Source organism: Bradyrhizobium lablabi, from assembly GCF_900141755.1.
Lineage (GTDB): Bacteria > Pseudomonadota > Alphaproteobacteria > Rhizobiales > Xanthobacteraceae > Bradyrhizobium > Bradyrhizobium lablabi_A.
Genome location: NZ_LT670844.1, coordinates 1,541,284 through 1,771,969 on the forward strand (window position 1 = coordinate 1,541,284; position 230,686 = coordinate 1,771,969).

At 60.6% G+C, this 230,686-nt stretch carries 205 protein-coding genes and 3 pseudogenes; 95 read left to right on the plus strand and 113 right to left on the minus strand.

Translation table 11 applies throughout. The features are described from left to right. Positions 1–61: 61 nt before the first annotated feature. The gene (locus B5526_RS07310) at positions 62–862 is read left to right on the plus strand and encodes an enoyl-CoA hydratase/isomerase family protein (RefSeq protein ID WP_079544767.1); all 801 of its coding nucleotides are present in this window, start codon (positions 62–64) and stop codon (positions 860–862) included. A 175-nt stretch (positions 863–1,037) separates the two neighbouring features. Here the strand turns inward: B5526_RS07310 and B5526_RS07315 are convergent, their stop codons facing one another. From B5526_RS07315 to B5526_RS07335, 5 genes are all read right to left on the minus strand, one after another. Next, on the minus strand, positions 1,038–2,378 hold the full coding sequence (locus tag B5526_RS07315) for a TRAP transporter large permease (protein ID WP_079537607.1): 1,341 nt from the start codon (positions 2,376–2,378) through the stop codon (positions 1,038–1,040). Further along, entirely contained in the window at positions 2,375–2,959 is a 585-nt protein-coding gene (locus tag B5526_RS07320; protein ID WP_079537608.1) for a TRAP transporter small permease, read from the minus strand. The genes B5526_RS07315 and B5526_RS07320 overlap by 4 nt, the downstream gene beginning before the upstream one ends. A 147-nt stretch (positions 2,960–3,106) precedes the next feature. Beyond that, positions 3,107–4,108: a TRAP transporter substrate-binding protein gene (locus B5526_RS07325; protein WP_079537609.1), complete on the minus strand. Its 1,002-nt coding sequence runs from the start codon at positions 4,106–4,108 to the stop codon at positions 3,107–3,109. Between the two features lie 279 nt (positions 4,109–4,387). Continuing rightward, positions 4,388–5,338 carry a TRAP transporter substrate-binding protein gene (locus tag B5526_RS07330; RefSeq protein ID WP_433994642.1) on the minus strand — a complete coding sequence of 317 codons (951 nt, stop codon included), beginning with the start codon at positions 5,336–5,338 and terminating at the stop codon, positions 4,388–4,390. A gap of 429 nt (positions 5,339–5,767) precedes the next feature. Continuing rightward, complete coding sequence (locus B5526_RS07335) at positions 5,768–7,474, minus strand: IlvD/Edd family dehydratase (protein ID WP_079537610.1); 1,707 nt, start codon at positions 7,472–7,474, stop codon at positions 5,768–5,770. A 171-nt stretch (positions 7,475–7,645) separates the two neighbouring features. On the opposite strand from B5526_RS07335, the gene B5526_RS07340 reads away from it, so the two are divergent. Further along, entirely contained in the window at positions 7,646–8,338 is a 693-nt protein-coding gene (locus B5526_RS07340; protein WP_079537611.1) for a GntR family transcriptional regulator, read from the plus strand. A 129-nt stretch (positions 8,339–8,467) separates the two neighbouring features. Here the strand turns inward: B5526_RS07340 and B5526_RS07345 are convergent, their stop codons facing one another. Next, positions 8,468–9,289 (minus strand): NAD-dependent epimerase/dehydratase family protein, encoded by an 822-nt coding sequence (locus B5526_RS07345; RefSeq protein WP_079544769.1) that lies wholly within the window; start codon positions 9,287–9,289, stop codon positions 8,468–8,470. A 244-nt stretch (positions 9,290–9,533) separates the two neighbouring features. Between B5526_RS07345 and B5526_RS07355 the strand changes: the two genes are divergently transcribed. Beyond that, positions 9,534–10,502, plus strand: a complete 969-nt coding sequence (locus tag B5526_RS07355; RefSeq protein ID WP_079537613.1) for an SMP-30/gluconolactonase/LRE family protein — start codon at positions 9,534–9,536, stop codon at positions 10,500–10,502. Between the two features lie 213 nt (positions 10,503–10,715). Here B5526_RS07355 and B5526_RS07360 read toward each other — a convergent pair whose 3' ends face one another. Continuing rightward, positions 10,716–12,146 (minus strand): aldehyde dehydrogenase family protein, encoded by a 1,431-nt coding sequence (locus tag B5526_RS07360; protein ID WP_079537614.1) that lies wholly within the window; start codon positions 12,144–12,146, stop codon positions 10,716–10,718. A gap of 388 nt (positions 12,147–12,534) precedes the next feature. Next, positions 12,535–14,901, minus strand: coding sequence for a transketolase (locus tag B5526_RS07365; RefSeq protein ID WP_079544770.1), 2,367 nt, complete (start codon positions 14,899–14,901; stop codon positions 12,535–12,537). A 136-nt stretch (positions 14,902–15,037) separates the two neighbouring features. Between B5526_RS07365 and B5526_RS07370 the strand changes: the two genes are divergently transcribed. Further along, the gene (locus B5526_RS07370) at positions 15,038–15,499 is read left to right on the plus strand and encodes an Lrp/AsnC family transcriptional regulator (protein WP_079537615.1); all 462 of its coding nucleotides are present in this window, start codon (positions 15,038–15,040) and stop codon (positions 15,497–15,499) included. Positions 15,500–15,657: 158 nt separating this feature from the next. On the opposite strand, the gene B5526_RS07375 is transcribed toward B5526_RS07370, so the two are convergent. The 5 genes from B5526_RS07375 to B5526_RS07395 form a co-directional block, all read right to left on the minus strand. After that, entirely contained in the window at positions 15,658–16,353 is a 696-nt protein-coding gene (locus B5526_RS07375; RefSeq protein WP_079537616.1) for a class I SAM-dependent methyltransferase, read from the minus strand. 127 nt (positions 16,354–16,480) lie between these two features. Further along, positions 16,481–17,518: a zinc-binding dehydrogenase gene (locus B5526_RS07380; RefSeq protein ID WP_244562215.1), complete on the minus strand. Its 1,038-nt coding sequence runs from the start codon at positions 17,516–17,518 to the stop codon at positions 16,481–16,483. A 95-nt stretch (positions 17,519–17,613) separates the two neighbouring features. Beyond that, a complete protein-coding gene (locus B5526_RS07385; protein WP_244562216.1) occupies positions 17,614–20,967 on the minus strand; it encodes an autotransporter outer membrane beta-barrel domain-containing protein in 3,354 nt (1,117 codons plus the stop codon). A gap of 201 nt (positions 20,968–21,168) precedes the next feature. Continuing rightward, on the minus strand, positions 21,169–22,158 hold the full coding sequence (locus tag B5526_RS07390) for a DMT family transporter (RefSeq protein WP_079544772.1): 990 nt from the start codon (positions 22,156–22,158) through the stop codon (positions 21,169–21,171). 160 nt (positions 22,159–22,318) lie between these two features. After that, complete coding sequence (locus tag B5526_RS07395) at positions 22,319–23,158, minus strand: aldo/keto reductase (RefSeq protein WP_079537618.1); 840 nt, start codon at positions 23,156–23,158, stop codon at positions 22,319–22,321. Between the two features lie 211 nt (positions 23,159–23,369). On the opposite strand from B5526_RS07395, the gene B5526_RS07400 reads away from it, so the two are divergent. From B5526_RS07400 to B5526_RS38860, 4 genes and pseudogenes are all read left to right on the plus strand, one after another. Next, complete coding sequence (locus B5526_RS07400; RefSeq protein WP_079537619.1) at positions 23,370–24,695, plus strand: ABC transporter substrate-binding protein; 1,326 nt, start codon at positions 23,370–23,372, stop codon at positions 24,693–24,695. Beyond that, entirely contained in the window at positions 24,692–25,636 is a 945-nt protein-coding gene (locus tag B5526_RS07405) for a carbohydrate ABC transporter permease (protein WP_154071182.1), read from the plus strand. The genes B5526_RS07400 and B5526_RS07405 overlap by 4 nt, the downstream gene beginning before the upstream one ends. Beyond that, the gene (locus B5526_RS07410; RefSeq protein WP_079537620.1) at positions 25,633–26,460 is read left to right on the plus strand and encodes a carbohydrate ABC transporter permease; all 828 of its coding nucleotides are present in this window, start codon (positions 25,633–25,635) and stop codon (positions 26,458–26,460) included. Before B5526_RS07405 ends, B5526_RS07410 begins: the two co-directional genes overlap by 4 nt. A 120-nt stretch (positions 26,461–26,580) precedes the next feature. After that, positions 26,581–27,104 (plus strand): annotated as a pseudogene (locus B5526_RS38860) (REP-associated tyrosine transposase). Positions 27,105–27,332: 228 nt separating this feature from the next. On the opposite strand, the gene B5526_RS07420 reads toward B5526_RS38860, so the two are convergent. The 5 genes from B5526_RS07420 to B5526_RS07440 form a co-directional block, all read right to left on the minus strand. Then, positions 27,333–30,044 (minus strand): nitrate reductase, encoded by a 2,712-nt coding sequence (locus tag B5526_RS07420; protein WP_079537621.1) that lies wholly within the window; start codon positions 30,042–30,044, stop codon positions 27,333–27,335. Beyond that, a complete protein-coding gene (locus B5526_RS07425) occupies positions 30,044–31,261 on the minus strand; it encodes an NAD(P)/FAD-dependent oxidoreductase (protein ID WP_079537622.1) in 1,218 nt (405 codons plus the stop codon). Before B5526_RS07425 ends, B5526_RS07420 begins: the two co-directional genes overlap by 1 nt. A gap of 9 nt (positions 31,262–31,270) precedes the next feature. Further along, positions 31,271–31,696 carry a globin family protein gene (locus B5526_RS07430; RefSeq protein WP_079544774.1) on the minus strand — a complete coding sequence of 142 codons (426 nt, stop codon included), beginning with the start codon at positions 31,694–31,696 and terminating at the stop codon, positions 31,271–31,273. A 97-nt stretch (positions 31,697–31,793) separates the two neighbouring features. After that, a complete protein-coding gene (locus B5526_RS07435) occupies positions 31,794–33,176 on the minus strand; it encodes an MFS transporter (protein ID WP_079537623.1) in 1,383 nt (460 codons plus the stop codon). Between the two features lie 307 nt (positions 33,177–33,483). Beyond that, positions 33,484–34,395, minus strand: a complete 912-nt coding sequence (locus tag B5526_RS07440) for a dioxygenase (RefSeq protein ID WP_079537624.1) — start codon at positions 34,393–34,395, stop codon at positions 33,484–33,486. A gap of 147 nt (positions 34,396–34,542) precedes the next feature. Between B5526_RS07440 and B5526_RS07445 the strand changes: the two genes are divergently transcribed. From B5526_RS07445 to B5526_RS07455, 3 genes are all read left to right on the plus strand, one after another. Continuing rightward, positions 34,543–35,817: a serine hydrolase domain-containing protein gene (locus tag B5526_RS07445; protein WP_079537625.1), complete on the plus strand. Its 1,275-nt coding sequence runs from the start codon at positions 34,543–34,545 to the stop codon at positions 35,815–35,817. A gap of 173 nt (positions 35,818–35,990) precedes the next feature. Next, positions 35,991–37,499: a sensor histidine kinase gene (locus B5526_RS07450; RefSeq protein WP_079537626.1), complete on the plus strand. Its 1,509-nt coding sequence runs from the start codon at positions 35,991–35,993 to the stop codon at positions 37,497–37,499. A gap of 127 nt (positions 37,500–37,626) precedes the next feature. Continuing rightward, positions 37,627–39,678: an adenylate/guanylate cyclase domain-containing protein gene (locus B5526_RS07455; protein WP_079537627.1), complete on the plus strand. Its 2,052-nt coding sequence runs from the start codon at positions 37,627–37,629 to the stop codon at positions 39,676–39,678. Between the two features lie 147 nt (positions 39,679–39,825). Here the strand turns inward: B5526_RS07455 and B5526_RS07460 are convergent, their stop codons facing one another. The 12 genes from B5526_RS07460 to B5526_RS07510 all read right to left on the minus strand — a co-directional run bounded on the left by B5526_RS07460 (position 39,826) and on the right by B5526_RS07510 (position 48,885). After that, a complete protein-coding gene (locus B5526_RS07460) occupies positions 39,826–40,827 on the minus strand; it encodes a hypothetical protein (protein ID WP_244562217.1) in 1,002 nt (333 codons plus the stop codon). Then, positions 40,824–41,609: a creatininase family protein gene (locus B5526_RS07465; RefSeq protein ID WP_079537628.1), complete on the minus strand. Its 786-nt coding sequence runs from the start codon at positions 41,607–41,609 to the stop codon at positions 40,824–40,826. The genes B5526_RS07460 and B5526_RS07465 overlap by 4 nt, the downstream gene beginning before the upstream one ends. Before the next feature lie 11 nt (positions 41,610–41,620). Further along, positions 41,621–42,406, minus strand: coding sequence for an HvfC/BufC N-terminal domain-containing protein (locus B5526_RS07470; protein WP_079537629.1), 786 nt, complete (start codon positions 42,404–42,406; stop codon positions 41,621–41,623). Further along, positions 42,403–43,254: an MNIO family bufferin maturase gene (gene bufB / locus B5526_RS07475; RefSeq protein WP_079537630.1), complete on the minus strand. Its 852-nt coding sequence runs from the start codon at positions 43,252–43,254 to the stop codon at positions 42,403–42,405. Before bufB ends, B5526_RS07470 begins: the two co-directional genes overlap by 4 nt. 194 nt (positions 43,255–43,448) lie before the next feature. Next, positions 43,449–43,703, minus strand: coding sequence for a BufA2 family periplasmic bufferin-type metallophore (gene bufA2, locus B5526_RS07480; protein ID WP_079537631.1), 255 nt, complete (start codon positions 43,701–43,703; stop codon positions 43,449–43,451). 266 nt (positions 43,704–43,969) lie between these two features. Continuing rightward, positions 43,970–44,233 carry a BufA2 family periplasmic bufferin-type metallophore gene (gene bufA2 / locus B5526_RS07485; protein ID WP_079537632.1) on the minus strand — a complete coding sequence of 88 codons (264 nt, stop codon included), beginning with the start codon at positions 44,231–44,233 and terminating at the stop codon, positions 43,970–43,972. A 380-nt stretch (positions 44,234–44,613) separates the two neighbouring features. Next, positions 44,614–46,410, minus strand: coding sequence for a thioredoxin domain-containing protein (locus tag B5526_RS07490; RefSeq protein WP_079537633.1), 1,797 nt, complete (start codon positions 46,408–46,410; stop codon positions 44,614–44,616). Between the two features lie 99 nt (positions 46,411–46,509). Continuing rightward, positions 46,510–46,974 carry a DoxX family protein gene (locus B5526_RS07495; protein WP_079537634.1) on the minus strand — a complete coding sequence of 155 codons (465 nt, stop codon included), beginning with the start codon at positions 46,972–46,974 and terminating at the stop codon, positions 46,510–46,512. Positions 46,975–47,049: 75 nt separating this feature from the next. Continuing rightward, positions 47,050–47,784, minus strand: a complete 735-nt coding sequence (locus B5526_RS07500) for a cytochrome c biogenesis CcdA family protein (protein ID WP_079544776.1) — start codon at positions 47,782–47,784, stop codon at positions 47,050–47,052. After that, positions 47,781–47,912, minus strand: coding sequence for a hypothetical protein (locus B5526_RS39390; protein WP_283807605.1), 132 nt, complete (start codon positions 47,910–47,912; stop codon positions 47,781–47,783). Before B5526_RS39390 ends, B5526_RS07500 begins: the two co-directional genes overlap by 4 nt. Before the next feature lie 120 nt (positions 47,913–48,032). Further along, positions 48,033–48,287 (minus strand): hypothetical protein, encoded by a 255-nt coding sequence (locus B5526_RS07505; RefSeq protein WP_079537635.1) that lies wholly within the window; start codon positions 48,285–48,287, stop codon positions 48,033–48,035. Beyond that, on the minus strand, positions 48,280–48,885 hold the full coding sequence (locus B5526_RS07510; RefSeq protein WP_154071184.1) for an isochorismatase family protein: 606 nt from the start codon (positions 48,883–48,885) through the stop codon (positions 48,280–48,282). Before B5526_RS07510 ends, B5526_RS07505 begins: the two co-directional genes overlap by 8 nt. A gap of 171 nt (positions 48,886–49,056) precedes the next feature. Here B5526_RS07510 and B5526_RS07515 point away from each other — a divergent pair, with 171 nt between their 5' ends. Continuing rightward, positions 49,057–50,103, plus strand: coding sequence for a LysR family transcriptional regulator (locus B5526_RS07515; protein WP_079537637.1), 1,047 nt, complete (start codon positions 49,057–49,059; stop codon positions 50,101–50,103). 7 nt (positions 50,104–50,110) lie between these two features. Beyond that, positions 50,111–50,506 carry a helix-turn-helix domain-containing protein gene (locus B5526_RS07520; protein WP_154071185.1) on the plus strand — a complete coding sequence of 132 codons (396 nt, stop codon included), beginning with the start codon at positions 50,111–50,113 and terminating at the stop codon, positions 50,504–50,506. A 27-nt stretch (positions 50,507–50,533) separates the two neighbouring features. On the opposite strand, the gene B5526_RS07525 is transcribed toward B5526_RS07520, so the two are convergent. After that, positions 50,534–52,213, minus strand: coding sequence for an FAD-dependent oxidoreductase (locus tag B5526_RS07525; protein ID WP_197688422.1), 1,680 nt, complete (start codon positions 52,211–52,213; stop codon positions 50,534–50,536). Positions 52,214–52,505: 292 nt separating this feature from the next. Next, positions 52,506–53,489, minus strand: coding sequence for a Bug family tripartite tricarboxylate transporter substrate binding protein (locus tag B5526_RS07530; protein WP_154071186.1), 984 nt, complete (start codon positions 53,487–53,489; stop codon positions 52,506–52,508). Between the two features lie 285 nt (positions 53,490–53,774). Here B5526_RS07530 and B5526_RS07535 point away from each other — a divergent pair, with 285 nt between their 5' ends. The 6 genes from B5526_RS07535 (at position 53,775) to B5526_RS07560 (ending at position 60,401) form a co-directional block, all read left to right on the plus strand. Next, positions 53,775–55,151, plus strand: coding sequence for a L,D-transpeptidase family protein (locus B5526_RS07535; protein ID WP_244562218.1), 1,377 nt, complete (start codon positions 53,775–53,777; stop codon positions 55,149–55,151). Between the two features lie 152 nt (positions 55,152–55,303). Next, positions 55,304–56,437, plus strand: coding sequence for a peptidase M15 (locus B5526_RS07540; RefSeq protein WP_079537641.1), 1,134 nt, complete (start codon positions 55,304–55,306; stop codon positions 56,435–56,437). A 122-nt stretch (positions 56,438–56,559) separates the two neighbouring features. Then, positions 56,560–57,483 carry an NADP-dependent oxidoreductase gene (locus B5526_RS07545; protein WP_172841991.1) on the plus strand — a complete coding sequence of 308 codons (924 nt, stop codon included), beginning with the start codon at positions 56,560–56,562 and terminating at the stop codon, positions 57,481–57,483. Between the two features lie 97 nt (positions 57,484–57,580). Continuing rightward, positions 57,581–58,423, plus strand: coding sequence for an amidohydrolase family protein (locus B5526_RS07550; protein WP_172841992.1), 843 nt, complete (start codon positions 57,581–57,583; stop codon positions 58,421–58,423). A gap of 137 nt (positions 58,424–58,560) precedes the next feature. Beyond that, positions 58,561–59,286, plus strand: coding sequence for a glutathione S-transferase family protein (locus B5526_RS07555; protein ID WP_197688423.1), 726 nt, complete (start codon positions 58,561–58,563; stop codon positions 59,284–59,286). Positions 59,287–59,579: 293 nt separating this feature from the next. Continuing rightward, positions 59,580–60,401 carry an enoyl-CoA hydratase gene (locus B5526_RS07560; protein ID WP_079537644.1) on the plus strand — a complete coding sequence of 274 codons (822 nt, stop codon included), beginning with the start codon at positions 59,580–59,582 and terminating at the stop codon, positions 60,399–60,401. Positions 60,402–60,543: 142 nt separating this feature from the next. Here the strand turns inward: B5526_RS07560 and B5526_RS07565 are convergent, their stop codons facing one another. From B5526_RS07565 to B5526_RS07605, 9 genes are all read right to left on the minus strand, one after another. Next, complete coding sequence (locus B5526_RS07565) at positions 60,544–61,554, minus strand: DUF6892 domain-containing protein (RefSeq protein WP_079537645.1); 1,011 nt, start codon at positions 61,552–61,554, stop codon at positions 60,544–60,546. Positions 61,555–61,755: 201 nt separating this feature from the next. Further along, the gene (locus tag B5526_RS07570) at positions 61,756–62,835 is read right to left on the minus strand and encodes an isocitrate/isopropylmalate dehydrogenase family protein (protein ID WP_079544779.1); all 1,080 of its coding nucleotides are present in this window, start codon (positions 62,833–62,835) and stop codon (positions 61,756–61,758) included. Positions 62,836–62,969: 134 nt separating this feature from the next. Continuing rightward, on the minus strand, positions 62,970–64,034 hold the full coding sequence (locus B5526_RS07575; RefSeq protein WP_079537646.1) for an alcohol dehydrogenase: 1,065 nt from the start codon (positions 64,032–64,034) through the stop codon (positions 62,970–62,972). 72 nt (positions 64,035–64,106) lie between these two features. Then, positions 64,107–65,096, minus strand: a complete 990-nt coding sequence (locus tag B5526_RS07580) for an ABC transporter ATP-binding protein (protein ID WP_079537647.1) — start codon at positions 65,094–65,096, stop codon at positions 64,107–64,109. Further along, complete coding sequence (locus B5526_RS07585; RefSeq protein ID WP_172841993.1) at positions 65,093–66,088, minus strand: ABC transporter ATP-binding protein; 996 nt, start codon at positions 66,086–66,088, stop codon at positions 65,093–65,095. Before B5526_RS07585 ends, B5526_RS07580 begins: the two co-directional genes overlap by 4 nt. Continuing rightward, on the minus strand, positions 66,085–66,957 hold the full coding sequence (locus B5526_RS07590) for an ABC transporter permease (RefSeq protein WP_079537648.1): 873 nt from the start codon (positions 66,955–66,957) through the stop codon (positions 66,085–66,087). The genes B5526_RS07585 and B5526_RS07590 overlap by 4 nt, the downstream gene beginning before the upstream one ends. Continuing rightward, the gene (locus tag B5526_RS07595) at positions 66,944–67,894 is read right to left on the minus strand and encodes an ABC transporter permease (protein WP_079537649.1); all 951 of its coding nucleotides are present in this window, start codon (positions 67,892–67,894) and stop codon (positions 66,944–66,946) included. Before B5526_RS07595 ends, B5526_RS07590 begins: the two co-directional genes overlap by 14 nt. A 6-nt stretch (positions 67,895–67,900) precedes the next feature. Then, complete coding sequence (locus B5526_RS07600; RefSeq protein WP_079537650.1) at positions 67,901–69,454, minus strand: ABC transporter substrate-binding protein; 1,554 nt, start codon at positions 69,452–69,454, stop codon at positions 67,901–67,903. A 149-nt stretch (positions 69,455–69,603) separates the two neighbouring features. Next, positions 69,604–70,803, minus strand: a complete 1,200-nt coding sequence (locus B5526_RS07605) for a CaiB/BaiF CoA transferase family protein (RefSeq protein WP_079537651.1) — start codon at positions 70,801–70,803, stop codon at positions 69,604–69,606. A gap of 203 nt (positions 70,804–71,006) precedes the next feature. On the opposite strand from B5526_RS07605, the gene glgA reads away from it, so the two are divergent. Beyond that, complete coding sequence (gene glgA, locus B5526_RS07610) at positions 71,007–72,422, plus strand: glycogen synthase GlgA (RefSeq protein WP_079537652.1); 1,416 nt, start codon at positions 71,007–71,009, stop codon at positions 72,420–72,422. 217 nt (positions 72,423–72,639) lie between these two features. Here the strand turns inward: glgA and B5526_RS07615 are convergent. From B5526_RS07615 to B5526_RS07635, 5 genes and pseudogenes are all read right to left on the minus strand, one after another. Beyond that, positions 72,640–73,785, minus strand: a pseudogene (locus B5526_RS07615) (patatin-like phospholipase family protein). 183 nt (positions 73,786–73,968) lie between these two features. Beyond that, positions 73,969–75,198: an MFS transporter gene (locus B5526_RS07620; protein ID WP_172841994.1), complete on the minus strand. Its 1,230-nt coding sequence runs from the start codon at positions 75,196–75,198 to the stop codon at positions 73,969–73,971. A 104-nt stretch (positions 75,199–75,302) separates the two neighbouring features. Then, positions 75,303–75,824, minus strand: a complete 522-nt coding sequence (locus tag B5526_RS07625; RefSeq protein ID WP_079537654.1) for a PRC-barrel domain-containing protein — start codon at positions 75,822–75,824, stop codon at positions 75,303–75,305. Between the two features lie 158 nt (positions 75,825–75,982). After that, the gene (locus B5526_RS07630; RefSeq protein ID WP_079537655.1) at positions 75,983–78,184 is read right to left on the minus strand and encodes an amylo-alpha-1,6-glucosidase; all 2,202 of its coding nucleotides are present in this window, start codon (positions 78,182–78,184) and stop codon (positions 75,983–75,985) included. Between the two features lie 68 nt (positions 78,185–78,252). After that, positions 78,253–80,016 carry an ABC transporter ATP-binding protein gene (locus B5526_RS07635; protein WP_079537656.1) on the minus strand — a complete coding sequence of 588 codons (1,764 nt, stop codon included), beginning with the start codon at positions 80,014–80,016 and terminating at the stop codon, positions 78,253–78,255. Positions 80,017–80,314: 298 nt separating this feature from the next. Between B5526_RS07635 and B5526_RS07640 the strand changes: the two genes are divergently transcribed. After that, positions 80,315–81,385 (plus strand): glycosyltransferase family 4 protein, encoded by a 1,071-nt coding sequence (locus tag B5526_RS07640; RefSeq protein WP_079537657.1) that lies wholly within the window; start codon positions 80,315–80,317, stop codon positions 81,383–81,385. A 20-nt stretch (positions 81,386–81,405) separates the two neighbouring features. On the opposite strand, the gene B5526_RS07645 is transcribed toward B5526_RS07640, so the two are convergent. After that, positions 81,406–82,092, minus strand: coding sequence for a GntR family transcriptional regulator (locus tag B5526_RS07645; RefSeq protein ID WP_079544781.1), 687 nt, complete (start codon positions 82,090–82,092; stop codon positions 81,406–81,408). Between the two features lie 238 nt (positions 82,093–82,330). Here B5526_RS07645 and B5526_RS07650 point away from each other — a divergent pair, with 238 nt between their 5' ends. From B5526_RS07650 to B5526_RS07675, 6 genes are all read left to right on the plus strand, one after another. Then, positions 82,331–83,581, plus strand: coding sequence for an ABC transporter substrate-binding protein (locus B5526_RS07650; RefSeq protein WP_079537658.1), 1,251 nt, complete (start codon positions 82,331–82,333; stop codon positions 83,579–83,581). Between the two features lie 16 nt (positions 83,582–83,597). Continuing rightward, on the plus strand, positions 83,598–84,464 hold the full coding sequence (locus tag B5526_RS07655) for a branched-chain amino acid ABC transporter permease (protein WP_079537659.1): 867 nt from the start codon (positions 83,598–83,600) through the stop codon (positions 84,462–84,464). After that, complete coding sequence (locus B5526_RS07660; RefSeq protein ID WP_079537660.1) at positions 84,461–85,453, plus strand: branched-chain amino acid ABC transporter permease; 993 nt, start codon at positions 84,461–84,463, stop codon at positions 85,451–85,453. The genes B5526_RS07655 and B5526_RS07660 overlap by 4 nt, the downstream gene beginning before the upstream one ends. Before the next feature lie 9 nt (positions 85,454–85,462). Continuing rightward, a complete protein-coding gene (locus tag B5526_RS07665) occupies positions 85,463–86,206 on the plus strand; it encodes an ABC transporter ATP-binding protein (protein ID WP_079537661.1) in 744 nt (247 codons plus the stop codon). Then, positions 86,207–86,911: an ABC transporter ATP-binding protein gene (locus B5526_RS07670; protein WP_079537662.1), complete on the plus strand. Its 705-nt coding sequence runs from the start codon at positions 86,207–86,209 to the stop codon at positions 86,909–86,911. It begins immediately after the preceding gene. 247 nt (positions 86,912–87,158) lie between these two features. Next, on the plus strand, positions 87,159–88,253 hold the full coding sequence (locus B5526_RS07675; RefSeq protein WP_172841995.1) for a tetratricopeptide repeat protein: 1,095 nt from the start codon (positions 87,159–87,161) through the stop codon (positions 88,251–88,253). Between the two features lie 161 nt (positions 88,254–88,414). On the opposite strand, the gene B5526_RS07680 is transcribed toward B5526_RS07675, so the two are convergent. Continuing rightward, positions 88,415–90,370 (minus strand): alkyl/aryl-sulfatase, encoded by a 1,956-nt coding sequence (locus B5526_RS07680; protein ID WP_079544782.1) that lies wholly within the window; start codon positions 90,368–90,370, stop codon positions 88,415–88,417. Between the two features lie 121 nt (positions 90,371–90,491). Between B5526_RS07680 and B5526_RS37460 the strand changes: the two genes are divergently transcribed. Further along, positions 90,492–90,752, plus strand: coding sequence for a hypothetical protein (locus tag B5526_RS37460; protein WP_154071188.1), 261 nt, complete (start codon positions 90,492–90,494; stop codon positions 90,750–90,752). 99 nt (positions 90,753–90,851) lie between these two features. On the opposite strand, the gene B5526_RS07685 is transcribed toward B5526_RS37460, so the two are convergent. Then, the gene (locus tag B5526_RS07685; RefSeq protein ID WP_079537664.1) at positions 90,852–91,856 is read right to left on the minus strand and encodes an ABC transporter substrate-binding protein; all 1,005 of its coding nucleotides are present in this window, start codon (positions 91,854–91,856) and stop codon (positions 90,852–90,854) included. A 117-nt stretch (positions 91,857–91,973) separates the two neighbouring features. Between B5526_RS07685 and B5526_RS07690 the strand changes: the two genes are divergently transcribed. From B5526_RS07690 to B5526_RS07720, 7 genes are all read left to right on the plus strand, one after another. Continuing rightward, complete coding sequence (locus B5526_RS07690; RefSeq protein ID WP_079537665.1) at positions 91,974–92,654, plus strand: TetR/AcrR family transcriptional regulator; 681 nt, start codon at positions 91,974–91,976, stop codon at positions 92,652–92,654. A gap of 187 nt (positions 92,655–92,841) precedes the next feature. Then, the gene (locus tag B5526_RS07695; protein WP_079537666.1) at positions 92,842–93,597 is read left to right on the plus strand and encodes an ABC transporter permease; all 756 of its coding nucleotides are present in this window, start codon (positions 92,842–92,844) and stop codon (positions 93,595–93,597) included. Between the two features lie 17 nt (positions 93,598–93,614). Then, a complete protein-coding gene (locus B5526_RS07700) occupies positions 93,615–94,652 on the plus strand; it encodes an NAD-dependent epimerase/dehydratase family protein (protein ID WP_079544783.1) in 1,038 nt (345 codons plus the stop codon). Then, complete coding sequence (locus tag B5526_RS07705) at positions 94,639–95,466, plus strand: GNAT family N-acetyltransferase (protein ID WP_079537667.1); 828 nt, start codon at positions 94,639–94,641, stop codon at positions 95,464–95,466. Before B5526_RS07700 ends, B5526_RS07705 begins: the two co-directional genes overlap by 14 nt. 12 nt (positions 95,467–95,478) lie before the next feature. Beyond that, positions 95,479–96,534, plus strand: a complete 1,056-nt coding sequence (locus B5526_RS07710) for a dihydrodipicolinate synthase family protein (RefSeq protein WP_079537668.1) — start codon at positions 95,479–95,481, stop codon at positions 96,532–96,534. After that, on the plus strand, positions 96,522–97,313 hold the full coding sequence (locus B5526_RS07715) for an ABC transporter ATP-binding protein (RefSeq protein WP_079537669.1): 792 nt from the start codon (positions 96,522–96,524) through the stop codon (positions 97,311–97,313). Before B5526_RS07710 ends, B5526_RS07715 begins: the two co-directional genes overlap by 13 nt. A 131-nt stretch (positions 97,314–97,444) precedes the next feature. Then, a complete protein-coding gene (locus B5526_RS07720) occupies positions 97,445–98,383 on the plus strand; it encodes a GNAT family N-acetyltransferase (protein ID WP_154071189.1) in 939 nt (312 codons plus the stop codon). Positions 98,384–98,562: 179 nt separating this feature from the next. Here B5526_RS07720 and B5526_RS07725 read toward each other — a convergent pair whose 3' ends face one another. From B5526_RS07725 to B5526_RS07740, 4 genes are all read right to left on the minus strand, one after another. After that, on the minus strand, positions 98,563–99,666 hold the full coding sequence (locus B5526_RS07725) for an ABC transporter ATP-binding protein (RefSeq protein ID WP_079537671.1): 1,104 nt from the start codon (positions 99,664–99,666) through the stop codon (positions 98,563–98,565). Between the two features lie 29 nt (positions 99,667–99,695). Further along, the gene (locus B5526_RS07730) at positions 99,696–100,727 is read right to left on the minus strand and encodes an ABC transporter substrate-binding protein (RefSeq protein ID WP_244562220.1); all 1,032 of its coding nucleotides are present in this window, start codon (positions 100,725–100,727) and stop codon (positions 99,696–99,698) included. A 22-nt stretch (positions 100,728–100,749) separates the two neighbouring features. After that, the gene (locus B5526_RS07735; RefSeq protein ID WP_244562221.1) at positions 100,750–102,519 is read right to left on the minus strand and encodes an ABC transporter permease; all 1,770 of its coding nucleotides are present in this window, start codon (positions 102,517–102,519) and stop codon (positions 100,750–100,752) included. A 328-nt stretch (positions 102,520–102,847) separates the two neighbouring features. Beyond that, positions 102,848–103,483, minus strand: coding sequence for an outer membrane beta-barrel protein (locus tag B5526_RS07740; RefSeq protein WP_079537672.1), 636 nt, complete (start codon positions 103,481–103,483; stop codon positions 102,848–102,850). A gap of 52 nt (positions 103,484–103,535) precedes the next feature. On the opposite strand from B5526_RS07740, the pseudogene B5526_RS38865 reads away from it, so the two are divergent. Then, positions 103,536–103,634: pseudogene (locus B5526_RS38865) on the plus strand (tyrosine-type recombinase/integrase); the annotation flags it as partial. Positions 103,635–103,721: 87 nt separating this feature from the next. Here the strand turns inward: B5526_RS38865 and B5526_RS07745 are convergent. Beyond that, positions 103,722–104,129, minus strand: a complete 408-nt coding sequence (locus tag B5526_RS07745; RefSeq protein ID WP_079537673.1) for an ABC transporter substrate binding protein — start codon at positions 104,127–104,129, stop codon at positions 103,722–103,724. Between the two features lie 184 nt (positions 104,130–104,313). Then, positions 104,314–104,499: a hypothetical protein gene (locus B5526_RS07750; RefSeq protein ID WP_079537674.1), complete on the minus strand. Its 186-nt coding sequence runs from the start codon at positions 104,497–104,499 to the stop codon at positions 104,314–104,316. Between the two features lie 244 nt (positions 104,500–104,743). Here B5526_RS07750 and B5526_RS07760 point away from each other — a divergent pair, with 244 nt between their 5' ends. After that, complete coding sequence (locus B5526_RS07760) at positions 104,744–105,448, plus strand: Crp/Fnr family transcriptional regulator (protein WP_079537676.1); 705 nt, start codon at positions 104,744–104,746, stop codon at positions 105,446–105,448. Between the two features lie 611 nt (positions 105,449–106,059). Then, positions 106,060–106,842: an outer membrane protein gene (locus B5526_RS07765; RefSeq protein WP_079537677.1), complete on the plus strand. Its 783-nt coding sequence runs from the start codon at positions 106,060–106,062 to the stop codon at positions 106,840–106,842. A gap of 126 nt (positions 106,843–106,968) precedes the next feature. Here the strand turns inward: B5526_RS07765 and B5526_RS07770 are convergent, their stop codons facing one another. Next, on the minus strand, positions 106,969–107,145 hold the full coding sequence (locus B5526_RS07770; protein WP_079537678.1) for an ABC transporter substrate binding protein: 177 nt from the start codon (positions 107,143–107,145) through the stop codon (positions 106,969–106,971). A 334-nt stretch (positions 107,146–107,479) separates the two neighbouring features. Beyond that, on the minus strand, positions 107,480–107,752 hold the full coding sequence (locus tag B5526_RS38400) for a hypothetical protein (protein WP_172841996.1): 273 nt from the start codon (positions 107,750–107,752) through the stop codon (positions 107,480–107,482). Positions 107,753–108,319: 567 nt separating this feature from the next. Between B5526_RS38400 and B5526_RS07785 the strand changes: the two genes are divergently transcribed. After that, positions 108,320–109,048 (plus strand): alpha/beta fold hydrolase, encoded by a 729-nt coding sequence (locus B5526_RS07785; protein ID WP_079537681.1) that lies wholly within the window; start codon positions 108,320–108,322, stop codon positions 109,046–109,048. Between the two features lie 388 nt (positions 109,049–109,436). On the opposite strand, the gene B5526_RS07790 is transcribed toward B5526_RS07785, so the two are convergent. The 3 genes from B5526_RS07790 to plsY all read right to left on the minus strand — a co-directional run bounded on the left by B5526_RS07790 (position 109,437) and on the right by plsY (position 111,937). After that, on the minus strand, positions 109,437–110,846 hold the full coding sequence (locus tag B5526_RS07790) for a M20/M25/M40 family metallo-hydrolase (protein WP_079537682.1): 1,410 nt from the start codon (positions 110,844–110,846) through the stop codon (positions 109,437–109,439). Between the two features lie 11 nt (positions 110,847–110,857). After that, positions 110,858–111,043 carry a hypothetical protein gene (locus tag B5526_RS07795; protein ID WP_079537683.1) on the minus strand — a complete coding sequence of 62 codons (186 nt, stop codon included), beginning with the start codon at positions 111,041–111,043 and terminating at the stop codon, positions 110,858–110,860. A gap of 195 nt (positions 111,044–111,238) precedes the next feature. After that, the gene (gene plsY, locus B5526_RS07800) at positions 111,239–111,937 is read right to left on the minus strand and encodes a glycerol-3-phosphate 1-O-acyltransferase PlsY (protein WP_079537684.1); all 699 of its coding nucleotides are present in this window, start codon (positions 111,935–111,937) and stop codon (positions 111,239–111,241) included. Positions 111,938–112,921: 984 nt separating this feature from the next. Between plsY and B5526_RS07805 the strand changes: the two genes are divergently transcribed. The 7 genes from B5526_RS07805 to soxA are packed head-to-tail and all read left to right on the plus strand — an operon-like array spanning position 112,922 to position 118,922. After that, a complete protein-coding gene (locus B5526_RS07805; protein WP_079544786.1) occupies positions 112,922–113,371 on the plus strand; it encodes a (2Fe-2S)-binding protein in 450 nt (149 codons plus the stop codon). A 10-nt stretch (positions 113,372–113,381) separates the two neighbouring features. Beyond that, entirely contained in the window at positions 113,382–115,562 is a 2,181-nt protein-coding gene (locus tag B5526_RS07810; protein WP_079537685.1) for a xanthine dehydrogenase family protein molybdopterin-binding subunit, read from the plus strand. 39 nt (positions 115,563–115,601) lie between these two features. Next, positions 115,602–116,876 (plus strand): NAD(P)/FAD-dependent oxidoreductase, encoded by a 1,275-nt coding sequence (locus B5526_RS07815; RefSeq protein WP_079537686.1) that lies wholly within the window; start codon positions 115,602–115,604, stop codon positions 116,874–116,876. Continuing rightward, positions 116,869–117,327, plus strand: a complete 459-nt coding sequence (gene soxX / locus B5526_RS07820) for a sulfur oxidation c-type cytochrome SoxX (RefSeq protein WP_154071192.1) — start codon at positions 116,869–116,871, stop codon at positions 117,325–117,327. Before B5526_RS07815 ends, soxX begins: the two co-directional genes overlap by 8 nt. 16 nt (positions 117,328–117,343) lie before the next feature. After that, the gene (locus tag B5526_RS07825; RefSeq protein ID WP_079537688.1) at positions 117,344–117,823 is read left to right on the plus strand and encodes a SoxY-related AACIE arm protein; all 480 of its coding nucleotides are present in this window, start codon (positions 117,344–117,346) and stop codon (positions 117,821–117,823) included. Further along, positions 117,823–118,143 carry a thiosulfate oxidation carrier complex protein SoxZ gene (gene soxZ, locus B5526_RS07830; RefSeq protein WP_079537689.1) on the plus strand — a complete coding sequence of 107 codons (321 nt, stop codon included), beginning with the start codon at positions 117,823–117,825 and terminating at the stop codon, positions 118,141–118,143. Before B5526_RS07825 ends, soxZ begins: the two co-directional genes overlap by 1 nt. Then, positions 118,140–118,922, plus strand: coding sequence for a sulfur oxidation c-type cytochrome SoxA (gene soxA / locus B5526_RS07835; RefSeq protein WP_079537690.1), 783 nt, complete (start codon positions 118,140–118,142; stop codon positions 118,920–118,922). Before soxZ ends, soxA begins: the two co-directional genes overlap by 4 nt. Position 118,923: 1 nt before the next feature. Here soxA and B5526_RS07840 read toward each other — a convergent pair whose 3' ends face one another. After that, positions 118,924–120,129 carry a DUF3419 family protein gene (locus B5526_RS07840; RefSeq protein ID WP_079537691.1) on the minus strand — a complete coding sequence of 402 codons (1,206 nt, stop codon included), beginning with the start codon at positions 120,127–120,129 and terminating at the stop codon, positions 118,924–118,926. A 204-nt stretch (positions 120,130–120,333) separates the two neighbouring features. Between B5526_RS07840 and B5526_RS07845 the strand changes: the two genes are divergently transcribed. Further along, positions 120,334–121,038 (plus strand): class I SAM-dependent methyltransferase, encoded by a 705-nt coding sequence (locus B5526_RS07845; RefSeq protein ID WP_079537692.1) that lies wholly within the window; start codon positions 120,334–120,336, stop codon positions 121,036–121,038. Next, a complete protein-coding gene (locus B5526_RS07850) occupies positions 121,035–121,358 on the plus strand; it encodes a DMT family transporter (protein WP_079537693.1) in 324 nt (107 codons plus the stop codon). Before B5526_RS07845 ends, B5526_RS07850 begins: the two co-directional genes overlap by 4 nt. Positions 121,359–121,378: 20 nt before the next feature. Here the strand turns inward: B5526_RS07850 and B5526_RS07855 are convergent, their stop codons facing one another. Continuing rightward, positions 121,379–122,293, minus strand: a complete 915-nt coding sequence (locus tag B5526_RS07855) for a lysylphosphatidylglycerol synthase transmembrane domain-containing protein (protein WP_244562223.1) — start codon at positions 122,291–122,293, stop codon at positions 121,379–121,381. A gap of 319 nt (positions 122,294–122,612) precedes the next feature. Between B5526_RS07855 and B5526_RS07860 the strand changes: the two genes are divergently transcribed. Then, the gene (locus B5526_RS07860) at positions 122,613–122,834 is read left to right on the plus strand and encodes a hypothetical protein (protein ID WP_079544788.1); all 222 of its coding nucleotides are present in this window, start codon (positions 122,613–122,615) and stop codon (positions 122,832–122,834) included. A 63-nt stretch (positions 122,835–122,897) separates the two neighbouring features. Here the strand turns inward: B5526_RS07860 and B5526_RS07865 are convergent, their stop codons facing one another. The 4 genes from B5526_RS07865 to B5526_RS07880 form a co-directional block, all read right to left on the minus strand. Further along, on the minus strand, positions 122,898–124,556 hold the full coding sequence (locus B5526_RS07865; RefSeq protein WP_079544789.1) for a regulator: 1,659 nt from the start codon (positions 124,554–124,556) through the stop codon (positions 122,898–122,900). After that, entirely contained in the window at positions 124,547–125,272 is a 726-nt protein-coding gene (locus B5526_RS07870) for a cysteine hydrolase family protein (protein ID WP_079537694.1), read from the minus strand. The genes B5526_RS07865 and B5526_RS07870 overlap by 10 nt, the downstream gene beginning before the upstream one ends. Positions 125,273–125,577: 305 nt before the next feature. Then, the gene (locus B5526_RS07875; RefSeq protein ID WP_079537695.1) at positions 125,578–126,678 is read right to left on the minus strand and encodes a BMP family ABC transporter substrate-binding protein; all 1,101 of its coding nucleotides are present in this window, start codon (positions 126,676–126,678) and stop codon (positions 125,578–125,580) included. 73 nt (positions 126,679–126,751) lie between these two features. Then, entirely contained in the window at positions 126,752–127,504 is a 753-nt protein-coding gene (locus B5526_RS07880; protein WP_079537696.1) for a GntR family transcriptional regulator, read from the minus strand. Between the two features lie 306 nt (positions 127,505–127,810). On the opposite strand from B5526_RS07880, the gene B5526_RS37465 reads away from it, so the two are divergent. The 5 genes from B5526_RS37465 to B5526_RS07900 all read left to right on the plus strand — a co-directional run bounded on the left by B5526_RS37465 (position 127,811) and on the right by B5526_RS07900 (position 132,218). Further along, entirely contained in the window at positions 127,811–127,978 is a 168-nt protein-coding gene (locus tag B5526_RS37465; protein WP_154071195.1) for a hypothetical protein, read from the plus strand. Then, positions 127,975–128,910, plus strand: a complete 936-nt coding sequence (locus tag B5526_RS07885) for a DUF1989 domain-containing protein (protein ID WP_079537697.1) — start codon at positions 127,975–127,977, stop codon at positions 128,908–128,910. Before B5526_RS37465 ends, B5526_RS07885 begins: the two co-directional genes overlap by 4 nt. A gap of 13 nt (positions 128,911–128,923) precedes the next feature. Then, positions 128,924–129,601 carry a flavin reductase family protein gene (locus B5526_RS07890; protein WP_079544790.1) on the plus strand — a complete coding sequence of 226 codons (678 nt, stop codon included), beginning with the start codon at positions 128,924–128,926 and terminating at the stop codon, positions 129,599–129,601. Continuing rightward, the gene (locus tag B5526_RS07895; protein WP_079537698.1) at positions 129,598–131,103 is read left to right on the plus strand and encodes an amidohydrolase family protein; all 1,506 of its coding nucleotides are present in this window, start codon (positions 129,598–129,600) and stop codon (positions 131,101–131,103) included. Before B5526_RS07890 ends, B5526_RS07895 begins: the two co-directional genes overlap by 4 nt. 98 nt (positions 131,104–131,201) lie before the next feature. After that, positions 131,202–132,218, plus strand: a complete 1,017-nt coding sequence (locus tag B5526_RS07900; protein ID WP_079544791.1) for a formamidase — start codon at positions 131,202–131,204, stop codon at positions 132,216–132,218. Positions 132,219–132,348: 130 nt separating this feature from the next. On the opposite strand, the gene B5526_RS07905 is transcribed toward B5526_RS07900, so the two are convergent. The 4 genes from B5526_RS07905 to B5526_RS07920 are packed head-to-tail and all read right to left on the minus strand — an operon-like array spanning position 132,349 to position 138,067. Continuing rightward, entirely contained in the window at positions 132,349–133,581 is a 1,233-nt protein-coding gene (locus B5526_RS07905) for an amidohydrolase family protein (protein WP_079537699.1), read from the minus strand. Further along, a complete protein-coding gene (locus B5526_RS07910; protein ID WP_079537700.1) occupies positions 133,581–136,013 on the minus strand; it encodes a branched-chain amino acid ABC transporter ATP-binding protein/permease in 2,433 nt (810 codons plus the stop codon). The genes B5526_RS07905 and B5526_RS07910 overlap by 1 nt, the downstream gene beginning before the upstream one ends. Continuing rightward, positions 136,010–136,879, minus strand: a complete 870-nt coding sequence (locus tag B5526_RS07915; protein WP_079537701.1) for a branched-chain amino acid ABC transporter permease — start codon at positions 136,877–136,879, stop codon at positions 136,010–136,012. Before B5526_RS07915 ends, B5526_RS07910 begins: the two co-directional genes overlap by 4 nt. Before the next feature lie 3 nt (positions 136,880–136,882). After that, positions 136,883–138,067, minus strand: coding sequence for an ABC transporter substrate-binding protein (locus B5526_RS07920; RefSeq protein WP_079537702.1), 1,185 nt, complete (start codon positions 138,065–138,067; stop codon positions 136,883–136,885). A 238-nt stretch (positions 138,068–138,305) separates the two neighbouring features. Between B5526_RS07920 and B5526_RS07925 the strand changes: the two genes are divergently transcribed. Then, a complete protein-coding gene (locus B5526_RS07925) occupies positions 138,306–139,625 on the plus strand; it encodes a dicarboxylate/amino acid:cation symporter (protein WP_079537703.1) in 1,320 nt (439 codons plus the stop codon). A gap of 45 nt (positions 139,626–139,670) precedes the next feature. Here B5526_RS07925 and hpxZ read toward each other — a convergent pair whose 3' ends face one another. The 7 genes from hpxZ to B5526_RS07960 are packed head-to-tail and all read right to left on the minus strand — an operon-like array spanning position 139,671 to position 146,371. Beyond that, a complete protein-coding gene (gene hpxZ, locus B5526_RS07930) occupies positions 139,671–140,063 on the minus strand; it encodes an oxalurate catabolism protein HpxZ (RefSeq protein WP_079537704.1) in 393 nt (130 codons plus the stop codon). Positions 140,064–140,080: 17 nt separating this feature from the next. Further along, complete coding sequence (locus tag B5526_RS07935) at positions 140,081–141,460, minus strand: AtzE family amidohydrolase (RefSeq protein WP_079537705.1); 1,380 nt, start codon at positions 141,458–141,460, stop codon at positions 140,081–140,083. Between the two features lie 8 nt (positions 141,461–141,468). After that, on the minus strand, positions 141,469–141,681 hold the full coding sequence (locus tag B5526_RS07940) for a DUF4089 domain-containing protein (RefSeq protein WP_154071196.1): 213 nt from the start codon (positions 141,679–141,681) through the stop codon (positions 141,469–141,471). A 30-nt stretch (positions 141,682–141,711) separates the two neighbouring features. Then, positions 141,712–142,791 (minus strand): BMP family ABC transporter substrate-binding protein, encoded by a 1,080-nt coding sequence (locus B5526_RS07945; RefSeq protein ID WP_172841997.1) that lies wholly within the window; start codon positions 142,789–142,791, stop codon positions 141,712–141,714. 58 nt (positions 142,792–142,849) lie between these two features. Beyond that, complete coding sequence (locus B5526_RS07950; protein WP_079537708.1) at positions 142,850–143,761, minus strand: ABC transporter permease; 912 nt, start codon at positions 143,759–143,761, stop codon at positions 142,850–142,852. Further along, positions 143,758–144,798: an ABC transporter permease gene (locus tag B5526_RS07955; protein ID WP_079537709.1), complete on the minus strand. Its 1,041-nt coding sequence runs from the start codon at positions 144,796–144,798 to the stop codon at positions 143,758–143,760. Before B5526_RS07955 ends, B5526_RS07950 begins: the two co-directional genes overlap by 4 nt. Beyond that, positions 144,788–146,371, minus strand: coding sequence for an ABC transporter ATP-binding protein (locus B5526_RS07960; protein ID WP_079537710.1), 1,584 nt, complete (start codon positions 146,369–146,371; stop codon positions 144,788–144,790). Before B5526_RS07960 ends, B5526_RS07955 begins: the two co-directional genes overlap by 11 nt. A gap of 147 nt (positions 146,372–146,518) precedes the next feature. Here B5526_RS07960 and B5526_RS07965 point away from each other — a divergent pair, with 147 nt between their 5' ends. After that, a complete protein-coding gene (locus B5526_RS07965) occupies positions 146,519–147,442 on the plus strand; it encodes a LysR family transcriptional regulator (RefSeq protein WP_172841998.1) in 924 nt (307 codons plus the stop codon). Positions 147,443–147,579: 137 nt separating this feature from the next. Here the strand turns inward: B5526_RS07965 and B5526_RS07970 are convergent, their stop codons facing one another. Continuing rightward, positions 147,580–148,860, minus strand: coding sequence for an allantoate amidohydrolase (locus B5526_RS07970; RefSeq protein WP_154071197.1), 1,281 nt, complete (start codon positions 148,858–148,860; stop codon positions 147,580–147,582). Between the two features lie 427 nt (positions 148,861–149,287). On the opposite strand from B5526_RS07970, the gene B5526_RS07975 reads away from it, so the two are divergent. From B5526_RS07975 to B5526_RS08000, 6 genes are all read left to right on the plus strand, one after another. Beyond that, positions 149,288–150,397 (plus strand): BMP family ABC transporter substrate-binding protein, encoded by a 1,110-nt coding sequence (locus B5526_RS07975; RefSeq protein ID WP_079544792.1) that lies wholly within the window; start codon positions 149,288–149,290, stop codon positions 150,395–150,397. Further along, positions 150,394–151,503: an ABC transporter permease gene (locus B5526_RS07980; protein ID WP_079537713.1), complete on the plus strand. Its 1,110-nt coding sequence runs from the start codon at positions 150,394–150,396 to the stop codon at positions 151,501–151,503. The genes B5526_RS07975 and B5526_RS07980 overlap by 4 nt, the downstream gene beginning before the upstream one ends. A 1-nt stretch (position 151,504) precedes the next feature. After that, on the plus strand, positions 151,505–152,431 hold the full coding sequence (locus tag B5526_RS07985; protein WP_079537714.1) for an ABC transporter permease: 927 nt from the start codon (positions 151,505–151,507) through the stop codon (positions 152,429–152,431). Between the two features lie 26 nt (positions 152,432–152,457). Further along, the gene (gene biuH / locus B5526_RS38635) at positions 152,458–153,141 is read left to right on the plus strand and encodes a biuret amidohydrolase (protein WP_079544793.1); all 684 of its coding nucleotides are present in this window, start codon (positions 152,458–152,460) and stop codon (positions 153,139–153,141) included. Further along, positions 153,138–154,670, plus strand: coding sequence for an ABC transporter ATP-binding protein (locus B5526_RS07995; RefSeq protein ID WP_079537715.1), 1,533 nt, complete (start codon positions 153,138–153,140; stop codon positions 154,668–154,670). The genes biuH and B5526_RS07995 overlap by 4 nt, the downstream gene beginning before the upstream one ends. A gap of 157 nt (positions 154,671–154,827) precedes the next feature. Beyond that, complete coding sequence (locus tag B5526_RS08000; RefSeq protein WP_433994620.1) at positions 154,828–155,328, plus strand: nucleoside deaminase; 501 nt, start codon at positions 154,828–154,830, stop codon at positions 155,326–155,328. Between the two features lie 83 nt (positions 155,329–155,411). Here B5526_RS08000 and B5526_RS08005 read toward each other — a convergent pair whose 3' ends face one another. Then, the gene (locus tag B5526_RS08005) at positions 155,412–156,524 is read right to left on the minus strand and encodes a hypothetical protein (RefSeq protein ID WP_079537717.1); all 1,113 of its coding nucleotides are present in this window, start codon (positions 156,522–156,524) and stop codon (positions 155,412–155,414) included. Positions 156,525–157,127: 603 nt separating this feature from the next. On the opposite strand from B5526_RS08005, the gene B5526_RS08010 reads away from it, so the two are divergent. From B5526_RS08010 to B5526_RS08025, 4 genes are all read left to right on the plus strand, one after another. Further along, on the plus strand, positions 157,128–158,699 hold the full coding sequence (locus B5526_RS08010) for an ABC transporter ATP-binding protein (RefSeq protein ID WP_079537718.1): 1,572 nt from the start codon (positions 157,128–157,130) through the stop codon (positions 158,697–158,699). Continuing rightward, entirely contained in the window at positions 158,683–159,774 is a 1,092-nt protein-coding gene (locus B5526_RS08015; protein ID WP_079537719.1) for an ABC transporter permease, read from the plus strand. The genes B5526_RS08010 and B5526_RS08015 overlap by 17 nt, the downstream gene beginning before the upstream one ends. Then, the gene (locus B5526_RS08020; protein ID WP_079537720.1) at positions 159,761–160,678 is read left to right on the plus strand and encodes an ABC transporter permease; all 918 of its coding nucleotides are present in this window, start codon (positions 159,761–159,763) and stop codon (positions 160,676–160,678) included. The genes B5526_RS08015 and B5526_RS08020 overlap by 14 nt, the downstream gene beginning before the upstream one ends. Positions 160,679–160,754: 76 nt before the next feature. After that, positions 160,755–161,834 (plus strand): BMP family ABC transporter substrate-binding protein, encoded by a 1,080-nt coding sequence (locus tag B5526_RS08025; protein ID WP_079537721.1) that lies wholly within the window; start codon positions 160,755–160,757, stop codon positions 161,832–161,834. Positions 161,835–161,913: 79 nt separating this feature from the next. Here the strand turns inward: B5526_RS08025 and B5526_RS08030 are convergent, their stop codons facing one another. Continuing rightward, a complete protein-coding gene (locus B5526_RS08030) occupies positions 161,914–163,260 on the minus strand; it encodes an 8-oxoguanine deaminase (RefSeq protein ID WP_079544794.1) in 1,347 nt (448 codons plus the stop codon). Positions 163,261–163,405: 145 nt separating this feature from the next. Here B5526_RS08030 and B5526_RS08035 point away from each other — a divergent pair, with 145 nt between their 5' ends. Both B5526_RS08035 and B5526_RS08040 read left to right on the plus strand, forming a co-directional pair. Further along, a complete protein-coding gene (locus B5526_RS08035; protein WP_079537722.1) occupies positions 163,406–164,233 on the plus strand; it encodes an FAD binding domain-containing protein in 828 nt (275 codons plus the stop codon). Then, positions 164,230–166,953 (plus strand): molybdopterin-dependent oxidoreductase, encoded by a 2,724-nt coding sequence (locus B5526_RS08040; protein ID WP_079537723.1) that lies wholly within the window; start codon positions 164,230–164,232, stop codon positions 166,951–166,953. The genes B5526_RS08035 and B5526_RS08040 overlap by 4 nt, the downstream gene beginning before the upstream one ends. Here the strand turns inward: B5526_RS08040 and pucL are convergent, their stop codons facing one another. The 5 genes from pucL to B5526_RS08065 form a co-directional block, all read right to left on the minus strand. Then, a complete protein-coding gene (pucL, locus tag B5526_RS08045; protein ID WP_079544795.1) occupies positions 166,954–167,793 on the minus strand; it encodes a factor-independent urate hydroxylase in 840 nt (279 codons plus the stop codon). 87 nt (positions 167,794–167,880) lie between these two features. Beyond that, positions 167,881–168,768 carry a 2-oxo-4-hydroxy-4-carboxy-5-ureidoimidazoline decarboxylase gene (gene uraD, locus B5526_RS08050; RefSeq protein ID WP_079537724.1) on the minus strand — a complete coding sequence of 296 codons (888 nt, stop codon included), beginning with the start codon at positions 168,766–168,768 and terminating at the stop codon, positions 167,881–167,883. 11 nt (positions 168,769–168,779) lie between these two features. Then, positions 168,780–169,715 (minus strand): allantoinase PuuE, encoded by a 936-nt coding sequence (puuE, locus tag B5526_RS08055; RefSeq protein WP_079537725.1) that lies wholly within the window; start codon positions 169,713–169,715, stop codon positions 168,780–168,782. Beyond that, complete coding sequence (locus B5526_RS08060) at positions 169,716–170,129, minus strand: DUF3830 family protein (RefSeq protein ID WP_079537726.1); 414 nt, start codon at positions 170,127–170,129, stop codon at positions 169,716–169,718. Between the two features lie 112 nt (positions 170,130–170,241). Further along, positions 170,242–170,535, minus strand: a complete 294-nt coding sequence (locus B5526_RS08065) for a hypothetical protein (protein WP_079537727.1) — start codon at positions 170,533–170,535, stop codon at positions 170,242–170,244. A gap of 252 nt (positions 170,536–170,787) precedes the next feature. Here B5526_RS08065 and B5526_RS08070 point away from each other — a divergent pair, with 252 nt between their 5' ends. After that, positions 170,788–171,042, plus strand: coding sequence for a hypothetical protein (locus tag B5526_RS08070; protein WP_079537728.1), 255 nt, complete (start codon positions 170,788–170,790; stop codon positions 171,040–171,042). A gap of 857 nt (positions 171,043–171,899) precedes the next feature. Further along, positions 171,900–172,346, plus strand: a complete 447-nt coding sequence (locus B5526_RS08075) for a methyltransferase family protein (RefSeq protein WP_079537729.1) — start codon at positions 171,900–171,902, stop codon at positions 172,344–172,346. Between the two features lie 154 nt (positions 172,347–172,500). On the opposite strand, the gene B5526_RS08080 is transcribed toward B5526_RS08075, so the two are convergent. From B5526_RS08080 to B5526_RS08105, 6 genes are all read right to left on the minus strand, one after another. Further along, positions 172,501–173,943, minus strand: coding sequence for a M20/M25/M40 family metallo-hydrolase (locus B5526_RS08080; RefSeq protein ID WP_079537730.1), 1,443 nt, complete (start codon positions 173,941–173,943; stop codon positions 172,501–172,503). A gap of 256 nt (positions 173,944–174,199) precedes the next feature. Beyond that, a complete protein-coding gene (locus B5526_RS08085) occupies positions 174,200–174,688 on the minus strand; it encodes a RidA family protein (RefSeq protein WP_079537731.1) in 489 nt (162 codons plus the stop codon). Between the two features lie 270 nt (positions 174,689–174,958). Further along, positions 174,959–175,393, minus strand: a complete 435-nt coding sequence (locus B5526_RS08090; RefSeq protein WP_079537732.1) for a c-type cytochrome — start codon at positions 175,391–175,393, stop codon at positions 174,959–174,961. Further along, on the minus strand, positions 175,393–176,988 hold the full coding sequence (locus B5526_RS08095; RefSeq protein WP_079537733.1) for an NAD(P)/FAD-dependent oxidoreductase: 1,596 nt from the start codon (positions 176,986–176,988) through the stop codon (positions 175,393–175,395). Before B5526_RS08095 ends, B5526_RS08090 begins: the two co-directional genes overlap by 1 nt. Before the next feature lie 149 nt (positions 176,989–177,137). Continuing rightward, positions 177,138–177,914 carry a cyclase family protein gene (locus tag B5526_RS08100; protein ID WP_079537734.1) on the minus strand — a complete coding sequence of 259 codons (777 nt, stop codon included), beginning with the start codon at positions 177,912–177,914 and terminating at the stop codon, positions 177,138–177,140. A 46-nt stretch (positions 177,915–177,960) separates the two neighbouring features. Further along, the gene (locus tag B5526_RS08105; RefSeq protein WP_079537735.1) at positions 177,961–178,971 is read right to left on the minus strand and encodes a Bug family tripartite tricarboxylate transporter substrate binding protein; all 1,011 of its coding nucleotides are present in this window, start codon (positions 178,969–178,971) and stop codon (positions 177,961–177,963) included. A 237-nt stretch (positions 178,972–179,208) separates the two neighbouring features. Between B5526_RS08105 and B5526_RS08110 the strand changes: the two genes are divergently transcribed. From B5526_RS08110 to B5526_RS08120, 3 genes are read left to right on the plus strand one after another with little or no spacing between them, the layout of a single operon-like run. Further along, positions 179,209–179,643, plus strand: coding sequence for a hypothetical protein (locus B5526_RS08110; RefSeq protein WP_079537736.1), 435 nt, complete (start codon positions 179,209–179,211; stop codon positions 179,641–179,643). Positions 179,644–179,701: 58 nt separating this feature from the next. Then, entirely contained in the window at positions 179,702–180,010 is a 309-nt protein-coding gene (locus tag B5526_RS08115) for a YciI family protein (protein WP_079537737.1), read from the plus strand. 29 nt (positions 180,011–180,039) lie between these two features. Beyond that, positions 180,040–180,702 (plus strand): winged helix-turn-helix transcriptional regulator, encoded by a 663-nt coding sequence (locus B5526_RS08120; protein ID WP_079537738.1) that lies wholly within the window; start codon positions 180,040–180,042, stop codon positions 180,700–180,702. Positions 180,703–180,749: 47 nt separating this feature from the next. On the opposite strand, the gene B5526_RS08125 is transcribed toward B5526_RS08120, so the two are convergent. Continuing rightward, positions 180,750–181,097: a hypothetical protein gene (locus B5526_RS08125; RefSeq protein WP_154071198.1), complete on the minus strand. Its 348-nt coding sequence runs from the start codon at positions 181,095–181,097 to the stop codon at positions 180,750–180,752. Positions 181,098–181,286: 189 nt separating this feature from the next. Here B5526_RS08125 and B5526_RS08130 point away from each other — a divergent pair, with 189 nt between their 5' ends. Both B5526_RS08130 and B5526_RS37470 read left to right on the plus strand, forming a co-directional pair. After that, complete coding sequence (locus B5526_RS08130; protein WP_244562224.1) at positions 181,287–181,538, plus strand: hypothetical protein; 252 nt, start codon at positions 181,287–181,289, stop codon at positions 181,536–181,538. A 122-nt stretch (positions 181,539–181,660) separates the two neighbouring features. Beyond that, a complete protein-coding gene (locus B5526_RS37470; protein ID WP_154071199.1) occupies positions 181,661–181,900 on the plus strand; it encodes a hypothetical protein in 240 nt (79 codons plus the stop codon). A 15-nt stretch (positions 181,901–181,915) separates the two neighbouring features. On the opposite strand, the gene B5526_RS38640 is transcribed toward B5526_RS37470, so the two are convergent. Next, positions 181,916–182,341, minus strand: a complete 426-nt coding sequence (locus B5526_RS38640; RefSeq protein WP_079537740.1) for a hypothetical protein — start codon at positions 182,339–182,341, stop codon at positions 181,916–181,918. 39 nt (positions 182,342–182,380) lie between these two features. Next, the gene (locus B5526_RS08140; RefSeq protein ID WP_079537741.1) at positions 182,381–183,997 is read right to left on the minus strand and encodes a phosphoenolpyruvate carboxykinase; all 1,617 of its coding nucleotides are present in this window, start codon (positions 183,995–183,997) and stop codon (positions 182,381–182,383) included. Positions 183,998–184,733: 736 nt separating this feature from the next. Between B5526_RS08140 and B5526_RS08145 the strand changes: the two genes are divergently transcribed. The 3 genes from B5526_RS08145 (at position 184,734) to B5526_RS08155 (ending at position 186,660) form a co-directional block, all read left to right on the plus strand. Next, positions 184,734–185,075: a VanZ family protein gene (locus B5526_RS08145; RefSeq protein ID WP_172842001.1), complete on the plus strand. Its 342-nt coding sequence runs from the start codon at positions 184,734–184,736 to the stop codon at positions 185,073–185,075. A 27-nt stretch (positions 185,076–185,102) separates the two neighbouring features. After that, positions 185,103–185,384 (plus strand): hypothetical protein, encoded by a 282-nt coding sequence (locus B5526_RS08150; protein ID WP_244562225.1) that lies wholly within the window; start codon positions 185,103–185,105, stop codon positions 185,382–185,384. A 121-nt stretch (positions 185,385–185,505) separates the two neighbouring features. Further along, complete coding sequence (locus tag B5526_RS08155; RefSeq protein ID WP_079537742.1) at positions 185,506–186,660, plus strand: hypothetical protein; 1,155 nt, start codon at positions 185,506–185,508, stop codon at positions 186,658–186,660. A 46-nt stretch (positions 186,661–186,706) separates the two neighbouring features. Here the strand turns inward: B5526_RS08155 and B5526_RS08160 are convergent, their stop codons facing one another. Continuing rightward, positions 186,707–190,342, minus strand: coding sequence for a cellulase family glycosylhydrolase (locus B5526_RS08160; protein WP_283807606.1), 3,636 nt, complete (start codon positions 190,340–190,342; stop codon positions 186,707–186,709). Positions 190,343–191,346: 1,004 nt separating this feature from the next. Between B5526_RS08160 and galE the strand changes: the two genes are divergently transcribed. Continuing rightward, the gene (gene galE, locus B5526_RS08165) at positions 191,347–192,354 is read left to right on the plus strand and encodes a UDP-glucose 4-epimerase GalE (protein WP_079537744.1); all 1,008 of its coding nucleotides are present in this window, start codon (positions 191,347–191,349) and stop codon (positions 192,352–192,354) included. 405 nt (positions 192,355–192,759) lie between these two features. Next, the gene (locus B5526_RS08170) at positions 192,760–193,629 is read left to right on the plus strand and encodes a glycosyltransferase (protein ID WP_079537745.1); all 870 of its coding nucleotides are present in this window, start codon (positions 192,760–192,762) and stop codon (positions 193,627–193,629) included. 92 nt (positions 193,630–193,721) lie between these two features. Here B5526_RS08170 and B5526_RS08175 read toward each other — a convergent pair whose 3' ends face one another. Both B5526_RS08175 and B5526_RS08180 read right to left on the minus strand, forming a co-directional pair. Further along, entirely contained in the window at positions 193,722–195,356 is a 1,635-nt protein-coding gene (locus B5526_RS08175; RefSeq protein WP_079537746.1) for an FAD-dependent oxidoreductase, read from the minus strand. 344 nt (positions 195,357–195,700) lie between these two features. Continuing rightward, positions 195,701–196,711 carry a DUF4124 domain-containing protein gene (locus tag B5526_RS08180; protein WP_154071200.1) on the minus strand — a complete coding sequence of 337 codons (1,011 nt, stop codon included), beginning with the start codon at positions 196,709–196,711 and terminating at the stop codon, positions 195,701–195,703. A 438-nt stretch (positions 196,712–197,149) separates the two neighbouring features. Between B5526_RS08180 and B5526_RS08185 the strand changes: the two genes are divergently transcribed. Beyond that, entirely contained in the window at positions 197,150–197,941 is a 792-nt protein-coding gene (locus B5526_RS08185) for an FkbM family methyltransferase (RefSeq protein ID WP_172842002.1), read from the plus strand. A 74-nt stretch (positions 197,942–198,015) separates the two neighbouring features. Here the strand turns inward: B5526_RS08185 and B5526_RS08190 are convergent, their stop codons facing one another. Further along, positions 198,016–198,981, minus strand: a complete 966-nt coding sequence (locus B5526_RS08190; RefSeq protein ID WP_079537749.1) for an FkbM family methyltransferase — start codon at positions 198,979–198,981, stop codon at positions 198,016–198,018. Positions 198,982–199,326: 345 nt separating this feature from the next. Here B5526_RS08190 and B5526_RS37480 point away from each other — a divergent pair, with 345 nt between their 5' ends. After that, positions 199,327–199,473 (plus strand): hypothetical protein, encoded by a 147-nt coding sequence (locus tag B5526_RS37480; protein WP_154071201.1) that lies wholly within the window; start codon positions 199,327–199,329, stop codon positions 199,471–199,473. Between the two features lie 188 nt (positions 199,474–199,661). Here the strand turns inward: B5526_RS37480 and B5526_RS08200 are convergent, their stop codons facing one another. After that, positions 199,662–201,584: an acyltransferase family protein gene (locus B5526_RS08200; protein WP_079537751.1), complete on the minus strand. Its 1,923-nt coding sequence runs from the start codon at positions 201,582–201,584 to the stop codon at positions 199,662–199,664. Between the two features lie 892 nt (positions 201,585–202,476). On the opposite strand from B5526_RS08200, the gene B5526_RS08205 reads away from it, so the two are divergent. Next, a complete protein-coding gene (locus B5526_RS08205; RefSeq protein ID WP_172842003.1) occupies positions 202,477–203,499 on the plus strand; it encodes an acyltransferase family protein in 1,023 nt (340 codons plus the stop codon). 40 nt (positions 203,500–203,539) lie between these two features. Here B5526_RS08205 and B5526_RS08210 read toward each other — a convergent pair whose 3' ends face one another. Beyond that, positions 203,540–204,685, minus strand: coding sequence for an acyltransferase family protein (locus B5526_RS08210; RefSeq protein WP_079537753.1), 1,146 nt, complete (start codon positions 204,683–204,685; stop codon positions 203,540–203,542). 28 nt (positions 204,686–204,713) lie between these two features. Further along, positions 204,714–205,850, minus strand: a complete 1,137-nt coding sequence (locus B5526_RS08215) for an acyltransferase family protein (RefSeq protein ID WP_079537754.1) — start codon at positions 205,848–205,850, stop codon at positions 204,714–204,716. A gap of 673 nt (positions 205,851–206,523) precedes the next feature. Here B5526_RS08215 and B5526_RS08225 point away from each other — a divergent pair. Both B5526_RS08225 and B5526_RS08230 read left to right on the plus strand, forming a co-directional pair. Then, positions 206,524–207,867, plus strand: coding sequence for an undecaprenyl-phosphate glucose phosphotransferase (locus B5526_RS08225; RefSeq protein ID WP_433994643.1), 1,344 nt, complete (start codon positions 206,524–206,526; stop codon positions 207,865–207,867). A gap of 45 nt (positions 207,868–207,912) precedes the next feature. Next, positions 207,913–208,692 (plus strand): WecB/TagA/CpsF family glycosyltransferase, encoded by a 780-nt coding sequence (locus tag B5526_RS08230; protein ID WP_079537757.1) that lies wholly within the window; start codon positions 207,913–207,915, stop codon positions 208,690–208,692. On the opposite strand, the gene B5526_RS08235 is transcribed toward B5526_RS08230, so the two are convergent. Beyond that, the gene (locus B5526_RS08235) at positions 208,662–209,594 is read right to left on the minus strand and encodes a hypothetical protein (RefSeq protein WP_154071202.1); all 933 of its coding nucleotides are present in this window, start codon (positions 209,592–209,594) and stop codon (positions 208,662–208,664) included. The genes B5526_RS08230 and B5526_RS08235 overlap by 31 nt on opposite strands. A 12-nt stretch (positions 209,595–209,606) precedes the next feature. After that, positions 209,607–210,857 (minus strand): O-antigen ligase family protein, encoded by a 1,251-nt coding sequence (locus B5526_RS08240; RefSeq protein ID WP_172842004.1) that lies wholly within the window; start codon positions 210,855–210,857, stop codon positions 209,607–209,609. Between the two features lie 351 nt (positions 210,858–211,208). On the opposite strand from B5526_RS08240, the gene B5526_RS08245 reads away from it, so the two are divergent. Genes B5526_RS08245 through B5526_RS08255 form a run of 3 tightly spaced genes read left to right on the plus strand, consistent with a single transcriptional unit; the run spans position 211,209 to position 214,985 of the window. Further along, the gene (locus B5526_RS08245) at positions 211,209–212,546 is read left to right on the plus strand and encodes an oligosaccharide flippase family protein (RefSeq protein ID WP_079537760.1); all 1,338 of its coding nucleotides are present in this window, start codon (positions 211,209–211,211) and stop codon (positions 212,544–212,546) included. 15 nt (positions 212,547–212,561) lie between these two features. Then, positions 212,562–213,779 carry a glycosyltransferase family 4 protein gene (locus B5526_RS08250; protein WP_197688424.1) on the plus strand — a complete coding sequence of 406 codons (1,218 nt, stop codon included), beginning with the start codon at positions 212,562–212,564 and terminating at the stop codon, positions 213,777–213,779. Positions 213,780–213,788: 9 nt separating this feature from the next. Then, positions 213,789–214,985 (plus strand): glycosyltransferase family 2 protein, encoded by a 1,197-nt coding sequence (locus B5526_RS08255; RefSeq protein ID WP_154071203.1) that lies wholly within the window; start codon positions 213,789–213,791, stop codon positions 214,983–214,985. A 26-nt stretch (positions 214,986–215,011) separates the two neighbouring features. Here the strand turns inward: B5526_RS08255 and B5526_RS08260 are convergent, their stop codons facing one another. The 5 genes from B5526_RS08260 to B5526_RS08280 all read right to left on the minus strand — a co-directional run bounded on the left by B5526_RS08260 (position 215,012) and on the right by B5526_RS08280 (position 221,693). Beyond that, positions 215,012–215,746 carry a hypothetical protein gene (locus B5526_RS08260; protein WP_079537762.1) on the minus strand — a complete coding sequence of 245 codons (735 nt, stop codon included), beginning with the start codon at positions 215,744–215,746 and terminating at the stop codon, positions 215,012–215,014. 33 nt (positions 215,747–215,779) lie between these two features. Continuing rightward, positions 215,780–218,191: a polysaccharide biosynthesis tyrosine autokinase gene (locus B5526_RS08265; RefSeq protein WP_079537763.1), complete on the minus strand. Its 2,412-nt coding sequence runs from the start codon at positions 218,189–218,191 to the stop codon at positions 215,780–215,782. A gap of 31 nt (positions 218,192–218,222) precedes the next feature. Continuing rightward, on the minus strand, positions 218,223–218,822 hold the full coding sequence (locus B5526_RS08270; protein WP_079537764.1) for a hypothetical protein: 600 nt from the start codon (positions 218,820–218,822) through the stop codon (positions 218,223–218,225). 167 nt (positions 218,823–218,989) lie between these two features. Then, positions 218,990–220,456, minus strand: coding sequence for an O-antigen ligase family protein (locus B5526_RS08275; RefSeq protein ID WP_079537765.1), 1,467 nt, complete (start codon positions 220,454–220,456; stop codon positions 218,990–218,992). A 40-nt stretch (positions 220,457–220,496) separates the two neighbouring features. After that, entirely contained in the window at positions 220,497–221,693 is a 1,197-nt protein-coding gene (locus B5526_RS08280; protein WP_154071678.1) for a polysaccharide biosynthesis/export family protein, read from the minus strand. 283 nt (positions 221,694–221,976) lie between these two features. Between B5526_RS08280 and B5526_RS08285 the strand changes: the two genes are divergently transcribed. The 3 genes from B5526_RS08285 to B5526_RS08290 all read left to right on the plus strand — a co-directional run bounded on the left by B5526_RS08285 (position 221,977) and on the right by B5526_RS08290 (position 224,413). After that, on the plus strand, positions 221,977–222,510 hold the full coding sequence (locus B5526_RS08285) for a hypothetical protein (RefSeq protein WP_079537767.1): 534 nt from the start codon (positions 221,977–221,979) through the stop codon (positions 222,508–222,510). 155 nt (positions 222,511–222,665) lie between these two features. Continuing rightward, a complete protein-coding gene (locus B5526_RS37485) occupies positions 222,666–222,959 on the plus strand; it encodes a hypothetical protein (RefSeq protein ID WP_154071204.1) in 294 nt (97 codons plus the stop codon). Between the two features lie 164 nt (positions 222,960–223,123). After that, positions 223,124–224,413, plus strand: coding sequence for a hypothetical protein (locus B5526_RS08290; protein WP_079537768.1), 1,290 nt, complete (start codon positions 223,124–223,126; stop codon positions 224,411–224,413). 130 nt (positions 224,414–224,543) lie between these two features. Here the strand turns inward: B5526_RS08290 and B5526_RS08295 are convergent, their stop codons facing one another. After that, positions 224,544–225,164 (minus strand): transglutaminase-like cysteine peptidase, encoded by a 621-nt coding sequence (locus B5526_RS08295; RefSeq protein ID WP_079537769.1) that lies wholly within the window; start codon positions 225,162–225,164, stop codon positions 224,544–224,546. A gap of 252 nt (positions 225,165–225,416) precedes the next feature. On the opposite strand from B5526_RS08295, the gene B5526_RS08300 reads away from it, so the two are divergent. Beyond that, on the plus strand, positions 225,417–226,085 hold the full coding sequence (locus B5526_RS08300) for a metallophosphoesterase (RefSeq protein WP_244562227.1): 669 nt from the start codon (positions 225,417–225,419) through the stop codon (positions 226,083–226,085). Between the two features lie 51 nt (positions 226,086–226,136). Next, the gene (locus tag B5526_RS08305) at positions 226,137–226,805 is read left to right on the plus strand and encodes a hypothetical protein (RefSeq protein ID WP_079537770.1); all 669 of its coding nucleotides are present in this window, start codon (positions 226,137–226,139) and stop codon (positions 226,803–226,805) included. Positions 226,806–226,879: 74 nt separating this feature from the next. Here the strand turns inward: B5526_RS08305 and B5526_RS08310 are convergent, their stop codons facing one another. Next, positions 226,880–227,113 (minus strand): hypothetical protein, encoded by a 234-nt coding sequence (locus B5526_RS08310; RefSeq protein ID WP_079537771.1) that lies wholly within the window; start codon positions 227,111–227,113, stop codon positions 226,880–226,882. Between the two features lie 103 nt (positions 227,114–227,216). Here B5526_RS08310 and B5526_RS08315 point away from each other — a divergent pair, with 103 nt between their 5' ends. After that, the gene (locus tag B5526_RS08315; RefSeq protein WP_079537772.1) at positions 227,217–227,615 is read left to right on the plus strand and encodes a hypothetical protein; all 399 of its coding nucleotides are present in this window, start codon (positions 227,217–227,219) and stop codon (positions 227,613–227,615) included. Positions 227,616–227,685: 70 nt separating this feature from the next. On the opposite strand, the gene B5526_RS08320 is transcribed toward B5526_RS08315, so the two are convergent. Then, a complete protein-coding gene (locus B5526_RS08320; RefSeq protein WP_079537773.1) occupies positions 227,686–228,102 on the minus strand; it encodes a hypothetical protein in 417 nt (138 codons plus the stop codon). 62 nt (positions 228,103–228,164) lie between these two features. After that, positions 228,165–228,455, minus strand: coding sequence for a hypothetical protein (locus tag B5526_RS08325; protein WP_079537774.1), 291 nt, complete (start codon positions 228,453–228,455; stop codon positions 228,165–228,167). A gap of 701 nt (positions 228,456–229,156) precedes the next feature. Here B5526_RS08325 and B5526_RS37490 point away from each other — a divergent pair. Beyond that, complete coding sequence (locus B5526_RS37490) at positions 229,157–229,366, plus strand: hypothetical protein (RefSeq protein WP_154071205.1); 210 nt, start codon at positions 229,157–229,159, stop codon at positions 229,364–229,366. Between the two features lie 633 nt (positions 229,367–229,999). Here the strand turns inward: B5526_RS37490 and B5526_RS08330 are convergent. Next, a complete protein-coding gene (locus B5526_RS08330; protein ID WP_244562228.1) occupies positions 230,000–230,389 on the minus strand; it encodes an H-NS family nucleoid-associated regulatory protein in 390 nt (129 codons plus the stop codon). Between the last annotated feature and the right edge of the window lie 297 nt (positions 230,390–230,686).

The window sequence follows — 230,686 nt, forward strand, 5'->3', positions numbered from 1 at the left end:
TCACCTCTTCCCTTCTGCTATTTAAATGCCCGCCGATCTCCTCGATCTGAGGGTTTTTCAAATGCCTCATCCTGCTACCGCCTCCCTCCCCGACGATCCGGCGCTGCTTCGGATCGAAGGCCCGATCGCCACCATCACGCTCAATCGGCCGGCCGCGTTCAATGCGATCGATCTTTCGATCGCTAAAAAGCTGGAACAACTCGGCGCGCAGGTCGAGGCGAACGATGACGTTCGCGTGCTCATCATCGAAGGCGAAGGCCGCGCCTTCTGCGGCGGCGGCGATCTGCAGACCATTGGCGCTGCGGCCGCCGCCGACAACATCGCGCCTGTGGTCGGCGAAATGCTGTCGCATTATCACGCCTTCATCACCACGCTGCGGCGGATGCCGAAGATCGTGTTGGCAAGCGTGCACGGCTCGGCGGCCGGCGCAGGGCTGTCGCTCGCCTTCGTCGCCGATCTCTGCATATCAGCGCAAGACGCCCGCTTCACGCCAGCCTATGCAAAGCTCGGCGTATCACCCGATGGCGGCGGCACTGTCGGCGTGGCCGCGAGCGTCGGCGCGCGGCGGGCCTTGCAGATCTTTCTCGCCGAAGACAATTTTACGGCGGCGCAAGCTTACGACTGGGGGTTGGTCGCCAAAGTCGTACCGGCGGCCGAACTGAAAACCGCGACCCGCGAACTGGCGCTTCGCCTGGCACAAAACGCTCCGGCTGCGCTCGCGGCGACCAAGGCGCTGATCCACCGCGCCCATGTCACGCCGATCGAAGCGCAGCTCGACGCCGAGCGGGACGCCATCATCGACTGCATGCACACGGATGAGTTTCGCGTCGCGGTGAAGAAGTTTACGAGCAAGGGGAAGTAGGGTTCGAGGTGGCGGCCAGAAAGCAAGCTGTCATCATCCGCGAAAGCGGATGATCCAGTACGCCGCGGCCTTTCGATTTCGCTCTAGCGCCGCAGAGTACTGGATGCCCCGCCTTCGCAGGGCATGACGACTGAGTTCGCGGGGACGACATCGGCTATGTTGTGAGCAGCCCGCTTCACTCCGGGCAAATATACCCCGTCCCCGCCGGTGACTTGAAGCATCCGACGGATTCCGGAATCACATGCTTCGGCAGCCACAGCACCACCTTCGGGAAATAGATCGTGAAGCAGATCGTCACCAGGAACACCACATAGATCGGCAGTGCCGCGCGTAGCGCTTTGGCAAAACTGACGCCGACGAATTTCGATGCCATCAAGAGCACCAACCCATATGGCGGCGTGATCAGGCCGAACGCGAGCGTTGCGATCAGCACCACGCCCATATGGACGCCGTTGATGTCGCCCGCTTGCGTCAGCGCGTTCACCAGCGGCATGAAGATAATGATGGTCGGGACCGGCTCGATGAAATCGCCCACGACCGTGAACAACAGCACCATCAGCAACATGATATAATGCGGATCGTTGCCGGCGATCGAGGTGATCCAGTCGGCGATAACGATGGCGCCGCGCAGATACGCCAGCATCCAGCCGAACGCGTTGGCGGCGCCGATGGTGATCAGCGGCAGCGAAAAGATCAGCCCGGCCAGACAAAAATCGTAGGGAATCTTGCGCAAATGCCCGCGATTGAGCGCGGGGATCACCACCGCGATGATCCAGATCACCGCGACCACACCGGCTTCCGTCGGCGTGAACCAGCCGGTGAGGATGCCGCCGAGCAGGATCACCGGAATCATCAGCGGCAGTGCGGCGTCTCCCGCCGCGAAAACGATCTGGCGCAGCGGCGCACGTGGCTTGCGCATGCCGGAGGGGCCGAAGAAGTAGCAATAGATCATCAGGCCGAAGCCGATCATGAATCCGGGCACCACACCGGCCATGAACAGTCCGGCGATCGAGACATTGCCGACCGCGCCATAGACCACGGCGGTGATGCTCGGCGGCACCAGCGCCGCGATGGTCGAGGCGGATGCGATGATCGCCGCGATGAACGCGGGACTGTAGCCCTCGCGCTTCATCGGGCCACCCAGCGCGCGGCTCATCACGGCGACGTCCGCCGTGGTCGATCCCGACATCTCCGAGAAAAACATGCTGAAGACGACGACAACCTGCGACAGCCCGCCCCTGATGTGCCCGACCAGCGACAACGACAAATTGGCGATCCGTACCACCACGTTCGCCGAACTCATGAGCTCGCCGACCAGCAGGAAAAACGGGATCGCCAGCAGCGCTTCGGAATCCATGCCGTCGAAAATCTTCTGGACGATCGCGGCCAATGACACATCGGTCAGCGCCGCACCGACGAAGACGCCGGCCATCAGCGAAAACGGCACGGGGACGCCGAGATAGCCGAAAAACAGAAAACAGAACGACATCAGCGCCAGGATGGCGGGCGCGCTCATGGCCGCGCGCTCCGTTGCGCGCCGGCATCGACAGGCGGGATCGGAAGGTCGTCTTCCGGCGGCTCGGGGTGGTCGAAGCCATTTCTGATGCCGTTGACCAGTTGCTCGATCGTGAACAGCGCGATCAGCACGCCGGCGACAGGAATGGCCGCATAGAGCGAGGCGATCGGCGTGCCCGAGGGCAGGCGGAAACTGCCGAAGCCGCGGAGGTAATTGAGATAGCCGAACCAGATCAGGCAGAACGCAACGCCGAGTACCACGAGCCGGATCACGATCTCGACAATCAGGCGCGGCGTGCCGTGCAACGCCTCGGAGATCGCGGTGAGATACAGATGATCGTTGCGGCGGGTCGCGACCGCGGCGCCGATGAAGATCGCATAGATGAACAGCGTCGAAGTGACTTCCTGCAGCCACAGCCAGGGATGGCCGATCGTGCGCGTCACGATGTCAGCCGTTACCGACAGCGAGAAGCCGAAACACAACACGCCGCAAATGATCATCAGGACCAGCTCGAGCTTGTCGAATGACCGCCATTTTAGGTGATGCTGCCGCTGCAACACCAGTTTGTCGGCGATGGCCATCGTCAAGATTCCCAAAGACGGTAAGACGGGCACAATACCCTCATCCTGAGGAGCGGCCGCTTGGCCGCGTCTCGAAGGATGAGGGAAGCGTGTATCGTCTCATGGTTCGAGACGCGCGCGAAGGGCGCGCTCCTCACCATGAGGGCTTTAGTTGATCGCGCGGATCAGGGTCTTGATCTTCTCCGCATGCGGGCCGAGTTCCTTGGCGAGCTTGTCGAGATAGGGATCGGCGATCGCCGTAAAACTTTTCTTGTCGACGTCGTCGACGATCTTGACGCCGAGCGACTTCAATTTGGCAGCCGCGGTTCGTTCGAGATCAAAGGCTTTGGCCGGCTCTTTGGCGCTGATTTCAGCCGCGGCCGTTTGGACCCATTGCTTCTGCTCGGCGGTGAGGCTCTGCCATAATTTGTCACTGATGAAGACCAGGGCGTTATTGGCCTCGTGCTCGGTGATCGACAACACCGGAGCGACCTCGTAATGCTTGTTGACGAGATAGACGTTGATGCTGTTCTCGGCGACGTCGACGACGCCGGTTTGGAGCGAGGTATAGACGCTGCCGAACGGCATGTGCACGGTCTGCGCGCCATAGGCCGGGAACATGGTGTCCTCGGTGGCGGTAGCCTGGACGCGGACCTTCAGCCCTTTGATGTCGCCGACGTTGTGGATTTCCTTCTTGCCGTACATGTGCCGCACCCCCTGCGATCCCGTCGCGATGACATGCAGCCCCTGCGCGGTGTCATCGATCATGGTCTTGATCGCCTCGAACACCTGGGGATCGGCGAGCGCCTTGACGACGTGCTTTTCGTCGCGGAACAGGAAATGCAGCGACATCACGCCGGCTTGCGGCGAAATCGTCGCGGTGTTGGCCGAGGAGATGATGGCGAATTCGATGTCGCCCGATTTGACCAGTTGCAGCAATTGCGGCTCCTGGCCGAGCTGCGCACCGGGATATTGATCGATCAGCATGGTGCCCTTGCTCAATTCCTTGAGCTTGTCGGCGAACAGGTCGCCGGCGATCGAATAACCGGTGTTGCGCGGCTGGTCGTAGGCGAAGCGATAATGCTTTGCCTCCTGCGCGCCGGCGCTCGCGGCAAACAGCATTGCTGTTGCGGCAACGGCCAGACCTATCGTTCTCTGCAGATTGTTCATCGCACGGCGCCCCCCTGGTTTTGGTTTTGGCAATCTTCCCATCAAGCTCGTCAGATTGTCAATAAAACATCGGGATAGGACGGCCGTTTGGGGCGCCAGCGGCTCGATGCGTCATAAATTATCGATAATTCTCCTTGCCGTCCCGGCGAACGCCGGGACCCATAACCACCGATGCCAGTTGTTAGAAAGCCGTTTAGCGGCAGCGCTAAATCGCACCGGCACGGCGTATGGGCCCCGGCCTTCGCCGGGGCGACGCGAGAGAGATTTGGGCCGCACAAACTACTTGATCGCCCGGATCAGGTCCTTGATCTTTTCGGCGTGCGGGCCGAGCTCCTTGGCGAGCTTGTCGAGATAGGGATCGGCGACCGCGATGAAGCCCGACTTGTCGACGTCGGTGACGACCTTGACGCCGATCGATTTCAGCTTGTCCTGCGATTGATGCTCGAGCTCGATCGCTCTTGCGGGCTGGTTCTTGTTGACCTCGTCGGCTGCGGCCTGCACCCATCCCTGCTGTTCCGGCGTCAGGCTGTTCCAGAGTTTGTCGCTGACCCACACCAGGCTGTTATTGGCCTCGTGTTCGGTCATCGAAAGCACCGGCGCCACTTCGTAATGCTTGTTGGCGAGATAGACGTTGACGCCGTTTTCGGCGACATCGACGACGCCGGTCTGCAGCGAGGTGTAGACGCTGCCGAACGGCATGTGCACGATCTGCGCGCCATAGGCCGGGAACATGGTGTCCTCGGTCGGCGTCGCCTGCACCCGCACCTTCAGCCCCTTCACGTCGCCGATGTTCTTGATCTCGCGCTTGGAATACATGCTGCGCAGGCCAAGCGTTGCGAGCGCGATGACATGGGCGCCCTGCACGGTATCCGCGATCATCGCCTTGACGGCTTTTGACACGTCGGGATCGGCGATCGCCTTGATCAAATGTGCTTCCGAGCGGAACAGGAAGTGCATCGACATCACGCCGGCCTGCGGCGACAGCGTCGCGGCGTTGGCCGAGGACGAAATGCAGAACTCGACGTCGCCTGCCTTCACGAGCTGCAGCACCTGCGGCTCCTGCCCGAGCTGCGCTCCCGGATATTGGTCGATCAGCATGGTGCCCTTGCTCAATTCCTTGAGCTTGTCGGCGAAGATATCGCCGAGGATGCCATAGCCGGTCGTCTTCGGCTGATCGTAAGCGAAGCGATAATGTTTTGCCTCTTGCGCGATTGCGCTTGCGGCCGTCATGATCGCGGATATGGCCACGATCGCAGCGAGAATCCTTTTCAGATTGCGCATCGTCTCCCCCTTGATGATTGATTTTTCTTTGATCATCCCATCGGGGATGTTTGAATGTCAATCAAACAAAGGACGCAAACGCAGGCGCGAGAGGCGATGCGGAGACGGCCAACCACACCACCGTCACTGCGAGGAGCGCAGCGACGAAGCAATCCAGCTTCGCTTGCGGCGCGATGGATTGCTTCGCGGAGCCTGTCATCGGGCGCGCATTCGCGCGACCCGTTGGCTCGCAATGACGGGGAAGGACCACCAGTCGTCATCATCCGCGCAGGCGGATGATCCAGTATGCCGCGGCCCCTCGGTTCTATCACGGGCCACGGCGATTACTGGATGCCCCGCCTTCGCGGGGCATGACGGTTGCTTTGAGGCGCGAGAGAACTACTCCTTCCCTTTAGCGCGCATAAAGTCGAAATCGCAGCCTTCGTCGGCCTGCAAAATGGTCTCGCTGAACAGATGCGCGTAGCCGCGCTTGGCCCATTCCGGTTTCTCCGGCAGCGCCAGCGCCGCGCGGCGTTTTTCCAGTTCCTTGGCATCGACCAACAGATCGATGCTTCGCTTGGCGACATCGAGCCTAATCATGTCGCCGTTCTTGACCAGCGCCAGCGGACCGCCGACGGCGGACTCCGGGGTGATGTGCAGCACGATGGTGCCGAACGCCGTGCCGCTCATTCGCGCATCCGATATCCGGACCATGTCCTTGACGCCCGTGCGCAACAGTTTTCGCGGGATCGGCAGATAGCCCGCCTCCGGCATGCCCGGCGCGCCCTTGGGACCGGCGTTGCGCAGCACCAGCACATCGTCGGCGGTGACATCGAGATCCGGGCTGTCAACTCGCAGTGTCATGTCTTCGACCGACTCGAACACCACGGCGCGGCCGGTATGCTGCAAGAGTTTCGGGCTCGCCGCCGAATGCTTTATCACCGCGCCGCGAGGGGCGAGATTGCCGTGCAACACCGCCATCGCCCCTTCCGGCTTGATCGGATTGTTTCGCGCGCGGATCGCGTCTTGCCCGGGTACCTCCTCGGCGCCGGCGACGACATCGCGCAGCGTCTGGCCAGTGATGGTCTTGGCGTCGAGGTCGATCAGATCGCCGAGCTGCGCCATCAGTTTCGGTAACCCGCCGGCATGATGGAAATGCTCCATGTAATGCTCGCCCGACGGCTTTAGGTCGATCAGCACCGGCACCTCGCGGCCGAGCTTGTCGAACGCGTCGAGATCGATGCGATGTTCGGTGCGGTTGGCGATCGCGGTCAGATGAATAAGCCCGTTGGTCGAGCCGCCGATCGCCTGCAGCACCACCTGCGCGTTCCGAAACGCACTCTTGGTCAGCAGTTCGCTGGGTTTTGGTCCCTTCGCGACCGCCATCGCGGCGGCGACCCTGCCGCTGGCCTCCGCCGAGCAAAAGCGTTCGGCATGCGGCGCAGGAATGGTTGCGCTCATCGGCAGCGACAGGCCCAGCGCCTCGGTGATGCAGGCCATGGTGGAGGCCGTGCCCATCACCATGCAGGTACCGACCGAAGGCGCGAGCCGGCCGTTGACGGCCTCGATCTCCGCATCGTCGATCTCGCCGGCGCGGTATTTTCCCCATAGCCGCCGGCAATCGGTGCAGGCGCCGAGCACCTCGCCCTTGTGATGGCCGACCACCATCGGGCCCACCGGGATCACCACCGTCGGCAAATCGGCAGAAACCGCCGCCATGATCTGCGCCGGCAGGGTCTTGTCGCAGCCACCGATCACGACCACCGCGTCCATCGGCTGGGCGCGGATCATCTCCTCGGTATCCATCGCCATCAGATTGCGCAGATACATCGAGGTCGGATAGGCAAAGCTCTCGGCGATCGAGATGGTCGGGAACACCATCGGCATCGCGCCGGTCAGCATCACGCCGCGCTTCACCGCTTCGATGATCTGCGGCACGTTGCCGTGGCAGGGATTGTAATCGCTGTAGGTGTTGGTGATGCCGACAATGGGGCGGTTCAGCGCGTCGTCGGAATAGCCCATCGCCTTGATGAAGGCCTTGCGCAGGAACAGCGAAAATCCGGCGTCGCCATAGCTCGTTAGTCCCTTGCGAAGTCCGTCAGCCATTTTCTTGTTTCCTGTCGTGGTGTGAACCCCACTAAAGGAGTCAACGGAATTATTGTCAATATTCGATATTCGAACCTCGAATCGATGCGAGTGACGGCCAAAATGACCATCATTATTGACAATGGATGGCGTGCCGTGCTGATTTTCCGCGATGATCCGACGTGACCGCTCATGAAACCGCAGGCCGCCTCACCGGAAACCTCAGCCCTCACCCGCGAGGAAGAACAGGCGGAAGTGATCCACCGGCTCGAGGAGGATATCATCTTCGGCCGTTTCGCGCCGGGTTCGCGGCTGGTCGAGGACACGCTGATGAGCCGCTACGGCGCCAGCCGGCATTTTGTCCGTCAGGCGCTGTTCCTCCTCGAGCGCCAGGGCATCGTGCTGCGCGAAAAGAACATCGGCGCCACCGTGCGGTTTTACTCCGCCGACGAGGTGCGGCAGATTTACGAGGTGCGGGAAATGCTGACGCGGCAGGCGGCGCTGATGATCGCATTGCCTGCGCCCGCCGAGCTGATCGAACAACTCGTCGAGCTGCAGCGGCAATATTGCGCGCGGGCCGACGCGCAGGATCTGCGCGGCATCCACGAGGCCAACGACGCCTTCCACGTCGCGCTGTTTTCGGCTTGCGGCAATCCCTATCTGGTGCGCTCGCTGCAGGACTACATGAATCTGACGCTGCCGATGCGCGCGAAAAATCTCGCCGACAAAGAGGGCCTCGCGCTGTCGCGCCGCCAGCACGAGTTCATGATCGAGCTGCTCCAAGGGCGCGACAGCTGGGCGCTGGCGCAGCTCTGCGTCGATCACATGCAGTTCAGCAAGTCGGATTATCTCGGCCGGATCGGGGCTGATGCGCGCGACAAATAAAAACTGTCATTCCGGGATGCGCTTTCGGTCGGCAATTGCCGACCTGAGGCGACAGGCCCGGAATCCATACTCCCGATCGTGGTTATGGATTCCGGGTTCGCGACGTTGTCGCGCCCCGGAATGACGTTGTCATTTTTTCCAATCGATGATCTTGCTCTTGTCGCCGTCGAACTCCATGCCGCAGAACGCGCCGCCCTGATAAAAGTCGCCGACGGGATCGTGCGGGAGTTTGGCCTGCTCGGCAAAAGCATGCTCGCGAAAATCCTCACCTCGGCCAGTCGGGCGATAGCCGAGGTCGTAGGCGCGGTGATTATCCCACCAGCTACGCTCGTTGTACGACGCACCGTAAAAGATCTCAAAATGGATGTCGGGATGATCGAGCCCGATGCGGCATAATTGCACGAGGTCTTCCGGTTTCAGCCAGATCGAGAGCCGGCGATGATCGAGCGGTTTTTCGCCGAAATTGCCGATGCGGATGCAGGTCACCCCAAGGCCATGCTTGTCGGCATAGAGCGCGCCGACCGCTTCGCCGAACACCTTGCTGACGCCGTAGCGGCTGTCGGGGCGCGGCGTCACGTCGGTGCCGATGTGGTGATGGCGCGGATAAAAGCCGACCGCATGGTTCGACGACGCGAACACGATGCGCTTGACGCCCTTTTTGCGCGCGGCCTCGAACAAATTGTAGCCGCCGATGATGTTGGACTGCAGGATCGGCTCCCACGGGCCTTCGACCGAATAGCCGCCAAAATGCAAGATGCCGTCGACGCCCTCGCAGATCGCCTCGACCTGCGCAAGATCGGCGAGATCAGCCGCCTTGAATTTTTCGCTTTTGCCGAGATCGGCGGGCGCCTTCAGGTCGCTCAGCAGCAGGTCCGGATAGATCGGCGGCAATAATTTGCGCAAGCTCGTGCCGATACCCCCCGATGCGCCGGTCATCAATATACGTGGCATTTCGTCCCTCATTGCTGCGGTGTTGAAGAGATTATGGCCCGCTAGTGTTTGTCAGGCAAGGCGCAGCGCTCTCCTCCGTCATTGCGAGCGAAGCGAAGCAATCCATTGCGCCGCAGAAAAGATGGATTGCTTCGTCCGCTGCGCTCCTCGCAATGACGGGGAAATGGCGGTTGCTTGCCGCCCGAGCACGCCAGTGGTAGCAAATGGCCCCGGTGAGGAACTCAAGCAACAACGAGAACAGCAAATGTCCCAAGCAAAATCGCCTCGCGCTGGCTTCGAGCCGGCGACCTATTATCCCGATCCGGCGATTCATGCGCTCGATCCGCGCTTCGAAAAATACTGGCTGAAACTGTCGGCGGTGGAACGGCTGACCACGGGATTGCGCTGGGCCGAGGGCCCGGTGTGGTTCGGCGACGGCCGCTATTTGTTGTGCAGCGATATTCCCAACCAGCGCATCATCAAATGGGAAGAGGAAACCGGCGCGGTCAGCAACTACCGAAAGCCGTCAAACTTCGCCAACGGCAACACCCGCGACCGCCAGGGACGCCTGATCACCTGCGAACACGGCGGGCGCCGCGTTGTCAGGACCGAATATGACGGTTCGATTACGGTTCTGATGGACTCCTTCAACGGCAAGCGGCTGAATTCGCCGAACGACGTCGTGGTGAAATCCGACGGCTCGATCTGGTTCACCGATCCCCAGTTCGGCCTGCTCGGCAATTACGAAGGCTACAAGGAAGATCCCGAGATCGACATGAACGTCTACCGGATCGACGGCGCGACCGGAAAGGCCAGCATCGTCGCCGAAGGCATTTTGGGGCCGAACGGGCTGTGTTTCTCGCCGGACGAGAAAATTCTCTACATCATCGAATCGCGCGGCGTGCCGACCCGAAAAATCCTCGCCTATGATGTCTCGCCGGGCGGCGATACCATTTCCAACAAGCGCCTCTTCGTCGATGCCGGAGCCGGCACGCCGGACGGCATGCGCGCCGACATCGACGGCAATCTGTGGTGCGGCTGGGGCATGGGCGATCCCGAGCTCGACGGCGTCGTGGTGTTCGCACCCGACGGCGTGATGATCGGCCGCATCGCACTGCCCGAGCGCTGCGCCAATCTGTGCTTCGGCGGGCTCAAGCGCAACCGCCTGTTCATGGCCGCGAGCCAGTCGATCTACGCGCTGTACGTCAACACGCAAGGCGCGCTGGGGGGATAGCTTTTGCTGTCGTCCCTGCGAAAGCAGGGACCCATACGCCGTGTATTCTCTTAGGGCACACTGGCTGTTGCCTTCGTAACAACGGGCTCCTGTGGTTATGGGTCCCTGCTTTCGCAGGGACGACAGTGAGTTTTGTTCGACGCCTCACAAAAACAACAAAAACGCCGGAGCGGATTCCCGCCCCGGCGCTTTGATCTCGTCTCGCGTGTGAGCTTACGCCGCGTTGAATCCCGCGACGGCCTTGACCTCGAGATATTCTTCCAAACCGTATTTGCCCCATTCGCGGCCGTTGCCGGACTGCTTGTAGCCGCCGAACGGCGCGGTGCGGTCGTTGGGCACGCCCTGCAGATTGACGTTGCCGGCGCGGATGCGGCGGCCGACGCGGCGGGCGCTTTCGACGGTGTCGGCGGAGACGTAACCGGCGAGACCATAGGGCGTGTCGTTGGCGATCTTGACGGCGTCTTCTTCATCCTTGGCGCCGAGGATGGTCAGCACCGGCCCAAAAATTTCCTCGCGCGCGATCGTCATGTCGTTGGTGACATCAGCGAAGATGGTCGGACGCACATAGAAGCCCTTGTTGACGCCCTCAGGGAGGCCCGGGCCACCAGCAACCAGCGTCGCACCTTCCTCGATGCCCTTCTGGATCAGCTTCTGGATCTTGTCCCACTGGATGCGGGACACCACCGGGCCGATCGTGGTGCCTTCGGCGCGGGGATCGCCGGCCTTGGTCTTGTCGGCGACGCTCTTGGCGATGGCGGCCACTTCCTTCATCTTCGACAGCGGCACGATCATCCGCGACGGCGCGTTGCAGGACTGTCCGGAATTGTTGAACATGTGCATCACGCCGCCGGTGACGGCCTTGGTCAGGTCGGCGCCTTCGAGGATGACGTTCGGCGACTTGCCGCCGAGCTCCTGGCTGACGCGCTTCACCGTTGGAGCTGCGCGTTTTGCGACATCGATGCCGGCGCGGGTCGAGCCGGTGAACGAGATCATGTCGATATCAGGATGCTCGCTCATGGCGGCGCCGACTTCCGGGCCGAGGCCGTTGATCAGGTTGAACACGCCCTTGGGCACGCCGGCTTCATGCAGGATTTCCGCGAAAATCAACGCCGACGACGGCGTGAATTCCGACGGTTTCAGGATCATGGTGCAGCCGGCGGCAAGCGCGGGCGCCACCTTGCAGGCGATCTGGTTCAGCGGCCAGTTCCACGGCGTGATCATGCCGATGACGCCGACGGGCTCACGCACCACCATCGCCGAGCCGAGCGGCTCCTCAAAATGATAGTTCTTGAGAACCTCGAGCGTGGAGGCGATGTGGCCGAGGCCGGCGCCGGCCTGCAGCTTCTCCGCCATCGGCAGCGGTGCGCCCATCTCGTCGGAGACGGCAGCACCGATGTCCTTCATACGGGTCTTGTAGACTTCGATGACCTTCGACAGCAGCGCGACGCGCTCCTCGCGGCTGGTCTGCGAAAACGTTTCGAACGCGCGCTTGGCGGCAGCGACCGCCTTGTCGACGTCGGCCTTGGAGCCGAGCGCAATTTCATACATCGCCTCTTCGGTGGCAGGGTTAACGACGGGCGTGGACTTCTTGACGACCGGATCGACCCAGGCGCCGTCGATGTAGAATTGCATGCGGTTGACCATCGTAAACCTCGTGATTTCAGGGGCGAATGGAAGGGAACGAAGCGTTCGGCAGGCATCCTTGCACGAAACGTTCGGAAATTGAACCCGCCATATGCGGGACGCCGCCTTGCGGCAGATCCGACATATAAGGTCGGTGGTGAGGAGGAAGCAAGACGACGGTTGTCATTTGCGCGTGTAGAGACACCCCCACCATAGCCGATGCTCCGCGTCGGCGTTCTTCTATCAAGGACGGCGGCCGTAGGCCGCCTATGCCCTCCCCCGCAAGCGCGGGAGAGGGGGACGATCGCGTTTGTTGCGACACTGCCCACCACAAAACGCGCTGAGCTCCCTCTCCCGCTCTTGCGGGGGAGGGTTGGGGTGGGGGCCCGCTTGCTCCGACGTTGATTTTTTACACCGCCATTTTGCGGTGCCGCACAGGCGCCCCGGCCGTCAAGGATTCCGCCGCGTCGATGATGGCATTGGCGTCGATGCCGTGGTGGCGGTAGAGGTCGTCGATCGAGCCGGTCTGGCCGAACTGCTCGACGCCGAGCGCCTCGACGCGGTGGCCGCGCACGCTGCCGAGCCAGCCCAAGGTTGCGGGATGGCCGTCGATCACGGTGACGATGCCGCAGTCGCGCGGCAGCGGCGCCAGCAGTTTTTCGATATGGGAAAGATGCGGCACGCCGCGGCGGTCGCGCCGCAGTTTTCGTGCCGCGGTCCAGCCCCCATGCAGCCGGTCGGCGGAGGTGATCGCGAGCAGCCCGACATCCCGTCGGCTTTCGCCGATCAGGCCGATGGCCTCGATCGCCTCGGGCGCGAGCGCGCCGGTATAGGCGATCACGAGTTCGGCATTCGGCCCCGGCTTGCGCAGCCAATAGGCGCCGTCGGTGATGCCCTTCTGCAAATCCGGCGTCATCATCCGCTGCGGCTGCTCGATCGTGCGGGTCGAAAGCCGCAAATAGACCGAGCCGCCATCACCGCTTTCGCGCTGCATGTGCGCAAAGCCGAAAGCCATGATCACGGCGAGTTCATCGACAAAGGCCGGCTCGAACGAGGCGAGGCCATCCTGCGCGATCCCGATCAAAGGCGTCGCGATCGACTGATGCGCGCCGCCTTCCGGCGCCAGCGTAATGCCCGACGGCGTCGCCGCCACCATGAAGCGCGCGTCCTGATAACAGGCGTAGTTCAACGCATCGAGGCCGCGCTCGATGAAGGGGTCGTAGAGGGTTGCGACCGGCAGCAGCCGTTCGCCGTTGATTTGATGCGACAATCCCAGCGCCGACATCAGGATGAACAGGTTCATCTCGGCGATGCCGAGTTCGATATGCTGTCCCTTGGGCGAAAAATCCCAGTTGAAGGTCGATGGTATCTTTTCGCTGCGGAACAAATCGGCCTTCTCGGCGCGCGCGAACAAGCCGCGCCGGTTGACCCAGGCGCCCAGATTGGTCGACACCGTCACATCCGGCGACGCCGTGACGATGCGCGCCGCGAGCGCTGTCTCCTCGCGCGCGATTTCGTTGAGCACAAGCCCAAAGCCTTGTTGCGTGGACATCTGCGGCGACGGCTTGAACGAAAGCCGCTCCGGAACGTCGATCACCGGCGCCGTGAGCCGGCGGCGACCGTCGCGGTTGAACGGCACGTCGGCGAGAAACGCCTCGAGCCTGGCGGGCTCCTGCGATAGTCCTTCAAACTTCTCCCATTCATGACCCGGCCGGATGTTCTGCGCCGCGCGCCATTTCTCCATCTGGGTGACCGTCATCAACCCCGCGTGATTGTCCTTGTGGCCCTGGAACGGCAGCCCGACGCCCTTGATGGTGTAGGCGATGAAACAGACCGGGCGATCGTGATCGATCGATCCGAATGCCTCAATCATGCTGGCCATGTCGTGGCCGCCCAAATTCGACATCAGCGCCAGCAATTCGTCATCGCTGCGCCGATCGATCAATTGCGACACCGCGCCCTGGTCGCCAATATCGTCCTGAAGATGTTTTCGGAATGCCGCCCCGCCCTGGAAACACAAGGCCGCGTACATCGCATTCGGACAGGCATCGATCCAGCTTTTTAAGGCCTCGCCGCCGGGCTCGGCGAAGGCGGTTCGCATCAGCCGGCCGTATTTCACGATCACCACGTCCCAGCCGAAATTGCGGAACATCGATTCGAATTTTTCCCACAACCCTTCGCGCACCACCGCGTCGAGACTCTGGCGGTTGTAATCGACCACCCACCAGGTGTTGCGCAGCCCGTGCTTCCAGCCCTCCAGCAGCGCCTCGAAGATGTTGCCCTCGTCCATCTCCGCGTCGCCGACCAGCGCAATCATCCGCCCCTCGGGGCGATCCTTCATCCAGCCATGCGCCTTGACGTAGTCCTGTACCAGCGAGGAGAACAGCGTCTGCGCGACGCCGAGGCCGACCGAGCCGGTGGAGAAATCGACGTCGTCGGTGTCCTTGGTGCGCGATGGATAGGACTGCGCGCCCTTATAGCCTCGAAAATTCTCGAGCTTGTCGCGGGTCTGACGGCCGAACAGATACTGGATGGCGTGAAACACCGGGCTCGCATGCGGTTTTACGGCGACGCGGTCCTGCGGCCGCAGCACCGAGAAATACAGCGCCGACATGATGGTCGCGAGCGAGGCGGAGGAAGCCTGATGGCCACCGACCTTCAACCCGTCGGCATTGGGCCGGATATGGTTGGCGTGATGGATGGTCCATGACGACAGCCACAACACTTTGCGCGAAAGCGCCGACAATAGTTCGAGGCGCTCGGGGTCGCTCGCCATGGCCGTACTCCGGACTTGTATGATGGCTCCGATCTTAACGCGCCGGCCTTCGTCAAACTTCTCAAATTCCCGCGACATACAAGGCCAAATTGGGATAAATTACCAATTTAGCGCCCACCCGTGAGAGTTTATCCCAATGCACAGTTTAGATGCCATCGACCGCAAGATCCTCGGCCTGCTGCAGTCCGACAGCCGCACCACCATGCAGGAACTCGCCGACAAGGTCGGCCTGTCGGTGTCGCCGTGCCATCGCCGGGTCAAACTTCTGGAGCAGCGCGGCGTGATCACGCGCTATATCGCGACCGTCGACCAGAAGTCGCTCGGGCTCCATGTCAGCGTCTTCATCTCGATAAAACTGGCGCGGCAGAAGGAGGAGGACCTCAACCGCTTTGCGAAAGCGATTTCGAAATGGGAGGAGGTGCTGGAGTGTTATCTGATGACCGGAAACCGCGATTACCTCCTGCGCGTCGTCGCCGCCGACCTGTCGTCCTATGAAGCGTTCCTGAAGAACAAGCTGACCCGGCTCGACGGCATCGCCTCGATCGAATCGAGCTTTGCGCTGAGCCAGGTGAAATACTCGATCGCGCTGCCGGTGTGATTCTCCGTCGTCCCGGCGAAGGCCGGGATCCATAACCACCGGCGCTCATTATTGCAGAAGATATCTGCCCCAGCGTCATTGCGAGCGAAGCGAAGCAATCCATATCGCCGCAACTCAAAAGCTGGATTGCTTCGTCGCTTCGCTCCTCGCAATGACGGCTAACCAATCTCAGCAAGCCGCCACACCCCGAGACTCTTGTCCCGCCAGCCGCCGCCGGCTTCCAGGCAATTCTCGTTCAAGAATTCAACCGGCGGTCCCCAGCCAAAAGGCGCCCGCTCAAAATTCAGCGCGCGCCAGTCGCCGTCCTCGCAATCGGCATTGGCCTGCCACCCCGGAAACGTCGTCGCAATCAGCCACTTTGCGCCTGACGCGCGGAAATTCGCAACCGCGCGCTCGATATTCGCAAAGGACAGATGCACGAGGCAATCGCGGCACAGGATCGCGTCGCATCGCGGCAGGGAATCTCGGGTGATATCGGCGAGATGATATTCGCCTTTGATCTCTCCCGCGGCGGCGCGTGCCTGCAGGTGCTCGATCAGAGAAGGTAAAATGTCGACGCCGATGATGCGCGCGCTCAAATCGGCAGCATTGATCCAGCCGGCATCGCCACAGGGCGCGTCGAGCAGTGACGCCACGCCGAGCTTTTGCAACAGCACCGGCAATTCCGCGCGCAACACCGCGGTCGCGTCCAGCTCCGAGCCCAGTCCCGAAGTGGACGCAGCTGCACCCCACAAATTCGTGTCGTGGATGCGCTGAAAGCGCTGCGCGAGATTTAGCCCTGAAAATGCTTCCTTGTCCGCAACAAAGCGCTGACGGGCGAGAACGGCCGGGCGATCGGAATCATTTGAGACCATGATGCATCATATCGTCAGTCCCTCATCCTGAGGAGCCCGCTCTTGCGGGCGTCTCGAAGGATGGGCCGGGGGCCACATGGTTCGAGACGCGCGAAGACACGCTCGTCACCATGAGGGGAAAACAAGACTAGCGCCAGGGCTCGACGATGATCTTGGTGTGGGCCTCCGGATTGGCCAAATCCGCGAACGCGGCGGCGACGCCATCGATGCCGACGGTCGCGGTCACCAGGGAGGCCGCATCGACCTGCCCTTCCGCGATCAGGCGCAGGGAGTAGGCAAACTCGTCGGGCGTATAGCCCAGCACATATTGAACGTTGAGCTCCTTCACGATGCCGAGCGTCGGCTCGGAGCGGTCGGTTTCCATGCAGACGCCGACCACCACGACACGCGCATCGCGCGGCGCGCCTTCGAACACCTGCTGTATTAGGCCGGGTATGCCGACACATTCGAAAATCAGCGCAGGTTTTAGGGCCGGCCGCCACGCCTGCAGCGGCGGCCGCGCCGCCTTTTGCTCCGGCGACATCGCGGCGTGCTCGGCCCAGGTCGCGTAAGGTTGCGCGTGCGCGGGATCGACGACGATGTCGGCGCCGAGTTTTTCGGCCAAGGCGCGGCGCGCCGGCGAATAATCCGCCGCGACGATCGGGTGCAACCCTTTTAGCTTCAGCGCCGCGATCACCGCGAGCCCGACCGGGCCGCAGCCGATCACCAGCGGCACCTCGTCGCCGCGCACATTTGCTTTTTCGACGGCGTGGATGCCGACCGCGAGCGGCTCGGTCAGCGCCGCATGTTCCGCCGCTAACCCGTTGGGCACCTCCAGCAGCAGCGCCTCGCTGAGCAGCATGCGCTCGGCATAGCCGCCGATATTGTCGTTGGAGTAGCCGATGCCCTGCGGACCCTCCGGCGTCAGCAGCGCCGGCAGCGAACAGACGCGGGTGCCGGCTTTCAGCTTGCGCTGCGTATCCTGCCCGTAGTCGACGATCTCGCAGCAGAATTCATGGCCAAACACGACATCGCGGGCGAGGTCCATCGGCTTGCGGCCCGGAAAATGCCGCGCCAGTTCGACCATGTGACGGGCGTGCTTGCGCGCGTGCAGATCAGAGCCGCAAATGCCGCAGGCCAATGTCTTGACCAGCACCTGCCCCGCCGCCGGTTTCGGTTCTGGCATTGTACCAACAACGATCTCACCGTTCCTGAAGATGGCAGCGCGCAATGGACGTCCTCCGCGAGGGGTTTATCTTTGCCCTCTCATACCACGAAGAGTTACCACGTGTAACGCACGACGCCCTTGCCGGCATAGGATTTGGTGACGTCGGAGAACTCGCCCTCGAAGGCGACGGCGGCGGACCAGCCATTGAGCCATTTCACCTCGGCGGACGCCGTGGTCAGCGCCGAATCGTGCGACTGCGCCGCGCCGTTGACGACGAAGGCCGCACCCGGCAGCGTCTGGAACACCGCCGAGATGTTGCGATCGGTGTTGAAATCATGCGCCCAGGCAAAGCGGCCGCGCAAAGTGAGGATCGCGTTCTGCATCGCGAACGATCTGTCGGTACGAACGCCGAGCTCAGAGCGCGACGCCGTGACATCCTTGGCGGAATAATTCAGCGCGAAGGTGTTGGCGCCGGCGAGCACCTGCTCGGCATAGGCCGGCAGGCTATAGGTCGTGAACTGTCCGGCGGCGTAGGGCGTCACGCCCATCCACGGCGTCAGGTAGCGATAGCCGCCTTCGATCCGTCCCGAATACGCATTGGCATTGAACTCCGCGTGCAGGCGGTCGAGACCCGCGACGGTCACCATGCGATCGGTCGTCACGTCCTGCCAACCATAGGCGAGCGCACCCGACACATAGGCCGCGCCAATATTGTGCCGTACGAACGCGCCGGCCTGGAACAGATCCGAGCGTCCGGTGCCGAACCCGTTGACGCTGAAATTGGTGCCGCCGCCGGCGAGCGCAAAACCCACAAGCGTCGCTGGCGAAATCCGGTAATCCGCGCCGGCGACAAAGCCGAACGCGCGCGCTGTCGCACTGTTCGATCCCAACGCCGCGTTGCCGTCGGTGGTGGCGCCACCGCCATAGGCCGCGCCCCACACGCTCCAGTGCGGGTCCAAGAGATTGTTGCGCGCAACCTCCGCTTTGGTCGGGATTTTGGCGAAGGCATCGCGCGCGGCATCTTTTCTCTTTGCAGCATACGCGATCGCATCGCTTTCATCGGCGAAAGGCGCCGCGCCGCCGGAAGGCGGGCCGGACCCACCGCGTCCATCGATGAAGGGATCGGTCAATAGTCCCATAAACAGATTCATCGCCTCGAATGTCGCCTGCTGCGAACCGGTCGCGGTCTCGCCGGAGACTTGCGAGAGGCCGGCCGGCGTCAGCGCGCCGAACACCAGGGGAATGCCGCCATTGGCGTTGAAGAAATTCGTCAGCGCGTTGGCGACATTCCGCTGGTTGGCGTTGAGGCCACCCGGCGGATTGAAATTGAGCGAAAAATTCAGGAAGACATCATTGGGGTCGTAGGTCAGGCTGCCGACAACGTTCGGCACGTTGACATTGACCAGCGGATTGAAGGTCCCGCTGACGCCGCCGGTCGCATTCAGGATGGTGTATTGCTTGAGGATGTTGCCGCCGAGCAGCATCGCATTGACGCTAGCGCCGCCGAGCGTCGCGGTGCCCGTGACGTTGGTGCGGTCGGCGGTGGTCGAGACTTCGACGAGGTAAGTCGACGCCGCGGTGAATACCAGGCTGCCCTGCACCGTCAGCAAGCCGACCGAATTGCCGGGCGACAGCGTACCGCCATTGATCGTGGTGTTGCCGACGATGCCATTGCCGCCGAGCGTGCCGCCGGCATTCACCGTGACGCTGCTCGATGACACAATCGAGCCGTTGACGCTGAGGATGCCGCCATCGACCACAGTCGGGCCGGTGTAGGTGTTGATGCCGGACAGCGTGAGTATCCCGGTCCCGACTTTGGTAAGCGCGCCCGGGCCGCCTGGTCCACAGCCACAGGTATCGGCAATCACGCCGCTGACTTCGGTCGAGAGATTGTTGCTGCCGACGATCAGCGTATTACCGGCGCCGATATAATAGAAGCCAGAGCCGGCGATCGAGCCCGCGGTGATCCGTCCGTCCCCGTTCGGACCGATGCTGCCGGAGAAATCGACAAAGCCGGTGCCATTGGTGATGAACTGTGCGCTGCCTCCGGTTGAGTTGTCGAAGAAAAACGTGGCGGCGCCACTGTTGGTGGTAATGATCGCATTGCCGGCGGTTGAGAATGCATTGAAAATGGTTTCGCCGCCGGAATTGTTGGTAATCATCGCATTGGCGGCCGTAACGGTGTCCGTGCCCCCGGAATGGCCAAAATTTGTAATGCCGTGGAAGTTGTTGATGATGATCGCGGACCCGGCGGATGACGAATCGCCGAAATCCGTCATGCCGAAATTGTGGTTGGTGATATGGGCGGCACCCGCATTGCTCGCCGCGTTGAAGATGGTTGCACTACCACCGCCGTTGTCGATGGTCGCATTGCCGGCCGTACTGGTATCGGTGCCGCCAGGCGTGCCGAAAATGGTAGCGCCGCCGCCGCGGTTGGTAATGTTGGCGCTGCCGGCGGTGCTGTTGTTGAAGAACCCGGTCTCGCCGAGATCGTTGACGATCGTCGCCGTGCCCGCGGTGTTGCTGCCGAAGAATGATGTAAAGCCGCCGATGTTGGTGATCGAAGTGATGCCGGCGGTGTTGGCATTGACGATGTTGAACCGGCCTTCGTTGAGGACGGCACCGACGATGCTGCCGGTATGGGTGGCGTCGCCGAGTTGCAGCGTCCCGCAAGCACAGATCGTGGTGCCGCCGGTGTAGGTATTGGTGCCGGTAAGGATGACCCGGCCGGAGCCGAGCGTGTCGACAACGGTCAGAGCTCCCGGTCCGTTGCCGTCGGTGATGTTGCCAGCGAGCGTCAGCACGACGCTGTGGGAATCGATGAAGCTGCCGCCGACGGTGCCGTTGATTTTGAAATTGTTCGCGAAGGTGAGGTCGCTGAGGCCTTCGGCCTGGAATGCTCCGTCCTGAAGCATGACCGTACCGGACCCGACCGCGCCGTTGGTGCCCACCTGCAGCGTTCCAAATCCGCTGACCGTCGTCCCGCCCGAATACGTATTGATGCCAGTCAGCTTCAGCGTGCTTTGGCCGAGCAGCTGGACCTGAACGCCGGCGACCGATTCTCCGATGTTGTTGTTGATGGCGATCGTCTGGCCGGTATTGGCGTTGCTGATGATACCGCCGGCCGGTCCCGCCAGGCTGAAATTAACGGCCTTGTCGAAGATCGAATAGAACGACGCGTTGGAGGTGAAGGTCCAGGAACTGGGAGTGATCGGACCGGCGGACACGTCGACGACGGTAATTGCCGTCGCACCGAAAATCGCAGATTGGCCGGCAGCGACCGGTGCCGTAGCCGGAGTCCAGTTGGTGGAAAGGTTGTAGTCGTTCGAGACTCCGTTCCAGGTGCTTTGCGCTTGCGCCGGGGTCGCTACCACCAGGCTTGCGGCGGCCAAAGCCATGCCGGACGCCAGCGCGGTCACGCGTCGGCGCAGCTTGCCTTGCACCCACGATGGCAATTGAAAACGCACGCCCTCAGCCCTGTCATTCCCAGCGCTCTGCGGCGCTTGCGGGTCGAGGCTAGCATGCCGTTGACGGTAGGATTTGACGGTCCGGGCGGAATCCCTTGATGCGGCGCCGAAAAATGGCGTTTTCCGTTGCAGGTGTTGCGCCCGCGCAACGCTTGCGGCCCGGCCGATTTGCATCGACACGGTGCATCCCGGCTCGTTCCGTCAGGCGTTCGGCGACAGCTCCGCGTCCAACGCCAACAGCTGCGAGCGGCGGATGCGCTCGCGGTGCGCGGTATAGAGGCCGCTGGCGACGATGAAGGCCGCACCGGTCACGGTCCAGAGGTCAGGCACCTCGCCGAAAATCGCAAAGCCGAGGATAGAGACCCACAGCAATTGGGTGTAGGAAAACGGCGCCAGCACCGAGGCGTCGGCATAGCGGAACGCCAGCACCACGATCCACTGTCCCGCGGTCGAGGCCACGCCGATCAAAATCCCGAACAGGATGTCATGCCAGGTCGGGGCGACCCAGACGAACGGGACCAGCGCCGACAGGATGAAGACGCCTGCGATCGACGAATAGGTCATGGTGGTGAGGGCGTGTTCCCGTCCGCTCAACATCCGCGTCATGATCAAGGTGCAGGCCCAGGCCAGCGCGGAGATGATCGGGAAAAACACGGCGGGATGAAAGGCGCCGGTGCCCGGCCGCAAGATGATCACCACGCCGATCAATCCGACCGCGGTCGCGAGCCAGCGGCGTACGCCGACGCGCTCGCCGAGAAAGATGATCGACAATGCGGTGACGAACAACGGCGAGACGAAGCCGGTCGCCGATGCTTCGGCAATGGGAAGAAAGCGCAAGCCGGAAATAAAGAACAGCGACGATCCCAAAAGTGCTGCGCCCCGCATCAATTGCAGGCCCAGCCGTTCGGTTCGCATGGCGTAAAGCGGCGAATGCGGCAGCATCGCCGGAACCATGATCAGTCCGAACACCAGAAACCTGATCCAGGCGATCTCGATCGAGGGCAATGTCGCCGACAGATATTTCGCTGTCACGTCCGAGGTGCCGAGGAACACGGTCGAGGCGAGGATCAGCGCGATGCCGCGGAAAGGCCGGTCGGCGCGCGCCGGCGCAGCGCGTGCGGCTAACTTCTTCTCGGGCAAAGGTAATGGAGCGCTGTCCAGCCTGGCGGCTGCGGCTTGTGGCGGTGTCACGGTTGAAACTCGGATGCAAAAAATGTCGAATCGGGCGAGCACCTAAAAAACGACAATTGGCGTGGATCGACAAGGTACGAAAACAGGATGCCGATATGCGCGATTTGCGCCCGGTAACTTACCGTCGCCCTTTGAAACAGTTCGTTAACGCCTGTGTGCGCTACAGCATCGGCAGGCTTCGCGGCTTGGGTCCGCGCGGAAACGCTTTGTCGATCGCGGCGATCTCGTCACGGGTGAGCACGAGGTCGCCCGCAGCGGCGTTTTCGGCGGCGTGCTCCGGCGTCGAGGCTTTTGGAATCGCGAACACGAAAGGCTCGCGCGTCAGAAACGCGAGCGCGACCTGACGCGGCGACGCGCCATGCGCCTCGGCGATCCTCTCGAGCACCTCGCCACCCCTGCTGCGCGGGGAAGGAAACTCATTGTGGCCGAACGGCGAATAGGCGACCACCGCTGTGCCGTGCTGCTTGCACCACGGCATGACAGCGTGTTCGATCGCGCGTTGCCCGAGATGATAGAGCACCTGATTGCAGGCGATCTCGCCTTCGCCGGCCACCTCAAGCAGCTCGTCGAGATCGTCGACATCGAAATTGCTGACGCCCCACGAGCGGATTTTCCCCTCGCCGACCAGTTGCTCGAATGCGGCAACGGTTTCGGCCAGCGGATACGATCCGCGCCAATGCAGGAGATAACAATCGAGCCGGTCGGTTTTCAGCCGCGCCAGTGAACGCTCGCAGGCCACAATCGTGCCGCGCCGCGACGCATTGCTGGGCAGGACTTTCGAAACCAGGAAGATGTCGTCGCGCCGCCCCGCGATCGCTTCCGCGACCACCAGTTCGGCATCGCCATACATCTCCGCGGTGTCGATATGGGTCATGCCGAGATCGATGCCGCGGCGTAACGCCGCGACCGCCGTCTTGCGATCGCCGCGGTCGATGTACCAGGTGCCCTGCCCGATCACAGACACAGGCGGGCCGTTTTTGCCGAATTTTTGCTGTCTCAAGGGGCACCTCTAATACTTTCCGCGCGCACGATAAATGAACAAGCCCGCGCCGTCGATGTCGCCCCGCCTCCGTGAGAAGCAAGATGATTTCTTGTTCCGATCCCACGGCGTGCTATGAATCCGAAATAGCACGCACCCGCTCGGCCACCACCGAACGCGCCAGCCAAAATAATCGTCGCCGACAACGGCGGATTGCAGGGAGGATAACGACATGGCCCATTTTGGCCCGACCCGGCGTTCCCTATTGCAGGGAACACTCGCCGCAGGCGCACTCGGTCTCACCGGATTTCCCGCGCAAGCGGACGTACAGTGGAAGAAATATGCCGGCACCACCATCGAAGCCAACCTGATCAAGGGGCCGCGTGGCGAACTGTTGCAGAAATACGCCTCCGAGTTCACCGACCTCACCGGCATCAAGGTTGAATCCGAAGTCATTCCGGAGCAGCAGCAGCGGCAAAAGGCGGTCATCGAGCTCACCTCCGGCAAGCCGAGTTTTGATGTCGTTCATGTCAGCTATCACGTGCAGAAGCGGCAGTTCGAAAAGGCCGGCTGGCTCGCCGACCTGACCGCGTTCATGAAGGATCCGAACCTGACCGCACCCGACCTCACGGTTGACGATTTCTCCGCCGGCGGCCGGCAATTTGCCCAGAACGACAAGGGCGAAATGCATTCACTACCCTGGTCGGTGGACTATTTTATTCTGTACTGGAACAAGGAGCTGTTCGCGAAGAAGGGCGTGACGCTGCCGAAAACGCTCGACGAGATGGCCGTCGCCGCCGAGAAACTCAACGACCCTGCCAATGGGATTTACGGTTTTACCGGCCGCGGCTTGCGCAACGCCAACATGACGCTGTGGACCAATTTCTTCCTCGATTACGGCGGCGAGTTCCTCGACGACAAGGGCAACATCCTGACCGATGGCCCGGAGGCGATCGCGGCCACCAAACTGTACCAGCGCCTGCTAACCAAGACGGCGCCTCCAGGCGTTGCCGGTTTCAACTGGATGGAATCGATGGCGTCGCTGACCCAAGGTCGCGCCGCGATGTGGATCGACGGCGTCGGCTGGGCGCCGCCGATCGAGGATCCCAACGCGTCGCGCGTGGTCGGCAAGATCGGCTATGCCCTGGTGCCGGCCGGACCCAAGGGCCAATATTCCGCCGCCTATGGTGACGGCATCGGCATCCCCCAGGCCAGCACCAAGAAGGAAGCCGCCTATCTCTATTGCCAATGGGCGGTGTCGAAGACGATGGGCGCGCGGCTGTTGCAAAGCGGCGGCGGTATGCCGTTCCGGAATTCGATCCTCAACGACGAGACGATCCGCAAAGGTGTAAAAATGCCGCCGGAATGGCTGGATGCGGCGATCGGTTCGGCCAAAATCTCAAAGCTTGGCCTCCCCGTCATCATTCCGGTCGCCGAATTCCGCGACATCGTCGGCGCTGCGCTGACCGCGACGCTGTCGGGCGCCGATCCCGAGACCGAACTGAAGAAGGCGCACGCGCAATTCCGCCCGATCCTGGAGCGCAGCGAAAAGTCGTGAGCGGCATAGCGGCGAGCGAAACGGCGCCGGCCCGACCGGGCGATGCCGCGCGCGAAACGAGCGAGTGGCGGCCGCCATCCTATTGGCCGTTCGTTCTGCCGGCGCTGATCGTGGTTCTCGCGGTCATCATCTTCCCGTGGGCCTATACGATCTGGATGAGCCTGCACGAATGGAAGGTCGGCGCGCCGCCGACTTTTGTCGGCCTTGCCAACTACATTCGCCTGCCCAGCGATGGGCGTTTTGTGGAGTCGGTCGGGCACACGCTCCTCTACACCCTGCTGTCGGTGGCGCTGCCTTTGATCTTCGGCACGCTCGCGGCGGTGGTGTTTCACGCCAAATTTCCGATGCGCGGCTTTTTGCGCGGCCTCTTCATTCTGCCGATGATGGCGACCCCGGTTGCGATCGCCTTGGTGTGGACCATGATGTTCCACCCGCAGCTCGGTATCCTCAATTACCTGTTGTCGCTGGTCGGCCTGCCGCCGCAGCTCTGGGTGTTTCACCCCGCAACCGTCATCCCCTCGCTGGTTCTGGTCGAAACCTGGCAATGGACGCCGCTGGTGATGCTGATCGTGCTCGGCGGCCTTGCCGCGATCCCGGCCGAGCCGTATGAGAGCGCGCTGATCGACGGCGCGACCCGCTGGCAGGTTTTCCGCTACATCTCGCTGCCGCTGATCATGCCGTTTATCTTCATCGCCTCGATGATCCGCATGATAGACGCGGTGAAGAGTTTTGATATTATCTTTGCGATCACGCAAGGAGGCCCCGGCACCGCCTCCGAGACCATCAACCTCTATCTCTACAGCGTCGCCTTTGTCTATTACGACGTCGGCTACGCCTCCGCGATCGTGGTCGTGTTCTTCGCGCTCATCGTTGCGTTAGCGGGCGCGCTGCTGCGGCTCCGCCAGACCACGCACTGGAACGACTCCGGGGGCATCGCATGAGCCCGCTCCGACGCCTGCTCGGCCAGGTCGGCCTCGCCTTCGCGCTCATCGTCATCGTGTCGCCGGCGGTATTGTTCTTCCTCTGGATGCTGTCACTGTCGGTGAAATTCGAGGTCGACAACGCCTCCTATCCGCCGGTCTTCATCCCCGAACATTTCAATTGGGGCAATTACGCTGCCGTCTTCGCCTCCAACCGGTTCTCGACCTATTTTATGAATAGCCTGATCGTCACGGGGGCAGCGACCGCGTTCGCGCTAATAGTCGGCGTGCCCGCGGGCTATGGCCTCGCCCGCATGCGTGCACATAAGGCGGCAATCGTGATCCTGATCGCGCGCATCACGCCCGGCCTGTCTTATCTCATTCCGCTGTTTCTCTTGTTCCAGTGGCTGGGACTGCTCGGCACGCTCTGGCCGCAGATCATCATCCACCTCGTGGTGACGGTGCCGATCGTGATCTGGATCATGATCGGTTATTTCGAGACCACGCCGATGGAGCTCGAAGAGTCGGCGCTGATCGACGGCGCCACAAGCTGGCAGGTGTTCCGTTACGTCGCGCTGCCGATCGCGCGGCCGGGGATCGCGGTCGCGTTCATCCTGGCGGTGATTTTTTCGTGGAACAATTTTGTCTTCGGCATCGTGCTGGCCGGGCGGGAGACGCGCACGCTGCCGGTTGCCGTCTACAACATGATCTCCTTCGACCAGTTGAGCTGGGGCCCGCTCGCCGCCGCGGCGCTGATTGTCACTTTGCCGGTGCTGCTGCTGACGGTGTTCGCGCAACGCCAGATCGTGGCGGGCCTGACCGCGGGCGCGGTCAAGGGCGGGTAAATGCCGCAGCCGGTAGGATGGGTTGAGCTCTTCGCGAAACCCATCATAAGATGCCAGATCGCAGGATGGGTTGAACCAAACGGGTCCGGCCTTTGGCCGGACCGATGCTAGCGTGCCCACATGACCGACTATCGCCGCAACTTCACTGCCGGGGGCAGCTTCTTCTTCACCGTCAATCTGGCAGAGCGACGGCTGCGGTTAACATATCGACGAGCTGCGCAGTGCGCTTCGCCAGACACGCCGGCATCATCCGTTCACAATCGATGCGATGGTCGTGCTGCCCGATCATCTCCACGCGGTCTGGACGCTGCCGGAGGGCGACGCGGATTTTGCCACGCGCTGGCGGCTGATCAAATCGGCATTTTCGCGCAGCCTCGCAACCGGCGAACGAATTTCAGACAGTCGCCAAAGGCGAACGCGGTATCTGGCAGCGGCGCTATTGGGAGCATACCATCCGCGATGAGAACGATTTTTCGCGTCATTTGGATTACATCCATATCAACCCGGTCAAACATGGGCTTGTGCCGCGGGTCAGTGATTGGCCGTATTCATCGTTCCACCGTATGGTAAAGCTTGGAATCTATCCCGCGGATTGGGCAGGCGATGTCTCGAATAACGGTGGGAATTTTGGCGAACGGCCCTAGGTCTCGGGTCGAGGTGATGGGTTTCGCAAGGGCTCTACCCATCCTTGGACCGCCCAGGCTTTGCACGCGGTATGGTTTTTGTATCGCATTATGCGGTCGTAATCGTCTCGCTGCCGCGGCATGCCAACTTCGGCGGTCTGCCGCTGGACGAGGCGATGAAGGCCAGCGGCGCCGCGCCGCGAGGTGATGGGTTTCGCAAGGGCTCTACCCATCCTACAGACTACGAAGCTAACTCGCGACCGCCTGCTTATGCCCATCCGCCGACGCAACCACACCCGCCTGCGCGGCCAACCGCTTCAATTCCGGAATGCACGAGCCGCAATTGGTGCCGGCCTTCAGCTGCGCGCCGATTTCGGCGGCCGTTCCCGCGCCTGCCGCGATCGCGTCGCAAATCGTGGTACGGCCGACCCCGAAACAGGCGCAGACGATCGGACCTGTGCTCGCCAACCCGTCCATCGATTTGCCTGACAATAGCGTGCGGCGCTGATCGTCGCTGAGCGCATCGGCGGCGAACAGGTTTTTCACCACATCCCAATCGCCCGCATCCCGTGCCGGGCCGACGAACAGGCAGGTCGCGATGCGATTTTCGATAAACGACGCCGCCCGATAGACGCCTCCGCCGAAATCCTTGTATTCGGCGAGATCGCCACAGGTGACCGAACGCAGCCATGTCTGCCATCGCGCCAGATCGGCATTGTCGGCGAACAGATAGCCGTAACCGCCGGCCACGGTGACCCGCGCCCACCAGACATGGTAAGGCAGTTGCAGCGGCACCCGCGACAGCGCGAAGCCGCGGAACACGTATTCGTACGGCACGATCGAGGCCGGCGTCGCCTTGTTCTCGGGCTGGCCGGAAAACGGATCGGTGATCGGTGCCACCAGCGCGCCGACGCGTGCGGTCGACGCCGTCGCCTCGCTCCAATGGATCGGCGCGAACAGCATGCCGCGCTGCTGCCGCTCGCTGACCGCCACCTTCAGCGTGCACTGCCCGTAGTCGGTGGTAACACGCGCAAAACTGTCGTCGTCTACGCCATATCGGATGGCATCGTCGGGATGAATCTCGACGAAAGGCTCCGGCAGGTGCTGGCCCAACCGCGGACTGGTGCCGCTGCGGGTCATGGTGTGCCATTGGTCGCGGATACGGCCGGTGTTCAACCGCAGCGGCCGGCCGGCGGTGGTCTCGCTTCGCAGCGCCGGAATTTCCGGCGCGATGAAGCGCGCTCTGTGGTCGTTTGCAAAGAATCCGCCATTGGCGAAGAACCGCTGCTGCGGCGCGCTATCGCCGGCGCGGATCGGCCACATCACCGGCGTCAGCTCGTCGAATTCCTCATCCGACAACGACGTCAACGCGCCGATATCGAAATCGCGGCCACCGCCATTCTCGAATGCCGAGAGCGCGGCGTGTTCGCGGAACACTTCCGCCGCCGATTTGAAGTCGAATGCCGGACCAAAACCGAGGCGCTTGGCGACCTCGCCGACGATCCACCAATCCGGTTTTGTCTCTCCCGGGGCTCTGAGGAACGCACGCTGCCGTGAAATGCGCCGTTCGGAATTGGTCACAGTGCCGGATTTCTCGCCCCAGGCCTGCGCCGGCAGCAGCACATGCACGCCGGCATTGACGGTATCGTTGGAGAGCACGTTTTCCGAGACCACAAACAGCTCGAGCTTCTTCAGCGCAGCGCGGGCAGCGTCCGCGTCCGGCAACGACACCGCGGGATTGGTGCCCATCACCCACAACGCCTTGATCTCGCCCTTGGCGATCGCCTCGAACATCTGGACCGCCTTCAGCCCCTCATGGGTGGCGATCCGCGGCGCCTTCCAGAATCGCCGCACGCGGTCGATGTCCGGAGGAGTGAACGCCATGTGCGCGGCGAGCTGATTGGCAAGCCCGCCGACCTCGCGCCCGCCCATCGCATTGGGCTGTCCAGTCAGCGAGAACGGCGATGCGCCCGGCTTGCCGATCCGCCCGGTGGCGAGGTGGCAATTGATGATGGCGTTGACCTTGTCGGTGCCCTGCGCCGACTGGTTGACGCCCTGCGAATACAGCGTCACCACGCGCGGGCTGCTCTTGAACATCTGGAAGAAGTCGGCGACCTCCTGCTCGGACAGGCCGGTCGCGAGCGCGGTCGCGCCAACACTGCCGGCGATGCTTTTCGCACGCGCCAGCGCTTCGTCGAAGCCGGAAGTGTGGTGTGCAATATAGTCGGAATCGAGAGCGCCGCTGTCTGCGAGCGCTACCAGCAGCCCCGAGAACAGCGCGGTATCGGTGCCGGGCTTCAATCCCAGAAACAGATCGGCATCGCCGGCGGTATCGGTCCGGCGCGGATCGATCACCACCATGCGCGCGCCGCGTGCCTGCTTGTTGGCGAGCATGCGCTGGAACAGCACCGGATGGCACCATGCGGCGTTGGAGCCGACCAGCACCAATAGGTCGGCGGCATCGAGATCCTCATAGCAGCCCGGCACGGTATCGGCGCCGAACGCGCGGCGGTGGCCGGCGACCGAGGACGCCATGCACAGCCGTGAATTGGTATCGACATTGGCGCTGCCGATGAATCCCTTCATCAACTTGTTGGCGACGTAATAATCCTCGGTCAGCAACTGCCCCGAGAGATAAAACGCCACAGCGCCTGGGCCGTCGCGCTTCACGATATGGGCAAAGCGATGCGCGACATGGTCGAGCGCGTCGCTCCAGGCGATCCGCTCCATGGTGCCTTTGCTGCAGCGGATCATCGGGTAGAGCAAGCGGTCCTCAAGCCCCAGCGTTTCGCCGAGCGCCGAGCCCTTCGAGCACAGCCGTCCGAAATTGGCGGGGTGCTCGGGATCGCCCGCTATCGCCGCGCCACCATTATTGTCCGGCGTCGCCAAGACGCCGCAGCCGACGCCGCAATAGGGACAGGTCGTGCGCGTGGCGCCCAAGGCTGGATCGATGGCCGTCATTACGCCGCCTCCGCCTGGACCGTCAGCGTGCGACCGAACATCATGCGGTTGCGAATTCTTGCGATCGGCTCGCGGCTGCGGATCAATTCGAGGTACCACAACGCGTCGCCGACGTCGCCGACCAAGACCGCGCCGCTCAGTCGACCGTCCGATATCACCAGCTTTTTGTAAGTGCCATGTCTGAAATCGTTCAGCACGATGGTCTCGGTTCCATCCGCGCCGATGAAATCGCCCGCCGAAAACACGCTGACGCCCGAGACCTTCAGATTGGTGGCGACCACGCTGCCCTGGTAGGCGGCAGCCCTGCCTGCGAGATGCCGGCTAAGGACATGCGCCTGCTCGTAGGCCGGTTCGACCAGGCCATAGCAGACGCCGCGATGCTCGGCGCATTCGCCGAGCGCGAAGATGCCGGGCGCGGCGGTCTGCAGATGATCGTCGACGACGATGCCGCGATTGACGGCAATGCCGGCCTCCTTTGCCAGCGCGACATTGGGCCGGATACCGGCGGCGAAGATCACCGCGTCGGCATCGATCCGGCGCCCGTCGGTCAGCTCAACGCCTTCGACATGCGTCTCACCGTGGATACGCGCGGTGTTGGCATTGAGCAGGATTTTGATCCCCTTGCGCTCGACGAGATATTTCAAGAGTTCCGCCGCCGGTGCATCGAGCTGCCGCTCCATCAGCCGGTCCATCAGGTGCACCAGCGTCACTGTCGCGCCGGCCTTGGCGAGGCCGTAAGCTGCCTCCAACCCGAGCAATCCGCCGCCGACCACGACGACGCGCTTCCTTTGCGCGGCGAGCGTCAACAGCAGATCGACGTCCCGGCTGTCGCGAAAGGTGTTGACGCCGGCGAGATCGGCGCCGGGCACATTGAGCCGCAGCGGCGTCGAGCCGGTGGCAAGCACCAGCCTCGAGAATGCGACGCTCTCTTCATTGGCGATCTTGAGTTCGCGGCGGCCGACGTCGATCTCGGTGGCAAGGCAACCATATTTCAAGGTGACGCCGCGGTCGCGCCACCACGCGGCCGGCTTCAGCTCGATCTCATGGGAACCAGTCTCGCCCGCCAATACCGACGAGAGCAGGACGCGGTTGTAAGCCAGACGCGGCTCGTCGCCGATCACGGCGATGGCGTAACGGCCTTGTGCTGTCTTGGTCAGTTCGTCGACCAGACGCGCAGCGGCCATTCCGTTGCCGACAATAACCAGCGGTTCGCTCACGCTATGTCCTTACTCGGCGGCCTCGGGGCGGCCATAGGCCTCGGAAATCATGTAGCCGGACAGCGTGGTGTAGGCCGCCGTCCATGCGTCCGCGACTTCCGGCGTCCAGCCATCGCCGAGGCCCTTTTCCAAAGTCCACAGCAAAGCGGCGCCGACCACCGGATAGTGCTCGGCCTTGGCGCCATAGCTGACGTGGCGGATGGCGAGCGCGCTCGCAGCCGGCAATATCGATTCAATATTACTAAGGCCCTTGACGACCGCTCCCAGCATCGTCATCAGCTTGCCGCGCTGTACGGCCATGTCGCCGGTGAACATCGGCTTCACTGCCGGGGCGATCTCGAACAGACGATCGTAAAAGATCACCGCCGCCTGATCCGAAATCGGCACCACTTTGGCAAAACTTTGCTGCACGAGTTTGACTTGGTCCGGTGTCATCTGTGACTCCTTGGCTTTGCGGGTTTCTCGTCCCACTCGACCTCTCCGCGCGGACGGGGAGAGGCAATGCGTTGGTGTCGAAGGCTGTTGATGTGGTTCACACCCGTGCTTCGGCGAGGCTGGTCGCGCTCGAGGCCACCGAACTGCGGCGCAGATAGAACCACCAGGTCAGAAACAGGCAGACCGCGTAGAACGCCAGATAGATTTCCAGCGCGAGCTGCGGACCGCCGGTGATCGCGATCGACTTGCCGAAACCGCTCGGGATCAAATAGCCGCCGCAGGCGCCGATCGCGCCGATGAAGCCGAGCGCGGCACCGCTCTCGATGCTGGCGGCTTTCAGCGCGAGTGCCCGGCCGGCTTCGCCGCTGCCCTTTGCCTTGCGAAGATTCTCCTCGCGGAAGATCGAGGGGATCATCCGGTAGGTCGAGCCGTTGCCGATCCCGGTCGTGACGAACAGGATCAGGAACATCGCGAGGAAGCCGTTGAAGTCCTTGATAACGACGAAATACAGCACGCCGATCGTGGCCGCGCCCATCGCGATGAAATTCCAGAACGTCACGATCGCGCCGCCGACCTTGTCGGCCAAGAGGCCGCCGAACGGGCGCGACAGCGAGCCGACCAAAGGTCCAAGGAACGCGATTGCAATCGTGACCGCGGGGAATTGCGTCTTGATCAGAAGCGGAAACGCCGCGGAGTAACCGATGAAGGATCCGAACGTCCCGATATAGATGAAGGACATGATCCAGGTATGCTTGCGGCCGATAATGGCGAGCTGGTCCTTGAACGAAGACTTCGCCGAAGTGAGGTTGTTCATGAAGAAGACGGCGCCGAATACCGCGATCGCGAGCGGCACGATCCACATCAGGCCTGCGTTCTGAAGGTAAACGCCCGAGACCGGCGTTGCCTGATAGAGATTGAAAATGCCAAACCCCATCAGAATGGGCGTCAGCAACTGGACGCTTGAGACGCCGATATTGCCGCCGGCCGCGTTCAGGCCGAGCGCCCAGCCCTTCATGCGGTCGGGATAGAAGAAGGAGATGTTGGCCATGCTGGAAGCAAAATTGCCGCCGCCGAGGCCCGCGGTGGAGGCGACCAAAAGCATCAGCCAGAACGGCGTCTCGGGATGGCTGACGAAATAAGCCAGCGCAAGCGTCGGGATGAACAGCACCGCGGCACTGAAGATGGTCCAGTTGCGGCCGCCGAAGGTCGTTACCGCGAACGTGTAGGGAAAACGCATCAGCGAGCCGATCAGCCCCGGCACCGCCACCAGCTGAAACAGCTGGTCCGTGTCGAAGTGGAAGCCGGCCGCCGGCAATTTGGTGGCGACGATGCTCCAGATCAGCCAGACCGAAAATCCGATATGCTCGGCGACAATCGACCAGATCAAATTGCGCCGAGCGACGACCTTGCCCTTGGTGTTCCAAAACGTCTCATCTTCTGGGTTCCACTCTGAAATCCAGGTCGGGTTCTCGGTACTCATTGCAAAATTTCCTTTCTGATCGCGTGAGGCGGCCGTCGCAGAGGCACAGGGGCGCGCTCTGGGGAGGCCCCAGTCTGCCGGCGTCGCAAATTCGGATGATTGGTTTCGAGGGACGGCTACAATGGCGTCAGGCCTAAACCATTCAAGCTTCGTGCCAAGCTACCGCAACGCGAAAATTACATGTTTTATAATAAGTTGCGGAATTGGTCGGCCTCGCTCGCCCGGCGTGACGCGCTCGCAAAATTTGCGATTCGCTCAAACCTTGTGCGGCGCACAAGATTTGAGCAGGCGCGTTTTCAAGTGATGTTCAGGCGTCCTCGGTCACCGCCATCATCGGCTTCGGCGCGTTGCCTTGGCCCGGCTTCATGCGGAATTCGTAGCTCATCAAATGCCAGGGCCCGGCAACGGGCTTGCCATCCGGCGTCACCGGATCGGAGCGCTTCTCGACCTTGGCCACCAAATCGTCCTTCACCCCGAACACCACGTCGGTATCGAGATATTTGTCGCCATCGATAAAGACATGCGTGATCAAAGGCTCGTGGCCGGGCGCGTCGACCAGGAAATGCACGTGCGCGGGGCGCATCGGATGACGGCGCGTCTGCAGGATCATTTCACCGACGGGGCCATCGGTCGGGATCGGGTAGCTGCAGGGCAGGATGGTGCGGAAGAAAAACCGGCCATCGGCGTCGGTGATGAAGCGTGCCCGGGATGACGGACCGTCGGTCTCATAGGTCGGCCGTTGCGAATCGTAATAGCCGTCGTCATCGGCGTGCCAGACGTCGACCGGAACGCCCGCCAGCGGCTTGCCCTTGAGATCCGTGACGCGGCTTTGGACGAACATCCGCTCTCCCGGCAGATTGGAGGAAATATCCGTGCCATGCGGCACCGGCTTGTGCTCGCCGACATAGAACGGGCCGAGCACGGTGGTCTCGGTGGCGCCCTCGCGTTCGCGATGGTTCACGGCATCGACCAGCATCGAAACCCCGAACACGTCCGACAGCAGGATGAACTCCTGCCGGGTCGGGGTGCATTTCTGGCCGACGCGGGTGAGGAAATCGATCGCATAGCCCCATTCGTCGAAAGTAAGGTCGGTCTTGCGGACGTAATCGTGCAGCGACTTTACCAGTTCCTCGAGCAGGAATTTGACACGCGGGTCCGGCGTCTCCTCAAAGCTTTTGATCACGGCGGCGGTGAGTTCGGTGTCGTTGAATTGGGGCATTGTCCTCATCCTGCGGTTTTTACGCGGTTGCGGGTTCAAGCCTACACTAGCGGCCGGGCAAGGGTAAGCGCCGCGGTGATTGGAACATGGCACCGTTTTCGGCTATCAAGGCTGCAGCCTGCGAAAGCCCTTCCGGAGATTGTCCCGATGCTTGCCCCCACCCCCGCCTCCCCCGAATCCGCCGGCATGTCGGAAGCAGCCTTCGACCGGATCGAAGCGCATCTCAAGCACCGGTATATCGACGCCGGCCGCTTTCCGGGAACCCAGCTTGTGGTCTATCGCCGCGGCAAGGTCGTCCATTCGACGGTGCAGGGCTTTGCCGATCTCGAGCGCAAGCTGCCGGTCAAGGACGACACCATCTTCCGCATCTATTCGATGACAAAGCCGATCACGAGCGTGGCCTTCATGATGCTGGTCGAGGAGGGCCGCGTCGCGCTCGATGAGCCCGTCCACAAATACATCCCGGAATGGAAGAACCTCGGCGTGTTCGTCGCCGGCACCGCACCGGCCTTTCTGACCAGGCCGCCGTCGCGGCCGATGCTGATCGTCGACCTGCTGCGGCACACCTCCGGGCTGACTTACGGCTTCCAGCAGCGCTCCAATGTCGATGCGGCCTATCGCGAGATGAAAATCGGCGAGGTCATCAAGGCAGGAACGCTGGACTCGATGATCGCTGACCTCGCGAAAATCCCGCTGGAATTCTCGCCCGGCGAGGCCTGGAATTATTCGGTCGCGACCGACGTGATCGGTTATCTGATCGGCAAGATCAGCGGCATACCGTTCGAACAATTCCTGAAGGAACGCATCTTCAATCCGCTCGGCATGAACGACACCGACTTTTTCTTGCCCGCCGACAAGGCGCATCGCTTCGCGGCCTGCTACTCGGCCGACCCGCAGGGCGGCATGAGCTTCCACGCCGCCGATCGCAAGGGCGGCCTGACGCTGCAGGATGACCCGGCCACGAGTTCCTTCCTCGCGCCGCCGTCGCTGATTTCCGGCGGCGGCGGGTTGTGCTCGACCACAGCCGATTACCTCACCTTCTGCCGCGCCCTGATCAATGGCGGCGAACTCGGCGGCGTCCGGCTGATCGGCCCGAAGACGCTGGCGCTGATGACCTCCAATCACCTGCCCGGCGGCCGCGACCTGCCGGAAATGTCGCGCTCGCTGTTCTCGGAAGCCGCCTATAACGGCATCGGCTTCGGTCTCGGCTTCTCGGTCACGATGAATCCGGCGCAGACCTTGATTCCCGGCAGCCGCGGCGAATATGCTTGGGGCGGTGCGGCAACGACCTCGTTCTGGATCGACCCCGCCGAAGAGCTGATTGCCATCTTCATGACACAAGTGTTGCCCTCGAGCGCCTATCCGATCCGGCGTGAATTGCGCACCATGGTTTACGCCGCGATAACCGACAGCAATCTTTAGGCGGGTATTTCTTAGACCTGCAATCCCCAAACCGGCGCAGCTTTGCGCACTGCACGACCGGCGCCACCGGCAGCCGGCCGGCGCGGCTAAAATCCTTGGCGGATTCAAAGCGCTTCTCCTATGCTCGCGAGCGTGTGGCGCAACCTTCGCCAACGTATCGATGCGGGACCCGCGTGCCGAAACCCTCTCTGCCAGTGCGCCTTGCTCTTCTGGTCGCAGGCACCACGCTGCCGCTGATTTTGTTTGCCGCCGGCATCGTCTTCAGTAACTACCAGCAGGAGCGCAGGAATGCATCGCAGCGCGTGCTCGAAACCGTGCGCAGCATTCGCCTAGTGCTCGACGCCGAGATGCAGCGCATGACCGGGGCACTGCAGGTGCTGGCGCTCACCGACCCGCTGCGCAACGGCGATTTCGCGGCGTTCCGCCGGATCGCGCGGGGTTTCCTCGACCAATATCGCGACGGCGGCGTCGTGCTGGTGGCGGACCGCGAAGGCCGTCAGCTGTTCTCGTCGGTCACGCCGGATATCAAGAACCTGCCCTTGCGCAACAACCGCGCTATCATTGAAAGGGTGTTCGCGACCAAACGGATGCAGTACTCGAACCTGTTCGTCGGCGCGGTGAAGCAACAGCCGATCGTAACCGTCGAGGTGCCGGTGTTTCGCGAGGGCGAGGTGGTTTACGATATTTCGTTCAGCCCGCCGGTCGAGATCTTCCAGGGCATCATCAACAAACAGCGCCCGAGCGAAGACTGGACCATCTCGATCTTCGACGGCGAGGGTATCAGTTTCGCGCGCGCGCCGAATCCGCAGGAGACGATGGGCAAGCGCGCCACGCCTTCGCTGTATTCCGAGATGTTAAAATCTAACGAGGCGACACTGCAGGCGGTGTCGATGGAAGGCGTGCCGCTGATCACCAGCTTCGCGCGATCCTCGGTCACCGGCTGGACGGTTGCCGCCGGCATCCCCGAAGATTCCCTGGTCGGTCCGTTGTGGCGCAAGCTTGCGATCACCAGCGCGATCGGCGGCATCCTTTTGTTGACCGGCCTTGCCTTTGCGGTGCGGATGGCGACCACGATCGCCCGGGGCGAGATGCTGCACGGCCTGTTGGTCGAAGAGCTCAACCACCGCGTCAAGAACACGCTCGCCATCCTGCAGTCGATCGCGGTGCAGACCTTTCGCAGCGCCAGCCGCAGCGAGCGCGAGAAGTTCGAGGGCCGGCTCGGCGCGCTGGCGGAAGCACATAATCTCCTGAGCACGGAGAAGTGGCAGGGCTCCGAACTCAACGATCTGGTCGGGCGTGTGCTGCAGCCCTATCTGCTCAACAATCCGGAGCGGATAAAAATGTCCGGGCCGCACGTGCCGCTGTCGCCGCGGATCGCGGTGGTGCTGTCGATGATCCTGCATGAGATCGCGACCAACGCCGCCAAATATGGCGCGCTGTCGAATGACGGCGGCACCGTCACGCTGGATTGGGAAGTCACCACCGAAAACGCCGAGCCGCAATTGCGATTGATCTGGACCGAGACCGGCGGCCCGCCGGTCACGGCGCCGGTGCAGCGCGGCTTCGGATCGCGCTTGATCGAACGCAGCGCGCGCGACCAGCTCGGCGGCGAAGCTACCGTCGATTTCCTGCCCCGCGGCGTGGTCTATACGGTGAGCTGCTCGCTGGATGGCGAGCGGTAGGGCGGCGCGCGCCAATATTGAGGCAGCTCACAGAGCCGTGTCCAGCCGGTGAAATGTTCCCACCCAACGTAATAGACGCGACTATGATCCGTATCTGCGGTAACAGACCCGCAACGGGGATATTTGCATGCGCATCGGGATACGCGGCGCCGTATCAAGCCTGGTGCTGGCGTCGATCATCGCCAGCGCCGTCGGCGTGCATTTGTTGTGGTGGCGGACCGCGCAGCAGATTAGCCAGACGCTGGCCGACACCATCAACGAGCAGATCGTCTCCGCGGTCGGCGACGAATTGCAGTCGATCACCACCGAGGCGCGGTCGTCGATGATCGCGGTGCGCACGCTGTTCGTCGAAAAGGTGCTCGACCCCGGCGATGCCAGGAAGCGCGAATTCGTGTTCCTTTCCCAATTGCGGGCGCAGCCGACCATTTCGTGGGTCGCGTTCGGATGGCCGGACGGATCGTTCTCCGCCGCCCACAAGCTCGGCGATTCCGCCATCGAAATGCTCGATATCGCCGGCCGCGAATCCAAGATGGCGCTCGACAGTTACGAGTTCGCGGGCACCGATATCAAGCTTGTGGATAGCCACTCCGAAGAGACAAAATATTCGGTCACCGACCAGGACTGGTATGACGGCGCCAACCGCTCCAGCGAAGAGCGCTGGTCGACGCTCAAAGCCCATCCCAATGGCGAGCGGCCCGCCGCCGCGCTCGCAATGGCGATCGACATCGACGGCAAGCGCGCCGGCGTGCTCGCCATCATCATCGAGCTGACGCGGGTCTCGAACTTTCTGTCGCAACTTACTGTGGGGAAGTCCGCCGGCGCCTTCATCCTCGATCGCGACGGCACGGCGATCGCGTCGCCCGATCCCGACGCCGATGAGTTGACCGCGCTGAAAACCAACCACCCGCTGTTTCCGGTCGCGGTCGACGCCATTCGGCAGGCCGGCAGCGATTACGACACCGACAAGGGCCAAGAGTTTCGCACCCAGGTGATGCGCGAGGGCAAGGCCTATGAGGCGGTGCTGACCCCGATTTCGTTTCCCGGCTGGTCGCTGGTCACCGTCGTCCCGGAGTCGGAATTTCTGGGGCCAGTACAGACGACGATCCGCAAATTGCTGATCGGGCTTGCGGTCGTGATCGTGTTCGCAGGCGCGTTGTCGGCATGGCTGGCGCAGCGTTTGATCGCGCGGCCGCTGATCAAGGTCGTCAACGAGATCCGGCATGTCGAGCGTTTCGACCTTGAGAAGGTCGAGCGGCATTCGTCGCAACTGACCGAGATCGAGAATCTTTCCGGCGCGATCGCGGATATGGCGCTCGGGCTCGCGGCGTTTCGAAAATACATTCCGGCCGATTTGGTGCGGCTCTTGATCAGCGACGGCAACGGCGCCCGCCTCGGCGGCGCGGTGCGGCCGATGAGTGTGATGTTTGTCGACCTCGCAGGCTTCACCGGACTGTCGGAGCGATTGGGCGAAGGGATCATCCCGCTATTGTCGCGCTATTTCGATGCGGTATCGGGCGAGGTTCAACGCCACGGCGGCACCATCGACAAATTCATCGGCGATGCGGTGATGGCGTTCTGGGGCGCGCCGCAAACAAACCCCGACCACGCGATCGACTGCTGCCGGGCGGCGCTTTCCTGCCAGCGCGCGGTCCGCGAGCTCGGCCTCGTCGACGACCAGGGGGGCGGCTTAAAAATCCGCATCGGCATCAATTCCGGCGACATGCTGGTCGGCAATATCGGATCGGAAGTTCGATTGAATTACACCGTCATCGGCGACGCGGTAAACGTCGCAAGCCGCCTCGAGGGCACCAACAAGCTCTACGGAACGCAAATCATCATCGGCCCGGAAACCCGCAGGCTCGCGGGCGAGCGCATCGTCGTTCGCGAACTGGATCGGCTCGCGGTCTATGGGCGGGCCGGCGGCCTGGAAATTTTCGAACTTTTGGGCATGGCCGGCGAATGTATGGACGCATCTGGCTGGGTCGAATGCTACGCCGCGGGCCTCGTGTCCTATCGCGCGCGGGATTTTGCCGCGGCGATCCGGCACTTCGAGCAGGCGATAAGTCTTCGCGGTGAGGATCGGGCGTCGTCGATGATGATCGAACGCTGCCGACAGGCGCTGGATGCTCCGGCCGGCGCCGAGTGGGACGACGTGACGGTCGCGCAGACGAAGTATTAGAGAATGATCCGGCTCAGTTCACCCATTTCCTCGTCATGGCCCGGGCTTGTCCCGGCCATCCACGTCTTTCTTGCGGCGATATTGGCAAGACGTGGATGCCCGGGACAAGCCCGGGCATGACGAACTCTGATATTTCCGGACTTCGTTTTACTTAGCCCGCGCTTGCGTAATCGCGGCGCGGATCGCCGCGAGCGGTGCGGTGTCGTCGAAGACAAGACTGCCGTTTTGAATACCTAATCCCAAATCCCGCCACAGCGCGTCGAGATCGGGTGTCACGGGTTTGGCGCCCCACTCGTTGTGAAGACGCGTGAGCACTTGCAGCCCGACCGCCTTGTCGGCGGTTGCCAGAATACGTTCGATCGGCCAATCGACCTCATGATTGCCGCCGGCCGCGATCACGCCGCGCATGGCATCCTGCAGCCCCAGCCGGTTGCCGGTGGCCTTGCGAATTTCGACGTCCGCCATCAGGCAAAACATCGCGCCGCCCCAGTATTTACGGCCCCAGGTGTCGGAGATGTCGAGGCCCTCATCGCCGGCCTGCGGCAGGCCCTTCGGCATGTCGCGCATCATCGCCTGCCAGATTTCGCTCGCGGTCAAGTCTCCGGCCTGCACCCGCGCGATCGGCTCGACATAGACGGCGAGCCCCTCGGACAGCCAGTTGTAGCGCTCCTCCATGTCTGGAAGCGCGAGATGCACCATCTCGTGGACCAGCACCCAGTCGTTGCGCAGATCGTCGGCGCTGGACTCGCGGCCCAGCAGCACGCGAATGGCGGCGCCGCGATAGCCCCAGGTGGTGCCGCCGCGAACGCGCGGCCCATCGACCGGCACCAGCAGCAGCTTTACGGAGTTAACGGGAAATCTTCCGTAATAGGTCGAGACCGCCTTGGCCGATGTTTTGACCCAGTCCAGGATTTTTTCTTTCGGCAGCACGACTTCGCCGGGGGCAAACGCCACGTGAATCGCGCCGCCGGGAACCTCGATGTCGGTCTTGGGAAGCCGGTCGAATGCGTCATAGGGCATGCGACTGCCCCGCGCCAATTCCGATTGTGCTTCCGCCCGCAAGCCGAACGCCGCGAGGAAGGCCAGCGTCAAGACGGCGCATGAGGCGGCGCATGCGACGATCCCGCGAAATCCTGCTGTCGTTTTCATGTCGATGCGCTTCGATGCGTGGTCTCGCCCGATTTGTCCTTCTCAGCGAGAAACGCAGCAGCCGTCTCGGCCAGATCCTCGACGATGGCGGCGAGCAGCAGTTCGCCTTTCGCAGGCGTCGCCAAGGTCGGATCGCCGTAGCTGCCGGAGCGGCTGTAATTCGGCGAGCTTTTATCGGTCGGCGTCAGGGGTTCGGGCGTCTCATGTTGCAAAGCGGGGCTCGCCTCGGCGCGCGACATGTCGACCAGATCGGGGGCGAGCGCCAGCATCACCGACGTTTCGAGTTCGTCGGCGTGGCTGCCATGGCTTTGCTCGGCAAGTTTTTGGGCGGCGCGGCGAAAACGCGGTCCGTCGTAAGCTCCAAGATGCAGCGCGTCGTGGCTCTTGAGACGCGCCAGCGCGCGATCGACCGGCGCCATCGTGCTGATCCCGGTATCGAGCACGAACAAAGCGCGGCAACCGAAGCCAAGGATGTCCGTCGCAATCTCGGCAATGGTGGCCTCGAATACCGGCGCGGACAGTCCGCTGCTGCCGGCATATTCGGCAAAGGCCGGATAGTATCCATAAACCACCGTCGGCCAGATCAGCGCGTCGATGCGATCCGCTAGCCGTGCGGCGAGCCACTCGGCCTGGATGCGGTCGGTATTCATGGGCAGATGAAAGCCGTGCTGTTTGGCCGCCGCGCCGATCGGCAGGATAGCGGCGGCGCCGTCATCGATGCGCCGCGCGACCGCGTCCCAGGTCAATCGTTCGATGAAATTGCGGCCAGTGTTCGCATCCATCGACCCGGCCCTCAAGCGCCGCCGGAAACGCCCGTCAACAGTCCGGCCGTGATCCAGCCGTGCAGATAGCCCGCGCCGCGCGCCGCAGCAGCATCGGGATCGTCATAGGTCGCGAGCATCGAACAGAGCACGCCGAACGGAATGCCGCTCGCCGCCTCGTCCCACATCATCGCCTCCTCCGTTGCCAATTCGCGGAACATCGGCGTCACATCCTGGCGCCAGATCAGCAGACGACACGGCTGTTCCAGCGCAACCGCATCCGGCGGGGTCTCGTCGTTCTTGAGCGCAAGCCAGATCGCCGACGCATTGGTCGAGACGTCAAGCCTGAGAGCACTGGGATGAGGCTGGAAGGTAAGACCGGCCCACGCCTCCGGCGCAAAGCCGGCCATATCCGCGAGACCAATCACCGGCGCGTCCCTGGCATCGAACGCGTCGTTGAGCACCTTTTCAAGGGCTGCGAGACCGGACAGCACCGGATAGTCGCGGTAACGCTCGGCCGATTTCAGGAAATCCGGAAGGTTTTTGGAAAACCAGCGCAGGTTCGGATGTTGCGACGGATGGGCGGCAACGTAAGCATGCCCCATCGCATCGAACATTTCGTCGCCGAGATAGAGGTGCAGCATCTCGTGTTCGTTGCGCATGGCCTCGACCAGCCGCGAGCCATAGGCATGTCGGTAGACGCCGTACAAAACCTCGCGCTTTTCCTTGGGGCTGTCGAGTATTTCGGCCAGCACCGCATCGTCGCCGCTTAGGATGCCGCGCTGAAAGGCGCTCTGCTGCCTGGCAAAATCGCTCATCCGGCTTGCCGGATCAGCGGCGGCAAAACCTGCTCCGCGATTTGGCGGGTCCGATTGACTTCGACGATCAATTCATCGAGCGGGGGAATGTTGTCGTCGCGCTCGATCATGGTCGAGACGCGGCCGAAGCGTTTCAGGGCGGCGATGTAAAGCTCCCAGACATCCTCGCACACCGGATGATCGTGGGTGTCGATGATGTGGGTGCCCATATGGCTGTGCCCGGCCATGTGAAACTGCACCACGCGGTCGGCGGGGATGCCTTCGAGGAAGGTGAGCGGATCGTAGCCGTGGTTGAAGGCGCTGACATAGACATTGTTGACGTCGAACAGCAGCCAGCATCCGGAGCGGCGCGAGAGTTCGCTCAAGAACTCCCACTCCGTCATTTCGGAATTGTTGAACTGCAGATAGGTCGAGACATTCTCCAGCACGATGGCGCGGCCGAGATAATCCTGCACCAGTTGCACGCGGCTGACGACGTGATCGAGCGCTTCACTGGTGTAGGGGATCGGCAGCAGGTCGTGCAGGTTCTTGCCGTGCACCCCGGTCCAGCACAGGTGATCGGAGATCCATCGCGGCTCGACGTGCCGGGCGAGCTCGCGCAGCTCGTGCAGATATTCGAAATTCGGCGGCGCGGTCGATGCGATCGACAGCGAGACGCCGTGCATCACCACCGGATAGCGCGCGCGGATCCGCTCGAGCATGCGCAGCGGCTGGCCGCCCGGCAGCATGTAGTTCTCGCTGATGACCTCGAACCAGTCGATCGGCGGATTGCCGTTCAGGATTTCATCGTAGTGCTGGGCGCGCAGGCCCAAGCCAAATCCAAGGAACGGCGGTTTGGCGGACGGCATCTGACGTCCCCCAAGCGCTGCCGCAGATGAATTTGGCAATTGACTTGCGACGTTCATGCTGCCTCCGCACTCGACCGGCCGACAAGGCCGGCTTCAACATTCTGATGGACCGACGCCGGCACGCGCGGGCGATCTTACCATGAAAGGCGGGCCCGGCCTACGCCGGGCCCGCCAGCTTCCTGAGCCCGCCGGAATTAGCCCGGCTGGAATTTGCCCTTGGCCGCGGCGCACGCTTCCTTGCTCATCGAGGCAAAGCCCTGGCCCTTGCAGGCGTTCGCGCCCGGACCGGGCGACTTGCCGCCCTTGCAGGCGCTCTGGCCCTTGCAGGCGTTGGCACCCATGCAATGACCGTCCGCGGCCTGCGCAACGGTCGAGATGGTCATACCCGCCAGGAACAGCGTGGCGGCAGCGGCGGCAATAGCGGCTCCGGAATTAGAAGCAATCTTCATGAGCATTCCTCCCATTGGGTTGTGGCTGAGGATGCATCGACTGCAAGCCGACAGGATTCCCGACAGACAGAGGCGCACCCAGCGATAGCTACGTCCAAGATCGGTTTTCGTTACTCCGCCGATCAAATTTATTTTTTCGGCACGATGATACGTAAAATGCGAAACATCCGTCATGCCACGGCAACATCCCGCCGTTCCGGATCATGGTCATTGCAGCGGATGAGAGCCCGGCATCGCCGGGCCCTCTCCGCGTCGAGACGAATGGATCAGGACTTGACGAACTTGCCACCGACGTTCTCGCACCTCTTGTCGGACATCTTGGAGAAGCCCAGGCCCTTGCAGGCATTCAGACCCTTGCAGGAGTTCGAAGCGCTCTTGCAGGCGCTCTGGCCCTTGCAGGCGTTGGCGCCGAAGCACTGTCCGCTGGCGGCATTGGCCGGGCTCGACAGCGTCGAAACCGTAGCGCCGGCGAGAAACAGCGTCGCAGCGGCGGCCGCGAGGGTAGCACCGGACTTGGAATCCAACTTCATGACGATCTCCTCGATGATTGTTTGACGACAAAATGTGACGTCATGCGCATCCAGTGCAGGACCGCACAACGAACGGAAGTATTGGATGCCCACCCATCCGCGGTGCCTCGCAGGCCCCCGCGATCTGATATTCATCCAGAGCTAGCTACGGGGCATCAGGTGATTTGGTTACAGCAGTTTCAAAAGAAAATTTTCTTTTTTGCATATTGGACATCCCGTCCATGTCTAACCCCGGCCTGGGAAGAGTATTTCATTGCGTGCCGCCAGCACGCCGGCGCGGCCTTATGAGCTTAAGAAAGCGTGATGCTTCAAACGATTAGACCGGATGCCAGGCGATCTCATTGCGCTGCACAAGCGGAATCCGTCTCAAGCGCGTCGCATCAGTCGAGCGAGGCGCGCGCGGGCTTTTGCTTCGCCATCTGCTTCACGGTGGCCTGGAGTTCTTCGGCGCTGAACGAGGGAAACGAGCAGATGCGGTTGCTGCAGGCGAACGCCGCCGGCTCACCGAGGTCGGGATATTCGACATCGGGATTGGGCAATTTGCCTTCGCGCAGGTCGAGCCATTCCAGCCGTTTGTAGCCTGCCGGATAAGCTCGCGCGAAGGCATGCAAGGCTTGCGCGCGCGGGTCGTCCTTGTGCCCGACGATGGTCATGTGCGTCGGCTCGGTCGCGAGTTCTTCGTCGGCGAGCAGGACGCCGGGCAGCGGCCGCGCCAGTTCAACTGACGCGCCGGCGAGGTAGCGCATCGCATGTGCTGCCTGCTCGCGATAGGCGTCGCTGCCGAAATAGCGGCTGAGCAGATTCATGAAGCGCACGACGGCGACCTGATCATCGGTGAGCTTGGCCGGTTTTGTGAAGACGCCGACTTTTGCTTCCGACGTCTTCGAGGTCCAAAAACCACCCGCGTCATCCCGGAAGGTCGCGGCGATAAAATCCCCGGCCCGGCCGGCAGCGGCAAGCCAATCGCGGTTACCGGTTGCGGCATAGAGGTCGAGATACGCCTGCCCCATCGAAAGCGTGTCGCCGAGGAAGGGACCGCCGCGATCCTTCTCGCCGTGGCGAAATCCGCCCGCAGGGAACGCGCGATTGTCGTTGACCCATTTTGCGGCGCGCTCGGCGGTCGCCAATATCAGGGGATCGTTGGTGACGTCGTAGAAGGCGACCAGGCCGCTGATCGCCCAGCCGTTTTCGCGGGCATAAAGATTCCTGTCGATGCGCGGCATGCCGAGCTTGCGGCGGCCGGCATCGCCGAGCACGTAGAATTTGTGGCCATCGGTGTCGTGATCGAGATCGGCATCCTGGCTCACTTGGAATGCGCCGTCGGGACTGAGCAGGAATGTCGCCATATAGCGCTCGATCTCGCGCGCAGCGGCGAGATATTTCGCCTCCTTCCACAGCGCATAGGCCTGGCTGTATTGCCGCAGATATTGCGCCTGGAACGACATGATCTTTTCGAAATGCGGATGGGTCCAAGATCCACTTTCGGAATATTGGAACACCCCGCCCCATACGGGATCGATCAGCGCCAGAGCCGCATCGAGCGTCTGCCGCGCGCGTTTGGCCGCGACAACGTCGCCGGCCGCGGCGCGCGACAATGCGTAGTCCATGCCGTCGGCGTCGATATATTTCTGGCTGTCGCCCCAGCCGCCTAACTTGTCTTCGTACGATTCATCGTAGTTTTTCACGAGTTCGGCGCGCTGCTGCCGTGTCAGGAAGACGGAGGCGGATGGCTTGATCTCGAACGCGTCCCCGACCGACGGGCCCGGAGACGGATCGTCGATCACAGCCTTAAGCAGGGCCTGCATCCGCGCCGGTTCGATATATCCTCTTATTTTAGCGATCTCGCTGCCGTCTGGAGCGAACACGATGGTCGCCGGCCAGCCCCAATCGCCATAGCGGCTCGACAGGTCCGGATTGGCGTCCTGGTCGACACGAACGGGGAGATATTTCGATGCCAGGAGTTCGCCGACCTCGGGGTCCGCGTAGGTGGTGTTTTCCATCACATGGCACCAATGACACCACACCGCCTCAAGATCGAGAATGACAAAACGCTGTTCGGCACTGGCGCGGGCGAACAGATCGTCGCCCCAGTCGTTCCATTTGACCGGCTCGGCCGCAAACGAGGATGAGGCCGCGGCGCTCAAAATCGCGAAAGCGAGAATGCGGACGAGCTTCATGACGTCTCCCGGAATGCGCGGGTTGTTTCGACAGCTACGCAGCCGGAAAAATCCGGGCTCAGCATTTCCGCAGGCGTCACGCGAATGTGAGCGCGATCGCTAGGTCGATTCCTGCGGGTGGCCGGACCCATTAACCAGCAGCCGGTCCAGCGAAGCGTCGCCGGGACCTGCGATCGCAAGCCACATGAATGCCGCGAAATAGGTCGCTTCTTCAAAACCAAGCAGCGTTTCCAGCGAATCGACGTCGCCCGATTTCGCCGATTTGATCGCAACCACCATCACCACCGCCAGCATCGCCGCCGGGATCCGGGTGAACAGGCCGAGAATGAGCATGGCGCCGCCGAAGAATTCTACGCCGGAGACGAACGGCGTCAGGATGTGGGGAAATGGAATGCCCCATTCGACGAAATTCGGGATCACCTGCGACAGGTTGTTGAGCTTGCCCCATCCGGACAGCAGGAAGGTGTAGCCGACAACAAGCCGCATGATCAGCGGCCCGGCCCAGGCAAAATACGACGCGATGCGCGCCGGCAACAGGATAAGCAAATTGACAATGAAATTCATGGTACCCCCCCTTTTTTTTAAGGATTGGACTTATGAACCGGAGTTTCGTCGCGACTTACCTCCTTGTTACGCGGCTCAACCAATATTCTGCAGGCTCGGAAACGTCTCCAACAGCCAGTTGCTGACATCGGATACCGTGCCGGTAAGAAAGCCGATGCCGGTCAGGATCATCAACACGCCCATCGCGCGCTCGACATTGGCGAGGTGCCGCTTCATCCGCGCGAACAATGCGGAAAACTGCTCGACCATGAAGGCTGCGATCAGGAACGGAATTCCGAGGCCTGCCGAATAGACCGCGAGCAGCATGGCACCCTTGGTCACGGTGGCCTCGGCGGCGGCGACCGACAGGATGGCGGCGAGGATCGGGCCGATGCAGGGGGTCCAGCCGAACGCAAAGGCGAGCCCCATCACATAGGCGCCCCACAGGCCGACCGGTTTTGGGATCGGCAGCCGCCCTTCCCGCATCAAGAAACCGATCCGGGTCAATCCCAGGAAGTGCAGGCCCATCAGAATGATGACGATCCCGGCGACGATCGCGAGCTCGGCCGACCAGGCATGGATCAATCCGCCGATCAGCGACGCGCTGGCCCCCAACGCCACGAACACGGTGGAGAAGCCGAGCACGAACATCAAAGCCGAACTCATCACCGCACGCTTCGATGACGATACCGTCTCCTGGTTGGCGACGTGCTCGATGGTGGCGCCGGTGAGGTAGATCAGATAAGGCGGCACCAAAGGCAGCACGCAGGGCGACAGAAAACTGACCAGACCGGCAATCAGGGCCGCGGGCACCGTTACATCGTGAATCATACCGTCGTCGCCACCATTGCTGCTGCCTGGCCGACATCGGGGAATGCCGAACGGGCCGGGCTCCATTTAACGGATACGCGGGAATGCGCAATCAGATGGGCGATGGCGACGGATTTTTCGATCAACATTCCGGCATCGCGGCCGGCGCGGCGACCGCGGTTGCAACGCCGGCGGATCGGGCCGCCGGCCGGCTGGCGCTTGGCGTGTCGGGCGGCGCGGCGTTATTTGGACGAGCTTGCGACGCCGCGCTATTTGACGAGCTTCAAGAGCGGACGCCGGCGCTGCGGCGCTTTCGGTTCCTGCGATCCCGCTTCATCGGGCAGCATCGCATCGCACAACGCCTTCAACTCCGCGTCCTCGATGCGATTGAGCTTCATCCGAAGTTCGAGGATGGCGACCGACACCATGATTGCCGTCTCGCGATCGCTCACGTCCAGGAGCGCGCCCCGGCACTGCTCGAGGCTTGCGAGAACCGCATGCAATTTTTCTTCTGAACTAGCCACCGGCGTTTTTTCCGTTACCGAGCTTGCGAGGAAGAGTGGAGGCGATCCATTCGGCGGTTTCATGCACCTCTCCGTAGATTCCTGATATCTTCGAAACAGCACGGTGCACTTCGTCGGCCGGGATATCCTCGAGCGCGTGGCTGGCCGATGCGTCGCATAAATATGTGACCTTGTGGTTACGATGGAACGCATCGATCAACGTCGACAGGCACGCCGACTCGCCGGCAAATCCGGCCAGCACAATGCCGCCGCAACTTTGGTTCAACAACGCGGCGAACGGCTCGCAAGAATAGCACGATGGGCTACTTCGCTCGAATACCATTTCGTTGCGATAGGGTTCGAAACCCTCGATCCAACGCACGAACGGCGTAGCGCGATTGAAAAAGGCTGATTCACTGAGCATGCGGATGAATGCCACTGGCAGACCAATTCGACGCGAATGATCCAGGACCTTGCGGCAATTGTCCAGTGCGCGGTCAATCTCGGAAATCGCAAGCAGCCGCGGTTTGGCCAGATATTCCTGCTGCATATCGACAAAAACGACGATCGGAACGCTCGATGCGTTTGCAAATGTCCGAAGGCTGACGACTGATGTCACGCGGCTTGCCTTTCAACGGCGGGACCGGCTTGCTTGCCCCTATCCCGTGGTGTTCCCTGCACTTGGCTGCACCGGCCTGCACCGCCAGCGCCAAAATGCGCGGCGTGGACCCGTCATGGTTGTAGACCGCTCGATATTCTGCGAAGCTTAGCAAGTAACCGGGGGATCTGTATGCGCCTCGCACAGGAAAGGGGCGTTCCTCAGGAGGAACGCCACAAGACGGCACTCGGCAGTCTCACCGATTGGGACGCGGCCAGGATTTTCCTGGAAGTGGTACGCTGCGGCAGCTTCCGATCCGCAGCCGAACGGCTTGATCTGTCCATCAACGTGGTTCGCCGGCGCATCGATGATTTCGAGCGGCAGATCGGCGCCACCTTGTTCATGCGCGACGTCCATGGCACCCGCTTGACCGACGAAGGCTCGCTGGTCGTCTCGGCCGTGGAGCGGATGGAGGCGGCGTCATTCGATCTCTTGCGCGCCGGCAATTCCGTCACCAGCACGCTCTCGGGCGAAGTGCGGGTCGCCATTACCGAGGGCCTGGGAACGTTTTGGGTGACCCCTCGCCTGGTCGAATTCCAGCAGTCGTTCCCGAACATCGTGGTCGACCTGCAATGCTCGATGCGCTCGGCGGACGTCTCGCGAGACGAAGCCGACATCGCCATCCATCTGTCGCCGCCGGTCGCGCTGGACGTCAAGATGGTCCGGCTCGGCCGGGTGCATTTGATGTTCTTTGCCAGCCAGAAATATATCGAAACATATGGCGTGCCGCGGACCCCGGGCGAATTCGCCAAGCACCGGCTGGTGATGCAGGTCGCCGACCGCGCCGCCGCCAAGGAGGCGTTCGAAAGCATCTTTCCCGGCTATTCGCAGCGGGACTTGCTGGTGATGAAAACAAATGTGAGCAGCGCCAACTACTGGGCGGTCGCCAACGGCGCCGGCATCGGCATGCTTCCGACCTATGCCTGCGCGCTTGGCGGGAAGATAATACCTCTAGAGGTTGAATTGCGCTGGCCGTACGATATTTGGCTGTCCTATCATCCCGGAAGTGGCCGCATTCCGCGGGTACGACACATGATCGACTGGCTGGTGGATGCTTTTAACCCTGCAAAATTCCCGTGGTTTAAGGACGAATTCATCCATCCCAGAGAATTTAATTCAGTATATAAGGGTGAAACCCTGACCCAATTGTTCGGGGGCTTCTCGACCGAAGGACGGTAAAACCAGAATGAAACAATCAGCAGCGAAGAGAATGAAGCAGCGCAGTGCTGGCAAACCCGACATTGAACTGGGGAAGCGAATCCGGCTGCGGCGCGTCGAGCAACGAATCTCGCAAGCCGAGCTCGGTGATAAACTTGGCGTCAGCTTTCAGCAGGTTCAAAAATATGAGAAGGGCGTCAACCGTGTCGGCGCCGCCCGTCTCCAGCAGATCGCCACCGCGCTCGATGTCCCCGTCACGTTCTTCTATGACGGTGACGGCAAGGCGCGCGAGGTCGAAAGCCTGTTGTTTCTCGACAGCGCTTTCAGCCTGAGGTTGCTGCGCGCCTATAGCAAGATCAAGGATCAGACGGTGCAACGTCAGCTGGTGTCCTTGATGGAATCGATCGCCGCCAACGAAGACTAGGCGTCAGGCCGCTCGGCCGATCTCGGCCTAGCGAACCTGATTTGCCGCGCCGCGGATACGATCGATCAGGGCAAGCGGGTCGGCCGGTTGGCGGTCGCCGCGCCAGGCCACATGCTGGTCCGGCCGCGACAACACCAGTCCACTGCCACAGAAAATGGCGGCAGTTGGGTGCCCGGTACTTGCTTGGTCGGTAGTTGGCTGCTCGACGTCGAGAACCTTTAGCGGCACGCCCCTCTTGCGCGCCGCGGTTTCCAGCGCAGCTACGTCGGCTGCGGGATCGAACCGCAGCAGCGTGTACCCCTCGCCCATCGCGTCATAGAGCGATTTGCCGTTTTTGCACCAAAGATGCGGCGTGCGGCAGCCCGGAACGGTCGACGGCGTATAGCCGTCCATCGTGTAGGCCGGGTGCGCCGAGCCGTCATAGGCGATGATCGGCGAACGGTCGTAATAGCTGCCGAAGTTGAGGCCGGCGCAGGCATATTGCCGGACGTTGATCTCATAGGTGAGACGCCCGACCTCCCGCCGTGCCTGTTCACCCACGGCGCCCGAATCCTCGATTGTCTCGGGCACCGCGCCGCGGCGGCGAATTTCGGCTTCGGCGTGCGACATCGCAAATCGCGAGACCTGGCTCGTGATCGGCCAGCGCTCTGCCTCATAGGCGTCGAGAATGGAAGCGGGCGCCCAGCCGTTGAGATGCGCAGCCAAAAGCCAGGACAGGTTCATGGCATCCGCAATCCCGGCATTCATGCCGTAACCGGCATAAGGCACCCAGATATGCGCCGCATCGCCGGCGATGAACGCGCAACCGCGGCGAAATTTTTCCGCGATCAGCCGGCGGCCGAACCAATCCTCTTTGGAAATGATGTCGTACTTGAAGTCCGCTCCCACGCCGAGGATGGTCCTTATACAGGCGTCGCGATCGACCGTTTCGAAATCGCCCTCGTCCGGTTTCATGTAATTGTGCACCAGCCAGCGCTCGCGTCCGTCGATCGCATAGACCATGCCGGCGCGGCGGGGATTGATGGAGCCGGTGCCCCAGGCCGGCTCGTGCTGCTGACGGTCGATCAAATCGGGGGCGCGGATATAGGTCGACTGTACCCGCTGCACCACGGCGTCGCCGGCAAACTCGGCGCCGATCGCCTTGCGGACCACGGAGCGCGCGCCGTCGCAGCCGATCAGAAAGCGGCAGCTCAAACGTCTCTCGGTCCCGCTGTCGAGATCGCGCAGGCAAAGATGTGCCGAATGATCCTCGACTACCACGTCTTCGGCCGAAGTCCGGTTGATGATCGTGATCCGCGGTTGGGCCGCGGCGTGCTCGAACAGGATCGGTTCGAGAAAGATCTGGTTGATGCGATGCGGCGGCTCCGGCGTCGGCCAGTCGCCGTCCGGTCCGTCTTTCACCGTGAAGCGATCGCGGCGGCAGGGAATCTTGATCCGCGTCAGCTCCTGTCCGGTGAACGTGGTGCGATAGCTGATGTCGTGCGGATAATCCGCCGGCAGTCCGGCGTTGCGCACTTTTTCGGCAAGCCCGAGCCGCCGGAAAATCTCCATGGTGCGGGCGGCGACGTGGTTGCATTTCGGCTCCGGCGGCTCGGCGCGGGCACGCGTCTCCACCACGGTTACATCGATGCCGCGCCAGGCGAGATCGATCGCAAGCGTCAGCCCGACCGGGCCCGCGCCAACGATCACGACGTCAGGTTCGGTCATGTCGGGCATGTGTAGAGCACATCACGCTTGGATAGAACATGACCGCATATCCCATGGCCTCGTGGTTCGAGACGCGCGGCGTTGCCGCGCTCCTCACCATGAGGGTTTAAGACCTCATCCTGAGAGGCCGTGAGTATATCTCCGACCTCATCCTGAGGAGCGCGCTCTTGCGCGCGTCTCGAAGGATGGCCGCGAGTCGTGCGTTGCGTCCATCCTTCGAGACGCTTGCTTCGCAAGCTCCTCAGGATGAGGCCGGTATTTTTGGCAGAGAATTTTACCGGGCACATTCCAGTCACTCCAGCTCGGCGCCGGAATTTTTCACGATGACCGCCCAGCGATCGACCTCGCTCTTCACGTAAGCCGCAAAACCGTCCGGCGTCGAGCCGGGTAACGGCTCCAGCGCGATGGTGGTGAGCTTGTCGCGCGTTGCGGGATCGGCAACGAGTTTTCCAATTTGCGCCGCCAATCGGTCGACGATTGCGCGCGGCACGCCGGCCGGCGCAACAACGCCCTGCCACGCCACGAGTTCGAAACCGGCAAGGCCGCTTTCGGCCAGCGTCGGAATTTCGGGCGCGGCAGCGACCCGCTTCGATGTGGTCACGCCAAGCACCCGCACCTTGCCCTCCTTGATTTGCGGCAAAGCGGGTTGCAGATCGACCACCATGAAGGGGATGTGCCCCGCGATCACGTCGAGCATCGCCGGCACGCTGCCGCGATAGGGCACATGGCGGATATCGAGACCCGCCGCGGTTTTGAGCATTTCAGCGCCGAGATGCTGCGGACTGCCATTGCCCGCCGAGCCATAGGCCAGGCCCGGCTTCGACTTGGCGTAGGCGATGAATTCGGACAGCGTCCTGGCCGGGAGCTGCGGATTGACGATCAGCGCGAACGGCACCGCGGCCACCAGCGCAATCGGCGTGAAATCCTTGACCGGATCGTACGGCAGCTTCTTGTAGAGCGACTTGTTGATGGCAAGCGTGGTCGAGGTCGCGATCAGCAGCGTATAGCCGTCGGGTTCGGCGCGAGCCACCTGCTCCGCGCCGGTCGAGGTCGCGGCTCCCGGCTTGTTTTCGACGACGACAGTGGCGCCGAGCCCGGTCTGGAGCCGGTCGGCGACCATGCGGCCGAGCAGGTCGGTAGTACCGCCCGCCGGATAGGGCACGATCATCTTGATGGTTCGATTTGGGTACGGCGCCTGGGCATTGGCCGAAAACCCCGCCAGCACAGCCAGCCCGCCGCCAACTCCAAAAATCGCCTCGCGACGCGTCAGCGGCATTTGCTCTCCCAATAGGCATTTTTTTCGTTTTTCGGCTGACGCCGTTTGCGAACCATACCAGCGGCTGGCGCGACATAGCAAAGGGTCCTCTCCGGGGTTTGCGGCGATGCAACAGCCGCAATAACAACTTAATCAGAACGCAACTGTCATGGGCTAAACCTCGCCAATGCAATTTACGGATCAGCTCCCGGTCCGGTTTCGTCCGGTTTTCTCAAGCCGCCGGGCCCGTCGATTTCAATCTCCGCGCCCTCGCGGCGCCTCCCAAGGGCATCACACATGCGAAGAATGACAATCCTAGCCATTGCCACGATGCTTGCGACCGCGCCGGCGCTTGGGCAAAGCGCGGGTCCAACCGGCGCAGGCAATACCGGCGCAGGCACGGCGCCGTTGCCGGCCAAACCGCCGGCATCAGCGCCGGCGGGCACGACAAATCCCGCGCACGCCATGCCGGCAAATCCAGCGCACGCCACAGCCGCAAAGCCGGCCGCATCCACTCCCGAGCAGCGTTCGGCGGCGGCCTTGGCGCTGTCGCACGAGCCGACCTATGACGAAGGCACCGCGCAGCGGATCAAGGAAGCGGCGCTGAGCTATTCGGATCTGGCGGTCCGTGGCGGATGGCCGATGATCCCTGCCGACGCCAAATTCGCACCCGGCGTGGCTGGGCCGAATGACGATCTGCTGCGCCAGCGTCTCTTGATCAGCGGCGATCTGGCTGCCGACAAGGCGAACGGACCGTTCGACGACACCGTCGCCGAGGCGATAAAGCGTTTCCAGGTACGCCACGGCCTGGCGTCGACGGGAACCATGACGCCGCGCACGCTGGCCGCGCTGAACGTCCCCGTGCAGAAGCGCATCAAGCAGCTCGAGGCCTCGCTCGAGCGCCTGCAAAATATGAATTTTGCATTTGGACAGCGCTATGTGGTCGTCAACCTCCCCGCGACCTTCGCGGAAGCCGTTGAGAACGATCAGGTGGTGCGACGTTATCGCGTGATCGTCGGCAAGACCGAAAAGCCGTCGCCGACGCTCATCGCCGAAATCACCGGCGTCGTTCTCAACCCGACCTGGACCGTCCCGTCATCGATCGCGAAAACCGAAATCTCCGCGCATATGCGCAAAGACCCCGGCTATCTCTCGCGCATGCACATGGAGGTGCTGGATGGGCATGATAACCCGATCGATCCGCACGCGGTGGACTGGTCCGGTGCGCACACGCCCAATTTCACGGTACGCCAGCAAAACGGCGCCTGGAACGCGCTCGGCGCGGTGAAGATCGACATGCCGAATCCCTATTCGGTCTATATGCACGACACCAACCAGCGCAATCTGTTCAGCGACGATTACCGCTTCGACTCCCATGGCTGCTCGCGGGTCGACAATGTGCGCGACCTCGCCGCCTGGCTGTTGCAGGAGGAGATGGCGAAATGGAATCGCGCCGCGATTGATGCTGCGATCGCCACCGGCCAGCACCAGGAGATCGCGCTGCCGAAGAAGGTCCCGGTGGCCTGGATCTACCTGACGGCATGGATGACAAAGGACCAGACCGTCCAGTTCCGCAACGACATCTATGACCAGGATGAGCAGCTTCTGGAAGCGACCGCCGAGGAGGCGGCGTTCTTCAACCAGGCCGCGAATCATCCATTGACGGCGCACCTCGCGCAGTGATGGCCGCGCGTTGCATACGGGCAACACTCTTTGGAAAAGACTGATGAGCTGCAGCTTTCGCCATTGCGTAGTCGTATCGTGACCCGAAAAATCAGCCCGTCCCATGCTTGCTGAGCAACCTGGCTCAGGTGGAGCGTTTGGAGGTTGGGATCATGAACCCACGGCGATCTGCGACAGTGGCGGCGGTCTTGTGCGGAACGGGGATTGTCGCCTGGTTTGCGGGCTTCGGTTCGGCCGGCATCGAGAACACCGCAGCGCCAACCCTGGACCGCCTCGCACCATCTCTCACCGCCGACTTCGAGCTCGCGGACGCGCCGCAGCCAACAGCTATAGGAAACGACGGTATCGGCAACGTCGACGTTGCGAAGGCCGCCGAACTGGTGAGCGGGACGGCCACCGACACGATGGCGGCCTCGGATAAGCCGAAACCGATCGTCGAGGCCGCGTTGACCGATTCGTCGCAGATACTGCCGCCCGAAACACCGCCCGTACAGGAGGCGACAGCGAGCACGCCTAATGCGATGCCTGAAGACACCAAGGATACTGTGAGCTCCATCGAAATTCTCGACGAATGCTTCGTAGTTGATATCTGCATCGACCGATATCTGTGGGCGATCTACCAACGGACGCCCAAGGAGGACACCATCAAGGTGCAGGAGCTGAGGAAAGTGACGGTCAAGAAGAAGCGCAAAACGGTGACTGTCACGAAAAGCTTTACCAAGCTCGTCGATGAGGATTTCGCGTGGAAGGATCCGAAGGCGGCGGAAAAAGCCGGCATGCCAATAATGGACTACGTGATCGGAGGCATGGATCGGAGCTTCAAACTGAAGCTCTTTCACGCGCTGCACACCGCGGAGGAGGCCGGGCTGTCGCCTGGCATAACCAGCGCGTTCCGCGATGACTACCGCCAATCGATCGCAAGCGGCCTGAAGGCGGCGACTGACAGGTCGTATCATGGCGGGAGTTTTCGCGGCGGCTACGGTCACGGGCTCGCGGCCGATGTCGTGAGCGTCAAAGGCGGGACACGGGCGCAGCGATTGGTTTCCACTGAAAGCCTCTGGAAATGGATCGATGCACATGAGAAGGAGTTTGGAATCGGGCGACCGTATCTCGATAAAGATCCGCCGCATCTGGCACCGGTCGACGGCAAAGAATATGTCGCTCACCGCGGGACGACAGCTGTTCACGCGGGATCAGATGTGAAGGAGCGCAAGGCTGCGCGGCATGATGAGAGCGTGGAGAAACGCCCAAGAACGGCAAGATCGTCGAAGGTGAGAACGATCTAACCCGGTGCAATCGCGCATTCCAGCACCACGCGGGATGGCTGCTATTTGCAGTGTTGCCGCGCGCAATTTGAATGCGTAAATCAAAAAATGCGACCTTGGCTTCGCCAAAGCGAGGAATGCCAATGAAAGCCGCCTTCATCGAACGACACGGTGGGCCGGAAGTTCTGAAATTCGGCGAGATGCCGGATCCCGTGGCCGCGCCCGGCGAGGTCGTGGTTGATATTGTCGCCGCCAGCGTTAATGGCGCGGACTGGAAGGTGCGTGAGGGCAAATCGAACCGGCTTTCGCGATTCCCTTACATTCTCGGACGGGATTTCTCCGGTGTCGTTTCAGCAGTTGGGAAAGGTGTCAGAGATCTGCGTGTTGGCGATGAGGTCTTCGGCGTGTGCGACGTTGGTCAGGAAGGCGCTTATGCCGAGAAGATTGCGATCAAGTCAGCCATCGTCGCAAAGAAAACCGATCGCCTGTCACATGTCGATGCCGCTGCGCTGGCACTCGCTGGGTTGACGGCGATTTGCGCAATCGAAGACACATTAAAACTGAAGGCGGGTGAGACGATCCTGATCCAGGGAGGAGCGGGCGGTGTCGCGAGCTTTGCGATACAGTTGGCAAAACATCTGGGTGCTCGCGTGATCACGACCGCAAGCGCGTCGAACCATGATTATCTGCGCAAAATTGGTGCCGATGAGGTTATCGACTACAATGCAATGGACTTTACCAAGGTCGTGAGAGACTGCGACGCCGCCTTCGATACCGTCGGTGGCGATGTCGCGCAGCGATCGTTCACTGTGCTGAAATCAGGCGGTCGGGCGGCCTTTATTGCCTCTGGAGCACAGGCACCAAAGCCGGACCGCAGCGACGTCGTTGCTCTTCGGCCCAGCGTCGGACGTGATCGGCAACATCTCGAGCGCATCGTGGCGCTGGTTGCGCTAGGTGCCGTCCGTCCCTTGGAGGTGACACGCTATCAGCTCAGCGAAGCCGCGGCCGCGCACAAGTTAAGCGAATCCCGTCACTTTCGGGGCAAGTTGGTTTTTCAAGTCCGTTGAAACAGCTCGCTTTGCCCCACAAGGCGCGGCACCTTTGCCCTCTGGACACGAACCTGCTGCAATGTCCAAACTCGCCTGGCACAGAGGAGCTGCCCCGATGACTATTATCGATTCCCAGGTCCATGCCTATGATGCGAACACTTCGAAGCGACCTTGGGACAGTGTGCCGAACTGGCCCGATCACGTCACGGGTGACGAGATGGTGGCGGCGATGGACAAGGTCGGCGTCGACGGCGCAATCTTCATCTCGGCCTTTTCCATGTACCGCTACGACGCCAGCTATGCCGTGGAAGTGCAACGGGCCCATCCCGGCCGGTTCGCCATCGTCAAGCCGGTCGACCCGGACGATCCTGATGTGGCCGATGTCGTCGCCGACTGGAAGAATACGCCGGGCACGGTCGGAATCCGCATCATGCTTACGAAGGAGGCCAAGCGCGAGCCGAACGACCCGGGCCTCGACCGGATCCTACGCGCGGCCGTTCGCCACGACTTTCCGGTCAACATCCTGTGCTGGGGCAACTTGGACGCGGGCACTGCTCTCATCGATCGCCATCCCGACACGCGATTCATCATCGACCATCTGGGCATCTTGCAGCCGCGCGTGCCGCCCGCGCCGCCGCAGCCCTGGACCGACCTTCCGAAGGTGCTGGAACTCGCCAAGCGCCCGAACGCGGTGATCAAGGTCAGCGGTGCCTGCACGCTGTCGCGGGAGCCGTATCCTTTCCCGGACATTTGGGATCCGCTTGCCCGCGTGTTTGACACGTGGGGTTTCGATCGCTGCTTGTGGGGCACGGACTGGACGCGCGCGTTCGCAGTCGTCAACTATGAGCAGGCCGTCGAGCCCTTCCTTAAGACTGACCGCCTGAGCGACACTGAGCGGGCCATGCTGATGGGCGGTGCTTGCGCCAAGGCTTATGGCTGGTCACCGAAGAAAGGTTAGCACCGGCTAATGGAGGTCGCCTTCACTATGGGAGACACGCCGTGGGATCATCACAGGCATTCCCGAACCCGCCAAAAAGTGGCATCACAGGTCTGGCGTCTGAGCCAACGGTGTATTTTTCAGTTCGGGAGCAGACCATGATGATCCTTCACCACGGCTGGCGCTCGAGCGCGTCGCGCCGGGTGCGGCTCTGCCTCGAGGAGAAGGGGCTTAGCTACCAAGGCCATGTCGTCGACATGGCGAAAATGGAGCATCACTCGCCGGAATATCTGAAGATCAACCCGAACGGCGTGATCCCGACTTTGATCCATGACGGCAGGCCGCTGCACGAAAGCGGCACGATTTGCGAATATCTCGACGAGACCTACCCCGATCCGCCGCTGCGCCCGCAGACGCCTTACGAGCGTGCCGAGATGCGCAACTGGATCCGGCATATCGACGGGCTGATCCACAATCTCATCATCTTCAACTGGCGGCATCATTTGCAGAAGGTGGCGTCGCAATGGTCGGATGAGGAACTGGCCGAAAAATTGAAAAACATCCCGAGCAAGGAGCGCCAGGAATCCTGGCTGCGGGTGGCGCGAAAACCCTATACCGAGGAAGAGCGCGACGCGGCCCGCGCCAAACTGGTGCAGCTCCTGGACAAGATGGAAGAGGCACAAAAGCCGTCCGGCTGGCTGGTCGGAAAAGCCTATTCGATCGCCGATATCGCGGCGGTGCCGTTCGTGAAGCGGATCGACGAGGAGATCGCGCCGCATGAGGTAACGGCAAAGAAACATCCCCACCTCGCCGAATGGTGGGCTAAAATACAGGCGCGGCCCGCATTCGCGCGGGCGAATATCGGCCCGTTCCTGGAGTCGTGAATTGGAATCACGGCTTCCGCGAACTCGGCGGCACCTCTCCCGCTTGCGGGGGAGCATAGGCCGCCATCGGCGGCCGTTCTTGGACAAGAACGCCGAAGCTGAGCTTCGGCTATGGCGCTCGACAGAGCGCGTCGGGTGGGGGAAAATCTCTCCACAAGCGCCAGAGTTCGTGGCGGGCACCCCCACCCCGACCCTCCCCCGCAAGTGCGGGAGAGGGGGCGCACCACCATTGCCGAGACACGGAGGCAATGCTTCAATCAGGTACTTCAGACTTTAATCACCGAAAGCACGCCATGCTGAACGTCCCCAAGGCCACCGACAAATCCTTCGCCGACGGCAAGATTTTGCAGAGCGTCACCGACGGCGTCGGAACCATCACCTTCAACAATCCCGAGAAGCGCAACGCGATGTCGCTCGACATGTGGGAGGGGCTCGGTCACGCCTTGGTCGAATTGCGCGACGATCCCGATGTCCGCGTCGTGATCCTGGTCGGCGCCGGCGACAAGGCGTTTGTCTCGGGCGCCGATATCAGCCAGTTCGAGAAAAATCGCCACAATGCCGAAGCCTCGGAAGAATATTCAAGGCGCAGCGCCGCGCAGCGCGCGCTACTCGCGGACTATCCGAAACCGACCATTGCCTGCATCCGCGGCTTTTGCCTCGGCGGCGGCATGCAGGTCGCGATGATGTCGGACATCCGCATCGCCGCCGAGCACAGCCAGTTCGGCATTCCCGCGGCCAAGCTTGGCATCGCCTATGGCTATGACGGCCTAAAGCATCTGGTCTCGCTGGTCGGACCGTCCTGGGCGCGGCTGATCATGTATACGGGCATGAAGATCGATTCCGCGGAAGCCGTACGCATCGGCCTGGTCGATCGCGTGCTGCCCGACGCAGAATTGTGGGACGCGACGGTGGAAATCGCCCGCACCATCTCCGGCAACGCGCCGCTCGCCATCCAAGCCGCCAAGATCACTATCGCGCAGGTCTTGAAAGACCCCGACAGACGCGACATGGACGCGATCAAGGATATCGGCACCGCCTGCATGGACTCAGAAGATTTTCGCGAGGGCCGGCGCGCGTTCATGGAAAAGCGGAAGCCGAAGTTTACGGGGCGGTAGTCGGTACGTTGTCATCACCCGCGAAGGCGGGTGATCCAGTATTCCAGAGGCATCGATGATTTAATCGAAATGCCGCGGCATACTGGATACCCCGCTTTCGCGGGGTATGACGACCGTTCCCGCATGGGCCAGCGTGAACCTGTCAAAATAGTCGCACGGAGACACCACGCGCGCCAAGTGTGGGAACGAGCGACGGATCGGAAAAGGCATCCCTGCCGCAGCTCACGGTCTTCAACTTCGGCAGTTGCAGGAGGCTATCGCCGTTCTGGTAGGGTCCATGGCCAAGACCGACATGCTCCAGCTGCTGCAGTCCGGAGAGGCGCGAGAGATCGGTGTCGAGCAGCAGGCTGATCACCTCGATGCGGCGCAGGTTGGCGAGAAGCTCGATGCCCTCCAGACTATACACGTCGAACGCATCGGTCTCGCCGTCCCAGAATGGGAACGCGTAAGCGTAGATGTCGTTGCCACCGTCAAAGACGAGCTCCTCGACCGCGGCGAGATCGGCCACGACGAGGGGGTAGCGCACGAGATAGGCGTAGACCGGCTTGAGCAGGTCGTAACCGTCGCGCGCTTCGTTGTAGCTCGGGTCCAAAAGGTGACGCGCCAGTCTGTCGCGCGGTCCGAGCTGGATCGCGCCCGACGAGGCCAAGGCGTCAAGCACAACGAGCTTGAAATTCGGGTCGGCGAAGGGGGCGCCGGGTTTTCCCGCGGCCGGCGGATAACTCAGCTTTCGCTCGTAGACGGCACCGGGCCTCGATAGCTCCATGGCGATCATCTGATCCTCGAGAAACCGGCCTTCGAATTGCACACCGTCCGGCAACATCAGGCGGAGCAGGCGTACCGCGGAGCGCGGCGCGACGCCGGCATCGGTGAGATCGGGACGCGCCGCCAGCGCCTGCGCCATCGACATGCCGCGCTTCAATCCACCGATCTCGACGGGCAGCGGAAACGACTTGGCGAAGGTCACGGCGCCGATCACGCCGTCGACGTCGATGTGGACAAGAAAGCCCATCGGCTCGTCAAAGAAAAATGTGTTCGACTGCGGCTTCTGCGGCCAGTTCTCGCCATAGGCGGCGATTAGCGTCGCAAGCGGCATGCCCGGCCGCAGTTTCGACAGCGGAACGGGATCGGTCGGCGTGGTGTTGGTGGCCATTTGGCTTCCTTGGCGGGGTTGTCGGCGACCACGATCTGTCGCAGCGAAAGGGAAGCCGGTTCAGGTCTCGGCCCAGGCCAGAAACGTCGCGATGATCTGTTCAAGGCGCGTTTCGTCGCCGGCGCCGTGCCATGGCCGTCCTTGAGGCAGCAGTGCAGCCACCGCGGCCCTTGCGGAAGCGATGGCGACCGTGGCAGGGCCTTACAACGCCGCCAGCACCGCCTTCGCGATATCCGCAGTCCCATTGCCGCCGCCGAATTCCATCGGCTTGATTCCATCCGCATAAGCCTTGTCCACCGCGCGCTCGATGCGTTCGCCGGCCTCTGCCGCGCTTTCGAGACCGTGCTTGTCGGCAAGCCAGTCCAGCATCATCGCGGCGGAAAGGATCATGCCGGTCGGATTGGCCTTGCCCTGCCCCATGATGTCGGGCGCGGTGCCGTGGCAGGGCTGGAACACGGCGTGGCGATCGCCGATGTCGGCGGATGGCGCCATGCCCATGCCGCCGATCAGGCCGGCGGTCATGTCGGAAAGGATATCGCCGAACATGTTCTCCATCACCATCACATCAAAGTCCCAGGGGCGTTTTACCAGCAGCGCCGAGCAGGCATCGACATAGAGGCGGTCGGTTTTCACATCGGGATGGCGCTTGGCGGCGTCGTCGAACATTTCGCGGAAGAACGCGAACGCCTTGAATACGTTCGCCTTGTCGACGCAGGTCAGCTGACCCGGCCGCCCACGCGCCTTGCGGCGCTCGGCCAGCCGAAAGGAAAACTCAAATAGCCGCTCGGAGGTTTTTCGCGTGATCACCAGCGTCTCGCGCGCCTCAGTATCGGTGACGACGCCCTTGCCCATCGAGGCGAACAGGCCTTCGGTGGATTCCCGGATCACGATGAGATCGATGCCGCGCTGATCGGCGCCGACGATCGGGCTCGGCACGCCCGGGATCAGCCGCGCCGGGCGCACACCCGCATAGAGATCGAAATGGAAGCGCAGTTCCACCTGCGGCATGATTTCGGTGTTGTCGGGGTAACGCACCGACGGCAGGCCGCAGGCGCCGAGCAGGATCGCGTCGGCCTCGTCGCACAATCGTATCGTAGATTCCGGCATCGACTTGCCGGTTTCGCGATAGTTGTTGGCGCCGGCCGGCGCCTCGGTGAAGCGGAATTTCAAATCCGTGGTGGCTTCGATCTTGCGCAGGACTTCGAGCGCCGGCGCCATCACTTCAGGGCCGATACCATCGCCGGCAAGCACGGCGATGTGGAGCGCGTTATTGGCTGACATGGGGATTTCCTTGGTTTCACTCGGCTCGTCATGCCCGGGCTTGTCCCGGGCATCCACGTCTACAGCATTTCAGCAAGAAGGGCGTGGATGGCCGGGACAAGTCCGGCCATGACGAGGAATGGATTGTCGAAAATTCAAGGCGTCAGCACGGCGCGGCCGACCAGCCTGCCCTTCTGCAGATCGACCAGGGCCTCATTGGCTTTGGCGAGCGGCATCGCCGTCACCGGGATCGGCGCGATCTTCTTCGACCGTACGAGATCGAGCAGCTCCTGGGTTTCGCGCAAATTGCCGACATAGCTGCCCTGGATGGTGATCGCCTTGATCGGGATCAGTGGCAGGGCCCATGGCGCGCCGCCGCCGAACAGGCCGACAATCACGAGCTTGCCGCCCTTGGTCAGGCAGTCGAAGCCGAGCTGCGTGGTCTTTGCGTTGCCGACGAGATCGATCACCGCGCGGATCGGCCCGCCCGCTTTAGCGGCGAGTTGTTCCAGCGCGTCGGGCGCACCGCCGTCAACAGTCGCGAGCGCGCCGGCTTTCTCCGCGGCTTCGCGCTTGCGTGCGTCGATATCGACGACGATGGCGCCCTTGCCGCCCATCGCCTTCAGCAGCGACAGCGCCATCAGGCCGAGACCGCCGGCGCCGAAAATCACGATCGGCGAATTGAAATTTTGCTCGACCTTTTTCAGCGCGCTGTAGGTGGTAACGCCGGAGCACGCGTAGGGCGCTGATGTCACGGGGTCGAGCCCGTTCAAATTCAACAGGTACTTTGGATGCGGCACCGTCATGTGGTCGGCATAGCCGCCGTCGCAATAGACGCCGAGGGAATTCGGCTTCAGGCACATGTTCTCTTCGCCGGAAAGACAAATCTCGCATTTGCCGCAGCCGAGCCAGGGATAGACCAGCGCGACGTCGCCGATCTTGAGGTCGCCGGCTTCCGCTTTGGCATCCGGCCCGAACGCCAGGATCTCGCCGACCGTCTCATGCCCCATGGTCCGCGGCAGCGACACGCCGCGATCTTTCAAGGACAGCGGCTTCCTGCCATGGCCGAGATCGTAGCCGCCTTCCCAGATGTGCAGATCGCTGTGGCAAACGCCGGCCGCCTTGACCTTGATCAGGACCTGGGTTCCCGACGGCTGCGGCGTCGGCTGCTCCACCTCTTTCAAGGGGGCGTTGAAATCGGCAACCTGAAAACTCTTCATCGCGTTTCTCCCGTCAATCGTTCTTGCTTTTGGGCTGATATTGCCACGCACTGGTATGCATTTGTTAGAGGCTTAGCCGGCCGGGATCAATGGATGATGGCAGGCGGCGAACTGATCCGCCGCCACCTCGCGAAGTTCCGGCACTTCAACGGCGCAGCGCTGATCCGCGCGGGGACAGCGGGTACGAAACCGGCAGCCTGAAGGCGGGGCGATCGGCGACGGCGGTTCGCCGACCGCAACGCTTTCGGCCGGACGCACGTCAGGATCGGGCACCGGGATCGCCTCGATCAGCAGCGCGGTATAGGGATGCGCCGGATGCGCGAATAATTGCTCGGAGGGGCCGACTTCGCACAATCTGCCGAGATACATCACCGCGACGCGGTCGCTGACTGCTTTGACCACCGCAAGATCGTGGGCGATGAACAGCAGCGTCAATCCGTAGCGCGCCTTCATCTCTTCCAGCAGGTTGAGGATTTGCGCGCGGATGGAAACATCCAGCGCCGACACCGGCTCGTCGCAGATGATGAATTCGGGATTGAGCACGAGCGCGCGCGCGATGCAGATGCGCTGGCATTGTCCGCCGGAAAATTCATGCGGCAGGCGTCCGATCACCAGCGACGGGTCGAGGCCGACCGCTGAGAGCACGTCGCAAACCAGTTGTTGGCGCCGCTTCGGATCTTTCACGCCCGAGATCGTCAGCGGCTCCGCGATGATGTCGCCGATGCGCCGCCGCGGATTCAATGAAGCGATCGGGTCCTGAAAAATCAGCTGCACGCGCCGGCGCATCCGCCGCAGGGTCTCGCCGTGCATCGCCGTGAGGTCCTGGCCGTCGAACAGGACGCGGCCCGAGACGGGCTTGCGCAATTGCAGCACCGCACGGCCGAGCGTCGACTTGCCGCAGCCGGACTCGCCGACCAGGCCGAGCGTCTCGCCGCGCGCAACTTCGAGGCTGACGTCGGACACCGCGTGAATCGTCTTGCCGCCGACGGCATATTCGACAACGAGGTTATGCACCTCGAGAAGAGGTTTTTGCGCAGCCGATTGCTTGACGTCCTGCTTCATGTGCCGGCGCCAGCCATGATCCCGATCGGGTGGAAGCAGGCATATAGGTGGCCAGGCGCTTCCGCGACCGCAAGCGGCGGCTTCTCCTGATAACATCGCCCCGCCGCATAACGACAGCGCGGCGAGAACGAGCAGCCCTGCAGCGGCCGGGTCGGGTCCGGCGGCCGTCCCGAAATCGCCGGCAATGGCGTATGCGGGGCGGCATCGATCTTCGGGATCGCCGCCAGCAGCGCCTCGGTGTAGGGCATGCGCATTCGCTTGAACAACTCAGGCGTCGGCGCGCGTTCGACGACGCGGCCGGCATACATCACCGCGACCTCATCGGTGCGGCCTGCGACCACACCGAGGTCATGGGTGATCAGGATCATCGCCATGTGGCGGCGGCGCTGCTCGCGCGCCAACAGATCGAGGATTTGCGCCTGGATGGTGACGTCGAGCGCGGTGGTCGGCTCGTCCGCGATCAGGAGTTTTGGCTCGCAGGACAGCGCGATCGCGATCGCGACCCGCTGCCGCATGCCGCCGGAGAGTTGGTGCGGATATTGCGTCAATCGCTGCTCCGGCGCGGGAATGCCGACGGCGGCCAGCAATTCCGCGCTGCGTTTCCTTGCGGCCACGCCATCGAGTTCGAGATGCTCCTGCAGCGTTTCGATCAGTTGCGTGCCGATGGTCAGGACCGGATTGAGCGAGGTCATCGGGTCCTGGAACACGACCGCAAGCGATCGGCCACGCAGTTTTCGCAGACGCTCGGGATCGAGGCGCACCAAGTCTTGCCCGTCGAACATCACCCGGCCGGAAAGTTTTGCCTTTTTCGGCAACAATTGCAGGATGGCGCGCGACAGCATGGTCTTGCCGCAGCCGGATTCGCCGACCACGCCGAGCGTCCGGCCGGCGCCTATGGTCAAATCCACATGATCGACCGCGCGAAGATTGCCGCGCGGGGTCGGCAGCTCGACCGACGCGTCCTCGACCGAAAGCAAGGCCTGTTCGCTCACAGCGCGCTCTGCCGTGGATCGGTGAGCGCCTTCAGCGTGTCGCCGACGAGATTAAAGGCGAGCACGGTCAAAAACAGCGTGATCGCGGGAATGAAGGCGAGCTGTGGCGCGACCTCGAGGCTCTCGCGCCCCTCCCCGATCATACTGCCCCAGCTTGAAATCGGCGGCGGCACGCCGAGACCTAAAAATGACAGCGAGCCTTCGACGACGATGGTGACGGCGACCCCGAGCAGAAAGAAGGCCAATAGCGGCAGGAGCACATTGGGCAGCAGTTCGCGCAGCAGGATGCGCGCATGGGTCGCGCCGAGCGCCTGCGCCGCAATGACGAATTCACGCCGCGCCAGTGTCAGCGTCGCGGCGCGGGCGACCCGCATGAAGGCGGGAATGCCGAGCACGCCGATAATGATGGTGATATTCAACACGGATTGACCGAGATAGGCGGTCACCGCCAGCGCCAGGATCAACGGCGGAAACGCCAGCAGCACGTCCATGCTGCCGACCACAAAGGATTCGAAACGGCCGCGGAAATAGCCCGCCAGTATGCCGAGCGCGCCGCCGATCGTGAGCCCGATCACCGGCGCGCAAAGCCCGACGGTGAGCGATATCCGCGCGCCATAGATCAGCCGCGCCAGTTCGTCGCGCCCAAGACCGTCGGTGCCGAGCCAGTGCAGAAAGGAGGCCGGCGCACGGCGCTCCAGCATGTCCATGTCGGTCGGACTGGGTAGCGGCAGCACGTTGGCAAGGGCTGCCGCGGCAAACACAAAGATCATCCAGCCGACCGCCATCCAGAACAGCAGCCCCAGCCGTCGCGTGCGAGCCACGGAACCCGTGGCGACATCCTCGTCGATGCGAAGCTCAAGCGTGGCCATGGCGAATCCTGGGATCTAGGACGGCGTAGAGCAAGTCGACAATAAAATTGATCAGCACGTAGCCAAGCGCCACGAACAGCACCGTGCCCTGCAGGATGACGAGGTCGCGGGTGAAGATGGCACCTAACAGCAGCCGGCCGATACCCGGCAGCGCGAAAATCGATTCGACGATCACCGTGCCGCCGATCAGGCGGCCGATATTGATGCCGGTCACGGTGACCAGCGTCAGCGACGACGGTTTCAAGGCATGCACCAAAAGGATCCGCGATGGTTTCAGGCCCTTGGCCCGCGCCATCGCGATATAATCTTCCTGCAAGGTCGCGATCATGTCGGAGCGCAAGACGCGCATCAGTACCGGCCATTCGCCGAGCGCCAATGTCAGCGCCGGCAGCACGAAGCAGCGCAGATTGCCGATCGGGTCCTCTGCAAGGGGCACGTAGCCGGTCGCCGGCAGCCAGCGCAGCTCGACCGCGAACAGATAGATCAGCAGGATCGCCGAGAGGAACGCCGGCACCGACAGCATGCTGAAGGCGGTACCGGTCATAATGCGGTCGAACGCGCCCCCGCTGCGCACCGCGCAGGCAATCGCAAGCGGAATGCCGATCGCGAGCGCGGCAAGTTCGGCGAGCAGCATCAATTCGATCGATACCGGCAGCCGTTCGGCGACCGCCTCCAGCACGGTCTGTCCGGTGCGGAATGACCTTCCGAAATCGCCCTGCAGCACTTGACCGAGCCAGGAGAGGTAGCGCCACCAGATCGGCTGATCGAGCCCCATGTCATGGCGCAGCGCCGCCACTTTCTCCGGCGTCGCCTGATCGCCCAGGATCACGTAAGCGAGATCGCCGGGCAAGAGCGAAGCGATCAGGAACGTCAGCAGCGATACGGCGACCAGAACCGGCACCAAATAGACGAGCCTTCGGGCGACAAATCCCAGCATCGGCTCTTATTCCATCCAGACATCGGAGACGTCGACCACCCCATTATAGATCTTCGGCAAGCCCTTCAGTCTGGAAGTCGAGATCGCGTAGTAGGTATTCTGGAAGCTCCAGAACCAGATCGCCTCCTGATTGATCAGCCGGCTGATCGCGCAATAATCCTCGGTCCGCTTTTCCGGATCGGCGGTGACGCGCGCATGCTCGAGCAGCCGGTCGAGTTCGGGATTGGAATAGTTGGCAAGCGCGACCGGGCTGCCGGTGTGGAAATTGGCGTACATCTGCGGATCTGGGTCGGCGAGGTCGACGATCCGCCACGGGGTCAATTGAAACTGGCGCATGAAGGCGCGCGGCACGACGGTGGCCTGGTCGACCTGGTCCATCTCCATGGTGGCGCCGACCTGCTTCCAGAATTGCTGAAACACCTGACCGATGGTGCGTCCGCGCGGCGTCGCGGTGGTGACCATCTTGAAATCGACCGGCTTGCCATAATCCTTGATCAGCGTTTTTGCCTTTTCGATGTCGTACGGCAGCGCGCCGTCGCCCTTGCATTTGACCCAGGAACCGTCGCCATAAGGGTTCGTGGCCGGCCGGGCCAGGCCATTGGTGATCGCCTGCGACATCTTCTTGCGATCGATCGCCATCACCAATGCCTGGCGCACCCGGACATCGTCGAACGGCGGGGTTTTGGTGTTGAAGGCGTAGACCGCGGCGCCGGAGCCTGCATAGGTATGGACCGTCAACTTCGGGTCTTTTTGCGCCTTCTGGATATTGTCGGCGTCGTACTCATCATCCCACACGATATCGGCCTCACCGGATTGCAGGCTGGCGAAGCGGGACTGCGCATCCGGCAGCGGCTTTAGGATGATGCGATCGAGGTAAGGATGCCCCTTGTTCCAGTAGTCCGGATTCTTTTCGAGCACCATGCGGTCGCCCGCGGTCCATGATTTAAGGATGTAGGGCCCGGTACCGACGGGATTGCGGTTGTAATCGTCGCCCTTCGCCTTCCATGCGGTGGGCGATTGCACGACGTTGTTCGAGCTCTGGATCGTCATCAGCGCCGGCAGGTTCACCTGCGGATCGTTCAGATTATAAACCACGGTCAGATCGTCCGGCGCCTGCAGATCGTGGATGAAGGAAATGTAGAAGGCGCAGCGGCACTTGTTGGCCGGATCCTTCTGCCGGTCGAAATTCTCCTTCACAGCCTGAGCATTGAACGGCGTGCCGTCCTGGAACTTGACGCCGGGGCGCAATTTGAAGGTCCAGGTCTTGAAATCATCCGAGTGGGTCCAGGACAGCGCGAGCTTAGGCTGCGGCTGGCCCTTGTCGTCGAGATAGGTCATCGTATCGAAGATCGCGGCAGCTGCGGTTTCCGCCGCCGTATCGAAAACGCCGACTTTCAGCGGATCGAAACCGGGAATGTCGACCTCGAGGCCGACCGTGATGCTGCCCCCCGATTTCTGGGCGCTGGCCGGGCTCGCCAACAAAGCCAAGCCAAATCCCGCGCCAAGGAGAATTTGAAGCAAAATTCGTGCAGGCTTGTGCGAGCGGATCGACGCGTTCATTTGATGCTCCCTCCAGCAGGCGGTGCGTCCGGTTCTTTCGGATCGTTTCTGACTGGTCCCGTCAGATTGGCTGGAATCGCCGGCTCCGGCAAGGCCGCAAGGTTGATGCCGGATGAAAAGCCCGTCATCGAACCGGCGTTCGCGAGCGCTTACTCCGCCGCCACCGATTTGCCCGTGAAGGCCGTGATTTCCTCTTCGGAGAGGCCGCTCTCCCGGAGATAGGTCACGGTGTGCTCGCCCAGGGTCGCCGTCCGCTTGCCGGCGGAGACGTCGGCGCCGGACATCCGGAACGGCAGGTTCAGGACCTTAAAAGTGCCGCCGCCGTCCCTGACCTCGGACAGCGCGCGGCGATGGGCGATTTGCGGATCGCGCAAGGCTTCCGCCACCGTGCGATAGGCCGAACAGGGCACGCCGCTCTGGTTCAGCGCGGCGAGGCATTTTTCGGTGGAGAGCGTGCGCGACCAGGTCTCGACACCCTCCATCAGCTCGCCCCAATTGTCGCGGCGGTCGCCATATTTCGCAAAGCGCGGATCGGTGACCCAATCCGGACGGCCGGCGGCCTTGACCAGGTTCTGAAAGGTTTTTTCACTCGCGATCGCGACCGTCACATAGCCATCGGCCGTCTCCAGCGGCCCGAACATCGGCCGTTTCGGGAATCGTACCTCGAATTGCGACGACTGCAATTCGGTCAAGGTCAGGCTGAGCATCGATTCCAGCATCGAAACGTCGATGTGCTGTCCCTCCTTGGTGCCGTGACGCTGGTACAGCGCCGCCGAAATAGCCCCGAACGCGTAAGTGCCGGTGACGACATCGGCGTGATAGATGCCGCAATAGTCCGGCCGGGTTCGTCCGGGCTGGTACGACAAATGCGCCATATCGTAGCCGGACGCCGCATGGATCACCGGCGCATAGGCCGGCAGTTCGGCCGAGGGCCCGGTCTGGCCATATCCGGAGATCGAGCAATAGATCAGTTTCGGGTTGACCTGATGCAGCGAGGCATAGTCGAGCTTCAGCCGTCGCATCACGCCGGGGCGAAAATTCTCGACCAGGATGTCAGAGCTCGCGACCAACCGGCGGATGATCTCGATCGCCTTTTCCGATTTCAGATCGAGCACGAGGCTTTTCTTGCCGACATTGAGCTGGCCGAAGACGGTGCTGCAATTATTCCGGAGCGGCGGTCGGCTTCGCATCGTCTCGCCATCGGCCTGCTCGATCTTGATGACCTCCGCGCCCATGTCCGCCAGCATCCGTGCGCAATGCGGACCGGCAATGGTGGTCGAAAAATCGAGAACGCGAAGCCCCGCGAAGCTCTTTGTCAAATTAGCCTCATCGTTTTCCGCTATCGTCATTCCAAACTCCCTCAAACTCCTTCGGGCCTCGCGTCCATGGCGCGGCGTGACCCTAGATGGCGAAGCCCAACCGGGGAAGCGATTCCCTCGGCACCGACAATTCAAGCCGTTGGCAAAAGCTCGCCCGGCTTCCTATTTAGCGCAAAAATAGACTGGAACCATTCTTGCATGATTCCAGCGCGGGGCGACGAAGAGGGCGGCTTTTGCGAGTTTTGTTCGTCACGACAGAGATGGACGACTTTGTCCGGGTGGGCGGCCTCGCCGCCGTTTCAGCGGCGCTGCCCCGAGCGCTTCGAGCTTGGAGCGACGTTCGGATCCTGCTGCCCGGCTATCGCGACGTCATCGAACAACTCACGCATATTCAAATCGTTGGACGATGCCCCGCTCTGGCGGAAATGCCGTCTTGCACGCTTGGGTTGGCATCGACCAAAGACGGCCTGCCGGTCTACGTCGTGCTCTGTCCGCAGCTTTATGATCGCCCCGGCAACCCCTATGGCGATGCGAGTGGCCGCGACTGGCCTGACAACGACGTGCGGTTCGGGCGGCTGGCATCGATCGCTGCCGAACTTGCGGCAGGCAGTTTGGACAAGAATTGGGCAGCCGATCTGGTTCATGCCAATGACTGGCAGGCCGCCCTCGTGCCCGCCTACCTCGCCTGGAACGCGGTCCGGATCCCGTCCATCCTGACGATCCACAACCTCGCCTATCAGGGCCTGTTCGCCAAGGAGTCGCTGCGCCGGATCGGGGCGCCGGAAAATTCCTTCCACATCGACGGCCTCGAGTTCTACGACAAACTATCCTTCCTCAAAGGCGGCATCGTCTACGCCTCCCATCTGACCACGGTCAGCGAGACCTATGCCAGGGAGATCACGACGACCGAGCTCGGCTGCGGGCTGGAGGGTTTGCTGCGCCGCCGCTCTGACGCCGCGCAGTTGACCGGCATCCTGAACGGCATCGACGAAAGCTGGGATCCCAGGTCCTGCGCCCAATTGGTGCAGCCGTTCGGCGCCGGCGACTGGGAAGGCAAACGCGCCAATTCCGATTACGTCCGCCAGCAATTTGGGCTCGCGCTGTCGCGCGGGCCCATTTTTGGCCTGGTCGCCCGCCTCGTTCACCAGAAGGGCGTCGACCTCGTGCTGTCGGCCGCCGACGAGATCATCCAGGCCGGCGGGCAGATCATCGTCACCGGCAGCGGCGAGCCGGCGATCGAACGCGCGCTGGTCGATGCCCATCGGCGCCGGCCGGATGCGATCGGGGTCGCCATCGGCTTCAATGACGGACAGGCGCGGCGGATCTTTGCCGGCAGCGATTTCACGCTGATGCCGTCACGTTTCGAGCCGTGCGGACTGAGCCAGATGTACGCCCAAAAATTCGGCTCGCTGCCGATCGGCCACCAGACCGGCGGGCTCTCGGAAACCATCACCGACGGCGAAACCGGATTCCTGTTCACCCAGCCGTCGACCGAATCCTTACTCGGCGGGATCAAGCGCGCGTTCGCCGCCTTCACGGCAAAGGATCGCCTCGACTCGATGCGCCGCCGCGCGATGTCGCGATCGTTCAGTTGGGACGTCTCCGCGTCGCTTTACGGCGCGCTGTACCGGAAGGCGCTGTCGTCCTAGAATGCAATTCACTCGGCTGGAATCATGAGCGTGGCCTCGTGGTTCGAGACGCGCGGCGTTGCCGCGCTCCTCACCATGAGGGTCTAAGACCTCATCCTGAGAGGCTCTGCAAAAAGCTCCGACCTCATCCTGAGGAGCGCGCCCTTGCGCGCGTCTCGAAGGATGGAGCCACGGACTAAGAAATGTTCGGGCGCTGCCAGCAGCATTCGTCAAATCTTCATTCCGCCGCTTTCGGCAGGATATCCGTCTGGTCGTGCAGGATCACGCCAGAGAGCGGATCGAATTCGCCGATCCAGGGGGAACGCTCGAGCACCGCCCTGGTGTGGACATAACCGGCGTCCCAGCGCTGCATGATACCGGAGGGACTGAAATCGATGTCCTTGGTGTGGCTCTCGCGATCGAGCGCCGGGGCCTGCAGCTGCACCACATGCATCTGCGTCGAACAGCCATAGCTCGTCAATTCACGTACCGCCTCGCTGTTGCGCTCGGCCTCGGGCAAACGCGCCGCGAGCTGGTTGATGACATGCCGCAGGCGATGCGCCTGCTCCTGGCGGGCGATCTGGCTCGCGATCCGGCTCGAATACTGCACGTCCTTCTGCCGGTGCAGCACCTACGCCATGGTGGTAGGCTCGGCTCCGGACGGATTCCACATGTGAACCGTGAAGATCAGCGAGCTCCTGCGCGGGTTGTCGTCGAATACCGCTTCGGTCGGGGTGTTCGACAGAATGCCGCCGTCCCAATAGAGCTCGCCGTCGATGCGAATAGCGGGAAATGCGGGTGGCAGCGCACCTGATGCCAAAATATGCTTCACGCCGAGCGCGCCGTCGCGGCTGTCGAAATATCGCATCTTGCTAGACCGGACATGCGCGGCGCCGACGGTCAGGCGCGGCGTGCAGCGGTTGACGCGATCGAAATCGACAAGTTCGGAAAGCGTCCGTTCGAGCGGCTCGGTCGAATAATACCCGGCCTTGTCGGCGCCGAGCGGATACTCGGCGCCGACATGCGCCAGCGGATTAGGCTTGAAGAACCCGGGAATGCCATTGGCGACCGTCGACCAGTAGGACAGCTTTTCGTTGAAGCCGGGCAATGCTTCCGGAAAATTCCAGATCGGGCGCTGCTGCATCCGCTTCCAGAATTCGCGCAACCGCGGCAAGCGGTCTTGCGGTGCGTTGCCGGCGATCAAGGCGGCATTGATGGCGCCGATCGAGGTGCCGATGATCCAGTCCGGCTCGATGCCGGCCTCATACAGCGCCTGATAGACGCCGGCCTGATAGGAACCGAGCGCGCCGCCGCCTTGCAGCACGAGGACGACCTGACCGGGAAGCGTCCTTTGCTGTGACCCGCTGCTCTGCGAGGAACGCATTTCCTTTACGTCTTTCATGTCACGCTCCCGTCGAAACCCGTCGCATAAGTGATGTTCGCCGATAGTTCGAATTTGTTACGTCGGCCCGGAACATCGTCCTCGCGCATACGGACGTCAAGCCGCCACTCGCCGGCAGTCCAGGCCTTCGATCGAAGCAACCGGTTCCCGGAATTTGTCGGGAGATCAGGGCGCGCTGCGCCGCGTTTCCGGCATCGCCAAAAAGATCAGCGCGAGACCCAACGCTGCGACGCCGGCAAGCCCGGTGAAGGCGACGCTGCTGCCGAACTTGTCACTGACGTAACCGGCGAGCACGGTGGAGAGCGATGCCCCAATGCCGGTCGCGGTGCCGACAATGCCCTGCGCGAGATTGAAGTGACCGCTCCCGAAGGCGATGTCGGCAACGACCAGCGGCACCATCACGGCGAAGACAGCCGCGGTGATGCCGTCGAACGCCTGCACCGCGACCAACAGATATGGATCTTTCACGGTTGCGAACAGCACGCCGCGAACGGCCAGCGCGGCAAATGCCATTAGCATTAGCGGCCGTCGCCCCCATGCCTGCGCCTTGCGTCCGACCGTCGGAGACATCAGCGCGACGATCGCCTGCGGCACGATGATGCAGGCAGCGATCAACACCGGCGCCCACTGGCTCGACCTTGTCGTCACGACACCGGCCATCAGCGGCAGCATCGCGGCGTTGGCGAGCTGCAGCAGCAGCACGCTCAGGGCAAAGATCAGCAATGGACGCCGGCAGAGATTGAGAACGCTGGTGGCACGCTTGTCGGGCACCTCACGCTTTACAGCGCCATGCGCCTGGGCGACATCGATCTCGCGCTCGCGTATCCGCCCCAGCGCGAGCAAGGTCGGTATCGCCAGCAGGAAGGTGACGAGAAACACCGAGCGGCTCGACAGTAAATAGCCGGCCGTGCCCATCACGGCCGCGGCCGTTCCGTTGCCAAGCGACGCAAAGCGGGCATTGCGCCCGAGCCGTTCCCCGATTGCCATCGGCCCGACCAGGCCGAGGCTGATCGCGGCAATCGCGGGGCCCAGCACGCAACTGGCGGCGGCGTGCAGCGTCGCCGCCGTGACGACGACCGGGAAGATCGGCCACACCGCATAGCAGAGCGCGGCCATACCGATGGTCGCGACCGCAAGGCCGGCCACCAGCCGTTCGGAGCGCGCATAATCAACAATCGCCCCGCCGGGCATCTGCCCGATCAATCCGACCACGCCGCCGATCGACAGCACCAGGCCGATCTGGACCTGGGTCCATTTCTGCGTCGTCAGATAAACCGCGATGAACGGACCAAATCCGGTCTGCACGTCGGCGAGGAAGAAGATGAACCAGTCGAGGCCGCGCAGGCTCTGGCGCGACGGCATTGCGATAGGCTTGGGCCCCGCCGGCCCCGACATTCCTGACACACCTTTTTCGCCGCCGATCGGTCGCCCCGGGTGGTCACTCTCAATCCGGTCTTTCGAAGGGGATGAACGGACGAACAGCATGGTTCGGCTTCTCTTCAGGGATCGAACTGCAGCGGCTTCAGGCTGCCCGCTGCGCCCAGCACCACGATCGGCATATCCTCCTTGTATTCGGGCGCCGCATTGACTTGATCCTTTGTCAGTTCCAACGTGATGGCGTCGGTCTTGTCGGCGACACGTCCGAAATGCAGCGCGCTCCAGTCGACCACGATCTTGCGGCTGCCGACGCCAAGAAAACCGCCGAAATCGATCACGGCTGCCCGCACCATTCCGGTGCGATCGACAATGACGTCGACGATGCGTCCCATGTCCTCTTTCGCCGCACTTTGCACATCGCGGCCGAGAACGCCATGCGCCTCCCTGGCGCCGATGATGGTGACCGAGGGCGGCGGCGATGGCTCTTTTGTCGCGGCTGCGGGCGCGGAACTTTGCGGCTGAGACGGCGGCGCGGAACTTTGATCTGCCGGCGGCGAGCCAGGATTATCCGCCGCCCAGGACATGCCCGCAACCGAGGTTGCGAAAGCAAGTGCGGCGAAAACCGACAGGAATCTTGTGCACATACGGCCTCCTGAGATACTCGACCCGAAAGGGCACAAGGCATTGATGATCAGCGATTGGAACCGGTCGATTTGAGTGGGAACGAGCGAACCCCCGACACAAATATAGTGACCGGTGTCAAAATTCGCACGCCGATCAGCGGAATCCCCGCGTGGCGCGCTCACTGCGCGAGCACGATCGACACCTGAATCTGGCCGCGCGTCCGCAATACCTCCAGCGACACCTCCTCGCCGTGGCGGTGCACACAGAGGTCGACGCTGGAAGGTCCAAGCCTGAGATCGCGCATCACCACTTCGTTGAGGAACGCCGGCAGGCGCGGATTGCGCAGCCGGATTTCACCGCGCTCGGCGTCGAATTCTAATCCGAGCGATGCCTCCAACAGCGTGAACGGCGTCGCGCTGGCCCAGGCCTGCGGCGCGCAGGCGACCGGATAGAGCGTCGGCCCGCGTCGTTTTTCACGCCGGAAGCCGCAGAACAGTTCGGGCAGCCGCCGCAAATCCATATAGGCGGCGGCGTCGAACAGACCCTCGAAAACTTGTTCGACTGAATGTTTGAGGCCGTAGCGCGCGAGCCCCAGCGCGATCAGCGCGTTGTCGTGCGGCCAGATCGAGCCGTTGTGATAGGACATCGGATTGTAGCGCACCTCGCCGCGCGCCACGGTGCGGATGCCCCAGCCGGAGAAAAAATGCGGCCGCATCAGGTCGGCGCCGACGCGGCGGGCGCGATCCGCGCGCACGATACCGCTGAACAACAATTGCCCGGCGTTCGACGTGCGCACCTTGCACGGCTCCTTGTCGCCGTCGAGCGCGAGCGCGTAGCTGCCGAGATCGTCGCACCAGAACGCTTCTTCAAAGCGCGCGGCGAGAAGCTTGGCTTCGGCCTCGAGCTGATAGGCCCGGTCGCTCTTGCCAAGCCGCGCCGCGCAACGCGCCGCCAGCCGTTTGCCGGCGAATACATAGCCCTGCACTTCGGCGAGTGCGATGTAGCCTTCGGCCAGGCGGCCATCGGCGTGGAAGATCGCGTCATACGAATCCTTCCAGCCTTGATTGGCGAGACCTTGTTCGGAGGCGCGCCGGTACTCGACAAAACCGTCCTTGTCCGGGTCGCCGTAACCATCGATCCAGCCGAGCGCCGCCTCGATCGAGGGCCACAGCTCGGCGAGCGTCGCCTCGTCGCCGGTGCGCTCGACATAAAGGCCGGCCAGCAGCACGAACAGCGGCGTCGCATCGACGCTGCCGTAATATAGCGCGAACGGCACCTCGCGCAGCGCCGCCATCTCGCCGCCGCGCATCTCATGGAGGATCTTGCCGGGTTCGGCGTCGGCGAGCGGATCGACGGTTTTGGCCTGGTAGTAAGCGAGCCGCCTCAGCACGCCCCGCGCGACGCGCGGGTCGATCCAGAGCATTTGCATCGCGGTGATGATGCCATCGCGGCCGAAGGTCGTCGAGTACCAGGGAATGCCCGCATAGGGATAGCGTCCCTGCGGCGTCTCCGTCATCAGCATGTTGAGATCGGCCATCGACTGGCACAGCACCTCGTTGAAGATGTTGTTCGAAGTCTCGATGCTGGCGGCGCCGGCAGTCGAGCGCCGCATTTCGCGGCGATGCGCAAGCAGCCCGCGGAAAAACGGCGCCGGCCGGAAGCTCGCCGGCTTGTTGCAGGAGGCGGCAACAAACAATGGGCAGACCTGTTGCGGCTCGAGATCGAGATGATAGGTCGCTTCATTCACGGTAAGCTGCGTCGGCCGCGGATCGAAATGCAGCACCGTGGTGCGCAATTTGCCGTCGAGCCCGAGATATTCGAGGGCGACATCGGCGGGATCGACGAGCTTGCCGGAGCCGGTGCCCCGGCGCGGTCGCCTTTCGCCGCGCACCTCGAACAAATCGGCGAAATCATTGTCGAACAGCAAATTCACATCGAAGCTGACCGGCCGGTCGCCGTGGTTTTGGAAGCCGATCCGCTGATAGGCCGTTCCGCGCCACAGGAAGATGGTGCGGACGATGTGCAGCATGTCCTTCTGCAGCACGATTCGGCCGTCGCGAAAGATATCGGGATTGGTGAGATCGACCATCAATGCCGAATTGTCGTCGCGCAAATTGGAGCCGAGCAGCAGCGGCTGGAGATCGTCCAGCAACAATTCGAGCCGGGCGAGATAGCGGGTGTCGGCGTTGAACAGGCCGTCCGGCCCGCCTGCAGACGCACCGATATCGCCATGGCTGTCGAGCACGATGAAAGTGTCGTCATGCTTGAGCGAGCGGCGGGGCCGCGCCGCCGGCCCGGTCATCGGGATATAGAACGGCTGTTCCGAAACCGGTTCCGCGGTTCGGATCGTCATGATGTCGGTTGCGACTTCGGCTGCCATTCGACCTCGCGCGGTTTCCCCCGGCCTTGTGACAAACGCACTAAGGAATCAAACACCAACGCCGTACATCAGGCTGCGTGTTTTGCAAGCCGGCTCATTTCCCGCGTCACCAATTCGCGGTAAGGACCCTGCCCCTGCATCAGCCGGTCCGGCGGGCCGTCTTCGATGATCTTGCCGGCTTTGAGCATCACCACACGGTCGAAGTTGCGCAATGTGGCGAGACGATGGGCGATCGCAATCACGGTGCGCCCGCGCATCAGGCGGCTGAGCGCCTCGCGGATCGCTTCCTCGGATTCGCTGTCCAGCGCGGCGGTGGCTTCATCGAGCAGCAGGATCGGCGCGTCTTTCAAGAACGCGCGCGCAATCGCGATGCGCTGCCGCTGGCCGCCCGACAATTTGACGCCGCGGTCGCCGACCATGGTGGCGAGGCCTTCGGGGAGGGTTTCGACGAAATCGCAGCGCGCCGCGATCGCCGCGCGCAGCACCTCGTCGTCGGTCGCGTTCGGCCGCCCGTAGCGGATGTTCTCCAGGATCGAGCGTTGGAACAGCGAAATGTCCTGCGGCACCACCGAAGTCGCCTGGCGCAGGCTTTGCTGCGTGACCCGCGAGATGTCCTGGCCGTCGATCGTGATCGAGCCGTGCTGGACGTCGTAGAAGCGTTGCAGCAGCACGAACAGGCTGGATTTTCCGCCGCCGGATTGACCGACCAGCCCGACCCGCTGACCCGGCTGGATGCGCAGGCTGAACTTGTCGAACACCTGAACTCCGCCGGGATAATGGAATGAAATGTTGTTGAAGGCGATCGCCGCGCCGCTCTTGATCAGCGGCTCGGCCTCGGGGTGGTCGCGCAGTTCGTGCGGCAGCAACAACGTGGCGATCGCTTCGGTCAGGCGGGCGACATGCTGGGTGACGTCGACCAGCGCCACCGCAAGATCGCGCGTGGCGCTCAGGATCGAAAGCCCGAGCGTACAGACCAGCACGACGTCACCGGTGGTGGCGCCGCCGCGCTGCCACAGCACGATGGCCCAGGCCAACAGCGCGATCGTCAGCACGACGGTGACCGCGGCATGGGTCAGCCGCAGCTTTTCGAGATAACGCAGGCTGCGTCCGCGCGCCGTCAGCTCCCGGTTGACGGTGGCGTCGAACCGGTCGTGCTCGAAATTCAAGCCGCAGAACGCCCGCACCAATGGCATGTTGTTGATGACATCGACCATCTCGCCATCGACGGCTGCGGCCTTGTCGGCGAAATCGTCATGCAGCGGTTTTCCGGCTGCCGCCAAATGGAACATCGCGATCACCATGCCGCCGGCAATGACGATCAGACCCGCCGACATCGGCAGGCTCACGGTTCCAATCAGCGCAATCGCCGCGATTGTCGCGATGCACGGCGGCAGCACGTTCCAAACGAACATATTTTCGACAGTGTAGACGGCATTCGAGGTCGCGGTAATGCGGCTTGTCAACATTCCGGGCAGCCGGTCGGAGAAATAACTCGGGGCATGGCCGGTCAAATGCCGGAACATGTCCCGGCGCAAATCGCCGGTCACTCCCACAAATGTGAAGCTCGCGGTCCAGCTCGCAACCCGCCACAGGAAATTATCCGCAGCGATCAGCGACATGAGGAAAACGAATGCCAGCCATACGCTGCCTGCGCGGGCCGGGCCGGCCGACAAACCGTCGACCAGATATTTCACGCCATATTGTGTGCCTACCGAACAAGCAACCGCGGCGACAACGGCGGTAAGGATGACGACATGCGACGCAAGACGGCGGCGAAGATAGCGCAGCACGAACGCGAGCGGGCGATGTGCGTATCCAGAAAGACTGTCCATGCAGTTACAGAACCCCTTGGAGGAGAAGGAAAACTCTAATCGGATAGGTTTCGTGCGATCGAACGATGGAGACCTATCCGCTGTTCCCACCGTGTTGCCATCACTGCGCAACAATCATGCAGCATTAGCGACGTAGAAAATCTGATCGGGCGTGATGGCATCAGCAAGACCACGGTGTGGAGGAAGTGCGCGTCGTCTTGGGAACTTCGCACATGCGAAAACGTTCCCTTGTTCGGCATGCCGGTGCCATCGCGAGGCGGGGGATTTTTCCAACCCATGATCGACAGGAGACGTTGAAATGCGCATCGCGCAGGTTGCTCCGCTGACGGAGGCTGTTCCCCCGAAACTCTACGGCGGCACCGAACGAGTGGTACACTGGCTGACCGAGGAACTCGTAGCACTTGGGAACGAAGTCACCCTCTTCGCAAGTGGCGATTCCCGCACCTCAGCGAAACTTGATGCGACATGGCCGAAGGCGCTGCGCCTTGACGGTTCCGTCCGCGACCCAAACGCCCTGCACATGGTGATGCTGGAGCGGGTGCGGCAGAAATGCGACGACGAGGAATTCGACTTCCTGCACTTCCATCTCGACTATTATCCGTTCTCGCTATTCTCCCGGCAGCCGACGCCGTTTCTGACCACGCTGCACGGCAGGCTCGATCTGCCCGAGCACCAGCCGGTGTTTGACACCTTCGCTTCCGTTCCCGTGATCTCGATCTCGAACGCGCAGCGGCGCCCGGTGCCGCAAGCCAATTGGGTGCGCACCATTCATCACGGTCTGCCGGAGCAGCTGCTGACGCCGCAAGCCATGAGGCCGAGTTATCTCGCGGTGCTCGGCCGGATCGCGCCGGAAAAGGGCGTCGATCGCGCCATCAAGATTGCGGTGCGCTGCGGCATTCCACTCAAGATCGCCGCCAAGGTCGACCGCGCCGACCAGGATTATTACGACGAGCTCATTCGTCCGCTGATCGAGCAAAATCCGCTGGTCGAATATATCGGCGAGATCGGCGACCCCGAAAAATCCGAATTTTTAAGCGGCGCGATCGGGCTATTAGTCCCGATCGACTGGCCGGAGCCGTTTGGCCTCGTCATGATCGAGGCGATGGCCTGCGGCACGCCCGTGATCGCCTATAACCGCGGCTCGGTTGCCGAGATCATCGACGACGGCCTGACCGGTTTTGTCGTGGAAGATGAAACCAGCGCGGTCGCCGCGGTTGGTCGGCTTTCCGCCCTCAGCCGACAAGCGATCCGGAAGCAGTTCGAGGCGCGTTTCACCGCACGGCGCATGGCGCTCGATTATCTCTCGGCCTATCGCGGCCTGATGGAAGCGGCCAAGCCGCGGATCAAGCTCGTGAGCAGCGCCGAATAGCACGAGCCAAAAATTTGCGCTCAATGCGCGGGCGCCAGGTCGGCTTTACCGAACCGGCGCTCGTAAGCCTTTATATAGGCTTCCGGCGACGGCTTCAGATGGCGCCGGGTCAGCGCCACCAAATCGTCCCGGCGCGAGCCGCGCAGCGCCTTGATCATCTCGAGATGATCGCGGCGGGCGCGGTCGAGCTGCTCGGGAAATGCATTGGAATAGGATCTGATGCCGTAGACCTTTTGCGCCAGGAGATCGATGGTTTCGATCAGGCAGGCATTGCCGCAGAGACCGTACAAAACCCGGTGAAAACTGAGGTTGCTGTAAAACACGGTGAGCAAGTCGCCGGAGGCAACGGCTGAGGTATGCTGTCGCTGCAGTTGCTCCAGCCGCTCGATAGCCTTGCCGTGAACCGGAAACGGGATGATGCGGACCGCCATCACTTCAAGCTCTTCGCGGACCGCGTAGATCTCCATCACCTCCTGCGGCGTCAATCCGCGAACCAGTGCGCCGCGATTGGGGATGCGCTCCACGAGACCCTTTTTTTCCAGCTCGAACAGCGCGAGCCGCACGTCGCCGCGATGGGTCTCGAACAGATCGCACAGATCCTGCTCGACCAGGCGCTCCCTCGGTAGCCGCCGCCCGAGGACGATGTCCTCCTCGATGCGCTTTGCGATGATCACCGCCGCAGGTTCGCGCACAGGCGATGCCGGCATCGAACGGGCCTTGGCCGTCCGGTCTGACGCATGCTTGGCTGGCTTTCGGACCATCATTTCCCCGATATCAACGGCGCGCCTGCCCGTCCGGCGCAACCAAAAGTATAACGCGACCATGACGGTTTTCAATTAGGAAGATAATATCGAGTACCGTATTGTAAACAATATTGAATGGGGTTACCATTCTAAAAAAACGAACGGGCAACGGCCGCTACCGTGATCGCACAGGGGAAACGTCATGAAGAGAGACCGCAAGAATTCCGCCAACAAGGCTGACCGGATCAAGGGATCGCCGAGGCGGCAGGGCCGCCGCGAATTTCTCCTCAAGACCGGCGGCCTGCTTGCGGCGGGCGCCTTCGGTGCGGTGCCGCTGCGCGGCTGGGCCGCCGATCCCGTCAATATCGGCGCGCTTTACCCGACCACCGGCAGCATGGCGCAGATCGGCGTCGGTTGCGTCGCCGCCGCCAAGCTCGCAGTCGAGATGGTCAATGACGCCGGCGGCATCAAGTCGCTCGGCGGCGCCAAACTCAATCTGATCATCTCCGACGTGCAGAGCGATACCACGGTGACGCGGACCGAGACCGACCGGCTGATCACCGGCAACAAATTGTCCGCGATCCATGGCTGTTTCGCCAGCGCCTTGACGCTGATCGCGAGCGAAGTCGCCGAGCGCGCCAAGGTGCCGCTGATCACCGGCTCCAGCTCGGACCAGCTCAACAAAGGACGCACCTACACGTTCACGCCGTTCGCGCGCGCCTCGCAGTTTGCCCGCGCGCAGTTGCAGATGTCGAAACTGGTCAGCGATACGCCAAAGGTCGCCGTGATCTTCGAGAATACCGCGTTCGGCACCTCGACCTCGAACGGGCTGAAGGAACTGGCGCCCAGCGAGGGCGTCGAGATCGTGATGTTCGAGCCCTATTCGGCCGGCTTTACCGACGCGAGCCCGTTGATCAACAAGGTCAAATCATCAGGCGCCAATGCGCTGTTCTCGGTGTCCTATCTGAACGACCTCATCCTGATCGTGCGCACCGTGAAGCAGGTCGGCCTCAATATCGCGATCAACGGCGGTTCCGGCGGCTTTGTCATTCCGGACTTTTACAAGAACGTGGGAAAACTTGCCGAAGGGCTGCAAGGCGTGGCGCACTGGAACCACGACATGGACGCCAATTGCGAGAAGGTGAATACCGAATACAAGAAGCGCACCGGCGAATTCCTGTTCGAATATGCCGGCGGCCTGGTGGCGCAGACGTTTATGATTGCCGATGCGCTGGAACGCGCCGCTTCCACCGATCCGCAAAAGGTGCGCGAGGCGTTGTCGACGCTCGATGTGTCCTCGGGATACGCGGCGATGGCGCCTGGAGGAAAAGTAAAATTCGGACCGGACGGCAAGAATGTCTTTGGCCGCCCGGTCGGCGTGCAGTGGCAGGATGGTGATCTCGCCAGCGTGTTTCCGAAGGAAGACGCCCGCAAGCCGCTGATGAAAACGTAAAGACCGGTCAAGTCAGATGTGGGAGACAGTGGCCCAGGCCGTCATCAACGGCCTGCTCATCGGCGGCATTTACGCGCTCGTCAGTATCGGCGTCACGCTGATCTTCGGCGTGGTCAAGATCGTCAATTTCGCCCAGGGCGAATTCGTGATGATCGGGATGTACATCTCGTTCTTTCTCGCCAACCAGTTCGGCATCGATCCCCTGCTCTCGCTGTTCGTCTCGATGCCGGTGCTGTTCGTGATCGGTGTCCTGGTCCAGCATTTTCTGATCCGAAGGGTGTTGGGGCCAAACGACATGCCGCAGATTTTTCTCACCTTTGCGCTGTCGCTGCTGCTGCTCAATCTCGCGCTGATGCTGTTTTCGGCGAATTACCGCACGGTTCACACCTCCTATTCCGACGAAGCGCTGCATCTTGGCGGGCTCTATATTCCCGTGGCAAAGCTGATCGCCTTTGTCGTGGCGATGTTGTTGAGCGGGGCGCTGTGGGTCTTCCTGCACACCACCGACCTCGGCAAGGCGATGCGCGCCGCGGCCCAAAACCGCGACGTGGCGATGCTGATGGGGATCAACCCCAACCGCGTGTTTTGCGTCGCCCTCGGCATCGCGCTGGCGCTGGCCGGCGCCGCCGGCTCGCTGTTGATGCCGTTTTACTCGGCCTATCCGTTTGTCGGGCAGGTGTTTGTCCTCATGGCCTTTGTCGCCGTTGTCATGGGCACGCTCGGCAATGTGATCGGGGCACTCGTCGCCAGTCTGTTGATGGGGGTCGCGGAGTCCTTGGGGATTCAATATGTCGGCGCCGACTCCGGATTGATCGTGGTGTTTGCGCTGCTGCTGCTGACGCTCGCCTTCAAACCGACCGGCCTTGGGGGCAAAGCGCGATGACGACACTGGGCCTCAGCACGCGCAGCCTCGTCTTGCTCGCGATCGGTATCGCCGTTCTCATCGCCTTGCCGCAGGTGGTGAAAAGCTCGTTCGCGGTCGATATCTTCATCCGCATCCTGCTGTTCTCCTTCATCGGTGTCGCCTGGAATTTGATGGGCGGTTACGCAAGGCAGCTTTCGCTGGGGCATGCCGCCTATTTCGGGCTCGGCGCCTACACCTCGACCATCCTGCAGATCGATTTTGACATTTCGCCCTGGCTCGGGATGATCGCCGGCGGCGTGGTCGCGATGCTGGCAAGCCTGCCGATCGGCTGGCTGTGTTTTCGGTTGCGCGGCCCGTATTTTACCATTGCCACCATCGCGACCGCGCAGGCGCTGATGCTGATTTTTCTAAAATTTCGCGATCTGGCCTGGGGCGCCGAGGGCACCACGATTCCGAATCTCGGCAGCGCGCCGCTGATGATGCAGTTCGAGACCAAGGCCTCGTATTACTACGTCGTGCTCGGCCTGCTCGCGGTCGGACTCCTGATCACATGGCTGATCGAACGATCGTGGATGGGCTATTACCTCGTCGCGATCGGCGAGGACGAAGACGCGGCTGAGGCGATCGGCGTCAACGCGCCGCGAATGAAACGCGACATCTACCTGATCAGCGCCTTTCTCACCGCGCTCGCCGGCACGTTTTACACGCAATACATCTACTTCATCGATCCCGCGACCGCGTTTTCCTTCAGCATTTCGATCGAAGCCGCGCTGGTGTCGATCGTCGGCGGCATCGGCACCTTATGGGGCCCGGTGATCGGCACCGTGTTGCTGGAGACCACCTCGACGCTGCTGCAAAGCTGGCTCGGCGGTTCGATCGGCGGCGTGCAGCTCACCGTCTACGCCCTGATTCTGATGGCGGTGATCCTGTGGCGGCCGACCGGGCTGATGGGCATGATGGTTGAAGCGTATCACCGCTATATCATCCGCAAGCCGGCGCGGGCGTAAGGGCATCAGATGGCAGACGCGCTGGTCATTCGTGGTCTTTCAAAACGGTTCGGCGGCTTGCGCGCCGTGCAGGATGTCAGCTTTACCGTGAAGGAAAACGAAACGCTCGCTTTGATCGGGCCGAACGGCGCCGGTAAGACCACGAGCTTTCATCTGATCACCGGATTTCACCGGCCAGACCAGGGTTCAGTCTCGGCCTTCGGCAAGGAAATCGTAGGCTTAAAGCCCCACGACATCTGCGCGCATGGTTTGGCGCGCACCTTCCAGGTCGCAAAACCGTTCGGCGCCATGACGGTGCTCGCCAACGTCATGACCGGTGCGTTCCTGCGCGACAAGCATGTGGCCGCGGCGCGCGACAAGGCCCGCGAGGCGATCGAGTTCGTCGGCCTTTCGGCCAGGGAACATACGGCGGCGAAGGATCTGACCACCATCGATCAGCGCCGCCTGGAGATGGCGCGCGCGCTGGCGACGCAGCCGCGGCTCCTGCTGCTCGACGAGGTCATGGCCGGGCTCAATCCCGCCGAGATCGATCAGGCGGTCGCGCTGGTCGGAAAACTGTCGCAACGGGGTTTGACCATCATCATCGTCGAGCACGTGATGCGCGCGATCATGGCGGTCGCGCGCCATATCGTGGTGCTCGATCACGGCCAGAAGATCGCCGAGGGCGCGCCGAAGGAGATCGTGGAAAATCCGGAAGTGATCCGCGCGTATCTGGGCTCCTATGTGCACCCACCGACCGCGGGAGAGAGTTAAGTGCTCAAACTGACCGGAGTGAGTGCGAGCTACGGCTCGGTGCCCGCGATTTCCGATGTCAGCATCGAGATCGGCGAAGGCGAGGCCGTCGGCCTGCTCGGCGCCAACGGCGCCGGCAAGAGTACGACGCTGCGGGTCACCTCGGGCCTGGTGAAGATGACTTCGGGCACCATCACTTTTGCCGGCACCAATCTCGCGTCGCTGCCGCCACACAAGATTCCGGAGTTGGGCATTGCGCATGTGCCGGAGGGCCGCCAGGTATTTCCCGAGATGACGGTGCAGGAAAATCTCGAGATCGGCGCCTACACGCCGAAAGCCAAGGCCGAACGCGGCCGTACGCTTGAGCTCGTCTACAGCATCTTTCCGCGACTGGCCGACCGCAAAAAACAACTTGCCGGCACCATGAGCGGCGGCGAGCAGCAGATGCTCGCGGTCGGCCGCGGCCTGATGCTCAAACCGCGACTATTGATGCTCGATGAACCGTCGCTTGGATTGGCTCCCGTCATGACCGACGTGACATTCGAAAAAATCGGCGAAATCCATAAAATGGGCACCGCCATTCTGTTGGTCGAACAAAACGTCAGCCGCGCATTGTCGCTGGTGCAGCGCGCCTATGTGCTGGAAAGCGGCAATGTGATCATGCATGGGTCGAGCACCGAGCTTGCCAACAACAAGCAGGTGCAGGCGGCGTATTTGGGGATTTAAGGGTAGCCTACTCCGCCACGCAAACAGCCGTCATACCCCGCGCATGCGGGGTATCCAGTACGCCGCGGCCTTTCGGTTCCATCATCGGCGCTTCGGAATACTGGATCACCCGCTTTCGCGGATGATGACATCCGGGGGCGTAGTGCTGCCCTTTTACATGCTCATTCTTCCGAAGGACTCGACCGAACCCACCGCCGCTCTCCTGCGACAAATGCGTGTGTCGCTCCTAAAACTCCGGTTAACCCCCATGCCCGTCAGTCTTGAGGCCTTGGCCGCGGCCATCCTGCTCGTGGTCGCACCGCCCGCAGTCGCTGCGTCCGCCGACGACAACCCCTGCGCCAAGGCCCAAAGCGATGAGGCGGTCACAGCGTGCCACGCGGCTACCGCGCTGTGGGAGCGCGGCCGGGCTGCCGCTCGCGAAGGCGACCTTGAGCGGGCGATTACGGAGCTCGATGCGGCGATCCGCACCGATCCGACGTTTGCGGCCGCGTATAACAGCCGCGGCGTGGTGTTCCGCCGCCAGCACAAGCCTGATCGGGCGATCGCCGATCTCAGCGAGGCCATCCGGCTCGACCCCGGCGGCGCGATCGCCTTCAGCAATCGCGGCCGCGTCTACGAAGAAATGCGGGAGTTGGGCTCGGCGCAGGCCGACTTCGACCGGGCTATCGCGCTGGATCCGAAGCTTACGAGCGCGTGGTACGGCCGGGCGCTCGTTCATCACGCCCGCCGCGAGTTCGACGCCGCGATCGCCGCGTTCAACGAGGCGCTGGCGCTCGATCCGCGCAACGCGGTCGGCTACGCCAACCGGGCGGAAGCCTACTACGGCAAGGGCGACCTCGACCGCGCCATGGCCGACTATGACGAGGCGCTGCGGCTCAATCCACGCTATGTCGCAGCCCTCAACAACCGCGGCCACGCCCATCAGGAGAAGGGCGATTACGACGCCGCCATCGCGGATTTCAGCGCCGTCATCACGATCGATCCGAACGACGTCGACGCCCTGCACAACCGCGCCGCCGCCTACGTGCGCAAGCTCGAATTCGACCGCGCCATCGCCGATTGCGACCGCGCCGTCGCGCTCAACCCGCATGACGGCACGGCTTTCGTGAACCGCGGCAGCGCCCATGCGTATAAGCGCGATTATATCCGCGCCATCGCCGATTATTCGGAAGCGATCCGGATCGATCCCGACGATATCGACGCCCTCTACGGACGCGGCGGCGCCTATGAGGAAGTGGGCGACTACGTCCACGCCGCCGGAGACTACGCGCATCTGCTTCGGCTCAGCCCCGTTTTCCGCGACGTGCGCGAGCGACTGCGGCGCACAAGCAAGGCGCGGTAGGACCGAACGTCGCGAGTGATTATACCCCACCAATGTCGTCCCTGCGAAAGCAGGGACCCATACGCCGCGGCCTCTCGTTATCGCGCTGGAGCCAGACGGCTTACTAACAATTAGCATCGGTGGTTATCGGTCCCGGCGTTCGCCGGGGACGACGTGGTAGATTACCTCACCGCTGTCCGCTTCGGTTCGACGATCTCGAACATGCGCGGGAATTCGTCCATCAGGTCCATCAGCTCGGCAAGGCGCGTCGCGTTACCGGTGACTTTTACCTTGCCGCTCGCCACCGCTTCCGGAAACGACGTCTGTTTTGCGATGACCTCGTCCAACGTGGCGCGCGCCAGCGTGAAGCTGGCGTCGGCCCCCGCTGCCTGCGCGCCTTCGACATAGCTCAGCGCGCAATTCTCCAGCGTGAGAACAAAACGCTCGCCCGTATCCGTAAAACTCCAATTCAGCACGATGTGCTTGCCTTCGGCCTTCGGGCCGTTGAGGCGGACGCCGAGCAGGTCCCATATTTGCCTGGTGCGCAGCGCCGCCAGCGTTTCACGCGACATCGCCGGCATCGGCGGCGCTTTCGGCATGCCCTGCCGCAATTCCTGCGCGCCGAACAGATAGGCGTTGCGCCAGGTCGCGCTCTCCGCGGCATAGCCGAGCTGCTCGAAACTATCGGCGAGCAGCGCGCGGGCAGACTGATTGTCGGGCTCGGCGAACACCAGATGGCTCAACGCTTGCGCCACGAAGCGGAATTCGCCCTTGGCAAAATCCGCCCGTGCGCGCGCAAGGATCGCGTCCGCGCCGCCCATATATTCGACATACTTTTTGCCGCTCTCGACCGGCGGCAGCGGATCGAGATTGACCGGATTGGCGTCGTACCAACCGAGATATTTCTGATAGACCGCCTTCACATTGTGCCGGATGTGACCGTAATAGCCGCGTCCATGCCACGCGCCTTCGAGACCGGCCGGCAGCTTTATCGTCTCCGCGATTTCGCTCGCCGTCAGCCCGTGATTCATCAGGCGGATGGTCTGGTCATGGGCGAATTTATAGAGATCGCGCTGCTGGCGAATCATTTTGTCGATGCGCTCTTTGCCCCACACCGGCCAGTGATGCTGGCCGCACATGGCGTCGGCCTTGCCGCCCCACATCTGCAAGGCCTCGCCGAGATATTTCGACCAGACCAGCGCATCGCGGACGTCGGCGCCGCGGAACGGCAATAGATTATGGAAATTATGCGTGCAGTTTTCCGCGAGATTGAGCAGCTTGTAGCGCGGAATGAAAAAATGCATCTCCGCCGGCGCCTCGCTGTTCGGCGCCATCTGGAATTCGAATTCGACCCCGTCGATGACGCGCTTGTCTCCGGTCGCCATGATGAGATCGGTCGGGCGCAGCAGCTTGACCGAGCCCGCCGCGATCGACTTGCCTAACCCATTGTCGACCTGCCCGCGCGGACCCTTGGCGAGGAACGGCCCGAACTGATATTGCGCACGCCGCAGCATCGCCGGCCCGGCGATGATGTTTTCCGACACCGCATGCTCCATGAAGAGATTGGGCGCGATGATCGGAATGCGTCCGTCCGCCAGCGCCTCGTCGTCGAGCACGCCGCGGGCGCCGCCATAATGGTCCACATGGGTGTGCGTGAAGATGACGGCGGCCACCGGGCGTTTGCCGCGATGCCTGAAATAGAGCTCCAGCGCGGCGCGCGCGCCTTCGATCGAGGTCAGCGTGTCGACCACGATCACGCCGTTGTCGCCCTCGATCAGCGTCATGTTGGCGATGTCGAGCCCGCGGACTTGATAGACCCCGGGCAGCACCTCGAACAACCCGTGGTGCATATTGAGGCGCGACTGCCGCCACAGGCTCGGGTTCACCGTCGGCGGCGCCTTTTCTTCGGAAAGAAAGCCGTAGGGCTCGAGGCTCCAGACCACCCTGCCTTGCGCGTTGGTGATCTTCGCGTTTTCCAGCGTGCCCAAAAAGCCGCGCGATGCATCATCGAAATCGGCGGTGTCGGAGAACGGCAGCGCTTTCAGCATCGCGGCCTGTTGCGCGATCACGGATGCCGAGGCTTCCTTGGCGCTGTCCTTTGCTTCGTTCGGCGCTACGCCTGTGCTAGCCTGGATCATCGGCATCCTCCACTGTCTGCTTCTTAGAGACTCATTTAATCGCATCCCGATATCGATTACCATCCGCTCAATTGCGGCCGATGACCATCAAGGTTCACATGCCGCGAAAGGGGAGGGAATGATGAGCCATGCGAGAGCGCCGTTTGCCTTTATCGCCAGCCTTGTCGCGGTGCTGCTCGCCGCACCTCCGTGCGCGCATGCGGAGAGCCCCTATCCTGTTCGCCCGATCCATATCATCGTGCCCTATCCCGCGGGCGGCATCGTCGACATCGTTGCGCGTGCCGTGGCTTCGACGGTTTTGCCATCATTGCGAGGAGAAAAGGGTGGCCCGACTTCACCTCGCCCCGCTTGCGGGGAGAGGTCGGCGCAAAGCGCCGGGTGAGGGGGACTCTCCACGCGCATCCATGTTCGGAAATTGCGGAAGCAGCCCCTCACCCCAACCCTCTCCCCGCGAAGAGCGGGGAGAGGGAGAAGTGGACACTCACTTCTTCATCTTGCTGGCGTCCATCTTGACCGACGTATCCAGCATCCTGTTCGTGAACGCGGTTTGCACATCGAACGGCTTTTCCATGCCGAGATAGGTCTGCACCAGTTCGTAGTCCTTTTTCATCCGCTCGCCGTCGATCCAGCCCAGCGCCTTGGTCGTGGTAAAGTCATCGGTCATCAGGAATTTGATGCGTTCCCACTGGCGCTCCTGGTTCTCCTTGTCGAGGCCCGACACGGAATCGAGCAGCGCCTTCAGGCAAGGAGCGACATCGGCGACGCAGGCGGCGAACGCTTTCTGGCTGATTTTTACAAACTCCTCGACGAGTTTCGGGTTCTTCTCCAGGAACGCGCCATTCACGATCAGCGAATTGCCGTATGGATTTAAGCCAATGTCCTTCCAGTTGACATGGCCGAGATCACTGCCGAACTCGATCACCTTAAGGTCATGCTCGTTGTAGAAATCGCTGATGATATCGACGGTGTGGCTCTTGAGCGCGGCGATCTTCGCGGTCGGCCCGACATTGACGAAATTCACCGAGTCAGCCGCGATGCCGGCGGCCTTGGCGAAGGCCGGCCACATCACGCGCGAGGCATCGCCCGGCGGATTGCCGATCTTGTGACCGGGAAAATCCTTCGGCCCATTCACGCCATAGCTCTTCAGCCAATAAAAAGTTTGCCCGGTATTGGCGTAGATGCTCATCAGCGCCACGACGTCGGCGCCCTTGCTGCGCGCCACCAGCATGGTCGCGAGATCGGCGATCCCGAACGGCGAGCCGCCGGAGCCGACCTTCAGGGATGACACCCCCGAGCCCTTGCCGGTCTCGATGGTGAGATCGATGCCGGCCTTCTCATACCATCCCTGCGCCTTGGCGTAATAAAACGGCGAATGGTCGGCGGTCGGTGTCCAGTTCAAAATCAGATTGACGGACTCGCCGGCGTGAGAAGGAATGGAAGGCGCAACGAGCGCGAGCGCCAGCCCCGCAATTCTCAGACACTTCATCGCAGCCCTCCTCGCTTGCGGGTCGTGCGAACTGGCCCAAACAGCCTTGTCGTTGCGCGTCCGCCGGTCTACCAATGCAACAAGGGACGGACCGAATTGTCAACTGTCTGGTTGGAAATGCCCAAACAACGATCAACCAAACAACGATCCACCAAAGAGCGATCCAATGGCGCCGCGAAGCCGCAGCGGCGCGATCCGGCCGCCACCCGCAACAAGCTGTTGACCGCGGCGCGCCGCGAATTTGCGAAAAACGGCCTTGCCGGTGCGCGGGTCGATGAAATCGCCGAGCGTGCCGGCGTCAACAAGCAGCTGGTCTATCATTATTTCGGCGACAAGGACGCGCTCTATCTTGCGGTACTGGAATGGGTCTATGAGGAAATCCGCACCCAGGAGCGCAAGCTCAACCTGGAAGGCCTGCCGCCGGAACGGGCGATCAAGAAGCTGATCGAAAGCTCGTTCGACCACCTCGCGCTCCACCCCGATTTCATCGTGCTGCTCAACGACGAGAACCGCAATGGCGCGAGGCATGTGCGCGCCTCACCGAGGATCGAGGACATGCATTCGCCCTTGGTCAGCATGGTCTCGAAGATCCTCAAGGAGGGCGTGCGGGCCGGCACTTTCCGCAGGGGCATCAACCCGGTGCATCTCTATATCTCGATCGCGGGATTGAGCTATTTTTTCTTTTCCAACACGCCGACATTGTCGGCGATTTTTGGCAAGGACCTGTCGAGCGTCGCGGCCAAACGCGCGCGCCGCAAGCACGTGGTCGATCTGGTGATGCAGGCGTTGCGGCCGTGATGGATGGCTCCCCGTCATTGCGAGCCAACGGGGCGCGCGTTCGCGCGACCCGTTGGCTCCTCGCAATGACGATTTTTTCACAATCAACCAGATGGTTGAAAGACAGATGGTACCGCGATACAATACGTCTACCTGCTCCGGCTGAGAAGCCAGCGCACAATTGGAGAGCACATTGTCCGAAGCCAAAATGCGCCCGGCAAAATCCTTTGCGATCATCCTGATCGTGCATCTTGCCGTGATCGTGCTGTGGCAGGTTCTGGTCGACGCCTTTCATGTACCAAAGTTCATCCTGCCGTCGCCGCTCGCGACCGTCGCAACGTTGAGTTCAGCAAAATACGCATGGCTTTCCAACCTCGCCGTCACGGCCGTGGAAATCCTCGGCGGCTTTTGCCTCGGCGCTTTGGTCGGCGTCGCGCTGGCGGTGGTGTTCTGCTGGTCGCCGCTGGTGAGCCTGTTGCTGCTGCCGCTGTTCGTTACGCTCAATATGATCCCGAAGGTAGCGCTCGGCCCGCTATTCATCGTCTGGTTCAGCTACGGTATTTTTGCCAATATCCTGATCACGTTCAGCATCTGCTTTTTCCCGATCCTGTTGACCACCGCGCGCGGCTTGAGCGAGGTCGAGCCTGACTTGCTCGATCTCGTAAAATCATTGCGCGGCTCGCGCTGGATCTTGTTTCGCAAAATCCAGCTGCCGGGCGCGCTGCCTTACGTGTTTTCCGGCATGAAGGTCGGGGCCATCCTGGCGGTCGCCGGCGCCATCGTCGGCGAGTTCATCGCCAGCGAGCGCGGGCTCGGCTATCTCATGATCCAGGTGCAGTCCTCGCTCGATACGCCAGCGATGGTGATGGCGGTCGTGCTTCTGACCCTGCTCGGGGTCACGCTTTACGGCCTGGTGCTCGCCTTTGAGCGATTGTTCGTGATCAGGGACGTGCGGCTGCAATGACAAAACAGGGAAGAAACATGCTGCTCATGCGCGACAAACTGCCGGAAACGATCAATGATGTCACGGCGCTCGACGAGTTGCTGTGCCGGCCGAGCCAGGCCCTGATCGACGACCTGCAAAAGCTCGACGGCGACATCATGATCCTCGGCGTCGCCGGCAAGATGGGACCGACGCTGGCGGGCCTTGCGAAAAACACCCTGCCCGACCGCCGCATCATCGGCGTCGCGCGCTTCAGCGACGCAAGCGTGAAAGACAGGTTAGAGGCGCGCGGGATCGAAACCATCCATTGCGACCTGCTCGATGAATCCGCCATCAAGGCATTACCGAAATCGCAAAACGTCGTGTTCATGGCCGGACGCAAATTCGGCGCGGAGGGCGATCTGTCGTTGACCTGGGCGATGAATGCGCACGTTCCTGCCCTTGTCGCGCAGGCATTTTGTCAGTCGCGGATCGTGGCGTTCTCGACCGGCTGCGTTTATCCCTTCGTGCCGGTGAACGGCAAGGGGGCGAGCGAGGATCTTGCGCCCAATCCGCCCGGCGAATACGCGCAATCCTGTGTCGGGCGCGAGCGCATGTTCGAATATTTTTCGCGCAAATACAAAACGCCCGGCCGGTTGTTTCGGCTGAACTACGCGATCGACATGCGCTACGGCGTGCTGCACGACATCGCGACCAAAATCCTCCAGGGCAAGCCGATCGACGTCAGCCTCGGCCATGTCAATTTCATCTGGCAGGGCGATGCCTCGGCGCAGGCGTTGCGCTGTCTTGCGCATTGCGACACGCCGACCTCGCCGATCAATGTCAGCGGCCACGAAATTCTTCGCGTGCGCGATCTCGCGGCAAAATTAGGCACGATGCTCGGCCGCGAGCCGATCATCGTCGGCCGCGAAGAACCGACGGCGTGGCTCACCGACACCTCGCGGGCCACAAGAATGTTCGGGCTGCCGATCGTCGACACCGAGCGATTGATCGCCTGGACTGCGGATTGGGTCGCGCGATCAATGCCGAGTTTGGGCAAACCGACAAAATACGAGGTGCGCGATGGCCGATATTGATCAGTTTGCAACCGTAGAGCTCGGCAGCGACGACGCGCGTGCGGGGCTGATGCTGTCGGCGGAAGCCAACTGGAATCAGAACGAGGCCGACTGGCGGTTGTTCTTGAAGGAGGGAACCGTGTTCGGCGTGCGCGACAGGGATCGCCGCCTGATCGCTACCGCGGCGCTGTTGCCCTACACTTCGGCCAATGCCTGGATCAGCATGGTGCTGGTGACGGCGAACTGGCGCCGCCACGGACTTGCGACCAGGCTGGTCGATACCTGTCTCGATACCGCCACGAAGCGAGGCCTTACCTGCTGGCTCGACGCGACGCCGGCGGGCGCCGCAGTCTATGGGCCGCTTGGATTTACGCCGACCCTGCAATTGCGGCGGTTGCGTCGGGAGAATTCACCGCAAGCCGGAACGTCCCGGCTGCTATCGACCTGTAACCTGGCGGAATTGATCGCGCGCGACACCAGCGCCATGGGTTTTGATCGCAGCGTCTTGCTGACCGAGCTTGCCGGACGGCCCGGCTCGCGATTGCTATCCAGCGGCGATGCGGTCGCGCTGGTCCGCGACGGGCGCAAGGCGCGGCATATCGGCCCCTTGTTCGCATCCGCGCCGGATCAGGCGATCGCGATGGTCGAGGTGATCGCGCGATCCGAGGCAGGGCCTTGGCTGATCGATGCCGTCAACGGACAACAAGAATTTCTGAAAGGCCTGACCGGCTCGGGCTGGATCGTCGAGCGGCCCTATCAGCGCATGCGGTTTGGCCGCGCAACGACGCGCGCGGAAACGCTGCCGTTTGCCGTCGCCGGCCCGGAATATGGATGAGGGATCGCCGCCATGCATCATAGCGAGATGAAATCCGAGGTGCGCCGCCTGATCGCCGACGGCACGGTACTCCCCGCGCATCCGCTGGCGCTCGACGCCAGCCGCAAGCTCGACAAAGTTCATCAGCGCGCGCTCACGCGTTATTACATCGACGCCGGCGCCGGCGGGCTGGCCGTCGGCGTCCATACCACGCAATTTGCGATCCGCGACGTCGGCCTCTACAAGCCGGTGCTGGAGTTGGCCGCGGAGACCGCGGCGGACTGGACCAAGCGGCCGCTGGCGATGGTCGCGGGCCTCGCCGGCCCGACGGCCCAGGCTGTGTCCGAGGCGAAGATCGCACTCGGGATCGGCTATCATGCGGGATTGCTCAGCCTGGCCGCGATGAAGACGGCTTCCGAAGACGAGATCATCGGTCATTGCAGGGCCGTCGCGCGCGAAATCCCGCTGGTCGGGTTTTATCTGCAGCCGGCGGTCGGCGGCGTCATCCTCAGCGCCGACTTCTGGCGGCGCTTTGCGGGCATTGAAAATGTCATCGCGATAAAGATCGCGCCGTTCAACCGCTACCGCACGCTCGATGTCTTGCGCGGCGTAGCCGCCGCCGGCGCGCTCGACCGCATCGCGCTCTATACCGGCAACGACGACCACATCCTGCTCGATCTCGTGCTGCCGTTCGATCTGCGCGACCAGGGCGTCACCACGCGGGCCTATTTCCGCGGCGGCCTGCTCGGCCACTGGTCGGTGTGGACGGCGAGCGCCATAAAACAATTCGAGATGTGTCGCGCGGCACGGGGCAAGGACGCCTTGCCTGCCGATCTGCTGGCGCTCGATGCCCGCGTCACCGATTGCAACAGCGCGTTCTTCGACGTCGCCAACAATTTTCACGGCTGCATCGCCGGCTGCCACGAAATCCTGCGGCGGCAGGGGCTCATGGAGGGCATCTGGTGTCTCGATCCCGATGAGGGCCTAAGCCCCGGCCAGCTGCAGGAGATTGGCCGCGTCTGCCGCGAGCACGCCGATCTCAGCGACGACGCCTTTGTCGCCGAGAATCTGCAGAAATGGCTTGCATGAGCGAGCCGCCGGAGCCCTTTATTCGCCTGCGCAACGTGCGGAAAGTTTATCGTTCGCAAGGTACGGAGTTTCTCGCAGTCTCCGATGTCACCATGGACGTGCAGGAGGGCGAATTGATTTCGCTGGTCGGCCCCTCCGGCTGCGGCAAGACCACGGTCTTGAAGATCCTCGCAGGACTGCACGAGGCCGACGGCGGCACCATCCAGATCGGCAACGCGTGCAATCCCTTCGATCCCGCACGCGACATCGGCATGGTGTTTCAGCAGGCGCTATTGTTGAAATGGCGCACCATTCTCGACAACGTGTTGCTGCCGGCGGAGATCGTCGGCCTGCCGATGAAGGCGGCGCGGTCGCGGGCGCGTGACCTTCTCCATCTCGTCGGGCTTGCCGGCTACGAGCAAAAATATCCGCAGCAATTGTCGGGCGGGATGCAGCAGCGCACGGCGATCGCCCGCGCCTTCATCCACGATCCAAAATTGATCCTGATGGACGAGCCGTTCGGCGCGCTCGATGCGCTGACCCGCGAGCAGATGAACCTGGAAATGCTGCGGATCTGGCGCGAAAGCGGCAAGACCATCATCTTTGTCACCCACAGCATCCAGGAGGCGGTGTTCCTCGCCTCGCATTGCGCCGTGCTCACTGCGGGACCTGCGCGGATGGCGGAATATTTTCCGATTCTGCTGCCGTTTCCGCGCACGCTGCCGGTCAAGACATCAGATGAATTCGGCGCCTATGCAAGGCGGATTTATGCAAGCCTGGGGCTGGGCTCGGGCACTTAGGCTAGCCCGCCCCGTGGCACTTTCGACAAGCCAACTGCGTTCATTTTGATTAAGGATTGCTTGATATCCTCGCATCCCTCATTGGCAGGGATGACGGCTTTCACGCAACGATCAGCGAAGCAGATTTGGCCATGATAGCGATTTCGGAAGAGAAAGTTATCGATTATGACCTCACCGCCCGGCTCGCGACCGAGGCATTCGGCTCGAGCGACGTGGTGTTTTCCGCCGAGCGCATGAAGTGGCTCTACGAGCGCAGTTTTGGAGAAGGCACCATTGTTCTCTCGGTCACCGACGACGGCGTAAAAGTCGGCCAGATCGCCTTGGTTCACCAGACCGTTCATTGCGGCGGAAAACCCCGTTCCGCCATTCAACTTGTCGATCTCTTCATCTCAAAGGACCACCGCTCGCCGCAAACGATCCGTCGCATCTATAAGGAGGTCGAGCAGCTCTGCATCGACCGAAAGGTCCGCTTCATTCTCGCCATGCCGAACGAGAATGCGAAGCAGCTCAATGCCCGCATCTTGAAACTCAAACCGCTGCTCTGGCTTGAGGTCCGCGCCGGCGTCGCGTTGCTGCCGCCGCGACGTGCCGGACTGAAATATTCCGGCTACGTCAAATCCTTACCCGCAAGGGAAGCCGTCGATTTGCTGTCCGGCTTCGATACCGAGGCCACCGAGAACGGGTTACGATGGTATGGCGAGGTCTTGTTCAATCGCATGAACGATCCGACATGCAACTACGCCGTTCATGCCGCAGCCGATCTCGTTCTGATTTCATCAACCCGCAAAACCCGCCGCGTCGGCTATACCCTGCTCTGTGGTTTCTTTGCGCGGCCTCTTGCCACGGTCACATCCGCTGGCGTCCACGAACTGGTCCGCGCCGCCTGTTATTTCTGGAAGCGGCCGCTATTCGCTTACGCAGGCGTCAATGACAGGCTTCCGACGCTTCCCGGCATTGCATTGCCGGCGCGTCTGCGGCCTCCGATGCTCGTTCAATTGCGCGATCTTGATTCAGAAGCATCTGAAGTGCATCTGAGCCGCTTTCAGCTGATCGATTCCGATTTCGTCTAAATCACGCGAAATCTGACCGATGGCCTCGTGGTTCGAGACGCGCGGGTTGCCGCGCTCCTCACCATGAGGGTCTAACACCTCATCCTGAGGAGCCATGCCAACGGGTCGCGCGAATGCGCGCCCGATGACAGGCTCCGCATGGCGTCTCGAAGGACGAGGCCCCCGATTTGGAAGATGCGCTATTCGTACGACGATGGTCCCGTATCGCGATAGGCCCAGCAACCTTCTCGCGGCAGAGCGACCCGCGTCTCCGTCCCGACCTGATGGCGAGCGGCGGTGCCGAGTTCAAGCACTTCGAGCCGGCGGCCGAGCAGGTCGATGTCATAGACGGTCTGGGTGCCCTGATAGCGGCGATCGATCACGCGGGCGGGAAAGTTGTTGGCGCCGTCATGGCTGCCGATCGCAATGTTTTCCGGCCGCAACGCGATCCGCACCTTTTCGCCTACCTTGAGCGGCTGCAGCAGCGCCGCCTGGCCGCGCCGCCCGTCGCCGAAATCGACCGTCCCGAACTCGCCGTTGCGCTCAACCAGGGTGCCAGCGAGTTCGTTGGTGGCACCGGTAAAATTCGCGACAAACAAATCCGCCGGCCGGTTATAGATCTGGTCCGGCGTGCCGATCTGCAACAATTTGCCGTCGCGCATCACGCCGATGCGGTCGCCGAGCACGACCGCTTCGGCCTGGTCGTGGGTAACATACAGCGCGGTCATGCCGGTTTGTTTGAGGATCACCCTGAGATCATCGCGTAATCGCAGCCGCAATTTGGCGTCGAGGTTGGACAAGGGTTCGTCGAGCAACAACAGCTGCGGCCGGTAGACGATGCTGCGCGCCAGCGCCACGCGCTGCATCTGGCCGCCGGAGAGCGCGACCACCGGCCGGTCGGCATATTCCGACAGCCCGACCAGTTTCAGCACCTCGTCGACTTTGCGGTTGGCCTCGCCGCGCGCGATTCTGCGATGCTTTAACGGATAGACCACGTTCTGCCGCACCGTCATGTGCGGCCACACCGCGTAGGACTGGAACACCATGCCGAGATCGCGCAGGCGCGGCGGCACCAGAATGCCACGCGCGGGCGAGGAGACCACCTTCCCGGCAATGCTGATCACGCCGCCGGTCGGATGCTCAAGGCCGGCGACGCAGCGCAACGTCGTGGTCTTGCCGCAGCCCGAAGGCCCCAGCAGCACCACGATTTCGCCGGCCGGCACCGCAAAGCTGACGCCGTCGATCGCGGGACGGCCGACGGAAAACTGCTTGCGCAGGTCGGTGACGTCGAGCGTGGCCGTCATGATTTTAGATATTTCATGGGGCGCGCTTTTCACTGCCGATAGCCGAAGATCTTGTCCCAGTCGGCCACCCAGTCCGCATGCAGTTTTACGTATTCGTCAAAATTCGGGTACCAGACTTTTACGATTTTGGGATCGAAACCTTCGGGATAGACCGGCGCCACTTTCAGCGAAGTAAGGTTGCCGAGCTCCTTGATCATGAACGTCTGCCCCTCTTTCGACATGCACCAGTTGAGGAACAGTCTTGCGGCGTTGGGATGCGCGGCGGTCTTCGGAATTCCGGAAGCATAGGGATTGACCGGCACGCCCTCGGGCGGGAAGATAATCTTGATCGGCGCGCCCTCCTTCTGCTTCGGGTAGACCGCATTATAAATCAGCGGCCCCATCGCAACCTCACCCCGCACCAGCGAATCCGACATCGGCGCGCCGGACGGGTAGAGAATAGGATGGGTCGCAGCCTGCTTCGCCCAATAATCCTCGCCCAGCACCTGGCGCTCGAACATGATGCGGGTCCAGGTGGTGCCGCCGGATTGGGCAAACACCTGCCCGGTCATATGATCGTATTCGGGCTTGGTCAGGTCCTTCCAGGATTTTGGTGGGTTCGTCACCAATTCGGTGTTGTAGGCAATCGACCAGACCACGGTGGCGCGCGGCCACAGTTTTGGGGAAATCAGCGCATCGGGATTGTAGTCGCTGGCATTCGGCGGCGCATAATCCTGGAACAGGTCGACCAGCGGCAGCATCAGCGCGCGGTCGGAATGATCGACGATGTCGGCGATCAGCTTGCCGGCCGCGGCCTCGGTCCTGACGCGGGTGATGAGCTGGCCACCCGGCGCGCGCACCATCTCGACCTTGATCTCCGGGAAACGCTTGTTGAACTCTTTTATCACTTCCTGCTCGACCTCGGCGAAATTCGCCGTGTAATAGATGAGCTTGCCCTCGGCCTTCGCCGCCGCGATCAATTCGGGTGAGCCAAATTCCTGCTGGGCCCGTGCGGGCAGCGCGTTCAGTGCGAGACCGAGAGCCGCGATCGCGACAATTCGGGCAACAATGCTTGTTTTCATGACCACTCACTCCCCACAATTTTCATCTTATTCTTTGCGCGACGTTGCCTTGCGGGGCCCCGCGCGACAGCCAGTTGGCGCCGCCGATGAGAACGCCCAGCAACACCGTCTGCACCAGACTGAACGCCGCGGTCTTGCCGATATTTCCGCCTTCGTAATAGTCGAGCAATAGCACCGACATCACCATGGTATTGCTGGTGTAGAGAAACAGCGACGAGCCGAGTTCGCGGATTGCGAGGACGAACAACAGCGTCATCGAGGCGAGCACGCCCGGCCGCGCCAACGGCAGCACGATGGTTGCGATGGTGCCGAGCATGCCCTTGCCGCAGACCCAGGCAGCTTCCTCGAGTTCGCGATGGATTTGCAGGAACGAGGTCGACAGCGCCTTGACCGTATCCGGCATGAAGCGCGCGATGAAGGCCAGCGCCAGAATCCAGATGGTGCCGTAGAGCCCGCCGGGAATGCCGATCCAGGCCCACAGATAAGCGACGCCGATCACGAGGCCCGGGATCGCCACCGGAATGGTCGAGATCAGGTCGATGCTGCGCCGGCCCGCCAACCGGGTGCGGTGAATGGTGTAGCCGATCGCAAAGGCGAGCGCGCCGCCGATGATCGCCGTGATGATACCGACCTCGACCGCATTGTAGATCGAGTTCAGCGTCAATGGATTGTCGAAGATGCTGTGGAAATGCATCAGCGAATATTGCCGCATGTCGAAGAGAGCAGCGGCGTCGCGGATGAACATGAATTTACGGAACGCCGCCACGATCAGCGCCAGCGACGGCAGGATCACCACCACCAAGAGATAGACGAGCCCGAGCGCGAAGGTGAGCCAGCGCCACGGCCCGAGATCGAGATTGCGCGGCCGAAACGCCTTGCCGGCGACGGTGGTGTAGCTGCGCCCGCTCACGACTTTCTGCTGCAGGAATACCAGTCCGCCGGTGACCACCATCAGGATGATCGCGACGGCAGCGGCGGTGTTATAGAGCGGCGGCGACCAGTTGGTGAGCTTGAAGATATAGGTGGTCAGCACGGCAAGATTGGTCGGCGCGCCCAACACCGCCGGAACGCCGTAGATGCCGAGCATCACGATAAAGGACAACAACATGCCGGAGACGATCGCCGGCATGATCAGCGGGAACGTCACCGAGAACAATGTCGCGAACGCGCTGGCGCCGGAGATTTCGGCGGCCTCTTCCAGGCTCGGATCCATGTTGCGCAGCGCCGAGGATGTAAACATGTAGACGTAGGGCGCGTAATAGATGCCGAACACGAACACCAATCCCCACAGCGAATAGAAATCCACGTGCCAGTCGAGATGCGCCCATTTGAACATTGTGTTGATCAGCCCGGTCTTCGGCGAGCCCAAAATGCTCCAGGCGACGCCCGCGACCAGTGGCGGCGCGAACAACGGCAGGATGCTGGCGGCGGCGATCAAGCCCTTGAACGGCGTATTGGTGCGCACCACGATCCAGGAGAAGGCGAGCCCGATCACGACCGCGATCGCGGTGCCGCCGCCGCAGGCGATCAGCGTATTGGCGAGCGCCTCGGCGACGTTCGGATTGGCCAGCACGGTGAGGAAGTTGGTGATCGAGAGGTGGCGCAGGCTGAAACCATCGACCACCGGGTTGGTATCGGTCAGCGCCCCCAATAATAGCGTGAGGACGGGATAGATCACCAGAAAGCCCAGGATCGCCAGCAGCGAGGCGACCCAAAGGCCAGCCATCGCGCGCCGGCCAAGACCCTCAACGCCGCTGCGCGTGACCTCGGTGCGCCCTGCCTGTCCGTTCAAAGCGTATTCCCCTCAGCGCCCCTGGAGGTTTTCTTTATTCTTATCGCGGCCAGCCTAGTCGATGGCGCGGTCGGCCGGAAGTAGCAGAAAGTCGGTTGCAGGCCGTCATCGCGGTCCTCCGGTTCGCTGTTAGGGCCCAGCGGACAGAATAGGCTGATTGCGTAAGGGAGAGGTTCGGGTTCATCGTAACGCCGAAGGAGGCAACGATAAGAGCAAGAGCCGTACGACCGGAAAGCATATTCGCCAAACTGCTGGCAAAATCTGTTGCGGCCAGCGACGCCGCGGGGCTGCGGCCCGCTTGTCACAACTCCCCCTTGAAAAGCGCGCGTTAGCGGCGACCGCCGACGGCAAACGGAGAAGCGCCGGGCAGCAAGGGCGAATTGATGTCGCTGTCGATGCGCCCGGACTGTTGGGTGTAGCCGAACCCGAGTGACAGGCTGACATTCGGCGCCGGCTGGAATTCGACGCCCGCATGCGCGCTATAGCCGGGCAGTGTGCCGGACATGGTGTCGAAGGGGGCAAAGGGGCCACCGATGCCGGATTTATATTTCAAGGTGTCGAAACCGGCATAGAGCGTGACGGGTAGCCCGCCCGCGTTTTGGAAGTGGTAGCCGAACTGCACGCCTTCGTAATAAAGCGAGCCGAGATTGCCGAACGCTCCATCCCGGTTGATGCCGTTCATGCTCAAACCCATGCCGCCGCCTTCGCCGCCGACAAACCAGCCGTTCGGAAAATTGTAGCGCATATAGGAAGAGCCGCCGCTCCGGGCGTCACTGCCGTCAAAGCTCGGAAAGTTGCCGTACGTGTTCGGGCTCTCACCGACGGTCAGATTGCCACCGAAGCCGACGGGCCAGCTTGGGATCCAATAGGTCACAGGGGCGGCTTGGGCGTGGGCTGTTCGCCCGCCTAGACAGAGCGCCGCCAATACGAATGCGAGACCTAATCTGCCTGCGAAAATGAACATCCGCGCTACCGCCAAGTGTCCTGAAACTATACGCTCCAGATATCAAGAACGCCAGCTTCTGCTTGGCCACACCAAGATCGAAAGCACGGTGAGATATCTCGGAATCGAAGCAGACGATGCTTTGGCGATGGCGGAACAAATTGATGTCTGAAATACCCGGGCAGAGCGGACATGCTCTGCCCACTCCAACCGCAGGTTGGTGCCATAATCGGACTCATGCACCGCAGCATCGGGAGAACTATTCGATCACCTCGTCAGCGCGGGCAAGTAGCGTCGGCGGCACGTCCAGGCCGAGCGCCTTGGCGGTCCTGAGGTTGACAATCAACTCGTATTTGGTTGGCTCTTGGACAGGTAGGTCGCGGGGCTTCTCCCCTCGAAGGATGCGATCGACGTATGGAGCCGCCAGCCGCATGAGAGTGGCAAAATTGGAGCCATAGGACATCAGACCGCCAGCCGACGCGTAGGATCGAAGCGGACACATGGTCGGAAATTGGCCGCCCGTCGCAAGCTTGAAAATCGTTTCGCGATGAAGTGTCGTCAATACGTCGGGCATGATCATGAGGCCACTACCTCGCGGACTTGTAAGTCCGCTAATCGCGCTTTTCTGAGCCAGCTGGCATGTCTCAAAGGTGCCAATGGGCGACATTGCACGCTTGATCCAAAATGAAGGGGGCCAGCCGACTGAGGCGGCCTTACTTCTTGTCCTTTACGATGATCCGCGTATAGGCGAAGAGGTCTGCGCAGTATGTTCACTTGTGTACTTAACGAATTCCGACACTAGTATCTTTAGACTAGGACACGAGAGGTCAAATACGGACAGAACCGGCCTTTTATGTATCGCCACCAGCCATTTTCGCTGCCATCGCACGCTCTACTTCCGAGGCCAATCGGCCTAGGTGTTCGGCGAGTCTTGCAAATAGCTCTCGCTTTTGCATGTCGGTAGCGAGTTTGCTGATAAGCGCGCAGTCCTCCGCATCGATGCGGAGCTTTTCCAAATGCGCAGTCATGTCTTCCATGAGATCGGTCCGACGAGGGCAGAGGCTCGCAGTCTGACAGGGTCCCGGATACCTTCCGCCGCCTTCTTTAGTATGCGCTGAGCCATATCGTGCTCGCGAAAGCTGTCGGTTAAGTTCCCGACATAGCTGAAAATAATTCTCGCTTTGTTCAGGCAAAAGCCTAGCGTCTTTGGATTGTCGGCAGTCTTTAGGCTGCCGCTGACTGAGAGTTCTTTGCGCTCCCGCCTGCCCACGGGAGCATGACATGCCCAACTCCAGCAATTTGCTACTCGCCTCTCTTTCAGCAAGTGATGCCGCGGCACTTCAGCCTCATTTGAAGCCCGTCCATCTCGAACACGAGAAGATATTGTTCGAAGCCGGAGGCGAGGTGGCGGCGATCTACTTCCCCACAGGCGCGATTATCTCGCTTGTGGTCGGCCTTTCATCTGGAGAAATGGTCGAAGCGGCAATGGTCGGCAAAGATGGGGTCGTCGGTGCATCCGCAGCTATTGGCGGAAACATTCCGGGCAATCGAGGAATTGTCCAACTCGCCGGAACCGCGATGACGTGCAACGTGGACGCGCTCAAAAGCGCGGCGCTGCAGAGCCATACTTTATTGTCGGCGCTGGTTCGTCATGAACAGACGGTTTACGCGCAGGCAAGCCAGTCGGCTGCCTGCATGGCTGCTCATCACGTGGAGGCGCGACTTTGCCGCTGGCTGCTTCGGGCCAGAGATTTGGCCGACACCGATAATCTGCAATTTACCCAGGAATTTATCGCCGAAATGCTGGGCGTCAGGCGCACCAGTGTCACGCTGCACGCGCGCACTCTTCAACACGCTGGACTGATCAAATACTCAAGAGGTAGAATTCAGATTACCGATGTGGAGGCCATGCAGGAAACGGTCTGCGAATGCTACGGGACTGTCAAATCGTACTACCAAGCCTTGCTCGGTCATACGCACAGCTGAATGTTTCGTTCGAGGCACCCCACCGCCTCGCCTTTCCCTCAAAGAGGGCCGAATGGATTGCAGATTACGACGCCGATCAGATGGCCTTCGAATTTACGGTGTGCTCGAAGCGAGGATACGGCCGTCCGGGCGGCCAGAGTCAGCTTACAACATGTAAAGAATCGAGACCCGAAATGGGCAGAATGACACGTCCGGAATAGGTCAAAAGCGCTGTTTTGGCTGTCGGCCGGTTCCTTCTGATCTACCCCGATGAGCAGACATTCGTGGTGTCCGACGGCATGTCGCAAACGTGCCACTAACGGACTCATGCGCCGCAGCAAACAGCATCTCCAATCGACAATTTTTGACCGAGCAGGAGCAAACTTGCGGGAATTTGAATTGGGCGTCTGCTTTAGAAGTTCCTTGGCCCAAAAAGCGAACGCCACCGGTCAATTTTCGGTCATATTTTAAAAACCGTTAGTTGTATTTGAGGCACAGAATATCTGTGTCAAATCGCCTAACATTCAGGTGGAATTTGAAATCAAGCGCAGTTCTACAACAACATTATCGGCGGTCGCGCGTGCATCTATCGCTTCAGATAGATCAAGAAGCGACGGAGATGGAGACATGCGATGAAGAAATTTTTCTTGGCTACGGTTGGTCTAGTAGCATTAGGCATAGCCGCTCCCGCGTCGGCCGCTGATCTTGCCGCGCGTCCTTACACCAAGGCGCCACCCGCGCCGGTCGTTGCGGTCTACGACTGGACTGGCTTCTACATCGGCGCCAACGGCGGCGGTGGCTGGAGCCACAAATGCTGGGATGTCACGAACTTCCGTGGACCTGTCGCCCCCTTCCGTGAAGGTTGTCACGATGCGACCGGCGGAGTGGTTGGCGGTCAGATTGGATACCGTTGGCAGAGCGCCGGTTGGGTGTTCGGTCTGGAAGCGCAGGGCGACTGGGCTGATTTGAAGGGATCTAATGTTAGCCTTTTCATTCCCCCTTGGACTAACAATTCCAAGATCGAAGCGTTAGGCTTGTTCACCGGCCAAGTCGGCTATGCTTGGAACAACGTCCTTTGGTATGTGAAGGGCGGCGCGGCCGTGACCGACGACAAATACCGAGGTACGGTGACCGCCACAGGCGTGCTATTCGATTCGGCGAGTGAAACACGCTGGGGTGGTGTCGTCGGAACGGGCCTCGAATTCGGATTCGCACCGAATTGGTCGGTAGCGGTCGAGTACGATCACCTTTTCATGGGCAACCGCGGCATCACCTTCACATCGGCGGGCGTTTTGGCTGGCATCCCGGCCGGCAGCGTATTCCGCACCGACTCGATCCGTCAGGACGTTGATATGGTCACTGCGCGCATCAACTACCGCTTCAACTGGGGTGGCCCCGCCATCGGGAGGTACTGATCTAATTTCCTATCTCCGGCAAACTTTAAGCCCCGGCATCGTCCGGGGCTATTTTGTACCCGCCTTGGCGGAATTATAGATCGCGGGGATGTCGCAGTTGGGTCAAACCGCGGCAAACTTGCCGTCTCATTCGATCATCTCGTCGGCGGTGGCGAGGAGCGCTGGCGCAAAGGTGACGCCGAGGGCTCTGGCGGTCTTCAGATTGATCACCAGGTCGAACTTGGTCGGCGTTTGCACCGGCAGGTCGGCCGGCTTCTCGCCCCTGAGGATGCGCCCGACATAGCCGGCCGCGCGCCTGCACATGCTCGTTCGACAATGCTTACAAATACTCCGGAGGCAGAGCGGATGAGCGCGAGATCGAAGTCACATCGGTGGCGCACCTCGGTAGCAGTTTTTTGCTACGAAATTCCAGGATCAAGTTACATCTGCAACAGTGGAATCGCCTGAACCGCGCAACGCGCGAACAACTCGTCTCTGAACTTAAATTTAATCAGGCGTCTCTCGCGCAGAGTTGAGCAACGGTGATGTCGAAGCCAATAGCGTTTCCCCGAAGCGATGACCATCTGCGCAGCGTGTCGTGGTTGGGAGCGAAATCTCTAACGGGAGAATGATCATGTTGCGTAAGACAGCGATCGCGTTATTGGCCGTTGCATCTGTTGGCCTGGCTGCGCCAACGATGGCGTTGGCTCGCGGCGGCGGCGGTGGTGGCGGCGGCGGAGGCCACGGCGGTGGCGGAGGTGGCATGGGCGGAGGCCATGGCGGTGGCTTTGGCGGTGGCGGTTTCCATGGCGGTGGCTTTGGCGGCGGTGGCTTCCATGGCGGCTTCCGCGGTGGTGGCATGGCATTCCATGATGGCGGTTTCCGCGGCGATGGATTTCGTGGTCGTGGATTCCGTGGTCGTGGATTCCATGATCGCGATTTCGGGCGCCGCCGCTTCGGATTCGGATTCGGCTACCCGTATTATGACTACTATGACGACTACGCTTACTCTTATCCGTATGGATATGGGTATAGCTATTACCCGTATGGGAATCGATATGGCTCTTACCCGTACGCCTCCAGCTATGGGTACTACTAAAACAACGGCAGTTGCTATGTAGTTCGGCGATGCGTGCACACATGGCCGGCACCTGCAACTCCGTCAGGTGTGCAGCTGATGGACTGACGATCGCCAGCCGACCTCAGCGCTCTCGCGCTGAGGTCGTTGCGATTGCGGCGGTTCGCTAATGCGTCAAAGCTCTAAGGTCAGAGTTCAAGCGCCGATCATGGAATTTACGAAAAGCGGAAGTTCATCGCGACATTGCGGTACATCCGAAAAGTCCCAGGAACGGACGAAGGCCCACACGTGCACTAGCGTCTACGAAGCGGGATGTGGCAACCGTAACGCGTTTGCCCAACATTGAAATGATGTCGTAGCGCGCCACCATCCACTGTCTCGCCGCCGCCGTGAGCAAAGCACCGGCAACTAGAGAGCCATATGGCGAGCATCGAAGTTGGGCCGCAGACTTTACATTTCGAGGACACCGGCGGGAGCGGCCCGGCGGTGCTGTTCTGCCACAGCTTCACCATGAATGGCGCGATGTTTTCACCCCAGCTCACGGCTTTTGCCGGCCGATATCGCTGCATTACCTGGGACCAGCGCGGCCATGGTCAGAGTCCCGCTTCGGGCCCCTTCACCCTCTGGGATTCAGCCCGTGACGCGCTCGCCCTTCTCGACCGACTAGAGATCGACCGCGCGATCTTCGTCGGCACCAGTCAGGGCGGCTTCGTCTCACTGCGCGCAGCGCTCCTCGCGCCAGATCGAGTCCGCGGCTTGGCCGTGATGGGCACCTCGGCCGCGACCGAAGACCCGGTGCAGAAGACCACTCACGAGCAACTCCATGCTGCCTTCTTGGGCTCCCCGGACGGGCCGCCCGAGCCGGTGCTCGACATGTTGGTCCAGGCCTTCTTCGGACAACGCTTCGATCCCGGCCCCTGGCGCGAGCATTTGCGCCGCCTGCCCAAGGACCGAGCCAACTATTCCTTCCGCGCGCTTGTCGACCGCGACGAGGTGGCGACCAGGCTGAAGCGGATTACTGCTCCGACCCTAGTGCTGCACGGGTCCGCCGACCCCTACTATACGCCCTCCCATGGTGAGGAGATCGCCAAAGGCGTCGCCGACTGCCGTGGCTTCGTCCTGGTCGAAGGCGGTGCTTCCTCAGCCTGACCGACCCCGAGCCGGTCAACACTGCCTTGTACGCCGCTTCATGCTAGTCCCCGTCGCTAGGATCATCATAGCGATTCAAACGGCATTGCGAAACGGCCCAGAAAATGTCTGCTCCGGGTCCATTTTCGGACTTTGGCGCGGTCTGAAACGATGTCCGCTCTGCCCTGACCAGCCGATATCGCCGATCTCGAACATCAGCCCGGAGGGTCGATTGGCGACAAGCAAATTGGTCAGTATCGATGGACCCTTGGCAGCTAAGCGGCAGCGCCATGAATCGACGGGGACTTCAATTGATGGCCAGCGATGACACCGCTGACGCTGGATACAGCGGCGGCGAGAATTGCTGCAAGGCGGCGCGTAGTCATTCAATGCACGCTCGCAGCGCGGGCTATTTTGCCGTTGGTGCGAGCCTCCTGAAATCCACGTCCGATGCCGCGGCAAGATAGGTGAAGGCCGACCACACTGCGACCGCCTGGTCGAGCTGCTTCGGATCGATCTTGTCGAGCGTGTCGTCTGCGGTGTGATGGGTGTCGAAATAATCTAACCCGTCTTGGCGCAGTGATACCGCAGGCACGCCGGCTTTCTGTAGTTCACGGATGTCGTCCCCGCCGCCGAGGGCTGGCCGGCGATCGACGTTAGCGCCGAGCGGCGCAATGATCCGCTCTAGCGTGTGGCCGAAATCACTGCCGGCGGCGCCGCCTGGAAGCTGCACGGAATAGACATTCCGGGCCCCGAAATCTGCCTCGCCGGCCACCACGATCTTTCCGGTTTCTCCTTCGTGGGCTTGGGCATAGGCGGCGCCGCTGAAATTCATCTCCTCGGCGCCGAACAGCACGACACGGATCGTGCGGCTGGGTCGCTGCGGCAGACCGGCGATCAGCCGGGCGGCGCCGAAGACGATGGCGATGCCGGCGCCGTCATCCGTGGCGCCGGTGCCGAGATCCCAGGAATCGAGATGTCCACCGATGAGAACGACCTCATCCGGACGCTCTGTACCCTTGACCTCGCCGACGACGTTCCAGGACGGCGCGTTCTCTTGAATCGTCGGTGTCAGCAGAAGCCGGATCCTTACCGGACCCAGCGCCGCCAACCGCTCGAGCTGCTCGGCGTCGGGAATGGCCAGCGCCGCCGCCGGAATCCGCGGCGCGCCGTCCTGGTAATTGAGGGCCCCGGTATGGGGCAGACGATGGCTGTCTGTGCCAAGCGAGCGCAGCAGATAGGCAACGGCGCCCCGCCTTGCGGCCTCGGAGGGACCGTAACGCCGGATCGGGTTAGCGGCGCCATAGCCGCTGCCGTCCTGCGCCCGCACCATGCGCTGGGTCACCACGGCGATTTTGCCGCTGAGCGATCCCGGAGCAGCCGCAAGCAGATCGTCGTAGGTCCGAAACAGCGCGATCTCGGCCTCGATGCCGTTAGCATCCGTCGCGACCGAGCCACCCAACGCGGTAACAGCCAGATGCTGCGGCACTGGACCGACGATGTCAGCGCTTTCGGCGCCGCGGATCCAGGCTGGGAAGCTAAATGGCTCCGAGTGCACGTTCTCTAAGCCCGCAGCCTTCAACCTGGCCTCTGCCCATACCACCGCCCGCCTATGGGCTTCGGTACCGGCCAGACGCTGCCCGATCTCGGTGGTCAGCGCTTCCACGAAATCGAAGGCGGCGGGATCGTTGAGCGCCTTCTGTCCGAGGCTCGATGCGGTAACGACCAATGATTCCGAAGGCAGCGCGTCGGTGGCTCTTATCGTTGCTCCGGCGCTTGCCGCGAGGGCAACCGCCACGACGAGAATGCGCAAGATCATCTCCCCCGCTCCTATCGACCGAAACCTTGCTGGATTGCTTCCGCGTTTTCGCGTACGGCCTTGTTGGCGAGGCCGATGAAGATCGGAATAGCGACGATCAATAGCAAACCCATCACTAAACGCGTGCGGCTCACAAGGCGCTTAGGGCGCTTGATGTAATGGACGGTTGAACTGTCGTTGTTCGTTTCGTTTTCCATGGTTTCAGCCCGTGTATGTCTTGAATCTTCCCCGCACATAGGCGTGCGATACAGCCTGCATTAGGGCGCGTACTCATAAATTTCGGGAGGTCCGCTTCGCGCCGAAAGCGACCGAGATCTTGCGGTGACGCAGTATGTCGCGATGGGTCACAAGCAGCCCATGTTGGCGATCTCGACAGTCCCAGAGTGCACGCACTAAATTTGCGATTCCGTTTTCGATTCTGCTTTCGATTCTGGGCTACTTTGCCCCAGGCGTGGCTCTGTCCCAGCCAGTAGCCGCTGAATGTTGGCACGATGGCGCACAATCACGTAAATGCTACCTGCAATCACCAGTAACCGATAGGGCAACGGTTGCTCCAAGCCGCAGATGAGGACGATCGCAGTCAACGCCGCTAGCATCGAACTAAGGGAAACAATCCGAAAAATAGCCAGCACAACGCCAAAAACCGTCGCAGCACCTAAACCTACTGGCCAAGACATCGCCAGCAACACGCCTAGCCCCGTCGCAACGGATTTGCCACCTGTAAAATTCAACCAAATCGAACGGCTATGCCCCAACAACACGGCAAGTCCGGCCAAGCAAACAGCCCAAGGCACCCAGGTTTGTAGATCAAGCGCTGTCGGTGGCGTGACGGACGGCAATGTATAGAACCAAGGATAAAACCAGCGGGCAAAGACGATCGCCCCCACACCTTTCAGCACATCTACCAGGAGCACCACCAACGCAGGCCATTTCCCCAGGGTTCGCAATACGTTCGTTGCCCCAATGGATTTGGAGCCATGCTCTCGGATATCAATGCCCTTGAGCAGTTTCCCCGCCAGATAGCCCGTGGGCGTAGAACCGAAGAGATAAGCGATCACCAATCCAACCACACTCGCTATCCAGAAAACCATGGGATTCACCTCGACGCTCTAATTTCAGGCAATCATCATTTGGTCGTCTACGTCTTTGACCGCTATGGGTCATTCGCGACCCGGTCGAGCCGACAGCAGGTCAAGCCATGTGCGCTGTGCCCCGAAAGCGGAAGTTTCCAGAGCACTAGCGGCTCTCCGCTAGGCCCTGGATACCCAACAGGATTTCGAACCCTTCGGATTAGCGCGTAGGGCGGATTCGTAATCCGCCATCTCTGCTCCGCTACAACCGCCGAAGCGGCGGGTTACGCTGCGCTAACCCGCCCTACGAATCTGCCTGACGGGCAAATCAGCAAAAACCTGTCCAGCCCCTTTTGCAAAAATATTCTGATTTTCCGAAACCCCAAATCACTGCTATATCTCCCACCGTCCCGTCCCACAGAGGGGCGACACGCGATCGTCACGGCCGCGGGGCGGGATGCGGTGGACGCGGATGCGCCGATAACGAACGGCGCTGAGGCGGACGGCGAAGTCGTGTGGTCCTGACGCCCCGACGCTGGCGTCAAGTTCTTGAGAAGCAAGCTTCTCAGGGGCGACGGTGGCAAGAAAGCCCGGTCGCCGGGGAGAGCGCGAAGTAAGCCGTAAACCATTGCGCGGGGAGTGCTGGGTGATTCCGGTGTGACCTGACTAACGCGTGTGCGCTCTCACACTATCATTGCACACGCGGCTATCGGGCGCATCGGGCGCCCGGCATTCCCTGCGCCCTCTGACTGGAGGGTAAGAAATCTCTCACAAACCTCGGGCGTATCAGGCCGCGAGATCGCGAAATTGTGTTTTGACGTCATTGCGAGAAGCCAACGGGTCGCAATGACGGAGGACCAGCCCCCCGGATCGACGCCGCAACACCGGCCGATCAATTATCTTCCGCGCTGCAACGCAGAATCTTGATTTGAACAATTCCAATTTCCGGACCAACATCGCCCCCAAGGTTCACTCGATGGAATGAACCAAAAAAAAGGGATCGCGATGGCAAACCTCATAATTAATGGCAAAGCTTTCGACGTCGACGTCGAGCCGGATACGCCGCTGCTTTGGGCAATCCGGGAAAATATCGGCCTGACCGGCACCAAATATGGCTGCGGCATTGCACAATGCGGCGCCTGCACCGTCCATGTCGATGGCGTCGCGATGCGCTCGTGCGGCGTATCGGTCAGCGAAGCCGCCGGCAAACAGATCACCACCATTGAAGGACTTGGCGCCGAGGGCGCGCTGCACAAGGTGCAGCAGGCCTGGATTGCCAACGACGTTCCGCAATGCGGCTATTGCCAGAGCGGCATGATCATGGCGGTGGCAGCGCTTCTCAAGGACAAGCCGAAGCCGACCGACCAGGACATCGACGAGGCCATCACCAATATCTGCCGCTGCGGCACCTTCCAGCAGGTGCGCGAGGCGATCCACGCCGTCGCGAACGCTTGAGGAGGCCATCATGAACCACATGCCCTCCATGAATCGCCGCGCCTTTGTCATCGGCTCCGCCACGCTCGGCACTGGCCTTGCGCTCGGCCTCGACATTCCCTTCGGCGGTCCGACCGTCGTCCGCGCCGCCGACGGATCGCCTGAGGTCAACGCCTGGGTCGTGATCCGGCCCGACGACACCGTCGTCATCCGCGTCGCCCGCTCCGAAATGGGCCAGGGCTCGCTGACCGGCCTTGCCCAGTTGGTCGCCGAGGAACTCGAATGCGACTGGTCGAAAGTCACAACCGAATTCCCGACACCCGGACAGAACGTCGCCCGCAAACGCGTCTGGGGCGATTTTTCGACCGGCGGCAGCCGCGGTATCCGCGCCTCGCAAGAATATGTGCGCAAGGGCGGCGCCACCGCGCGCGTGATGCTGATCCAGGCGGCGGCGGACGAATGGAAGGTGCCGGCTTCCGAATGCACCGCGGCCAACAGCGTCATCACCCATACGCCGTCGGGACGCACCACGACCTATGGCAAGGTGGCCGAAGCGGCCGCCAAAGTAACGCCGCCGGCCGACGTCAAATTGAAGGATCCGAAGGACTGGAAGATCGCCGGCAAGGGGCTGAAGCGCCTCGACACCACGGACAAGACCACCGGCAAGACCACCTATGGCATCGACGTCAAGCTGCCGGGCATGCTCAACGCCGCGATCAAGGCGTGTCCCGTGTTCGGCGGCAAGCTGAAAAGCTTTGACGAAGCCAAAATCACGGGCATGAAGGGCGTCAAGAAAGTGGTGCGGGTCGGCGACAATGCCGTTGCCGTCGTCGCCGACACCTGGTGGCACGCCAAGACTGCGCTCGAAGCCTTGCCGATCGTGTGGGACGAAGGCGAGAATGCCAAGGTTTCCTCGGCGACGATCGCGAAATGGCTCGAGCAAGGCCTCGATGATGCGCAGCCGGCATTTGTCGGCAACCAGAACGGCGACGTTAAAGCTGCGATCGCGAGCGCGGCGAAGAAAGTCGAGGCGGTCTACAACTATCCCTACCAGAACCACGCCACCATGGAGCCGATGAACGCCACCGCGCTCTATAGCGCTGACAGATGCGAGGTCTGGTGCGGAACGCAGAACGGCGAGGCCGCCTTCGCCGCGACGCTGGAAGCCTCCGGCCTGCCGGCCGACAAATGCGAAGTTCATAAGCTGTTGCTCGGCGGCGGTTTCGGCCGCAGAGGCCAGACCGACTATGTCCGGCAGGCGGTCCTCATCGCCAAGCAAATGCCGGGCACGCCGGTCAAGTTGTTATGGTCGCGCGAAGAAGACATGCAGCACGGCATGTATCATCCGATCACTCAGTGCAAATTCACCGGCGCCTTCGATGCCGACAACAATTTGACGGCGTTGCGCATGCGGATATCCGGACAGTCGATCCTATTCAGCCTGCGGCCCGATGCCATGGTCAACGGCAAGGATCCCGCCACCTTCGCTGGCCTCAACCCGAACGGCGAAGCCGCGTTCGGATATTCCGTCCCCAACCTCCTGATCGACCATTCGATGCGCAATCCGCACGTCCCGCCCGGCTTCTGGCGCGGCGTCAACGTCAATCACAACGCGATCTATGTCGAATGTTTCATGGATGAGCTGGCGCATGCCGCAGGCCAGGACCCGCTCGAGTTCCGGCGCAAGCTGATGGCCAATCACCCCAAGAACCTTGCCGTGCTCAATGCGGTCGCCGAGAAAATCGGCTGGGGCAAACCGGCACCGCAAGGCGTCTACCGCGGCCTCGCCCAACTCCACGCCTATGCGAGCTATGTCGCCGGTGCCGCCGAAATCTCCGTCACCGACGGCAACAAGATCAAGGTGCTCCGCATTGTGGCTGCGACCGACCCCGGTTATGCCGTCAATCCGGCCCAGATCGAGCGGCAGATCGCCGGTTCGTTCGTCTACGGCCTGACCGGGTTGTTCTATGGCGGCTGCACGGTCAAGGACGGCTATATCGAGCAGGCCAATTTCGACACCTACAATTCGATGCGGATTGCCGAGATGCCGAAGGTCGAATCGATCGTGATGCCGAGCGGCGGCTTCTGGGGCGGCGTCGGCGAGCCCACCATCGGCGTCGCGGCGCCGGCGGTGCTGAACGCCTATTTCGCGGCGACGGGCAAGCGCATCCGCTCGGTGCCGCTGCGCGACCAGAACATCTCGTTCGCTTGAGATTTCGGGCGGCGGCTTTTTGTCGCCGCCCGATCACGGATGGTACCGATGGACGCGCTACGCCGGATGACGCGGAGAGACGTCGCGCGTGGCATCGCGGCGTCGCTGGTGTTGCCGCGTCCGTCTCACGCCCAATCCGCCGCGCGCATCGTCGTGATCGGCGGCGGCTTTGGCGGCGCGAGTTGCGCGCGGGCGTTGCGGCGGATCGACGCAAAACTTCAGGTGACGCTGATCGAGCCGAACCGGACTTTTACCGCCTGCCCGTTCAGCAATGAAGTGATCGCGGGCTTGCGGGAAATCGAAGCGCAGCAATTCGGTTACGACCGGATCGGCGCGGAAGGCGTGAGTATGATTGCGCAAGGTGCGACGAAGATCGACGCGCAAAAGCGCGTGGTCGGTTTTGCCGACGGTACCTCGATTGGCTATGACCGTCTGGTGCTCGCGCCCGGCATCGATGCGAGATACGACGCGCTGCCCGGCTATGACGAGGCCGCCGCCAAGATGCCTCATGCCTGGAAGGCCGGCGAGCAGACGTTGTTGTTGCGCAAGCAAATCGAAGCCATGGACGATGGCGGCCTTGTCGTGCTCGCGGTGCCCGCGGCGCCGTTGCGCTGCCCGCCGGCGCCTTACGAACGCGCCAGCCTGATCGCGCATTACCTGAAGACAAAAAAGCCGCGCTCCAAGGTGCTGATTCTCGATGCCAAGGACAATTTTCCCCAACAGCGCCTGTTCGAAAATGCCTGGAAGGAGCTTTATCCCGGAATGATCGAGCGGATATCGCTATCGCAAGGCGGGCGCGTCACATCGGTCGAGCCCGCGACCAACACCATGATCACCGATTTCGGCAACTACACGGCGCAAGTGGCAAATGTCATCCCGCCGCAAAAAGCCGGCCGCATCGCGGAGATCGCGGGCGCGGCCGACAAGACCGGCTGGTGCCCAATCGACCCGGTGACATTTGCTTCAAAGCTCGTGCCCGACATTCACGTCATCGGCGATGCCTGCATCGGCGGCGGCATCCCCAAATCCGCCTCCGCCGCGAACGCGCAAGGCAAGGCCTGCGCTGACGCGGTGGCTAGCCTGATTGCCGGCAAGCCGCCGGCGATCCCAAAGCTGGTCGGCGCCTGTTACAACACGGTCGCGCCCGACTATGCGTTCTCGCTGTCCGGCGTTTATCAACCGAAGGACGACATGTTCGCCGAGGTCGAAGGTGGCGGGACAAGTCCCGTCGAGGCGCCGCGCGAAGTTCGAAAGCGCGAAGCCGACGAGGCGCAATCCTGGTACAAGACAATCACGGTGGATACCTTTGGCTAGGTTCGTCGTCAGCATTGCCGGCGTGTGGCTCGCAGCAGCGACGCTCGCCCTGCCCTGTATCGGCAGCGCGCAAGACCTGCGCAGCTATGTCGTCAACGGCGATGCCATTGCGCAATCGCTGACGGGCATGCCGGGCGACGCGGCGCGCGGACGCGCGCTGGTGCTCGATCGCACCAGCACCTGCATCCTCTGCCATTCCGGGCCGTTTCCGGAAGTCAAATTTCAAGGCGATCTCGCGCCCAGTCTTGCCGGCGCCGGCAGCCGCTGGAACGAAGGCCAGCTTCGGCTTCGGCTGGTCGACGCGTCCCGCCTCAACCCGGGAACCATCATGCCGTCCTATTATCGGCTCGACGGATTGGTCCGCGTCGGCGCTTCGTGGCGCGGCAAGCCGATCCTGTCGGCGGAACAAATCGAAGATATCGTGGCATATCTTGCAAGCTTGCGTGAATAGGAAGGCAGCACCAACGATGCACAGTCAGGACCATCCCACGCGCCGCCAACTGCTGGGCCTCGCCGGCGGCGTAGCGGCGCTCGGCGCCGTTCCGATCGTGACGCTGCGTCCTGCGGCGGCGACACCGGCAATGCTCGCGAGCGCGATCCGGAACGTGGTCGGCGCGGCCGTGGTGCAGCCCGGCAAGGTAAAACTCGACATTCCACCGCTGGTCGAAAACGGCAACACCGTGCCGATCACCGTGAGTGTTTCGAACCCGATGACTCCCGATGATTACGTCAGGAGCATCCACGTCTTCAACGAGAAGAACCCGCAGCCGAATGTCGGCAATTTCTATCTCGGCCCGCGCGCCGGCCGCGCGCAAATCTCGACCCGGATCCGGCTGGCCGACAGCCAGAAGATCGTCGCCATCGCGCATCTTTCTGACGGCTCGTTCTGGTCGGTCAGCGCCGACGTCGTGGTGACGCTGGCTGCCTGCACCGAGGAGGTGATCTGATGGTATCGGCGCTGATCAATGTTCCCAAGAAAGCAAAGCGCGGCGAGATCATCGAGATCAAGACGCTGATGTCTCACATCATGGAGACCGGCTTCCGCCGCACCGCAACCGGCGAGCTGGTCCCGCGCGATATCATCACGAGCTTCAGCTGCCGTTACAACGGGGCTGCAATCTTCCGCGCCGATCTGTTTCCGGCGATCGCGGCAAATCCCTTCATCACCTTCTTCACGGTCGCGAGCGAGAGCGGCAAGTTCGATTTCGAATGGATCGGCGACCGAGGGTTTTCCGAGACCGCTTCGGCTTCGATCATTGTCGAATGAAATCTGCCCGCACGATCGTCGCGGCGGCGCTGTTGATCGCGGCCGCCCTGCCCCTCTTCGCCACCGAAATCCCGCAAGGAGAGCGCCGATCCGGCTACAGCTTCATGGGGCCCGACACCAAGGCGATGCAGGATGACGATACCGCCAATCCCGGCATGCTGTGGGTGCTCGACGGCGAAAAGCTATGGAAGAGCAAAACCGGCGCGGCAGGAAAAGCCTGCGCCGATTGCCATGACGATGCGCGCGCCAGCATGAAGGACGTGGCCGCGCGTTATCCTGCGTTCGACAAGACGCTCGACCGTCCGGTCAATCTCGAACAGCGCATTAATCTGTGCCGCGCCAGGCATCAGCAGGCGACGCCGCTTCCCTACGAAAGCCGCGAGCTGCTCGCGCTCGCCGCCTTCGTCGCCGAGCAGTCGCGCGGCATGGCGATCACCCCCGCCGGCGATCCGCAGCTCGAACCGTTTGTCGCCAAAGGACGGGAGCTGTTCATGCAGCGACAGGGTCAGCTCAATCTGGCTTGCGCGAATTGCCATGATGATAATTGGGACAAGCACCTTGCGGGATCACCCATCACGCAGGCGCACCCGACCGGCTATCCGATCTACCGGCTGGAGTGGCAATCGCTCGGTTCGCTCGAGCGCCGCTTGCGCAGCTGCATCACCGGCATCCGCGCCCAGGCCTATGACTACGGAGCGGCGGAACTGGTCGAGCTCGAGCTCTATCTGATGTCGCGCGCAAAGGGCATGCCGGTCGAGACCCCGGCGGTGCGGCCGTGAATTATCGCCGTTCGTAGCAGTGAAAGCCGCCGTAAATTCCGGAACGGTCGAGTTCGAAGCCGACCGCGCTTCGTTCCTCCTCGCGGCGCCAGATTTGCTGCAGCGGCGCGAGTTCGGGTGCTTCCAGTGGAGATTCGGTGCCGGCGGTCCGAAAGATCACACGGACATTGTCGCTGCCGGTGCGATCGATGGCGTTCCACAGCGCGCGGATTTCCTCCGGCGCCATCCAGTCCTGCGAGTCCAGCAGAATGACGGCATCGACCTCCCGCGCCGGCAGGCTTTCCAGGAACAGCCGAAGATTGGCGTGGACCGGGATGATCAATCCGGCACCGTTGCGCATACGCTCGAAGTGGCGGGCCTGCAGATATGGCGGCAGGCAGCGATCGCCGGGACCGGGATAGGCGCGATGCAGCGCTTGCCAGGCAAAATAGTTTGACTCGTTTGGGTGACCGTTGATCAGGCGCAGCAGCCGCTCGTAGAGCACTTCGTTGAGCGGCGCGCCGCCGCCAAGCAGCGCCCGCTGCTGCGGCGGAATTCCTAAGCTGAACAATAGCGCGGGCGTTCCGGTGATCAGGCGGAGCAACGGCGAATGAAATAGCCGATGCAGGCGATCGAGCGCTTCAACGCGCTCCGGGGAGTCGGTCCTGCCTTTCAGCAAGGCTTCGAGATCGATGCGGGCGAATTTCGCCAACAGATGGGCAAGGCCGATGAAACGGCCGAGCATGCCGTGGCGATAAAAACCGTCGGTGAAATAAGCGTGCCGCGGGCGGCCGATCACGTTGCGCTTGTCCCAATAGGCGCGCGCATCCGCGTCGAGCATCAGCCAGAGCCGCTCGCGATACAGTTCGGAATTGGCGCGCGAGGCGGCCTCGCCGAAGAACTGCCAGAATTCCGCATAATTGGAGAACGCCCGAAGCCCCGCGAGCTTGAGCTTGAGCAGCGAAAGATGCGCTTCATTGAGATCGACGGCGTAGACCTGCGCCGGTTGCGCCGTGAGATATGACAGCGCGTTGCAGCCGCCAGATGAGATGGTGACAATGGTCGATCCGACCGGCAGCCGCAGCGCCGCGAGGTCGGCTTCGGGATCCTCCCAGATCTGGGTGTAGACCAGGCGGCGAAACCAGAATGCGAAAAGCCTATCCCAAATGGTCGCCTCGGCCTCGTCTCTCGTGTTGCGGACCGCGTCCGCGATAAGCTGGGTATTCATCCATCCCTCGAATCAGCAATCTCTCGAGGGTAGCTCCCGCTCGCTGCAGTTTTGCGACAAATGGGCAGCAGCGAAGAAGCTGTAAACAACCGTTTCATCAGTAGAATTACGGGATCATCGGGCGCAAGCCGCCCGTCTGTCACATCCCTGTCGCGTGAACATCCGAAGGGAGTGAGCGCGAGATTCGAATTAAGAGGTGCATGGATGTCTGCCTATTCAGAGGATATCGGCGCAGATACCTCGTGGCCGACTGAGGCAACCTGCCGCATGAACCGGATGTATCGCCGGCAGCGCCACATCTATGACGGCACGCGGCGATACTACCTGCTTGGTCGAGACCAATTGATCGCGGGTTTGCAACCAAGGCCGGGCGCAAGCGTGCTGGAAATCGGCTGCGGCACCGGCAGGAACCTGGTGTCGGCCGCGCGCCTCTATCCCGACGCCCGATTTTTCGGCATCGATGTTTCAACGGAGATGCTGAGTTCGGCGATGTCGGCGATTGCGCGGCACGGCCTGTCGGATCGGATTCGCCTCGCGCATGGCGACGGAACCATGTTCGCTCCCGAGCGCATTTTCGGCGTCGCCGCGTTCGATCACATCTTCGTTTCCTATAGCCTGTCGATGATCCCGGACTGGCGTCGCGTTGTGCAGGCGGCGGTCAACCACCTCAAGCCCGGCGGGCGTTTGCACATTGTCGATTTCGGCGGCCAGGAACGATTGCCGGGCATTGCCCGCACGCTGCTGCGGCGATGGCTCGCCATGTTCGACGTCACGCCGCGCGACGATCTTGAGACCGCGCTGTCGGCGATTTCAGATGCTTGCCGTGCCGAACTGAAGTTCGGGCGGCCGTTCCGCGGCTATGCCCAATATGCGGTGCTGACGGTTTCGCCCAGGCAAGCCGCGCCGTGACCGGGTGGCTTGCACTGGTCGCGGCGGGATTGTTCGAGATCGCCTGGGCGTTCGGCCTGAAATATTCCGACGGGCTCACGAGGTTCTGGCCGACGGCCGCGACCGGCCTCGCGATCGCGCTCTCTTTCGGATTGATGGCGATCGCGCTGAGGTCGCTGCCGTTCGGCACGGCTTACGCGGTGTGGACCGGGATCGGGGCGGTCGGCAGTATCCTGGTCGGCATGCTGGTTTATAGCGAGCCGGCCGATCCGGTTCGGGTTTTGTGCCTGACGCTGATCGTCGCTGGCATGGTTGGGCTGAAGCTCAATTCGCCGGTGTGAGGGCGCGGCGCTTTGCGCGGCTAGCGCTTGGCGCGCAAACTCCGCCACGCTTCCACGCTGCCGAACAGAGTGAGCGCCAGCACGAACGGGATGAAGTGATAGAGGACGCGGAACATCAACAACGCCGCGATCAGCGGTTCCTTGTCGTCGCCGCCAAGACCAAGCAATATCGCGGCGTCGAACACGCCGATCCCCGCCGGCGTGTGGCTTGCGAAGCCCAGTAATGTCGCGGCGATGAAAACGGTGGTGAGGCGGAAGATATCGATATTCATTGCGGATGGAATCAACACGTACATCGCAAGCGCAGCCGCCGCGAGATCGAAAACGCCGATCGCGATCTGCAGCAACACGATGGGCCCGGAGGGAAGCCGGACCGGCCACTTGCGGGTTCCGATGCTTCGGGGCGAAAGCCAGCTCCAGACCACGAAAGCGACAATTCCCAAAAGCAGCGCAGACGCCACCAATCGGTTGAGCTGCTGCGGCAGATAATCGAACAGGCTGATGGCACCGGGATCGATGAGGAGGCTGAGCCCGAGCGACGTCAAATTGCCCAGCCAGAATGTCAGCCCGGTCAAAAAGCAGATATTCGCCACGTCGACCGCGCCAAGCCCGCTGCCCGAATAGATTCGATAACGGATCACCGGCGAGATCAGCGCCACCGCGCCTATTCCATGCGCGATCGGATAGCTCGTAAAACTCGCCAGAGCTGCAATGCGGTAGGGAACCTCTGTGCGACCGATGGTGCGAAGCGCCAGCAGATCGTAGAGCGTCAAACTGCCGTAGGACATCGCCACCAGCATCATCGCAAGCGCAATGCGGCCCGAATTGGTGTTGTGAACGACCGCGAGCACTTCGTCGTAATTGACGCGCTTGAGCGCATGCGTCAGCGCGTAGATGGCGATCGCGGCGATCGCGAGGCTTAAGACGATACCCAACAGGCCCCTCAGTCGGGCGCCGCTCCCAGGCTGCTTTGGCGGCACGGTGACTTGGGGGCCTGCGACTTCCAGGGGGTCTGTGACTTCCAGAGTGTCGGTCCGATCGGGCAACGGCGTCAACGGTCGTTGCCGCCTGATTCGCGGCGGCTGATACACCCCCTTGACACGTTGTTGTGACAGTCGCGTTACCGCCCCTTGGGAACACACAGCAATTCCACACGTTCCCCGCGATCGAAATCCGGACGCATTGTGGTCGCATCTCTTTCACGCGGTCTTTGTAAGACACACGCGCGAAAAGATTCTCGTGATGCGAGGCAGCATGAACGCCGACGACGACTACGAGCTCACATCCGACCAATGGGAAGCGCTAAGGGCGATCCGCGTGCCCGCGCCGAACGCCCGCGCCTTGAACCGATCCGTGGTCGAGAAGCTCGTCGCGCTTCAGCTCGCCGAAATGACCGACGGCCGTCCGGTCATTACGCGGAAGGGCCGCAGTGTATTGCTGCGCGGCTCGCCGCGGCTATTGGATGTCGCTGCCTGAGGAAAAATGAATACGGGCCCGGCGTCGCCCCCATCGACGCCGGGACCGTATTTTCCCTGTTATTTATTCGGCAGGCGCGGCGTGCATCTCGACCGGATGCGCGACCGTGTCGGCCGTGGTGCCCAGTTTGCCGAGCGCGAAGAACCCGGCCGCCACCACGGCGTAGGCCAGCGCCACCGTCGGCGTCACGCCCAGTCCGCCGCCGATGCCGACGGCCTCGCCGTGCATGAAGCCGAAATAGGTGAGCACTGCGCCCGACAGCGCAAAGGCGGAGGCCTTCACAAAATCGCGCTCGATCACGAACACGCCGATCGCGCCGAGCACGAGGCCGGTGAGGATCGAACCGCCGCCCATCACTTCCAGCCCGTGATAGAGCACGCCTTGCTGCGGCAGCGCGGCAATCGCCGCCGTCTTGACCGCGCCGACCTTGTCGGCGGCGAGGCCGCCGACGGCCTGAGCCGCATTGATGGTCGAGCCGAGCATGGTGTCGATCTGCAGCTTGGCCCAGGCGGCCAGATGCGGCGTCAGCGCTAGCACGATCGCGGGCGCATGTTTGATCGGCGTGGTCTGGAACGCCTGGGCGCCGATCAGCATGCCGATATAGAGCAGGATCGGTGAGATCGCGACCACCGGCACCAGCGCCAGCAAGACCGAGATGATACCGAACCATGACAACACAACCACCATGATTCCGGTGGCGGCCGAGTAGCCGATCCGGCCGCCCATCGCCTTCCATCCGGGATGGCCGATATAGACCGCGTTGATGAACGGATTGCCCATCAGGCAGCCGATCAGGCTGACGACACCGTCGGCGGTGAGCACGCGCGTGGTCGGATATTCATCGCCCGCGGCCTCGGCGCTCTCGACGTTGTCCATCGCCTCGACGAGATCATAGATGCCGAACGGGATGGCGGTGACCAGGATGACGCCGAGGAATTCAAAGCCCGAGAACACCTGGTTGACGGCCGGTATCGGCACCGAGAAACCGAAACTCGCAAAGGCGTCGCCGACGCCCTTGACGCTCAAGCCGCCGAGCCCGAGACCGAACAGGTTGGAGCCCCAGGCGATGATCATGCCGACCGCGATGGCGACGAGGCCGGCCGGGATTCCCTTGTAATATTTGACGCCGCCAAACCAGCTCGCGAGGATGATGGCGAAGCACACCAATCCGATCTGCGGCGTCATGTACATCTCGAGCGCCGGACGCATCGAGATGAACGTCACGGAGACGCCCGCAAGCGTTCCGAGCAGCGCGGCGCGCGGGGTGATTTTCCGAATCACCGGTGCGATAAAGCCGCCGATCATCAGGATAAAACTCTGGAAGAACACCCAGACGAGACCTGCGGACCAGCCCTTCATCGGATCGCCGGTCTTGATCGTGATCGGCAGCATGATCACGAAGGTAACGATGAACATATGCGGCACGCTGACGCCGGACGGCAGCGCGCAGACGTCGCTGCGGCCGGTCTTGACCGCCAGCCGATAGGCGAGCCACGCATAGTAGAATGTCGAGAGGCACATCATCAGGCCGAGTGCGGGGAGGATGCGGCCGAACACGAGCGAGTCCGGCATCTTCAGCACGAAGCGCAACAGGCCGGTCAGCACCAGCATGTTGACGAGGATATTGGTGCCGAATCCGAAAAAGGCGTTCCAGTCGCCTGGCGTCCACAAGACCGGTTTGAAATCGCCTTTGCTCGCTGTCGCTGTCGTGCTCATCGTGATCCCCCTGCTGCTGATTTGCTCGAAGTCTCCGGTGTCATTGCCTTGAGAACCGCGGCTGAGTCTGCGACCCAGCCGAAGATGCCGCCCTGGGCCTTGATCATCTTCAGGCCCATTTCGTGGAATTCGGGAAAGTAAGAGGCGCAGCCATCCGAGAGCACCACGCAGCGGTAGCCGCGGTCGTTGGCCTCGCGCACCGTGGTGTTGACGCAGACTTCGGTGGTCACGCCGCACACCAATAAATTCTCGATGCCGTATTTCTGCAGCACGTCGCCGAGCTCGGTGGCGTAGAAGGCGCCCTTGCCGGGCTTGTCGATGATGATCTCGTTGTCGAGCGGATAGAGCGCGGGAATGATGTCGTGCCCGGCTTCGCCGCGGATCAGGATCCGTCCCATCGGGCCGGGGTCGCCGATCCGCAACGACGGCGCGCCGCGCTCGATCTTGGCCGGCGGTGCGTCGGACAGATCGGGCAAATGGCCTTCGCGGGTGTGCACGACCAGCATCCCCTGATCGCGCGCCGCACCCAGTACCGATGCGATCGGCTGCACCGCGCGCGCCAGTTGCGAGACGTCATTGCCGAGCGTTTCGCCGAAGCCGCCGGGCTCCATGAAATCGCGCTGCATGTCGATGATGAGAAGCGCAGTTGCCGCCCAATCGATCTCGATCGGTTCTGGCTCCGCGACGATGGTACCGCTGGAAGACTGTCTCGAGTTCGTCATGACCCGCGCCCCACGCAAGAGAACTCCTAACGTGAGTTAAGCAAGGGCCGTGCCATTGTGTACAACGCGATTCGACGCCGAGGTATTGCCGAATCTTTCATGTTTTCAAATTGTTGATCCTGAGACCGGCGGTTGCTTAATCTCTATGCGAAGCTTTTCTGACTTGCATTTGCTTATTCGTTGAGCGCGATGTTTAAGCTGCCAGCCCGCGAGGCAGCGGAAAAACTTCTCACAACGGTCCCGCTCGCCGGGCATGCGAGCGAGCAGGGACCGCGTGCGGCTTTGTCGGTAAAAGCCGTCTTGGATCAAACGGTTCCAACGATTCCTTCGACGAGATAATCGGTCGCTTCGAGCGACGGGTCGTAGAGCGGGGTGTCCTTACTGGTGATGACCTTGCCGGCGTTGCTCTTGACCGTGCCGGTGAAGATCGGCTTGCCGGCCTTGAGGTCGGCGATCGCCGCCATCGCGGCATTCTTGCCGGCGTCGCTGCACCCGGCGCCAAACGGCGAACTCGCCACCATTTCCTTGTCGTAACCGCCGATCACCATGTTAGGCAGCTTCTCGCCCTTGGCGATCATGCCGGCAAAACTCTTGTAGATCGTTCCCCATTTCAGCTCGGCGCCGGTGATGAATCCTTTCGGCGCGAGGTCAGCCTGGTTGGCATTGTGGCCGCAGCTCTTCACGCCGCGCTTCTCGGCGGTCTCGATCACCACCTTGGGACTGTCGATGTGGCAGGCGATGATATCGCACCCCGCATCGACCAGCGCATTGGCCGCTTCCGCCTCGCGCACCGGCAATGCCCAGTCGCCGGTGACGATCAGCTGCACGGTCACGTTGGGATTGACCTTGCGGGCGCCGAGCGTGAACGAATTGACGTTGCGCAATACCAGCGGGATCGGCTTCGCCGCGATGTAGCCGATCTTGTTGGACTTGGTCGAAAGGCCGGCGGCAATGCCGTTTACGTAATGGCCCTGATCCAGATAACAGAAATAGCCGCCGGCGTTGGCGGGGTGCTTGTCGGCCTGCCACAGCGAGGTCGGATGGCGGAACTCGATCTTCGGATATTTCTTCGCCGCATCGATCACGAACGGATTGAAATAGCCAAACGAGGTCGGAAACAACAGCGTGGCGCCGTCGATGTTGATCATCGACTCCATGGTCTTCGCGACCGCGACCGTTTCCGGCACGTTCTCCTCTTCGACCACCTTGACGCCCGGGATTTCTTTCAAGGCTTGCGCGCCGACCGCATGGGCCTGGTTCCAGCCATAGTCCTGGCGCGACCCGACATAGATGATGCCGACCGTAATATCGGCGGCGCGGGCCGGACCGCTGAGGCCGGAAAGCACAAACGGGCTGGCGGCGGCGCCACCGAGAAACGCGCGGCGGGAAAGCGAAAGCTTGGTCATGGACGATCTCCTTGATGGCCGGAGCCTTGACGGCGGGAATCCTGATAGAGAGGCGTGAACGACGTGGCGTTGGTCATTTCGCCGCCCGCGTTTTGCGTTTGGGAAGCGGCGCAACTTTCGGTGGGTTGCTGGTATCCACGACCTCTGCGTAGCGCGACAGCACCGCTCCGAGATCGAATTCGGCGTCGCGGCCCTGATCCAGCAGCGCGCGGTGCTCCACCGCGCCGAGATGATGGTCCATCACGGCGATCGCGGCATCGGCATTGCGGCCGCGCAACGCCGTTACGATCTCGCGATGCTCGTTGACGGCGCAATCGGCGGAATGCGGCCGTCCATAGAGCGCCAGGATCAGGGAACAGCGCGACACCACCTCGCCGAGATAGCGCCGCAACAGGCCGTTGCCCGACATCTCAGCCAGTTTGACGTGGAATTCGCCGGCGAGCCGGATCGAAACCGGCGCCTCGCCCGCCTTGCGCGCGGCTTCTTCCTCGCGGACATGACCTTCGAGTTCGGCGCCGAATTCCGGTCGCCAGCGTTCGATCACCAGCCGGACCACTGCGCGCTCGAGCGTTCGACGCACCTCGAACACTTCTTTGGCTTCCTCCAGCGTCGGCTTCGCCGTGGTCGCGGTTCGCCGCGGCGGTGCGTCGACCAGCCCCTCCGATTGCAGATGAGCAAGCGCGGCGCGCACCAAGGTGCGGCTCATGCCGAACCGCGCGCCCAATTCATCTTCCGGCAGCTTGGTGCCCGGCGGCAGCGCCTGTTCGATGATTGCCTGGCGCAATGCCTTGCAGGCGAAATCGACACGGGTGGATTTCTTGCTCATCCAGATCTCGTAAGCGGGCTTCGGCTGTTCGGCTGAAATTCCGCATACGGTAATCGCAAAACTCGTACACAAGATGCGGCAATTATAGTCGATGCGCTCTAATAAGCGGCAGCACATCGCTCAAAGTTTGCGCTTCGAATAGGCCGCAAAAAGGGGAATAATCGTGGTCGCGCACCTCCGCGGCGCTCGCTCTCATGCGCCATCAAGAGCGCTTGAAGCTGCTGGTGAAGCGCCAAATCCGCGATCTTGCGTCAAATCGTGTATACAGGATTTGACGTTCAAGCTGCCCCTTAAAGGAAACGCTTCATGGCCGACACGGTCATCAAACTTCGATTGAACCAGCAGCAATTGGAGCTGATGGATCGCACCATCGCTCAAGGCGTCGCGCCGGACCGCGCGTCGCTGGTGCGGCTGGCGCTGCGCGAATACGCCGCCGCGCGGAAAGCCGATGCCACCGCGGAGGCCGCGCGATGACGTCAAGAACCATGATCTCCGAATTTGTTCTGGAGCCCGGCACCGGCAAGGCGATCGAACTCCTGAAAGGCCAGATCCTGCGCGTCGAACAGGTCGAGGGCGGCCAGTGCGCCGATTTCAATTGCTTCAACCTGCATGACTACAAGGAGTTCATGCATTGCGGCCGCACCCGCACGGTACACGGGTTTCATCCGACGACCGGCACTTTCATGTGGTCGGCGCCGCCGCGGGAGCGGGCGATGCTTTACATTCTCGAGGACACCGTCGGCCGCAACGACGTGCTGTTTCCACGCTGCAGCGCTTACGTCTACGAGGCCGCTTACGGTTTTGTGGTGCACACCAACTGCCACGACATCCAGGCCGAGGCACAGCGCGAATATGGCCTGACACCGGACGACGTGCACGATTCCTTCAACCTGTTCATGTGCACCGGCGTCGATGAGGACGGCCACGCCTTCATGACGCGGCAGACCACCAAACCCGGCGACCATGTCGACCTGCTGGCGCTGATGGACGTGCTGGCGGTACCCAATGTCTGCGGCGCCGACGTGATGAAGACCAGCAACTTTGCGCTGAAGCCGCTGAAGCTGACGGTGTTTGCCGCAACCGAAGCAGATCTCGCGAAAGTTCCCAGCGTCCCGACGCTCGCCAGCCAGCGCACGCCAAAGGATTTTAGAAATCCGGTCATCAAGACGGACCGGCCGCTGCGGCGCGATCCCTCGTACAAGCCGGAATTCCCCAACACGCCGATTGTCGTCACCGAGCTTCCGATCGCGCTTGGGCCCGACGAGATCGCAATGTTCAACGCCGTCAAGCGCTCCGATATTTATGGCGACGATGACGCCGCGGCGCTGCGCGATCTCCTGTTCTCGTGGTGGGAAGAACGCTTCCTGCAGGCCCATGCCGGCGCACCGGCCATTGAGACCAAATGACCGGAAGCAAATGATGGACGCCGTCGCTCCTCCTGATGCCGTGACGTTCGACTTCCGAACGCTGTCGGCGCGTGACCGCTACAAATTGATGATCGGCACCGTGGTGCCGCGGCCGATCGCGCTGGTGACCACGGTCAACCCTGAGGGATTGATCAACGCGGCCCCCTTTAGCTTCTTCAACTGCCTGTCGGCCGATCCTCCGATCCTGGCGCTCGGGGTGGAGAACCATCCCGATATGTCGTTCAAGGACACCGCGCTCAACATCCGCCTGACCGAGGTATTCACGGTCAATATCGTGTCGCACGCGATCGCCGAAGCAATGCACGTTTGCGCGGTGCCGTTCGGCTCCGGGCATGACGAATTGCAAGCGGCAGGGCTCACGGCAATGCCCGGCACCCTGGTTGCGTCGCCCTGGATCAAGGAGGCGCCCGCCGCCTTCGAATGCCGCCGTCATGTCACTCTGGAAGTCGGCAAATCCCGCCAGATCATCCTGGGTGAAATCGTGTTCGCGCACTATCATCACGACGTCATCGACGTCGAGCGGATGCGGATCGACCCGGCCAAACTGGACACCATCGCGCGGCTCGGCGGAAATACCTGCTCCACCATCCGCGACCGTTTCGAGATGCCGACACCGACGCTTGCCGAATTCGAAGCCGGCCTGGAGCCGGATAAGCTGCAATCATCATGACCGGGCGCCGCACCGTCATTCGCGGAGGCCTGGTGCTCGATCCCCAAGGGCGCGCCGCGCTTGGGGACGTGCTGATCGAAGACGGCAGGATCCTTGCGATCGAAAATCCCGGTTTTGAGGTTTCCGACGACGCAGAGGGGCTGTCGGCTACCGACCGGATGCTGATTCCCGGCCTGATCAGCGCGCATACGCATTCGCATGGCGCGCTCAACCGGGGCGCGGTCGACGACAAGGTCTCGCTGGAAATGTTCCTGACCGGCGCGGGAGCCTCCACCCGATCGCGTGGCATCGACGACAAATATCTGAGCGCGGCACTTTCCGCGGCCGAAATGATCCGGAAAGGTTGCACGGCCTGTTTCGATCTCACGGTTGAGCTTCCGGGGCCTTCGCGCGAAGGAATTTCCGCCGTGGCCCGGGCCTATCGCGATGCAGGCATGCGCGCCGTGGTCGCGCCCATGATCGCCGACCGGACCATCTATCAGGCGCTACCCGGTCTGTTGGATGCGCTACCCGATGATTTGCGATCGCAATGCGCTGCGCTGGCGGCGGCGCCGATCGAAAGCACATTATCGACCTGCACCGACATTTTGGCGAATTGGGAATTCGACCGTCGCTTCATTCGCCCGGCGCTGGGCCCAACCATCCCGCTGCATTGCTCGGATGATTTCCTCAACCATTGTGCGCGGCTTGCGAGCGAGCACGGGGTGCCGCTGCAAACCCATCTGGCGGAATCGCGCGCGCAGGCAGCCCTCGGGCGGACGCGATACGGCAAGAGCCTGGTCGGCCATCTGGAAGACCTCGGCTTCCTGTCGGAGCGGCTGAGCGCGGCGCATGCCATCTGGCTCGATGACGATGACATCGCAAGGCTTGGCCAATCCGGCGTAACGGTCGCGCACAATCCCTCCAGCAACCTTCGGCTTGGATCGGGTGTCGCTCCGGTTCGCAAGATGCTGCGAAACAACGTCGCCGTCGGCGTCGGCACCGACGCCAGCAACACCTCCGACGGACAAAACATGTTCGAGGCGACGCGGCTCGCATCCTATCTGTCCCGTATCGACGGTTTTGCCAGCGACGAATGGCTGTCGGCGGGTGAGGCTTTTGGTCTCGCCACCGAGGGATCGGCAAAAGTCCTGGGCTTTGAAAAAACCGGCCGGCTGGCGGTGGGGTACGAGGCTGATATCGTGTTCCTCCGGCTCGACAGTCCGCATTTCGTTCCGCTGCGCTCGCCGCTAACTCAGATGGTGTTTGCCGAGAACGGCGCCTCCGTTCACACCGTCATGATCGGCGGCCGCATCGTCTTTCACGACGGCAAACTCCTGACGCTGGATGAGGCGTTGCTGCGGCGGCAGGCGCAGGAAGCCGCGCACAGATTGGATGAGGCAAACGCCGGCACGTTCGCAAACGCGGCGATGGTCTCGCGGCTGGTCGGCGCATTTTGCGCGGCTCAGGGTTGCACCGGCCACACGCTGCCGCGAAAGCTCAGTCTGGCTTGCGAGGGCTAGGAACTAACTGACCGCCTGAAAAATAATCTTTTGCTGTGCGTAAAAATCGGATTTGTTTCGCTGCGGCATTCTGCGCAACCGTGATCGAGGAGCTGGATATGAACGGACTTGGCGGCCTCAACAAATCGCCCGAAGGCGTCGTCATCGGGCTCGTTCAATTGCAATTGCCGGTGGTGGTGACCAAGGCCGACCTCGCGCGGCAGACCGAGCGCATCGTCCATATGGTGGGCAAGGCGCGCCGCAACCTCGGCACCATGGATCTTGTGGTGTTTCCCGAATATTCGCTGCATGGGCTGTCGATGGACACCAACCCGGCGATCATGTGCAGCCTCGACGGGCCGGAAGTCGCCGCCTTCAAGAAGGCCTGCATCGACAACAAGATCTGGGGCTGTTTTTCCATCATGGAGTTCAACCCCGACGGTAATCCCTATAATTCCGGCCTGATCATCGACGATCAGGGCGAGATAAAACTCTATTACCGGAAATTCCATCCGTGGATACCGGTCGAGCCCTGGGAGCCCGGCGATGTCGGCATTCCCGTCGTCGAGGGACCGAAGGGGACAAAGATCGCGCTGATCATTTGCCATGACGGCATGTTCCCGGAGATGGCGCGCGAATGCGCCTATAAAGGCGCCGAGATCATGATCCGCACCGCCGGCTATACCGCGCCGATCCGCGAAAGCTGGCGTTTTACCAACCAGGCCAACGCATTCCAGAACTTGATGATCACCGCCAATGTCTGCATGTGCGGCTCCGATGGCTCGTTCGATTCCATGGGCGAAGGCATGATCGTGAACTTTGATGGCTCTATCATCGCCCACGGAACGACGGGGCGCGCCGACGAGATCATCACCGCCGAGGTACGGCCGGACCTGGTGCGCGAGGCGCGGATTCACTGGGGCGTCGAGAACAACATCTACCAGCTCTGGCACCGCGGCTATGTGGCGGTGAAGGGCGGCGCGATGGATTGCCCCTATACCTTCATGCAGGACATGGTCGCCGGCACCTTCCGCCTGCCGTGGGAGGATCAGGTCAAGGTGACCGACGGCACCTCTTGCGGTTTCCCGGTGCCGACGCGCGTGTTCGGGGCGAAGGCCGCGAAAGCGGCGGAATAGCCGATAACATTCGGTGGCCTCGTGGTTCGAGACGCGCGGCGCTGCCGCGCTCCTCACCATGAGGGTCTAAGACCTCATCCTGAGGAGGCGCGAAGCGCCGTCTCGAAGGATGAAGCCACAGAACTCTCATCTAGTTTTCCGGCCGATGAAGCTGCGGGCGCGACCGCGTGAAAGACGGCCGGCCGCGCTTGATGCCCCATAGCGACGGCGCCAGCGTCGCGATCGCCTCAGTGGGACTGTTCGCATCGAGACAAACGAGATCGGCCAGGCCGCCGACCGCGATGCCGTAATCTTCAAGCCGCATCAGCCGTGCGGCGGCGCCGGTGATCATGTCGAGGCATCCGGCGAGGTCTGACGGCCGCGACACGTGGCACACATTCGCGTAAAGGTTCGCCATCCGGATCAGCGAGCCGTCGCCGTAGGGCGTGAACGGATTTAAGACATTGTTGGTCGAGATCGAGCAGGTCACGCCCGCTCTGCGCAACGGCTCGGCCGGCACCACGCCGCGCGGCACCGCATGGTCGTGGCTGCGGCCCATCAGATGCAGATCGGTCGACGGCAATATCGTCACCGCAACGCCGGCACGCGCCAACTGCGCGGCGATGGCGCCAAAACGCTCCGGAGCCAACAGCGACATCTGCGTGACGTGTCCGACGGCGACCCGGCCGCCCCAGCCATATTCCTCGGTCTTGCGGCAGACATATTCGATCTGCATCCCATCCGTGGTTTCGGCAAGGTCGAGATGCATGTCGATCTCGGCGTCGAACTCGCGCGCGATGGCAAAGATCCGGTCGATCTGGCCGCGTGGATCGGTGTCGAAATAAGGCACGGCGCCGATCGTCCGCGCGCCCCGGCGCAGGCCCTCGATCAACAGCTCTTCGGTGCCGGGATTATTGGTGAGCCCTTCCTGCGGGAAGACGCACAGTTCCACATCGATGGCCCAAGCATAATCGCGGGCGAGCTGCTCGATCGCCTCCAAGCCGGTCATGCCGATGCCAGGATCGAGCTCGACATGGGTGCGCATGCGCGTCGTGCCCTGCGCGATGCAGCGCTCGAGCGTTCGCTTGCCGCGGGCGTAAACATCCTCGACGGTGAAATTGCGTTTGGCGGCCGCCGTTTCCCGGACCGCTTCGGCGACGGTGCCTTCCTCGATGCGGCAACGCTCGAGGATGCAGGTCTTGTCGAGATGAATGTGCGTCTCGATCAGGCCAGCGACCACGAGGCAACCCTCAGCTTTCAATTCCGGTGCATCCACCGCGAGATCCGGCGAAATGGCGGCAATCGCCGCGCCCTGAATGCCGATATCGACGCGGCGAAGCTGTCCGCTATCGAGAATGCAGGCGTCGCGGATGACCAGATCCATCAATTCACCGCCGCCGGAAGGGCGCCAAGATAAGCTTCGTCCAGCCTTGCACCACGCAACTCCGCGGCGCGGCCCTGCGCCACCACCTGGCCGCCGCCGAGCACATAGCCGCGATCGGCAATGGCAAGCACGTGATCTGCCATTTGATCGACGATCAGTAAAGTCATGCCCTCCTCGCGCAGCCGCCTGAACTGTGCGAACAGCTCGGCCGCGACCGCGGGCGCCAAGCCGAGCGACGGCTCGTCGAGCAAAAGGATGTCGGGCCGCGCCAGCAGGCCGCGGGCAACCGCAAGCATTTGCTGTTCGCCGCCGGACAACAGCCCCGCCGCGCCGTGCAGCCGGGGGCGCAGTTTTGGAAAACGGTCCAGCATGCTTTCGATCTCCGCAAGATTAAAATCGCCGCGACGGGTCGCGCCAAGGCGAAGGTTTTCGGCAACGGTCAATTGCGGAAAGACCTGACGGCCCTCAGGGACAAGGATCAAGCCCGCGCGCGCGACACGGTGTGCCGGAAGCCGCTCGAGCTCCACGCCGCCAAAGCCGATATTTCCCTGCACCGGTCGGATCAGGCCGCTCAGCACCTTCATCAAGGTCGACTTGCCGGCGCCGTTGGGACCGAGCACGGCGATGGTTTCTCCGCGGCCGACCGAGATAGCGATTCCGTCGAGTACCGCAAGCGGTCCATATCCGGCGCTGAGCTTGCGGACGTCGAGCAAGGTCGCCCCGGCCTGTCGCTGTGCGACCGGTTGGGCCGATGTCGCGGCACCGAGATAGGCCGCTTTGACCGCCGGATCGGCGCGCACAACGGCCGGCGGGCCTGCGGCGATGCGGCGTCCGGCATCGAGCACGACGATGTCATCGGAGATCGACATCACCAGCGACATGTCATGCTCGACGAGAACGACGGCGAGACCGGCGCGCGCCAGGCGCTGCAGCAGGCCGCCCAATTTGACGGTATCGGCGTCATCGAGCCCGGCGGCCGGCTCATCCAGCAGCAGCACGGCGGGCGCCGTGGCGAGCGCACGCGCAATCTCGATCAACCGGCGATCCACATGCGGCAGTGTGGCGGCCAGTCTCGTTTCCGGCCCGGAATAGCCGACCAGGGAAAGCAGCGCGCGCGCCAGCGCCGGCGGCGCCTCGCCGCGCCAGGCGCCGCGCAGCAGGCCGAGGCGGACATTGTCGAGCACGCTCAGACTGCCGAACGGCTGCGCGGTCTGAAAGGTACGTGCAAGGCCCGCGCGCGCAACGTCATGGGCGGGCTGGCCGGTGATCCCGCGGGTGCCGACCCGCACGGTTCCGGAATCCGGATGCTGGAATCCGCTGACCAGGTTGAGCAGCGTTGTCTTGCCGGCGCCGTTCGGACCGATCACGCTGGTGACGCGGCCGGACGGCGCGGTCAGGTCGACGCCTGCGACCGCGATGACCCCGCCGAAAGCGACGCGCACGCCTTCGGCCGACAGACTGCCGCGAGGGCCCGCAAGCAGCGCCAAAGCGAAGTCGATATCCAATGCAACGTCGGAAACGGGCGCTTCCGATCTCACAAAGCGGCCGATGGCGCCGGCGATTCCGCCGGGGGCAACCCAGAGCACGATCAACAGGCCGGCGCCGAACACCAGAAGGCGGTATTCGGCGAGGCTCGCCAGCATTTCCGGCAACAGCACGACCACCGCCGATCCCAGCAGCGGGCCAAGGGTGCGGCCGGCGCCGCCGACCACTACGACCAGGAGAAACAAGATCGATTGCGAGAACGGAAACGAGCTCGGCGCAATAAAACCGGTGAGCGCCGCTTGCAATCCACCGGCGAGACCGGCTGCCATTGCCGCCAGCACGAAAGCCGCGGTCCGTACCGGCAACGCCGCGATGCCGATGCTGCGGGCAGCCGCCGGCGCGGAAGCTGTCGCCCGCATCGCGAGACCCAGCGGGCTTCGTGCGAATTTATAAAACGCTGACAGCGCCAGCGCGCAAAATCCGCAGGCCAGCAGCGCCGTGCCGCCGGTACCGAAGGGAGCGGGAATGCCGACAAGCCCGCTCGCACCGCCGGTCACCCCCTGCCACTCGACGGAGACGGACTCGACGATGAAGCCGAAGGCGATAGTGACCATGGCAAGATACGGACCGGTCACGCGAAGCGCGGGAATAGAGAGCGCCGCCGAAATTGCTGCGACCAAAAGCACCGAAAGCGGCAAAGCTTGCCAAAAGCCAAGGCCGGCCTTGGTTGTCAGGATCCCCACGCCGTAAGCGCCGAGCGCCAGAAACCCGCCCTGGCCGAGCGATACTTCACCGGCAAGCCCGAACAACACGTTCAAGCCGATGCCGACCAGCGCGGTGGTCGCCAAGGTCCCCATCAAATAGGCGTAGTAGCCCGGCGCGAGCAGGCAAATCGCAACGGCGCCGGCGGCGAGCGCTGCGGCAAGCGCGATGGTGATGATCTTCATACCCGTACCTTGGTCCGAACCCCGAATAATCCGGACGGCGCCAGGGCAAGGGCTGCGATGACGGCGGTGAAGGTGACGATCTGGGTGCTGCTCGACCCAAGCCAGGTGGTGGCGCAGGCTTCCACCAGGCCATAGGCGAGGCCCGCGATCACCACGCCCCAGGGATTGGTGAGGCCGCCGAGGATCGCCACCGCGAATGCCTTGATGCCGAACAACGTCCCCATGTCGTAGGCGACGTTGTAAAGCGGCGCGATCAATATGCCGCCGATCCCGGCAAGCAGTGCGGCAACCGCATAAGTGAGCGCGACGAGTCGCGTCACGTCGATGCTCATCAATCGCGCGGCGTCCGGGTTCTCGACGGCCGCGCGCAGTTTCAGGCCGAGCCCGGTCCGGTGCATGCCGAGATGGACCAACAGCGCCAATCCAAGTCCAACCGCCGGTATCAACACCTGCAGCGGAAAGACGCCGATATTGCCGATCACCCAGGGATCATCCGCCAGCGCCGACGGCAGCGCGCGGGGCTCCTTGCCGAACAGCGTCATCGCGACATTGTCGAGCACGATGCCGAGCGCCACCGTTGCCATCAGCCAGGAATTGGTGCCGCGCGCGACGAACGGCCGGACCGCGATGCGCTCGACGATGAGGCCCCAGATGGCGCAAGCCAAAAGCGCCGCCGGTACCGCGGCGATCATCGGCCAGTGCATCCCGACGGCCAAAGCGTGGCAAACGACCGCCCCCAGCATCACCGACGAACCCTGCGCAAAGTTCACCGTGCCGGAGACGGCAAAGGTCAGCGTAAAACCAAGCGCGATCAGGCCGTAGATGCTGCCGAGACTAAGCCCTGAGACAAGCGCGGTCGCCAGCATCGCTCAGCCCGTGATGGGCTCGATCTGATCTCCGTTGTAACGGACCATGACGTAGTCGTTCTCGTTCAGAGCGTCGTGGTTCGCATCGGTGAAGGGTTTTGTGTAGCTCTTGATCAGGCCCTGGTAGCTTTCGATGCCCAAAAATCCCTCGCGCAGTTTTGGACCTTCGGTCGAGCCGGCCTTGGCGAGCGCGAGCGCGGTCAATTGCATGGCATCATAAGCATTGGCGACACCGACCGGCGGCGTGACATCACCGGGGCCTTTGATGTCAGGATATTTTGCCATCAGCGCCGCGAGCACCTTCTTGCCGATATCGTTCTGCGGTCCGAAGAAACTGTAGGTCTGGACGAAATGCACTTTGCCCGCCCAGGATCCCGCAAGCTCCGGGAAACGTCCGCCCGAGATGCCCCAGTGCGAAACCACCGGCACCGTCCACGCCGACTTCTGCAGCGATTTTACCACCTGCGCGCCCGGGGCGGCATTGCCTACCAGGATCACGGTGTCGGCGCCGGCCTCGCGCAACCGCTGCAGTTGCGGCGTCATATCGACATCCTTGTCTTCGAACTTTTCCGAACCCGCAAGCTTGATGCCGGCAGCTTCGGCCGCAGCGGTGAGGCCGGCGAGATTGGATTCGCCCCAGCCATTGTTGACCAGCATCAATCCAGGGGTTTTGGCGCTGAAGGTCGTCATCGCGTGCTTGATCAGCGCGCGGTCGACGAGCACGTCGACCGCCGAGACGCGAAACACGAAGTTTGGATTGGCGCCGTTGCGGGTGATGTTCGTCGCGGCCGCCCACACGCCCATGAACGGCACCTGCGCCTGGTTCACCAGCGGCACGATCGCCTGCGAAACCGGACTATCGATGCCGCCGAACAGGGCGACGACGCCCTCCTTGTCGATCAACTCCCGCGCCGCGGTCTGGCCCTTGGCCGGGTTTGACTCGTCGTCGCGGCGCACCAGTTCGAGCATGCGCCCGCCCAAGACACCGCCCCGCGCGTTGATCTCGTCGATTGCTATCGTAAGCCCTCGCGTAATCCCCTCGCCCGACTTTGCGGATTGTCCGGAAAGCGCGGCAACCAGGCCGATTTTGACGGGTTCCGCTGCCGCGGCGGGGCCGCCGATGAGGCTCCCCAACGCGATCCCGGCGGGTAGAGCAATCGCTTGGCGGCGTGTCAGATTTGTCGGCATTTAAGAAACTCCTGTTCTTGAAGACTAGCTTTCGGAGACTTCTCATGGAGCCCTGGAGGGGCGTCATTCTCCCTCGCCAATTCAAAGCAAACCGTATGCCAACACCGCTGCAAAACACCTTGCATTTCAGCACTTTCTTTGACGACGGCACCGCCGTCTTGCGGGCGGTCTGGCGACCGCTGGCACGCTTGTTGCTAGTTTGTCACCCAAGATATCCTGAACCGAGGGGGAGCGCTCGATGACGACCATCACCACCACTGCGCCTGTTGCGCGAAAGCCGCTGTACACGTCGCTATTTGTTCAGGTCCTGGCGGCGCTGATCCTGGGGATCGTGCTCGGAATGGCGGTTCCGGACTTTGCCGTCAACTTGAAAGTCTTCAGTGACGCCTTTCTGAAGCTGATCTCGATGATCGTCGCGCCGATCGTGTTCTGCGTGGTCGTGCATGGCATTGCCGGGGCCGGCGACCTCAAAAAGGTCGGTCGGGTCGGCGTCAAGGCGCTGGTCTATTTCGAAACCATGACCACGGTGGCGCTGATCGTCGGCCTGTTGCTCGCCTATCTGTTCGGCCCCGGCCACGGCATGAACATCGATCCCTCGACGCTCGATGCCAAGGCGCTCAACACCCATGCCGAAAACGCCCATAAGCTCGCGGGCGCCGGCGTCGGCAGCTTCCTCCTGAACATCATCCCGACCACCTCGTTCGACGCACTGTCGCGCAACGACGTGCTGCAGGTCTTGTTCTTCGCGATCATCTTCGGCGTCAGCCTCGCCTTGGTCGGGGGAGAAAAGGGCGAGAAGATCACCTCGCTGATCGACGCGGTATCGACCGTGCTGTTCCGCGCGATGGGACTGATCGTGCGCGTCGCGCCGCTCGGCGTGCTCGGCGCGGTCGCCTATACGGTCGGACAATATGGCGTCGGCTCGCTCAAGCAACTGGTCTCGCTGGTAGCCTTGTTCTACGTCTCGCTCGCGATCTTCGTGCTTGGCGTGCTCGGCGGCGTGATGGCGCTCGCCGGATTGAATATCCTCAAATTCATAAGCTATCTGCGCGAGGAATTGATGATCGTGCTGGCGACCGCGTCGTCGGACGCCGTGCTGCCGCAGATCATGCGCAAGCTGACGCGGATGGGCGTGAAGGACTCCGTCGTAGGCCTCGTGATCCCGACCGGCTACTCCTTCAACCTCGATGCGTTCTCGATCTATCTGACGCTCGCGGTGGTGTTCATCGCGCAGGCGACCAACACACCGCTGTCGTTCGGCGATTTGTTGCTGGTGCTCGGCGTGTCGCTGATCACCTCCAAGGGCGCGCATGGCGTCCCCGGTTCGGCGATCGTGATTTTGGCTGCGACCTTGAACGCGGTGCCGTCAATCCCTGCGATCGGGCTCGTGCTGGTGCTCTCAGTCGACTGGTTCATCGGCATGGCGCGCGCGCTCGGCAATCTGATCGGCAACTGCGTTGCCACCGTCGTCGTCGCCGCCTGGGAAGGCGACCTCGACCGCGACAAGGCAAGGCACGTGCTCGACGGCGAGGAACTGGTCGACGTGACGGCGGGCTAGGGGGTGAACCCATAAATCCCTCGTGTTGGCGGAGGTCCTCGCGCCTCAAGCGCCCGCTTGCTTCGGCATCAGGCTTACATGCGCCGCGGCGATGCGCCAGCCTTCCGGCGTGCGCAGCCACACATGACTTTGCCGGCCGGTTACTGTCGAACCTTCGCGTTGAAATTCGGTATTGGCGGTCGCGAAATCACGGCCGTATGCCGTGATGACAGTGTTCATCAGGCGGCGCGTCATGTTGATCGGGGGCCGGGTTGCGCGGAAATTGGCGATAGCGTCGTAACCGTAGAGGTTTTCCGCCACGCCGTAGCGGAGCGTGTAGGAGCTCATCCAAAAGAGCTGATCCAACGCCGCAACATCATTGGCAACAAGGGCCCGCTCGTAGCACGCGAAAGCCGATGCTACTTCGGCAACAATTTCGGGAAGATTGATCTCAAACATGCACAGTATTTCCACAGTTAGAATCGTACCGGCGGCGGCGCCAGCACACCGGCAGCCTCCGCCGCCGCCGCCACCCGCAACACCAGATCCTCACGCCATGGCGCCGCGACGATCTGTATGCCCATCGGCAATGTGCCCGACCCCGCGATCGGCGCGGCCAGAACCGGCAAGCCGGCGAAGGACAATGGCTGGGTGAAAACGCCGAGATGGCCCGCGGCCGGAAGTTGCCGCCCGTCCACCTCCATCATGCGTTGGCCGATCGGAAACGCCGGATAAGGCGTGGCGGGCGCGAGGATCACGTCGACGTCGCGGAACAGCGCTTCAAGCTCACTGCAATACCAGCGGCGAAAGCGCTGCGCGCGCACATACCAGGCCGCCGGCACCAGCGTTCCCGACAGGAACAACGGCCTTGTCATCGGATCGAAGCTGTCGGCCCGGGCCTTGAGATCGGCAAGATGCAATTCGCCGCCTTCGCTCGCTGTGATGACCATGGCCGCCGCGCGCGCCAGCGCGGGCTCGGGCAAATTGACACGCCGCACGACGCCGAGAGCGGAAGCGGCCCTTTCCGTCGCGGCGAAGACTTCCGGATGACCGGCGCTGCTGAAGTATCCGGCTGCAAGGGCAACCCTCAAACCATCCATGCCTTGATCGAGCCTTGAGGCGATCGGCTCGATAGGCTGCCCCACACAAACCGGATCGGCTGGATCTGGGCCCTGCAGCGCGTCGTAAACCGCGGCGATGTCACCGACCGAGCGGGCGAACGGACCAACATGATCCAAGCTGGCCGCGAACAGGCGGGTGCCCGCCCGGCTCAACCGGCCATAGGTCGGCTTAAGACCGAACACGCCACACAATGCCGCCGGTACGCGGATGGAGCCGTTGGTATCGGAGCCCAGGCTCATCGGCACCAGACCGGCGGCGACGGCCGCCGCCGAACCGCCGGATGAGCCGCCGGCGATGCGTGACAAATCGTGCGGATTGCGCGTCGGCCCATAATGGCTGTTCTGGGTAGAGAAGCCGAAGGCATATTCGTCCATGTTGAGTGCGCCGACCAAAACCGCGCCGGCGCTTTCAAGGCGCGCCACCAGCGTCGCGTCGCGCGTTGCCGGTGGCAGAGTCGCATCGATGCGCGAGCCGGCGATTGTCGTGATGCCTTCGACGTCGAAAAGATTCTTGACTGCGAAAGACACGCCGGCAAGCGGGCCGGGGTCGCGGCCAGATCGGACCAAGTCATCGATGCGTGCCGCCGCGGCAAGGGCGCGGTCCGCGGTGACTGCGGTAAATGCGTTGATCGAGCTGTCGAGCGTGTGAATTCGATCGAGATTGGCGCGCGTGACCTCCACCGCGATTTGCCGGCCGGCGCGAACAGCTGCGGAAGTTTCGATAACGCTTGCCATGGGCCCGGTTACCGCCGCAATCCGCCGGCCATGAAAACCGGCGACGGCTCGGCATCCGGTGGCAGCGGAAACTCCATCAGCGGCGCCGCAACGCGCGCCAGATTGGCAAACACGCCGACGACGGCCGGCATGTCCTCCGGCGCGATCGAAAGTCCGATCGCGGCCGCTGTTGCAGCCACATAACGTTGCAGATCGATCGGAGGTGTCGACGGGTCGGTCATCTTGCGCTCCATGGTTCCGGCAGATACCGATTACTTTGCCTTGCCGATTACGCCCTCCACGTACCAATCAAAGCTTCCCATTTTGTCGCCGCCCCAGGACTCGCCGTCCTTGATCCGCACCGCGCCGCTGTTGTCGGTGATCGGTCCGGTAAAGGGATTGAATCCACCGCTGATCTTGGCGGCCGAAGCTTCGACAAGCGCTCGCACATCGGGTGGAACCGCAGGCCCGAACGGCGCCACCGCCATCATCCCCTCACCGAGCCCCAACCGAACCATCGCCGGCTTGAACGTACCGGCGATCACGCTTTTTGCAGTCGCCGTCATGAACTGCCCCCAGGTGAATCCGAGGCCCGTGAGCCAGCCCTTCGGCGCCAGCGCCCTGGCTTCGGTCGATTGAAATCCGATCGAGTAGACGCCGCGGCTTTCGGCGGTCTGGATTATGGTCGCCGGCGAATCCACATGCATGGTCACGACGTCGGCGCCCTGATCGATCAGCGCGTTGGCGGCGACGGCTTCCTTGGCCTTGTCCGACCAGCCGCCGGTAACGACGACGCGCGTCACGGCATTCGGGTTGACCGACCGCGCGCCCATTTCGAAGGCGTTGACGTTGCCGAGCGCATAACCGATTGGTACGCCGACCACGAAGCCGAGCGTGTTCGACTTGGTCATCTTGCCGGCCGCGACGCCCATCGGATACCAGGCCGACTGGGTAGCGCCGAAAAAGTTGCCGAAATTCGGCGCCTGCATCCAGCCGCCGGCATGTTCGAACACGACATCGGGATGGGTCTTGGCGAGATTGAACGCGAATTGCTGATGGCCGAAGCTGGTCGCAAAGATCAGCTTGGCGCCTTGCTGGATCATCCCCTCCATGATCCGCTCCGATTCAGCCGTCTCGGGAACGTTCTCCGCCTCGATCAGCTTGAGACCCGGAATGTTTTTCTTCATCTCCTCGAGGCCGTCCTTCATGGCCCTGTTGTAACCGTAGTCATTGACGCTGCCGACATAGATCGCGCCAACCGTGAGCGGTTTGTCCTCGGCCACAGCCGGGCCCATGGCGAACAGGCCTGCGAGAGCCGCGCACGCAATTCCTAAAGCCATCAATCGCTTCATCTTACCCTCCATTTGGCTGCGGCGGCGTTTTGCCGTCACAGCTGCGTTCGACTGCGTGCTACTCCACACCGAAGAAAGTTCGCCCCAACGCCGCCGGCGCGACCGACTGGCGGTTCCATCCCCACACAACGAGGACCAGTAGCGTGAGCAAATACGGCACCATGTTCATCAGGAACGGCGACACGTCGGCGCCGGCCGCCTGAAGCTGCAACTGCAATGCCTCGGCGCTTCCGAACAACAGCGCACCGGCGATTGCCAAAAGCGGATTCCATCGGGCGAAAATAACCAGTGCGATGGCGATGAAGCCGCGCCCGCCCGTCATGCCTTCGGCCCAGGTGCGGGTAACTGCGATCGAAATGTGCGCGCCGGCGATGCCGCCCATAAACCCGGCCAGCGCCAGCGCCTGGTACTGCGCGGACGCCGGCCGGTAGCCGGCGGCAAACGCGGAGGCCGGATTTTCACCTACCGCGCGCAATACCAGACCCCAGCGGGTCCGGAACAGGAGCCACCAGATCAAACCTGCGGTCGGCGCCGCGAGATAGACCAGGATGTCGTAACTCAATAGCCGCGCGGCGGCGCCGTTGGCGGCGAGACCGTACCAATGCAGCCGCGGCAATCCGCCGATCAGCGCGCCGACGAAGGGACGGCCGATCAACGCACTCAGGCCAAGTCCGAAAAACATCAGGCAGAGGCCGGTGGCAAGTTGATTGGCCCGGCGCTCGATAACCAGATAGGCAAAAATCAGATTGACCGCGGCGCCTGCGAACGCGGCGGCGATCAATCCGATATAGGGATTGCCGGTCAGCGCGGTCAGCGCGAAGCCGGTGGCGGCGCCGATCAACATGATGCCTTCAAGTCCGAGATTGACAATACCGGCGCGCTCGCCGACCAGTTCGCCAAGCGTTGCATAGAGCAGCGACGTGCCCGACAGGATCGAACTGGCAACAACGCCGGCAAGAACGGTGTTCATCGCACCAGGCTCCCCGCCGGCCGCCGTCCGAGTACGACGAATAGAATGGTTGCCATCAGCACGTTGACGACCGCGAACGGGAGACCTTGGGTGATCTGAAGAATGTCGCCGACCGAGCTGATGAAGGCGAACAGAAACGCCATCAGCACGATGCCACCGGCGCTGGTGCCGGCAAGCCATGCGACAAGGAAGCCAATAAAGCCGTAGCCGGGCGATAGCTCAGACACCAGCCGTCCTTGGATCGCGCTCACTTCGACCATCCCGGCGAGGCCGGCAACGCCGCCGGCAGCGAACATCACCACGAGGATGTAGCCGAACACCGGGAGGCCAAGCTGCCGTGCGGCTTCCGGATTGCCCCCGATCGCCCGCATTTCCAGGCCCCAGCGCGTGCGCGTCATCAATAACCAGTAAAGCACCAGGCAAACCAGCGCGTAGATCAATCCGGCATTGATGCGCGTATGCAGAAAGCTCGGCAGCCGTGCCGCATCGGCAAAAGCAGGCGACTGCGGATAGGAAGAACTCTGCGGATCACGCCATGGCCCGAAGATGAAGAAGCTGACAATCATTGGTGCGATGTAGTTGAGCAGTAATGTCGAGATGGTTTCGTTGACAAGACGCAACGCTCGCAGCGCGCCCGCGATTAGCGCCCATAGTCCGCCGCCAACAAAGCCGAGCAGGGTCAAGACCGGCAGCAAGATGAACGCGGGCTGATCGGAGAGCGCGAGCGCGCCGGCAGTGGCGAGCAACGCCCCCATATAGAGCTGGCCCTCGCCACCCACATTGATCAGGCCCATCCGGCTCGGCAACGCTGCCGCGAGCGCGGTAAGCAGCAACGGGATCATGCGCACCAGCAGTTCGGAAAATCCGTAGGCGTTGCCGAAAACGTAAAGGATCGTATCGAGGTAGGCCTTGATCGGATTCATGCCGGCCGCTGCCAGCAGCGCGGCAAAGGCGCCGAATGCGATCAGCGCGATCAACGCAAAGCGCGAGGCGGCCGCGAGCGCCGTTTCCAGGCAAAGCGCGGCGCTACGCTGCATCGGAATGCCTCCCCGCGCCCACCATCGGCGGGCCCACCGTCTCGGAGCGGAAATCCGCCGGGTCGAACTCGCCTGCGATGGCGCCGCGATAGAGCACCAGCAGCCGGTCACTCATGGCGAACAACTCGTCAAGATCCTCCGACATCAGCAGCACCGCGGCGCCGTCGGCCCTCGCACCAGTAAGCAGCGCGCGCACCGTCATGGTGCTACGCGCGTCCAGTCCGCGTGTCGGGTAGAGCGCGACGATCAGTTTCGGGTCGTGCGCCAATTCGCGCGCCAGCACCACCCGCTGCAGATTTCCTCCGGACAGCGTCGCCGCACGGGCCTCGAAATGGGGGCGCGGAAAGCCGAGCTTGGCAAAACTGCGAGCCATGTCGCCGTCGAGCTTCTGCCAATCCAATGCAAGGCCGGCGCGATAGCGCCCGCCAGTGCCGAGCGCGAGATTTTCTCTCACCGTCAATTGCGGCACGCAGGCAAGCGCAAACGGATCGTCCGGAATGGAGGCAACGCCCTTCTCGCGAACCGTCGCGGTGGACCAGCGTGAGGCGTCCTCGCCCCACAACAGCTTGGTTCCGGTTCGCGGCTGGCGTAAGCCGAGAATGAGTTCTCCGAGTTCACGCTGGCCGTTACCGGAGACGCCGGCGATGCCGACGATTTCGCCGGGACGGATGTTGATCGACAGATCGCGCAGCGCCGTGCCGCCGGCGCCCGCCAATGTCGAGACACCCTTAAGTGCCAGCACGGCAGCGCCGCCGTGTTGGGCAGAGATGCCGGCCGGCCGCGGCGGCGCCGCAAGCGCGCCCTCGAACATCAGTTCGAGCAAGCCTTCCTGCGAGGCAGTGGCGCGATCGACGATGTCGACAACGCGGCCTTGCCGCATCACCGCGATGCGGTCGGCGCAGTCGAGTACCTCACGCAGTTTGTGCGTGATCAAAACAATGCCAAAACCCTCCGCGCGCAGTTCCGCGATGGTTCGGAACAGGCCGTCGCATTCCTGCGGAGCCAGCACCTTTGTCGGCTCGTCCAGGATCAGGACGCGGGCGCCGGCAAGCACCTGTTTGAGGATCTCCACTTTCTGCTGCTCGCCGACCGCGAGCTCGCGCACCGGTTGCCGCGGATCGGCGGCAATCTGAAACCGCTTGGAATATGACCGCATGCGGGCGAGCAGATCGCCGCGCCGCATGATGGCGGGCAGATCGTTCTGGAACAGCGCGACGTTTTCGAACACGCTCAAGGCCGGAATCAGCGTGAAATTCTGGAATACCATGCCGATGCCCAGAGCACGGGCATCGCGCGGCGAGGAAATCTCCTTGCGCAGGCCCCGGACGCGGATTTCGCCGGCGTCGGCCGCGTAATAGCCATAGAGTATTTTGGCTAGCGTGCTCTTGCCGGCCCCATTTTCTCCCAGCAGGGCAATCACCTCACCCGGCCGAACGTCGAAGAAAGTGATGTCGTTGGCCAAGAGACTGCCGAACCGCTTGACGATCCCGTGAGCCTCGAGGAGCGGCGGTCCGCCGGTATTGGGGGTGCCGGCGCCCAGCGGACCCGCTTCTGTATGGCTGCTGGCTGGCATGTATTTTGCTCGATAATTCCGGCGATGGTCGTAATGCTTGCGGGGAATGGTGCGGGACGCGCCCCATCCGGGACTTCGGCAATGGTGCCGTAACAAGCGACCTTGGGGAAATGACAAAGCGATATGCACGCCATATCAGAACGGAATTTGAGTTCGGTTGACCTGAATTTGCTGGTGGCTTTCGACTCGCTGATGGCGGAACGAAACGTCACGCGCGCGGCCGAACGCAATGGCCTGACCCAGCCGGCGGTGAGCAAGGCGCTAAACCGCCTGCGCTATTTGTTCGACGACCCGTTGTTCGTGCGGCGCGACCGTGCCATGGAACCTACCGCGCGCGCACTCGAACTGGCCGGACCTATACACGGCGCGCTGGCCGCCATTTCGCGAACCCTGACATTGCCGACGGCCTTCGATCCGGCCACGGTCAGCGCCATCGTAAAGATCGCCACGATCGACCTCTATCACATGAACCTGTTGCCGGCGCTGGTGCGGCACCTGCGCCGATACGCACCCGGCGTCGACATGCAGGTGCGGGCCAGTGACTGCTCGTCCCTGCGCGGACAACTTGCCGGCGGCGAGATCGATCTCGCTTTTGCGCCGCTCGGAAACAGAACCGGCGACCTGACCGGCGAGCCCTTGTGGAGCGACCAGTTGGTCACGCTGGTAGGACCGAACAACCCGTTGCCGGATTCCATGAGCCTTGAGGCTTACGCCGCGGCCGAGCATCTGGTCGACGCCGGACACGTGCAGGTATCGCCCGACGGTGTCGGCACCAGTGTGGTCGATGCTATCCTGAGCGCGCGCGGATTGCGGCGGCGGATCGTGCTAGTGCTGCCCAGTTCGGCCGGCGTTCCGTTTGTGGTCGCGGAAACCGACCTGATCGCCACCTTGCCCAGCCGAATCGTGAAGGGTCTATGCCCGGTGCCGAATATCCGGATATTGAATCCGCCGTTGCCGGGCGTCGAAGTAAGCCCGCAAATGTTCTGGCATCGCCGCACCGACACAGACCCGCTGCAGATATGGTTGCGCGCCGCCATTCGCGATATTGCCGCCGGCAATTCGAACGCTTGAAGTCGGTTCTGGCCAGAGTCCCGAAATTTGGATTTGCATCGACTGTTCGCAGCATGGTGAGAAGCGCCGCCGCGCGTCTCGAATCATATGGCCGTGGACACGCGGCCATGATCGGACCGAACCGGAATACGCTGTGGTTATTCTCGCGACCCGCGCGGCCGGAAATTCTCGACCAGCCGCAGCAGCACCCGCGCGCCGGCATCGGCGTCGGCCAGTTCGACATGCTCGTCCGGGTGATGGCTGATGCCGCCGCGGCAGCGCACGAAGATCATGCCGACATCGGCGATGTCGATCATCGCCATGCCGTCATGGCCTGCCCCGCTCGGCAGTTCGAACACGCGAAAACCCTCACCGGCGATGGCGTCGGCCACCTGGCTTTTGAGCCACGGCGCGCAGGGCACGGTGCGGTTTTCGTGGGTGACGTCGACCTGCAGCGACAATTTTCGTCGCTTCGCAATCGCTTCGATCTGGCGGACGATGTCGGCAACCGCGAGCTTGCGGTGCGCATCGGAGGCGGCGCGGATATCGACGGTGAAGGAGACCTGCCCGGGAATGACATTGGTCGCACCGGGCGATGCGTGGATATAGCCGACGGTGCCGACCAGGCCGCCTTCGTCGGTCTTGCAAAACTCCTCGATCGCGACGATGCATTCGGCGGCGCCCGCCAGCGCATCGCGCCGATGCGCCATCGGCACCGTGCCGGCATGGCCGGCCATGCCGACGAGGCTCGCCGCGAGCCGGGTCGCGCCCGATATCGCGGAGACGACCCCCACCGAAAGATTTTGCGCTTCCAATACCGGTCCCTGCTCGATGTGGAGTTCGATATAGGCCAGTAGTTCGCTGCGCGCCCTTGCCGCCGCGCCGATATGGTCGGGGTCGAGACCGAATTTCAAAAGCGCTTCCCGCATCGAGATTCCGGCCTCGTCCTTTACGCCAAGCGCGCTCTCGACAAAGGTGCCCGCGACCGCGCGGCTGCCTAACAAGGTCGAGGCAAACCGCACCCCCTCCTCGTCGGCGAAACCGGTCACTTCGATCGCGAACGGCAGGCGGCGCGCTCTCTTGTGCAAATCGGCGACGCAGGAAATCGCGGTGATCAAACCGAGCGGGCCGTCCCATTTGCCGGCATCGCGGACAGTGTCGTAATGCGAGCCCAGCATCAGGCAGGGCAGCCCCGGACGTTCGCCTTCGTAGCGGCCGCAGACATTTCCGATCGCATCGAGATGCGCGTTATGCATTCCGGCCGCGCGCATCCAGGACAGAATGAGGTCGGCCGCCGCGCGATGCTCCTTGGTCAGGAAAATGCGTGCGAGATGCTCCGGCGTTTCGGAGATCGCGGCCAGTTCGTTGATCCGGCCGACGATTTCCTCGCCGAGCGAAGCGTTTGGGTGCCCGGCGCCTGCCGCATTCATTTCACTCATGCTGTTCCAATGACGAAAGCCGCGCCGGTGGCGAGACGTGCCGCAGGGACGATCGATACAAATTCGGTGCCAGCGCGCAAACGCGAATTCCGGAGGTGCCGAACCATCCGACTGGTACCAGCCCTGCGCCGGCAAATCATCGGATTAGACGCTTGGCTGCATCGCGCCAGGGCCAAACGGTGATAAGGATTGCTTAACTCCCTTGCATACAATTGAAAAATATAGCCTAAATTTTGATCCCGCCAACGCCTGCATAAGTTTTGCACCAAAATCTGCATCGCAATATATATCATATATTTCAAATATTTAAGATACATCTGCCTAGTAAAAAGGCTCTGGCATGAAGATTGCGACAAGGGGGTTCGGGCTCAGCCGGATGGCGAAGCCGCGAAATCAGCGGCGGTCCGGCCGCCAAAGGAGCAAGCACATGGATTTTGGCAGGATATCACGACGACATCTCTTGCAAGGCGGCGCGGCACTCACGCTTGGCACGGCCTTGGGTGCCCGGTCCGCGCTCGCGGCCGATACCACGATCGGCTTCATCTATGTCGGATCGCGCGACGACTATGGCTACAACCAGGCCCACGCCGCGGGCGCGGCGGCACTGAAGAAGCTGCCCGGCCTGAAAGTGGTCGAGGAAGAAAAGGTGCCTGAGACCGACGCGGTCGAAAAGACCATGGAGTCGATGATCAATCTCGACGGCGCGTCGCTGCTGTTCCCGACCTCGTTCGGTTACTACAACCCGCACATGATCAAGACGGCGAACAAGTTTCCGAAGCTCCGCTTCGAGCATTGCGGCGGCTTGTGGACCGACAAGGACCCGAAGAACGCCGGCAGCTATTTCGGCTATATCGACGAGGCGCAATATATTTCCGGCATCGTCGCCGGTTACTCGACCAAGAGCGGCAAGCTCGGCTTCGTTGCCGCCAAACCGATCCCGCAGGTCTTGCGCAACATCAACGCGTTCACGCTTGGCGCAAAACTTGCAAATCTCAAAGCTACGACGCAAGTGATCTTCACCGGTGACTGGTCGATGCCCGTCAAGGAAGCCGAAGCAACAAACAGTCTGATCGATCAGGGCGTCGACGTCCTGACCTGCCATGTCGACGGACCGAAGACCATGGTCGAGAACGCAGCGCGCCGCGGCGCGATGGTTTGCGGCTATCACGTCAACCAGTCGCCGCTCGCGCCAAAGGCCTATCTGACCGGCGCCGAGTGGAACTGGGAAGCGCTCTATCCGAAATTCGTCAAGATGATCGCGAGCGGCGAATCCATCCCGAACTTCTACCGCGGCGGCCTGAAGGAAGAGATCGTCAAGGTTTCGCCCTATGGCGAAGCCGTGTCGGCGGAAGCGCGCAAGCACGCCGACGACATCAAGGCAAAACTCACGGCCGGCACCTACACCATCTTCAAGGGCCCGATCATGGACAACAAGGGCAAGACCGTGATTTCAGCCGGAACCGACCGGAGCCAGAAGGACGCTGAGCTGGAAAAGATGGACTATCTGGTCGAGGGCGTCATCGGAGCGACTTCGTGACAGCAGAAGTTGCAGATCCCGTCGAAGCTGCCGAGATTTCTCCGGCCGCAGATGCGGGATTCCTGCAACGCTATGGCGGGACCATCGAATACATCCTCATTCCGGGTGCGGCGCTGGTCGGCGCGCTCGGGGTGTTCGGGATTTTTGTCGCTTTGTTCGGCAAGAGCCCGCTCGATCTTTATTTCTATATGTACCAGGGCGCGTTCGGCACCTGGTTTTCCTGGCAGAACACGCTGACGCGTGCAGCGCCGTTGATCCTGACCGCGCTCTGCACGGCGCTGCCGGCGCAGCTCGGCATGGTCATCATCGGCGGCGAAGGCGCGCTATTGATCGGCGCGCTCGCGGCCACCAGCGCGGCGCTGGTGATGCAATCGGCCCCGCCTTTGGTGGTACAACTGGCAATGGCTGCCGCCGGCATGATCGGCGGCGGACTCTGGATCATGCTCTCCGGCGGCCTTCGTCAATATCGCGGCGTCAACGAGACAATCTCCAGTCTGCTGCTCGTCTACATCGCGCTTGCGATCCTCAACCATCTGGTCGAGGGCGCGATGCGCGACCCTACCAGCCTGAACAAGCCGTCGACGCATGAGATCGGCGCCGCCAACATGATCGGATCGATCCCCGGCACCGACGTGCATTGGGGACTGCTGTTCGGCATTGTGGCTGCGATCGCCTCCTACATTCTGATCTATCACACCGTGTTCGGCTTCGCCGCCCGCGTTGCCGGCGGCAACATCCGAGCCGCCAAGATCGTGGGCCTCGGCGTCGGCAAACTGATCATGACGATCTGTTTTCTCGCTGGTGCCTCGGCCGGCCTTGCGGGAATGGTCGAAGTCGCGGCGGTGCAGGGCCGCACCAACGCCAACCTTGCCGCCGGCTACGGTTTTACCGGAATTCTCGTTGCCTTCCTGGCGCGGCAGAATCCGCTTGCGATCATCCCGGTTGCGATCCTGCTCGGCGGCATCAGCGCCAGCGGCGGCCTGTTGCAGCGCCGGCTCGGCCTGCCCGATGCCTCGGTGCAGGTGCTGCAGGGGATCATTTTTGTCTTTGTTCTCGCAAGCGACGCAGTTTACGGGCGCATTGGATTCCTGAAGGGGAAATTCTGACATGGCGGACGGCACGATCGGGCTCTGGACGGTCCCCCTCGCGGTTTTCGGCGGCGCCATCCGCGTCTCGACGCCGTTTCTGTTCGTCAGCCTTGGCGAATGCATCACCGAACGTTCGGGGCGCATCAATCTCGGTCTCGAAGGCACGCTGGTGATGGGCGCGATGAGCGCCTATGGCATCTCCTATCTCACCGGCTCGCCCTGGCTTGGCGTGCTCGCCGCCGGCGTGACCGGTTCCCTGCTCGGCGCGCTGCATGCCGGCATTTGCTCGCTGCCGCGCGTCAATGACATCGCGGTCGGCATCGCGCTGATGCTGTTCGGCACGGGGCTAGCATTCTATCTCGGCAAACCCCTGATCGAACCGACCGCGCCGCGGCTTCCCGCGATCGATTTCGGCTGGTGGAGCGATATCGCGCAGGTGCGCGCCGCGCTGCGCATCAACGTGCTGTTCCTGATCGGCGTCGCGCTGGCACCCATTCTGTACTGGGCATTCCGGACCACGCGCTGGGGCCTGTTGATCCGCACCGCCGGCGAGAGCTCGGACGCAGCGCGCGCGATGGGATATTCGGTGCTTGGGATCCGCCTCAAGGCCACCATGGTCGGCGGCTTCCTCGCCGGCATCGGCGGTTCGTTCCTGTCGCTGTTCTATCCCGGCAGCTGGAACGAGGGCCTCTCTTCCGGCCAGGGCATCACGGCAGTGGCGCTCGTCATATTCGCGCGTTGGGATCCGATGCTGTGTCTGTGGGCCTCGCTCGCCTTCGGCGGTGCCGCGGCGCTGGGACCGGCGCTGCAGTCGGTCGGCGTGACCTCGGGCTATCATCTGTTCAACGCCGCGCCCTACATTCTGACGCTGGCGATCATGATCATCACCTGCTCGCCGAAGCGGACCCTCACCGGCGCCCCGGCCGAACTTTCGATCACAAGATGACCGACACCGACACACGAGGCTCTGACATGCCCGAGCGCTTCATAAAGTCCGAACCCTATGCGTGGCCCTATAATGGCGATCTGCGCCCCGAAAACACCGCGCTGATCATCATCGACATGCAGACCGACTTCTGCGGCGTCGGCGGCTATGTCGACAAGATGGGCTACGACCTGTCGTTGACCCGCGCCCCGATCGAGCCGATCAAGCGGCTGCTCGGCGTGATGCGGGCGCAGGGTTTTCATATCATCCACACCCGCGAAGGCCATCGCCCTGATCTGACCGACCTTCCCGCCAACAAGCGCTGGCGCTCGCGCCAGATCGGCGCCGGGATCGGCGATCCCGGCCCCTGCGGCCGCGTGCTGGTTCGCGGCGAAGCCGGCTGGGAGATCATTCCCGACCTGGCGCCGCTGCCGGGCGAGCCGATCATCGACAAGCCCGGCAAGGGATCGTTCTGCGCCACTGATCTCGAACTGATGCTGCGGCTGCGCGGCATCGAGAACATCGTGCTCACCGGCATCACCACCGACGTGTGCGTTCACACCACCATGCGGGAGGCCAACGACCGCGGCTTCGAATGCGTCCTGGTCGAGGACTGCTGCGCCGCCACCGACAAGAGCAATCACGACCACGCGCTGAAGATGATCAAGATGCAGGGCGGCGTGTTCGGCGCGGTCGCGACCTCCGCCGCCCTGATCGGGGCCCTGTCGTGATCATCGGCGAAACGCCGCTGCCGGACGGCCCACTTGGCGTCGATGCCGTCGCCATGACCATGCGGTTCGGCGAATTTGTCGCGCTCGACAATGTCGAACTGAAAGTGCGTCCCGGCTCGTTCCATGCATTGCTCGGTGAAAACGGCGCCGGAAAGAGCACATTGGTCAAATGCATCATGGGCTATTATCACGCGACCGAGGGCGACGTGCTGGTCGGCGGCCGCGAACAGACCATCGCCAATCCGAAGGCGGCCCATGTGCTCGGGCTTGGCATGGTGTATCAGCATTTTACCCTGGTGCCGGCGATGACGGTCGCCGAGAATTTGGTGCTGGCGCGGAACGATGTCCCAGCGGTGGTCAACTGGGCCAAGGAGAAGAAGGAGCTGGAGGCGTTTCTGGCGCGGATGCCGTTCAAGGTGCCGCTCGACGCCAGGGTTTCGGACATTTCCGCCGGCGAGCGGCAGAAATGCGAGATCCTCAAGCAGCTTTATCTGAAACGCCGGTTTCTCATTCTCGACGAGCCGACCTCGGTGCTGACGCCCGGCGAAGCCGACGAAGTGCTGGGGATGCTGCGCGCCATGGTGGTCGGCGGCGACCTGACGATCTTGATGATCACCCACAAATTCCGCGAGGTGATGGCGTTCGCCGACGAGGTGACGATCCTTCGCCGCGGCAAGCTCGCAGGAAGCGGCAAAGTCAGCGATCTCACGCCGGACAGCATGGCCCGCATGATGATCGGCGCCGAGGAATTGACCATTCAGCCGGCCCGGGTCGGGCAAGTCGGCGAGGCACGGCTGGAGCTGGAAAAACTCAATGCGCTCGACGACGCCGGCGCGGTCGCGGTGCATGACGTTTCGCTTTCTGTGCGCGGCGGCGAGATCGTCGGCATCGCCGGTGTCTCCGGCAACGGCCAGCGCCAGCTCGTCGAGGTGCTGGCCGGCCAGCGCGAGGCCGAAAGCGGCGAAATCAGGGTAATTGGCGATGTCTATCACGCAAGCCGTGAGGAAATGCGCCGGCACAAGATGTCGCTATTGCCGGAGGAGCCCCTGAAAAATGCCTGCGTCGGCGGCATGAGCGTCGCCGACAATATCGCGTTCCGCGAATTCGATCGCGCGCCGTTCGCAAGCGGCGGCTGGTGGCTCAACCGCTCAGCCTTTCGCGACGATGCGGAGAAGAAGATCGCGCAATACAAGATCAAGACCCGCACGCCGGACACCCCGATCTCGGCACTATCCGGCGGCAATGTCCAGCGCACGGTGCTGGCGCGCGAGCTCGGCGGCGATGTCGAAGTGCTGATCGCCGCCAATCCCTGCTTTGGTCTCGACTTTGCCGCCGTGGCGCAAATCCATGCCGAGATCATGGCGGCTCGAAACCGCGGCGCCGCGGTGCTCCTGGTCAGCGAAGACCTCGACGAATTGCTGGAACTGTCCGACCGGCTGGTGGTGATGTTCCACGGCCAATTGGTTTATGAAACCCGCGCCAGCGAGGCTGACCTCACCGAAATCGGCCGGCACATGGCGGGGCACTAGGACCGATCCAGCTTGGATGGGTTGAGCCGACGGGTCGCATGAATGCGCTCCCGCTAACAAACTCCGCGAAACCCGTCGGCAGCTTCAACGAAAGTGATGGGTTTCGCATTCGCTCAACCCGTCCTACAGTTCATCATCAGCGCAGCGAGGGGCGACCATGAACAGCATTTCGAACATGAGTACGTCCGAACGTGACGAGCATTTTCTGCGCCGGTCGTTCGAGGTCGCGCGCCGCGCCATGACCCACGGCAATCATCCCTTCGGCGCCATCCTGGTCGATCAAACAGGTCACGTGCTGATCGAGGCCGAGAACGGCTACATGCCTTCGCATGACGGCACCGCGCATGCCGAGCGCCTGCTGGCGACGCTGGCCTGCACGACGTTGAGCCCGGAAGTGCTTGCGAAAGCCACGCTCTATTCGTCCGCCGAACCCTGCGCGATGTGCGCGGGCGCGATCTACTGGGCGGGAATTGGCCGGCTGGTCTATGGCCTGAGCGAACATCGATTGCGCGGCGTCACCGGCAATCACCCGGAAAATCCGACGCTCGACCTGCCCTGCCGCGAAGTTTTCAAGAGCGGCCAGCGCCCGACCGAGGTTGAGGGCCCGTTGCTGGAGGACGAGGCGGAAGCGCTGCACGAAGGCGTCTGGAAGAAATAGCGCGTTTCAAAATCGCCGAAACGGAAATGGCGCCGCGAGTTCATCGCGGCGCCATTCGTTTCACCTGGAGAAGGATCAGGCGGTTAGAACTTCAGAGTGATACCGGCATAGAGCGAGGATTCGGTACAGGTGTGGGTGCTGGCACCGTTCGCCGCAAGCGTACAGACGCCGGGCGTCGCATTGTGGTCGAGGCCGAACTTGTTCTGCCAGTAGCGATAGGCGACCCAGAGGTCAACGAAGTGGCTATATTTCGCGCCCCATGCAGCCTTACTGGCGTCAAACGTCAAGCGGATCGGTTCGGAGTTGAACTCGGTCTTGGAGGCGGTAGAGAACCGGCCCGGGCCCGAAAGGAAGGGAAGGCTGTTCGAGTCACCCTTCGGTCCATACCAGGCGGCACGGCCGCTGATCGAGAAGAACTGCATGGTCTCGGGGAAGAAGCCGAGATCCATGTAGTAGTTGGTTTCGACCGCCCACGTCGCATTGAACTTGGTATTGCCGTCCGCATTGCAGGTCAGTCCGGGAATGTTGGGCCCGGGGAACAGATTGCACTGGCTGAATGCGTTGTGGTTGGCGAACTCCCAGTACACCAAGGGAGCAACGTTGAAGTAGCCCTTGTAGGGAAGATCAAAGGCGAATTGCAGACCGCCGACGACGTCGCGCTTGGCCGCACCAAAGAACCTGTTTTCGGCGTTGGCGTCCATGCCGACTTCGAACGAGACGTTATGCAACGGCCCGACGCTGAAGGCCTTGGTGTTGAAGATCTCGTTCCAGCCGAATGTCGAGCGGAACAGGCCATAGATTTCCGATGCGCCGGCGCAGTTCGCGGGATTTCCGGTGATGGTGAACCCGGGCGCGGCGCAGGATGAAGCCGGATCGTTATGGTCCGACTTGAACAGCGAAATGGTGAAGAAATTGGTGCCGTATGCCCACGCGTCGAAGTGGGTGAACGAATAGACCTGCTTTGCGGTCTTGCTGTTCACCGTGCCGTTCGGGTTGACCGTGAACATGCCGGGTTGGGCGGCAGTGAAGATGTACGAGAAACTCACCCGGTCATCGATCACGAAGAAAAACGGAAGTTCAGGGACCGGCTTTGCCTTGGCCTTGACCGGCAAATCTGCGGCGCTGGCGAAGCCAGCTGGTGCGAGCATGGCAAGTGACAGCGCCGCTGCTGCAAATGCTCCGTGACGATAAGACATTCTGAGTACCCCCAAGTTTACGATCGAATGGTCAAGGCCCAGTTGCAGCAACCGAATGGATCAAGGCCCGCTGCGGTGACACTTGCGCCGTTCGTTAAGCCTGAGAAGCCTCAAGTTTCTCCAAGGCATGCCGCATGTTTCATCACGAACGGGTGATCCATCGGCAGCTTCCGCGTCTTGCGCGCCGATCACCGCATTGCAATCCGCCGCCACGGGCGAACGGAAGGGTTTACGAAAATGTCCATTTCGATTGGCTTTTCGCCAAGTTACGGCACTGCACAAACACAACCACAGCGCTCACGAATTGACGCCAACCACTCCTGTACACGATCGAACGATCCTGCCTATATTGATGGCAGGCCTGATAGGGCCGTTCCGATTTGTCGCGACCGTCACAATTATGCAACACGGAATCGCCCGTCCCGGTCGGGGATCAGGCCGAAATCGGTCGCGGTGCGGCTAAGGCACGTCAAAGGCTAAGAGAATCACCGGGCCGCGGCCTGCCGAAGAGTTGGGCAAACGCTGGCGCTTTTTCCCTACTTACGCCGACGTCCAAACTAGCCCAGTATTGAGGCACTCCATCCCTCGCACGCGTGACAACGAATGTTAGATCCGACACCAACCGGCCTGCGTTCCGGGGAACCGCCGCTGCTCCAGACCATCGGGCTAACCAAGCGCTACGGCGATTTTCTCGCAAACGACGCGATCGACATCGAAATCTGGCCGCGGCAGATCCATGCGCTTCTCGGCGAGAACGGCGCCGGAAAATCAACCCTGGTCAAAACCATCTACGGGTTGATTCAGCCGAGCGAGGGCGAAATGCGCTGGCTCGGCGAGAAGATGGTGCTGTCCGGCCCCTCAGAGGCGCGCGCGCGCGGCATCGGCATGGTGTTCCAGCATTTTTCGCTGTTCGACAATCTCACTGTCGCCGAGAATGTGGCGCTCGGACTCGACGGCAAGGAATCCTTCAAGGACATGTCGGCGCGGCTTGAGGAAGTGTCCAATGTTTACGGGCTTCCGCTCGACCCCAAACGCGAGGTGTGGCAGCTCTCGGTCGGCGAGCGCCAGCGCATCGAGATCGTCCGGGCCTTGATGCAAGATCCCAAATTCCTGATCCTCGACGAACCGACCGCGGTATTGACCCCGCAGGAAGCCGATCAACTGTTCATCGTGCTGGACCGCCTGAAGGCCGAGGGCCGCGCGATCCTCTATATCAGCCACAAGCTGGAAGAGGTGAAGCGGCTGTGCGACACCGCCACAATCCTGCGCGGCGGCAAGAAGGTTGCAACCTGCAACCCGCAAGCGGAAACCGCAGCCTCGCTGGCGCGCATGATGGTCGGCGCCGACATCAAGGAAGTCAAAGCCGCCGCGGGCCGGCATGTCACGGTGCCGCGCCTCGTCGTCAACGATCTCTGCCTCGAGCCCGACGATCCTCACGGCGTACGGCTCGCGCATATTTCGCTCGAGCTGAAGGGTGGTGAAATCTTGGGCATCGCCGGCGTTGCCGGTAACGGTCAGGACGAGCTGTTCGCTGCACTCTCGGGCGAGCGGCTGTCGCCGGATCCGGGCACGGTAGTGATCGACGGCCAAGCGGCCGGACATCTCTCGATCACGCAGCGACGCAAGCTTGGCGCGGCGTTCGTGCCCGAAGAGCGCTTGGGCCACGGCACCGCGCCGCGCATGAAACTTTCCGAAAACGCGCTTTTGACCGGCCACGCCGCCAGCGGCATGGTCAATCATGGTTTCATCAACACCGCCGCGACGTTAAAGGCGGTCGATCGCACCACCGAGACATTCGATGTGCGCAAAGCCAAGCGCGACCCCGAAGCGGCAAGCCTGTCCGGCGGCAATTTGCAAAAGTTCATCGTCGGTCGCGAAATATTGCGTAACCCCGCCGTGCTGGTGGTCAGCCAGCCGACCTGGGGCGTGGACGCCGGCGCGGCGGCCGTGATCCGTCAGGCGCTGCTCGATCTTGCCGCCGCCGGCGCTGCCGTGCTGGTGACAAGCCAGGATCTGGATGAACTCGCCGAGATCGCCGACCGTATTGCGGTGATGTTCCACGGCCACCTCTCGGCGCCGATGGCGACTGCGGACGCTAGCCGCGAGAAGCTCGGCCTGCTGATGGGCGGAAGCAGCCTGGAGCAAAAGGAAACGGCTCATGCGGTTAGTGCTTGAGAAGCGGGCCGAGCGATCCAACACGATTGCGCTGGTATCGCCACTGATCGCGATCGGCTTGACGATCGTGACCATGAGCATCCTGTTCGCCATTCTCGGCAAGAACCCGATACTAGCGCTTTGGGTCTACTTCATCGATCCCTTGACCGACAGCTATTCGCTGCAGGAACTCGCGGTCAAAGCAACGCCGCTCGTGATGATCGCGATCGGCCTGTCGCTGTGCTATCTCGCCAACGTCTGGAACATCGGTGCGGAAGGTCAGTTCCTGATCGGCGCCGTTGCGGGTAGCTGGCTCGCGGTGAAAACGCAGGGCACCGAGGCCGGACATTGGGTGATGCCGGCGATGCTTTTGCTCGGAGCTGCGGCGGGCGCGCTCTATGCCCTGATACCGGCGATCTGCAAGGTGAAGTTCGGCGCCAGCGAAATCCTCACCAGCCTGATGCTGGTCTATGTGGCTGACCTGTTCCTCGATTATCTCGTCCGCGGTCCGTGGCGCGATCCGGCCGGCTTCAATTTCCCGACCACCGCCGAGTTCGATCCGGTCGCAACCGTGCCGCTCCTGATCCAAGGCGGCCGGCTGCATCTTGGCGCCGTCATCGCGCTTGTCGTCGTCGCCGCGGCCACCGTGCTGCTTGGGCGCACCATCAAAGGTTTTGAAATTCGGGTGGTCGGTGCCGCCCCCCGCGCGGCGCGTTTCGGCGGCTTCAATTCCGACCAGCTGATCCTGCTGACATTCGCCATCTCCGGGGCGCTGGCCGGACTTGCCGGAATCATCGAGGTCGCAGGTCCGGTCGGGCATCTGCAGCCGGGCATTTCACCCGGCTACGGTTTCACCGCGATCATCGTCGCGTTTCTCGGCCGGCTGAACCCAATTGGAATATTAATTGCAGGTCTTTTCCTCGCACTTACCTTCATCGGCGGCGAGCAGGCCCAGATCGCAATGAAAATCCCGTTGGACGTCACCAAGGTATTTCAGGGCATTCTGCTGTTCTACGTGCTCGCCTGCGACAGTCTCATTCTCTACCGCTTCCGGCTCATTTTCCCGTCACGACAGGTGCACAGTGGAACTGGTTGAGGCGATCATCCTTTCGGTGCTGGCGGCATCGACGCCGCTGCTGATCGCGGCGACCGGCGAACTCGTGACCGAACGCGCCGGCGTGCTCAACCTCGGCGTCGAAGGCATGATGATCGTCGGCGCGGCTTGCGGGTTCGGCGGAGCCTTGCTGTCGGGCTCGATCATTATTGGCGCGATCTGCGGCATTGTCGCGGGCACCCTATTGTCTCTGATCTTCGCGATGATGGCGCTCGGGCTAGCGGTCAATCAGGTTGCTACCGGTCTCGCGCTGACTATTCTCGGCATTGGATTGTCCGGCCTGATCGGCGCCGGCTTCGTCGGCGAGAGAATAACGCCGGCACCGCATCTCTACATCCCCGGCCTGACCGACATTCCGCTGGTCGGACGCATCTTGTTCGGCGAGGACGCCTTTATCTATTTGTCGCTGGCGCTGGTGATTGGCGTCTGGCTGTTTCTCTACAAGACGCGGACAGGCCTGGTGCTGCGGGCGGTCGGTGACAATCACGTTTCCGCGCACGCGCTCGGATATCCGGTGCTCAAGATCAGGATGTACGCCGTGATGTTCGGCGGCGCCTGCGCCGGCCTTGCGGGGGCTTATCTGCCGCTCGCCTATACGCCGTTCTTCATTCCGGGCATGACCGCCGGCCGCGGCTGGATCGCGCTCGCCCTGACCGTGTTCGCGTCCTGGCTGCCGGGCCGCCTCGTGATCGGCGCCTATCTGTTCGGCGCGGTGACGATTCTGCAGCTTCATGCCCAGGGCGCCGGTATTGGCGTGCCCTCGCAATTCATGTCGTCGCTGCCTTATCTGGCAACCGTCATCGTTCTGGTGCTGCTGTCGCGCGCCCGCACCGGCGGCTCGACCGCGCCGGCCGCACTGGGCACCGTGTTCGTGCCTGACCGCTGATTTAGTATTCCGGGCGTGCGCGATGGGGCGCCGCGTCCGGAACTGATGTTCCCCCCGACTGTTTGGAGATTTGACGATGAGGAAAAAACTTTTTGCCGCGGCCTCCGCGTTTCTGCTGGCCGGCGCTATCAGCAGCGGCGCCTCGGCCGCCGACAAGTTGAAGGTCGGGTTCATCTATCTCGGCCCGGTCGGCGACCTCGGCTGGACCTATCAGCACGACCTCGCCCGCCAGGCTCTGGCCAAGGAACTCGGCGACAAGATCGAGACGACCTTTCTGGAGAACGTGCCGGAAGGGCCCGACGCCGAGCGTGCCGTCGAGCAGCTCGTCCGCGCCGGCAACAAGCTGATCTTCACGACGTCGTTCGGTTACATGGACCCGACGCTGAAGGTGGCGAAGAAATACCCGAATGTGCATTTCGAGCACTGCTCGGGCTACAAGCGTGACGCCAACATGGCGACCTATTCGGCGCGCTGGTATCAGGGCCGTTACATCCAAGGCCAGATCGCAGCCAAGATGTCGAAGGCCGGCGTGCTCGGCTATATTGGTTCGTTCCCGATTCCGGAGGTCGTCTCGGGCATCAACGCCACGATGATCGGCGCGCAGACGGTCAATCCCAACATCAAGGTCAAGATCATCTGGGCCAACTCCTGGTTCGACCCCGGCAAGGAAGCCGACGCTGCGAAAGCGCTGCTCGATCAGGGCGCCGACGTGATCATGCAGCACACCGACTCACCGGCGGCGATGCAGGTCGCGAGCGAACGCGGCAAGCTGGCGTTCGGCCAGGATTCCGAAATGATAAAGTTCGGACCCAAGGCGCAGCTTACCTCGATCCTCGACACCTGGGCGCCCTATTACATCGCTCGCGTCAAGGCAGAGCTCGACGGCAGCTGGAAGTCCGAGGATACCTGGGGCGGGCTCGAGACCAAGATGTTCGCGATGGCGCCTTACACCAACATGCCTGACGACGTGAAGAAGATGGCGATGGATACCGAGGCCGCCCTCACCGCCGGCAAGCTGCAACCGTTCAAATGTCCTGTCGTCGCCCAGGACGGCACCACGGTCGAATGCAAGGGCGGCGACCATCTCGCCGACCCTCAGGTGCTCGGCATGAACTTCTACGTCAAAGGCATCGACGACAAGATTCCCGGCAAGTAAGGCCGGGCACTCCCGAGACTACCGGGTCCGGGCGGCAACGCCCGGACCCTTTTTCTTTCGCGCCGATAGCTGAGCGTTTTCACCCCACTTGCATCGTGTGCGCGGCGGCGCAGTGGCGCCGGATCAGGTCTGAAACGTCGAGCCCGGGAATGGCGCCGTCGGTGACCGCCCAGTGGCCGCCAACCATCACCCGGTCGGCGCGATAGGCGCCGCACAGCACGAGCGCCGCCAGGGGATCGCCGTGGCCGGAGAAACGCAATTCGTCGAGCTTGAACAACGCCAGATCGGCGGCCTTGCCGACCGCGATCTCGCCAAGTTCGGGACGGCCGACGCAGGCCGCCGATCCCTTCGTTGCCCAGCGCAGCGCGTCCTTGTGGCTGACGCGGGTGACGCCGTAGCGGGCACGCTGCAGCAGGAACGCCGCGCGCACCTCCTGCATCAGGTTGGATTTGTCGTTCGAGGCCGAGCCGTCGACGCCGAGGCCGATCGCGACCCCCGCCTCTTCCATGTCGCAGACCGGACAGCAACCGGACGCCAGAAGCTGATTGCTGCAGGCGCAATGGCTGATCGTGGTCTTGGCCTTACCCAAGCGCTTCATCTCGGCGGCATTGAAATGAATGCCATGGGCGAGCCAGGTCCGCGCGTTGAGCCAGCCGCTTTCCTCGAGATAATCCAGCGGCCGGCAGCCATGCATCTGCTCGCAGAATTTGTTCTCGTCCTCGGTCTCCGCCAGATGCGTATGCATGCGGACATCGAGCTTTTCCGCAAGCGCCGCGGTGGCGCGCATCAACGAGGTCGTCACCGAAAACGGCGAGCACGGCGCCAGCGCGATCTGCACCATGGCGTCTTCGCCGCGCTGATGATGCTTTGCCACCAAGCGCTCGCTGTCCGCGAGGATAGTATCTTCGTCCTGCACCACGCTGTCCGGCGGCAGGCCGCCGTCGCGCTGCGAGCGGTTCATCGAGCCGCGGGTCAACAGCACGCGGACGCCGAGCCGTTTTGCCACCGCAACTTCGATATCGATGGCGTCCTCAAGCCCCGCGGGAAACACGTAATGATGATCGGTCGTGGTGGTGCAGCCGGACAGCAGCAATTCCGACATCGCCACGGTGACGCCAAGTTCGAGCGCCTCCGGGGTCAGCCGCGCCCATACCGGATAGAGCGCCTCAAGCCACGGGAACAATTCCCGGTCAAGCGCCGCCGGCAGCGCCCGGGTCAAGGTCTGGTAGAAATGGTGATGGGTGTTGATCAGCCCCGGCAGCACCACATGGTCGCCGGCCTCGAAGAACGCCGCCGATGTCCTGGGCTGGCCGCCCTTCGGCACCAGCTCGACGATCCTGCCGTTTTGGACAACGACGCCCCGCTCCGCGCCATCGGCGAGGATGGCCAACGGATCCTTGATCCAGATCGCCCGATTTGGGTCCATCATGTTACTTTCTCCAGGGGACCGGAATTGCGAAACTAAAGCCACCCTGCAATTCAAGGACCAGCCCGATCCATGCGAGAGTTGGCGCCGGTCTTGCAAGAATTCTTAAACGGAGATGCATCTCTTTGAAAGCGCTAGCGTATCCATGGATTTGAACACGATTACCGAAGTCGCTCACCCCAAGAGCCGCGCGCAACTGCCCGTTTGGACGGCAGGCGATGCTTGGCTCGCGGGCGGGACCTGGCTGTTCTCCGAACCCCAGTCCCATCTGAGGCGGCTGATCGATCTGACCGACCTCAAATGGCCGGCGCTCACGATCGGGGAGGCCGAGCTTTCGATCGCGGCGACCTGCACGGTGGCGCAGCTCGACGCGCTCGCCTGCCCGCCGGAATGGCTCGCCGCACCCCTGATCAACCAATGCTGCCGAGCGTATCTGGCATCCTTCAAGATCTGGAAGACCGCCACCGTCGGCGGCAATCTCTGCATGTCGCTGCCCGCCGGCCCAATGATCTCGCTGACATCGGCGCTCGATGGCGTCTGCACGATCTGGAAGGCGGACGGCAGCGAGCAGAAGCTGCGCGTCACCGATTTTGTTATTGCCGACGAGCGCAATGTGCTCGCGCCGGGCGACCTGTTGCGGCAGATCGATATCCCACTCGCAGCGCTGAAACGACGCTCGGCTTTCCGACAGATCTCGCTGACGCCGGTAGGCCGCTCGGCCGCCTTGCTGATCGGCAGCATCGATAGCGGCGGCGGCATGACGCTGACGATTACAGCATCGACCAAGCGGCCGGTCCAATTGTCCTTTGCCAAAGGCCCGCAGGCCGAAGAACTGCGCGAGGCGATCCTGGATCACATTCCGGACGCGCTCTATCATGATGACGTCCACGGCAAGCCGGCATGGCGCAAGCACATGACGCTGCGCCTTGCCGAAGAGATTCGCAGGGAATTGCAAGGCCCGGCCCACTCATGACGTTTGAGATCAACGACAAGGCGTTCTCGGAAAATCCGCGCGCGGGGCAATGCCTGCGGACGTTCTTGCGCGACCTCGGGCATTTCGGCGTCAAGAAAGGCTGCGACGCCGGCGACTGCGGCGCCTGCACCGTGCTGCTCGACGGCGAGCCGGTACATAGTTGCCTGATCCCGGCGTTTCGCGCCGACGGCCATGCCGTCACCACCATCGAAGGCCTCGCTAGCGATGGCGGCACGCATCCGATGCAACAGGCATTTCTCGATGCGCAGGGCTTTCAGTGCGGCTTCTGCACCGCCGGCATGATCCTGACCTGCGCGTCGCTGAACCAGGCGCAACGGCAGGATCTCGGGGCTTCGCTGAAGGGAAACATTTGCCGCTGCACTGGCTATCGCGCGATCGAGGACGCGCTCGACGGCAAGACCAATATCGAGGACGCCGCCGCCGGCACCGCCTTCGGCCGCAGCCTGCCGGCGCCGGCCGGACCGCAGGTGGTTCGGGGCGCGGCGCGCTACACCTTCGATACGGCGGTGGAAGGTTTGCTGCACATCAAACTGCTGCGCTCGCCGCATCCGCACGCCAAAATCATCTCGATCGACAAGACCGCGGCATTGGCCGTTCCCGGCGTGCATGCGGTCCTGACCTTCGAAGACGCGCCGCGCCGGCTGTTTTCCACCGCGCGGCACGAAAGAGTCTGGATGGATCCGGACGATACCCGCGTGCTGGACGATGTCGTGCGCTTCATCGGACAGAAAGTCGCCGCCGTCGTTGCGGAAACCGAGGCGGCTGCCGAAGAAGGCTGCCGCCGCCTCAAGGTCGACTACGACATCTTGCCGGCGGTGTTCGATCCCGAACAGGCGATTGCGCCCGGCGCGCCGCTGCTTCACGCGGACAAAACAACGGAACAGCGCGTGACCGGCGCGGGGCGGAACATCGTCGCGGAAACCCATGGCGAGTACGGCGATGTCGCCAGCGCGCTTAAGCAGTCCGCGGTCACCTATGAGGGCACGTTCACGACCCAGCGCGTCCAGCACGCTGCCTTGGAAACCCATGGCGGGCTCGCCTGGGTCGACGCCAGCGGCATCCTGAACGTACGCTCCAGCACGCAGACGCCGTTCCTGACGCGGCGGGCGCTGACGGAGATTTTTGACCTCGCCCCGGACAAGGTCCGGGTGTTCTGCGAACGGGTCGGCGGCGGCTTTGGCGGCAAGCAGGAAATGTTCGTCGAGGATATTCTGGCGCTCGCTGCGCTCAAGACCGGACGCCCGGTGAAACTGGAGTTCACCCGCGAGGAGCAATTCATCTCGACCTCGACGCGGCATCCGATGCGCGTCAGCGTCAAGGCCGGCGCCGACAGTGACGGAAAACTGACGGCGCTGCAGCTCGACGTGCTCTCCAACACCGGTGCCTATGGCAATCATGGCCCACCGGTGCTGTTCCATGCCTGCGGCGAGTCGCTCGGCGTCTATAATTGCCCGAACAAGAAGGTCGACGCCGTCGTCGCCTATACCAACACGCTGCCGGCGGGCGCCTTCCGCGGCTACGGCCTGCCGCAAACGCTTATCGCGGTGGAAGCCGCCATCGACGAACTGGCCAAGGGTCTTGGCATCAGTCCGTTTGAGATCCGCCGCCGCAACATCGTCAAGCCCGGCGATCCCATGCTGTCGCCGCCGGGCTCCGGGCATAACGACATCTTCTACGGCTCCTACGGGCTCGATCAGTGCCTCGACCTGGTCGAGCGCGCGATGCAGGCCGAAGCACCCAAGGTCGAGCTCTCCGCCGACTGGCTGATCGGCGAAGGCATCGCGCTGACCATGATCGACACCGTGCCGCCGGACGGGCATATCGCGGATGCCGCGATTGCGCTCTGCGAGGACGGCTCCTTCGAGCTGACCGTCGGCACCGCCGAGTTCGGCAACGGCACCTCGACGGTGCATCGCCAGATCGCCGCGACCGCGCTTGCGACCACCGTCGACCAGATTCGCCTTAGGCAATCGGACACCGCGCATGGCGGCCACGACACCGGCGCCTATGGCTCTACCGGCACGTTTGTCGCCGGACGCGCGACCCAGGCAGCGGCGAAAAATCTCGCCGACGATCTCAGGGTATTCGTTTCCACCGCGGCCAAGACCGATCCCGACGCTTGCGTGCTCGAAAACGATTCCGTGGTCTGCGGCAAGGAGCGCGTCTCGTTCGCCAAGATCGCCGAGACCGCGCGCGCGCAAGGACAGTCGCTTCACGCAACCGGCTCTTCCGGGGGTACGCCGCGCTCGGTTGCGTTCAACGTGCAGGGTTTTAGGGTCGCCGTGAACAAGGGTACCGGCGAAATCAAGATTCTGAAGAGCGTGCAGGCCGCCGATGCCGGCCGGGTCGCCAATCCCATGCAATGCCGCGGCCAGGTCGAGGGCGGCGTCGCGCAGTCGCTCGGCGCCACCCTCTACGAGGAGATGGTGATCGATGAGGGCGGCCGCGTCGTCAATCCGAAATTCCGCGACTATCATTTGCCGTCCTTTGCCGACGTTCCGCGCACCGAAGTGTTGTTCGCCGACACCAGCGATACGCTGGGGCCGATGGGCGCCAAATCGATGAGCGAGAGCCCCTATAATCCGGTCGCCGCCGCGCTCGGTAACGCGCTTGCGAATGCCACCGGCATCCGCTTCGCGTCGGTGCCGTTCAAGCCGGACCGGCTGTGGCCGAAGCTTCAGGAGAAGTTTGGCTCGTAATCACCCCCGCCCCACCGTGCATTCGATCTGGCCGTGGGGCTCGTCGGTCGGCAGGAAGACGTCGTTGTGGTTATCGAGCCCGAATGCCGACAGGTTCATCGGGATGAAGTGCATGTTCGGGCAGGCCATGCTGATCTCGGAAATTTCCGGCACCGCCGCAAGCGCCGCTTCGCCCATCCGGTACAAACTGTCCTGCACGCTCGAGCTATAGGTGGTGCCGAACACTTCCAGCGCGGTCGAAAGGATCTTCGCGTTGGTGGCCGGATAGTTTTCCGGCTTCGCCGACCATTTCCAGGACGCCACCATGGAGGTCGCACACATCCGGTCGTTGGTTTCCTTGATCGTCGTGTAGGGATCCTTGACATAGTTTTCCCAGCCCGACTGGGTCGACTTCATGAAGGTAAACCCGTCGATGCCGGAAGCGAGCGTCGATCCCTGGCGAGTGGCGGTGACTTCGACGGTCGGCTTGCCGTTGCCGTCGAGCACAAAACTGTGCGGATGCGGCTTGCCGCCGAAACTGAGCCGGCTCCATTTTGTCTCATGCGCGGTGATCGCCACCGAACTGACCTGCGGATAAGTGTCGAGATATTTCGTGGCCAGCACTTGGCAGAATTCCTCCGTACAGAGAGAGGTGTTTTCTCGCGCGACGATGTTGACGACGTTCTTGATGGTGTCGGTCGAGACCGAGGTCGAGTTGTCGGCGTGCGTATAGGCGCGGGCAAAATCGCCCTCGATCATCGCCTTGACGTTGAGCTGGCTGACCTCGTGGCGATCGCCATCGCGATGGATGCGCATGACGCGAACCCGGCCCTTGCCGTATTTGTTTTTTATCAGTGGCACGTGCGAGACCTCCTGTTCAATCGGCGATTTTTGCCCGGCTCCGTTTCGCACCGGCCCCGGTCAATGAATAGCAACCTGCGTGCCAATTCAACTCCCCCGATAGGTCGCGTAGCTCCAGGGCGTGACCAATAGCGGCACGTGGAGATGGCCTTCGGGATCGCTCACCGAAAAACGTAACGGTATTTTATCGAGGAACGGCGGATCGGACATCGGCACCTGCCGTTCGGTAAAATATTTCCCGACGCTGAAGGTCAGCTCATAGCGCCCGATCGGCACCGGCCGGCCGCCGATCAGGGGCTTGTCGGTGCGGCCATCGGCATTGGTGATGGTGCGGGTCACGACGCGGCTTGAGCCGAGCTCGGATAGTTCGACGAGTTCGACCGCGATGCCGGCCGCGGGCCGGCCGCTATGCGTATCCAGCACATGGGTCGACAGCCGCCCATGCACCTGCAGCCGGTCGTCGCCAACGACGAGTAAATCAAGGCGCAGTGCCGCGATCCGGCAGATCTCCTCGATCGATTTCCGCGTCTCGGTTTTGGCATCGTTCGGCAGGCGGCGCTCGAAATCGCGCAGGATCGAATCCTTGGTGTGGCGGCGAACACTGACGATGTAAGGAAAACCGAATTTGGCGCGGTAGGCATTGTTGACGCGCTCGAACGCCTCATATTCGGCATCCGACAAGCGGTCGAAGCCGACGCTGTTCTGTTCGTCATTGGATTCCGCGGTGAGGCCGGCGGCACGCTGGGTCTTGTTGGCGAGATCGGGATGCGCTTTTATCAGTGCAAGGCGCAGTTCGGGGGCCCCGCGATCGACGGCGGCCTTCATCGCGGCGAACAACGCCTTCACGCCGGCAAACGGCCGTGCGGATGCCGCCTGCTCGGCGATCCATGGCGAGTACTCAAAGATATTAGAAAGCGCCGCGACAAAATCGTCCTTGCTGCAGACGTTGAGATCGGCGAGCGTTTTCTGCGACATCTTTGCCCTCGCTATCCGATGTCGAAGGCGTTGGCGGCGAGATGCGAAAGATGGGCGTGCCAGTGCTGCGCGATCTGCAGCCGCGTCGGCACCCAGACCCGCTCATGCTTCATGATGTAGTCGAGAAACCGCATCAGCGATGCCGCGCGGCCGGGACGGCCGACCACGCGGCAATGCAGCCCGACCGACATCATCTTTGGTGACGTCTCGCCTTCGGCATAGAGCACGTCAAAACTGTCCTTGAGATAAGTGAAGAACTGATCGCCGCCGCCAAACCCCTGCGCATTGACAAAGCGCATGTCGTTGGCATCGAGGCTATAGGGGATGATCAGATGCGGCCCGGCCGGTCCCTTGATCCAGTACGGCAGATCGTCGGCATAGGAGTCGCAGGAATAGAGGAAGCCGCCGGCCTCCATCACCAGCCGCACCGTGTTGATCGAGGTACGCCCGGTGTACCAGCCGAGCGGATGCTGTCCGGTGACCTCGGTGTGGACACGGATCGCGTCCGCGATCTCCGCGCGCTCCTCCGCTTCCGACATGTCCTTGTGCTCGACCCATCGGAGGCTGTGGCTGGCAATATCCCAGCCGGCCTCTTTCATGGCGGCGACAATTAACGGATTTCGTTTCAGCGCGTTGGCGACGCCGAATACGGTGGTCGGCAGCTTGCGCTCGGTAAAGATCCGCCACAGCCGCCAGAAGCCGGCGCGCGAGCCATATTCGAACATGGATTCGATATTGGCGTGGCGCTGCCCGGGCCAGGGCTGCGCGCCCAGCACGTCCGACAAAAACGCCTCCGACGCACGGTCGCCGTGCAAAATGTTGTTCTCGCCGCCCTCTTCGAAATTGACCACGAACTGCACAGCGACGCGCGCATTGCCCGGCCAGCGCGGATCGGGCGGGTTGCGCCCGTAGCCATGGAGGTCGCGGGGATATCGGGCGTCCGCCACTTAGACTTCCTCGAACCTGATCTTCTGCGCGCCTTTCCAGAGCACGGTCTTGCCGAACGTCGCCAAATTCTCCAGGCCCGAGGTTAGCGTAACAAAATGATTGCCGGCGAGCTGGCCCATCTTGCTCGCGAAATGCACGCCGCCATAGGCCAGCAGAATCTCGGTCTCGCTGATGCCGCCGGGATAGAGGATGATCTGGCCCGGCGCGGGATAGCTGGTGTGGTTCTCGTAAGTGACGCCGAAATCGAGATCGCCGAGCGGCATCCAGACGCCCTCGCCGCTCCAGCGCACATGGATGGCCTGGCTCTCGAACGGCATCGCCTTGCGAAAGGCGGCGACGGTTTTTGGCGCCAGTTGTTCTTCGAAACGGGCCTGGAAAACGAAGTCGCCGGCGTGGACGATGAGTTGGCTCATTTAGGAATACTCGTGATGGCTGTAGGAACTTGGGCCGAAACAGATTGCAGCCGAAGGCCGAAGAAGCAAGGAACATTCCAGCCGGGAGCCGGGCTTTAGAAACTCTTACCGCCTATTGGTCCGGCCGCTTTCTTTCATAGGACCAGCCAAAAATACCGCTGCGCTGCACCTCCGGTTCCGGGGGCGGCGCGGGCGCGACTTCGGCCTGCGGCGGCGGAGGCGGTGGGGTCGGCAAGGTCTCGCACTTCATCGAATAGACCAGCTTGCCGTCTTCGGTGCGGCCGATTGGCGCACAATTGTCGACCCGCGCGGTCGCGCCCTTGGGCACCAATTTGGTTTGCGCCAACACGGGCGATACGATCACGGGCGATGCGATCAGGAGAATTGTAAATACCAGCTTCTTCATCGGTTTTCTCGGAGGGCGCGGCGGCCGTCGGACGGGTTTAGGGAAATCTATCATAGTTGGGAAGCCGCCGAACCCGTCGCCTGCCGAATATTTGATCCAAAGACTTCGCTGACCAACAAATTGGCTCCCCGTTTCGTGATGGTCGGGCCCGTAATAATCAGCGTGACGCATCGTTATGTCGGAAGCGAAGGCGCCAGCCCGCGAGACGATTTTTGTCTCGTGAGTTGAGCGTCTGCACAAGGGAGATTTAAAATGCAAAAGACCATCCTGACCATTCTCGCTTCCAGCCTGCTTGCGGCCTCGACCGTCCAGATCGCCGCGGCCGCGGAGCATCACCGGAGCCACAAGCTCTACCGCACGCATGCGCCGATCAGCGAAGAAATCCGCAACAGCAACGCCTATTATGCGCCGGATTATTACGCTCCGTCGTCCCGCTGGCCGCAGCCCGATTGGTCTGACTATTCGCGCTACCAGAACGGCGCGGAGTCGGCCCCGGCTGGGCACTAAGCGTACCGGTTGAAAAAAGAAGTCGGACGGAAGGTAGGGCGTCCATCGCCTCACTAACGACCGTCATACCCCGCGCATGCGGGGTATCCAGTACGCCGCGGCTTTTCGGATCTTTCACTGGCGTCTCTGGAATACTGGATCGCCCGCTGGAGCCTGTCATCGGGCGGCGCGTTGCGCCGACCCGGTGGCGGGCGATGACGGCGGAGGGTGAGGCGGCGGTTTCAAACTTCAAGCAGCCGCGCCTTCGCGATCTCGCCGCATGTTTTGCGCGAGTCTTGCAAGAACCTTCTGCCCTCGGAGATCAGAGGGCGCAGGGAATGCCGGGCGCTCGATGCGCCCGCAGCCGCGCGTGTAGTGTAGTAAACACGCGCGTTAGTCACCACGGTCACACCGGAACAACCCGGCATTCCCCGCGCAATGGTTTTAACGGTTGCTTCGTGCTCTCCCCGGTGACCGGGCTCTTTTGCCACCGTCATCGGCGGAGACAACTCCGCCAACTTGACACCAGCGTCGGGGTGTCAGGACCACACGACTTCGCCGTCCGCTTGAGCGCTGTTCGTCAATAGCGCCACCGCGTCCACCGCATCCCGCCCAACGTTCGTGACGATCGCGAAACGCCCCTCTGTGTGGGACGGGATGGCGGGGGATATAGAGGTGATTTGGGCAAATCACGAAGCGGTATATTTTTGCGAACGGGACTGGACGACCCAAATCAGCTTGATCCGGCTCAAGAAATTGGCGTTTTCGCGCAGAGGCCGGCCCGTAGCCTGGGTCGGCGCGAAGCGCCGCCCCGTTGGCTCCGTCCAGGCTACAACTGAGCCGCTACCAAATCAGAAAAGTTCAGTTGGAGGTTCGCCATGCTCAAGCTTCCACCGCCCGTCTGGGCTTTAGCGTATGTCCTGCTCGCCGCCGCAATCAGCGGGTGGCTCGGCTGGCCCGAATTCCCCGGCCTGCCGATTGCGCCGCTCGGTATCGCGCTGATAGCGGCCGGTTTTGTTCCGCCGGTTTGGGCATTGGTTCTGTTCCGTCGTGCGGACACCGAAATTGAACCGACCTCACCTACCAATCGCGCTTTGGTTACCAGCGGTCCTTACCGATTTACCCGCAACCCAATGTACCTCGGACTGGTGACCCTCACCCTCGGCATTGCGGTGTGGGTCGGCGCCTGGCCGATGCTGATCGCGCCGTTGGCGGTGTTCGCGACCGCCAATTGGGTCCACATCCCCTTCGAGGAAGCCAAGATGCGCCGCCAGTTCGGCGCGGCGTATGATGATTATGTCGCGCGCGTGCGGCGGTGGGTGTGAGGGGCCTGTGCCGTTATCCGCTTGGCGCCGAGCATCATAGTTCGTCATGCCCGGGCTTGTCCCGGGCATCCACGTCTTGCCGATATCACCGCAAGAAAGACGTGGATGGCCGGGACAAGCCCGGCCATGACGAGGAAGTGAGTTGGAAAATGTGCTACCCCCCGCCGGACAACATCTTCACCAGCCGATAAAGATAATCCTCGCCCTGGTAGAACGATTTTATCATGACCCGCTCGTCCTTGCCGTGGGCGCGGATGTCGTGGATATCGTTGGCGAGGCCGGAGTGGCCGTAGGTCGGAATGCCAGCGTTGCGCAGATAGCTGCCGTCGGTGGCGCCGGCGCTCATGATCGGAAGCACGACCGCGCCGGGCCAGAACTCCTGCGTCAGTTTCTCGATCGATCCCATGATCTCCTCATGCAGCGCCGACGGCGCGCTGATGACCGGCTGATCGAGTTGGGTCACCGTGATCTGATCGTCGTCGAGCACCTTCTCCAGCGTCGCTTTGACTTCATCGACGGGCTCGCCGGGCATGATCCGGCAATTGACTTTGGCGCTCGCAAGCTGCGGCAACGCGTTCACCGCGTGGCCGCCCGACAGCATGGTCGCGACGCAGGTGGTGCGCAGTTGCGCGTTATAGACCGGATTGGCGGCGAGCCGGACGAACGACATCGCGGCCGGATCGGGTTTATCCGACAAAACCGTGCGCATGTCGGCCGCGGTCTGTTCGCCCTCGAATTGCGCTGTGCGATCGAAGTAAGCGCGCGTGGTGTCGTTGAGTTTTAGCGGAAAGCTGAATTTGGAGAGGCGCACCAGGCCCTCCGCGAGGTGATAGATGGCGTTGTCCCTGCTAGGGACCGAGCTGTGGCCGCCTTTGTTCTTGACGTCGAGCTGATAGCTCAGGGAGACTTTCTCGCTGGTCTGCACGCTGTTCCGGATCGGCGTGCCGTTCTTCAGCCCGACCCCGCCGCCCTCGTTGAGTGCGAATTCGGCATCGATCAGGTCGCGATGATTGTTGAGCAGCCACTGGATGCCCAGCGCATCGCGGTCGAGGATTTCTTCGTCGGTCTCGAGTGCGACGATGATGTCGCGGTCGGGCTTGTAGCCTTCCTGCTTGTAGCGAATGAGATTGGTGATGAAGGCCGCCGCCATGTATTTGTCGTCGCCGCTGCCGCGCGCGTAGTAATAGCCGTCCTGCTCGGTCATTTTGAACGGATCGACCGACCAGTCCTCGCGGTTGGCCGGCACGACGTCGAGATGGGCCAAAAGGAGAATCGGTTTGCGCGCGCCGGTGCCGCGCAAGCGCGCGACCAGATTGCCCTTGCGCGGCGCCGGCTGGAACACGTGGATGTCGGCATCCGCCAACCCCGCGGCCCGCAGCCGCGCCCCCATCGCTTCGGCGGCACGCAAGGTGTCGCCGGTCGCGGTCACGGTGTTGATTTCGACCAGCTCCTTGTAGATGTCATGGGCAAGCTGCTGTTGCGGATTCAGTGCTTCGGCGGCGGCGAGGCCCGGCAGCATCGCGACCAAGGCCGCCAACGGCCAAATCCAGGAGCGCTTCCGCGACGTGAGGCCTTCCCGCCAAATCTCTCTCAGCATCTCTGTTCTCCAAATAATGCGTCAATCTGTATCAATTCAGACAGGTAATCCGTTCGCTGGCAAGATGCCGGACCGAACAGTTACGCGCGCCAGCTATTCTCAGGAGGCGCGATTTAATCATTAGCCGTCGTCGTCCCGGCGAACGCCGGGACCCATGACCACCGGCGTTTGTTGTTACGAAAGCCGTCGCCCTTCAGCGCCTCAGCCGACAGGCCGCGGCGTATGGGTCCCGGTTCAAGGCCGGGACGACGACGTGCTATTTGGCGGCGACGACTTCGATTTCGACCAGGAAACCGGGATTGGCGAGCGCCGCGACGCCGACCACGGACCGTGCCGGCAGATTGGGCTGGCTGCCGCCGAAGAATTGCGTGTAGCCTTCCATGAAGGCTTTAAAATCCATCGGCGCGCGGGTGTCGTGCACGAGGAAGACCTGCATCTTGACCACGTCGCCCATGCCGAGCCCGAGGCCTTCGAGAATCCCTTTGATCTTGGTGAGAGCGCCGACCGTCTGGGTCTTGGTGTCGCCATAGGCCTGCGGGGTGTTCGGCTCGGCATCTTTGCTGACGACCGGCGGCACCTGGCCGCTGATGTAGTAGGTGGTTGCATCGCCGGTGACCTTGACCGCCTGGGCGATCGGGAAGCTGGAATTTGGTATCGGATATCGCACGACTTCCGCGGCGCAGGGATTTGCGATGAGGGCGATTGCGAAAAATGCGCCGAGCGAAAATAGCGTTGCGGGTTTCATGTCTGTCTCCATGCGTCGGATCATTCATAGGCTAACGTTAACGCGGCGGCGGTGCAGTTTTCTCCCTCTCCCCGCCCTTTCGCGGGGAGAGGGCATAGGCGGCCTACGGCCGCCGTTCTTGATAGAAGAACACCGATGCGCAGCATCGGCTATGGTGAGGGGCTGCCTCCGCGAATGCTGAAGCACAAATTATGCGGTGACTCCCCCTCACCCGGATCGCATCTGCGATGCGATCCGACCTCTCCCCGCAAGCGGGGCGAGGTAAGAGCGTTACCGCCGAGCGGTCCTGACGTCTTCAGCCGTCACCGCATCCGAAAAATTATTGCCGAAATGCGTCCGCACATAGTTCACCACCGCGGCGACCTGGTCGTCGCTCAGCATCGCACCGAATCGCGGCATGCCGCGCTGGCCGTTGACGACGACGGTGACGGGATAACCGCCGGCCTCGAGATTGCTGTTGCCTGCGAGCGAGGGATAGGTTCCGGCGCCGGTTGCGCCCTTGGCGTCGGGCATGTGGCAGCCTTGGCAGACATTGGCGAATAATTCCTCGCCGGTCATTTCGGCAAACCTGAAACCCGTGCTCAGTGCGGGCCTGGAGGCCGAGGGCCCGGTATCCTGCGCGTAGGCCATGAACGACAGTAGCGCGAGCGCCGCGGGTACCGCGATGGAGAGGGCGTTTCGAGGATTGTCGCTTTCCTGGATCATCACGTTTTCACCACGCGCTCATGCAGGCGGCTGATGGCGTCGAGCGACGACAGAATGGCGCCCTCCTGCCAGGCCGGAATGTAGGACGCGTGCTCGCCCGCCAGCACGATCCTGCCGTCGATCTGGCAGAGATTTTCATAATGCTCGCCCCTCGCTTGGTCGCTCCAGTTGCCGGCGCAGCCCAAGGTGAAGGGCACGCGGTGCCAGGCGATGGCGATGCCGTTCTCGAACTCGGCATTATATTGCGGATGAATCATCGCGCCGAATCCGACCGCGCGGCGGACGCGCTCGGCGGGCGTCATCGAGGTGAATTCATACGCATTGGGGCCGTCGAAGAGATACGCGCCGAGCAGCACGCCCTTGCCCGCACCGTTGAAGCCGGTGTTGGGATAGGCGATTTGCCGGATTGGCAGATCCGTATAGCTGATGCCGCCATAGATCGCCTCATCGTCCTCCCAGAAACGGCGCTTGAACTGCAGGCCGATCTTGACGGAGGGCGAATAGGGCACGGCATCGATCGCCGCCTTCATGCGGTCGCCGATTTCGAGCGGAAGCTGGCTGAGGATCGGGAGCGGGATGGTGCAGACGCACCAATCGGCTTTTGCCTGCTGCGGCGTGCCTGCGGATTTGAGGTCGGTATAGGTGACGGTGACGCCACTGTCGTCTTGCTGGATGCGGGTCACCTTGGCGTCGTAGCGGATGAGGTCGCCGACTTCCTTTGCAAAAGCCTTGCCGATCATGTCCATGCCGCCGACCGGCTGAAACATCGTGGTCTGAAAACTGTGGCGCGCGAAATTCTGTAAGTAGACCCAGAGCCGCGACTTCAGGATCTCGGAAAGATGGACCGGTTCGCCCGGGATCGGCACCGCGGTCAAGCCGCCGCCGGGATCCTTGGCGTAGCCGCGAAACTCCGCGGAAATCAGATTTGCCTTGTAGGCGTAGTTATTGTCCAGCGCACCCCAGTATCTCAACGCCTGCAGGAGGATCTCGCGATCCTGTTTCGTTACGGCCTCGTCGAGCTTGCCTTGTTGGGTGACCTTGGCGAGCAATTCCGAGACCTGTCCCTGGAAATCGGTCTTGATGTCGCGAATCCGCTGCGGCGCGCCGCCGAAAGCGTTGGTCGCATGCAAGAGCGCGTTGTGATTGAGCTGGATGAAGGGCTCGAGCGCGACGCCGAGCCGCTTGCAGTAATCCAATAGCGCACGATGGTGATAGGGAATCCGCCACGGGCCGGGATTGAGATAGAGGCCCTGGTCGAATTCGCAGGTCTGGCTGGCACCACCGAGTTCGGTAAAGGAATCGCCGCCGCGCAGGGTCCAGTTGCGGCCCCCGGGCCTGTTGTTGAACTCCAGGATCCGCACCTGGTATCCGGCCTTGCGCAATTCGAGCGCCGCCGTCATGCCGGCAAGCCCGGCGCCGAGGATCAGGACGGAAGCGCCCTTCGGATCGCCCTCGAGCTTGATCGGGCCTTTATATCCGGAGTCGGAGGCAAAGCCGAGCGAGGTCATCGCGTGATACATCGCAGCGCTGCCGGAAACCGCTCCGATCAGGGAGAGCAGGTCGCGCCGACTAACGAATGCAGGCTCGCTTTGCATCGTTATCTGTTGCTCAATCCTTATCCGGCACAAGAACGAAGATACAATGATATTCTGCGTCGGGCGTCGAGCGTTTATCGCCAGCCACAGGATTTATCGCGAATTTGTGACCTCACGGACGCCGCCGACTCATGAGGCCGCAAATTGCCTCAGGCGTCGATGATCGCCACCGCCCGGGTCCAGCCCGCCGAGGCGCGCTCGATCTTCACCGGAAAACATGACACCATGAATCCGGTCGACGGCAGTTGCTCGAGATTGTGCAGCTTTTCGATGTGGCAATAGCCGATGTGGCGGCCGGCCTTGTGGCCTTCCCAGATCAGGCTGGCGTCTTTTGTTTCCGCGTATTTTTTCGCGGTGTAGACGAACGGCGCGTCCCAGCTCCAGCCATCGATGCCGGTCAGCCGCACGCCGCGCTCGAGCAGATACATCGTCGCCTCATAGCCCATGCCGCAGCCTGACGTGACGTAGTCCGGCCGGCCGTATTTGGCGCCGGCGCTGGTATTGACGACGACGATCTCGAGCGGCGACAGCGTATGGCCGATGCGTTTCAGTTCGGTTTCGACATCCTTTGCGGTGGCGACATAGCCGTCGGGCAAATGCCGGAAATCGAGTTTGACGCCCGGCTGCAGGCACCATTCCAGCGGCACCTCGTCGATGGTCCAGGAACGCATCCCCCGATTCATGGTCGGGTGAAAGTGCCAGGGCGCGTCGAGATGGGTGCCGTTATGGGTGGAAAGGTTGACCTGCTCGACCGCCCAGCCCTGCCCGTCCGGCAGATCTTCGGCCTTGAGCCCTTCGAAAAACTGCAGCATGCGCGGCAGGCCCTGCTGGTGATCGATATACTGGATGGTCGGATGGTTGCCGGGCGGATCGGCCGGCACATCGTTTTGCAACGGCACGGAAATATCGATCAGTCGTCTGGCCATGGGTTTTCCTCCTGTCGTTATTATTTGCAGCCATCGCGGCTATCAATCACATCGGCTTGATGCCGGCTTTGGCGACGACGTCACGCCATTTCGGCACTTCGTCATCGATGCGCTTTCGCATGCCCTCGCGCCCGTTGGCGATGACCTCGAAACCGTTGTCGCGCAATTGCTGGGCAATGTCGGGCCGCTTTAGAAGCTCGACCGACTTCGCCGACAACAGCGCGACGATCTCAGGCGCGGTCTTGGCCGGCGCCAAGAAACCCTGGAAGGTATCGGCGATCAAGTCCGTAAAGCCGAGCTCGACCATGGTCGGCACCTCAGGCAGATCGAACCACCGGCGCGCGCCGGTGACGGCGAGCGCCTTCAACGCACCGCTCTCGATGAGAGGATGCGCAGGCGGCAGCGCCGCGCAGGCGAGCTGGGTGGTGCCGCCGAGCACCGCCTGGATCGCGGGACCCGCGCCGGAGAACGGCACATGCGTGATTTGAATGCCGCTGACGATCTTGAGCAGCTCGCTCGATAGATGCGGCGTGGTGCCGATGCCTGGGCTCGCGTAGTTGAGCTCATTCGGATCGGCTTTTGCGCGGGCGATCATCTCGGCAATCGAATTGATGCCGAGCTTGGGGTTAGCCAGAAATACATTCGGTGAGGTCCCCAGTTCAGCGATCGGTGCGAAGTCCTTGTAGGGATCGTAGGGGATCGTTGCATAAAGACCGGGATTGACGACATAGGCGCTCGAGGTGATCAGGAGCGTGTAGCCGTCCGGCTCGGCATGCGCCGCAGCCCCGATCCCGATATTGCCGCCGGCCCCGGCCTTGTTCTCGATAATCATGGTGCCGCCGATGGCTTCGCCGAGATGCTTGGTAATGATGCGCGCCATGATGTCGGTTGGCCCCGCGGGAGCGAACGGCACGATGATCTTGATGGTTCGTTCAGGATAGAGAGCCGCCCTCGCCTGCCTCAGGCCGATTCCTGGCGCGGCAAGCGCGCCGATCGCAAGGCCCGCGCTGCGCAACACCGCGCGGCGCGATGGATGGGTCAATTTCCGACCCGGCATGACATCCTCCCGATGCAGTTATTGTTTCGACCATCATCGCCTCTGCAAATCATACAGTCAATCAACGCGACGCCACGTTTCATGGCACGTGCTTCAAGATGTGATGGGCAATCTTTTCGCGTGACATGCCTGCGCTGGAAAATCACAAACCGCTTGACTTCATAATATGAAGTGTTGACTATAATATCAGTACTAAGATGCCCGTTCAGGTGGCATGGCGATTGAGCGGAGACGGACATGACGATCCTGCAGGTGGGCGGCGCGACCGCGACGGCGCGCAGCTTCTGGCTCGGTGTTGCGGCCTATCTAGTCCCGACCTTTCCGATCGCCTATGCGTGGCACCTGGTCGTGTTCGCACCCACCTATGAAGCCCTCGGGATCTATCGGCCGGATCCAATCATCCCGTTCGGCTTCGCATCAATGTTGATTCAGGGAATCGTATTCTCGTGGGCCTATCCGCGGCTGTTTCCCGGACGTGGCAGCGCGATCCTCAAACCGGGCCTCGCTTACGGGCTCGCGCTCGCGATCCTGTCGTGGTCATTCACCACGCTCGCGGTCGCGGCCAAGAATATCATGACCTCGGTACCCGCCTTTGTTCAGTTGGAGACCGGCTTTACGTTGCTGCAGTTTCTGATCGTCGGACCGCTGATCGCACTTGCCTACCGGAATTGATCGCGGCCAGCGCGGCGTTTGATCCGAAAAAATCTGAGATTGAAACAGGGGAGTTGTTATGCCGAAATACATCATCGCTTATCATGGCGGCGTGAAATTTGAGAGCCCGGAGCAAGGCGCCGCGCATATGGCAAAGTGGAAAGCCTGGGTCGGTGAGCTCGGCGACGCCGTCGTCAATCCCGGCACACCATTGGCAAAGGGCAAGTTGATAAACTCCCGCGGCGTATCGGATGCCGGGGAAAATCTGTTGACCGGCTTTTCGATGATCATGGCCGACAGCATGGACGCCGCGCTCAAAATGGCTCAGCGCTGCCCGTATGTTGATCATGGTACTGTCGAAGTCGCGGAAGTCATGGAAATGAAGTGATGAGGAAATGTCACCGCCGTGTCGCTTGAATGAGTGGAGCACGCTATAACCAGTTCTGCGCGCTGGCGCGGGCCGCGGAGATCATTGGAGAGCGCTGGACACTGCTCATCATCCGCGAGCTCTTGCTCAACCCGATGCGGTTCGGCGATCTCGGCGCGCGGCTCGACGCTATAAGCCCTGCGCTTCTGACGGCGCGTCTCGATGCGTTGATCGAAAGCGGCATCGTGCGACGCACGAGCCTGCCCGCGCCGTTCAAGGCCCAGGTCTATGAGCTGACCGAGATCGGCCTTGCCGTGCAACCTGCGATCCGGGAGCTGATCCGCTGGGGCGGACGCTTCCTTTTTCCCATGCAGGAAGACGACAGGTTCGAGCCGGATTGGGCGCTGCTCGCGCTCGACGCCATCGCGCGCCGCACGCCGACGCCGGAGTGCCGCATCGGCTTGCTTGTGCCGCACCGGGAGCGTCCCGCAAGCTTTGTGGTCGAGGGCGGAGCTGAGGGAACACGCATCGCCAAGGGAGAGCCATCGGGTGGTGCGGTGATCGAGGCGCGGTTCGATGTCCTGCTGCAAATCCTCGCCAGGCAAGTGTCGCTCGACGCGGCGGTTACGAGCCGCAAGGCCAGGACCGAAGGGAGCACACGCACCTTGCGCAAGCTGCCAGAACTGTTCGATCTGGCCACGGCTAGAAGCTGAGGGCGTAGCGGGAACGCGCGCAGCACGGCGCGCCAAATGCCGACCGATCAGACTGCCGCTTGATTGGTCGTCCTGACGAGCTTTGGATAGCGGGGGCGGAGATTGTCGGAGTGCGCCATGCCATTCGACGACACGTAGAGCCGTACTGCCACAAACGCGGCGTTCAACGCCAGCCACCCGGCCAGTCCAAGTACGATCGTCGACGTCATGTTCTCCTCCCCGCCAGATTCGGCAATGGCGATAATAAAATAAATTTTTGTGACGAGCGCGAAGATTCGATGCGGCGACGCACCAATTCTGCTGACCATCCGCCCGTATAAATCCGGACCTTGCCCAATCCAGAGTTTATCCCGGCGACGGGTTCGCGACGTCTCGCACGGCGACGCCGCCGCCATGTCGAAGGCTCAGGAAAGGCCGGAATTCAATTTCATCGCGAGGAGCGGTGGGAACCGGACCTTCGATGACGCGCCTGATCTCTATAAAAATGGGTCCAGGAAGGCGCTCAGCGCGTCTAGTTTGACACGGGCAATCGCTATATGGCTCTAGGAGAAAGGTTGGAACTGGCAATAGCGGGAGCTCGTGTGATGGCCAAACTGGAATTTCGCTGGATCTTATTTGCACTATTTTTAGGCGTTGGGCTGTCGACCGATCGCGTTGCAGCCGTAACCGTGGAGGTCGCCAAGAAGTGCAACGTTCTTGTCGCAAAAGCCTTCCCTCCCGTGCAACCTGGCAACCCAGCGGCAGGCAGCAAAGGGAAGTCCCCTGACGCGCAGGCCTATTTTAAAAAATGCCTGGATAAGGGGGGCAATATGGACGATGGCACCCCCAAACAATAGCGAAACAAGTTGCCGTCGTGAGACCGCGATTGAACGAGCGGCATCGGGCATCAAATAAGACGAACCTTGACGTGTCAGCCGCGTTGTTGGAGCTGGATAGGCCAGTGTTGGAGTTCGATCGAATGAAGCGTCTGCAGTGTATTTTTATCCTGCTGCTGGCAACATCGATCCCCATGCGTGGGGTGCTGGCGCAGGGAACGCACGATCCTTCAACGCCACCCCAACCCTTTGTGGTGCAGCAAGGCCCGCTGCCGACGAACACCACGCCGCCGACGCCGAACCGCGTGCAACGGAACATCTTTTCTCCGGACGCACCGACGCCGAGAGCGCAGCGGATTTTTCGACGCGGAACGACCCGCTGACGATCCCTGCTCCATTCATTGCAAGGAACGGCGGAGGACCGGGCGTTCGATTGCCGAATTGACACGCTGCCGCCACTTTTTGTGGACGGCCTGCTTGGATATCCCGCAGCAGGTGCCGATCATGTCCAGAGAGGCGCCCGCGGCACGCGCCCTTCCAACCGCGACAGAGAATGCGACCCCTTGTCTCAGCTCGATCGCGGCCTGGATTGCAGCCAATGATCTCTGTTTTTTTCGTGCCGCGCGGTGCAGCTCTCTATTTCTTTTCAGCTGCGCGTCTCTCGCGAGCTGCGAAGGATGGCGAACGCCCTTTAGCCGATAATATCGACCGGTCACCGATCCCAAAGATTTGCCAAGTTGTTTTGATATTTCGCGAAAGCTCAGACCTTCCGACTTGAGTCTCAGGATCGTTTCGTCGGTTATGGTTCTGTTTCGCACAGGCATGATTTTGTTTCACTGCGCCTTCGATGGCTTCGCTGAATCTCACTCCGCCGCCAGTCTGATGTCCGGCGCCGCGGCCCGAACGTCGGCGTCGACCTGAGCTTCGAACTTGGCAAAGTTCTTCGCGAACATGGCGACCAGGGCGCGTGCGGTCGTGTCGAACTCGGCCTTGTCGGCCCAGGTTTTTATCGGATCGAGGATATGCGGCTCGACGCCGGGCAGCGAGGTCGGCACCGCGAAACCGAAATAGCGGTCGGTGCGGAAGTCGGCATTGCGCAGCGAGCCGTTCAAGGCGGCCGTCAATAGCGCCCGCGTTACCTTGATCGGCATGCGCCGGCCGGTGCCGTATTTGCCGCCGGTCCACCCGGTATTGACCAGCCAGCAATCGACGTCGTGCTTTGCGATCAGGTCGCGCAACAGATTGCCGTACACCGAAGGGTCGCGCGGCAGGAACGGCGAGCCGAAGCAGGTGGAAAATTCCGGCTGCGGCTCCTTGCCGAGCCCGCGCTCGGTGCCCGCGACTTTGGCCGTGTAGCCGGACAGGAAGTGATACATCGCCTGCGCCGGGGTCAATTTTGCGATCGGCGGCATCACGCCGAACGCATCGGCGGCCAGCATCACCACATTCTTCGGATGCGGCGCGCGGCCGGTGCGTGAGGCGTTGGGGATGAAGTCGAGCGGATAGGCCGAGCGGGTGTTTTCCGTTTTTGAGCCGTCATCGAAATCAGGCTCGCGGGTGTTTTGGTCGAGCACCACGTTTTCCAGGACCGCGCCAAACCGTTTGCTGGCGGCATAGATCTCGGGCTCGGCCTCTTTCGACAGTTTGATGCATTTGGCGTAGCAGCCGCCCTCGAAATTGAACACGCCGTCACTGCCCCAGCCGTGCTCGTCGTCACCGATCAGGGTGCGTTTCGGATCGGCCGACAGCGTGGTCTTACCGGTGCCGGACAAGCCGAAGAAGATCGCGGTATCGCCGTCGGGGCCGACATTGGCCGAGCAGTGCATCGGCATCACGCCCTTTTCGGGGAGATAGTAATTCAGCGTGGTGAACACGCTCTTCTTCATCTCGCCGGCATAATAGGACCCGCCGATCAGCACGATCTTGCGGGCGAAATCGATCGCGACCACGTTCTCCGAGCGTACGCCGTGGCGTTTCGGATCGGCCTTGAAACTCGGCAGGTCGATGATGGTCAGTTCAGGCACGAAACTCTTAAGCTCCGACGCCTCGGGGCGGATCAAGAGCGTGCGGATGAACAGCGAATGCCAGGCCAGTTCAGTGAAGACCCGGGTCTTGATCCTAAAGCTCGGATCGGCGCCGCCATAGAGATCCTGCGCGAACAGCGTCATGCCTTCGGCATGGGTCAGGAAATCCTTGTAGAGGGTGTCGAACTGCTCTGACGTGATCGACTGGTTGCCGGCCCACCACATGTTCTTGTCGGTTGTGGCGTCGCGAACCGTGAACTTGTCCTTCGGGCTGCGGCCGGTGAACTCGCCGGTGTCCGCGCACAGCGCGCCATCGGCCGACAGCACGGCTTCGCCGGCGGCAAGCGAATGCTCATAGAGCTGCGGCGCGCCAAAATTCCAGTTGACGCCCTTGAGTTTTCTTAAGCCGAATTTATCGGCGCCGAAGGCACCGTTACGCACACCCGTCTCTTGCAACTTAAGTCCCCTCTCTGCTCCATGGAGCCACGAAAGCCTGGCTTTAACTTGGCAGGCGCTGTCTCCATCCGATCCCCAAAAGCCGAGCAATAATGATGCCAAGGCAAATGGCCGGGGCGCGTTTTCTTCCGCACCCCCAGCAGGGGCGATTGTTTATTTCGCAGAGCTGCAGAGACTTTCAGCAGCTTTTGACCAATAACTGGCCCGTTAGCGCGTCGTTGTTATCAAACTGTCAAATGCGGCCGGGCAGCGACACAACTGAGCCCAATTGGCGGCCTTCAAATTGAGCGGATGTAAGGACGACGGCGCTTGGCGAGGCCGGAGATGAAGGAGGCAACTCGTCGAGGCAGCCTCGCTATGCCCACCTATTTTGCTTAACGCTCACTTATTTTGCCGGCACACAGACAAATGAAACGTCGGGCGACGCCTTGCCGCTGAGATTGACAGCCTCGGTTGACCTGGCCGCCTTCAGGCACGCAGGCATGTCGGTGAAAGACGATATGTGAACGGCGCCGGAGCCGTTGCTGGCGGTCCACATCAAAATAAGCACGACAGCCACTATTATTCCTTCTCCGTTGGCTGACAGGCACTTCATCTGACTAGCCCGGGTCTGGCGTTGATGATCATCAATTCATCGGCGTGGAATCACGCTGGCGGACGGGTTTCCCCGGGAACCGCAACGTCTTCGATGACAATCAGGGTTGATCTGATCGCGAGCTCCGCTATGAATTGAAACATGTTTCAAAAGCTAGTCGCGCTCGCCGCGTGGGGCACCCTCGGCTTCATCACCTTTGCAACGCTGTCCCCGATTGGGCTTCGGCCCCATGCGGCGACCGATATCGGCATTGAGCACGTAGCCGCGTTCTCGGTTGCCGGGTTTTTATTTGGCGTGGCGTACCCGCGCCGCATAATCCCTGTCATCGTGCTCGTGCTCGGAAGCGCCATTATCCTGGAAGTCCTGCAGCTGTACACTCCTGATCGCCATGCCCGGCTGCTCGATCTCGGCCTCAAGCTATTGGGCGGCTCGATTGGTATCGCCATCGCCTGCGTTCTGCGGCCGTTGAGGCCTATCGCCTGAGCCGTCGTTGGCACCATCGTTTGTCGCATGAAGATAGAATTTGGCACCCACAGCGCGATGTTTGAGAGGTCCTACATGGTAAAGCCTGCAGTCGCGGTGATTCTTCTGGTGATCGCCGGGCAAGGACCAGGAAGCGCGGTAGCCGCACCGAGCACCGAAACCGCCAAACGCTGCATTCACTATGCTTACCTGGTCTATCCCCATAAGCGCCCGGGCTCGGTACACATGAGCGGCGACCGTCAGGCCTATTTCACCGACTGTATGGCGAAAGATGGTAACGTGCCGCCGCCGAGCTCTTCCAAACCTTAGCGCAATGCCGACCAATGCGGCGTTCGCCTGTGGCGAAAAGATGATGTTCTATGCCCCAAATTTGGGCTAGTCTGGTCCTATCATCCTATTCGACTCCACAATCAAGGACGCAGCGCACCCGATGGCTTCGGGAGACTTGATACCGAGCAATCACGATCAATCGGAGCCGGCTGATGCCGAGGTCCAGTTCGCGCTTGTCATCACTCGCATGATCGACTCGGTCAAGAACAACCCAGATGATATGCGTCAGGCCATCTACGATCTTGCTCGCTACAAGTTGCAAGAACAGTTTACCTATGCCGACGTCAAAGACATCAAACGAACCCAGCAAGCCCTGGAATCCGCCATTCGAGGCGTCGAGGCCTTCTCAAGGCAACACGGCAGCATTACCGCGGCGGTACCGCCTCCCTCAGGCATCGGCCATCCCGATGTCAAGGAGCCGGTGTCTCGCGACCTTCCTCCCGAATGGATCCGCGACGTCGGGAGCCAACCACGTTTCGGGATGAAGCGGGCGCCGGCCGATGTCAGCTGGAGGTCGACCCGTCGTCTGCCATGGCCGTATGTGAAGCGAACGCTCGGGATGTTCGCCATTCTGGTTGCGATATTGGTAGCCGTTCAGCAGCGCGAGCGGTTCGCTTTGCTGATCCAGAATCTGCCGAAGTACGAAAGGCAGGCCGCTGTTGAACAGCCGCGACCGCCGGCACCGGCAATTAGCGTCAAGATACCCGAGCCGCCTCCGAAAAAGCCGGCGCCGCTGCGGCCCACCGATTATGGCGTCTATGCGGTCAGCGACGATTCACTCATCGAACTGCAGCCATTGACCGGGCGGCCTCCCGATATCCGGGTCGCGGTCTCCGCCGCCCTGAAGGCGCCCAACCGCACATTATTGCCAAACGGCCATCCGAAATTCATTGTCTTCCGCCGAGACGTTGCCTCGAACATTTCAGACCGCGCTGAAGTCCGGATAATGGCCAAGATTGCGCGCGAGTTCTCGGCGGAAGTGGCCGGCAAGAAACCAAGCGATGGTGACGACAGCTGGGTCATTCGAAATTTATCATTCCCGTTTCGATCATCTCCCGTCAGCGACAACCCTGAAATGTACGAACTCCATAGCGAAGACCCCGCATTGGAATTGACGCCTGGCCGTTACGCCCTCGTCCTGAAGAACCAGGCGTATGATTTCATCGTCGAAGGCGAAGCGGTCGATCCACGGCAATGTATAGAGCGAATAATCACTTCGAACGGCACGTACTATTCGGAATGCAAAAAACTCTGATCTCTGTTCTGCCACTTATTCCCGAGTCACGGATCCCTTCGCGAGTTTAGTGAATCATGAAATCGTGAAGCCAGGCAACATGTGCGTTTGCGACATTTGCGCTGCCGGAATGGTCGAGCCCCGCATCATGTCCTGCATCGATCCCCTGATGATATGATTGAGCATCGTTCGCGGGTGCCGTCGGATGGCTGCTTTCGACCGGCGACCCAGATCCATCGAGCGCGACACTGTCTGGGGTTGCGGAGGCTCCGCCTGGCGGTGTGTGGAAGATAAACGCATCATTCGCCGCGCCTCCGAGCGTGACCGACGAAGCGGTTGAGCCGGTGGTGACGGCAGGGGTAGACGCAAAATGGAAGCCGTCCTTCGGAGGATCGATGGCGATGGTGCCACCGTGTCCATCGCTGGAAAGCGTGAATGTCGAATTGGTGTAATTGCCGACCAGCGAAAGGTTTGCGACGTCATTTTGCGCGTCGCGAATCGTCAGGATTCCTCCCGAGGCGTTGCCCGCATAAGAATACGTCGTTCCCGCTCCGAACGAGATGTCCTTCAAATCGATTTGATCGGAGCTCGACGGATTACCATCACCTGTCAAATTGAGTATCTGGCCGGTGAACAATGACGAGTTGTCTAGAACCAGGGTACCGGTTACGCCGCTGAATTTAACAGTTCCGGAATCGGCGCCGGTCAATTCGAGAGACGACCCTGCGTCGATTGTCGCCGCCTGGGTCACGTTGCTCAAAGTCAACAGCACGTTGCCGGTGGCCTCGATGACGGTAGAAGGAGTGTTGATGATGCCGTCGCCATTGAGGTCCTGATGGAAAATGGATTCGAAGGAGTCCATCAGAGAGCTGTTTCCCGACACGACCGCGGTATTTGAGATGAAGTTCCCGCTGCTATCTGTGTACCAGACCCCATACTCATCGACGCCCGCGATTTTCCAGGCCACGTCATATCCGGTTGCTGTTTGCTCCACGGCAATGGGCGTCCAGGCGCCAAACTCACCCGCCACCACTGCCGCGCCGGCGAATTTTATCTCGGGGCCAGAGCCGGTGCTGGTGTTATCAAGATAAAAATTATTGTCGACCTGGACCAGACTGGTCGATCCAGACGACTCGATTGCCGGCGTTTGCACCGGACTCGTCGATGCAGAGAGCGCGAGTGCTGATGTTTGCAGCGGCGGCGTGCCAATCACGCCATCGCCGTTTAGATCCTGGTGGAAGCTGATCTCGTACGCTTCCAGCATAGCGCTGGTTCCTGACACGACCGCGGTATTTGAGACGTAGTTGCCGTTGCTATCTGTATTCCAAACGCCGTATTCATCGGCGCCGGCGACTTTCCAGGCAACTTCGTACCCGGTCAGGGTCTGCTCCACGCCAATCGGCGCCCACGCGCCGAGCTGGCCCGCCACCACCGCCGCCCCGGCAAATTTCAACTCGGGGCCGGCCCCGGTGCTATTGCTGTAAAAATAGTAATTGTTGCCGACCTCGACCAGGCTGGTCGACCCGGACGACTCTATCACCGACGTTTGCGGCGAGGGAGGACCGATCACGCCGTCGCCATTCAGATCCTGATGGAAGCTCGTCTCGAACGATTCCAGCATAGCGCTGGTTCCCGACACGACATCGGTATTCGAGACGTAGTTGCCGTTGCTATCTGTATTCCAAATCCCGTATTGATCAGCGCCTGTGACTTTCCAGGCAACTTCGTAACCGGTCAGGGTCTGCTCCACGCCAATCGGCGCCCACGCGCCAAGCTGGCCCGCCACCACTGCCGCCCCGGCAAATTTCAATTCAGGGCCGGCCCCCGTGCTATTGCTGTCAAAATAGAAATTGTTGCCGACCTCGACCAGGCTCGTCGATCCAAACGACTCAATCACAACCGGCGTCGGGCCAATGACGGGGTCTAGAACGTTTGAGACACTGCTGACATTGCCGGCGGCGTCCGTCGCGGTCGCGGTAAAATCTTGCGTGCCTGGTGAAAGCGGCCCAGTGTTGATATTCCAGCTTCCACTGGTATCCGCTACGCCTGCCCCCAGCAAAGTTGTTCCGTTAAAAAGCTTAACGGTGCTTCCAGCTTCCGCGGTGCCGGTCACGATAAGCGCGGTCGCCGACGCAGGTGCATCGGAGATAATATGGGGCGCGCCCGGGGCGACGGTATCGATGGTCACGTTCAGTGCGGCCGAGGCCGTGCTGATATTCCCGGCGGCGTCCATTGCCTTGCCGGTAAAGGCGTGACTGCCGTCCGACAGGGTTGCGGTCGCGAACGACCAGGCGCCGCTACTATTGGCGGTCGCGTTGCCGATCTGCGTGGTACCGTCGAACACCTCGACAGTGTCGCCAGCTGGCGCCGTCCCGGTCAGGGTCAGCTGATTGACATTCGTGATGCCGTCGCCAACCACACCGCTGTCGGGCGAGAACGAGGCCACCGTCGGCGCCGGTGGAGGCGGCGCATTTATCGTCAGATTCAGCGCAGCTGAAGCCGCGCTAACTGTACCCGCTGCATCTCTATCAGTAGCAGTAAAACTATGTGCGGCATTGGCAAGCGCTCCCGTTGCGAAGGACCAAGATCCTGTGCTGTCGGCATTAACTATGCCGATCTGGGTTGATCCGTCAAAAATCTGAACGGCGCTATTAACCGCCGCCATTCCGTTCAGCGTGATCTGACTGACGTTTGTTGTACTAGGTGAATACCCAGTAATCGTCGGTGCGTTATGCGCAAAGATCGCCTCCATCGTTGCCGCACCCCATCCCATTTTTGGATCGATGCTATTGAGGTCGGCAACCGGCCACCACGAGTTCTTTCCGGAGGGATCGGCGTAGACATAGTTCCAGACAGTGCTCGAAACGCCCGCGGCTTCCACCGCACTAAGGGTTTTGTTTAGAAGGGGTATCCAGCTGGGATCGTTGTTCGGTACGCCAAGCTCTCCCAAGTAGCCCTGATAATTGTTTGCTTTTAGCCAATCCAAGAAGGGCTGCACATCCTGAACGCCCGTATTCGCGGTGTCACCTTGCTGAGCGTAGGTCAGAGAATACGTACCACTGCCGTTGTCGAAATACTGATGTGCCTCGTAAATGATCTTATTTGCAGGGTCCGTGATATGAAGGTTGGCGTTGGTGTATAGCCAGTTTTTGGCAGTCGCCCACTGGTCGCCTTCAACGTAAATTGGCGTACTCATGTCAACAGCGCGGATGGCATCGACGGCTGCCTGCGCCGCCTTCGGCCAGACAGTCGCGTCAGGCATACTGTTTGGTTCGTTCATAATGTCGTAACCCGCAAGCCCGGCATGACCCTTGAGCTGCGTTGCGAGTTGGCTCCAAAGAGAAGCGAAGGAAGAGATTGGAACAGCGCTGGTGCCGATTTTGGATGAAGTAGCCAAGTCGGCCTGTGTAATGACCCCCCATTCGGTCGCGGCCTGTGCGGCGTAATTTGCGTCGTAACCCCCGGAATTATGTAGATCTACGACTACCTTGATTCCCCGAGCGGCCGCTTCGGTCAGAACGTTCTCCAACCCGGCCAAATAAGTAGGGTCCAGGGGGCCATTCAGGGTAGGTTGCATTCGCTCCCAACTGATTGGAAGGCGAATTAATGTGATCCCCTCCTTCTGCAGATAATCCAAATCGCTGGCGCCAACGAACGGCATCCAAGAGTATTCAGCTCCACTAACGTTTACGCCAACAGTCACCGAAACTCCTGTTCCGCGTTCTCTGAGAAAAATTGGTCTTAACAACGCGCGGATTTGAGCATCGTGGGCCAGCGCTAAAGGCGGGCGGAAGGAAACAGTTCAAATTCTCTGCAACCAGAGACACAAGTGCGGTTGGTAAACGGCTAGTTGCATAATCCAACGTTCTGAGACGCGAGCGAAAGATGTCGATGAGGCGGCCGCTAAAAAATGAGCAAGAGCTTAGCTTGCGTCCGACACCCGCGACGCCTGCCTAAATCCGTGGTTCAAGAAATGGCCCGTAAAATTACGGAGTCGGCCGCCGAAGCAAAGCGACCTGAGAAGGTCTTGTGGCGGACTTGGCCAGAAGCGTCCTGGTCAGAAGCGTCCTGGTCACAAGCGTGTTCGCGTCGCCGGGGGCATCATGACGATAAGGGTGCCCAGCGCACCAGCGACGAGGATGGTGCGGCGTCTGCGGAAACTGCGGAACGATGGCTGGGCGGACGAACTGGAGCGCTGAATTGGATTGTCGGCCGTTCTAAAAACCAATTATACTTTACGGCAACACAGGAGAAAGCGATGAGAAGCCTAAGCGTTAGTCTCTTGGTTGCCGCGTTCTTATGCACAACCCCTGTCTCGCTTCGTGGGCCGCACGGCCTCACCTTTAACTCTGCCGATGCTGCCGAAATGGGCATTACAGTCCGGCATCATCGAAGCCTTATCATCAGGCATAGCCATTACGCCGCATGGCGCTTTCGCTCGCATGACATCTATTACTCACCTGCTGAGGGACTATGGTGCGGCGGGCCCTATGTCGGGGACGGATTTAATGGCGGCACCTATTACGGCGGCCCTTGGATGGACCTGCGTTGCTATGACGGGGTGTACTGAAGGAAGTCGGCGCAGCAGGGCATCGGGGCGCGCTGGTCGATCAAAATAAGGGCTGCTATAGCTCTTTGCCGAACTGACCGTGGGGCCGATGGCGCCGCGGGCGGCCAACGACCTGCCCCTTTAGGAGACGATGCGGAATGATCTTGGTGACAGGCGGCGCCGGATACGTGGGTTCCCATGCCTGCGTTGAGCTTTTAAACGCTGGTCAGCAGGTTGTCGTTTTCGATAATTTTTGCAACAGCAATTCGGCGTCGCTGGACCGCGTGCAAAAAATATGTGGCAAATCACTGATCGCAGTCGAGGGTGATATCCGCGACCAGGCGGCGATTGAAAGCGTTCTGATCAAATATGGCTGCACGGCCGTACTGCATTTCGCCGGACTAAAGTCGGTCCAGGATTCGGTCACTAACCCGCTGGAATACTACGACAACAACGTCATCGGTTCACACCGGCTACTGCGCGCGATGCAGAATACAGGGGTGAACAGGATCATCTTCAGTTCATCCGCAACCGTCTACGGAAACCCGCAATTTCTGCCCTATACAGAGGATCACCCTCTGAATGCCATAAATCCGTATGGCCGAACAAAGCTTGTGATCGAGGACATGCTTCGCGACCAGTACGCGAGCGATTCAAAATGGAGCATCGGAATCCTCCGCTATTTTAATCCGGTTGGCGCGCACGAAAGCGGCCTTATTGGCGAAGATCCCGTTGGCGTCCCCAACAACCTTGTTCCTTTTGTTGCCCAGGTCGCGATCGGCCGCCGCGAGCGGCTTAATATATGGGGAAATGACTATGATACGCCCGATGGGACCGGCGTGAGGGATTACATCCACGTGATGGATTTGGCCGACGGGCACGTGTCGGCGCTCCGATTGCTGGACGCTCCGAAATGCTTTGCCGTCAATTTGGGCACGGGCTCGGGAAGCAGCGTTCTCGACGTTGTCAGGGCTTTTGAAAAGGTGAGCGGGAGGCGCGTTCCCTACGATTTCAAACCACGCCGCCCCGGTGACATCGACTCCTACTATGCGGCAACAGCGCATGCGTTCGAGTTGATGGGCTGGAAGGCCACCCGAACGCTTGAGACCATGTGCGCGGATCATTGGCGATGGCAGAGCGCCAACCCTAACGGGTATTCCGGCTAGTCAATCCCAGTCGCGCAAAGCGCTTCTCATGAGCGATGCTCGTTGGCGCAATGCTCTCTGGCGCCGCGCGGTTTGGCGCCATGCGCTATGGCGCCGTGTCGATAGCAGCTGACGCCGTCTTCAACTTTAAATCGCAAATCCTAAATGAAAGGATCGATCTTCACAAACCATCGCTTGCTTCGTTCGGCATTCGAAATTATCAAGGGATAACCATGCGGACGTCCTTCGTGAACAGCACCAGCTTTTGTTCCCGCAGATGTTTTCGTCATTCTATCGGGTCAGGCCGACACTCGCCGATTGGAAGCAAATTTTCGAACGGCGAGCGCCCCCCAAAGATTCCGGCCAGGATGATGCGAGCCGCCGTTCGAAACACATTGATGTCATAGGCAAATCCACAAGGCCAAGATGGACCGGCTCGTAAGCATTTATCTACCTACGCACAACCGTCGGCAGCTCCTGGAGCGGGCGGTCGACTCGGTTCTGAGCCAAACCTACCGCAATATCGAGTTGATCGTGGTCAATGACGGCTCAACGGACGATACTTCCCTCTTCCTCAACAAAATAAGCCAAAGTGATCGGCGCCTTGTTGCTATCGACAATCCGCGATCGTTGGGACCCTCCCCATCCAGAAACCTGGCTGTGAAAGCAGCCAAAGGATTTTTCATAAGCGGACTAGACGACGACGACGAATTCACACCTGACCGGATTGCCCAATTCGTCGACTATTGGAACGTATTGGCGGCCGGTTCGTCACCTCCGGTTTGCCTGTTCTCGCAAAGCGTGTTTGTCAGCGGCGGCAACAGAATAGTTACCCGCGACAGAAAAGATCATGTTCAGTTCGAGGACTTGTTCCACCACAACTACATTGGAAACCAGGTCTTCTGCATTCGTGACAATTTGATTTCGGCCGGCCTTTTCGACGAACATCTGAATGCGTGGGAAGACCTCGATTTGTTCATGCGTCTGTTAAGGCAATTCGGCGAGGCCCGATTGCTGGATGCGCCGACCTACATATGTGATGTATCCATCAATCGCGATCGAATATCGAGGAACGAACCTCGCATCCGACGGGCGTTCGATATTATCTCGGCAAAATATAACGAGTTGCCGCCGGCGGCTCATCAGGGCCTCTATCTGCAGATGTTTTCCGACTATCATGGCATTCGCCCCACCATTGCTGATTTCAGGCGCTTTCTGGGTTGGGGATTTGATTCTAGCGGTCTCAAGCAGCTTCTCAAGTCATCGATAAAAGGACTGGCGCTGGCGTCTGCTTAAAAAGTCTTGCCGCGATGTCGTTTGATTTTCAACAGTTTCCGCTAAGCCCTGAGGCTACGATAATTGAGGCGTTACAGCCGCGCGCATGCCAATCAACCAACACTTGCCAAATGTTGGGCAAGTCTCGCCGCGAGTGCGACAACACTTAAAGTCGGATTTGCCTGCCCCGATGTCGGCATCACGGCAGAGCTTACGACATATAGATTGCTGGAATCGAAAGTGCGAAGATCGCCATCGACGACTGCTGTGCGACGGTCAAGACCCATTCGCGCCGTACCAATTTGGTGGGTGCCATGGCTTGCTTGCGCGAGTACCGCATCCGCCAGCTCTTCCTTAGGAAAGCGATAGCGTAGCGCCCCCAAACGGGATTGAACGAGCCATTCTTCAAGACGCTCGTGCGAACGAACTAATGCATCTGCATTCGTGCGGTTGAACTTCAGATCGATCGTCAGTCGAGGCAATCCAAACATATCAGCCTCGCCATTCAGCTGGACTCGGCTGGCGGGATCCGGAAACTGCTCCTGGTGATACGACAGGCCGTAGCGGCGCCCCGGATTTCGGATGAAAAAGCCCGGCAGACGCATTTCAGCGAAATATCGTCTGTTGAAAAAGCCCGGAAGGTATGCGAGGGCGTGAGGGATATCGAGCAGAATATTACGAATGTGCGGAAGCGTCGCCACTCCGGGCGGAACATGGCGAATCCGAATTGCTTCGGCGACGAGGGCCCGGCCAATAGGCCCGACCGCAAAGGCCAAATAGACGAGGGATAAAATGCTGGAGCCGTGTCTTGAATCAGAAACTGGCGGGACAACCGGCCAGAATGCGCAATTGAGCAGTCGGTCATCTAGAATGACCTTGTCCGACAATATCATTCGTCGACGCGCGTAGGATCCATTGCCATCTATGAAGAAATCATATGCGCGATCTATTTCTTCAGTCGAAAAAACAATATCGGCGATTTCGCCAATGACATGTCCCATGTAGTAGCGACCCAGCGGCCCGTCCAACCCTCCGAACATATCCGGATGCTTCCGCTGAATGGCCAGAAGAAGCCGGGTCGATTCGAGACCTCCACAAGCGATGATGGCCGTCTTTACGGGAATAATGGTACGTTTACGATCTGGTGTCGCGACGACCAGCTTCTCGATCCGGCCACTTTCGTCCAACTCGAAATCGACAACGGTCGCATTCAATCGAACATCAAGCGCCCTTGAGGACGAAAGCGATTCCTTATGCGCCGTTTGAAACGCAGGCCGGTTTGAAAACCTCTCGAGCCGACAGGGATCGACTACAGAGTCTTCCAGTTTTAGATTTTCGATGGCTGACGCAAAAACTGGCTTACCGCAGGAAGCGTATTCACAGGCAATGTCGTAAAAGGGTAAAATATCGTCGCGCGTAATTGGCCATTTCGCCTCAACGACACCGGGACGTTGCGCAAAGTCGATCGGATCAAGACGTTGGCAACGCGCCCCCCAAAGATTTGATGTTCCTCCAAACCGGCGGGCTACCGCGATCGCCATATCATCGTGCGTATTGCGATCACATATCGTGGCGAGCGAGAGACTTTGTGCTTCTTCGCTGGCGGCATTTCCTCCGCTTTCGAGCAACAGCACTGACTTACCGAGACGCGCGCATTCAAGAGCCAGCGTAATTCCAGCCGGTCCAGAACCAATCACCGTTACGTCCGCTCTTTCGGCGTTCAGTCCGGAAAGATCGGTTGAAATCATCGAACAGCTCCCAATGGCATTGCAACCGGTGAGTCAACAAATGCGCTTGCATTTGAGTTTATCAGCCGACCGAGTTGCTGAAGATTTGATTTGCGATTTCTGTCCGAAAGCGTCGTTACCAAAACAAATTCCCGCTGTCGAAATGATCAAGAACAAACATGCGGCCGTCCCTAATGACTGCACCAGGCGTCTCAAAATCATCCATTAAGCCGCCGGCGCGGGGATGATTTCGGCTGCGCCCGTACAGGTCTTTTCGGCCACAGTAAGAGATTGGCGACAATAATTCGATTCTCGGTGTTGTGTACGTCTGAAGCCGCAAACTCTATGCGAAGCTTAACTTCATTTCATGGCTTACCATAGTCCATCGGCAAGAATTGCAGCCGATCCCAGGGAAAGCCCTCGAGGATCGCGTAGGCAGGCGTAGCACCGAATATATCGTCGAACGGGTCGGGCAAGTTGCGGGTCGTCCGGCTTTTGGGGTTTTCAGCCCTTAGCGTGATTGAGCCCGCTTGGTCCCAAACGACGAAGCCATAGATCTGCGCCGCGCGCGCAATCGCTTTACCGATCGGATGCATCTTAAGACTGTCCACGTCGACAGCAGGATCTAAACGAAAGCGAAGCCCCTCTGGAATCCCATTCTTGTCATTTTCTGCGTCGCCGTCGGAACGATTTGCCGGCCATGACACAACCGACGCCTTTACCGCTTTCACCAGCGAGATGCCCATCACGTGATTGATCTTTTTCTTCATTAGTTCGTCGATACTTAATTGTCCGCCCAGGAAGGGCAATCCGGTCGCGGTTGTCCCATATGGAAAGGGCCAAATACCTGGATTACCAGAGGCCTTATCCATCCTCCCTCCCCAGCACGCCTCCCAGGCTCCGTCGATCTTTCGGGCCACCCAGAATTCCCAGATCTGGTCCGTGGCGGGTCTATAGACCGTCATTTCCGCGTCGGTTCCATCTGCCGGCTGCGCATAGGCTGGAATGGGGACTGACTTCCACTTTTCAGCAAGACTCGGATCAATACTTCCTTTTTTTTGGCAGTCCCACGGTCGCACCACCACGCCTTGCGTGTTTTCGTCCGCGACATAGACTGGGCTGGCATACTTGACCGTGTTGATCGAAACCGTACCGTAATAGGATCGCTTCTGCCGGAGGAATTCGCGCACGAACAGGTTCGAATTGGGGTGAATTGGCGCGTCGGGCGGCAGTGGCTTGTACCAAAAGCTTTCCGGCGAGAATACTTGAGCCGGTACCTTTGGCACCGATTGCGCTAACGCAACGGGCGGGACCGGCATAATGGCGCATATGCCCAGCATGGCAAATTTAGCGTACCGTGATGGCAATAAAGCCATTAGTCCTCCCGTCCGACGATGGGGTTTGGGTAGCAAGAGCCATTGAGGTTAGTGCACCGAAGCTCTTCCTATTGACGTGCTGGCTGCACACGCACCTTCGATTTCATCTCGCAAACACCGTGACGGGTGACGCTAGCCTGCGCAGGTTCGCAAAGACACCACATAATTCTGGGCCGAACTATGACAACTGGATGGCTTCCGCTCGACCTTGGACCTAGCTGCTGCGCCCGGCCGGCCGCCCCCCTTCGGAGCCGACATTTCGCTCTGGAGTGAAGCACCTCAAATGTCGGCGAAAAACCGTCAGAGCCCAAGCTTTCGCTCTGGCATTAAAAGTGCAGGGGGCGTTACTTTACATCCTTTGAAAGCGGCTGTGTCGCCGTTGCCGCCGATATCTGCGATAAGGTTCGAACCGCTCCGCTTCCAATTTGGATGAAGTCCATGAAAAGCGAAATAGTTAAAGCGATAAGGACGTTGCAATGCTATGTTCCCGCGTTGCAATCGGTAAAAGAAGACGCCCAAACGTTAGTACGTAGAGTTTTCCGGATTCCGCACGAGAGCGATTTCCGCATTCTGAAAAGCATAGACTTTGATGGCAAGGTTTTTGTCGATGTTGGCGCAAACCGGGGACAGAGCATTGAGTCGGCCAGAACAATTCGTCCAGATATTCGTATAGTGTCTTTTGAGCCGCAACCGAGCCTTGTTCGCCGGCTAAAACGAATTTACGGAGACGACCAGCTGGTAGAGATTAGAGATGTAGGTCTCTCCGACACGGCCGGCAGTTTCACGATTTATACCCCCATATATCGAGGCTATGTTTACCATGGGTTATCTTCATTGGACCGTGCAAGTGCATCGAAATGGCTATCGACACAGGCCGTTTTCGGGTTCGACCCAGAGCAACTCACGATAAATGAAGAAAGCTGCCGGGTCAGACAATTAGACAACGAAGATTTAGCTCCTGCCATGATCAAGATTGACGTTCAAGGAACCGAGGGAAGGGTTCTACGAGGCGCGGTTAAGACCGTAGAGCGCTATAAGCCCGTTATTATGGTGGAACGCGACGTAGGAATGAATGAGGTTCGAGAAATCCTTAAAGGACTGAATTATTCGGAGTACCGTCTCGATGGAGACGACATAGTGGAGGGGTCTCAGATTGGCGATAACGCGATCATGATGACGCCGGATACGTATGATAATCTTTGGTCGCGGCAAAAACGGAAGCTCAGCTAAATCCCCCCAAAGAAGGAGGCCAGCTGACCTTAACTGACGACGCCTTAACTGAAGACGCAAAGGGTTCTCACACTTTACGCCGGTCTGTTGATCCGCCCCTGTAGCTCACCTGCCATCCTTCCGTCTGGAATCCACAGAACGTCACAATCAACTTGATTGGTGAGACGAGTGAGAGTCCAATCATGGTGATCCTTCGAAAGGCCGATTTCGAAACCCTGATAGTTTTGCGATGTCATCAACTGGACCAGTTCCCCAATCGAAGATCCACAGCGCGCCAAGTGAGAGGAGACCATTTCGGTAAGAATTAGCGGCCGATTTCTCGCTATTGTCGCGGCAAGACCTCTTAATACCCGCGGCTCGAAGCCCTCCACGTCGATCTTTATGAAATGAGAGACCACAGGGGAGACGATACTGTCTCCGCGCACGACATCGACATCCACCGAGTAGGTTTCATCCTTGGAATATTGCGATGCGCCGAAGGTCGCTTCGCCGGAATTGATCTTGGGAATCGTCAAAGACAGAACGCCGCTCGAATCTGAAAGACCGAGGTTGAATACCTCGATATTCGAAATCGCGCTTTGTTCAACGGCCTTTTTGAGCATCGCAACGCATGCAGGATTTGGTTCAAAACACAATACCCGACCGGTCTCGCCGATACGTTTGGACGCATAAAGCGCGAAGCTTCCGCGGTTTGCGCCGATGTCCAAAACCTGGTCGCCTGGTTTCAGAAGCGAATCCAGAACCATTTGAGCCGGCAGATCGTACCAACGGCCGAGGAAATAGGTCAGACGATCCGCCCACCACGACAGATCGAGTTCGGTCGAGTACCCGGTTCGCTTGTCTTTGTGAACAACCCGGGGAGCGTCGGCCCAAAAATGATCGCGCTCGGCATGTCCTATCAGCAGCTTGTAAAGTACGCCCCAGCCGTACAATTCGTGGAACGCGTATGGTCGCACCACACGAGTGGCGATCGATTGAAGTGCGTTCGGAAACGACGGCGCCATTTTACAAACTCCAATTTGAGCGGCATCCAAAGCCATCCCGATTGCCAAGGCGACCAGTACCAGGAATTTTACCCAGGGGAACCTGCTTCCACCTTATCTCGCGAATGCAATAGCATTATTTCGGCGGGAATATGTTGCGGCAGTCGCGCCAAGCCACCGGTGCTACTCGAGCGCGCACAATGATTGAAAAAGGAGCATACACGGCGCCGTCAACGTGCAAGTTAAATCACATCGCGCGTTAAAGACTCCAAAATCGCAAAAACGATGACATGCTCGAAATGAGTTTAGGTCCTATCGTGCCAACCATGATTTTGCGGCGGATAGTGCTGGCGCTGGCAAAATCCATCTGATGCTGCGGAGAATTGGCCGTTCGATAAGTTTGTGAACAAGGATACCGCCAATCACCGCGCCGGCGCTTCCGACGATCAGATAGATCGCAACAAGGATCCTGATATCGTCAAAAAGTTTCATCCTTTGAATTGCCAAATTGAACATAAGCAAGAAAATTATGTGCGAAAGATAGATTGAATAGGACGCGTTCCCGAGTAAGAGCAATATGCGTGAGGGAATTCCCCGGACGATGGGCTCCATTGACAGAGCCCCAAACACAATTAGGGCGGAAGGTACCCCCCACAGTATGGCTCTCTGCTGCAGCGTTGCCGGGAAATTCCAAACCGTTGACACCAATGCACGGTTACCGAGCCCCGGGCGCAACTCTACCTAAGAGTAGCCCCAGCGCTAGCACTGCCTGTCAAATCACGGTCGTTTCTTGGCTCAGAATTGGGTGCGGACCTGTCGATTAGTGGGAAATAAAGTCTCACCGCCTGGTCGCTTCCTTTGGAAGAGAAATGACCATAATCAAGATAAAGGTACTCATCTCCCATTTTGAACGGGCATAGCGAGCCGCTGCAGAGCGCGCCCATCGGTTCGATGAGAGTGGCTTGACGGGCCTCGCTCCGAACACTTTCCGCAATCAGGGGATTTTCTTCGAAGACCTTCCACGAAGACACGTCGCGCTTCATTGACCCCCTTGTTCGATAGGCGAGTGACTGCACATCCATGGAAAACTCAGGCGATTGCGCGATAACCACGACTTCGGCGCCCATTGCTCGGATGGCTGAGATGGTATTTTGCAGACCGAGTTCGCCGCGGCTCGCCAACAAATCCCATCTTGCACTCATGACGACGTATTTAACGTCGTATTTTTCGATCAACTCGAGCGCGTGTCGATTGAACGTCTGGCAATTCGGAAGCTTAAAGGAATAGTAGGATAGAATGGGCGGACAACCAGCCGCGGTATATTGAATGACATTGGCAGCAATAGCTTCTTGGTTCGAGATCAGCCCGGGCACGTAATGAGCGGCAAAAGAATCGCCCCATAGCAAGAGATTTTTGGAATTACCGCTCGTCAGAACGCATTGTTTCGAGTTCCAATTTTCGTAGCTTTGCGTTGCCAGCAAGAAGCAAACGCCCTCGCCCCACTGCTCGTAGCCTGCGATCTTTTGTTCAGCATAGTCGGGGAATCGAAATGGAAATCCATTCGAAGCAACTCCGGCAACGCCAGCCAGAAAAGTGGCGGCAAGAGCCGCAATCGATGTTCCGAAAACCAACGTGCGGCGCCCTTCGGGCCATGCTTTTCGAAAGGGAGACTCGATTACCCTCCAGGAAAAAACAGCCAAAACTAAGCTCAGCAAGACGATACAAACTATCTCGTACCCACCGGGATCCCGCAACAAGTAATACCGTGCAAAAACGGTAATCGGCCAATGGACCAGATACAGAGAATAAGAAATCAGGCCGATCCAAACCGCCGGCCGGCAGGATAGCCATCTTCCAACGAACGTAGAATGCTCCGCTCCAGTATGAAGCAATATCGCAGCGCCCAGACACGGAAAAAGGGCGTTTGCACCTGGAAACGGCGTAAAATCACTGAATGCAACTACGGCATACGCGATCAATGCGATGCCAACAGCGGCGGCAATTTCGACTAGGCGCTGGGGCACCTGGCGGGGCGGACACAAAATCAGAATCGCTCCCAGCAACAACTCCCAGGCTCTGGTCGGAAGAAGAAAAAAATTCGCGGCCGGAGCGCGGCTGGTCAGCAGCACGCTTAGCGCGAAAGAAGCCAATGCCACTGGTAGGAAGAGAAGTGCCCATTTCGATTTGAACCACCGATGACCGACATACATCGCAATCGGCATGAAGATATAATACTGCTCTTCGAGACAAAGCGTCCAGGTGTGAAGCAGCGGTCTGAGCAAAGACGAGGCGTCGAAATAACCTGATGTCCGCCAGAAATAGAGATTGGAACTGAAGAACGCCAACGATGCGGCGCTCTTTGAGAAATCAACCAATTCGCCGGGCAAGAGGATGAGAACGGAAATAGCCCAGGTCAACGCAACGGTGAAAAACAGCGCAGGGAAAATTCGCCGGATCCGTCGCTCGTAAAATTTTGCAATTGAAAATGTGCGTTCCGCTAGGTCGTCCTTCAACTGCCTGGTTATTACGTAACCGGATATCACGAAAAAGACGTCGACGCCCACGAAACCGCCCGAAAAGTTCGGAACACCAGCGTGAAAAAAAACGACCGGCAAAACGGCTACAGCACGCAACCCGTCAATATCGGGGCGGTATTTCATCGAAGGCTCGGCGCTCCCTTTTTTCGACGCAACGTAGAAAATTAGACTGATCCAGATCTCACATTTGCATTTTTTGGACGCATCTGCTTTTGGACGCAGCTGCGGCGCATTTGGTTTTAATCTTTAGCCGAATTATGGCGCGAGGCAACCTTTCAGTAAATCCCCCGAATAGCAGTCCTGATATCAAGTAAATCTGCCGGTTTGCCCTTTATAGCGTCAGGGAGGTGAGACATTTTTAAGCGTTCGAGGAGCCGTTTGAAAAATCAACAGGTGACGGACACATTATATCGGCGCGAAAGTTTCGATACCTCCGCGCCATCTGCGGCACCCACCGCAAGGTTGCGGCAAGTTTCATAATCGCATCTGTTCCAACATGATCATTTCAACTCTCGCGCACTGAATTCAGAGCGCAGCATCCTGCTTCCCAAGAGGGTCAGGTTACCCGTCGCATAGGCGCCGGTATCGATATTAATTCTATTCGGCCGAATGTCCGGAATTGAACCGTGGATGATGTATTGACGAAATCTTCGTCGGTTTCGAGAAACCCGCCTTGTGGGTGGACACGGAAGCTGAACTTTTTCGGGGGCTCGGTTCGGCTTACCGTAAAGCGCGTTAAGCAAATCAACTAAGCTTGGTGAAAGTAGTTCCGCCGCTATATGCTTCCTGCATTTTATGCGCAGGTGGAGAGAGCGGCTGACATTTAAGCCGGCTGACGAAAATAGCTGCATCTTGCGCGTTTACTGTGCACGTCTTTCGCAAGCAGAGCGGGAGGGGAAGCTATCTCTCGTATAGTTTACTAACTACTCGCGGCTGTTATTGCTCCTTGACCAAATATCGGCCAGGTGCGAGGTATCCGGGACGCGATCCAGGGCGGCTCTTTGTGCATCCAATAGTGACAGTTCAGTATTTGCGTGCGCTAGCCGCGACAGCCGTTGTCGTTCATCATTTCGTAGGTCCGGCCTATATTGATGCCGGCCGTGGCCACCCAGGAACGGTCGGAGAAGCCGGCGTAGATCTATTTTTCGTCATCAGCGGGTTCATTATGTGGACTACGACGAGGCGAAGAGAAACGGCGCCGCTGGATTTCATTTGGCACCGGATCGTTCGTATTGTCCCGCTTTATTGGATATTCACCTTAGTGTTTCTGGGGATCACCCTCGCTAGCAAGCACAGTCCGGTGTCAACTCTGGATGTAATGAGATCACTTTTTTTCGTCCCTTGGTTTGAAGAGGATCTGGGGCAAAAAACATCTGCTTTCTATTTTCTTGGATGGACGCTGATGTACGAGATGTTCTTCTATTGCGTGTTCGCTTTTGCGCTTTTCCTTCCAAGGAAATCACAGTTTATTGGCGTGGTTGGTTGCCTGTCCGCTTTGGTAGCGTTAGGCCTTGTTTTTGATTTCAAAAGCGGACCATCGTTCACCTATACCAGTCCGCTGCTTTTGGAATTTATGGCCGGCTGTGCGGTAGGCGAACTCTACGAGCGAAAGGCCATTCCTTCGATATCGTTTGGAACCGGATTGCTGTGCATTGGCCTGGCAACCTTAATCTGGACGGTATGGAATATTCCATACAGCCTTCTAGCGAGGACCCTTCTGTGGGGCGCGCCGGCGGCGCTGATCCTGGTTGGAGCACTTTCAGTTGAGGCGCCGGCCGCAAGAAAGCCGACCAAACTCTTTCTGCTCTTGGGGAACGCGTCCTATTCGATATACCTGTCCCACATAATCACCCTTCTCGTGTTCAATTTGATCGTGAAGAGAGCTGGGCTGATTCAGGGATTTAATTCGGAGATCGCGATCTACTCAACGATCGGAAGCGCGTTGGCCTTGGCCGGCGGCACACTCGTCTATGCCCTCTTAGAGAGGCCCGTCTCTAATTTTTCGAAATTGATAGCTATACCGGTAAAGTCGTCGTAGAGCGCGATTAGCATGAGCGCGCGGCGGCGCCGGCGCTCCGTCAGCTCGACAGAAGCCCGGCGGCCGGCGTGGAGTTAGTCGGCCACAGATATTTTACCCAATTCCTGACAGTGGGCTCAAGCACACTCGAGACGATAAAGCTCGCGGCTACCATAGCTGACGTTGCCAAAATCAAGGCGACAATCGGAAGAAGCCCGAGGTTCACTAGAATACGTATCAACCCCACACCGATTATTTCGTGAAGCAAATATAGAGGGTAAGTCATCAAGCCAACTTTGCGGAAGACTAGAAGGAGGCCTTTGGATTTCGGAGTCAGAGGCGCAACGTAACGCGTCGTAACAAGCATCGCACCAACAGCAATTCCCCAAACCGAGAGCGGCACGGCCGGGGTACCCGAAAAGTAGCTACTGATGGCATGAGTTTTTGCGATGGTGTTGCTAAAGTTGCCAATAATCTCCAAGAAACAGGTCGCTAAGGCCAGAGAAAAGCCAATCCAAATAAATGGATCGTTTCGCTGCAACGATAGCCACATCCAAAGTCCGAGAGCAAAGAAACAGCCATACTGCAGGAGAAACAAGTGTTGATTTCTCAAGACAAAATTTATTATCGCAACGTCGCTTCGAAGGGGGATGTTGAGATAAGTGCATGTAACAAATATGCCGCTTGCGGTGGTGAGTAGCAGCGCGATCCAATGGATACTGTCGAACCGACGAAATACCAATACACCGAAAATCAAGGTGTAAAAGCAGATTTCAATGGGAAGGGTCCAATACGAAGCGTCGATCCACGGACCCCACAACCAGAGTGAAATAGACCTTAGATAAGGCTCGAATAGTGAAGCCGGTGTAAATCCTAGAAGCGCGATGGAGAAGACTAGAGTGGTCGTCGCGCAAATCCAAGCCGCTGGATAAAGGCGAAGAAAGCGGCCCCGCAAAAACTCTCCCGCAGTTGCTCCGCTAGCAGAAGATGCAATTACAAACCCGGAAATAACAAAAAAAATGTGCACTCCGACCGCACCGAACCAAGTGAATGGTCCAAGATATTCGAACCGGGCCGCACCCATCAGCGCTCCGGCAGTCGGCTCGGTTTCTGCCCACGACCAGAAACCGAAATGAAAAGACAGGACCAGCAAGGCTGCGATAAACCTGACAATATCGAGTCCAAAATAATAAGTGTGCGGTTTCATTTACGTTTCACCAATACTGGCAGCGCCCTCAGGCGCTTCGCCCTTGTAGCATCCGCTTATTTTTAGAGGCCGATCGGAGGAAACTCGCGATTCTTTTCTCCAAAAAGTAATATGTGAGAACGCTCACGCCTATTGAGGCGACAACTCCGATCGGGACGAAAATATGCATGCCTAGAGAGGGCCCAATGCGCTTCCATATTGAGCTCATGAAAAACAGCACGTGGGGATGAAACAGATAAAGACTATAGGAGGCATTCCCCAACAGCACAAAAAGGGCTCGAGCCCGCGTTAGCGGCGCGGGATCGTGAGTTAACGTACAAATTGCGACGACGCTTACCGCGCACAGAAATCTCACCAAAGACATGCCGGTAGTCATGCTGTCGGTCTGGTTCGCAAGATAAACAAACGCGATCATCAAGCATGCCGACAGCGCAACCGGATAAGAAAAATCTCGAAAGCGGTTCGTCGCGATCAGACGTTCTCTCGCCAACGCGAGTAGTGCTCCCGCCAGGAATTCAAGAATAATGGGATGCATCCAAAATCGGGGGATGACGAACTCCGGTTGCACCGGCGCTGGCGTCAGCACGAAGGGAGTGCCTGACGCGAGGTCCCAGATTTTTCCGACAACGACAAGCCCCACAAACATCGCACTCAGAAATGCCAATCCGCGACGGCGCGGCAAAAACAGAGCGAATGCAAAGAGAGAATAGAAAAACATCTCGAAATCAAGTGTCCAGCCCTGGCTGAGAATAGGCTGAGGCAGATTCGTGACATGGTCGAAATACGGAACAAAAAGCGCGCTTGTCAGGTACTGGAGTGGCGGCCACCGATTGAAGTTTCCGGATGCGAAGAAGAGCGCGACGTAAAAAGACGTTGCGATAAGATAGATCGGAACGATTCTGCTAAGTCGGTTTGCGAAAAAGTCTTTCGGGCTCGAGCTCCAACCGTCTCCCTCGGACGAAATATACACCATGATAAAGCCGCTGATGACGAAGAAGACATCGACGCCCAATCTTCCTGGAAACATTGGAAAATGAAATTGAACGCCGAGTCGTTCGGCGACGCTTGCGCCGACGAACCCACAATGATCCAGAACAACGATTAAGGCAGCAATGAACCGAAGGATTTGTAAGGACGCGATCGTCGGCTTATCCGCGCTGGGCACTTGGCTAACCTCGCTCTGTCATGTCCCCCACGGCTGAGGATGATATTTTCCGCATTCCCGTGTTTTCGGCAGGCTCGCGCGGGTCGCACTTTTTAGATTGAACGGCGCCGTGCCTCCGATGGGCTGCAGATCCACACCCGCCGGAAAATGATTCCGCGCTCGGTTTCCAGTCGTTCGTATCGAACGCACGGCCCCCATCCGGTGTATCCGTATGGAAACGGGCGCCCCCAAAACGAAACCGGACTAGCCGTGGCAGCTTTGGCCTGCTCGAAACCGTTCCAGGCGACGGGCGCTGCAACCGCCAATTGCGGCACCAGAAACAGCTCAACGAGCACGGCTAACACAACGATCATTTTCCCCTCCGTCCGTATTCCCTGCATCGACACGTTCCCTCGCCGCGGGCCGTATTTCAAGTCCCCAAATCCGCCCAAATTTAATCGCTGAAATTAAATGCAAATAAAGTTATTGCAATGCACAAAACGTAGTTTTATATTAAATATTGAAGTAACTGATTTGACAATTGCGGGTAGACGCAATGGCTGTCGTTCCGAGTCGGGCTAAAACGCTTGATGTTCCAACACATAGCGGAAATATCTCCAGCGCGCTGAATGCGCGGAGTTCAGGATTTATTAGACCTCGCTGGATCGAGGTCGCGGTCATAATATCAGATTTAATTGTCCTGATGCTGGCGAGCTATGCGTGCCTGGCCGGCTATTCAATCTTCGCGGGTGTAAGCCTAGGCGGTACAACCGTGGGTGTCGCGTTGCTGGCGACGTTGAACTTCATCGCCATCATGGCGGCCCGCAAGAATTACCGCCTCAGGCGATTGACCCAGATCGCCGTTCAGTTTCGCGAGACCATCTCGGTTTGGGGAGCTGTGTTCGGCGCATTGGCGCTCGCCGGCTTCACGATGAAGGTCAGTTCTGATTTCTCGCGCGGCGGCGTCATCGCGTTTTTTGCGGGTGGTGTCTTGAGCATCCTGTGCTCCCGGCTTTTGGTCGCCGGTGTGATTTCTCGGGCCGTCGCCAACAGCTGGTTCGTGCGGCGGGAGATCGTGATCATTGCCGAGCAGGGATACTCGTTATCCTCGGCGCCGCTCCGGGAGATGCGGCAATTCGGCTATCGGTCGGTCAAAACATTCGAGATTTCGACCTATGAACTCTCCGGGCCGGGCATCACCTCGGCGCTGCGGGAAAAGCTCGCGGACGTCATCTCCACCGTTCGAGAACGACAGATCGGCGAAATCTATCTGCTGTTCAGCTGGACCAATCGCCGTGCCATCGACCTGCTGCTCGACGCACTGACCGTTCTGCCGGTTTCAGTGCACCTGGTCCCCGATGAAAGCACAGCTCGCTATCTGCGAAATCCCGTGGTGGCCATCGGAAGCAGCTGGACTGCGGAAGTCAGGCGTCCTCCGCTGACACGGATGGAGCAATGGCTGAAACGTTCGTTCGACGTTGCCGTTGCCTCGGTTGCGATCGTCCTGCTTCTGCCGATCATGGTGATGACGGCTTTGCTGATCAAGCTCGACTCGCGGGGGCCGGTATTTTTCCGCCAGACCCGCAACGGCTTTAACGGCCGGCCATTCGGCATCTTCAAGTTTCGGACCATGCGGGTGCTCGAAAACGGCGCCAGCATCAAGCAAGCAACCCGTGACGATCCTCGTATCACCGCGGTTGGACGATTTTTGCGAAAGTCCAGCATCGACGAGCTTCCGCAGCTGTTCAATGTGCTGATCGGCGACATGTCGATCGTCGGTCCGCGGCCGCATGCATCGGCGCATAATTCCGAGTACGAAAAGCTGATCGCCAACTATGCGTTCCGGCATCACGTCAAACCCGGCATCACCGGCTGGGCGCAGGTCAACGGGCTTCGCGGAGAGACGCGTACGGTCGATCTCATGCAGCGCCGGGTCGAGCATGACATTTGGTACATCAACAACTGGAACATCATTCTGGACGCCAAAATCGCGGTGAGAACGATCGCGGTGAGTTTGATTCACGCCGATGCCTATTGACGTGATCGGATCGCACGGCAGTCAAAGCCGGCTGAGGAATTAGAAATGCGCTTCACAATGCAGTCAGCAACGCCGACCGACGTGCGGCTTTTCAATGGTTCCCTCGACAGCCTTCTGAAACAGACAGCAAGGCCGGAGGGTGGTCCGCTGTTGCTGGTAACCCCAAACCTCGACCATTTGCGGCTGCTTTGGCGCACACCGGCGTTCCGAAGAGCCTATGCATCTGCCGACTTGATCGTGAACGACAGCAGGTTTTTGGATAAGTACTTCTTGCGCGGAAATGCCTTATGCGCTCCTGGCTCGGATATCGTGCCCACATTTCTGGGGCAGTTAAATCCTTCGTCAAGAGTATGTGTCGTCGGCTTCACGGAAAACGTAAAGTCGGAAATAACGAAGGCGTTCCCCGGCTTGGCGTTCTCATTCGTTCAACCGAGCATGGGATATATCCTGCGGCACCAGGAGCGGCTAATGTTGGTTAAGCGTGTCCTCGAGTTCAATCCGGATATTGTTCTGGTTTGTACGGGTGCGCCTCAAAGCGAAATTTTTGCGGCTCAGCTTAAGCGCGCGACCGAAAAAAACATGTCCATACTCTGCTGCGGATCCGCTCTGCATTTCCTGACAGGCGAAAAAAAACGATCGTCTGAAACTTTGAGAAATCTCGGCATGGAATGGGCATTCCGCTTCTTTCACGAGGCCCATACCAGAAAACGCTACCTTTACGATTCGCTTTTCTTGTTCACAAAATTGAGCTCATTCGTAACATTCCGACTGAACGGCAGCGCATCGTTTGGCCGCTACCGATTGAATGCCCATCGAGCGAACTGAGGGCGCAAGCGCTTCTTCACACCGTGGATTTTGTACTCCAGGTACTTTTTCGTTCGATCGATGATGGATGCAAATTGCGCCGAGGCACGAGTTCGGAAATCGATATCTTTGATAGAAACATTGTTCGTCAAGGAATAGGCGGCCAGCCTGTATTCCGGACTAAACAAATATGGTCCGGCAAAATGACATATCGCGGGTGATACCACGCCATCATATCGTTCAAAGGTGCATCCACCACCCAGCGGCTCAATTGATATTTTCCCCTTCAGCCCCGTTGGAGTTCGCATCAAATTGCCGTTGTCGTGGTACAAATCAAACATGCCCAGTTTGGCAAGTGCCAGCGCGAAGACTGTTTCTTCTCCGGGGCCCGATTTATCAAACGCCTTGATTCCGTATTTCCGATAGTCGCTATGGATCTCCCGGGCGATCCGAAAAACGGAAGAAGACAGCTCTCCCTTCCTAAAGAAATAGATCCCTCCGTTGAATTTTGGAAATTGCTCTCCGCCGACTAACTTCAGGGCTTCGGAGAGGTTATCTATATATTCATCTGTGCCGTTCAGCGCCGTGAACTTCTCCATTGCTGGAGTGAACTCGAACTTACGAATTTGCTCTAACTCATTAGGGAAAGGACGGGTAGCGATACAATCCGAATCGATAAAAAGCGTCTCTTGGAACGGCGTATACTGATCCAGATATGCTTTCTGCAGAACGCCGACCGGAATTCCGCTCAAGGGCGGAACGATTACGTCGGCGGATGCTGCTAGACGATCGTTATCTGTAACGATCGCCAAGGGAACACCGGGCATGTTTCTTCGCAGCGATAGTGATAAAATCTCTGCTTGCCGTAAGTATCTTTCATGCCCAATCGCTATCGTCAGAAAACCGAGATTACTTTTACCCATTGGTGCTATCCGTCAGGTACGAAGCTGCTGCAGATTTGAGCGATTACCAACTCCTTGCGCAAAGAACTGAGGCTTCGTGGCAAGATGCATCGCCTGGATCGATCGGCACTTACATATGATGAAAGCCACAAAACTCCAAGCATACCAATTATAGGATAGATAATACGGGGTGTTATCGGAGTAATTGACGATCAACATTCCAACAATTGCGACGATTCCGATAATCGCTTCCTGTTGAGCGAAGCGCCGCAACTTTACTAGTGTGACTATGCAGGCAGCATAGATAAAAAGATACGCGGCCAGTCCGGTCCAGCCGTTTTCGTAGATGGTCTGAACGTAGGCACTGTGCGCCTCGGTGGTGCCTTCCTCGAGAACTGCAGAATCTGAAAACGTAGCCGAATTTATGTGAAAGGAACCGAGCCCCTTTCCAAAAGCGGCGCTACCTTCCAGATCATCGAAGGCTTGTTCCCAAAGAAGTTGTCGCCAGGCGTAAGAGCTCTGTTGCTCGCCTGCGGCCAGATCGTTACTGCTGCTGACATCTGTTAGGCGGTTTTGGACCGCCGGAACGGAAAGCAGGGTGGGAACCAGCAAAGTTGCCAATAATAATCGCCTGTCAAGGAACAGAGCCGCTACTCCGAACATTGCGGCAAACGCGATCCATGCGCTTCTGGTCTGCGTAAGCAATAGATACGCCACCGCTATCAATAGTAAGCCGACATACACGCTTGAAGCACCGACGGATTGTCGCACCCGCTGGTTATAAAACTTGTATAGGATTCCGCTTATTAATATCAGGAGATAAAAAGCGAATATATTCGAGTGAGGAAAGGTGGATTGCGCTCGGAAATCTCCATTGAACCCGGTTGCCAGCTCATAGACGCCGAACGCAAATGGAGCAATCGACGACATTAACAAAACATCGGCGATACTGTCGTTTCGTGTGGACGTGTTTGGCAGCAGAAAAGGAAACGAGAAAAAGGCAAAGTAAGTGAGTTGCGCTCCGTAAAGCTTTAATGCTCCAATTTTGTCCGGCGTATGTGCAATCGAAATTGCGACCAGCAGCAAAAAGGGTCCCCAAACAAGGCTCGGGAACATTGCCCTAGAACTATTTTTATATACCAAGGTGGCGAACAGAGCCAAAACCAGCACATTAAGTATGACGCCAGGACTAAAGTCGATCCCAGCCACTTCGACTCGAAAATCACCAAGAAAACTGTCGAGAGTTGCCCGCACCAGCAGCAGACCAAGGATTAAATTCCACATCGAAAATTCCTGAGTTTCGCCCAAGTTTAACATAGAAACCGGCGTTTTTCATCGCAATTTCGCAAAACACCTTGGCCTCAAACTGCCGCCATATTCCAAGTCCGAGGGGTTAGCATCAGAATTATAGAACGTCCTGTCTCCCGTTAATCTTTGCACGGCAAAACCCATAGTTGATCGGAATCGCACTCATGCTGAACTCGCGATTGCCGGCCCTTTGAACGCATAGATCGGCCGAATTTGGCATGCTATGTGAATCTATCGGGTGATGTCGGGGCGTTCCCTATTCTCGCCCTGGGATCGGCCCCGGATACGCGGCCGACGGTAAGCAGTTCGTAGAGATCCGGATCTTGAATGCAAATAGCCGCAACGCTGAACCGCTTTGGCCGTCAAATTGTCGAGGTCTCTCTCAGACGGCAATTCTTCCGCAATGTTGCAGTTGTATTGACCGGCGCCGCGCTGGCTCAGCTGATAACAGTTGCGCTTTCACCCGTAATTTCCAGATTGTTCAGCCCGGCAGCCTTTGGCGCTCTAGGCACATTTATGGCGTTGCTGGGATTAATAGGTCCGATAGCCACTTTAACATATTCGGCTGCCATAGTGCTTCCGAAGCACGACGAAGAATCCGCCGCTGTTGTTTGGCTCAGCCTCCTCATCTCTGCGGTTGTTTCAATCATCTCGCTCGTCGCTATCGTCTTGTTCGACACTTATAGCACCGGGAATTGGCTGGAATCCGTTCAAAGCCTTCTATACCTCGTACCGCTGGTGATCGTGTTTGAGGCGGTTTTTCAGGTCGCGCAACAATGCATGATCAGAGAACGGCGCTATCGCCAAACAGCTCAAATTAGCATTATTCAAGCGGCCGTGAGCAGCGCTGCTAAAATTGGCGCGGGCATTTTTTCCCCGAGTAGCTTCTCACTCGTGCTGGTTTCACTGCTCGCAGTTCCCATCAACGCGGTGCTGCTTGGACTGGCTCTGAATTCCAACTCGTCTCGCTCCTGGTGGCCGGCCCCTGCCCCACTTAAGGCAATTAGCGCTACAGCAATCCGCTATCTCGATTTTCCATTGTATCGTGCCCCCCAGTCGCTTATCAGCGCGGTCTCGCTGAGCCTTCCCCTGCTTATCCTCGCCTACTTCCACGGGCCCGCTGCTGCTGGCTTCTTCACCCTCAGTAATTCCGTTTTAGGTTCGCCGACCCAACTCTTAACAAAGGCAATCAACGACGTTTTCTTCCCTCGCCTGGTAGATGCATCACATAAAGGCGAACAGACCAAACTTCTGATACTCAAGGCCGCCGGCGCTCTGGGCGCGGTCAGCATTATCCCTCTCGGGGCTGTCGCTCTGGCCGGCCCATTCCTCTTCCAGTTGGTATTCGGCGCCCGATGGTTGGAGGCAGGCGAATACTCCCAATGGTTGTCGTTGCTGACGTTCACGACGCTCGTTCTCAGGTCAGGATTGTCAGCAGTTCCAATTCTGAACATGCAAGGCACTTATCTCATATTCGAGATCGCGAGTACGATTCTAAAATTGGGTTCGCTGTCGATAACCCTGTTTGCGGACCTCCCGCCAATAGTGCCTATTGCGCTCTTTGCCATCACAGGATCGGTTACAAACGCTTTGTTCTTTTGGTATGTTATAATCAAGTCAGAACAATTCGACAAAGGCAACTCTCATGTCGCGATCGCGCAATAACACCCGACGGACCGCATGCTGATGAAGATCGCCTATCTGATCAATCAATATCCCAAGGTGAGTCATACATTTATTCGGCGCGAGATCTCCGCGCTGGAAGGTCTTGGAATATCTATCGATAGGGTCGCTATCCGTGGATGGAAAGAGCCGTTAGTAGACGATCTCGATCTGCACGAAAGGACTTTGACGTTTTATATTTTGGGAATTGGCTTTGCGAAAATCGCCAAAGACGTCCTGACATTGGCGATATCTCGACCTCTTCGTTTCTTCAGAGCCCTCTCTGAGGCGATTAGGTTTGCGCAAAAAACTGATCGCCCTCGGTTTTATCACCTGATCTATCTCGCTGAAGCGTGCACTCTCGCGCGCTATTGCGAACAGCACACTATCAACCATGTTCACGCGCACTTCGGAACAAATCCAGCGGAGGTCGCGACGCTCGCCTCCATTGTTGGAAATCTGACATATAGCTTTACAGTGCACGGTCCCGATGAATTTGACTGCCCCGAGTTCCTCGGCCTGCGCAAGAAAATCCAATATGCCCGTTTCGTTGCGGCAATAAGCTTCTACACGAAGAGCCAGCTATTGCGTTGGGCGGACCAGAGCGATTGGTCAAAAGTTCACGTGATCCGGTGTGGCCTTGAAACGCGCTACTTTTCCGAGGTGCGCGCAGCATCGCTAAACCAAAACCGCTTCGTCTCGGTCGGAAGGCTTTCGAGGCAGAAGGGGCAGCTTATCTTGCTCCAGGCGGTCGCGCTCCTTGTTAAAGAAGGCCGTCCGATCCAACTCGTGCTTGCCGGCGATGGCGAGCTTCGTGACGAGATCGAGCATTCGATCGATAGGCTCAATCTCCGATCTAATGTCGTAGTGACTGGATGGGTGAGCAATGATTCGGTTCGGAAGGAAATCGAACATTCTAGGGCGCTGGTGCTATCCAGTTTTGCAGAGGGTTTGCCCGTTGTCCTCATGGAGGCGATGGCGATGGCAAGACCAGTGCTGACATCCTCCGTCGCAGGCATTCCGGAATTGGTGCGCAACGGCCAGGAGGGTTGGGTTTACCCGCCGAGTTCCGTCGAAGAAACGGCTTCGGCTCTTCGAGAATGCTTGATGGCGTCGTCCGAAACAATCGATCAGCTCGGCCAACAAGCGAAGTCCCGCTGTGCCGAATTTCATATAATTGACAAGAGCGCGGCCAATTTGGCGGCGTTGCTTCGCTCGATGGTTCAATCGGCGTAGGAGAACAACGTGTATCCTTTGCTAACCGCGGTGGCCGTGATCTGCGTCTCCATCGTTACGCTGCAACTAATCTTTCTCGCAATTCAAGTTGGTGGCAGTTTGCTACCTGATAATGGCGTCGGCGAAGACGCCACTCATCAAGCCAACTGCGCGGTTGTCATGCCCGCACATAATGAAAGGGGCGGCATCGCACATGCCATCAAGGCAATACAATCGCAGCTCAACCCAACCGACCGCTTAATAGTGGTGGCCGATAACTGCTCGGACGAGACGGCGCAAATAGCTGCGTCCGCTGGCGCAGAGACGATCGAGCGGACCGATCAGGTCCATGTCGGCAAGGGATACGCGCTCGACTTCGGCATCAAGTACATCGAGTCCGGCGCAGTCCCCGACGTCATCATTTTCATGGATTCCGACTGTATCGCGGCTCCCGGTTGCGTTAGTCGCCTCGTGAATTTGGTGACGGGTAGCGGGCGCCCTGTTCAAGGACGGTATTTGATACACGCATCAATTCAAACTGCAGCGGCGCGCGCGGCAGAGTTTACGTATAAGATCAAGGGCGCCGTGAGACCAGGCGGTGGTGCCCGGTTCGGGATACCGTGCATGCTAATGGGCACCGCAATGGCTCTTCCCTGGAATTTGATCCGCCGATCGAATTTGGCAACCGGTAGCATAACCGAGGATTTGAGACTCGCCATCGAACTTTCGCTCCAAGGATTCCCAACGCTTTTTTGCTCGAACGCAAGGTGCGATAGTGATTTTCCTGAGTCCGAAAGTGGCATGGCTACTCAACAAACGCGGTGGCAACATGGATATTTTTCGTCGTTGGTTGAGTATGCGCCAAAGCTTTTCCTCAAAGCTTTAAGTAGCGCTGACTTCAGACTTCTCGCTCTCGCGATCGACTTCAGCATTCCGCCATTGGGTCTTATGTTGGCGATTACGGCACTGATGTCAGGCCTCGCGAGTGTGGCAATTCTTGTTGGAGCCGGTGGCGTCCTTGCAAAGATTGCGATCACCTTTTTTCCCGCATTCGTTCTGCTTATTCTGCTTACTTGGTTTTTCCACGGCAGGGACATTGTATCCGGCAGAGATCTGCTGTTATCTTTCAAGCAGGTGATGAAGACGATTTCGATGCTTTGGAGCTTCATTACGCGGCCCCAGCAGAAGTGGGTCAGAACAGAAAGGAGGGAGGATAACTCCGGATAAATCGCGGAGCGGCTCCAGGAGGACGTTCAACCTCGCTGCCAGGGCCGATTCCAGGCAGGTTCCGTATTTGGCACGACCAATTCGTCCAGGCCTTTCTCTCTCAGAAATTTCGCAAATACATTTCGATCGACGTCGTCGACATCTTTCGTTTTTTTCAACAGCAATTCGCGTATCGGCCAGCCGGGGCCGGCAATGATTTCCGCGGCATCCGAATATTGGTGCGACCTGATCAGGTCAACGAACTCGGCCGTGGCGCAATCAGCCAGGTCAGCCGGCAGCTGATCAAACATCTTGAGGGCAAACCAGATTCGCCGCACCGCAATCCAGCCCTCGTTGGGACCATATTTGTAGGATTGCCGCAGATAGCGAAGCTGGTTGGATTGGTTGGTATCGAGCCAAACCAGCGAAAGCCATAAGAACGATTCACTCGGCGATTCTTTCAAGGCATCAAGAATCGACTGCTTTGCGACGGTCAAGGCACGGCCAGCTCTTGCCGCTCCCATTTTCGAAACCGTCAGCTCCGCAATTCTCAGCTGAATGATGGCGACTTTCGCAAGCGTCGCTGACCGCAGTCGCTTCGGTGCATCCCCCCCGCCGTCCTGCAAAACGGCATCAAGCGTGCTGAGAGGGAAGGCATCTCCCAACATCACCCGGTCGGCTGTCCTCGCGATTGCCATCTCGGAAAAAAAGAAGGGCAAGACCGAGATTGCCCAACCAATCGCGCAGACTGCAAAGGCGGAAATCAAAACCCGAAAAAACATATTATTAACAACCAGACGATCAGATCATCTTTCCTACGAATAGCCGTAATGGCCGTAGTATTGGCCGTAGCTCGCCTTACCATAGCTCCACTCATAGCGATCGACGGCTCTCAAATCAGCTTTATTCAAAACCACTCCGAGCAGGCGGCTGTATATCTCCGGCGTTCCCAGCAGATGGCGCTGCACCAGGCTGATATTGGTGCGCCCCCATTCCACGACGCAAACAAACGAATCCATAACGTGAGCGCCGGCCCTGACATCGACAACGGGCGCCACTGGGGGAAAGTCCACGATGATGTAGTCGTATTGCTTTCGCAATTTCTCGATTAAATTCTTGAATTCCTCCGACGACAGGATTTCGTTGGTGTGGGCGAACCTCGACTTCAATACCGCCGGCATAAACGCCAATCCGGTAACGTCATCCCTGTAAATGACTTCGTCAGCAGTTCTGATATTGCTCAACACTTCCAGCAATCCGGATCGCGCGCTCGGACTGAGCAATCGCGAGAGCGTCGGATTGCGAAGGTCACCGTCAATCAAAATCACGGTTTTGCCGGCGTGCGCTATTGCCTCGGCGAGGTTGGCGGCAACCGTCGTCTTCCCCTCATTGGGAAGAACCGACGTCACTCCAATGATCTTATTTGATCCGACAAATCCATTTATGTCCGCGGCAACCTTGATCGAACGAAATCCTTCGGCGAAATGCGAAAGTGGCTCTTCGACGACATCGCGAAGAAGAAGCGCGCGGTCGGTCGCAATCAGCAGTTGGCCGTCTTCGACCGATTTCCTTTGATTTTCCTTCACAACCGGTAGATTTCGCTTAGCTGTCGGTTGCCGTGCAAGCCCAAACTTAGACGCCAATTCCAAGCCTACCGCGCCGATGCCCTTTGGTTTTCCGATCATTTGACCAAGCGTTGCGGCCGACGGCTCCTCGGCCCCGAACAAGGACAACTTGGGCAAAACCGCAAGACAATTCGTCTTCAAGGCGTCCTCAACCTGCTTGGCGGTGCGGAACACCTGATCGATCGCCTCGCGCAAGATCCCGATTCCAATGCTCATCGCGAGGCCGGCAAGGCCGGCTAGCCCCAGCACCAGCATTGTCGAGGGGCTGCTGCGCTGAAGAGGAGGCGTGGCAGCGCTGATGACCCGCGCTTCCGTTATCGGGAAGGATTGCTGCTGAATGACTTCCATATATCGTTGCAGGAAGTTGTCGTAAATCGTGTGATAGACCTGCGCGTTGCTTTCGAGCTCGCGCAGCCCCAGGCGGTCGCGATTGACGACCTGAGCGTCGCTGATTAGACCGTTAAGACTGCCCTCAAGGCTGTCTACACGGCTCTTCGAAACCTCATATTCGTTCTTGAAGCTTTCAGCTATTCGTCCAAGTTCGTCATTGATCGACCGGCGCAACTCGTTCATTTGCGTCCGAAGGTTGACTGCCGCCAGGTGATTGGCGCCGTAACGCGCAGACCAGATGGCTTCCTTGGCGGCGAGGTCCAGATAATTGCTGCGCAGCCGGTTGATAACATCGCTGTGCAGAGAGTCGTTAAAGCTCGCGTCAGGAATATCCTTCTTCATGACGTCGACCATCCGGTCGTACCGCGCCTTTGCCTCCGCGGCGCCTGCCTTGGCGTTACTGAGCTGAGTATTCAGTTCCGAGAGCTGCTGTTCGCCCAAGAGCCGCGTCCCGTTGGTTGAAGTTCCGCCGGCGACGTCGATGATCTTGTTCTTTTCCTTGTATTGCTGGACCAACCGATCCGCATCCAGGGCCTGCTGTCGCAACTCCTTGATGCGATCCTGAAGCCAGGCGCCCGCACGGCGTGTCGCCTGATATTTGGCCTCTAACTGATCGACGACATAGGCGTCGGCAATGGCATTCGCGACTTCCGCCGATTTCTTGGCGCTCAACGAGGAGTAGCCGATATCGAGAACGTAAGTCCTGCCTACTCGGGTGATGTTCCGGCTTCTGAGAAACGCACCCACACTGGAGCGCTCCAGTTGAGTGTCCGACTTTGCCGGTGTCGCCACGAATTGATTGAGCATTCCTCCGATCAGGCCCGGGCCTGACCCGACAAACTCGGGATCGCTGGTCAGGTGCAAATCCTTGATAACCGACAAGCCGATATTCTCGGACTTGAGGATTTCAACCTGGGTCTCGACTTGTGCGGTATCGACGGGCGTGTCGCCGGCCGGACCCTGCTGCTGGAGCAAGCGCACCTTGCTCGAGTCGATCAGCAGCATTGCATGGGCGGTGTAACGCGACGGGGTCGTGAACAGATAGATCATCCCAAGCGTAAGACAACAGATGATCACGAACACAAAGATCGACAATTGCCGTCGAATGAACGTCGTCACCAGCCCGATGATGCTGGCCAGGTTTAGAGACGAGTCCTCGATTGGTTCCTGAGAATGCGCAGAACGAAGCGAAAATGTTGTCGGTGCATCCATATTCGGTTCATTCTCAAGAGTTGCAGATCGCCTAGTGGGGGCTAACCGACGCACCGAGCGACGACAGGCTCGTCGCGCCCGTTAGAAGATTAAAAGCGTTTGGAAATGCGGCCGCGGTCGGGAATGTTCCGCCATTGGTGCCTCCGCTCGGCAGGCCTGAGCCCGTGGCACCACCACTCCCCCCGCCCGCACCACCACCACCGCCGGTCGACGCGGTTCCGGTGTCTCCCGCGACACTCGCATAGGCTTTGATGACCTCTTCAATTCCCGTACGGGCGACAGCGGTCTGAATTTCGTTCGAGAATTGCTGGTCGGAACCAGAATAAGCCTTCGCCGCCTGGGCCAGGCCCGAGGCCATCGCATCCTGCTGATCTTTGTTTGCCGATTGCAGCAGTTTTATGAGGGGCTCGAGAGCGGCTTTATCAGCAGCTAGATATTCACGGGTCCGTTGCGCAAGACCCTGCCCTCCGTTCGGAAACGAATTTAATAGCTGGCCGGGATTGGCGAGGAAGGAATTAATCGCCGCGGTCGAAAGCGTGCCCGGCTGCGCCGAGCCTTGGCTGTGCGCCGGCACTGGCCCGTTGATCACGAATACCAAGCTCAACCCCGCAAGAAAAAGGCGGAAATACATTTGGAAATCTCCTGCAAAAACGACAGTTAAGCCTTACTGTGCAACGCAGCATAGCCAATCCGGAACCATTTTCCAAGCCGAACAAATTTAAATGAATTGGGAGTTTTTAACGATTTTGACGTGGTTAATTTGGTCAGGCGGGCTACCTCGCCGGTCGACCAAATGAATTATTCTCTTACCGGCCGCTTGTTCCGAGCGACCGCCAACCGGCCGATGCCAGCACCCAAAGAGGCGGGGCGATTTGGCTGCAGGGCACTGCCAAGGCCTATGCCCAGGATCGCAAAAACCACCATGGAATAGCCGGGGATTTGAATTGAGAAATCAATCATCGAATGCATCAACGCGATCAGAGATACGGAGAGGGCGGCCAAAGCGGCAACGGCAGCGCTTCCTTGCTTTTGCAATCCACGGAACAGGACGAGAATGCCTGCAAACCAGGCAATCGAGACAAGCACCGCCATTGGTAGGCCCAGTTCCGATGCAAATTCGAGCGGGGTGCTATGCGCAATATCCCAGACGCCCTCCAACGAGATGTCATCCCGGCGATAGGCGGGGAAACTCCAAGGGAAGGTTCCCAGACCGGTTCCGAACCAGGGATTGTCTCGAATGATGCCGATCGTCGATCGATAAGCGGATGATCTGCCTTCGTCCAAAAGCCCCTGAAGTTCGAACCGGCTCGTAACCTTTCCTCCCATCACAAGCCAGAGCGAAAGAACAACGCCGCACGCGCAGATCGAAACCATGGCCATCTTCCTTGTCGAGGAAAGATATCGACGAAAGAACACTCCAAACGCGAAGACCATCGTTACGAGCGATACGAGCACGCCGCCGCGCGAATTGGTCAAGAACATTGCCGTCAAGCAAATGAATAGCATGACCAGACGAAGCAGCACGTTCGCATCGGGCTTGGCGATCAGTCGAAGCACCTCGTACCGGGATATCGAGTCCGACGACAGTCTCTGCCGGGCGGCCCGCATCAACAGGATAAGCCAGACAACGGAAACCGACCCATAATACGCGGCGGCGGTATTGCGGTTGATGAACGTCGCGGTGAGATTTCCGATATAGGCTGTCTTTTCCTGCCAAAGAATCTGGTCAGGATCCAGTTCAAGCGCGCCAATTCCATAGATCGCATAAATCACGCCCGACCAGGCGAAAACGCTAAGGGCCTTTCGGGACTTGCCAGGTTCGGCGCCAAAAATGGTCCCCAGCAAGAGGGCCAGAATGTTCGCAAGAGAAACCCCTATTGCAAAATAAGGCTGTCCGCGAACGATCGCGACGGAGGGTTCGAGGGGCTCGCCGAGTTCGGCTGAAGCGAGCTTCCAGATTGGATTGGCCGAGGCTACCCAAGGGTGGTCCGACAACTGTTCGTGCAACACAAATAGGTAACATGCGGAAATGACAGCCAGCACGGAGATGACAACGAGATGGCCTTTTCGAAGGTGACCGAGTGCTGCGAACAGAAGTCCGACACTGAAAATAATGCACCAAAAAGCGACGATCACCGCATCGCGCGACCCAAAGATCGCCGGCGGCCCGGCCAACGCGGCATAGAGAGTGTAGGTTGACACGCGGTTCAACGCGCGCGACCGATCCCTGGCTGACGCCATATCCCCCAGCCCGAGAACTGACATGCGCGCGTTTGTTTCGTGCGTCGGATTATTTTGCCTTAGGTCAGGTCCCTTTTAACGCCTTGATTTGGTTGCGCAGAATTATCGCGTTTGAGCCGGCGACAACAGCATTGTTGCCGGTATTTATGATGGTGTTCAGATAATTGAGGAACTTCGTAACCTCCACCGACGAGGAGTTCGCGACAAAAATAATGTCCTGATTCCGCATCTGAAGATTGGTTGCGAGGAAATATCCGCCGGGGTCGCGGAAGTTCACCCGGAAAATGACCGGGATCAGCTCGCCCTGAAATTTCGAAACGTCAACGCCCAACAACTGGCAAACCTCGCGAGGCTCCTTACGATACAGGAATACCGCCCCTGGATCCGCCTGGATGTCGAACAGCCCTCCGGCTTTGCCGACCGCCTCGGCGAGGTTTATCCGCCAGGCATCGAAGTTGAACTCTCCCTGCTGACCCTCCGCGCCAAACGCCAGGAATTTCTGCTGCTCGCGATAAACGTAGATACGATCGCCGGGCTGCACGAAAATATTGTTGGACGGCTCATACATCAGGTTAGCAAACGGCACCGTTGCGCGACGATCCCCACGCTGCAACATGACCCAGGTTTCAAATCCTTGTCCCTTGATGCCGCCCGCACGTGTAATCGCGTCAGTGATCCGATCTTGAGCGCCGCTGGCGGCCGCCGGAAATCTGACTGGAGTATTCACTTCACCGATCACGCTCACAAGCGAGGTACGCTGCTGGGTCAAAGCAACGACGACCTGCGGCTCAATTGCCCGGTTGGCGATTTTTGAGACGATGTCGTTCTGAATTTCGCCATTGGTCCGACCAGCCGCTCTTACGCGGCCTGCGTAAGGCACGCTGATGTTCCCATCATTATCGACCGACTGGTCGGGGATGGTCACGAAGTTGCCGGGCCGAACGCCGGCTTCTATCGGGATGAACAAGCCCCCCGCAGCGGCCTCGAATATTGTGACGCTGACGACGTCGCCGATTCCAAAAACAAGTCTGCTCGGAGCACGACCCTTGTCAGGGAAAACACCGGCCAGCCCGCGCGGCTCGACTGAGCCAAGCGCGGCCAACGTATCATTGGTCAGATCGACCAGAGCATACGGCACCAAGGCGGAATTCGTATTTTCGATACTTACCGCCAAAGGTCCAGACCCAGGCGTAACGCACCCAGCACTTAGACTGGCAACGCCAAACATGACCGCAAGTAGTGCCGTGTTCCAAAACCGCATAATCAGATGTTCCCCGACCATTCCCCATCCTAAGCTAGTTGAAACACCGTACAAGACGCGGATATGGGGCAAATATAGCATTTAATTGACTTATTTTTGCAGTGCGGTATTCCGGCAACGATTTCTAAGGTTAACAATGCTGAATCCATCATATCTTATAACATTATCAATAGGTTATAGCAATTTGACGGGATGGCGGCGCGCTTTGCGTAAGCTCCGTTTTAATACTTTCAGGCCTTGGGGGTGGCGCCAAATCGTCCTAATTGCCGCAGCATTCGGCACCGTGACCGACCTGGCCGCGGCGACGCCACTGTCCTGCCTCAACGACCGCTGCGGTTCCGCGGTGAATCGCTTTGATTTAGCCGAAGAACGGCTTTCGAGCAAAAATCCAGATGGCCCGAACCCCTGGCGACAATTTGAAACCCCTCGTCCGGAAGGAGGCGTTGTTTCATCCATATCGCGGACCGCAGATGCGCATTCTGACCCTGGTTTCGCAGGCGTTAGCATCAGGTGCAACGAAAGCGGCGACTTCGATTTGGTCTTGGTTCTATTAGAGCCCTTTCCGCCAAAGGCAGGTGTCAACGTTGTGCTTGGCTCTGCGCCTGACGCGAAGAGCTATTCGGCGAAGGTGCTCGCGACCAGATTTGAATTGTTGCTGGCCGACCAAAATCTGAAATCCGCCGGCAGCCCCTGGCAAAAATCAAAGGAGCTGGAAATCGAGATTGACGGTGCTGAGAAACATATCCACGGCGTCGTCGATCTTGACGGAATCCATGAGGCATTTTCAGAGCTTTTGACTAAATGCTCTCGCCAATAGATTACATCGAGCATCCCGTTACAACGAGCATCCCGCGCTTTTACGGCATCGACCTCAGCAATGACGACAAGTTAACCAACCCATTTTACCTGCTTGCGCAACTTAACCGCCCATTAAATCGTCCAAGGACATGCTCTCGCGAGAGGAGCACTCCAGTGTCAGTTGCATGGATTTCAATAGCGGGCGTTGGGATTCTGCTGGGAAGAAACTTTCGCGTTTTCGTGCTTGCTCCCGCTTTCGCGGCCGACGCGATCGTAATTTCAACGGCTTCCATTGCACACAAAATACCGATGTTTGAGGCGGCAAAGCTGATATTTCTCACGCTCGTCTGCCTTCAGATGGGATATTTAATCGGCTTGTTCACCCGATCCGCGGCATGTGAATCACAAGCTCAAAATCATCCGACGATCGATCGGCCATCGCAGACGATTTTGCCATTTGCCAAATAGCTGGGCGCTCGTTTTATCGCAAAGCCCGACGCTTCGCGCGTCTCTCCTGATGGCGCCGGATCCGATCCGAGACCAACTCAAGGTTCGTTTCGCTAGTTTGCACGCCGGCTAATTTTACTTAATATGTCGGCCTTCGAATACCTCGAGCCGCTATTGGTCTCCACTTGCAGATTCCCTTTGCTATCCTGATCGCGCTGCTGGCGTTAACTCCCGCATTGATCATCGCAAACAATACGTTGCTCCAGCAAGTCGCCGCGGTCATCGCACTCCTGGCACTCGCTATCGCGACAGCGGCCACCCGCGGATTCGAAATACGTCAGCTCATAAAAATTGTCCGGCCGGTAGCAGTCCTGCTGGCGCTTCCTGCAATTTGGATGATCGTCCAAGCAACTCCCATTCCGGTCGGTCGCCTGACCCAACCGATCTGGGCAAGTTCGGCCAGTTATCTCCAAGCTCATGCATTTGGATATATCAGCCTTGATCAAGGCAAGACGCTCGGTTGCCTCCTGATTTATGGTTTTGGCGTCGCCATCATAATCCTCACCATTCTGCTGGCGCGTGACCGCAAGCGGGCGGAGCAGATATTGTTGACCTCAAGCGGAGTAACCGTTCTCACGGTGCTGTTACTGCTGGTGATCGAGTCAGGGCATTTTGACATCCTTAAGGGCGCTGAATCCGATCCTAAGGGTCTTCTACCCGCGATAAGTTCATTGGGAATGATTTTTTGCCTGGCGTCCGCGGCGCGGGTCGCCGAGCGACGTGCGAGCAGCTTCGGCGACAACGCGTTTTGGAAGCGGGTCCCGAGTCTGATCGTTTGTGCGATCGGTTTTTTGATCTGCTTCCTCGCGTTGGTCGCGTTCGGAAATGTCAATCTCGGCATTGTGGCCACCTGCGCGATTGTGACATTCGCTTCGGTGCAGATATTTCGCCGATTCGATGTCGCACAATGGTCAATCGATCTTTTCCTGTTACTGATCGGCGCGGCGGCGGTGGCCGCCATCTGGCATCACGCGGGCACCCCTTCGGTGCCATTCATCATTCAATTCGCCGACATGCCATCCAGCGACGCCGCGGCAACGGCAGCACGTATTTATGCGGACACCGGCCCCCTGGGAAACGGCGCGGGAACCTATGCGGCGTTGTTTCCAATGTATCGAATTGCCGGACAACCAATTCAAGGCGCTCCGACGATAGTCACGGCTCTGGCGATCGAATGGGGCCTCCCTGCCCTGCTCGTACTTCTCGTCGCGGTCTTATGGCTTGTTTCGCGCTTGGTGCACGGCGCGCTGTCTCGCGGACGCGATTCTTTCTATCCCGCCGCTGCCGCCGCCTGCACCGTGATTTTGCTCGGACAGGCGCTTTGCAGTACGACTATTTCACAGTGGTCCGTCATGCTGATTGGTGAGGTAATGATCGGATTGGGCTTGGCGCAAAGCATCAAGCGGACGGGATGAGTCGAGGCTCCTGGAAGCGACCACGGGGTAGGGCTCGATCCCTCGCCAAGCGATCAATTTCGAAGCCTGCGCCAAACAAGGACCGTTATCTGACTGGGCGCCCGAGTGCAGGGTCTGCTGCCAGGTAGGGTTATGCCCGACGCTCGGCGACCGTGGACCAGAAGTTTGGATTCCTCGGCGTCTGCATTCTCACCCACTGATATGGTACTCTCGACCACGGACGAATCGAGTGCGACAAATTGTCAAGGACAAGATCCCCGCTGCTGCTCCTCACGACCAGCACAAGATGATGCTCACCGGAACGTGTGACGACTTCGCTCAAAAGCAACGCCCTCGCCGGCCAGCCCAAGGCCAGCAATGCGGACCGCTTGGTTACCGCGTAGTCGTTGCAATCCCCGCTCGAGGGTGCGATCAGCCATTTTTCCGCTGAAAGTCCCTCGTAGTTGCGTTCTGGCACGATGTTTGCGTTGACCGATGTATTGACCTCGTTGATTTCCTGAACACGTTTTGCGGTAAGCCTGACCGGGCCGCCGCGGAAGATGAGTTTTTGTGTCCGGCACTGATCGGAGTAGCGCAAGCAAAACTGTGTATAGGCCATTGGCGCAAGGGTTGCGCGGTGAAAGGAAATATATTGCATCACAGGTGCCAAGGACGCCCTCGACATGCCGACAATGCCTGCATTCATCTCTTGCGGAATTGCCACGGTGGCCGCCACCGTGATTGCGGCAACCGATTTCAGGAACTTAGTCATTGTCGACCCCCGTTTCTTTTGGGAACCGTACAAAAGAGGATTTGATTTATCGCTCGATCGCGTAGCAGCGTTTTATTCAAAGCCGAACGAAAGCGTCTGCATTCTATTAACCACAAGGCCTCGGCAATCGATGGCGCGCCGCAACAGCGTTTGGGCCAGCAAGGGATAGCAAACGCGGAAATGTTGGACCTTCAACAAACGCTCGGGAACAGAATTCGGCCGAGTTTGCCCGGCGGGGTCAGGATCTACGCCATGGCTGACATCCATGGTCGGGCGGACTTACTTAGCCAGATGTTGACCGTCATCGACGCGGACTTGGCCCGTAGCCGGCCGCAATATCCGATACACGTGTTCCTCGGGGATTACATCGATCGCGGTCCGGAGACCTGCCGGACCATCGACATTTTAATCAGGCGCAGCCGCAATCACAAAATGGTATTCCTGAAGGGAAACCACGAAGAATATATGCTCGAGGTGATCAGGGATCCCAGCAAACTTCAGGAGTGGAAGCAATTTGGCGGCCTTCAGACCCTGCGGTCTTACGGATTGAATCCCTCCCTTAATCCGAGCGCGGAGGAGCAAGCCGATCTGATCCAGCGCCTCATCCATACGATGCCGAAATCCCATTTTCAGTTCTTACAGCGTCTGAGGCCCACCTTCTCCTGTGGCGATTTCTTTTTTGTCCATGCCGGCGTCCGCCCCGGCGTTCCGTTGAATAATCAGCAAGAGCATGATCTGTTTTGGATTCGTGACGAGTTTCTCGAAACCGACGAGGATTTCGGCAAATACATCGTGCACGGTCACAGTCCCGTTCAGGTTCCGGACATCCGGCCGAACAGAATTAATATCGATACCGGCGCCTATGCGACGGGTAACCTGACCCTCTTGACGATACAGGGCAGTCGCATGCTAGCGCTCTGAATTGCGTGCGGGCTGCGAAGGTCGAAGTGATTTGTCAGAACAAGTGCGATCATGAAATCTGCTCAAAATTTTAAGGTTGCCATATTCCTGCTGCTGGTCCCGTTGGCTGGAGCGGTGATCTTGAACTCGTGCGCTGATCTTATGCGTCCATCGCCTGTTGATTTTTTCAAAAGCAATGAACGCATTCCTTCCAAGCAAGAAATAGAAACCAGCCGTTATCTCACCATCATAGCTCCGGCGCGCACTGACCTTAAGGCCGACCTCGCCCAATCGCTTGGAATTTTGGCCCTTAAGTCCGATGCCGGATATCTGCCCAGCGTCAATCAAGATGCCCAAGTCGCTGCAAGACAAGCATTGGAAGCGGGGCCTTACGATTCGAAAATCTGGTTGATCCTGGCACTTCTCGCCATGCAGAAATCCGCGCATGACGCCCGGACATCCGACTTCTTGAAAATGTCGTATCTCACGGGGGCAAGCTCTCTCGAGTTGATTCCGACCCGGATTGCCGCAGTAAGCCAACTGGACGCCATTGGCGATACAGACCTGCAAGAACTAGCTCGCGGAGATATTCGTCTGATACTGAATCGTGTTCCGGAAATTAAACCGGTTCTGGCGAGCGCTCACCGCCATGCCTCTCCCGAAATGAAAGCGTTCATCGAAGATAGCGTTGCGACAATCGACCCACAATTTGCCGGCACCCTAAGAAATCAAGCTCGGTGACGGCTTCTCGATAATGCGGGCCCGAAGTTGGGGATCGTCGAGCTTGCCAGCAAGACAATCGCGCTTAGCGCAACCTACCGCGGATCCGGTACCGGATTATTCCATTTCGATCTTCCGTAGCTCTCGCCATCCCACGGGCGGGCAACAGTCTTGACGTCATCCCGTTCGTATTTTTCACGATCGGCCTTGATTTTCTCGCGCACCGTCATTGATTTCGGGGTATCGCAGGTTGCGCATGGTGCAGGCTCGGCCACGGCCTGGCCGGCCAGCAGAGAGCCGATTATCGTTGCGACAAAAAACTTCAACATCAAATGATCATATCAGTTCGCAAGTGCGAAGTAATGTTATTTAATCTCTCATTATTGCACTTAAATACGCCACCAACGCGATTGAGAGCTGCTTAGCACGAACATGACGTCGAAATTGCTCAAGACTTGGCTTGTCATGTTGGTCGTCAATACGGCTGTTTGTGAACGCGGCGTGACCCAGGATCAAATCGAAGGCGGACAGCCCGCCGAGGGCAGTCAGCCCGAGATTTCGCGTGACGAATGGCGATCCAAGGTGGAGGACGCGCGCCGTCGTGCTGAACAACAGAGGCGCGAAGGCATCAATCTCATTCCCCCGCAGGTGTCCGAAACCGCGATCGAAGCGGAAATGTCGCGGCGCGCGATCGAGGACGAGAGCCTGCAACCTGGGGATATCGTTTCAACCAACCGAGGCCTTTTCAAATTCAAGGGCGGCCCGCTTGAGAATCGTGGACCCGATAATTTTGAGCCGATGATTACGCCGCGTCAGCAAAGCAATAAATGAGAAGACTTGGCAGTCGACATCAGCGAGCCAGCTTGCCGAAATTGCGTGCTCAGCTTGGGTTCGGACGCGGCTAATTCTTTTTGAGCGGTGCAGAGTGGTCCGGAAACCTGCTCAACATCGCAGCCTTCAGGAACTTGAAATGCGTGATCGTGGTGGCGAGTTCCTTGAGCCGGCGTTGCCCGTTAGAAATCTCGCTTGAGAACAAATCCTGATGGTGGTTATCGAGCGCCTCACGTTCGAGGTATTCATCGGTCCCATTTCCAAAGGTCACCGCCGCACGCGCGAGTACGTCGTCGACCCGTCGATTCAGGCCCGATTGTTCCTGCTCTGCCGCGCGCAGCACATTCTCGATTGCTTCCAGAATGGAGCTTACGCGCGATCGGTCGGTTTCGGCGTCCCGATCGGCGGAACGTGCCCTAAAATCCTGATCGCCCGATCGGGATCGAATATAGTTGTGGGCGCGAGCGCGCAAGAAGAGCTGAAACATCTGCCTATGTCCGGTCCAAAATCAGGGTTGTTGAGCGCAATATGTTTTCAGGTCATCCCAACTTAGTTAATAAAGGTTAAACCCCCGGAGCGGTCGGCATAGGTTTCGACCATCCACTGCCTCCATGCCTGGTCGTGCTTGCCGTAGAGCTCCAGCCAGCGTTTCTCCCGCGTGGTGGTCGGGACTCCATTCTCGTCCCAGGCGACATGATTGCCGCTTTCATCCAGCGCCGGCAGGCTGTCCAGCCTTTCGAATTCACGGGTCTCCTCGATTGTCAAACCGATCAGGACGTGCCGCCCATCTTTGTCGACAAAATATCGCCGAGGCGAATGCTCCCTGAAATCAGTCGTCATGCCGTGAGGTTTCGTTCGTGATCCAGGGACCTGTTAGAACATCAAGGTACCGAGCGTAGGCCCATGCGGAGATGGGAACGCCGATCACGAGGAAAAGCAAGATTAAAAACCAGCCCATGAGACTGCCCAAAAAATTACCGGCTCGCCGGGATCAAGTGTCTTCGGCATGGCCGAAAAAAATGCGCGCACCAACGTGGCGTGTTGACAAAATAGAGCCAGATCTCAATCCGACAATGGGAAGCGTCCCTTAACCTAACCGCTCAACGTTACCGAGCTCTCTTGGTGGACGTTACCGAGCTCTCTTGGTGGCACTCAAGAGTGATCCATCCGGCGAGGTCGCCGCAATTTCAATGGTCGGATCGGCGCAAGCCTTCAGCCATCTTGTCGTTCTCATCGAGATAATAGCTGTGAAGCCTGCCCAGAATTAGAACGATCGCGCACACCAAAGTGGCAGCCGAGAAAACGATCATGAGTGGATTCTTTTGCGACTAGCCTGCGTGCCGCAAGGCGGAAGCGACGCAATCGTCTTCGCACTCCGCCCTGCTCCGATGCTTGGCAGCAAACTCAAAATGCGCGGCGCGGATGCCCGAACGTGGTGGCGCGCGATTCGGCAGCATATGGCGCATATAACCTCTGTCGCTCACGACGCTTGTGCGACCGCCGGACGCGCACCGCGTATCCAGAACAGAAGCCCGCGATGAATGTTAGCGACAGAATTAGCATGGTCAGCATGGGAGTCGTTCCTTGTCGCCCCGGAGCTATCTACATTCCCTAGTTGTGACGACATCATGATTTCAAACGCTGAAAATTTTGCCATCTATCAAAACCTTGTGCAGCAACGCGCCGCCGAAATAGCCACTACGCAAAATAGTAAAAACACCAAAGCACGAATCTCAAAAGCATCGAGCTGAGCAAGTACACCCATCCCGCCATCGCCAACAGCGCCAATCCCAAGAAGGCTACAGGGAAAGCCTTCTCCTTAAGCACCGCAACCGACGGGAACTTATTTGGCCTGGGGAGCATGTGGACGCTCATCTGATGAAAGCTTGGAGGTGATTTCGTCTACGGAGCAAATTCGTTGATCTCGTGGCGCAATTGTAACAACGCCTTGAATTGTCGGCGCCGGAAAAAACCGCTGCATAAATCCAGCAAGCAATAACCGCTACTCAATTCAGCAGTTAACCTGAATAATCAAGAATACTTGGCCAACGTTCCCAACCAATCGCATGTAGATTTTCTGATACCGGTGGAATGATTTTTTGGTTTCACTTAATTGTGCGTCCCGCAAATTCTAACGATGTCGCGGCCCCGCAGATTCGAAAGCTCGTGGCGCGAGCACTGAGTGTCAGTTAGCTAGCAACGCAGGATATTAACAAGCTAGCCGACTTGAATAAAGCGTCGCTGTATTTCTCGCAGGCCTCGCGATCGGCAAAGACAAATTTCAAGCGCCGGAGCCCTGTGCGGACGCCGAGCCGGAGCGCGTCCAAGCTTCAGGCCTTCGCGGAAAACATTATGATGATTGAACGACGCTGCTCGCAAATCGGTTAGGCAGGTCGTCGTTTGGCCGCTGGTTGGCGCCTCGCGCGACTGATCAGAAAATCATCTACCTTCTTGCCGGCCTTGAGTTGGGCTACCAACCAGCGCGGTTGCTTGCCTCGACCCGCCCAGGTTTCCGAAGGATCGTTTGGGTTTTGAAATTTGGGAAGGACGGGAGGATATTTCCGACGCACAGCACGGCGTTCACCAACGTGCGAAGCCGGTTGCCGAACGTTTGCCTTGCTCGGAATCAACCCGCTGGTGAGCTTCGCCAGACGTTCCTCTAATTCGCGCTTTTCCACGGCAATTCTCTCTGAAAGAATTGCGCCGACCTCCTCATGAAGCGCCCACAATTCGTCGATCGACAGCAATGATAGTTTGAACTTGTTCAACTTCACTCCCTGCCCTCCAGAATCATTTGATCGGCGGCGGATTTCCCGCATTATTTTAAGCCGACCGAGACCGGATTTCCCGCACTATTTTAAGATATTAAGCGCTGCGCGAAAATTAGGCAACCATTGCGCGATCGCGCAATGATAGATTTTATGAGTTTGAACTCGCATCCGTTGGTTTATCTACAACTTTTGAATTGGTCATCCAAGAGGCAGGGGTGATCGGCGGCACAAGGAGTTTGGAGGGCCCCGGTCTTGCTCGAAAGGCAGGTATTCTAGTGCGTTGCGCTTCGCTGACGCCGG

Coding starts and splice junctions, on each gene's coding strand:
- B5526_RS07310 (WP_079544767.1), top strand. CDS start 62: ATGCCTCATCCTGCTACCGCCTCCCTCCCCGACGATCCGGCGCTGCTT.
- B5526_RS07315 (WP_079537607.1), bottom strand. CDS start 2,378: ATGAGCGCGCCCGCCATCCTGGCGCTGATGTCGTTCTGTTTTCTGTTT.
- B5526_RS07320 (WP_079537608.1), bottom strand. CDS start 2,959: ATGGCCATCGCCGACAAACTGGTGTTGCAGCGGCAGCATCACCTAAAA.
- B5526_RS07325 (WP_079537609.1), bottom strand. CDS start 4,108: ATGAACAATCTGCAGAGAACGATAGGTCTGGCCGTTGCCGCAACAGCA.
- B5526_RS07330 (WP_433994642.1), bottom strand. CDS start 5,338: ATGACGGCCGCAAGCGCAATCGCGCAAGAGGCAAAACATTATCGCTTC.
- B5526_RS07335 (WP_079537610.1), bottom strand. CDS start 7,474: ATGGCTGACGGACTTCGCAAGGGACTAACGAGCTATGGCGACGCCGGA.
- B5526_RS07340 (WP_079537611.1), top strand. CDS start 7,646: ATGAAACCGCAGGCCGCCTCACCGGAAACCTCAGCCCTCACCCGCGAG.
- B5526_RS07345 (WP_079544769.1), bottom strand. CDS start 9,289: ATGCCACGTATATTGATGACCGGCGCATCGGGGGGTATCGGCACGAGC.
- B5526_RS07355 (WP_079537613.1), top strand. CDS start 9,534: ATGTCCCAAGCAAAATCGCCTCGCGCTGGCTTCGAGCCGGCGACCTAT.
- B5526_RS07360 (WP_079537614.1), bottom strand. CDS start 12,146: ATGGTCAACCGCATGCAATTCTACATCGACGGCGCCTGGGTCGATCCG.
- B5526_RS07365 (WP_079544770.1), bottom strand. CDS start 14,901: ATGGCGAGCGACCCCGAGCGCCTCGAACTATTGTCGGCGCTTTCGCGC.
- B5526_RS07370 (WP_079537615.1), top strand. CDS start 15,038: ATGCACAGTTTAGATGCCATCGACCGCAAGATCCTCGGCCTGCTGCAG.
- B5526_RS07375 (WP_079537616.1), bottom strand. CDS start 16,353: ATGGTCTCAAATGATTCCGATCGCCCGGCCGTTCTCGCCCGTCAGCGC.
- B5526_RS07380 (WP_244562215.1), bottom strand. CDS start 17,518: ATGCCAGAACCGAAACCGGCGGCGGGGCAGGTGCTGGTCAAGACATTG.
- B5526_RS07400 (WP_079537619.1), top strand. CDS start 23,370: ATGGCCCATTTTGGCCCGACCCGGCGTTCCCTATTGCAGGGAACACTC.
- B5526_RS07410 (WP_079537620.1), top strand. CDS start 25,633: ATGAGCCCGCTCCGACGCCTGCTCGGCCAGGTCGGCCTCGCCTTCGCG.
- B5526_RS07420 (WP_079537621.1), bottom strand. CDS start 30,044: ATGACGGCCATCGATCCAGCCTTGGGCGCCACGCGCACGACCTGTCCC.
- B5526_RS07430 (WP_079544774.1), bottom strand. CDS start 31,696: ATGACACCGGACCAAGTCAAACTCGTGCAGCAAAGTTTTGCCAAAGTG.
- B5526_RS07435 (WP_079537623.1), bottom strand. CDS start 33,176: ATGAGTACCGAGAACCCGACCTGGATTTCAGAGTGGAACCCAGAAGAT.
- B5526_RS07440 (WP_079537624.1), bottom strand. CDS start 34,395: ATGCCCCAATTCAACGACACCGAACTCACCGCCGCCGTGATCAAAAGC.
- B5526_RS07445 (WP_079537625.1), top strand. CDS start 34,543: ATGCTTGCCCCCACCCCCGCCTCCCCCGAATCCGCCGGCATGTCGGAA.
- B5526_RS07455 (WP_079537627.1), top strand. CDS start 37,627: ATGCGCATCGGGATACGCGGCGCCGTATCAAGCCTGGTGCTGGCGTCG.
- B5526_RS07460 (WP_244562217.1), bottom strand. CDS start 40,827: ATGAAAACGACAGCAGGATTTCGCGGGATCGTCGCATGCGCCGCCTCA.
- B5526_RS07465 (WP_079537628.1), bottom strand. CDS start 41,609: ATGGATGCGAACACTGGCCGCAATTTCATCGAACGATTGACCTGGGAC.
- B5526_RS07470 (WP_079537629.1), bottom strand. CDS start 42,406: ATGAGCGATTTTGCCAGGCAGCAGAGCGCCTTTCAGCGCGGCATCCTA.
- bufB (WP_079537630.1), bottom strand. CDS start 43,254: ATGCCGTCCGCCAAACCGCCGTTCCTTGGATTTGGCTTGGGCCTGCGC.
- bufA2 (WP_079537631.1), bottom strand. CDS start 43,703: ATGAAGATTGCTTCTAATTCCGGAGCCGCTATTGCCGCCGCTGCCGCC.
- bufA2 (WP_079537632.1), bottom strand. CDS start 44,233: ATGAAGTTGGATTCCAAGTCCGGTGCTACCCTCGCGGCCGCCGCTGCG.
- B5526_RS07490 (WP_079537633.1), bottom strand. CDS start 46,410: ATGAAGCTCGTCCGCATTCTCGCTTTCGCGATTTTGAGCGCCGCGGCC.
- B5526_RS07495 (WP_079537634.1), bottom strand. CDS start 46,974: ATGAATTTCATTGTCAATTTGCTTATCCTGTTGCCGGCGCGCATCGCG.
- B5526_RS07500 (WP_079544776.1), bottom strand. CDS start 47,784: ATGATTCACGATGTAACGGTGCCCGCGGCCCTGATTGCCGGTCTGGTC.
- B5526_RS39390 (WP_283807605.1), bottom strand. CDS start 47,912: ATGTTGATCGAAAAATCCGTCGCCATCGCCCATCTGATTGCGCATTCC.
- B5526_RS07515 (WP_079537637.1), top strand. CDS start 49,057: ATGCGCCTCGCACAGGAAAGGGGCGTTCCTCAGGAGGAACGCCACAAG.
- B5526_RS07520 (WP_154071185.1), top strand. CDS start 50,111: ATGAAACAATCAGCAGCGAAGAGAATGAAGCAGCGCAGTGCTGGCAAA.
- B5526_RS07525 (WP_197688422.1), bottom strand. CDS start 52,213: ATGACCGAACCTGACGTCGTGATCGTTGGCGCGGGCCCGGTCGGGCTG.
- B5526_RS07530 (WP_154071186.1), bottom strand. CDS start 53,489: ATGCCGCTGACGCGTCGCGAGGCGATTTTTGGAGTTGGCGGCGGGCTG.
- B5526_RS07535 (WP_244562218.1), top strand. CDS start 53,775: ATGACAATCCTAGCCATTGCCACGATGCTTGCGACCGCGCCGGCGCTT.
- B5526_RS07540 (WP_079537641.1), top strand. CDS start 55,304: ATGAACCCACGGCGATCTGCGACAGTGGCGGCGGTCTTGTGCGGAACG.
- B5526_RS07545 (WP_172841991.1), top strand. CDS start 56,560: ATGAAAGCCGCCTTCATCGAACGACACGGTGGGCCGGAAGTTCTGAAA.
- B5526_RS07550 (WP_172841992.1), top strand. CDS start 57,581: ATGACTATTATCGATTCCCAGGTCCATGCCTATGATGCGAACACTTCG.
- B5526_RS07555 (WP_197688423.1), top strand. CDS start 58,561: ATGATGATCCTTCACCACGGCTGGCGCTCGAGCGCGTCGCGCCGGGTG.
- B5526_RS07560 (WP_079537644.1), top strand. CDS start 59,580: ATGCTGAACGTCCCCAAGGCCACCGACAAATCCTTCGCCGACGGCAAG.
- B5526_RS07565 (WP_079537645.1), bottom strand. CDS start 61,554: ATGGCCACCAACACCACGCCGACCGATCCCGTTCCGCTGTCGAAACTG.
- B5526_RS07570 (WP_079544779.1), bottom strand. CDS start 62,835: ATGTCAGCCAATAACGCGCTCCACATCGCCGTGCTTGCCGGCGATGGT.
- B5526_RS07575 (WP_079537646.1), bottom strand. CDS start 64,034: ATGAAGAGTTTTCAGGTTGCCGATTTCAACGCCCCCTTGAAAGAGGTG.
- B5526_RS07580 (WP_079537647.1), bottom strand. CDS start 65,096: ATGAAGCAGGACGTCAAGCAATCGGCTGCGCAAAAACCTCTTCTCGAG.
- B5526_RS07590 (WP_079537648.1), bottom strand. CDS start 66,957: ATGGCCACGCTTGAGCTTCGCATCGACGAGGATGTCGCCACGGGTTCC.
- B5526_RS07595 (WP_079537649.1), bottom strand. CDS start 67,894: ATGCTGGGATTTGTCGCCCGAAGGCTCGTCTATTTGGTGCCGGTTCTG.
- B5526_RS07600 (WP_079537650.1), bottom strand. CDS start 69,454: ATGAACGCGTCGATCCGCTCGCACAAGCCTGCACGAATTTTGCTTCAA.
- B5526_RS07605 (WP_079537651.1), bottom strand. CDS start 70,803: ATGACGATAGCGGAAAACGATGAGGCTAATTTGACAAAGAGCTTCGCG.
- B5526_RS07620 (WP_172841994.1), bottom strand. CDS start 75,198: ATGTCGGGGCCGGCGGGGCCCAAGCCTATCGCAATGCCGTCGCGCCAG.
- B5526_RS07625 (WP_079537654.1), bottom strand. CDS start 75,824: ATGTGCACAAGATTCCTGTCGGTTTTCGCCGCACTTGCTTTCGCAACC.
- B5526_RS07630 (WP_079537655.1), bottom strand. CDS start 78,184: ATGGCAGCCGAAGTCGCAACCGACATCATGACGATCCGAACCGCGGAA.
- B5526_RS07635 (WP_079537656.1), bottom strand. CDS start 80,016: ATGGACAGTCTTTCTGGATACGCACATCGCCCGCTCGCGTTCGTGCTG.
- B5526_RS07640 (WP_079537657.1), top strand. CDS start 80,315: ATGCGCATCGCGCAGGTTGCTCCGCTGACGGAGGCTGTTCCCCCGAAA.
- B5526_RS07645 (WP_079544781.1), bottom strand. CDS start 82,092: ATGCCGGCATCGCCTGTGCGCGAACCTGCGGCGGTGATCATCGCAAAG.
- B5526_RS07650 (WP_079537658.1), top strand. CDS start 82,331: ATGAAGAGAGACCGCAAGAATTCCGCCAACAAGGCTGACCGGATCAAG.
- B5526_RS07655 (WP_079537659.1), top strand. CDS start 83,598: ATGTGGGAGACAGTGGCCCAGGCCGTCATCAACGGCCTGCTCATCGGC.
- B5526_RS07660 (WP_079537660.1), top strand. CDS start 84,461: ATGACGACACTGGGCCTCAGCACGCGCAGCCTCGTCTTGCTCGCGATC.
- B5526_RS07665 (WP_079537661.1), top strand. CDS start 85,463: ATGGCAGACGCGCTGGTCATTCGTGGTCTTTCAAAACGGTTCGGCGGC.
- B5526_RS07675 (WP_172841995.1), top strand. CDS start 87,159: ATGCCCGTCAGTCTTGAGGCCTTGGCCGCGGCCATCCTGCTCGTGGTC.
- B5526_RS07680 (WP_079544782.1), bottom strand. CDS start 90,370: ATGATCCAGGCTAGCACAGGCGTAGCGCCGAACGAAGCAAAGGACAGC.
- B5526_RS37460 (WP_154071188.1), top strand. CDS start 90,492: ATGAGCCATGCGAGAGCGCCGTTTGCCTTTATCGCCAGCCTTGTCGCG.
- B5526_RS07685 (WP_079537664.1), bottom strand. CDS start 91,856: ATGAAGTGTCTGAGAATTGCGGGGCTGGCGCTCGCGCTCGTTGCGCCT.
- B5526_RS07690 (WP_079537665.1), top strand. CDS start 91,974: ATGCCCAAACAACGATCAACCAAACAACGATCCACCAAAGAGCGATCC.
- B5526_RS07695 (WP_079537666.1), top strand. CDS start 92,842: ATGCGCCCGGCAAAATCCTTTGCGATCATCCTGATCGTGCATCTTGCC.
- B5526_RS07700 (WP_079544783.1), top strand. CDS start 93,615: ATGCTGCTCATGCGCGACAAACTGCCGGAAACGATCAATGATGTCACG.
- B5526_RS07705 (WP_079537667.1), top strand. CDS start 94,639: ATGGCCGATATTGATCAGTTTGCAACCGTAGAGCTCGGCAGCGACGAC.
- B5526_RS07710 (WP_079537668.1), top strand. CDS start 95,479: ATGCATCATAGCGAGATGAAATCCGAGGTGCGCCGCCTGATCGCCGAC.
- B5526_RS07715 (WP_079537669.1), top strand. CDS start 96,522: ATGGCTTGCATGAGCGAGCCGCCGGAGCCCTTTATTCGCCTGCGCAAC.
- B5526_RS07720 (WP_154071189.1), top strand. CDS start 97,445: ATGATAGCGATTTCGGAAGAGAAAGTTATCGATTATGACCTCACCGCC.
- B5526_RS07725 (WP_079537671.1), bottom strand. CDS start 99,666: ATGACGGCCACGCTCGACGTCACCGACCTGCGCAAGCAGTTTTCCGTC.
- B5526_RS07730 (WP_244562220.1), bottom strand. CDS start 100,727: ATGAAAACAAGCATTGTTGCCCGAATTGTCGCGATCGCGGCTCTCGGT.
- B5526_RS07740 (WP_079537672.1), bottom strand. CDS start 103,483: ATGTTCATTTTCGCAGGCAGATTAGGTCTCGCATTCGTATTGGCGGCG.
- B5526_RS07745 (WP_079537673.1), bottom strand. CDS start 104,129: ATGTCGCCCATTGGCACCTTTGAGACATGCCAGCTGGCTCAGAAAAGC.
- B5526_RS07750 (WP_079537674.1), bottom strand. CDS start 104,499: ATGGAAGACATGACTGCGCATTTGGAAAAGCTCCGCATCGATGCGGAG.
- B5526_RS07760 (WP_079537676.1), top strand. CDS start 104,744: ATGCCCAACTCCAGCAATTTGCTACTCGCCTCTCTTTCAGCAAGTGAT.
- B5526_RS07765 (WP_079537677.1), top strand. CDS start 106,060: ATGAAGAAATTTTTCTTGGCTACGGTTGGTCTAGTAGCATTAGGCATA.
- B5526_RS07770 (WP_079537678.1), bottom strand. CDS start 107,145: ATGTGCAGGCGCGCGGCCGGCTATGTCGGGCGCATCCTCAGGGGCGAG.
- B5526_RS38400 (WP_172841996.1), bottom strand. CDS start 107,752: ATGGAATCCACGACCACGGAATCCACGACCACGAAATCCATCGCCGCG.
- B5526_RS07785 (WP_079537681.1), top strand. CDS start 108,320: ATGGCGAGCATCGAAGTTGGGCCGCAGACTTTACATTTCGAGGACACC.
- B5526_RS07790 (WP_079537682.1), bottom strand. CDS start 110,846: ATGATCTTGCGCATTCTCGTCGTGGCGGTTGCCCTCGCGGCAAGCGCC.
- B5526_RS07795 (WP_079537683.1), bottom strand. CDS start 111,043: ATGGAAAACGAAACGAACAACGACAGTTCAACCGTCCATTACATCAAG.
- plsY (WP_079537684.1), bottom strand. CDS start 111,937: ATGGTTTTCTGGATAGCGAGTGTGGTTGGATTGGTGATCGCTTATCTC.
- B5526_RS07805 (WP_079544786.1), top strand. CDS start 112,922: ATGGCAAACCTCATAATTAATGGCAAAGCTTTCGACGTCGACGTCGAG.
- B5526_RS07810 (WP_079537685.1), top strand. CDS start 113,382: ATGAACCACATGCCCTCCATGAATCGCCGCGCCTTTGTCATCGGCTCC.
- B5526_RS07815 (WP_079537686.1), top strand. CDS start 115,602: ATGGTACCGATGGACGCGCTACGCCGGATGACGCGGAGAGACGTCGCG.
- B5526_RS07825 (WP_079537688.1), top strand. CDS start 117,344: ATGCACAGTCAGGACCATCCCACGCGCCGCCAACTGCTGGGCCTCGCC.
- soxZ (WP_079537689.1), top strand. CDS start 117,823: ATGGTATCGGCGCTGATCAATGTTCCCAAGAAAGCAAAGCGCGGCGAG.
- soxA (WP_079537690.1), top strand. CDS start 118,140: ATGAAATCTGCCCGCACGATCGTCGCGGCGGCGCTGTTGATCGCGGCC.
- B5526_RS07840 (WP_079537691.1), bottom strand. CDS start 120,129: ATGAATACCCAGCTTATCGCGGACGCGGTCCGCAACACGAGAGACGAG.
- B5526_RS07845 (WP_079537692.1), top strand. CDS start 120,334: ATGTCTGCCTATTCAGAGGATATCGGCGCAGATACCTCGTGGCCGACT.
- B5526_RS07860 (WP_079544788.1), top strand. CDS start 122,613: ATGAACGCCGACGACGACTACGAGCTCACATCCGACCAATGGGAAGCG.
- B5526_RS07870 (WP_079537694.1), bottom strand. CDS start 125,272: ATGACGAACTCGAGACAGTCTTCCAGCGGTACCATCGTCGCGGAGCCA.
- B5526_RS07875 (WP_079537695.1), bottom strand. CDS start 126,678: ATGACCAAGCTTTCGCTTTCCCGCCGCGCGTTTCTCGGTGGCGCCGCC.
- B5526_RS07880 (WP_079537696.1), bottom strand. CDS start 127,504: ATGAGCAAGAAATCCACCCGTGTCGATTTCGCCTGCAAGGCATTGCGC.
- B5526_RS37465 (WP_154071195.1), top strand. CDS start 127,811: ATGGCCGACACGGTCATCAAACTTCGATTGAACCAGCAGCAATTGGAG.
- B5526_RS07885 (WP_079537697.1), top strand. CDS start 127,975: ATGACGTCAAGAACCATGATCTCCGAATTTGTTCTGGAGCCCGGCACC.
- B5526_RS07890 (WP_079544790.1), top strand. CDS start 128,924: ATGGACGCCGTCGCTCCTCCTGATGCCGTGACGTTCGACTTCCGAACG.
- B5526_RS07895 (WP_079537698.1), top strand. CDS start 129,598: ATGACCGGGCGCCGCACCGTCATTCGCGGAGGCCTGGTGCTCGATCCC.
- B5526_RS07900 (WP_079544791.1), top strand. CDS start 131,202: ATGAACGGACTTGGCGGCCTCAACAAATCGCCCGAAGGCGTCGTCATC.
- B5526_RS07905 (WP_079537699.1), bottom strand. CDS start 133,581: ATGGATCTGGTCATCCGCGACGCCTGCATTCTCGATAGCGGACAGCTT.
- B5526_RS07910 (WP_079537700.1), bottom strand. CDS start 136,013: ATGAAGATCATCACCATCGCGCTTGCCGCAGCGCTCGCCGCCGGCGCC.
- B5526_RS07915 (WP_079537701.1), bottom strand. CDS start 136,879: ATGCTGGCGACCGCGCTTGTCTCAGGGCTTAGTCTCGGCAGCATCTAC.
- B5526_RS07920 (WP_079537702.1), bottom strand. CDS start 138,067: ATGCCGACAAATCTGACACGCCGCCAAGCGATTGCTCTACCCGCCGGG.
- B5526_RS07925 (WP_079537703.1), top strand. CDS start 138,306: ATGACGACCATCACCACCACTGCGCCTGTTGCGCGAAAGCCGCTGTAC.
- hpxZ (WP_079537704.1), bottom strand. CDS start 140,063: ATGTTTGAGATCAATCTTCCCGAAATTGTTGCCGAAGTAGCATCGGCT.
- B5526_RS07935 (WP_079537705.1), bottom strand. CDS start 141,460: ATGGCAAGCGTTATCGAAACTTCCGCAGCTGTTCGCGCCGGCCGGCAA.
- B5526_RS07940 (WP_154071196.1), bottom strand. CDS start 141,681: ATGACCGACCCGTCGACACCTCCGATCGATCTGCAACGTTATGTGGCT.
- B5526_RS07945 (WP_172841997.1), bottom strand. CDS start 142,791: ATGAAGCGATTGATGGCTTTAGGAATTGCGTGCGCGGCTCTCGCAGGC.
- B5526_RS07950 (WP_079537708.1), bottom strand. CDS start 143,761: ATGAACACCGTTCTTGCCGGCGTTGTTGCCAGTTCGATCCTGTCGGGC.
- B5526_RS07955 (WP_079537709.1), bottom strand. CDS start 144,798: ATGCAGCGTAGCGCCGCGCTTTGCCTGGAAACGGCGCTCGCGGCCGCC.
- B5526_RS07960 (WP_079537710.1), bottom strand. CDS start 146,371: ATGCCAGCCAGCAGCCATACAGAAGCGGGTCCGCTGGGCGCCGGCACC.
- B5526_RS07970 (WP_154071197.1), bottom strand. CDS start 148,860: ATGAGTGAAATGAATGCGGCAGGCGCCGGGCACCCAAACGCTTCGCTC.
- B5526_RS07975 (WP_079544792.1), top strand. CDS start 149,288: ATGGATTTTGGCAGGATATCACGACGACATCTCTTGCAAGGCGGCGCG.
- B5526_RS07985 (WP_079537714.1), top strand. CDS start 151,505: ATGGCGGACGGCACGATCGGGCTCTGGACGGTCCCCCTCGCGGTTTTC.
- biuH (WP_079544793.1), top strand. CDS start 152,458: ATGCCCGAGCGCTTCATAAAGTCCGAACCCTATGCGTGGCCCTATAAT.
- B5526_RS08000 (WP_433994620.1), top strand. CDS start 154,828: ATGAACAGCATTTCGAACATGAGTACGTCCGAACGTGACGAGCATTTT.
- B5526_RS08005 (WP_079537717.1), bottom strand. CDS start 156,524: ATGTCTTATCGTCACGGAGCATTTGCAGCAGCGGCGCTGTCACTTGCC.
- B5526_RS08010 (WP_079537718.1), top strand. CDS start 157,128: ATGTTAGATCCGACACCAACCGGCCTGCGTTCCGGGGAACCGCCGCTG.
- B5526_RS08015 (WP_079537719.1), top strand. CDS start 158,683: ATGCGGTTAGTGCTTGAGAAGCGGGCCGAGCGATCCAACACGATTGCG.
- B5526_RS08025 (WP_079537721.1), top strand. CDS start 160,755: ATGAGGAAAAAACTTTTTGCCGCGGCCTCCGCGTTTCTGCTGGCCGGC.
- B5526_RS08030 (WP_079544794.1), bottom strand. CDS start 163,260: ATGGACCCAAATCGGGCGATCTGGATCAAGGATCCGTTGGCCATCCTC.
- B5526_RS08035 (WP_079537722.1), top strand. CDS start 163,406: ATGGATTTGAACACGATTACCGAAGTCGCTCACCCCAAGAGCCGCGCG.
- B5526_RS08040 (WP_079537723.1), top strand. CDS start 164,230: ATGACGTTTGAGATCAACGACAAGGCGTTCTCGGAAAATCCGCGCGCG.
- uraD (WP_079537724.1), bottom strand. CDS start 168,768: ATGTCGCAGAAAACGCTCGCCGATCTCAACGTCTGCAGCAAGGACGAT.
- B5526_RS08060 (WP_079537726.1), bottom strand. CDS start 170,129: ATGAGCCAACTCATCGTCCACGCCGGCGACTTCGTTTTCCAGGCCCGT.
- B5526_RS08065 (WP_079537727.1), bottom strand. CDS start 170,535: ATGAAGAAGCTGGTATTTACAATTCTCCTGATCGCATCGCCCGTGATC.
- B5526_RS08070 (WP_079537728.1), top strand. CDS start 170,788: ATGCAAAAGACCATCCTGACCATTCTCGCTTCCAGCCTGCTTGCGGCC.
- B5526_RS08075 (WP_079537729.1), top strand. CDS start 171,900: ATGCTCAAGCTTCCACCGCCCGTCTGGGCTTTAGCGTATGTCCTGCTC.
- B5526_RS08080 (WP_079537730.1), bottom strand. CDS start 173,943: ATGCTGAGAGAGATTTGGCGGGAAGGCCTCACGTCGCGGAAGCGCTCC.
- B5526_RS08085 (WP_079537731.1), bottom strand. CDS start 174,688: ATGAAACCCGCAACGCTATTTTCGCTCGGCGCATTTTTCGCAATCGCC.
- B5526_RS08090 (WP_079537732.1), bottom strand. CDS start 175,393: ATGATCCAGGAAAGCGACAATCCTCGAAACGCCCTCTCCATCGCGGTA.
- B5526_RS08095 (WP_079537733.1), bottom strand. CDS start 176,988: ATGCAAAGCGAGCCTGCATTCGTTAGTCGGCGCGACCTGCTCTCCCTG.
- B5526_RS08100 (WP_079537734.1), bottom strand. CDS start 177,914: ATGGCCAGACGACTGATCGATATTTCCGTGCCGTTGCAAAACGATGTG.
- B5526_RS08105 (WP_079537735.1), bottom strand. CDS start 178,971: ATGCCGGGTCGGAAATTGACCCATCCATCGCGCCGCGCGGTGTTGCGC.
- B5526_RS08110 (WP_079537736.1), top strand. CDS start 179,209: ATGACGATCCTGCAGGTGGGCGGCGCGACCGCGACGGCGCGCAGCTTC.
- B5526_RS08115 (WP_079537737.1), top strand. CDS start 179,702: ATGCCGAAATACATCATCGCTTATCATGGCGGCGTGAAATTTGAGAGC.
- B5526_RS08120 (WP_079537738.1), top strand. CDS start 180,040: ATGAGTGGAGCACGCTATAACCAGTTCTGCGCGCTGGCGCGGGCCGCG.
- B5526_RS08125 (WP_154071198.1), bottom strand. CDS start 181,097: ATGGCGGCGGCGTCGCCGTGCGAGACGTCGCGAACCCGTCGCCGGGAT.
- B5526_RS08130 (WP_244562224.1), top strand. CDS start 181,287: ATGGCCAAACTGGAATTTCGCTGGATCTTATTTGCACTATTTTTAGGC.
- B5526_RS37470 (WP_154071199.1), top strand. CDS start 181,661: ATGAAGCGTCTGCAGTGTATTTTTATCCTGCTGCTGGCAACATCGATC.
- B5526_RS38640 (WP_079537740.1), bottom strand. CDS start 182,341: ATGCCTGTGCGAAACAGAACCATAACCGACGAAACGATCCTGAGACTC.
- B5526_RS08145 (WP_172842001.1), top strand. CDS start 184,734: ATGTTTCAAAAGCTAGTCGCGCTCGCCGCGTGGGGCACCCTCGGCTTC.
- B5526_RS08150 (WP_244562225.1), top strand. CDS start 185,103: ATGAAGATAGAATTTGGCACCCACAGCGCGATGTTTGAGAGGTCCTAC.
- B5526_RS08155 (WP_079537742.1), top strand. CDS start 185,506: ATGGCTTCGGGAGACTTGATACCGAGCAATCACGATCAATCGGAGCCG.
- galE (WP_079537744.1), top strand. CDS start 191,347: ATGATCTTGGTGACAGGCGGCGCCGGATACGTGGGTTCCCATGCCTGC.
- B5526_RS08170 (WP_079537745.1), top strand. CDS start 192,760: ATGGACCGGCTCGTAAGCATTTATCTACCTACGCACAACCGTCGGCAG.
- B5526_RS08175 (WP_079537746.1), bottom strand. CDS start 195,356: ATGATTTCAACCGATCTTTCCGGACTGAACGCCGAAAGAGCGGACGTA.
- B5526_RS08180 (WP_154071200.1), bottom strand. CDS start 196,711: ATGGCTTTATTGCCATCACGGTACGCTAAATTTGCCATGCTGGGCATA.
- B5526_RS08185 (WP_172842002.1), top strand. CDS start 197,150: ATGAAAAGCGAAATAGTTAAAGCGATAAGGACGTTGCAATGCTATGTT.
- B5526_RS08190 (WP_079537749.1), bottom strand. CDS start 198,981: ATGGCTTTGGATGCCGCTCAAATTGGAGTTTGTAAAATGGCGCCGTCG.
- B5526_RS08200 (WP_079537751.1), bottom strand. CDS start 201,584: ATGAAATACCGCCCCGATATTGACGGGTTGCGTGCTGTAGCCGTTTTG.
- B5526_RS08210 (WP_079537753.1), bottom strand. CDS start 204,685: ATGAAACCGCACACTTATTATTTTGGACTCGATATTGTCAGGTTTATC.
- B5526_RS08230 (WP_079537757.1), top strand. CDS start 207,913: ATGCGCTTCACAATGCAGTCAGCAACGCCGACCGACGTGCGGCTTTTC.
- B5526_RS08235 (WP_154071202.1), bottom strand. CDS start 209,594: ATGGGTAAAAGTAATCTCGGTTTTCTGACGATAGCGATTGGGCATGAA.
- B5526_RS08240 (WP_172842004.1), bottom strand. CDS start 210,857: ATGTGGAATTTAATCCTTGGTCTGCTGCTGGTGCGGGCAACTCTCGAC.
- B5526_RS08245 (WP_079537760.1), top strand. CDS start 211,209: ATGCAAATAGCCGCAACGCTGAACCGCTTTGGCCGTCAAATTGTCGAG.
- B5526_RS08250 (WP_197688424.1), top strand. CDS start 212,562: ATGCTGATGAAGATCGCCTATCTGATCAATCAATATCCCAAGGTGAGT.
- B5526_RS08260 (WP_079537762.1), bottom strand. CDS start 215,746: ATGTTTTTTCGGGTTTTGATTTCCGCCTTTGCAGTCTGCGCGATTGGT.
- B5526_RS08265 (WP_079537763.1), bottom strand. CDS start 218,191: ATGGATGCACCGACAACATTTTCGCTTCGTTCTGCGCATTCTCAGGAA.
- B5526_RS08270 (WP_079537764.1), bottom strand. CDS start 218,822: ATGTATTTCCGCCTTTTTCTTGCGGGGTTGAGCTTGGTATTCGTGATC.
- B5526_RS08275 (WP_079537765.1), bottom strand. CDS start 220,456: ATGTCAGTTCTCGGGCTGGGGGATATGGCGTCAGCCAGGGATCGGTCG.
- B5526_RS08280 (WP_154071678.1), bottom strand. CDS start 221,693: ATGCGGTTTTGGAACACGGCACTACTTGCGGTCATGTTTGGCGTTGCC.
- B5526_RS08295 (WP_079537769.1), bottom strand. CDS start 225,164: ATGACTAAGTTCCTGAAATCGGTTGCCGCAATCACGGTGGCGGCCACC.
- B5526_RS08300 (WP_244562227.1), top strand. CDS start 225,417: ATGGCTGACATCCATGGTCGGGCGGACTTACTTAGCCAGATGTTGACC.
- B5526_RS08305 (WP_079537770.1), top strand. CDS start 226,137: ATGAAATCTGCTCAAAATTTTAAGGTTGCCATATTCCTGCTGCTGGTC.
- B5526_RS08310 (WP_079537771.1), bottom strand. CDS start 227,113: ATGTTGAAGTTTTTTGTCGCAACGATAATCGGCTCTCTGCTGGCCGGC.
- B5526_RS08315 (WP_079537772.1), top strand. CDS start 227,217: ATGACGTCGAAATTGCTCAAGACTTGGCTTGTCATGTTGGTCGTCAAT.
- B5526_RS08320 (WP_079537773.1), bottom strand. CDS start 228,102: ATGTTTCAGCTCTTCTTGCGCGCTCGCGCCCACAACTATATTCGATCC.
- B5526_RS08325 (WP_079537774.1), bottom strand. CDS start 228,455: ATGACGACTGATTTCAGGGAGCATTCGCCTCGGCGATATTTTGTCGAC.
- B5526_RS37490 (WP_154071205.1), top strand. CDS start 229,157: ATGTTAGCGACAGAATTAGCATGGTCAGCATGGGAGTCGTTCCTTGTC.